At 55.4% G+C, this 230,686-nt stretch carries 207 protein-coding genes, 4 tRNA genes and 1 pseudogene (2 of these 212 running past the window's edge); 93 read left to right on the top strand and 119 right to left on the bottom strand.

Annotation, left to right across the window (positions count from 1 at the left end; all coding sequences use genetic code 11):
* Together F1C16_RS03395 and F1C16_RS03390 are read left to right on the top strand one after the other, a co-directional pair.
* Positions 1-414 carry the 3' portion of an alpha/beta hydrolase gene (locus F1C16_RS03395; RefSeq protein WP_185282964.1) on the top strand. 207 nt of this gene lie to the left of the window's left edge, so only the last 414 of its 621 coding nucleotides appear in the window; the start codon falls outside the window, past its left edge; it ends in the stop codon at positions 412-414.
* Positions 415-523: 109 nt separating this feature from the next.
* The gene (locus tag F1C16_RS03390) at positions 524-1,459 is read left to right on the top strand and encodes a ring-cleaving dioxygenase (RefSeq protein WP_185282963.1); all 936 of its coding nucleotides are present in this window, start codon (positions 524-526) and stop codon (positions 1,457-1,459) included.
* Positions 1,460-1,564: 105 nt separating this feature from the next.
* On the opposite strand, the gene F1C16_RS03385 is transcribed toward F1C16_RS03390, so the two are convergent.
* From F1C16_RS03385 to F1C16_RS03375, 3 genes are all read right to left on the bottom strand, one after another.
* The gene (locus tag F1C16_RS03385) at positions 1,565-1,846 is read right to left on the bottom strand and encodes a hypothetical protein (RefSeq protein WP_185282962.1); all 282 of its coding nucleotides are present in this window, start codon (positions 1,844-1,846) and stop codon (positions 1,565-1,567) included.
* 117 nt (positions 1,847-1,963) lie between these two features.
* Positions 1,964-2,335 carry a hypothetical protein gene (locus tag F1C16_RS03380; RefSeq protein ID WP_185282961.1) on the bottom strand — a complete coding sequence of 124 codons (372 nt, stop codon included), beginning with the start codon at positions 2,333-2,335 and terminating at the stop codon, positions 1,964-1,966.
* Positions 2,336-2,500: 165 nt separating this feature from the next.
* Positions 2,501-2,644: a hypothetical protein gene (locus F1C16_RS03375; RefSeq protein WP_185282960.1), complete on the bottom strand. Its 144-nt coding sequence runs from the start codon at positions 2,642-2,644 to the stop codon at positions 2,501-2,503.
* 341 nt (positions 2,645-2,985) lie between these two features.
* Between F1C16_RS03375 and allE the strand changes: the two genes are divergently transcribed.
* Positions 2,986-3,732 (top strand): (S)-ureidoglycine aminohydrolase, encoded by a 747-nt coding sequence (allE, locus tag F1C16_RS03370; RefSeq protein WP_185282959.1) that lies wholly within the window; start codon positions 2,986-2,988, stop codon positions 3,730-3,732.
* A gap of 66 nt (positions 3,733-3,798) precedes the next feature.
* Here allE and F1C16_RS03365 read toward each other — a convergent pair whose 3' ends face one another.
* Together F1C16_RS03365 and F1C16_RS03360 are read right to left on the bottom strand one after the other, a co-directional pair.
* Positions 3,799-4,743, bottom strand: coding sequence for an NADP-dependent oxidoreductase (locus F1C16_RS03365; protein WP_185282958.1), 945 nt, complete (start codon positions 4,741-4,743; stop codon positions 3,799-3,801).
* Between the two features lie 513 nt (positions 4,744-5,256).
* On the bottom strand, positions 5,257-6,654 hold the full coding sequence (locus tag F1C16_RS03360; RefSeq protein WP_185282957.1) for a HAMP domain-containing sensor histidine kinase: 1,398 nt from the start codon (positions 6,652-6,654) through the stop codon (positions 5,257-5,259).
* Positions 6,655-6,797: 143 nt separating this feature from the next.
* Here F1C16_RS03360 and F1C16_RS03355 point away from each other — a divergent pair, with 143 nt between their 5' ends.
* On the top strand, positions 6,798-7,475 hold the full coding sequence (locus F1C16_RS03355) for an IS1595 family transposase (RefSeq protein ID WP_185281262.1): 678 nt from the start codon (positions 6,798-6,800) through the stop codon (positions 7,473-7,475).
* Positions 7,476-7,634: 159 nt separating this feature from the next.
* Here the strand turns inward: F1C16_RS03355 and F1C16_RS03350 are convergent, their stop codons facing one another.
* Complete coding sequence (locus F1C16_RS03350; RefSeq protein WP_185282956.1) at positions 7,635-8,315, bottom strand: response regulator transcription factor; 681 nt, start codon at positions 8,313-8,315, stop codon at positions 7,635-7,637.
* 73 nt (positions 8,316-8,388) lie between these two features.
* Between F1C16_RS03350 and F1C16_RS03345 the strand changes: the two genes are divergently transcribed.
* Positions 8,389-8,814 carry a BLUF domain-containing protein gene (locus F1C16_RS03345; RefSeq protein ID WP_185282955.1) on the top strand — a complete coding sequence of 142 codons (426 nt, stop codon included), beginning with the start codon at positions 8,389-8,391 and terminating at the stop codon, positions 8,812-8,814.
* Positions 8,815-8,823: 9 nt separating this feature from the next.
* On the opposite strand, the gene F1C16_RS03340 is transcribed toward F1C16_RS03345, so the two are convergent.
* Together F1C16_RS03340 and F1C16_RS03335 are read right to left on the bottom strand one after the other, a co-directional pair.
* Complete coding sequence (locus F1C16_RS03340) at positions 8,824-9,408, bottom strand: RNA polymerase sigma factor (RefSeq protein ID WP_258049013.1); 585 nt, start codon at positions 9,406-9,408, stop codon at positions 8,824-8,826.
* Between the two features lie 85 nt (positions 9,409-9,493).
* Positions 9,494-9,919, bottom strand: a complete 426-nt coding sequence (locus F1C16_RS03335) for an STAS/SEC14 domain-containing protein (protein ID WP_185282954.1) — start codon at positions 9,917-9,919, stop codon at positions 9,494-9,496.
* Between the two features lie 387 nt (positions 9,920-10,306).
* On the opposite strand from F1C16_RS03335, the gene F1C16_RS03330 reads away from it, so the two are divergent.
* Positions 10,307-10,681 (top strand): 4-fold beta flower protein, encoded by a 375-nt coding sequence (locus F1C16_RS03330; RefSeq protein WP_185282953.1) that lies wholly within the window; start codon positions 10,307-10,309, stop codon positions 10,679-10,681.
* A gap of 18 nt (positions 10,682-10,699) precedes the next feature.
* Here the strand turns inward: F1C16_RS03330 and F1C16_RS03325 are convergent, their stop codons facing one another.
* The 3 genes from F1C16_RS03325 to F1C16_RS03315 form a co-directional block, all read right to left on the bottom strand.
* Positions 10,700-13,177, bottom strand: a complete 2,478-nt coding sequence (locus F1C16_RS03325) for a glutaminase family protein (RefSeq protein WP_185282952.1) — start codon at positions 13,175-13,177, stop codon at positions 10,700-10,702.
* 198 nt (positions 13,178-13,375) lie between these two features.
* Positions 13,376-14,965, bottom strand: a complete 1,590-nt coding sequence (locus tag F1C16_RS03320) for a family 43 glycosylhydrolase (RefSeq protein ID WP_258049012.1) — start codon at positions 14,963-14,965, stop codon at positions 13,376-13,378.
* 112 nt (positions 14,966-15,077) lie between these two features.
* Positions 15,078-16,181, bottom strand: a complete 1,104-nt coding sequence (locus F1C16_RS03315) for a LacI family DNA-binding transcriptional regulator (RefSeq protein WP_185282951.1) — start codon at positions 16,179-16,181, stop codon at positions 15,078-15,080.
* 291 nt (positions 16,182-16,472) lie between these two features.
* On the opposite strand from F1C16_RS03315, the gene F1C16_RS03310 reads away from it, so the two are divergent.
* From F1C16_RS03310 to F1C16_RS03300, 3 genes are all read left to right on the top strand, one after another.
* Complete coding sequence (locus tag F1C16_RS03310) at positions 16,473-17,450, top strand: arabinan endo-1,5-alpha-L-arabinosidase (protein WP_185282950.1); 978 nt, start codon at positions 16,473-16,475, stop codon at positions 17,448-17,450.
* A 177-nt stretch (positions 17,451-17,627) separates the two neighbouring features.
* The gene (locus tag F1C16_RS03305; RefSeq protein WP_185282949.1) at positions 17,628-19,178 is read left to right on the top strand and encodes an alpha-N-arabinofuranosidase; all 1,551 of its coding nucleotides are present in this window, start codon (positions 17,628-17,630) and stop codon (positions 19,176-19,178) included.
* 20 nt (positions 19,179-19,198) lie between these two features.
* Positions 19,199-20,164 carry a glycoside hydrolase family 43 protein gene (locus F1C16_RS03300; RefSeq protein WP_185282948.1) on the top strand — a complete coding sequence of 322 codons (966 nt, stop codon included), beginning with the start codon at positions 19,199-19,201 and terminating at the stop codon, positions 20,162-20,164.
* Between the two features lie 164 nt (positions 20,165-20,328).
* Here the strand turns inward: F1C16_RS03300 and F1C16_RS03295 are convergent, their stop codons facing one another.
* From F1C16_RS03295 to F1C16_RS03235, 14 genes are all read right to left on the bottom strand, one after another.
* Positions 20,329-21,915, bottom strand: a complete 1,587-nt coding sequence (locus tag F1C16_RS03295) for a glycoside hydrolase family 32 protein (protein ID WP_185282947.1) — start codon at positions 21,913-21,915, stop codon at positions 20,329-20,331.
* A gap of 34 nt (positions 21,916-21,949) precedes the next feature.
* Positions 21,950-22,843, bottom strand: a complete 894-nt coding sequence (locus F1C16_RS03290; RefSeq protein ID WP_185282946.1) for a carbohydrate kinase — start codon at positions 22,841-22,843, stop codon at positions 21,950-21,952.
* A 227-nt stretch (positions 22,844-23,070) separates the two neighbouring features.
* Positions 23,071-24,873, bottom strand: a complete 1,803-nt coding sequence (locus tag F1C16_RS03285; protein WP_185282945.1) for an NPCBM/NEW2 domain-containing protein — start codon at positions 24,871-24,873, stop codon at positions 23,071-23,073.
* A 116-nt stretch (positions 24,874-24,989) separates the two neighbouring features.
* Positions 24,990-25,508: an alpha-L-arabinofuranosidase C-terminal domain-containing protein gene (locus tag F1C16_RS22775; protein WP_258049011.1), complete on the bottom strand. Its 519-nt coding sequence runs from the start codon at positions 25,506-25,508 to the stop codon at positions 24,990-24,992.
* Positions 25,505-27,070, bottom strand: coding sequence for a carbohydrate binding domain-containing protein (locus F1C16_RS03280; protein WP_219733391.1), 1,566 nt, complete (start codon positions 27,068-27,070; stop codon positions 25,505-25,507). Before F1C16_RS03280 ends, F1C16_RS22775 begins: the two co-directional genes overlap by 4 nt.
* A gap of 143 nt (positions 27,071-27,213) precedes the next feature.
* On the bottom strand, positions 27,214-28,917 hold the full coding sequence (locus F1C16_RS03275) for a sodium/solute symporter (protein ID WP_185282944.1): 1,704 nt from the start codon (positions 28,915-28,917) through the stop codon (positions 27,214-27,216).
* Positions 28,918-28,962: 45 nt separating this feature from the next.
* Entirely contained in the window at positions 28,963-30,453 is a 1,491-nt protein-coding gene (araA, locus tag F1C16_RS03270; protein ID WP_185282943.1) for an L-arabinose isomerase, read from the bottom strand.
* 122 nt (positions 30,454-30,575) lie between these two features.
* Positions 30,576-31,277 carry an L-ribulose-5-phosphate 4-epimerase gene (locus tag F1C16_RS03265; protein ID WP_185282942.1) on the bottom strand — a complete coding sequence of 234 codons (702 nt, stop codon included), beginning with the start codon at positions 31,275-31,277 and terminating at the stop codon, positions 30,576-30,578.
* Positions 31,274-32,980: a ribulokinase gene (locus F1C16_RS03260; RefSeq protein WP_185282941.1), complete on the bottom strand. Its 1,707-nt coding sequence runs from the start codon at positions 32,978-32,980 to the stop codon at positions 31,274-31,276. The genes F1C16_RS03265 and F1C16_RS03260 overlap by 4 nt, the downstream gene beginning before the upstream one ends.
* A gap of 195 nt (positions 32,981-33,175) precedes the next feature.
* Positions 33,176-34,372, bottom strand: coding sequence for an aldose epimerase family protein (locus F1C16_RS03255; protein WP_185282940.1), 1,197 nt, complete (start codon positions 34,370-34,372; stop codon positions 33,176-33,178).
* Between the two features lie 304 nt (positions 34,373-34,676).
* A complete protein-coding gene (locus tag F1C16_RS03250) occupies positions 34,677-36,380 on the bottom strand; it encodes a family 43 glycosylhydrolase (protein ID WP_185282939.1) in 1,704 nt (567 codons plus the stop codon).
* Between the two features lie 34 nt (positions 36,381-36,414).
* Positions 36,415-37,506, bottom strand: a complete 1,092-nt coding sequence (locus F1C16_RS03245; protein ID WP_185282938.1) for a family 43 glycosylhydrolase — start codon at positions 37,504-37,506, stop codon at positions 36,415-36,417.
* Between the two features lie 101 nt (positions 37,507-37,607).
* Positions 37,608-39,152 carry a RagB/SusD family nutrient uptake outer membrane protein gene (locus F1C16_RS03240; RefSeq protein WP_185282937.1) on the bottom strand — a complete coding sequence of 515 codons (1,545 nt, stop codon included), beginning with the start codon at positions 39,150-39,152 and terminating at the stop codon, positions 37,608-37,610.
* Positions 39,153-39,215: 63 nt separating this feature from the next.
* Positions 39,216-42,386, bottom strand: coding sequence for a TonB-dependent receptor (locus F1C16_RS03235; protein WP_185282936.1), 3,171 nt, complete (start codon positions 42,384-42,386; stop codon positions 39,216-39,218).
* 419 nt (positions 42,387-42,805) lie between these two features.
* Here F1C16_RS03235 and F1C16_RS03230 point away from each other — a divergent pair, with 419 nt between their 5' ends.
* Positions 42,806-43,504 (top strand): 3'-5' exonuclease, encoded by a 699-nt coding sequence (locus F1C16_RS03230; RefSeq protein ID WP_185282935.1) that lies wholly within the window; start codon positions 42,806-42,808, stop codon positions 43,502-43,504.
* Positions 43,497-45,398, top strand: coding sequence for a DUF294 nucleotidyltransferase-like domain-containing protein (locus F1C16_RS03225; protein WP_185282934.1), 1,902 nt, complete (start codon positions 43,497-43,499; stop codon positions 45,396-45,398). Before F1C16_RS03230 ends, F1C16_RS03225 begins: the two co-directional genes overlap by 8 nt.
* A gap of 72 nt (positions 45,399-45,470) precedes the next feature.
* Here F1C16_RS03225 and F1C16_RS03220 read toward each other — a convergent pair whose 3' ends face one another.
* Complete coding sequence (locus F1C16_RS03220; protein WP_185282933.1) at positions 45,471-46,817, bottom strand: hypothetical protein; 1,347 nt, start codon at positions 46,815-46,817, stop codon at positions 45,471-45,473.
* Positions 46,818-47,002: 185 nt separating this feature from the next.
* Between F1C16_RS03220 and F1C16_RS03215 the strand changes: the two genes are divergently transcribed.
* The 3 genes from F1C16_RS03215 to F1C16_RS03205 are packed head-to-tail and all read left to right on the top strand — an operon-like array spanning position 47,003 to position 50,706.
* Positions 47,003-48,151 (top strand): hypothetical protein, encoded by a 1,149-nt coding sequence (locus F1C16_RS03215; RefSeq protein WP_185282932.1) that lies wholly within the window; start codon positions 47,003-47,005, stop codon positions 48,149-48,151.
* Between the two features lie 18 nt (positions 48,152-48,169).
* Positions 48,170-49,834, top strand: coding sequence for a BCCT family transporter (locus tag F1C16_RS03210; protein WP_185282931.1), 1,665 nt, complete (start codon positions 48,170-48,172; stop codon positions 49,832-49,834).
* Complete coding sequence (locus F1C16_RS03205; RefSeq protein ID WP_185282930.1) at positions 49,831-50,706, top strand: universal stress protein; 876 nt, start codon at positions 49,831-49,833, stop codon at positions 50,704-50,706. The genes F1C16_RS03210 and F1C16_RS03205 overlap by 4 nt, the downstream gene beginning before the upstream one ends.
* Positions 50,707-50,721: 15 nt before the next feature.
* Here F1C16_RS03205 and F1C16_RS03200 read toward each other — a convergent pair whose 3' ends face one another.
* The 3 genes from F1C16_RS03200 to F1C16_RS03190 all read right to left on the bottom strand — a co-directional run bounded on the left by F1C16_RS03200 (position 50,722) and on the right by F1C16_RS03190 (position 52,752).
* Complete coding sequence (locus F1C16_RS03200; RefSeq protein WP_185282929.1) at positions 50,722-51,330, bottom strand: MarC family protein; 609 nt, start codon at positions 51,328-51,330, stop codon at positions 50,722-50,724.
* Positions 51,331-51,428: 98 nt separating this feature from the next.
* Complete coding sequence (locus F1C16_RS03195; RefSeq protein WP_185282928.1) at positions 51,429-52,109, bottom strand: hypothetical protein; 681 nt, start codon at positions 52,107-52,109, stop codon at positions 51,429-51,431.
* Positions 52,110-52,395: 286 nt separating this feature from the next.
* Positions 52,396-52,752, bottom strand: a complete 357-nt coding sequence (locus F1C16_RS03190) for a hypothetical protein (RefSeq protein ID WP_185282927.1) — start codon at positions 52,750-52,752, stop codon at positions 52,396-52,398.
* A 155-nt stretch (positions 52,753-52,907) separates the two neighbouring features.
* Here F1C16_RS03190 and F1C16_RS03185 point away from each other — a divergent pair, with 155 nt between their 5' ends.
* Positions 52,908-53,060 carry a hypothetical protein gene (locus F1C16_RS03185; protein WP_185282926.1) on the top strand — a complete coding sequence of 51 codons (153 nt, stop codon included), beginning with the start codon at positions 52,908-52,910 and terminating at the stop codon, positions 53,058-53,060.
* Positions 53,061-53,131: 71 nt separating this feature from the next.
* On the opposite strand, the gene F1C16_RS03180 is transcribed toward F1C16_RS03185, so the two are convergent.
* Both F1C16_RS03180 and F1C16_RS03175 read right to left on the bottom strand, forming a co-directional pair.
* Entirely contained in the window at positions 53,132-53,671 is a 540-nt protein-coding gene (locus tag F1C16_RS03180) for a hypothetical protein (protein WP_185282925.1), read from the bottom strand.
* 206 nt (positions 53,672-53,877) lie between these two features.
* Positions 53,878-53,951 (bottom strand) — tRNA-Ile (locus F1C16_RS03175).
* A gap of 150 nt (positions 53,952-54,101) precedes the next feature.
* Here F1C16_RS03175 and F1C16_RS03170 point away from each other — a divergent pair.
* The 3 genes from F1C16_RS03170 (at position 54,102) to F1C16_RS03160 (ending at position 56,796) form a co-directional block, all read left to right on the top strand.
* Positions 54,102-54,755 (top strand): HAD family phosphatase, encoded by a 654-nt coding sequence (locus F1C16_RS03170; RefSeq protein WP_185282924.1) that lies wholly within the window; start codon positions 54,102-54,104, stop codon positions 54,753-54,755.
* The gene (locus tag F1C16_RS03165; RefSeq protein WP_258049010.1) at positions 54,730-55,962 is read left to right on the top strand and encodes a site-2 protease family protein; all 1,233 of its coding nucleotides are present in this window, start codon (positions 54,730-54,732) and stop codon (positions 55,960-55,962) included. The genes F1C16_RS03170 and F1C16_RS03165 overlap by 26 nt, the downstream gene beginning before the upstream one ends.
* A gap of 201 nt (positions 55,963-56,163) precedes the next feature.
* Positions 56,164-56,796, top strand: a complete 633-nt coding sequence (locus F1C16_RS03160) for a hypothetical protein (RefSeq protein WP_185282923.1) — start codon at positions 56,164-56,166, stop codon at positions 56,794-56,796.
* A 190-nt stretch (positions 56,797-56,986) separates the two neighbouring features.
* On the opposite strand, the gene F1C16_RS03155 is transcribed toward F1C16_RS03160, so the two are convergent.
* Positions 56,987-58,177, bottom strand: coding sequence for a phosphoglycerate kinase (locus F1C16_RS03155; protein WP_185282922.1), 1,191 nt, complete (start codon positions 58,175-58,177; stop codon positions 56,987-56,989).
* 269 nt (positions 58,178-58,446) lie between these two features.
* On the opposite strand from F1C16_RS03155, the gene F1C16_RS03150 reads away from it, so the two are divergent.
* The 7 genes from F1C16_RS03150 (at position 58,447) to F1C16_RS03120 (ending at position 66,659) form a co-directional block, all read left to right on the top strand.
* On the top strand, positions 58,447-61,173 hold the full coding sequence (locus F1C16_RS03150) for a D-alanine--D-alanine ligase (protein ID WP_185282921.1): 2,727 nt from the start codon (positions 58,447-58,449) through the stop codon (positions 61,171-61,173).
* Positions 61,174-61,342: 169 nt separating this feature from the next.
* Positions 61,343-62,134, top strand: a complete 792-nt coding sequence (locus F1C16_RS03145) for a PASTA domain-containing protein (protein ID WP_185282920.1) — start codon at positions 61,343-61,345, stop codon at positions 62,132-62,134.
* A gap of 112 nt (positions 62,135-62,246) precedes the next feature.
* Positions 62,247-64,118: a T9SS type A sorting domain-containing protein gene (locus tag F1C16_RS03140; protein WP_185282919.1), complete on the top strand. Its 1,872-nt coding sequence runs from the start codon at positions 62,247-62,249 to the stop codon at positions 64,116-64,118.
* Positions 64,119-64,143: 25 nt separating this feature from the next.
* Positions 64,144-64,443 (top strand): rhodanese-like domain-containing protein, encoded by a 300-nt coding sequence (locus F1C16_RS03135; protein WP_185282918.1) that lies wholly within the window; start codon positions 64,144-64,146, stop codon positions 64,441-64,443.
* A 165-nt stretch (positions 64,444-64,608) separates the two neighbouring features.
* Positions 64,609-65,076, top strand: coding sequence for a MarR family winged helix-turn-helix transcriptional regulator (locus F1C16_RS03130; protein ID WP_185282917.1), 468 nt, complete (start codon positions 64,609-64,611; stop codon positions 65,074-65,076).
* A gap of 51 nt (positions 65,077-65,127) precedes the next feature.
* Positions 65,128-65,559 carry an organic hydroperoxide resistance protein gene (locus tag F1C16_RS03125; RefSeq protein ID WP_185282916.1) on the top strand — a complete coding sequence of 144 codons (432 nt, stop codon included), beginning with the start codon at positions 65,128-65,130 and terminating at the stop codon, positions 65,557-65,559.
* A gap of 86 nt (positions 65,560-65,645) precedes the next feature.
* Positions 65,646-66,659, top strand: a complete 1,014-nt coding sequence (locus F1C16_RS03120; protein WP_185282915.1) for an NADP-dependent oxidoreductase — start codon at positions 65,646-65,648, stop codon at positions 66,657-66,659.
* Positions 66,660-66,823: 164 nt separating this feature from the next.
* Here the strand turns inward: F1C16_RS03120 and F1C16_RS03115 are convergent, their stop codons facing one another.
* Positions 66,824-68,761 (bottom strand): ATP-dependent DNA helicase RecQ, encoded by a 1,938-nt coding sequence (locus tag F1C16_RS03115; RefSeq protein ID WP_185282914.1) that lies wholly within the window; start codon positions 68,759-68,761, stop codon positions 66,824-66,826.
* 161 nt (positions 68,762-68,922) lie between these two features.
* On the opposite strand from F1C16_RS03115, the gene F1C16_RS03110 reads away from it, so the two are divergent.
* Both F1C16_RS03110 and F1C16_RS03105 read left to right on the top strand, forming a co-directional pair.
* Positions 68,923-69,600: an IS1595 family transposase gene (locus F1C16_RS03110; RefSeq protein WP_185281262.1), complete on the top strand. Its 678-nt coding sequence runs from the start codon at positions 68,923-68,925 to the stop codon at positions 69,598-69,600.
* Positions 69,601-69,993: 393 nt separating this feature from the next.
* Positions 69,994-70,485 (top strand): hypothetical protein, encoded by a 492-nt coding sequence (locus F1C16_RS03105; RefSeq protein WP_185282913.1) that lies wholly within the window; start codon positions 69,994-69,996, stop codon positions 70,483-70,485.
* A gap of 206 nt (positions 70,486-70,691) precedes the next feature.
* On the opposite strand, the gene F1C16_RS03100 is transcribed toward F1C16_RS03105, so the two are convergent.
* Together F1C16_RS03100 and F1C16_RS03095 are read right to left on the bottom strand one after the other, a co-directional pair.
* The gene (locus F1C16_RS03100) at positions 70,692-71,504 is read right to left on the bottom strand and encodes a hypothetical protein (RefSeq protein WP_185282912.1); all 813 of its coding nucleotides are present in this window, start codon (positions 71,502-71,504) and stop codon (positions 70,692-70,694) included.
* A gap of 491 nt (positions 71,505-71,995) precedes the next feature.
* Entirely contained in the window at positions 71,996-72,649 is a 654-nt protein-coding gene (locus tag F1C16_RS03095) for an ABC transporter ATP-binding protein (RefSeq protein WP_185282911.1), read from the bottom strand.
* Positions 72,650-72,846: 197 nt separating this feature from the next.
* On the opposite strand from F1C16_RS03095, the gene sucC reads away from it, so the two are divergent.
* Positions 72,847-74,049: an ADP-forming succinate--CoA ligase subunit beta gene (gene sucC / locus F1C16_RS03090; RefSeq protein WP_185282910.1), complete on the top strand. Its 1,203-nt coding sequence runs from the start codon at positions 72,847-72,849 to the stop codon at positions 74,047-74,049.
* Between the two features lie 73 nt (positions 74,050-74,122).
* Here sucC and F1C16_RS03085 read toward each other — a convergent pair whose 3' ends face one another.
* Positions 74,123-74,614 carry an Ohr family peroxiredoxin gene (locus F1C16_RS03085; RefSeq protein WP_185282909.1) on the bottom strand — a complete coding sequence of 164 codons (492 nt, stop codon included), beginning with the start codon at positions 74,612-74,614 and terminating at the stop codon, positions 74,123-74,125.
* A 149-nt stretch (positions 74,615-74,763) separates the two neighbouring features.
* On the opposite strand from F1C16_RS03085, the gene F1C16_RS03080 reads away from it, so the two are divergent.
* Positions 74,764-74,838 (top strand) — tRNA-Arg (locus F1C16_RS03080).
* 109 nt (positions 74,839-74,947) lie between these two features.
* Positions 74,948-75,799, top strand: a complete 852-nt coding sequence (locus F1C16_RS03075; protein ID WP_185282908.1) for a hypothetical protein — start codon at positions 74,948-74,950, stop codon at positions 75,797-75,799.
* A gap of 23 nt (positions 75,800-75,822) precedes the next feature.
* On the opposite strand, the gene F1C16_RS03070 is transcribed toward F1C16_RS03075, so the two are convergent.
* The 3 genes from F1C16_RS03070 to F1C16_RS03060 form a co-directional block, all read right to left on the bottom strand.
* Positions 75,823-76,428: a recombinase family protein gene (locus F1C16_RS03070; RefSeq protein WP_185282907.1), complete on the bottom strand. Its 606-nt coding sequence runs from the start codon at positions 76,426-76,428 to the stop codon at positions 75,823-75,825.
* Complete coding sequence (locus tag F1C16_RS03065; protein ID WP_185282906.1) at positions 76,419-77,147, bottom strand: hypothetical protein; 729 nt, start codon at positions 77,145-77,147, stop codon at positions 76,419-76,421. Before F1C16_RS03065 ends, F1C16_RS03070 begins: the two co-directional genes overlap by 10 nt.
* Positions 77,148-77,285: 138 nt before the next feature.
* On the bottom strand, positions 77,286-78,107 hold the full coding sequence (locus F1C16_RS03060) for a hypothetical protein (RefSeq protein ID WP_185282905.1): 822 nt from the start codon (positions 78,105-78,107) through the stop codon (positions 77,286-77,288).
* Positions 78,108-78,111: 4 nt separating this feature from the next.
* On the opposite strand from F1C16_RS03060, the gene F1C16_RS03055 reads away from it, so the two are divergent.
* Positions 78,112-78,597 (top strand): hypothetical protein, encoded by a 486-nt coding sequence (locus tag F1C16_RS03055; protein ID WP_185282904.1) that lies wholly within the window; start codon positions 78,112-78,114, stop codon positions 78,595-78,597.
* Between the two features lie 682 nt (positions 78,598-79,279).
* Complete coding sequence (locus F1C16_RS03050; protein ID WP_185282903.1) at positions 79,280-79,774, top strand: suppressor of fused domain protein; 495 nt, start codon at positions 79,280-79,282, stop codon at positions 79,772-79,774.
* A 654-nt stretch (positions 79,775-80,428) separates the two neighbouring features.
* On the opposite strand, the gene F1C16_RS03045 is transcribed toward F1C16_RS03050, so the two are convergent.
* The 10 genes from F1C16_RS03045 to F1C16_RS03000 form a co-directional block, all read right to left on the bottom strand.
* On the bottom strand, positions 80,429-80,812 hold the full coding sequence (locus tag F1C16_RS03045) for a hypothetical protein (RefSeq protein WP_185282902.1): 384 nt from the start codon (positions 80,810-80,812) through the stop codon (positions 80,429-80,431).
* Positions 80,809-81,078 (bottom strand): hypothetical protein, encoded by a 270-nt coding sequence (locus F1C16_RS03040; RefSeq protein WP_185282901.1) that lies wholly within the window; start codon positions 81,076-81,078, stop codon positions 80,809-80,811. Before F1C16_RS03040 ends, F1C16_RS03045 begins: the two co-directional genes overlap by 4 nt.
* A gap of 30 nt (positions 81,079-81,108) precedes the next feature.
* Positions 81,109-82,359 carry an HTH domain-containing protein gene (locus F1C16_RS03035; RefSeq protein ID WP_185282900.1) on the bottom strand — a complete coding sequence of 417 codons (1,251 nt, stop codon included), beginning with the start codon at positions 82,357-82,359 and terminating at the stop codon, positions 81,109-81,111.
* 298 nt (positions 82,360-82,657) lie between these two features.
* A complete protein-coding gene (locus tag F1C16_RS03030; RefSeq protein WP_185282899.1) occupies positions 82,658-82,987 on the bottom strand; it encodes a hypothetical protein in 330 nt (109 codons plus the stop codon).
* The gene (locus F1C16_RS03025; protein ID WP_185282898.1) at positions 82,977-83,216 is read right to left on the bottom strand and encodes a hypothetical protein; all 240 of its coding nucleotides are present in this window, start codon (positions 83,214-83,216) and stop codon (positions 82,977-82,979) included. The genes F1C16_RS03030 and F1C16_RS03025 overlap by 11 nt, the downstream gene beginning before the upstream one ends.
* A gap of 38 nt (positions 83,217-83,254) precedes the next feature.
* Positions 83,255-83,593: an AlpA family transcriptional regulator gene (locus tag F1C16_RS03020; RefSeq protein ID WP_185282897.1), complete on the bottom strand. Its 339-nt coding sequence runs from the start codon at positions 83,591-83,593 to the stop codon at positions 83,255-83,257.
* Positions 83,594-83,626: 33 nt separating this feature from the next.
* Positions 83,627-83,941 (bottom strand): hypothetical protein, encoded by a 315-nt coding sequence (locus F1C16_RS03015; RefSeq protein WP_185282896.1) that lies wholly within the window; start codon positions 83,939-83,941, stop codon positions 83,627-83,629.
* An 18-nt stretch (positions 83,942-83,959) separates the two neighbouring features.
* Positions 83,960-84,220, bottom strand: a complete 261-nt coding sequence (locus F1C16_RS03010) for a hypothetical protein (RefSeq protein ID WP_185282895.1) — start codon at positions 84,218-84,220, stop codon at positions 83,960-83,962.
* A 30-nt stretch (positions 84,221-84,250) separates the two neighbouring features.
* On the bottom strand, positions 84,251-84,514 hold the full coding sequence (locus tag F1C16_RS03005) for a hypothetical protein (RefSeq protein WP_185282894.1): 264 nt from the start codon (positions 84,512-84,514) through the stop codon (positions 84,251-84,253).
* A gap of 149 nt (positions 84,515-84,663) precedes the next feature.
* The gene (locus F1C16_RS03000; protein ID WP_185282893.1) at positions 84,664-85,218 is read right to left on the bottom strand and encodes a hypothetical protein; all 555 of its coding nucleotides are present in this window, start codon (positions 85,216-85,218) and stop codon (positions 84,664-84,666) included.
* A 146-nt stretch (positions 85,219-85,364) separates the two neighbouring features.
* Between F1C16_RS03000 and F1C16_RS02995 the strand changes: the two genes are divergently transcribed.
* The 10 genes from F1C16_RS02995 (at position 85,365) to F1C16_RS02950 (ending at position 94,750) form a co-directional block, all read left to right on the top strand.
* Positions 85,365-85,802: a hypothetical protein gene (locus F1C16_RS02995; RefSeq protein WP_185282892.1), complete on the top strand. Its 438-nt coding sequence runs from the start codon at positions 85,365-85,367 to the stop codon at positions 85,800-85,802.
* 259 nt (positions 85,803-86,061) lie between these two features.
* Entirely contained in the window at positions 86,062-86,973 is a 912-nt protein-coding gene (locus F1C16_RS02990) for a Panacea domain-containing protein (protein WP_185282891.1), read from the top strand.
* 6 nt (positions 86,974-86,979) lie between these two features.
* The gene (locus tag F1C16_RS02985) at positions 86,980-87,690 is read left to right on the top strand and encodes a hypothetical protein (protein ID WP_185282890.1); all 711 of its coding nucleotides are present in this window, start codon (positions 86,980-86,982) and stop codon (positions 87,688-87,690) included.
* A 104-nt stretch (positions 87,691-87,794) separates the two neighbouring features.
* A complete protein-coding gene (locus F1C16_RS02980) occupies positions 87,795-89,147 on the top strand; it encodes an AAA family ATPase (RefSeq protein WP_185282889.1) in 1,353 nt (450 codons plus the stop codon).
* A gap of 23 nt (positions 89,148-89,170) precedes the next feature.
* Positions 89,171-90,013 carry a hypothetical protein gene (locus tag F1C16_RS02975; RefSeq protein WP_185282888.1) on the top strand — a complete coding sequence of 281 codons (843 nt, stop codon included), beginning with the start codon at positions 89,171-89,173 and terminating at the stop codon, positions 90,011-90,013.
* Positions 90,014-90,044: 31 nt separating this feature from the next.
* Entirely contained in the window at positions 90,045-91,487 is a 1,443-nt protein-coding gene (locus F1C16_RS02970; RefSeq protein WP_185282887.1) for a CBS domain-containing protein, read from the top strand.
* Positions 91,488-91,836: 349 nt separating this feature from the next.
* Complete coding sequence (locus F1C16_RS02965) at positions 91,837-93,024, top strand: PfkB family carbohydrate kinase (RefSeq protein ID WP_185282886.1); 1,188 nt, start codon at positions 91,837-91,839, stop codon at positions 93,022-93,024.
* 260 nt (positions 93,025-93,284) lie between these two features.
* On the top strand, positions 93,285-93,758 hold the full coding sequence (locus F1C16_RS02960; RefSeq protein ID WP_185282885.1) for a hypothetical protein: 474 nt from the start codon (positions 93,285-93,287) through the stop codon (positions 93,756-93,758).
* A gap of 22 nt (positions 93,759-93,780) precedes the next feature.
* A complete protein-coding gene (locus tag F1C16_RS02955) occupies positions 93,781-94,386 on the top strand; it encodes a 7-cyano-7-deazaguanine synthase (protein WP_185282884.1) in 606 nt (201 codons plus the stop codon).
* Between the two features lie 58 nt (positions 94,387-94,444).
* On the top strand, positions 94,445-94,750 hold the full coding sequence (locus tag F1C16_RS02950; protein WP_185282883.1) for an Arm DNA-binding domain-containing protein: 306 nt from the start codon (positions 94,445-94,447) through the stop codon (positions 94,748-94,750).
* On the opposite strand, the gene F1C16_RS02945 is transcribed toward F1C16_RS02950, so the two are convergent.
* Positions 94,747-95,822, bottom strand: a protein-coding gene (locus tag F1C16_RS02945) for an IS3 family transposase (RefSeq protein WP_258049008.1) whose coding sequence is annotated in 2 segments (ribosomal slippage) — positions 94,747-95,573 and positions 95,573-95,822 — 1,077 coding nt in all. Because the reading frame shifts where the segments join, the coding sequence is not laid out codon by codon here. The genes F1C16_RS02950 and F1C16_RS02945 overlap by 4 nt on opposite strands.
* A gap of 79 nt (positions 95,823-95,901) precedes the next feature.
* Between F1C16_RS02945 and F1C16_RS02940 the strand changes: the two genes are divergently transcribed.
* The 4 genes from F1C16_RS02940 (at position 95,902) to F1C16_RS02925 (ending at position 100,684) form a co-directional block, all read left to right on the top strand.
* Positions 95,902-96,960: a tyrosine-type recombinase/integrase gene (locus F1C16_RS02940; protein ID WP_185282881.1), complete on the top strand. Its 1,059-nt coding sequence runs from the start codon at positions 95,902-95,904 to the stop codon at positions 96,958-96,960.
* A 627-nt stretch (positions 96,961-97,587) separates the two neighbouring features.
* Positions 97,588-98,520 (top strand): DUF6625 family protein, encoded by a 933-nt coding sequence (locus F1C16_RS02935; RefSeq protein ID WP_185282880.1) that lies wholly within the window; start codon positions 97,588-97,590, stop codon positions 98,518-98,520.
* Between the two features lie 246 nt (positions 98,521-98,766).
* Positions 98,767-99,890 (top strand): IS3 family transposase gene (locus tag F1C16_RS02930; RefSeq protein WP_185284206.1). Its coding sequence is split into 2 segments (ribosomal slippage): positions 98,767-99,058 and positions 99,058-99,890, totalling 1,125 coding nucleotides; the frame shifts between segments, so codons are not numbered across the junction.
* Positions 99,891-100,258: 368 nt separating this feature from the next.
* Positions 100,259-100,684, top strand: a complete 426-nt coding sequence (locus F1C16_RS02925; protein ID WP_185282879.1) for an STAS/SEC14 domain-containing protein — start codon at positions 100,259-100,261, stop codon at positions 100,682-100,684.
* A 16-nt stretch (positions 100,685-100,700) separates the two neighbouring features.
* Here the strand turns inward: F1C16_RS02925 and F1C16_RS02920 are convergent, their stop codons facing one another.
* The 3 genes from F1C16_RS02920 to F1C16_RS02910 form a co-directional block, all read right to left on the bottom strand.
* Positions 100,701-101,024, bottom strand: coding sequence for a hypothetical protein (locus F1C16_RS02920; protein ID WP_185282878.1), 324 nt, complete (start codon positions 101,022-101,024; stop codon positions 100,701-100,703).
* 547 nt (positions 101,025-101,571) lie between these two features.
* Positions 101,572-103,884 (bottom strand): cation-translocating P-type ATPase, encoded by a 2,313-nt coding sequence (locus F1C16_RS02915; RefSeq protein ID WP_185282877.1) that lies wholly within the window; start codon positions 103,882-103,884, stop codon positions 101,572-101,574.
* A 154-nt stretch (positions 103,885-104,038) separates the two neighbouring features.
* Positions 104,039-104,320, bottom strand: a complete 282-nt coding sequence (locus F1C16_RS02910) for a GNAT family N-acetyltransferase (protein ID WP_185282876.1) — start codon at positions 104,318-104,320, stop codon at positions 104,039-104,041.
* 164 nt (positions 104,321-104,484) lie between these two features.
* Between F1C16_RS02910 and F1C16_RS02905 the strand changes: the two genes are divergently transcribed.
* The 3 genes from F1C16_RS02905 to F1C16_RS02895 all read left to right on the top strand — a co-directional run bounded on the left by F1C16_RS02905 (position 104,485) and on the right by F1C16_RS02895 (position 106,161).
* A complete protein-coding gene (locus F1C16_RS02905) occupies positions 104,485-104,961 on the top strand; it encodes a hypothetical protein (protein WP_185282875.1) in 477 nt (158 codons plus the stop codon).
* Positions 104,962-104,971: 10 nt separating this feature from the next.
* Positions 104,972-105,220: a hypothetical protein gene (locus F1C16_RS02900; RefSeq protein ID WP_185282874.1), complete on the top strand. Its 249-nt coding sequence runs from the start codon at positions 104,972-104,974 to the stop codon at positions 105,218-105,220.
* Between the two features lie 125 nt (positions 105,221-105,345).
* A complete protein-coding gene (locus F1C16_RS02895; RefSeq protein ID WP_185282873.1) occupies positions 105,346-106,161 on the top strand; it encodes a universal stress protein in 816 nt (271 codons plus the stop codon).
* Positions 106,162-106,185: 24 nt separating this feature from the next.
* On the opposite strand, the gene F1C16_RS02890 is transcribed toward F1C16_RS02895, so the two are convergent.
* Positions 106,186-108,282, bottom strand: a complete 2,097-nt coding sequence (locus tag F1C16_RS02890) for a TonB-dependent receptor domain-containing protein (RefSeq protein WP_185282872.1) — start codon at positions 108,280-108,282, stop codon at positions 106,186-106,188.
* 167 nt (positions 108,283-108,449) lie between these two features.
* Here F1C16_RS02890 and F1C16_RS02885 point away from each other — a divergent pair, with 167 nt between their 5' ends.
* Entirely contained in the window at positions 108,450-109,538 is a 1,089-nt protein-coding gene (locus F1C16_RS02885; protein WP_185282871.1) for an acyltransferase, read from the top strand.
* A gap of 130 nt (positions 109,539-109,668) precedes the next feature.
* On the opposite strand, the gene F1C16_RS02880 is transcribed toward F1C16_RS02885, so the two are convergent.
* Positions 109,669-110,580, bottom strand: a complete 912-nt coding sequence (locus F1C16_RS02880) for an alpha/beta fold hydrolase (RefSeq protein ID WP_258049007.1) — start codon at positions 110,578-110,580, stop codon at positions 109,669-109,671.
* Between the two features lie 65 nt (positions 110,581-110,645).
* Here F1C16_RS02880 and F1C16_RS02875 point away from each other — a divergent pair, with 65 nt between their 5' ends.
* The 9 genes from F1C16_RS02875 (at position 110,646) to F1C16_RS02835 (ending at position 119,278) form a co-directional block, all read left to right on the top strand.
* Entirely contained in the window at positions 110,646-110,927 is a 282-nt protein-coding gene (locus F1C16_RS02875) for a hypothetical protein (RefSeq protein ID WP_185282870.1), read from the top strand.
* Between the two features lie 60 nt (positions 110,928-110,987).
* Positions 110,988-111,530, top strand: coding sequence for a hypothetical protein (locus tag F1C16_RS02870; RefSeq protein WP_185282869.1), 543 nt, complete (start codon positions 110,988-110,990; stop codon positions 111,528-111,530).
* Between the two features lie 69 nt (positions 111,531-111,599).
* Positions 111,600-112,796, top strand: a complete 1,197-nt coding sequence (locus tag F1C16_RS02865; protein WP_185282868.1) for a sorbosone dehydrogenase family protein — start codon at positions 111,600-111,602, stop codon at positions 112,794-112,796.
* A gap of 202 nt (positions 112,797-112,998) precedes the next feature.
* Complete coding sequence (locus F1C16_RS02860) at positions 112,999-114,285, top strand: dicarboxylate/amino acid:cation symporter (protein WP_185282867.1); 1,287 nt, start codon at positions 112,999-113,001, stop codon at positions 114,283-114,285.
* A gap of 70 nt (positions 114,286-114,355) precedes the next feature.
* On the top strand, positions 114,356-114,904 hold the full coding sequence (locus tag F1C16_RS02855; RefSeq protein WP_185282866.1) for a hypothetical protein: 549 nt from the start codon (positions 114,356-114,358) through the stop codon (positions 114,902-114,904).
* A 256-nt stretch (positions 114,905-115,160) separates the two neighbouring features.
* Positions 115,161-115,484: a hypothetical protein gene (locus F1C16_RS02850; protein WP_185282865.1), complete on the top strand. Its 324-nt coding sequence runs from the start codon at positions 115,161-115,163 to the stop codon at positions 115,482-115,484.
* Between the two features lie 12 nt (positions 115,485-115,496).
* Positions 115,497-115,805, top strand: coding sequence for an outer membrane protein assembly factor BamE (gene bamE / locus F1C16_RS02845; protein ID WP_185282864.1), 309 nt, complete (start codon positions 115,497-115,499; stop codon positions 115,803-115,805).
* Between the two features lie 141 nt (positions 115,806-115,946).
* Entirely contained in the window at positions 115,947-118,769 is a 2,823-nt protein-coding gene (locus F1C16_RS02840) for a S8 family peptidase (RefSeq protein ID WP_185282863.1), read from the top strand.
* Between the two features lie 260 nt (positions 118,770-119,029).
* Positions 119,030-119,278 carry a hypothetical protein gene (locus F1C16_RS02835; RefSeq protein ID WP_185282862.1) on the top strand — a complete coding sequence of 83 codons (249 nt, stop codon included), beginning with the start codon at positions 119,030-119,032 and terminating at the stop codon, positions 119,276-119,278.
* A gap of 76 nt (positions 119,279-119,354) precedes the next feature.
* On the opposite strand, the gene F1C16_RS02830 is transcribed toward F1C16_RS02835, so the two are convergent.
* Positions 119,355-120,062, bottom strand: a complete 708-nt coding sequence (locus tag F1C16_RS02830; protein WP_185282861.1) for a carbonic anhydrase — start codon at positions 120,060-120,062, stop codon at positions 119,355-119,357.
* Between the two features lie 133 nt (positions 120,063-120,195).
* Here F1C16_RS02830 and F1C16_RS02825 point away from each other — a divergent pair, with 133 nt between their 5' ends.
* On the top strand, positions 120,196-120,609 hold the full coding sequence (locus tag F1C16_RS02825; RefSeq protein ID WP_219733390.1) for a hypothetical protein: 414 nt from the start codon (positions 120,196-120,198) through the stop codon (positions 120,607-120,609).
* A 20-nt stretch (positions 120,610-120,629) separates the two neighbouring features.
* Here the strand turns inward: F1C16_RS02825 and F1C16_RS02820 are convergent, their stop codons facing one another.
* From F1C16_RS02820 to F1C16_RS02810, 3 genes are all read right to left on the bottom strand, one after another.
* On the bottom strand, positions 120,630-122,240 hold the full coding sequence (locus F1C16_RS02820; protein WP_185282860.1) for a glycosyltransferase family 39 protein: 1,611 nt from the start codon (positions 122,238-122,240) through the stop codon (positions 120,630-120,632).
* A gap of 46 nt (positions 122,241-122,286) precedes the next feature.
* Entirely contained in the window at positions 122,287-122,973 is a 687-nt protein-coding gene (locus tag F1C16_RS02815) for a TIGR02117 family protein (RefSeq protein WP_185282859.1), read from the bottom strand.
* Between the two features lie 139 nt (positions 122,974-123,112).
* Positions 123,113-125,419 (bottom strand): aconitate hydratase, encoded by a 2,307-nt coding sequence (locus F1C16_RS02810; protein ID WP_185282858.1) that lies wholly within the window; start codon positions 125,417-125,419, stop codon positions 123,113-123,115.
* Positions 125,420-125,587: 168 nt separating this feature from the next.
* Here F1C16_RS02810 and F1C16_RS02805 point away from each other — a divergent pair, with 168 nt between their 5' ends.
* On the top strand, positions 125,588-126,874 hold the full coding sequence (locus F1C16_RS02805; protein ID WP_185282857.1) for a TlpA disulfide reductase family protein: 1,287 nt from the start codon (positions 125,588-125,590) through the stop codon (positions 126,872-126,874).
* A gap of 88 nt (positions 126,875-126,962) precedes the next feature.
* On the opposite strand, the gene F1C16_RS02800 is transcribed toward F1C16_RS02805, so the two are convergent.
* Positions 126,963-127,553 (bottom strand): GNAT family N-acetyltransferase, encoded by a 591-nt coding sequence (locus F1C16_RS02800; RefSeq protein ID WP_185282856.1) that lies wholly within the window; start codon positions 127,551-127,553, stop codon positions 126,963-126,965.
* A gap of 152 nt (positions 127,554-127,705) precedes the next feature.
* On the opposite strand from F1C16_RS02800, the gene F1C16_RS02795 reads away from it, so the two are divergent.
* Entirely contained in the window at positions 127,706-128,032 is a 327-nt protein-coding gene (locus tag F1C16_RS02795) for a hypothetical protein (protein WP_185282855.1), read from the top strand.
* Positions 128,033-128,195: 163 nt separating this feature from the next.
* On the opposite strand, the gene F1C16_RS02790 is transcribed toward F1C16_RS02795, so the two are convergent.
* Positions 128,196-129,176, bottom strand: a complete 981-nt coding sequence (locus F1C16_RS02790) for a polyprenyl synthetase family protein (RefSeq protein ID WP_185282854.1) — start codon at positions 129,174-129,176, stop codon at positions 128,196-128,198.
* A 152-nt stretch (positions 129,177-129,328) separates the two neighbouring features.
* Between F1C16_RS02790 and F1C16_RS02785 the strand changes: the two genes are divergently transcribed.
* From F1C16_RS02785 to folK, 3 genes are all read left to right on the top strand, one after another.
* Positions 129,329-129,703 carry a DMT family protein gene (locus tag F1C16_RS02785; protein WP_185284203.1) on the top strand — a complete coding sequence of 125 codons (375 nt, stop codon included), beginning with the start codon at positions 129,329-129,331 and terminating at the stop codon, positions 129,701-129,703.
* A 41-nt stretch (positions 129,704-129,744) separates the two neighbouring features.
* Positions 129,745-130,605 carry a S9 family peptidase gene (locus F1C16_RS02780; RefSeq protein WP_185282853.1) on the top strand — a complete coding sequence of 287 codons (861 nt, stop codon included), beginning with the start codon at positions 129,745-129,747 and terminating at the stop codon, positions 130,603-130,605.
* 90 nt (positions 130,606-130,695) lie between these two features.
* On the top strand, positions 130,696-131,184 hold the full coding sequence (gene folK, locus F1C16_RS02775; protein ID WP_185282852.1) for a 2-amino-4-hydroxy-6-hydroxymethyldihydropteridine diphosphokinase: 489 nt from the start codon (positions 130,696-130,698) through the stop codon (positions 131,182-131,184).
* A gap of 610 nt (positions 131,185-131,794) precedes the next feature.
* Here folK and fabD read toward each other — a convergent pair.
* The 4 genes from fabD to F1C16_RS02755 form a co-directional block, all read right to left on the bottom strand.
* Entirely contained in the window at positions 131,795-132,682 is an 888-nt protein-coding gene (gene fabD / locus F1C16_RS02770) for an ACP S-malonyltransferase (RefSeq protein ID WP_185282851.1), read from the bottom strand.
* Positions 132,683-132,853: 171 nt separating this feature from the next.
* Complete coding sequence (locus tag F1C16_RS02765; protein ID WP_185282850.1) at positions 132,854-133,216, bottom strand: hypothetical protein; 363 nt, start codon at positions 133,214-133,216, stop codon at positions 132,854-132,856.
* Positions 133,217-133,284: 68 nt separating this feature from the next.
* Complete coding sequence (locus F1C16_RS02760) at positions 133,285-136,086, bottom strand: gliding motility-associated C-terminal domain-containing protein (RefSeq protein ID WP_185282849.1); 2,802 nt, start codon at positions 136,084-136,086, stop codon at positions 133,285-133,287.
* Between the two features lie 108 nt (positions 136,087-136,194).
* Complete coding sequence (locus tag F1C16_RS02755) at positions 136,195-139,017, bottom strand: gliding motility-associated C-terminal domain-containing protein (protein WP_185282848.1); 2,823 nt, start codon at positions 139,015-139,017, stop codon at positions 136,195-136,197.
* Between the two features lie 235 nt (positions 139,018-139,252).
* Between F1C16_RS02755 and F1C16_RS02750 the strand changes: the two genes are divergently transcribed.
* The 8 genes from F1C16_RS02750 to F1C16_RS02715 all read left to right on the top strand — a co-directional run bounded on the left by F1C16_RS02750 (position 139,253) and on the right by F1C16_RS02715 (position 146,926).
* Positions 139,253-139,990, top strand: a complete 738-nt coding sequence (locus F1C16_RS02750; protein ID WP_185282847.1) for a succinate dehydrogenase cytochrome b subunit — start codon at positions 139,253-139,255, stop codon at positions 139,988-139,990.
* Positions 139,990-141,924 (top strand): fumarate reductase/succinate dehydrogenase flavoprotein subunit, encoded by a 1,935-nt coding sequence (locus F1C16_RS02745; protein WP_185282846.1) that lies wholly within the window; start codon positions 139,990-139,992, stop codon positions 141,922-141,924. The genes F1C16_RS02750 and F1C16_RS02745 overlap by 1 nt, the downstream gene beginning before the upstream one ends.
* 138 nt (positions 141,925-142,062) lie before the next feature.
* Positions 142,063-142,818 carry a succinate dehydrogenase/fumarate reductase iron-sulfur subunit gene (locus tag F1C16_RS02740; RefSeq protein WP_185284202.1) on the top strand — a complete coding sequence of 252 codons (756 nt, stop codon included), beginning with the start codon at positions 142,063-142,065 and terminating at the stop codon, positions 142,816-142,818.
* Between the two features lie 78 nt (positions 142,819-142,896).
* On the top strand, positions 142,897-143,424 hold the full coding sequence (locus F1C16_RS02735) for an NADPH-dependent FMN reductase (RefSeq protein WP_185282845.1): 528 nt from the start codon (positions 142,897-142,899) through the stop codon (positions 143,422-143,424).
* 116 nt (positions 143,425-143,540) lie between these two features.
* Positions 143,541-143,921, top strand: a complete 381-nt coding sequence (locus F1C16_RS02730) for a hypothetical protein (RefSeq protein ID WP_185282844.1) — start codon at positions 143,541-143,543, stop codon at positions 143,919-143,921.
* Between the two features lie 98 nt (positions 143,922-144,019).
* Entirely contained in the window at positions 144,020-144,802 is a 783-nt protein-coding gene (locus tag F1C16_RS02725) for an MbnP family protein (protein WP_185282843.1), read from the top strand.
* A gap of 2 nt (positions 144,803-144,804) precedes the next feature.
* Positions 144,805-145,878, top strand: coding sequence for a cytochrome-c peroxidase (locus tag F1C16_RS02720; protein WP_185282842.1), 1,074 nt, complete (start codon positions 144,805-144,807; stop codon positions 145,876-145,878).
* A gap of 55 nt (positions 145,879-145,933) precedes the next feature.
* Positions 145,934-146,926 carry a hypothetical protein gene (locus tag F1C16_RS02715; RefSeq protein ID WP_185282841.1) on the top strand — a complete coding sequence of 331 codons (993 nt, stop codon included), beginning with the start codon at positions 145,934-145,936 and terminating at the stop codon, positions 146,924-146,926.
* Between the two features lie 204 nt (positions 146,927-147,130).
* Here the strand turns inward: F1C16_RS02715 and F1C16_RS02710 are convergent, their stop codons facing one another.
* Entirely contained in the window at positions 147,131-148,429 is a 1,299-nt protein-coding gene (locus F1C16_RS02710) for a voltage-gated chloride channel family protein (protein WP_185282840.1), read from the bottom strand.
* A gap of 131 nt (positions 148,430-148,560) precedes the next feature.
* Here F1C16_RS02710 and F1C16_RS02705 point away from each other — a divergent pair, with 131 nt between their 5' ends.
* The 3 genes from F1C16_RS02705 (at position 148,561) to F1C16_RS02695 (ending at position 151,425) form a co-directional block, all read left to right on the top strand.
* Entirely contained in the window at positions 148,561-149,703 is a 1,143-nt protein-coding gene (locus tag F1C16_RS02705) for a cytochrome-c peroxidase (protein WP_185282839.1), read from the top strand.
* 50 nt (positions 149,704-149,753) lie between these two features.
* The gene (locus F1C16_RS02700; RefSeq protein ID WP_185282838.1) at positions 149,754-149,939 is read left to right on the top strand and encodes a hypothetical protein; all 186 of its coding nucleotides are present in this window, start codon (positions 149,754-149,756) and stop codon (positions 149,937-149,939) included.
* Between the two features lie 109 nt (positions 149,940-150,048).
* Entirely contained in the window at positions 150,049-151,425 is a 1,377-nt protein-coding gene (locus F1C16_RS02695) for a GDSL-type esterase/lipase family protein (protein ID WP_185282837.1), read from the top strand.
* Positions 151,426-151,525: 100 nt separating this feature from the next.
* Here F1C16_RS02695 and ftsZ read toward each other — a convergent pair whose 3' ends face one another.
* From ftsZ to F1C16_RS02560, 27 genes are all read right to left on the bottom strand, one after another.
* Positions 151,526-153,049 carry a cell division protein FtsZ gene (gene ftsZ / locus F1C16_RS02690; protein ID WP_185282836.1) on the bottom strand — a complete coding sequence of 508 codons (1,524 nt, stop codon included), beginning with the start codon at positions 153,047-153,049 and terminating at the stop codon, positions 151,526-151,528.
* An 81-nt stretch (positions 153,050-153,130) separates the two neighbouring features.
* Entirely contained in the window at positions 153,131-154,513 is a 1,383-nt protein-coding gene (gene ftsA, locus F1C16_RS02685) for a cell division protein FtsA (RefSeq protein ID WP_185282835.1), read from the bottom strand.
* Between the two features lie 94 nt (positions 154,514-154,607).
* Entirely contained in the window at positions 154,608-155,372 is a 765-nt protein-coding gene (locus F1C16_RS02680) for a cell division protein FtsQ/DivIB (protein ID WP_243900310.1), read from the bottom strand.
* Entirely contained in the window at positions 155,356-156,807 is a 1,452-nt protein-coding gene (gene murC / locus F1C16_RS02675) for a UDP-N-acetylmuramate--L-alanine ligase (RefSeq protein ID WP_185282834.1), read from the bottom strand. Before murC ends, F1C16_RS02680 begins: the two co-directional genes overlap by 17 nt.
* 12 nt (positions 156,808-156,819) lie before the next feature.
* A complete protein-coding gene (gene murG / locus F1C16_RS02670; protein ID WP_185282833.1) occupies positions 156,820-157,920 on the bottom strand; it encodes an undecaprenyldiphospho-muramoylpentapeptide beta-N-acetylglucosaminyltransferase in 1,101 nt (366 codons plus the stop codon).
* Between the two features lie 164 nt (positions 157,921-158,084).
* Positions 158,085-159,263: an FtsW/RodA/SpoVE family cell cycle protein gene (locus F1C16_RS02665; protein ID WP_185282832.1), complete on the bottom strand. Its 1,179-nt coding sequence runs from the start codon at positions 159,261-159,263 to the stop codon at positions 158,085-158,087.
* A gap of 124 nt (positions 159,264-159,387) precedes the next feature.
* Positions 159,388-160,743, bottom strand: a complete 1,356-nt coding sequence (gene murD, locus F1C16_RS02660; protein WP_185282831.1) for a UDP-N-acetylmuramoyl-L-alanine--D-glutamate ligase — start codon at positions 160,741-160,743, stop codon at positions 159,388-159,390.
* Positions 160,744-160,797: 54 nt separating this feature from the next.
* Positions 160,798-162,018 carry a phospho-N-acetylmuramoyl-pentapeptide-transferase gene (mraY, locus tag F1C16_RS02655; RefSeq protein ID WP_185282830.1) on the bottom strand — a complete coding sequence of 407 codons (1,221 nt, stop codon included), beginning with the start codon at positions 162,016-162,018 and terminating at the stop codon, positions 160,798-160,800.
* 74 nt (positions 162,019-162,092) lie between these two features.
* Positions 162,093-162,320 (bottom strand): hypothetical protein, encoded by a 228-nt coding sequence (locus F1C16_RS02650; protein WP_185282829.1) that lies wholly within the window; start codon positions 162,318-162,320, stop codon positions 162,093-162,095.
* On the bottom strand, positions 162,317-163,789 hold the full coding sequence (locus F1C16_RS02645) for a UDP-N-acetylmuramoyl-L-alanyl-D-glutamate--2,6-diaminopimelate ligase (protein ID WP_374940589.1): 1,473 nt from the start codon (positions 163,787-163,789) through the stop codon (positions 162,317-162,319). The genes F1C16_RS02650 and F1C16_RS02645 overlap by 4 nt, the downstream gene beginning before the upstream one ends.
* 27 nt (positions 163,790-163,816) lie before the next feature.
* Positions 163,817-166,087 (bottom strand): penicillin-binding protein, encoded by a 2,271-nt coding sequence (locus F1C16_RS02640; protein ID WP_185282828.1) that lies wholly within the window; start codon positions 166,085-166,087, stop codon positions 163,817-163,819.
* Positions 166,084-166,785 (bottom strand): FtsL-like putative cell division protein, encoded by a 702-nt coding sequence (locus F1C16_RS02635; RefSeq protein ID WP_185282827.1) that lies wholly within the window; start codon positions 166,783-166,785, stop codon positions 166,084-166,086. Before F1C16_RS02635 ends, F1C16_RS02640 begins: the two co-directional genes overlap by 4 nt.
* A 114-nt stretch (positions 166,786-166,899) precedes the next feature.
* The gene (gene rsmH / locus F1C16_RS02630) at positions 166,900-167,835 is read right to left on the bottom strand and encodes a 16S rRNA (cytosine(1402)-N(4))-methyltransferase RsmH (RefSeq protein WP_185282826.1); all 936 of its coding nucleotides are present in this window, start codon (positions 167,833-167,835) and stop codon (positions 166,900-166,902) included.
* Positions 167,832-168,308 carry a division/cell wall cluster transcriptional repressor MraZ gene (gene mraZ / locus F1C16_RS02625; RefSeq protein ID WP_185282825.1) on the bottom strand — a complete coding sequence of 159 codons (477 nt, stop codon included), beginning with the start codon at positions 168,306-168,308 and terminating at the stop codon, positions 167,832-167,834. Before mraZ ends, rsmH begins: the two co-directional genes overlap by 4 nt.
* A gap of 229 nt (positions 168,309-168,537) precedes the next feature.
* Positions 168,538-169,266 carry a fatty acid desaturase gene (locus tag F1C16_RS02620; protein WP_185282824.1) on the bottom strand — a complete coding sequence of 243 codons (729 nt, stop codon included), beginning with the start codon at positions 169,264-169,266 and terminating at the stop codon, positions 168,538-168,540.
* A 90-nt stretch (positions 169,267-169,356) separates the two neighbouring features.
* Positions 169,357-170,235, bottom strand: coding sequence for a 4-hydroxy-3-methylbut-2-enyl diphosphate reductase (locus F1C16_RS02615; RefSeq protein WP_243900309.1), 879 nt, complete (start codon positions 170,233-170,235; stop codon positions 169,357-169,359).
* 81 nt (positions 170,236-170,316) lie between these two features.
* Positions 170,317-171,504 (bottom strand): carboxypeptidase-like regulatory domain-containing protein, encoded by a 1,188-nt coding sequence (locus tag F1C16_RS02610; protein WP_185282823.1) that lies wholly within the window; start codon positions 171,502-171,504, stop codon positions 170,317-170,319.
* A gap of 85 nt (positions 171,505-171,589) precedes the next feature.
* Positions 171,590-172,114 carry a hypothetical protein gene (locus tag F1C16_RS02605; protein ID WP_185282822.1) on the bottom strand — a complete coding sequence of 175 codons (525 nt, stop codon included), beginning with the start codon at positions 172,112-172,114 and terminating at the stop codon, positions 171,590-171,592.
* Positions 172,115-172,132: 18 nt separating this feature from the next.
* Positions 172,133-172,975: a phytoene/squalene synthase family protein gene (locus tag F1C16_RS02600; protein WP_185282821.1), complete on the bottom strand. Its 843-nt coding sequence runs from the start codon at positions 172,973-172,975 to the stop codon at positions 172,133-172,135.
* A gap of 165 nt (positions 172,976-173,140) precedes the next feature.
* Positions 173,141-174,610 (bottom strand): NAD(P)/FAD-dependent oxidoreductase, encoded by a 1,470-nt coding sequence (locus F1C16_RS02595; protein ID WP_185282820.1) that lies wholly within the window; start codon positions 174,608-174,610, stop codon positions 173,141-173,143.
* A 367-nt stretch (positions 174,611-174,977) separates the two neighbouring features.
* The gene (locus F1C16_RS02590) at positions 174,978-175,493 is read right to left on the bottom strand and encodes a sigma-70 family RNA polymerase sigma factor (protein ID WP_185282819.1); all 516 of its coding nucleotides are present in this window, start codon (positions 175,491-175,493) and stop codon (positions 174,978-174,980) included.
* A 276-nt stretch (positions 175,494-175,769) separates the two neighbouring features.
* On the bottom strand, positions 175,770-176,684 hold the full coding sequence (locus tag F1C16_RS02585; protein WP_185282818.1) for a MerR family transcriptional regulator: 915 nt from the start codon (positions 176,682-176,684) through the stop codon (positions 175,770-175,772).
* Positions 176,685-176,794: 110 nt separating this feature from the next.
* Positions 176,795-177,274 (bottom strand): sterol desaturase family protein, encoded by a 480-nt coding sequence (locus F1C16_RS02580; RefSeq protein ID WP_185282817.1) that lies wholly within the window; start codon positions 177,272-177,274, stop codon positions 176,795-176,797.
* A 232-nt stretch (positions 177,275-177,506) separates the two neighbouring features.
* On the bottom strand, positions 177,507-178,319 hold the full coding sequence (locus F1C16_RS02575; protein ID WP_185282816.1) for an enoyl-CoA hydratase/isomerase family protein: 813 nt from the start codon (positions 178,317-178,319) through the stop codon (positions 177,507-177,509).
* A 171-nt stretch (positions 178,320-178,490) separates the two neighbouring features.
* Positions 178,491-180,728 carry a ComEC/Rec2 family competence protein gene (locus F1C16_RS02570; protein WP_185282815.1) on the bottom strand — a complete coding sequence of 746 codons (2,238 nt, stop codon included), beginning with the start codon at positions 180,726-180,728 and terminating at the stop codon, positions 178,491-178,493.
* Positions 180,729-180,903: 175 nt separating this feature from the next.
* Positions 180,904-181,335 (bottom strand): GNAT family N-acetyltransferase, encoded by a 432-nt coding sequence (locus F1C16_RS02565; protein ID WP_185282814.1) that lies wholly within the window; start codon positions 181,333-181,335, stop codon positions 180,904-180,906.
* A gap of 105 nt (positions 181,336-181,440) precedes the next feature.
* The gene (locus tag F1C16_RS02560) at positions 181,441-182,559 is read right to left on the bottom strand and encodes a PhoH family protein (protein ID WP_185282813.1); all 1,119 of its coding nucleotides are present in this window, start codon (positions 182,557-182,559) and stop codon (positions 181,441-181,443) included.
* A gap of 127 nt (positions 182,560-182,686) precedes the next feature.
* Between F1C16_RS02560 and F1C16_RS02555 the strand changes: the two genes are divergently transcribed.
* From F1C16_RS02555 to F1C16_RS02545, 3 genes are all read left to right on the top strand, one after another.
* On the top strand, positions 182,687-183,481 hold the full coding sequence (locus F1C16_RS02555) for an S-adenosyl-l-methionine hydroxide adenosyltransferase family protein (protein WP_185282812.1): 795 nt from the start codon (positions 182,687-182,689) through the stop codon (positions 183,479-183,481).
* A gap of 177 nt (positions 183,482-183,658) precedes the next feature.
* A complete protein-coding gene (locus tag F1C16_RS02550; protein ID WP_185282811.1) occupies positions 183,659-184,195 on the top strand; it encodes an iron-sulfur cluster co-chaperone HscB C-terminal domain-containing protein in 537 nt (178 codons plus the stop codon).
* Between the two features lie 27 nt (positions 184,196-184,222).
* A tRNA-Leu gene (locus F1C16_RS02545) sits at positions 184,223-184,304 on the top strand.
* A 137-nt stretch (positions 184,305-184,441) separates the two neighbouring features.
* Here F1C16_RS02545 and F1C16_RS02540 read toward each other — a convergent pair.
* The 8 genes from F1C16_RS02540 to F1C16_RS02510 form a co-directional block, all read right to left on the bottom strand.
* Positions 184,442-184,864, bottom strand: a complete 423-nt coding sequence (locus F1C16_RS02540; protein WP_185282810.1) for a BLUF domain-containing protein — start codon at positions 184,862-184,864, stop codon at positions 184,442-184,444.
* A 65-nt stretch (positions 184,865-184,929) separates the two neighbouring features.
* Positions 184,930-185,334: a hypothetical protein gene (locus F1C16_RS02535; RefSeq protein WP_185282809.1), complete on the bottom strand. Its 405-nt coding sequence runs from the start codon at positions 185,332-185,334 to the stop codon at positions 184,930-184,932.
* Positions 185,335-185,831: 497 nt separating this feature from the next.
* Complete coding sequence (locus tag F1C16_RS02530; RefSeq protein WP_185282808.1) at positions 185,832-186,722, bottom strand: DUF6929 family protein; 891 nt, start codon at positions 186,720-186,722, stop codon at positions 185,832-185,834.
* 224 nt (positions 186,723-186,946) lie between these two features.
* Positions 186,947-188,977, bottom strand: coding sequence for an RICIN domain-containing protein (locus F1C16_RS02525; RefSeq protein WP_185282807.1), 2,031 nt, complete (start codon positions 188,975-188,977; stop codon positions 186,947-186,949).
* A 192-nt stretch (positions 188,978-189,169) separates the two neighbouring features.
* Entirely contained in the window at positions 189,170-189,304 is a 135-nt protein-coding gene (locus F1C16_RS22905; protein ID WP_258049005.1) for a hypothetical protein, read from the bottom strand.
* A 519-nt stretch (positions 189,305-189,823) separates the two neighbouring features.
* Complete coding sequence (locus tag F1C16_RS02520) at positions 189,824-190,465, bottom strand: response regulator transcription factor (protein WP_185282806.1); 642 nt, start codon at positions 190,463-190,465, stop codon at positions 189,824-189,826.
* 231 nt (positions 190,466-190,696) lie between these two features.
* A complete protein-coding gene (locus tag F1C16_RS02515; RefSeq protein ID WP_185282805.1) occupies positions 190,697-192,049 on the bottom strand; it encodes an amidohydrolase family protein in 1,353 nt (450 codons plus the stop codon).
* A gap of 167 nt (positions 192,050-192,216) precedes the next feature.
* Complete coding sequence (locus F1C16_RS02510; protein WP_258049004.1) at positions 192,217-195,273, bottom strand: amidohydrolase family protein; 3,057 nt, start codon at positions 195,271-195,273, stop codon at positions 192,217-192,219.
* A 207-nt stretch (positions 195,274-195,480) separates the two neighbouring features.
* Here F1C16_RS02510 and F1C16_RS02505 point away from each other — a divergent pair, with 207 nt between their 5' ends.
* Positions 195,481-195,693 carry a DUF2945 domain-containing protein gene (locus F1C16_RS02505; protein ID WP_185282804.1) on the top strand — a complete coding sequence of 71 codons (213 nt, stop codon included), beginning with the start codon at positions 195,481-195,483 and terminating at the stop codon, positions 195,691-195,693.
* Positions 195,694-195,827: 134 nt separating this feature from the next.
* On the opposite strand, the gene F1C16_RS02500 is transcribed toward F1C16_RS02505, so the two are convergent.
* Positions 195,828-197,309: an amino acid permease gene (locus F1C16_RS02500; protein ID WP_185282803.1), complete on the bottom strand. Its 1,482-nt coding sequence runs from the start codon at positions 197,307-197,309 to the stop codon at positions 195,828-195,830.
* Positions 197,310-197,524: 215 nt separating this feature from the next.
* On the opposite strand from F1C16_RS02500, the gene F1C16_RS02495 reads away from it, so the two are divergent.
* The 6 genes from F1C16_RS02495 to F1C16_RS02470 all read left to right on the top strand — a co-directional run bounded on the left by F1C16_RS02495 (position 197,525) and on the right by F1C16_RS02470 (position 207,350).
* Positions 197,525-197,986: a DUF4890 domain-containing protein gene (locus tag F1C16_RS02495; protein WP_219733389.1), complete on the top strand. Its 462-nt coding sequence runs from the start codon at positions 197,525-197,527 to the stop codon at positions 197,984-197,986.
* A 403-nt stretch (positions 197,987-198,389) separates the two neighbouring features.
* Complete coding sequence (locus tag F1C16_RS02490) at positions 198,390-199,748, top strand: MBL fold metallo-hydrolase (RefSeq protein ID WP_185282802.1); 1,359 nt, start codon at positions 198,390-198,392, stop codon at positions 199,746-199,748.
* 123 nt (positions 199,749-199,871) lie between these two features.
* The gene (gene sbcD, locus F1C16_RS02485; RefSeq protein ID WP_185282801.1) at positions 199,872-201,089 is read left to right on the top strand and encodes an exonuclease subunit SbcD; all 1,218 of its coding nucleotides are present in this window, start codon (positions 199,872-199,874) and stop codon (positions 201,087-201,089) included.
* A 167-nt stretch (positions 201,090-201,256) separates the two neighbouring features.
* Entirely contained in the window at positions 201,257-202,186 is a 930-nt protein-coding gene (locus tag F1C16_RS02480) for an NmrA family NAD(P)-binding protein (protein WP_185282800.1), read from the top strand.
* 273 nt (positions 202,187-202,459) lie between these two features.
* Complete coding sequence (locus F1C16_RS02475; RefSeq protein ID WP_185282799.1) at positions 202,460-203,290, top strand: ion transporter; 831 nt, start codon at positions 202,460-202,462, stop codon at positions 203,288-203,290.
* A gap of 619 nt (positions 203,291-203,909) precedes the next feature.
* Positions 203,910-207,350 (top strand): AAA family ATPase, encoded by a 3,441-nt coding sequence (locus F1C16_RS02470; protein ID WP_185282798.1) that lies wholly within the window; start codon positions 203,910-203,912, stop codon positions 207,348-207,350.
* A gap of 20 nt (positions 207,351-207,370) precedes the next feature.
* Here the strand turns inward: F1C16_RS02470 and F1C16_RS02465 are convergent, their stop codons facing one another.
* Positions 207,371-208,435: a DUF6687 family protein gene (locus F1C16_RS02465; protein ID WP_185282797.1), complete on the bottom strand. Its 1,065-nt coding sequence runs from the start codon at positions 208,433-208,435 to the stop codon at positions 207,371-207,373.
* A gap of 105 nt (positions 208,436-208,540) precedes the next feature.
* Positions 208,541-208,858 carry an HNH endonuclease gene (locus F1C16_RS02460; RefSeq protein WP_185282796.1) on the bottom strand — a complete coding sequence of 106 codons (318 nt, stop codon included), beginning with the start codon at positions 208,856-208,858 and terminating at the stop codon, positions 208,541-208,543.
* A 249-nt stretch (positions 208,859-209,107) separates the two neighbouring features.
* Between F1C16_RS02460 and F1C16_RS02455 the strand changes: the two genes are divergently transcribed.
* The 4 genes from F1C16_RS02455 (at position 209,108) to F1C16_RS02440 (ending at position 213,238) form a co-directional block, all read left to right on the top strand.
* Positions 209,108-209,554 (top strand): hypothetical protein, encoded by a 447-nt coding sequence (locus F1C16_RS02455; protein ID WP_185282795.1) that lies wholly within the window; start codon positions 209,108-209,110, stop codon positions 209,552-209,554.
* Between the two features lie 70 nt (positions 209,555-209,624).
* A complete protein-coding gene (gene trxA / locus F1C16_RS02450; protein WP_185282794.1) occupies positions 209,625-209,936 on the top strand; it encodes a thioredoxin in 312 nt (103 codons plus the stop codon).
* A 115-nt stretch (positions 209,937-210,051) separates the two neighbouring features.
* Positions 210,052-212,388: a TonB-dependent receptor gene (locus F1C16_RS02445; protein WP_258049003.1), complete on the top strand. Its 2,337-nt coding sequence runs from the start codon at positions 210,052-210,054 to the stop codon at positions 212,386-212,388.
* Between the two features lie 4 nt (positions 212,389-212,392).
* Entirely contained in the window at positions 212,393-213,238 is an 846-nt protein-coding gene (locus F1C16_RS02440; RefSeq protein ID WP_185282793.1) for a DUF4249 domain-containing protein, read from the top strand.
* A 180-nt stretch (positions 213,239-213,418) separates the two neighbouring features.
* Here F1C16_RS02440 and F1C16_RS02435 read toward each other — a convergent pair whose 3' ends face one another.
* The 4 genes and pseudogenes from F1C16_RS02435 to F1C16_RS02420 form a co-directional block, all read right to left on the bottom strand.
* Positions 213,419-214,237 carry a purine-nucleoside phosphorylase gene (locus F1C16_RS02435; RefSeq protein ID WP_185282792.1) on the bottom strand — a complete coding sequence of 273 codons (819 nt, stop codon included), beginning with the start codon at positions 214,235-214,237 and terminating at the stop codon, positions 213,419-213,421.
* A 143-nt stretch (positions 214,238-214,380) separates the two neighbouring features.
* Positions 214,381-216,138, bottom strand: coding sequence for a signal peptide peptidase SppA (gene sppA / locus F1C16_RS02430; RefSeq protein ID WP_185282791.1), 1,758 nt, complete (start codon positions 216,136-216,138; stop codon positions 214,381-214,383).
* 148 nt (positions 216,139-216,286) lie between these two features.
* Positions 216,287-217,140: pseudogene (gene kdsA / locus F1C16_RS02425) on the bottom strand (3-deoxy-8-phosphooctulonate synthase).
* 81 nt (positions 217,141-217,221) lie between these two features.
* Positions 217,222-217,899 carry a methyltransferase domain-containing protein gene (locus F1C16_RS02420; protein ID WP_308461646.1) on the bottom strand — a complete coding sequence of 226 codons (678 nt, stop codon included), beginning with the start codon at positions 217,897-217,899 and terminating at the stop codon, positions 217,222-217,224.
* A 53-nt stretch (positions 217,900-217,952) separates the two neighbouring features.
* Here F1C16_RS02420 and F1C16_RS02415 point away from each other — a divergent pair, with 53 nt between their 5' ends.
* A complete protein-coding gene (locus F1C16_RS02415) occupies positions 217,953-218,732 on the top strand; it encodes a hypothetical protein (protein ID WP_258049002.1) in 780 nt (259 codons plus the stop codon).
* A 37-nt stretch (positions 218,733-218,769) separates the two neighbouring features.
* Positions 218,770-218,901, top strand: coding sequence for a hypothetical protein (locus F1C16_RS22900; RefSeq protein WP_258049001.1), 132 nt, complete (start codon positions 218,770-218,772; stop codon positions 218,899-218,901).
* Between the two features lie 183 nt (positions 218,902-219,084).
* Here the strand turns inward: F1C16_RS22900 and cphA are convergent, their stop codons facing one another.
* From cphA to F1C16_RS02380, 7 genes are all read right to left on the bottom strand, one after another.
* Positions 219,085-221,697, bottom strand: a complete 2,613-nt coding sequence (gene cphA, locus F1C16_RS02410; RefSeq protein ID WP_185282790.1) for a cyanophycin synthetase — start codon at positions 221,695-221,697, stop codon at positions 219,085-219,087.
* Between the two features lie 195 nt (positions 221,698-221,892).
* A tRNA-Cys gene (locus F1C16_RS02405) sits at positions 221,893-221,963 on the bottom strand.
* A 163-nt stretch (positions 221,964-222,126) separates the two neighbouring features.
* Positions 222,127-224,169: a 30S ribosomal protein S1 gene (rpsA, locus tag F1C16_RS02400; RefSeq protein ID WP_246601939.1), complete on the bottom strand. Its 2,043-nt coding sequence runs from the start codon at positions 224,167-224,169 to the stop codon at positions 222,127-222,129.
* 165 nt (positions 224,170-224,334) lie between these two features.
* Complete coding sequence (locus F1C16_RS02395; protein WP_185282789.1) at positions 224,335-224,775, bottom strand: SMI1/KNR4 family protein; 441 nt, start codon at positions 224,773-224,775, stop codon at positions 224,335-224,337.
* Positions 224,776-224,780: 5 nt separating this feature from the next.
* Positions 224,781-225,182, bottom strand: a complete 402-nt coding sequence (locus F1C16_RS02390) for a putative toxin-antitoxin system toxin component, PIN family (protein ID WP_185282788.1) — start codon at positions 225,180-225,182, stop codon at positions 224,781-224,783.
* 2 nt (positions 225,183-225,184) lie between these two features.
* On the bottom strand, positions 225,185-225,499 hold the full coding sequence (locus F1C16_RS02385) for a hypothetical protein (protein ID WP_185282787.1): 315 nt from the start codon (positions 225,497-225,499) through the stop codon (positions 225,185-225,187).
* Between the two features lie 66 nt (positions 225,500-225,565).
* On the bottom strand, positions 225,566-226,633 hold the full coding sequence (locus F1C16_RS02380; RefSeq protein ID WP_185282786.1) for an acyl-CoA desaturase: 1,068 nt from the start codon (positions 226,631-226,633) through the stop codon (positions 225,566-225,568).
* A 148-nt stretch (positions 226,634-226,781) separates the two neighbouring features.
* Here F1C16_RS02380 and dinB point away from each other — a divergent pair, with 148 nt between their 5' ends.
* Positions 226,782-227,876 (top strand): DNA polymerase IV, encoded by a 1,095-nt coding sequence (dinB, locus tag F1C16_RS02375; protein WP_258049000.1) that lies wholly within the window; start codon positions 226,782-226,784, stop codon positions 227,874-227,876.
* Here the strand turns inward: dinB and F1C16_RS02370 are convergent.
* The 4 genes in view from F1C16_RS02370 to F1C16_RS02355 are tightly spaced (at most 34 nt apart) and all read right to left on the bottom strand, a layout consistent with a single transcriptional unit that may run on beyond the window.
* Positions 227,859-228,866 (bottom strand): pectinesterase family protein, encoded by a 1,008-nt coding sequence (locus F1C16_RS02370; RefSeq protein WP_185282785.1) that lies wholly within the window; start codon positions 228,864-228,866, stop codon positions 227,859-227,861. The genes dinB and F1C16_RS02370 overlap by 18 nt on opposite strands.
* A gap of 19 nt (positions 228,867-228,885) precedes the next feature.
* Positions 228,886-229,842: a pectinesterase family protein gene (locus tag F1C16_RS02365; RefSeq protein WP_185282784.1), complete on the bottom strand. Its 957-nt coding sequence runs from the start codon at positions 229,840-229,842 to the stop codon at positions 228,886-228,888.
* Entirely contained in the window at positions 229,839-230,642 is an 804-nt protein-coding gene (locus tag F1C16_RS02360; protein ID WP_258048999.1) for a rhamnogalacturonan acetylesterase, read from the bottom strand. The genes F1C16_RS02365 and F1C16_RS02360 overlap by 4 nt, the downstream gene beginning before the upstream one ends.
* A gap of 34 nt (positions 230,643-230,676) precedes the next feature.
* A protein-coding gene (locus F1C16_RS02355; RefSeq protein ID WP_185282783.1) for a rhamnogalacturonan acetylesterase crosses the window boundary here: on the bottom strand, positions 230,677-230,686 show its end. It continues 773 nt past the right edge of the window; 10 of the gene's 783 nt are visible here — the last part of the coding sequence; its start codon lies off the right edge, out of view; the stop codon is at positions 230,677-230,679.

Genomic DNA, 230,686 nt, shown 5'->3' with positions numbered 1-230,686 from the left:
GAACCCTGGCTTTCCAACGCGCTAGCTGCCGTAGGACGCGCAGTGGCCGAGGTGGTAGACAACGGCATCAGCAAGGAAAATATCTATTTTATGGGTTTCTCGCAGGGAGCGTGCCTTATGCTGGAGTACGTGGCACGCCACGCCACCCGCTACGGCGGCGTGGCGGCCTTCACTGGTGGCCTTATTGGCGACGAAGTGCATCCTACTACCTACGCGGGCGACTTCGGCGGCACGCCTATATTCATCGGTAGCAGCGACCCTGATTTTCACGTGCCCGTAGAGCGTGTGCGCGCCTCCACGGCGCTGCTCACTAAGCTGGGTGCCCACGTCACGGAGAAGATCTACCCCAACATGGGCCACACCATCACACAGGAAGAAATAGATCTAGCCAATAATTTGATATTCAGCAAATAACCGAATAAACAAAGCAAACCATTCGCGCTAGTTTGCAGGGCTTCAGCCCTGCAAACTAGTGCAAATAAGTTACCTCCTTTCTACCCTTCTGAATTCTAACCCACTTCTCATGGAACCACGCATTCTTGGCCTGCACCACGTGACGGCTATTGCGGGCAATGCCCGGCGCAACTACGATTTTTACGCCAACGTGCTCGGTCTACGCTTCGTGAAAAAGACCGTCAATTTCGACGACCCCGGCACGTATCATTTCTACTTCGGCGATGAAACCGGCTCGGCGGGTACCATTCTCACTTTTTTTCCCTGGGAACACATCACCCAGGGCCGGCGCGGCATTGGGCAGACCACGGAGGTAGGCTACTCTGTGCCCGCGGGCAGCTTCGATTTCTGGATCAAGCGCTTTGAGCAGTACGGCGTTACGTACAACAAGCCCAGTGAGAAGTTTGGTGAGCCCTACCTCACTTTCCTCGACCCCGATGGCTTGAAGCTGGAGCTTATCGTGTCCAAAACCGAGGACCCGCGCACGCCCTGGACCACCGCCGAGGTAGGCGCTGAGGTAGCCACCAAGGGTTTCCATACCGTTACGCTCACGCTGGCCAGCATCAAAGCCACCGCTGAGATCCTAACTGATGTGTTCGGCTATACGCTGCTGGAAAGTCACGTAAACCGCCACCGCTACGTGACCGACACGGTGCAGGGTGCCGCCTACATTGACTTGGTAGAGGCGCCCGGCGAAGCGCGCAGCGTGACGGCCGGCGGCTCGGTGCATCACATTGCCTTCCGCGTGGCAAACGACGAAGCCGAACTCTACTTCCGCAAAAAGCTGATCGAGAAAGGCTTGCAGCCTACCCCGCAAATCGACCGCGACTACTTTCACTCCGTGTATTTCCGCGAGCCGGGCGGCGTGCTCTTCGAAATTGCCACCGATAACCCCGGTTTCACCGTGGATGAGCCCCTGGCCGAGCTGGGCACCCATTTGATGCTGCCCAAGCAACACGAGCACCTACGCGCCCGCCTCGAAGCCAGCCTACCCCCTATAGACTAAGGCTGGCGGACTTGGGGTATTTAGAATAATCTACCTCTACCGTAAGCACACAAAAGGCGCTACCTGCTTCAGGTAGCGCCTTTTGTGTGTTTGTAAACTCAAGTTTTACAGCTTGTCCTGCTCTGGCTTGGGTAGCACTTGCTTGTGGTCGTCGCCATTAAGGTAGTCTTCGTCGCCTTTGGCGGCACTGTGCAGGTGCAGCGGGGCGGTGCCCATTTCGGCGCTTTCGCCCTGGTCTGTTTTCAGCTGGTAGCTACCGTTGTTCACAAGGCCGGTAGTGCCGTCGCCGCGCTCATCGCGCACTGTTTCCTGGCTGCCTTGGTCGTGTGTGATGGTAGGGTTAATGGGGGTACTTTCTTCGGGATTATGCTGGGGGTCTTGGGCCATGTTAGTAATGCTAAAGGAGCCGGTGAGCCGGCTCGTGTAAGTGAAAACCGTTGCAATAAAAACGGCGCGTATACTCACTATACGCGCCGCTCCCTGGTCGGTTTGGTATCGGATACTCTACTGTTCGAATTCCGGCATTTCTTCGGGTTTGGAGAGCGTGCCCGCCAGGATGCCAAACGTGCCTAGCAGCAAAAACGCGTTGCGGGCCGCCTTGTTCTTAGCGAAGCCCAGCAGCCAGGGCGAGCTGGCAGCGAATACGCCTACTGCCACATCCAGCACCAAGTGCGCTTTATATGGCATTTTCTTGAAGAGGCCCCACTCGGCGCGGGTGAACATACTGGACAACAGAATATTACCGGCTAGCACGCGCGTCATGGTCACGGCTTTTTGTTCTGCTTCAAACCCCGCTAGTTTCGGAATCGTCAGGGCCAGTGGGATGTAGCTGTAGTCGGTGAAGCCGTGCTGGCGGCGAGAAATAGGCTGTTCCATTGGTCTGTGTGGTGAATGGTTGAGTGTTGAAAAGCGGTACGCAGCCGCGAGGCAGCTAGCTTTTGTGCCTTAGTAGAGCATGTAGGTGATGGGCACGCTGGCACTTGAGCTTGCTTGATAGTTTGCCTAGGGTCAATTTCGGCTTAAAGGCATGGCATCGGCGTACTAGTTCTGGCAAGCGGCAGTCAGGTCGTTGTTGGCTACCGGGTACATCAGTAGTTGGCGCACGGGTAGGGCTAGGTTGCGTTCTTCGGCTGCTTTGCCTAGCAGAAAGCGAAGAGAACGACGGGAGGGCGTACCATTCTTCATACAAACGGCACTAGGTGAGGGGTTGTGGAAAAGAGAGTAGCGGTGAACTAGCAGGCTAAAACAGCATACGTTTCGCCGGTGATACCTGCCGCCACAGACCTCCAAAATCAGTATTTACCTATGCTTTTACTGCATTCTGCAACCACGTTTCTACGAGTTTTTACGTAGACAGAAGAGGCTCACAGCGGGCTCTGGCGTTAGACGAGTGGTACACGGTACATAGGCTCTGCCTGATCCTGAAGCGAGTTACCGCATTGGTTAACCTCATCCGTTCGTCTTATGCGCCTTATTACGTGCGTGCCTCGCTGGTGCGCCTAGTTGGCCTCACTGATTTTCTACCCATGCAAATTCCTGCTTTCACCCGCTCCGTTGTTGCGCGCAATCACGCCATTCTTACCCCCGATGGCTACATCAACAGCAACGTGCCTGGCTGGACAGGCTGCACAGTCAACGTGCTGGTGAGCGAGCACATGGGCGCTGGCTTTGGACAAACGCTTATCACGGCACGGGAAAACGGTCAGGTAACGGGCCGCACCGCTACGGCACAGATTTTCTTCTACGTGGTGCGGGGCGAGTGTCAAGTATCGGTAGGGGGCACGGTGCGGCTGCTCAAAACCGGCCAGTTCGTGTACGTCCCGATAGAGCAAGAGTACCTGTTCGACCGATTTGATGCGGGTACTCAACTGCTCACGTTTCACAAAGTGTATGAGCCGTTGGCTGGCCACCTGGCGCCCGAGGTCATGTTTGGGGAGAAAGATGACCGCGAGGCCCGCGTGCACTGCAACGATGAGGGTTTGCGCATACAGGCGCTGTTGCCCCATAAGCCCGCCTTCGACATGGCCGTCAACATCTTCACCTACGAACCCGGCGCGTTTCTGCCGCTGGTAGAAACGCACCAGATGGAGCATGGCCTACTCTACCTGCAAGGCCAGGCCATCTACATGCTCAACCAGCAATACTACCCCGTGCAGCAAGGCGATGCCATTTGGATGGCGCCCTACTGCCCGCAATGGGCCGCAGCCATCGGCAAAGAGCCTTCGGTATATATCTACTACAAAAACATAAACCGCTTCCCAACAGTGGTGTAACCTTATATTGGAAAGCGGTTTATGAACTATGCGAGGTAGATGGGCTTAAGCGGTATCGCTACTTTCCTACCCTACCGTCAGCACAATCTTTCCCTTCGACTCGCCCTGCTCGCCATATTCCTGGGCGGCGCTGGTTTCAGACAGCGGGAACGTGCGGTCGATGACGGGGTGAATGGTGCCGGCTTTCAGCCACGCCGAGATGAGCGCCATATCAGAACCGCTGTTTTTGGCCATGAAGGCCGCCTGCTTCTTGCTCGAGAAAGCTGCCGATAACACCGCTGCGGCTATAGCTTTGGGGTCGGGGATGGTGGTTACGTAGCGGCCGTTGTTGCGCAGGCAAGCTTTGCTTTCCAAGAATGAGCTTTTGCCGGCTGCGTCGAACACCACGTCGTAGCGGCTTTGGTCTTTCGTAAAATCGTGCTCCTTGTAGTTATACACTTGCGAAGCGCCCAAGCTGCGTACCATCTCCATGTTATCGGGGCCGCAGGTGCCAATTACCTCCCCGGCACCCAGCGCCCAGGCTATTTGCACGGCCATGGCGCCTACCCCACCCGATGCCCCGTTGATGAGTACCCGGTCGCCGGAAAGTACGGGAGCGTGGTCGCGCAGGGCCTGCAACGCCGTAATGGCCACTAGGGGCACGGCCGCAGCCTGCTCAAAGCCCAAGTTATCAGGAATGAAAGCAGTTTCCACCTCTTCCAGCACGGCATACTCGGCGTTGGCGCCGCCCATGCCCGCTACCATACCATATACCCGGTCGCCGGGGGTAAATCGTACGACGTCGTCGCCCACGGCAGCCACCTCACCGGCTACATCGCGGCCCATCAGCTTCGGAAATGCGGGGCTCATAATCAGCTTCATACCGCCTTCCCTGATTTTCCAGTCGACGGGGTTAACGCTGCTGGCCTGCACGCACACTAGAATCTGGTTGGCTTTGGGCTTGGGAGTTGGCTGCTCGCCGTATTGCAGTACGCTGGCGGGGCCGTACTCATTGAAATATATTGCTTTCATCAGAAGTAAGTGAGAGTAAATACTTCTTGATGGGTACGCGTGGGACCTACCCTAAAGTTGTCAGCGAGAAGCTATTGACGGATATCTTACACCAAAAAGCCATCGTACCACTACTGGTACGATGGCTCTGGTAGCCGTCGGCATTCTCCCCTCCAAGGTAGCCGACAGCAAATCGGATGCAGACTATGTGATGCCGTGTTTAGTGGCTTTGCTGGCCACATATACTGCATGAGTTCTTACTTTAAAGCAGATGCGTTGATTTCGGGCAACTGACTACTGGTGAGCCGTCGTTTGCGGCATCCATCAGTCTACTCGCTGCCGGCAACACACTTGCTTGAACTATTATGTTACAAGAATACAGGGAGGTAATTAAGAGCGCGTTAAAAGAGAATTAAAAAGAAATTAAATCGCTTCTTACGGCCACAAACGACTATAAAACAGCATTTTATTTCTTCACAAAGAGTATTTAGCACTATGAAACACACCTGCGAGAGGATGCTATTTTGGGATTGGTTAAGCGGCTGGTAGAATCAGCTCCACTTCGGTGCCTTCGTGCAAACGGCTGCGCACGTGAATACTACCGCCGTGCAGCTCCATGATTTTGGCCGTGAGCGGCAGCCCAATGCCGTGTCCGGGCACCGTACGCACGTTATCGGCCCGGAAGAAAGGCACAAACACTTGCTGCTGGTCTTCTGGGGTCATGCCTACCCCTTTGTCGCGTACCAGCAGGTGCACAGCGCGCGGCGCGGCCAGCAACGTGGCCACAATGGGCTGTGTGGGGTCGGAAGAAAACTTGCAAGCGTTTTCGAGCACGTTGAGCACCGCCGACAGCAGCAGCGCCTCGTTGCCCCGCACCACAAACGGGTCGGCGGGATGGCCGGAATCCGACTCGCTGAATTCCAGGTCGACGCGGTGGGTAGGGTGGCGCCGCCTGATTTCCTCGTGGGCCTGTAGCAGCAGCTCGTCGAGGCGCGTTGAGGTGAGGGGCACCTGCGAGGGGTCGTCGGAGGCGCGGGCAATCTGGAGCAGGCCGTTGGTGAGGTCTTTCAGGAGGCGAGCCGCATCGAGGGTGCTGCGCAGCACGCGCCGGTACTCGGCAGGCGGGCGCTCATCCTGCATCAGGGCCACTTCCAGCTCTCCAATGAGGGCCGTCAGGGGAGTCCGCAACTCGTGGGAAGCGTCGCGGACGAAGGTGCGCTGCCCGGCAAATGCCGTTTCGAGACGGTCGAGGAGGCTGTTGAACCGCTGCGCCAAGTGCGACACTTCGTCCTGCCCGTCGGTTTCGGAGAGGCGCTGGTGCAGGTCGGAGGCCGTGATGCTGTCTACCTCGTTCACCACGCGCTTCATGGGACGCAGGGCCTGGCCGGCAAAAAACCAGCCGCCCACGCCCACAATCCCAAACGACACTAGCAGGCCCACCAGCAGAATCAGCCGCAAATTGCTCAATTCCTGTTCGCTTTCCGTGTCCATGGAGGAAGCCACTACGATAAAGGTGCCGCGCCGCGCATCGCGGTAGCGCAACGAAACCGTTTGGTGATAGGCGGCATCGTGCCGGATGCCCTGGCCCACACGACGCGCATCTTCCAGCAACTTGCCCGGTGCAGGCTTGGTCCGCAGAGTGCCTTCATGAAAGACAATAGAGTCCTGGTTGTTGTACACCCGCGCTTCTTCCTGGGGCAGCGTGCGGTAAAACTGGCGCAGGTAGCGTCGGTACGAAACCCGGCTGGCATCGGCGCGGTTAGTGCCATCCAGGTACACGTGCCCCACTATCTGGGCACGGCCTAGTAAGCGTTCGGTGAACAACGCCCGCCGGGCCTGGTAGGTAAAGGCATAAATCACCAGCGAAAACACCAGCAGCGTGCAGCCTACAATCAACCCAAACTGCAACGCCAACCGAAGTCGAATAGACATAGTTTTGATGTGCTAATATGCTGATGTGCTAGTTTGGCGATGTGGTAATGTGTTGAGGAATTGTCATCCTGAGCTTGCGAAGGACCTTATTACGCTAGGGGCTTAGGAAGCAAAAAGCGAGGAATGGGGCATAACTTCCTGTTATGCAGCAAACTAACCGCTATTATAAGTGCAGCAAAATTTCCGAGGTCAAATTTCGCTACTTGTTGCGTCTTTTCGCGCTGGATTTGACGGCTTCGGACGCGGCCCGGCTGACGGGTCTGAGCGTACGCGCGGTCAACGACATATACCTGCGCCTGCGCCACCGGCTGCTAGCTTGCAGCCCGGTGCCGGCTGACCTGGACGGGGCCGTCGAACTGGACGAGAGCTACTTCGGCCCGCGGCGCGTACGCGGCAAACGGGGCCGGGGAGCGGGGGGTAAAACCATTGTCTTTGGCCTGTTCAAACGCGGGGCTCAGGTATACACGGAAATCGTCCCGGATTGCTCGAAAAAGACCCTGCAAGCTATTATTCGGGGTAAGATTGATGTCACGGCGATGGTCAACACCGATGGCTGGCGCGGCTATGATGGCTTGGTGGACGTGGGCTACGACCGTCATTTTCGGGTGCATCATGGGCAGAACGAGTTTGTCCAGGGAGCCTCGCATATCAACGGGATTGAATCATTTTGGAGCTTTGCCAAAGCCCATCTGCAACGCTTCAAGGGCGTGCCCAACCATACGTTTTTACTACACTTGAAAGAGGCCGAGTTTCGCTTCAATCATCGCCACGAAGACCTGTACAAACTCTTACTTAAATTGCTTCGTCAACAGCCCCTCTAATTAGTTTTGCTTCCTAAGCCCCTACGCTAAAAAGATTGACGTAGCAACGATTTGTTTAACTGACATAAGGTCCTTCGCTGCGCTCAGGATGACAGTTCCTTACTACATCACCGCACCATACCAGTTCATCACCACCTCAACAATCACCACATCAACCAATTACTCTTCCTTCATGGTATAGCCCATGCCTACCAGCGTATGGATGAGCTTGGGGGTGAAATCCCGGTCGATTTTCTTGCGTAGGAAGTTGATGTACACGTCGATGACGTTGGAGCCGGTGTCGAAGCTGGTTTCCCACACCTGCTCCAGAATATCTACGCGCGATACTACCCTACCCTTGTTGCGCAGCAAAAACTCTAACAGGGCAAACTCGCGGGCAGTGAGCTGAATGGCCTGCCCGGCCCGCTGCACTATTTTGGTTACGGGGTCGAGGGTGAGGTCGGCCAGGCGCAGCACCACACCGGCCGTGCCGGGCGCTTCCTGGTGGCGCCGCGTGAGGGCCCGGATGCGAGCCAGCAGCTCCTGGAAAGCAAAAGGCTTTACCAAATAATCGTCGGCACCGGCATCGAGGCCACGGATTTTGTCGTCGGTTTCGCCCAAGGCCGTCAGCATCAGGATGGGTACCGAGGAGTGGCTTTCGCGGATGCGGCGGCACACTTCTATTCCGCTCAGGCCAGGCAGCAGGTTGTCCAGAATCACCAGATCGTAGCCATTGACCAGGGCCAGGCGCAAGCCCAACAGGCCATCGGAGGCAATATCGACGGCGTGGGTTTGCTCGGTGAGGCCCTTATGCAGGAAGGCCGCCACCTTGGGTTCGTCTTCTACCAGCAGTATTTTCATGAGCAATGATACGCAGCCGGCGCCGGATGGGGAATCTATTTCTCTACCTTTGATTTGATCCTACCTTCCTTCGATGCACCATTTGATTTATATGAGCACGGCCGTGCAGCCACTGAGCGACGCTGAACTGGGCGCCCTACTCAACCAGGCGCGCCTCCGTAACGAACAAGATAACATTACGGGCGCACTGGTGTATGGCGACGGACGTTTCATGCAGATTGTGGAAGGTGATAAGGCCGCGCTAGACGACCTCTACACTCGTTTGCTGTCCGATAAGCGCCACGTGGGCCTAGTGAAACTAGCTGATAAAGAAGTAGCTGAGCGCAGCTTCACCGACTGGTCCATGGCTTTCCGCCCCGTGTCGGATGAAGAGTTTCTAACTATGGCGGGTTATGTTCAACCCATCCAGCTAAACTTGCAGCCGCTCAACCTGAGTGCCGCCGATTCCTTGCTGCTGCACATGATGCGCAGCTTCATTATGCAGCCCCCCACCGAGTAGTCCTACCCCCTACCCCGCATTGCGCAGCCGACGCGCTAGAAGGCTAATGGCAGCGCGGGCGCGGGACTTCACCGTGCCCAGTGGCTCACCCAGCGCCTCGGCAGCCTCTTGCTGGGTGTAGCCCTGGAAATACAGCATATCCAACAACTCCTGCGCGGCCGGCGACAAATCGTGCACCAGTTCGCGTACACCCACGTGCTCGGGGCGAAAGGTTATGGCTAGTGGTTGAAGAGACGTCGGTAGCTTACTTGGTAGCGACGTGGTACGCTCGGCACCGCGTGCGCGCTGGGCCCGCAGCTCGTCAATGGCCTTGTTGCGGCAGATATTGAGTGCCCAGGTAGCTAGCCTCCCCCGCATGGGATTGTAGCTTGGGAAAGAATGCCAGATCTTCAGCATACTTTCTTGCAACACATCCTCGGCTAGGTGGGTGTGCTTCACAATTCGCAAAATCACCCCGTAGAGCATGGCACTGTACTGATTATAGAACAGTAGCATGGCATTTTCGTCGCGCTGGTAGAGGCGTTGTACCAGCACGGCTTCTACGGCCGTTGGTTCAGCAATCATGGAAGCTTCGGCGGTAGAGGTAGACGTCATATGCAGAACAAAACCGTGCAGACCAACTACCGACCGATGCGCGTGGATGGGTTGCTCGTGAAGAAAAGGCGGAAACGATACTTAGTTAATCGGGTTGGTGCATAAGCCAGGTAGCCGCTTCGGTTTCTTCCTCAAATGTTTGGTAGTTCATGGCTTGCTGCTGGGCTTTGTTGGTGAGCTGACTAGTAGTGAGGCGGGCGTCTACCTGGTGCGGCAGTACAATGGCCCCGTGCCGGTAGCCGGCCTCGTGCATGGCGTGTGGTAGCCACTCCTGCAACATCCAATTCAACTCTTCTTCATTCAGCGGCTGCATAACCTGTTGAATGGCCAACACCTTGCTCCACTTATGCCGTACCAAGGCCCGTGCCACATGATTGAGCAGTGCCCGAAACGTTTCGGTATCGCGCTCATTAGCACTCCATTTTAGGTATAAATAACGACCGGATGCATTTTCCAAAATCCGGCCAGCACCGTTTTCGAAATAGATAGGAAGCAAAGGAGCAACACTCATTGGATGGAGTCGGGTAAATAGTAGTTTGCCGTTACGACGAATTGACCGGCAGAGTTGTGAGCATAGTGGAGCTGTATCCGCAAAAACAAATGCTTACAGGCTATTTCGCCTACTTAATCACCAACCCTACCTACCCCTACTACTCGGCTATCGTTTGTAGTATAATTTCAATATAACTAAGTACAACCCACGTCTTACTGCATTGTCTGGTAACACGGCGTGCTTCGACATAGCTTAATCCTACTTACAGTAATATAAAAATCTAATTATCAACTATTTGCAATTAAAATACAGCGTATTTAATGCAAAACACAATCCGATAACCTATCGGATTGCGTTTATTTTTTCAGCCTTTATTCTATCACTATTTTATTTCGTCTCTGCACCATGATTTCACTGTACGATACCACCGGGCAGCCCGTCGTGTACGTTGATCCGGCTTGCCAGGGGTTATATGATGCCAACGGCCGCCTGCTGGCCTGGTTTGAAGAAGACCTGCTTTATGCCGTAAATGGGCGCTACCTGGGGTGGCTGCACCAAGGGTGGGTGTATGACCGCAACGGCAACCCGGCGTTGTTTATGAGCACGGCCACTGGTGGCCCGCGCCGGCCTGCTGTCGACACCTCGCAGCCCACGCCTTGCTACTGGCTGCAACGCGCTACGCCGCGCCGCAACGCTACCCGCCGTAAAGCGCGGCCCGCCCGCCGCCGCCGGGCCACCGATTGGTCTACCCTATCGGGGCCGGCCTACTTCGCGCAGTAAGCCAGCCCCAACACGCCTTTACTTCTTCGTCATCTTATCCGACAGGAGCTTGATAAAGTAACCGCCTACCACCGAACGAGCCTGAAACCCAACCTGACGGGCGTTGGTGGTTTCATGCCAGTCGGTGAGGGGTACACGCACGGGCGTGTCGTTGGCAAACTGCCACACCGGCGCTACCAGTGCCTTAAAATCGGCTTCGCGGTCGGCTAGCGTTGCCGTCCACATGATCCAGTCTGACTTGGTGTAGGTCTTGCGGCTGTCCAAGGGTAGACCGTAGCGCTGCTGGTGCTTGAGGTAAAAGTCCATTTCCTGCTGTGCTACCTCTTTCGGGAATACGTTCAGGTCTAGCACCTTATCCCACACCAGATTGTACTTCTGGCTCCACGAGCCGGCGGGCTTATCGAAGGTAAGGGCGTAATGGTCGCCGTCGCGGGCCATGGTTTGCCAACGCTTGGCCATATCGCGGGCCAGGGCCATGTACTCGTCGGCCGTTTTCTTATCGCCAAGCTGCTGGGCCATCTGACCGTAGCAGGCAATACCCATGATGGCCTTCACCGAGAGGTTGGTGTTGCGAGCCAGGTGACCGGCAAAGTCGTCGGTGCTGAGCTGGTTGGCGGGGTCGAATCCATCGCGCTTCAAGAACCCTACCCACTTGGTGAGGGTAGGCCAATGCTCGCGGGCAAAGTCGGCCTTGCCATCCACTTTCACAGCGGCAGCAGTCAGAATCAGCATGTTGCCGGCTTCCTCCACGGGCATGTCCTCGCCGTAGGTCTGGCCATTAGCCAGCGGGTAGGTGCCGATATCGTGCGCCGGAAAGTCCTTCTTCCATCGGCCCGACTCGCTGTAATCGAAGATAAAGCGCAGCAAGCCCTTCGCCAGTTCATTATTATAGAGCAGAAACATGGGTGCCGAAGGGTAGGTCACGTCCACAGTGCCGATGGAGCCGTTCGAGAAGTTCTCCTTTGATAAGAAGAACACCTCCCCTTTCGGGCCGGCCACGATTTTGTGGGCTGCAATGGCCTGGCGGTAGGCCAGCTGGCAGAGGTCGGCGTACTCCTTACCACCGGCGGCCTGGGCATCGGCATACATCTTTTGGTCGAACTCCGTGCTCTTGCGGCGTAGGCGCGTGTATTCTTTCTCAGCCGTTTGCAGGGCCTTCGCCATCGTCATAGACGGGTCGCGGCGCCACCAGCCGCGCAGGTTCTGCCCGAAGTACTGGACCGAGTACAGGTCGTCGTAGCCCAACAGTACGTGCTGCTCGGTGGGCTTCGTTACGCGGCCCATGTCCAACACCGTAGCTAAGGCTACGCGCTGGGCCACACCGGTTTGCGGCTTGCTATTCGCGGCGAGCTTGCCCGACTGCGTAAAGGCGCTCTGCAAGGCCGAGGTGGTGCCGCTGGTTGTTTGTGCGCCTTTGGGCGCGGCCAGGTAGGCGTAGCCCCAATCAATACGTACGTTGTCGCCGGCCTGGCCCAGCACGGGCTGCGCGGTGGTACCTACTGCCTGCCAGGTCAGGCTGGCGTCGCTGCCGGTCTGAGTTTGCACATTTTGGTAGGGAGAGTTGGCGGCCACGGTGCCGGCTTCGGTCAGGAGCACCTGCACGGTGTGGGGCTTGCCATCGGTGGCAGCAGCGCCCAGCGTGATATAGCTTACGGGGCGGGCCACGGTTTCCAGCTCATCCAGCAGCAGCGGCGAAAGGAAATTAGCCGTGAGGCGCACCGGGCCAGCCTCAAAGGTGTAATTGGTTTGGGTGGCCGTGAGCGTCACACCCGTTTGGCGGGCTGTGGGTACGCGCTGCTGCGGTACCTCAATATATAGACCAGCATCCAGATGCTCGCCGCCCTGCGGGCTGACGCAGTGCATGGCCAGCACGTTTTCGCCGGTGTGCAGGGCCTTGCGCGCCGCTTCGGGCACGGCAAAGTAGGCGTACTTGTCGTTGAATTTTTCTTGCTTGGTTAGCAGCACACCGTTCAGGTACACTTCCACATCATCGTCGTGCCAGAGTAGCAGCGTGAGCTTGCCGGTGGGCAGCGGCGCGGGCACCGATACGGTCCGGCGCACCCAAATGTCGCCCTCTGTCCAGTTAGTGCCTTTCAGGCTACGGTTATCGGTGAAGGGCGCAGGACCGGTTTTCCAGCTGTTGGCGGCCGCAAAGGTCGGTTTCTCCCAGCCATCGGCTGGCTTGGTAAAGGTGTAGCGCGCCTCATACGGCTTTTCCTGCGCCGTCGGAATCACGGCGCGGTATTCGGCCGCGGCTTTGCCCAGAAATTGGTAGGTTTTGCCATCCACCCGCACCATGCCTTCCAGAGCCTGCGGCTCGCCGGTCCAGTGGCGGGTAGGCGCGGCCGTCAGCGTATCGTTGAAGGCCCAAATGCTAAAGTAGGGGTCGTGGGTGACGAGGGGGTAAGCCGGTGGGCGCAGGGTCTGGGCCAGGAGGCCACCAATGCTAAGCCAGCTGCTGCCCAGCACCAGCATAATCCGGGAAATACGCATCATACAGATAGAAAGAAGGTTAGGTGAGTTATTGGTTGGTAGAGTTTAGTCGTTAAGGTTGAGAAGTGGTGTCATCCTGAGCACAGCGAAGGACCGTATCGCGGGAGAACGAGTTGTTGTTACGTCAGCCGTTCAACTGGTATAAGGTCCTTTGCAAGCGCAGGATGACAGCGCTTTTTCGCTCATACCTGACAACTATCCTTACTGATTGACCAGCGTGAAATTCTCGAATGTGCCAGTGGCCGATGCTGGGCCCTGGGCCACCAGCCCTACCCGCACGCCCCGGTCCCAAGGCGGTAGGTAGGTGCCATCCACCGGGGTAGTGGTTGGCGGCGACTGCCAGGTTTTGCCCGCGTCGGTGCTCCAGCTGAAGCGGTACTGGCTCCCTTTTTCGACCTGCATGCGCAACTGGAGGGTTTTGGTAGCCGGCAACGGCATGTCAGCCAATACCTTTTGCTGGCCTTTAATGCGCTGCCACAGTTGCATGTGGCCACCGCCGGCCGTAAGAGCCAAGGCGTTGTCGGGGTCGCCGTGGGCGGTGAGGCCGGCCGTGGTGCCGGTGGGTAGGGCGGCAGGGTTCAGCAGCGTGGTTGTAACGGTATAGGTTGTCGTGTAGGTAGGCTGACCCAGCACCGCACCGCTGCCTTCGGGGCTGGCCGTGAGGCGTAGCTGGCCATCTTTCACCTGAAAGGTAGGTTTGTGCTCTACCGGCCACTGCCAGGTAGGCAGCAGGGTAGCTTTATTGAACTCGTCGGTCAGGTTATGCGCCGTTAGGGCCGGCGCGGCGCCTACGGTGGTGCTGCGCCCCTGGAACTCGGGCCAGCCCTCGGCATTCCACATGAACTCGCTTAACACACCCTGGCGGCCTACATTCTGAAAGCCCTGGCTATCATAGGCATGGTGCAGCAAAAACCAGTGGCCGTCGCGCTGCACCACGGTGCCGTGGCCGGGGCACTTCCAGGTGTCGTTGTTCACCATAATCGGGTTTTTGCTGTATTTCTCCCACGGTCCCAACAAGTTGCGCGAGCGGGCCACGCCGGTAGCGTAGGTGCAGCCATTGCCGCAGCAGCCATTGCCAGCGTAGAAGGCGTAGAAATAGCCCTCGTGGCGCACCATGCTCACGCCTTCTACCAGGCCAGCTTCCCAGGCGGCATCGTTGCGAAACAGCTCCTGCTTTTCGCCCAGTAGCGCGGTGCGGTCGTCGTTGAGGCGCTGGGCCCAGATGGGGGTAGGCTGGCTCACGCTGTTACCGTCTTCCTTCCAGATCAAGTAGAGTTGGTTGTTTTCATCGCGCATCGGAAAAGCGTCGATGGAGCCATCGGGCTGGCCCACCAGTGGGCCGTGGTCGTGGTAGGGACCGGCCGGCGTGTCGGCCGAGGCCACTCCCACTGCCAGGTTACCGCCGCGCTGGTGCGCTGTATAGAACACGTACGTTTTGCCGCCTTCCTGACTGATTTCGGGGGCCCAGAAGTAGTAATCGGCCCAGTCTGGGCGGCCCTCCGGAAATACGTGGCCCACCAGCTCCCATTTAGCTAAATCCTTCGATTTCAACAGCGGAAAAACAGGTCCCCAGTTGGAGGTAGTGGCCGTGGCCCAATACGTGTCGCCTATCTGCGCCACTGAGGGGTCCGGGAAGTCGCCGGGCAAAATGGGATTGGCAATAGTAGTGGCAGGCGCCGGAGTAGTTGCGGTGGTGGGCGCTGTTGACTGCTGACAGGCGCCTACGCTCAGGCCACCCACAAGCAGTAACATGGCATGCTGCCGGGCAGCGGAAAGAAGAGAAAACGTCACGGTGTAGAGAATAAAGAAAGATGCGGCAACGGAACCCAACAGGCTCCGCTGGCAATATATGCAAACGTTTGCATACACCGCAAGTTCTTACTTCATTCTCTGCTAAAACCATTTAGCAAGGTATCTTAGTCGCCTGCTTTGATAGCGTATCTAAAGAAGGCGTGCCTTGCAACGACGACTCACGAATGAATAGCCGGGGCTGCAAAATCACCTGCCGTTGCAGAAAAGCGCTGTCCTGCGACTCCACCAATTCCAGAAACAAGCGCACAGCCGCCTGCCCCATTTCCTCGCAGCGCTGATCAACGGACGTGAGCATGGGCTCGGTAATGGCCGTAAAGGCTTCGTTGCTAAAGCCCGCCAGCGCTACCTGCTGCGGCACCGACACCTGCTTGCTTTTCAGGAACTGTAAGGCACCCAGCACAGCCGTATCGCCGGCCGAAAACACCGCATCGACCCCACCATCCGGCAGGGCCAACAGTTGACGCATGCCCTCGGAGCCGTCTTCCAGCGTCATATCGGAGTATACAATCCGCTGCTCGTCGAGGGGTAGGTTGTAGCTTTCCAATGCGTCGAGGTAGCCCTGGCGGCGGTTGCGGTAGATGTTCAAGTGCTGCGGGCCGGCAAAGTGGCCTATACGCCGGCACCCTTGCTCCAGCAAGTGGCGCGTCACCTGGTAGCCCCCATCGTAATCGTTGAGCACCACGGCATTCACAGTGTCACTTTCCAGCACCCTATCAAAGAAAACCAACGGAATACCGCGCTTGCGCACTTTTTCGAAGTGCCGAAAGTCATTGGTATCCCGTGAGAGCGAAACCAAAATGCCGGCTACCTGCGCACTGAGCAGGGTTTCCACGTTTTTGCGCTCCTGCGCCACATCCTCGCTCGATTGGCAGATAATTACGTTGAAGCCCGCCTTGCTGGCAGCCGTTTCGATGCCGTGCACCACGGTGGCAAAGAAGCGTCCCTCAATGTAGGGCACAATCACGCCAATGAGCTTGCTCTGCCCCTTGCGCAGCGCGGCGGCCAAGTGGTTGGGCTGGTAGTTGAGCTTTTTGGCCAGCTTCAGCACCTTCTGCTTGGTGGCCGGGCCAATGCTGTGATGGTCGCTTAGGGCGCGCGAAATGGTGGTCATGGACACGCCCAGCTCACGGGCCAGATCGGCCATGGATATGGGGCTACTAGTAGCATCCACTATTTTCTTGGAGCGAGGGGCCATACGTTATTGTCTGTTCTAATTTTTGTGACTGCGGCGTTTACAGTCAGTTGAAGCCACTGCGTTTTGTTCCATACAACCTGCTTTACACTTTCGTGCGTGCAAGCAGGTGTAGGGGCCTATTTGGTTGTATCAAACAAAGATAGGTATGACGGGAATGCTGGCGGGTAAAACTTGTCCCTACCCCTGGCGCCGGTTGGCCAGCACATTGGGTAGCGAGCCGGCTGGCATTCCCGATCGAATTTACTTAACTAGCATCTTTACACAATCGTTTATGTAAACCTCAACCAATATATGAAAAAGCATTTACTGTGGCTGTTTTTGCTACTGAGTTACCAGTTGCAGGCCCAAACGCCGCTTATTCCGGCCCACGATCCGGTGATGATTCAGCAAAATGGTACCTACTACATGTTCTGTACCGGGCCGGGCATTGCCGTATGGTCGTCGAAAGACCGGCAGCACTGGCAACCGCAGAAGCCGGTGTTTGCGGCGGCGCCTGCGTGGGCCGTGAAGGCCATTCCGGGCTTCAAGAACCACATTTGGGCACCCGATATTTCATTTGCCAACGGCCAATACAGCTTGTTCTACTCGGTGTCGGCCTTCGGAAAGAACACCTCGGCTATTGGGCTGGCCACCAACAAAACGCTAGACCCTACCTCCCCCGACTTCAAATGGGTGGACCACGGCCTGGTAGTGCAATCGGTGCCGGGCCGCGACATGTGGAACGCCATCGACCCCAACCTGGTGCGCGACGCGGCCGGTACGCCGTGGCTGACGTTTGGCTCGTTTTGGGATGGTATTAAGCTGGTGCAACTGCGCCCCGACCTCACAGGCCCCGCCGAGCCGCAGCAATGGCGCACCATTGCGCACCGTCCCCGCAACCCCAAGCTGAACGACTCCCTACCCGGCGACGGGGCCATTGAAGCGCCCTTCATCTTCAAGAAAGGCAAATATTACTACCTGTTTACCTCATTTGACTACTGCTGCCGCGGTCCGCAGAGCACCTACAAAATGATGGTAGGCCGGGCCGAAGATGTGCGTGGCCCCTACCTCGACCGCACCGGCGCCCGCCTCGACCAGGGCGGTGGCACGCTGGTATTGGAAGGCGATAAAAACTGGTATGGCGTGGGTCACAACGCGGTGGCTACCTTCGATAACACCGACTACCTCATTTTTCACGGGTACGATGCGAACGATAAGGCACACCCCAAACTGCGCATAGAAACCATGCGCTGGGACGCAGCCGGCTGGCCAGTCGTTAGCACCAAATAACGGCCAGCGGTCTGGTTGTTTTTTACACAATCGATTGCGCGATTGTAAAATCGTTTTACCTTTACCAGCGGCGAGTTTCGATATGCGTTGCCCACTATGCACTTTCCGAACTGCTTACAATAAGCAGCGCCTACCTAAACTCGCCAGTGAATCATTACTCCATCACCAACCCACCACATGCGCTATAAACACCTATTATCGGCGGCGGGCCTTAGTCTGACTGCTCTTGCTGCTTCTGCCCAAACAGTGCAAATGACCGTGCAACCCGGCGACCCCAAACTCATTGTTAGTAAGCACATTCAGGGGCAGTTTGCCGAGCACCTGGGCCGCAACGTCTACGGGGGCTTTTGGGTTGACAAGGACCTGAATGTGCCCAAGAAAGGTCGTATTCGGATGGATATTGTGGAGGCGTTGCAGAAAATTCACGTGCCCAACCTGCGCTGGCCCGGCGGCTGCTTTGCCGATACCTACCACTGGCACGACGGCGTGGGCCCTGCCGCCCAGCGCCCCAAAATGCTGAACCTGTGGTGGGGCAACACCCTGGAAGACAACAGCTTTGGCACGCACGAGTTTTTGGAACTGTGCGACATGCTGGGCACCGAGCCCTACCTGGCCGCCAACGTGGGCAGTGGCACGGTGGAGGAAATGAGCAACTGGATGGAATACCTCAATTCCAACGAGGACACGCCCATGGTGCAGGAGCGCAAGAAGAACGGCCACGCCGAACCTTACAAGGTGAGCTGGTGGGGCATTGGCAACGAAAGCTGGGGCTGCGGCGGCAACATGACGCCCGACTACTACGCTGACGTATATAAGCGCTACGCCACGTTTGCCCACGACTACCCCGGCACCAACCTGAAAAAGATTGTGAGCGGCGCCAACGGCGACGATGCCAACTGGACGGAAGTGTGCATGAAGAAGATACCCACCAACATGATGTGGGGCCTCACGCTGCATTACTACACCCTACCCACCGGCAGTTGGAGCGGTAGCAAGGGCGCAGCCACGGGCTTTGATGAGCAGCAGTACTTCAACACCCTGCGCAACGGACTGAAAATGGACGACATCGTGACCCGGCACGCGGCCATCATGGACAAGTACGACAAGGAGAAGCGCGTGGCGCTGCTGGTAGACGAGTGGGGCATCTGGACCGACGTGGAGCCCGGCACCAACCCCGGCTTTCTGTATCAGCAGAACACCCTGCGCGACGCGCTGCTGGCCGGCACTACCCTCAACATCTTCAACAACCACTGCGACCGGGTGAAGGGCGCCAACCTGGCCCAGGCCGTGAACGTGCTTCAGGCCCTGGTGCTCACCGACAAGGAGAAGATGCTGCTCACGCCTACCTACCACGTCTTCGATCTGTACCAGGTACACCAGGATGCGCAGTACATGCCCCTCGACTTCAAGAGCCCCGATTACGTGATGGGCAATGAGAAAATTCCGGCTCTGAACGCTTCGGCCTCCAAGGATAAGAACGGCGCGGTGCACATTTCGCTGGTGAATCTTGACACCAAAAAGACTATCAATCTCGAAACCGCCCTACCCGGCGTGAACTGGAAGAATGTGTCGGGCCGTATCCTGACTTCGAATAGCGTGAGCGACTACAACACGTTTGAGAAGCCGAACAACCTCAAGCTGGCTGAGTTTAAGGGCGCCAAGAAAAAAGGCGGCAACCTGACGGTGGCCCTACCGCCCAAGTCAGTGGTTGTGCTGGAACTGAAGTAGGTATCGTCTAAAAAAATCGCATGAAACTCGCTTTTCTACCCTTGCTGCTGGCCGCTACTAGCGCCTTAGCGCAAGCCCCCGCTACCCTACCCCCGCGCAAACCCGGCAGCAATCCCATCATCCTCGAAAAATATACCGCCGATCCAGCCGCGCTGGTGCAGGGCAACACCGTGTACCTCTACACCGGCCACGACGAAGCCCCGCCCCGGCAGGAGCGCTACGTGATGCACGAATGGCTGTGCTACTCCTCTCAGGACATGGTGAACTGGAAGGAACACCCTTCGCCGCTGAACGTGAAGGAGTTTGCCTGGGCTAAAGACGATGCCTGGGCCTCGCAGGTAATTGAGCGCAACGGCAAGTACTACTGGTATGCGGCTGTAGAGCACGGCACCATTCCAGGCAAGGCCATCGGGGTAGCCGTGGCCGACAGCCCGATTGGCCCGTTCAAAGATGCCCGCGGCTCTGCGCTGATTACCAACAACATGACGGAGAGCAAAATCTCCTGGGACGACATCGACCCCACGGTGTTTATCGACAAAAAAGGTCAGGCCTACCTGTTCTGGGGCAATACGGTGTGCCGCTACGCCAAGCTCAAACCCAACATGACGGAGCTAGACGGTCCCATCCAAACCATTGAGGTGCCGCAGTTTACGGAGGCGCCCTGGGTGCACGAGCACAACGGCTGGTACTACTTGAGCTACGCCACTGGCTTCCCCGAAAAAATTGCCTATGCCATGAGCCGCAGCCTCACCGGGCCGTGGGAATACAAGGGCATCCTGAACGAAATAGCCGGAAACTCCAACACCAACCACCAGGCTATCATCGATTTCAAGGGCAAATCGTACTTCATCTACCACAATGGCGGGGTGAATACCGGCGGCAGCAGCTACCACCGCTCCGTCTGCATCGACTACCTCTACTACAACAAAGACGGTACGCTTAAGCGCGTGCAAATGACTTCGGAAGGCGTGCAGCCAGCGAAGTAGAGTACACGGCAAACCTGTTAAGCAAAGCGTCGCGCAACAGACCGTCATTCCGAGCTTGCCGAGGAATCTCGCGTGCTGACAAAGGTTACTACCTATCATCAGCACGCGAGATTCCTCGGCAAGCTCGGAATGACGGTCTGCTTTTACATGCCTACCCTACTTACCTACCGTGCGCCAACGGTAGGCGCTTTGCCGGCCGCTTCAGTAGTCAGCGGTGTGCTGCTGATTTGTTGAAATGTGATGCCTTCTGCTGATCGTAATTTGATAGCAGTTAAGGGCTTATTGGCGAAAAAGATGCTGGTCATCACCGTCAGGCCCTGATCAGCGAACAGCTCCACGGAGGCCGCATCGAAGTAGAGCGTTAGCTCGGTGCCGGCGGCCGTGCTCAGGCGCGGGGCCACGGCCCTACCCACGAACTTGGGACTGAAGCTGTTCTTGCCTGCCTTGCTGCGGTCGATGAAATACTGATTGGCGGCTTGGTCATAGCCTAGCACCAGTTCCTCGCCGGCCGTGTTGCTTAGCACTAACTCAAAGCTCGCTAGCTGGTTAGTGCTGAGCGTCAGGCGGTGCTTGTCGGTGGTGCTGTTGAGGCGGGCGGTGAGGTCGGTGGGGGCTTTGGCCGTTACGTTTTGCAGGGTGGTGGTTTTGCCTGTTATGTTCCGCAGCTCGGCGGCGGGCTGCGAGGTGAGGTAGATTTCGCTACCCACCTGGCGCAAGCCTAGCTCGCGCGGGGTGGTCATGGCGCTGCGCCAGGGCGAGGTAGGCACCTGGTTGGCGTATTCCCAGTTGCTCATCCAGCCCAGAAACAGGCGGCGGTTGCCGGTGTTGTTCCACGTTACGCCGGCGTACTCGTCGGGGCCGTAGTCGGCCCACTTGGTTTTGCCGTTGAGGGGCGTGAAGGTTTTGCCATCAAACTGACCCACAAAGTATTGCGTGGCCGATCCGCCGTTGGGTCCGCCGGGGTTCAGGTTGACAATGAGCACCCAGTAGGTTTTGCCGTTGAGCGTGAGCGGAAACAGATCGGGGCACTCCCACACACCGCCGTGGGCGCCCAGCTTTTCACCGAACTCACTGAGTTTGGTCCAGTCCTTAAGGTTTGGGGAAGAGTAGAACGTGATGCGGTCCAGGGTAGCCAGAGTCATCACCCACTGCTTGCTGGGCGCGTGCCAGCTCACTTTCGGGTCGCGAAAATCCTTGATACCAGGATTTTTCAGAACCGGGTTCTGCGCATACTTCTGCCAGGTTTTACCCCCATCAAGACTATAGGCTAGGCTTTGATGCTGGTAGGTACTGGTGCCAGCCTTTTCGCCTTTGGGGTCGTGGTGGGTGAAGATGGCTACCATAGCGTTCTTACCAAAACCTGCTGTGTTATTGGCATCTACCACCGCCGAGCCCGAGAAGATATAGCCCAGGCTATCGGGGTAGAGGGCAATGGGCTGCTCCTGCCAGCGCACCATATCGGGGCTGGTGGCGTGGCCCCAGTGCATGGGCCCCCATACCATCCCTTTGGGGTAGTACTGAAAGAACAAGTGATAGGTGCCCTGATAATACACCATCCCATTGGGGTCATTCATCCAGTGCGCGGCCGGCGTGAAGTGGTAGGCGGGGCGGTACTGTGGCGTGGCTGGCGGCACGGCGGCAGAATCTGCTGGCGCAGCGGAAGCTGTGGCAGCGCTGGTCGTGGTTCTGGAATCGGAGCTGCACGCCGCCAAGCCGGCAAAGGCCAGCAATAGAAAGAGCGAGTATTTCATAAGCAGGTTTGGAGAGTGGGTGGGAACGAGCAAGCTACTCCGTGCGGGTTTTCAGCAGCGCCGCTACATCGGCCTCCCCAATGGCGGGAGTAGCGCCTTGGAAGGTAGCCACCAGCGCCCCGGCGGCGCAGGCAAAGCGCAGCATGGTGGCCGGCTCGTCGCCGGCCAGCCAGCCTTTCAGCAGGGCCGCCAGAAAGGCATCGCCGCTCCCGATGGTGTCGCGTACTGTGACGGGTAGGCCGGGAGCACGGTAGAGCTGGCCGCCGGTGTAGAGCAACGCCCCTTCGGCGCCGCAGGTCACGCACACCGCCTGCAACTGGTAGTGCATGGCCAGCCACTGCATGGCGTCGGCGCGGTCCTGCCGGGTTTCCTGGCCCAGCCACTGCATCACTTCAGCCAGTTCGTGGTGGTTCAGCTTTACTAAGTTGGCTTTGCTGAGCAGATGCAGCGTGGTTTCCGGAGTATAGTACGGGGGGCGCAGGTTCACATCGAACACCCGGAAGCGGGCTTTTTCGAGCAGGCGGTACAGCGTCTCGCGGCTATCCTCCTGGCGGGCGGCCAGGCTGCCGTACACCAGCATATCGGCCCCGGCTACCAGGTCGGCCAGCTCCGTCTCGTATTGAATATAGTCCCAGGCCACGGGCTGCACAATCTTGTACACCACCTCGTGGGCGTCGTCTACGTTGGCTTTCACTACCCCCGTCAGGTGCGTGTGGCTTTGCTGCACATGGGCCGTACTCAGGCCTTTCGATTTGATAAATGCCAGCAGTTCCCGGCCCAGTTCGTCGTCGCCCACGCGGCTGATGAGCTGCACGGGTTGCCCCAGCTGGTGCAGGTGCACGGCCACGTTGAAGGGCGCCCCACCCGGCTGCTGACCGGTAGGCAGAATATCCCAAAGAACTTCGCCGAAGCAGATAACAGTGCGCATGGTTGTGCTATAGAGAGTTGGAAATTGATGCGAAAAGAAGCTAGCCGGGTAGTTGTCATTGTATTGAAACGTTTTGCTATATCTCCCCAAGCCGCTACCGTTTTGTTGTTAATGTAAAGAGAATACCAACAAGCACTCACATTACGCATCACAACGCCCTCCTGGCACCAAAAACGCCCGGCCAAATTGGCCGGGCGTTCTACCTTATAGACAGGTCGATGTTTGGGTTATTTCTTTTCGATTCGATACAACTTGGCACCATGCCGCCGCACGTACGGCGCAAACTCGCCCGTCGCCGGTGCCAGTTCCTGCCCCGACCACAAGTCGCGCACAGTGCAAGTGCCTGTGAGGCCCAATTCGCGCAACGACACCCGCACCTGCGCCGAATCGGCGGGGGCGGGCCGGTAGGGGCTTTGGGTGAAGATCAGGAACTGCATGGTTCCGCCCGTGTTCTGCATGGCACCGGCCTGATCCAGTCCCACGCTACCCGTCAGGCGCGTCATGCCGGCCGGCACTTCGTATTCGATAATGGAGTTGGCGTGCGTGCCAATACCGCGCGCGTAGGTCTTCCCTCCTACCCCCAATTCTCCACCCGACACACTTTTATTGACGGTGGTTTTGCCCCAACCCGCCGATGCCGTTTTCCACGGCACGGTAGTGAGGTCCAGCGTTTTGCCATTGCCAGTGAGGGTAGGCGCCAGCCAATTGGCGTGGTCCCAGGCGCTGCCGTCGCCACCATCGCGCACGTTGAGGTAAAGCGTGCGGGCACCTTTCAGGTCCACATCCAGCGCTTTGCTCTGGCCAGGCGTCTGGCGACTGATGGTGCCGCTGTTCCACGCGGCAGCACTGGCTGGCAGCAAGTCTTGGTCCTGGGCGTTGAAAACGGCCAGGTACTTCGCGCCGGTTTTCGGGTCGTCGGCGGTCCAGGCCACTAGGTCGTTGCGGCGGAACAGCTGGCGGTTGTTGGTGCTGGTGTTCAGCACATTCAATACCTCTTTGTTGGTCAGCAACGACAGCGTAAACGGGTCGTTGCTGGGCAGGTCGCCGCCAAACATCAGTGGAGAGCGGAAGATGCTCCACAGCGTCATTAGCGTGTACTGCTCGTCGCGGGTGAAGCGCGTCATACGGTCGTCGCCGCGCTCGGCCCTAATGCCCAGGCGGCCCATCGGCAGCATATCGGCATCGGGCCAGGCACCAGGCTGGCGGTAGGGATTCCAGCGGTTACACACGTCAAAATGCTCTTTCAGCTGCTCCCAACTGTCCCAGAAGTCGCCCACGGTACGCCACATATTGGCATGCTGCTGAGCGTGCTTGGCGTTGGCAACGGGTGTTTCGCCCGGCGACATGCTCAGCACAATCTTCCTACCCGACTTGTCAATAGCCCGCCGAATCATCTCAATCTCCGGCGCGTGGTAGGGCTCCGAGAGGTCGTCTACCTTCACAAAATCCAGCCCCCAGCTGGCATAGAGCTTAAATAGGGAATCGTAATACTCCTGCGCACCGGCCCGGCCCGCCACCACCGTGTACATATCGTGCAGCCACGCGGCTTGCCCTTCCTTGGCGTAAATATCAGCCGCGGTGGCCTTGCTTCCTAGGATGGGTAGGCGGCGCTGCACGGCCACTACCGGCACACCCCGCATGATGTGAATGCCAAATTTCAGTCCCTTGGCGTGCAGATAATCGCCCAGCGGCTTGAAGCCTTTGCCGCCCGCCGCCGATGGAAACCGGTTGACGGCCGGCACAAACCGCCCGTACTCGTCAATGTTGAAATCGGGGTCTTTCTCGTTGTAGCCGTGGGCTTTGTCGTTGCTCACGTACCAACGAATGTCCACTACCACATACTCCCAGCCACTGCTTTTCAGATGTTGGGCCATGTAATCGGCGTTGGCCTTCACCTCGGCTTCGGTCACGGTAGGGCCGTAGCAGTCCCAACTGTTCCAGCCCATGGGCGGGGTAGGTGCCCACTGATGGAAGTCGGAAGTAGGCGCTGTTTTCTGAGCGAAAGTCGCAGTGCTGCCAGTCAACAGCAAAGCAGTTAGGATACGTTTGGTGGAATGAATCACTAGGGCTGGTGGATTGCGGAAAGTAACAGATATACTGCGAAGAAAAAGAAGGGGCCAGCATAAGATGCTGGCCCCTACCCTCTTTACTTTTTGCCAGGGATGCGCAACACCGTGAAGGAGTTGGGCGCCAGCGTGTAGCTTACTGCGCTACCCGAGCTTACCCGGAAGGTTTCCTCTTTAGGAGCCAGCTTCATGGGCTCTTTCAGACTGTTTTGCATCTGCAAATCGTTGCTAGCCATTACGATAGCCTTGCCGGTTTTCCCTACCTTCTTGGCTCCGGCCAGGTTCAGGGTCACGGGGCGGGCGGTGGTGGAGTAGTTGATGAGCTTTACTACCACGTCGCCAGCCGGGTCGTCAGTCACAGCACTCACGAACAGGTTGTCTTGGCCGTTTTTGGCGTTGCCGGGCAGCTGCACAGGCAGAATAGTGGTGCCTTTGTTGAGGCTAAATAGCTTCTGCACGTAGTAGCTGGGCGTGCCATAAGAGTTCAGGTTATCGAACCAAATCATGTCGGGCGTCCACTGCCACGCGTCTACGTGGGCAAACAGCGGCGCGTAGGACGCCATTTCCACTACCTCGCCGTTACGCTCCAGGCCCGTCATAAATGCAGCCTCAGAAATGGCGCAATCCCAGGTATTCTTGTTTTCGGGCTGGCAATGGCTACACTTTGCGCGGCATACTCACCAGCGAAGATCTTGGGACCTGTGCGAGGGTAGTTGTCGTAGCGGCCCACATTTTGGCGGAACCACTCCGGCTTAGCGTAGTAGTGCTCGTCAATCAGGTCGGCCTTCAGCTCCCGAAACTGTGCGGTAGCGAATTTGAATCGCTCGTCTCCTGGATCGGGGCCAGAGCTGGCTACCAGCTGAATGTTTGGATACTTCGCTTTCAGTGCTTTTACGAATGGCTTGTAGCGCTCAATGTATTGCGGGCCCCACTGCTCGTTACCAGCGCCAATCATTTTCAGGTTGAAGGGCGCTGGGTGGCCCATGGCGGCGCGCTTGGCCCCCCAGGGGCTCGTCACGGGGCCATTGGCAAATTCCACCAAGTCCAGCGCATCCTGAATAAAGGTATCCAGGTCGATGTCGTCGGCGTGGTTGTGGGCTTCGGCGCCAGTTACTACAGCACTTGGGCCGCCGGGCGTGGTGGCGCTCAGGGGCGCCTGCTCGGCAGAGTTGAACTGGCAGGCCATTCCGATATTCAGGATGGGTAGGGGCTCGGCACCCAGGTCTTCGGCCAGCTGAAAATACTCGAAGAAGCCCAGCCCAAAGGACTGGTAGTAGTCGGGTGTATAGCGGTGCGTAAATTCGGTGTTCCAGCGGTTAATCAGCGAAGCGCGGGAGTTCACGTCGCCGATAGTTTCCTTCCACTGGTAGCGCTGGGCTAGCGTGCGGCCCTCCACGATGCAACCGCCAGGAAAGCGCAGGAAGCCAGGCTTCATGTCCTTCAGCAGCTGCACCAAGTCGGTGCGCAAGCCGTTGGGGCGCTTCATCCAAGTATCCTTCGGGAACACCGATACCACGTCCAGATCAGCGGTGCCGGCACCTTCCACGGTGATTTTCAGGTGCGCTTTGCCGCTGGTGGCACTGGGGCGCAACACGCCGGTATACTGCTTCCACTCGTTTGTGAGGCCGCCTACCTTGGTTTGAGCCAGGGCCTGCCCTTTCTCATCTTCCAGCGTCACGGTCAAGCCGCTGATGCTGCCGGGGCCGCGCCGCGCATACACCGAGAAGTTGTAGTCTTCGCCCTGCTTCACGCCCATACCCCGGAAGCCCTCGTTGGTGAGGCCGGCATCGGGGCTATTGGTGCGAGCGGTCAGGCGCAGATAATGCGTGTTCGATTTGCTGATGGGCTGCTCGCTAAGCACGATATACTCGGTGAGGGCCGAGCCGCCTTTGATGGCCTTCCAGCCAATGAGTTTGTCGTCGGTTTCGAAGGATTTATTCTTCACCAGCTCCGGGTACAAGCCCCCGTCGGCCGCAAAGTTGATGTCCTCGAAGAACAGGCCGAACATATTCTTCGGCACTGGTGCTACCGGCTTATTGACCTGCACCGTAATCGTAGTCGGTGCTTGCGCAATCGATTGTGTGGCGCCAACAAAAAAAAGCCCGCCGAATAGGGCTGCTTTCGCGAGGCGAGAAAAAGAGTGAGTGGGAGTAGCAGTCATAGGTATGAGTAAGGGTTAAGCAGAAGCTTTAGTTTCCTTGAAAGCGATATTACAACTTTTTTTAGATACAAAAGCCCCGGCAATGCGACATTCTATAAAGAGAAAATGTCGTTTCGCCGGGGCTTTATACAGCTAGGCGGAGTTTACCAAAACTTGACGTACAACGCCGTAATCATCAGCAAGGTAATGACAATCAGCGTCATGATGCTGGGGCTTACCCGGAATAAGCTCCGATCCAGGTGCAAAGCTTTCGGATTAATAACTGGACCGAGCAGGCTCATCCCAATCATCAGAGCAGCCGTGAAGGCAAATGAGAGGCCCATGCAAATCAGGAAAGGAATTTCGTAGCTGCCATGCCCATTAGGAAAGGCTGAATACAGAATGGTTTCAGGGCCGAATACAGATACGGCGTAGTTGTTGAAGAATACCGACAGAACAAAGCCCGCCAACATCCCGGCAATAGCAGCCTGGGCGGTGGTGCGCTTCCAGAACATCCCCAGTACAAACACGGCCACGATACCGGGCGAGATAAAGCCTGTGTACTTCTGAATGTAGGTGAAGCCGCCTTCACCACCAATACCCAGCAAGTCCTTCCAAGTGAGGCCGATAGCCATCACGGTAGCCGCCATCACCGTCAGGCGACCAATCCAGACTAGTTGCTTCTCGTCGGCTTCGGGCTTGAGGTAGCGCTTGTAGATGTCGAGCGTGAAAATAGTAGAAATGGAGTTGGCCTTACCAGCCAGCGAGGCCACAATGGCAGCCGTGAGGGCCGCCAACGACAAGCCCTTCAGGCCGTTGGGTAGGAAAGTCAGGATGGCTGAGTAGGCGTTATCGGCGTTGAAGTTGCCACCGGGAGCCATTTCACCTTGCAGACCGCCGTTTTTGTGCAGCACGTAAGCGGCAATGCCGGGCAGCATCACAATCACGGGCATCAACAGCTTCAGCATACCAGCAAACAGGATACCGGTACGCGCCGTTTTTAGATCGGCACCCAGGGCGCGTTGCGTGATGTACTGGTTACAGCCCCAGTAGTTCAGGTTCACAATCCACTGACCAGCAGCGTACATGGCAATACCCGGCAGCATCAGGTACTTGTTGATCTCCACCTGCGGCGTGTCGGCCGTGGGCTTTTCAAACATCAAGTGGAAGTGGTCACCAGCATCGCTCATCATGGCGTTGAAACCAGCAACGGCATCGTGGCCCAGCCCAAACCGCTCGCTTACCAGCGTGAGGGCCAAGTAGGTAGTAGCCAGACCACCAACAATGAGCACGGCCACCTGGATTACGTCGGTATAGCCTACCACCTTCATGCCGCCAAGGGTGATAATCACTGCAAACACCGCTAGGGCTACCATAATCAGGTGGAAGCTTTCGCCACCGCCTACCAGGTTGCTGATGGCCAGCGCCCCGAGGTAGAGAATGGATGTGAGGTTGACCAGCACGTACAAGAACAGCCAGAAGATACTCATAATCAGGCTCAGAGTAGCGTTGTAGCGCTGCTCCAGAAACTGCGGCATGGTGTAAATCTTCTGCTTGAGGTAAATCGGCATGAAGAATACGGCTACCACAATCAGCGTAATAGCCGCCAACCACTCGTACGCTGCCACGGCCACCCCTACCTGGAACCCGTTGCCCGACATACCAATAAATTGCTCTGCCGAAATGTTGGAGGCAATCATCGACGCCCCGATAGCCCACCACGTGAGCGAACCCTCCGCTAGGAAGTAGTCCTGAGTGGTCATCTGAGCTTTCTGCTTGCTCTTGTAGACATAGAAGCCATAGGCCGCAATGCCCACGATGTAGAGCAGAAAGATGGATAAATCTAACGTGTTAAAGGTGTTCTGCATGCGGATTTAAAAACGGGTAGGAAAGTGAGTGAATAGCCGAGGGGCCTAACGCCCCCCGAAAGCTACTTCATTATAGCGTAATTCATTCTTGAAATTGCGCAATTTTGTATCGGCATCGATTACGAGAAACTCAATGCCAGCCATTTCCGCAAAATCTTCCAAGTACTCTACCGTCAGGTTTTGGCTGAAACCCGTGTGGTGAGCACCACCAGCCAGAATCCAGGCAGCTACGCCAGTAGCCATATCCGGCTTCACTTTCCAGAGCACGCGGGCTACGGGCAGGTTGGGCAGTTCGTGCTCGGGCGCTACGGCTTCTACTTCGTTTACAATCATGCGGAAGCGGTTGCCCATATCCACGATGGTGGCGTTCAGGCCTTCGCCGGCGGGGCAGTTGAATACCAGGCGCACGGGGTCGGCTTTGCCGCCAATGCCTAGCGGATGAATCTCGGCGCGCACTTTGCCCTCCGCAATGGTAGGGCAGATTTCGAGCATGTGTGAGCCCAATACCTGGTTGTTGCCGGGCGCGAAGTGGTAGGTATAATCTTCCATAAAGGAGTTGCCGCCGGGCAGGCCGGCGCCCATCACTTTCATGGCGCGCACCAGGGCAGAGGTTTTCCAGTCGCCCTCGCCGCCGAAGCCGTAGCCCTCAGCCATCAGGCGCTGGGTAGCAATGCCGGGCAACTGGGCCATGCCGTGGAGGTCCTCGAAAGTATCGGTGAAGCCTTTCGCCTTTTTGTCTTGCAAAAACTGGCGCATGCCAGCTTCAATCTTGGCTGCTTCGCGTAGCGACTCGCGCTGGCTGCCGCCTTCTTTTAGCGTATCAGCCAGCTCGTATTCGCGCTCGTAGGTAGCCAGCAGCTCGTCAATCTGGGCGTCGGTCACGGCATTTACTACCGCTACCAAGTCGCCGATGCCGTAGGTGTTCACGGAGTAGCCAAACTTGATTTCGGCTTCTACCTTGTCGCCTTCGGTTACGGCTACGTAGCGCATGTTGTCGCCGAAGCGCACGAACGCGCCGCCCTGCCAGTCGGCCCAGGCGCAGGCCACACGGCTCCACACGCTCAGTTGGCGCTGCGTTTCCTCGGCTTCCCAGTAGCCCACAATCACCTTGCGCTTCACACCCATACGGGCCGTGATGAACCCAAACTCCCGGTCGCCGTGCGCCGACTGGTTGGTGTTCATGAAGTCCATGTCAATCTCACCCCACGGAATGTCGCGGTTGAACTGGGTATGCAGGTGGGCCAATGGCTTCTTCAGAATTTTCAAGCCGTTGATCCACATTTTGGCCGGCGAGAACGTATGCATCCAGGCAATCAGGCCCACGCAGTTTTCGGCTACGTTGGCTTCCTGGATGAGCTGGTAAATTTCCTCTGGCGTCTTCAGAATAGGTTTGAAGACGATTTTGATGGGCAGCTTGGTATCCAGCTCGGCAGCAATTTGCTGGGAGTGTGCGGCTACCTGCTCTAGCGTTTCGGGGCCGTAGAGGTGCTGGGTGCCAGTGATGAACCAGGCTTCGTATTGTTTGAGGTCAAGCATTGTTTTTAGCTGTTAGCTATTAGCTGTTGGCTGATAGCTTTTAAAGGTTGAAAGCGACGTAATAGAATGGGCAAAAACGGGCAAAAAGCTATTAGCTAACGCCAATAGCTAACAGCTCCATTTTAGCTCTGTCCGTAGTAGGAGTTTGCACCGTGCTTGCGCTCATAGTGCTTTTTGATGAGAGAGTCTTTCAGGCGGGGCACGTCGGGGCGGAGTGTGCTGCTGAGGTAGGCCATGCGGGCCACTTCTTCCAGCACAGCGCTGTTGTACACGGCTTTTTCCACGGTTTTGCCCCACGTGAAGGGCGCGTGGTTGCTAAGCAGCACCATTTCTACCTCCGTAGGCGTCAGACCACGCCGTTGAAATTCGTTGATGATCTGCCAGCCCGTTTGGTGCTCATAGTCGCCGGCAATCATGGCATCTTCCATGGGGGGGGCGCAGGGCACGTCGGCGGTGAGGTGGTCGGCGTGGGTGGTGCCTAGCACCGGAATATCCAGCTGAGCCTGGGCCCAGGCCGTGGCATAGGTGGAGTGCGTGTGCACAATGCCACCAATTTGCTCCCAGTGGCTGTAGAGCACAGCGTGGGTTTTGGTGTCCGACGACGGCCGCTTCTCCCCTTCCACAATCTTATTAGCGAAGTCAACAATCACGATGTCCTCGGGCCGGAGCGTGTCGTAGGGCACGCCACTGGGCTTGATGGCAAACACCCGATTTTCGCGGTCGACTACGCTGGCGTTGCCAAAGGTGAAGAGCACCAACCCCAGCTTGGGGAGCTGCATGTTGGCATCGTAGCAGGCTTGCTTTAGGTCTTGGTACTGACTCATGCGGTAGCAGTGGCCGTTTCTGCGGCCTGTTTGTCGCCCAGGGTAGCCGTTTCTACGAACTGCCCAAAGGCCTGGTATTTCTTGTAACGAGTGGCGTAATCGGCCACGCGGTCGGGCTGGGGCGTGTAGGTTTCGGCAAAGCCGCTACCCATTGCGCGCTGTGCTGTGAGCACATCGGGGTGGACGCCAGCCGCTACGGCGGCGTACATGGCTGCGCCTAGAGCCGGGGCCTGCTCAGAGGTAGCAATCTTAATGGGGCGATCAAGCACGTCGGCCAGCGTCTGCATGGCAAAGCGCGACTTTTTAGCCACACCGCCAATGCCAATTACCTGCTTGATGGCGATGCCTTCGCTCTCGAAGCGCTCTACAATCTGCTTGGAGCCATAGCAAATGGCTTCTACCAGCGCCCGGAACACCTGCGGCGCCCCCGAGCCCATGGTCAGACCCATGATGGCACCTTTCAGCGCTTGGTTGGCGTCGGGCGTGCGGCGGCCGTTCACCCAGTCCAGCGCCAATACGGCCGACTCTTCGGGGTCAATTTTTTCGGCGGCGGCGGTCAGCTCCACAATCAGGTTGCCGCGCATTTCCTCACGCAATGCCTCCATCTGTTCCGATGAAATCACCGTGGATTTGGGCAGCATGGTACGTAGGGGCCAGTCGATGATCTGCGTGAACCACGCCAGCAGGTCGCCAAAGGCCGATTGGCCAGCCTCCAGGCCCAGCATGCCGGGGATTACGGAGCCATCTACCTGGCCGCAAATGCCCTGCACCAACTTGTCGCCTACCTCGGCGGTGGGCGCAACCACAATGTCGCAGGTGCTGGTGCCCATTACCTTCACCATAGAGTAGGCTTCAATTTCGCCGGCCACGGCGCCCGCGTGGGCATCAAATGAGCCCACGGCCACTACCGTATCGGTAGTGAGGCCCAGGCGCTCGGCCCACTCCGCGGAGAGCGTACCGGCTACCTGGTCGGCGGTATAGGTTTCCTCAAACAATCGGTTGCGTAAACCGGCAAGTTTCGGCTCCAGTAAGGTCAGAAACTTCTCGGAGGGTAGGCCGCCCCAGCTCTCGTGCCACATGGCCTTATGGCCGGCGGCGCAGCGGCTGCGCTTGAACGTAGCTAGGTCCTGTCCGGTGAGTAGCAACGTCATCCAGTCGCAATGCTCCATCCAGGAGTAGGCGGCCTGGGCAACGGCTTCGTCTTCGCGCACTACGTGGGCAATCTTGGCCCAAAACCACTCCGAGGAATAGATGCCACCCTCAAACTGCGTGTAGTCGGGGCCACCCCAGGTGCGGGCTTTCTCATTGATTTCGGCGGCTTCGGCCAGGGCCGTGTGGTCTTTCCAGAGCACGAACATGGCGTTGGGGTTTTCCTCGAAGCCGGGCGTGAGGGCCAGCGCTACCCCCTGCTCATTCACGGCACCAGGGGTAGAGCCGGTGGTATCAATGGCAATGCCTTTGATTTGCTCGGCCGGCACCTGCTGGGCTACCTGGCGCACGGTGGCTTCCAAGCCCTCAATATAATCGAGGGGATGCTGGCGGAACTGGTTTTTCTGGGGGTTGCAGTAGGCACCCTGCTTCCAGCGGGGATAGTAATGCACGGCCTGAGCTACCTCGTCGCCGGTATGGGCATTCACGAGGAGGGCGCGAACCGAGTCGGTGCCATAGTCAAGACCGATGACGTAGGCAGGATGGTCAGTCATGAGGTAATTGTTGATTGCGTACTAGACTAGAGAAAACCAGCACATCATTTCGACCAGCAGGAGAAATCTCGCGTGCTCCCGGCAATTTCTTGACGTGTAATTAGCGCTGCACGCGAGATTTCTCCCGTCGGTCGAAATGACGTGCTGGATGCGACGTTCTGGCGGCGGGCGGCGGCAAGCCGACCCTACTGGCGTCTACTTGCGCACCCCGAACTTGAAGATGGTAGTTGATTGTAGTGTGTCGCCGGGCTTCAGCGTGGTGCTGGGGAAGGCAGACTGGTTGGGCGAGTCGGGGAAGTGCTGGGTTTCGAGGCAGAAACCGGCGTTTTTGCCGTACGTGACATTGTTTTTGCCGGTGAGCGTGCCATCGAGGAAGTTGCCGGTGTAGAACTGCACACCTGGCTCAGTAGTGGTTACTTCCAAGGTGCGGCCCGTGGTAGGCTCGTATACTGAGGCGGCCTGGTGCATGCCGCTGGGGTTGTTCAACACCCAGTTGTGGTCGTAGCCGCCGGGCACCTGCGCAATCCGCTCGCCAATGGCGTGGGGGGTCGTAAAGTCGAAGGGGGTGCCCTTCACTGGGCGTAGCTCGCCCGTGGGAATCAGTTGGTCGTTCACTACCGTGTAGCGGTCGGCCGGAATCATCACCTGGTGGGCCAGCACATCCTTGCTCTGCCCCAGGGCCAGGTTGAAGTAGCTGTGGTTGGTGAGGTTGACGGGGGTAGCCTTATCAGTGGTAGCCGAATAGTCGATTTTCAGCTCGTCGTTGTCGGTGAGGGTGTAGACCACCGTCACCTGCAAGTTGCCGGGGAAACCTTCTTCACCATCTTTGCTCAGGTAGGTGAGCGTCAGCGTCTGGCCATCGGCCGAGGAACCCGGCTTGGCTTCCCATAGCACCTTATCAAAGCCCTTCTTGCCGCCGTGCAGCGTGTTCTGCCCATTGTTCTGGGGTAGGGAATACGTCTGGCCGTCCAGCGTGAACTTGCCGCCTTTAATGCGGTTGCCGTAGCGTCCTATCAGCGCTCCAAAGTAGGGCCCCGATTTCAAAAACTCTGGGCTCTGGTACCCGCCTACTTTGTCGAAACCCAACACAATATCCCCTAGCTGCCCGCTTTTGTCGGGTACCATCAACGAGGTAATGGTACCGCCGTAGTTGGTGATGGTGGCTTTCAGGCCATGGCCATTGGTAAGGGTGTAAAGCTGGGCTTCGGTGCCCTCGGTGGTGTTGCCGAAGGAAGTGGAAACGGGCATAGCAGCAGAAGTTTGGGTGGAGTCGGCAGCGGCGGCCGTGGTGGCGCCAGTCTCGTTGGTGGAGGGGTTTTGATTACAGGCGGCTAGTAGCAACGTTGCGAATAGGCCGCTGGCAAGGGAGCTAGCGTAGCGAATGTGTGTCATCAACGGAAAAGAACAGGTGAAGGGATAGGTGGCAAGTAATGAAAACGTATGCAGAAAAACGTAGTGTTACAGATAAAAACGCCCAAGCTGATTTCCTTAAAATGCTTCCGTGTCCTATCCTTTCAACAAGAGTGTCGCGGCTCTCTATTACGCCTTTAAGTGCTAAAAACCCGGATTGCGCACGCGTTTCTGCATATGGTACTGGTTTTCGCGGTGTAAAGTAAAGATTCTATCTTAAGCACACAATCGTTTGTGTATTTAATCTTATTTGGTACAATTCTGTATGACATCGATTACTCGCTACTCAGCGTACTGTCACCTTCTGCACCAAGCGTTTAGCCCCACGTTGCACCTGCACCATGTACATTCCACCAGCCAATTTAGCTTCAACGGTCAATTGCGTTTGCTGCGGCCCAAACTGCTGGTGGTACACTTCCCTACCCTGCCAGTCGAAGATTAGCACGGTGGTTACACTTCCTGTTTTTTGCTCGCCTAAATCAACCGTGAAGTTGCCCTGCTCGGCTGGTATAGGGTAGATGCTGATACCAGTTAGTAACTGACTAGGTAGGGTAGCGGTGGTTACGCCCGCCGGACTCAGCGTCCAGCGCTGGCAGGGGCAACCATTGTAATCCCATAGTCCTAGTTGCTGCCCAGCTATGGTGGAAGCGTTCGGAACCTCTATTACACGATTGCCATTTGCGGAGGCAAACACGAGCGTACCATCGTTAGCGCGGTCGATAGAAAACCGCTGGCAAGTCAACCCATTGTACGTAAAAAGTTGCAGCTTGGCCCCCGCATCAGCCGAGCAGCCCATCACATCCACGGCCAGCCCGCCCAATGCATTCGTGATTTTGTACTCCCCGTTGCCTATAGCCGTGAAGTCCCATTGTTGGCAGGTGAGGCCGCTGGGTGTACCCTGCGCCACCATCTGCCCCGAGGCTCCCGTGCAGCCCCAAGCGTCCCATACGAGGCCACTCAACTGGTTTTTGACTTCGTAGCGGCCGGCGGCTACCCACTCGCGGCTGACCACAGGCCAGCCTGCAGCATCCCAGGTGAGGCGAGCCAGCCCGAGCTTGGGCGCCCCGTTGTCATAGCCATCGTAATAGTGGTGCGAGAAGTAGCTCACGCCATTTTCGGTGAAAATGCCCGCGTGGCCCGGCCCGATATAGCGCCCGGCCGAGCCCAGCACGGTAGTACCGCCCAGGCTGTTCAGGTCCTTACCTTCTTTGTCTAAGAAAGGTCCCGCTGGCGTAGCGGCGCGCCCTACCTGAATATAATATGTGCTATTGATGCCTTGGCAGCAGCTGCCGCGGTTGATGAACAGGTAGTAAAAATTATCATGCTGTACCAGATCGGGGGCCTCTACCCCACCATTGGCCAGCGTATAGCCCGCGCTGCTCAAGGGCTTGCCGGTGGTAGCGTTTAGCTGCGTGGTGCGAATACCACCGAAGAACGAACCATACGTGAGCCACACGTTGCCGCTGGCGTCGCGCAGCACGGCGGGGTCAATAGCATTGGGGCCGCTGCCGGCTACAGAAGAAACCACTTCGCCTTGGTCCTCCCATTTGTAGTTGGCATTGGCAGGGTCCAACGTAACGTTGGTGGCCAGACCTATAGCCGATACTTGCGAACCAAACGTGGAGCACGAATAGTAGAGGTAGTACTTGCCATTCATATAGATGCACTCTGGTGCCCAAAAGTTACCTGCAAAGCCTGGCACCTTGGCATTGATCCAACTAGGGTAGGCATTATTAATAAACACTGCCCGCGGCGAGGGTGTCCAGGTTACTAAGTCCGTAGAGTACATATTATAGATACCCTGTCCAGTCGTAAAGATCCAATACTTGTTGCCCTCCTTCACGATGGTAGAAGGGTCATGCGAACCGTAGAATCCTTGCAGCGCGTAGGTGCGCACGTTGCTTATGCCGATCAGTAACAGCAAGAGTAACAAGCACCGCATGGTACCAACCAGATGTGCGCGAAGCGAAATGAGTAAAGGTGTGGGCATAGCAGTAGGGTTTGAGGAATACGCGCACGAGCTCTTACTCGCCGCTAGGTTTCGTAAGTGCGATATGGATGCCAACGGGCGTCCCAAAATTGGGCATGCCATCGGGGTTCCAGGTGAAGACTTGCATGCGCGGGTTGCGGGTATCATAACAGCCCTGACCTGCACTGGAATTGGCATGATAAATCAGCCAATCCTGCGTACCATCCTTGGATTTAAAAAAGCCATTGTGCCCGGTAGCGTAGGCACGGCTAGCGGGGCTCTGAGAGAAAACCGGCTTGGTCGATTTCGTCCAAGATGCTAATAGCATAGGATCAGCGGTGGCATCGGCTGTCAGCATACCCAGGGAGTAGTAGTCGGTGCCACAAAAGCTAGCCGAGTACACTAGAAACGTTTTACCCCCGTGTTGCAAAATTTCTGGTCCCTCGTTAACGTAAGGCAGCCCTACCATTTCCCAGCTATACTCAGGATGCGACAGCTCCACGCGCGGCCCCGTCAGCGTCCAGGGATTACTCATCAGAGAAATGTAGAGCCGTTGCACAGCGTCTACCCCATTGTGTCCCGACCAAATGAAATAACGCTTACCATTTTGCTCCAGCACGGTTCCATCAATGGCCCAGAAATCGGCAGAAGCGCAGAAGATGCGACCTTTATCAGTCCAGGTGCCGGTAGTGGGATCTGCGGCGCTATTTTCTAGTACCCAGGTCCGTTGCTGCCCCAAATCGGTGCCAGCCGGTCCGGCGGAGTAGTAGAGGTACCACTTATTGTCGAAGTGATATAGCTCGGGTGCCCACAGGTTGCCGGAGGCTGGCCCACTCGCAGGCGGAGCCCAGGCCAGCGTACTCGATACCGTGCCCAGATCTGACATTTTGTTGGTTTTCCAAATGCGCAGGTTGGTATAGGTAGTATTCAGGTAGTAGTACGTGTTCCCTTGCTGGTACACCCATGGGTCGGCGCCGGAAGGTAGCAGCGGGTTGGTGAACGTGGTACCAGCAGCCGGTGCAGGAGCTGGTACTGGAGTAGGCGATACGGGCGAATTGTCGCCTGCGTCGCCGCAGCTCGATAGCACTAGTAGGGCAAGTAACTGCCTACCCTTTCGACTCAGCAACCCGGTATAGAATGTTATCATAAAGCACTTTATACAAGCTATTTGAGTTCATAGAAAGCAACACAGCCGTTTCAAGCTACTGCCCGAAACGGCTGTTTTATTCCCGCTATACCAGTAGCGTATTAGTAGCCAGGATTCTGCTTCACATTGGGGTCAATATCGATATCCCGTTGTGGAATGGGTAGTAGCTTGGAAACACCCAGACGGAAGTTGGTGAAGTCCGAATCGCGGCTGGTTAGCTCCGTGATGCCAGCTTGGTTATCCATTAGCCCATAGCGCAGAATGTCGAACCAACGTGTACCCTCGCCGGCCAGCTCCTTGGCGCGCTCCGTGCGAATAAGCTGGCGCATGGCCTCCTGCGAATAACTACCCGTGAGTGAGGCCAGCCCTACCCGATTGCGCACACGGTTTACCAACGGTAGCGCGTCGCTTACGCGGTTTAGCTCAGTCAGCGCTTCGGCCTGCATCAGCAGTACGTCGGCGTAGCGGATCACGCGGAAGTTAATGCCTGAAGTGAAATCCTCGGGCGTTGTGCGCGTGCGGTCGTTCAGGTACTTGCGCCAGTATTGCTGGTTGGGGTTGTAGTTGCGCTCTACAATCAATTCAGCGAAAGTTTTGCCGTAGAAACGGTCGGGGTTACGAGCGCTGATGATGGACACGTCCCGGCGTGGATCAATCATATGCCGGGTGGTGCTCCCAGGTGCAAATGCAGTGGTAGAGTCGGTGTAGGCGTTCAGCAACCACAGACGAGGTTGCACGTCGGCGAAGCTGTAGTAGGGAGGCCCAAAGAAGTTGGGCCGGTCATACCCTTCCGACGCCGACGCATTGTCCTGGCCCTGACCTACGTCCAACGGTGAGTTTACGTATTGAATCTCGAATACCGACTCGCGGTTGTTCTCGTTGGCATCCGTGAAGTTATCGAGGTAGTTGGCCACTAAGTCGTACTGGCCCGAGCCGATAATCTGGGTAAACAGGGCCGATGCCTCGCTGTATTTACGCTGCATCATGTATGTTTTGGCCAGCAGGGCCTGAGCAGCTCCTTTCGTTACGCGGCCCTTCTCAGCATCGCCGTACGACAACGGCAGATTAGGAATGGCAGCCGTGAGGTCGGCAATGATCTGTTCTTCTATCTGGGCCGTAGTAGCCTGCGGCGCACGGGTAGTCACCACGGGCTCTACCAGAATCAGGGGCACGTTGCCGAAGAAGTAAGCCAAGTCGAAGTACGACAGTGCCCGCACAAATTGCGCCTCCCCGAGCAGACGGTTTTTCAGCGTCGCGTCCATGTCGATATCCGGCACGTGGGTCAGCACCTGGTTGGTGCGGAATATGGTGCGGTAGTAGTCGTTCCAGGCGAAGGACGAGATAAAGAAGTTGTTGTCTGGGGTGATGAAGCGCGTAAAGTTGGCCAGCTCTACAAAAGGGCTCTGGCTGTACGATTCGTCGGAACGGGCAGCCATAAACTGCCAGGAGTGGCCGTAGCAGGCATACTGCTGCAAACCCGAGTAGCAGGCATACACGCCTTTAATGGCATCGTCCTGGGTTTTCCAGAACTGCGAGGTATCGGGAGCGTTCGGATTGCTCTGATCCAATAAGTCTTTCTCGCAGCTCGTAGTCAGCAGCAACCCGCTGGAGAGCAGAAAGAGAGCGGCTATCTTATGTATTTTCATTGGTTTAGTACAGATTGGGTGGGTAGAGCCTGCCCACATATAATGGCAGGCCCACCGCAGTTATTAGAAATTCACTTGCAAGCCGCCAATGAAGCTGCGCACGTTGGGGTAGGAGCTGTTGTCTACGCCGCGGCTGTAGAAGCCTGTGCCGGTCGTCTCTGGGTCGAAGCCCGAGTATTTGGTGAAGGTCACGATGTTACGGCCCGTCACGTATACCCGCACGCTGCCCAGGCTAGGCACTTTGCTGGTTATGCTCGTAGGTAGCGTATAGCCCAGCTGCACGTTTTTTAGGCGTACATAATTGCCATTTTCCAACCAGCGCGTGCTATTGAATAGCGCGTTAGAGGCGGCCGCTTGCCCTAAGTTACCTAAGCCACCACCCTGCAACAGACGCGGTGTAGTGCTCGAAGGATTGTCAACCGACCACGGAGTCACGTCGGCGTCGTAGTTATTGGGGCCGTTGTAGCTTTCCAGCGCCAGTTTGGCTTGGTTGTACACCTTGTTGCCGCTGGAAGACTGCAGGAATACCGACAGGTCGAAGCCTTTATAGGCGGCATTCAAGTTCAAGCCCATCACCAGGTTGGGAATGGATTTGCCTGCGAATACGCGGTCGGCATTATCGATCTTGCCGTCGTCGTTCACGTCTTTGTAACGCACATCACCAGCCGAGGCGTATGGCTGAATAATGGTGCCATTGGAGCTTTTATAATTTGCTACCTCATCATTCGATTGGAAAATACCATCGAACGGAATCAGGTAGAACTCGCCCAGCGACGTACCTAATTGCGAGCGGGTTACCCCTTCGCCACCACCAAACGTTTGTCCTACGGTCGGTACGGCCGTGATTTCGTTTTTGAGTGTTGTCAGGTTGAAATCGGCGCCGTAGGTGAAATCACCTTTTGTCTCGTGGTAGCCCAGGCCCAATTCAAAGCCCCGGTTTTCGATAGTGCCCGCGTTCTGGTAGATGTCGTTGCCGAAGTGACCGAGGTAGGTGAGCACCTGCACTGGCGCCAGCGCGTTGCGGGTTTCAGAAATATAATAATCAGCCGACAAGCTCAAGCGACTGTCGAGCACGCCCAAATCCAGACCAATATTGCGGGTGCGACGGTCTTCCCACCGAATATCGGGGCTGGCCAGTGCCAACTGCGAGGAGCCGTTTACAATGGTCTGGCCGGTGCCGATAACGTAATTCACGTTTTGCCCAATGATGGGGTAGGGCAAGTAACTGCCCCCGTAAGGACCATTCAGCGCATCGTTGCCATTAGTGCCGTAGCTGGCCCGCAGCTTCAGGTTGTTGATAGCCGGCACAGCATCTTTGAAAAAGTCTTCCTCGCTGATGCGCCAGCCTAGCGAGGCTGCCCAGAAATTACCCCACCGGTTCTCAGGGGTGAAGCGCGACGACCCGTCGCGGCGGGCACTCAGCGAGGCCAGATAGCGGTTCTTGTAGTCGTAGGTAGCCTGCCCAAAGAAGGAGCGTTTGGTGTACTCAAACGAGGCTCCTTGCACCACCCCTACCCGTGGGCCAGCGCTTAGCTCGAAGTAATACTGTGGCGAGCTAGTGAAGCCTTGTGCGCCTGCCTGCACGTTGTGCTGCTGAAAGCTTTGCTCTGAGTAGCCCAATAAGGCATTCACGCCGTGGTCACCGATACGCTTGTTGAAGTTCAGCGTGTTCTCAGCCAGCAAGAATAGGTCGTAGCCTAAGAATTCGTTTAGCGACGACGTATTAATGGCGGTGTTCTGCCGTATGATACCCAGTTTCTGCGCATCGGCATTGCTGTAGGTATGGCCATCCATGGCCACATTTAGCCGATAAGTTAGAAAATCAAAGAAAGAGTACTCGGCACTAACGTTGCCTGCCAACCGGTTGTCTGCCTGCGTGCGGCGTAGCAGCGACTGTGCTCCTATAGGGTTGGTAGCAAACGAGTTCAGCACCGATGAGCCCGTACCAAAGCCCCCCGGATTTGCCGGGTCGTATACCGGAATACTAGGAATAATTGTCAACACATCAATAAACGGCGCGCCATTCAGCAGTGTCGTGTTGATATGCGTGAGCTGGGCGTTTTCCTGCAGGCGGAAACGCCCTTTCGTGAGACCTGAGTTTAAACGCAAGCTGTATCGCTTGAAGTCAGGACCTTTCACGATGCCCTCCTGGTGAAAATACTCACCCGAAATCAGGTAGTTGGAGGTATATTTTTCTCCCGAAGAACCGCCCGAAAAGGAGAGGTTGTAATCTTCCAGCGTACCAGTCTGAAAGAATTCCTTTTGCCAGTCGGTATCCACATTGGGGTTGAAGGCCCCGCCGGGACCTTTAACGGCCCCAGCCAAACTGTTTTGGCCGTTGTTGAGCGGGTCTAGGCCAGCATTACGATACGCAATAACAGCACGATCAGCCCACTCGCTGGCATTGGTCAGGTTGTAGGTTTTATACACGTTATCGACGCCCCGGTAGCCATTGAAGCTAATGGATGGCGCCCCCGCCTTACCTTTTTTGGTGGTAATCTGTACTACCCCGTTGGCTCCCCGCGAACCATACACGGCCGTAGAAGAAGCATCTTTCAGGATGTTCAGCGTCTCAATATCATTAGGGTTCAGGTCGCGGATGTTATCCGTCCATAAACCATCGATGATGTACAAGGGGCCACTGCTGGCATTACCCAATGTGCCAATACCACGGATATTGATGATAGGTGTGGCGCCGGGGCCACCCGAGCCCGTTACTTGTACGCCTGCTACCCGCCCCTGCAACGCCTGCGTAACGGTAGGCACCGGAGTCTTATTCGCTTCTTTTACATCCAGCGGCGCCACAGCGCTGGTCACGTTCTGTCGGTTCTCGGTCAGGTATCCTACCACCACCACATCGCCCAAGGCCCGTGAGTCGGGTGCTAGTGCCAGGTTGATTGTGGTGCGGCCGCCCACAGCCACCTCCTGTGCGGCATACCCCACAAACGAAAACACCAGGGTAGCACCGTCGGGTACGGTTAGGGTGTAGCGACCATCGGCATCGGTTTGCGTGCCATTGGTAGTGCCCTTCACTACCACGTTCACGCCGGGTAGGCCGGTTCCTTTCTCATCTACTACACGCCCCGTTACGGGCGCATCGGCAACAGGCAGCAGAGTACCCGTTAGAAAGCCTGTTGCGGAGGTAGCTGCCTGCGCTGCCAAGGGTAGCAAGGGCAAACCACACAATAGCGCCGGAATAGCCAGCCGGCGTAGTTTGGGTATTGTCTTTCTCATAAAGAAGAAAATGGGGATTGAAATTTCAATACTCACAAACGATTGTGTAAAAAAATATCGCAATCGTTTGTGTAGGCAGGGTAAAAAAACAGGCCAAGGCCTTCTGAAAACGGGGGCAGTTGCTTTGAAGTGGCCTGAATCGCATACTGAGGCCTCTCTTACTGCAACTTGTCCCGAAATATAAGAATGTTATCTAAACTTTATCGTTTGTGTAATAGCATAAACAAATTTTTCTCTTTCAAGTAATCAGCAGTATTACAACGTTTGCACTATGCGCCCTCACCTCAACCTACTGTTACACCAAAGCAGTACTTTGGCTGTCAGAAATAGGTATGCTTTGCCAGCAGCAGGCTGAGGCGGCGTGCCCTACCTGCTATTTTCTTCTGTGGTGCCCTTGTTACGCCTAATACTACCGCTCTGTGGCTGCCGATTTTTTCTTGTTTGTTGATACGGAAACCACGGGCTTGCCCACTCGCTGGGACCAACCATACGCAGAGGAAGGCCACTGGCCCCACATTGCGCAACTGGCCTGGCAGGTATACACGACGGCCGGCGAGCTGGTGCGCGCCGATGAAGCGTATCTGCGCGTACCCGCCGGTACCATGCCCGCCGAAGCTGTTGCCGTGCACGGCCTTACTGAAGACTTTTTGCACACCCACGGTGCCGCGCCGCGCCCCGTACTGGAGCGCCTGCACCACGACCTACTCCACTACCGTCCGCAGGTAATCGGGCATTTTTTGCAACTCGATTTTCACGTGCTGGGTGCGGCGTTTCAGCGGGTAGGCTTGTCGAATCCGCTGCCGGCCTTGCCGCAGTTCTGCACTATGTTCAGCAGTCGGCCGCTGAGCCTGCGTGGACATTACCTGAAGCTAGCCGACCTGCACGAATATCTTTTCCAGGAACCGCCGCCCCGCCTACACGATGCCGTGGGCGACGCCGCTGCCACGGCTCGCTGCTTTTTTGAAATGCGCCGCCGGGGTCTGTTTGCTGCCACCGCCCCTACCCTACCGCGGCTGGTGCCCCCGGCGCCCCGCTCCTTCTGGGCACAACACCAACTACCGATTACCATCGGGGTGGCCTTGTTTTTTCTCCTTCTCTATTGGTTGATCTATGGATAACGTCCTGGCTTTTTTGCGCACCGTGGAACCCTTCCAACTCCTGCCCGACGACGTGCTGGCAGGGGTAGCCGATTTGGTAGAGGAAGTTCACTACCCCCGCGAAACCCTACTTTACCAACAAGGTACCAGCAAGCTGCGGGCATTGGACATCATTGTGGAAGGCGCTTACGACACCTTTTTCTACGATAGCGAGCAGCACAAGCGCCTACCCCTTATCTACCCCGCAGGCACCTGCTACGGAGGCATTTCTATTCTGCTGCACAAAAAACGCTCTATCCGGACGGTGGTAGTGCGCGCCCGTACGCGGGTGCTCACCCTCCCCCGCCGCGACTTCCGGGCGCTGTGCGTGTCCTACCCTGCCTTCTTCCACTTTTTCACGGCGCGCTACGGCGAGCAGATGCTGAACGAGGAGTTTGCCCACTTCGTGAAGCCCCGCGACACGCCCGAGCAAAATTTCCTGGTGGCCGACCAGCTGTTTTCGCGCCGGGTAGAAACGCTGGAAATGCGCCCCATCACGGCCTGCACGCTGGATACGCCCATCTTTGAAGCGGCACAGCGCATGGCCGCTGCTAAGGTGAGCTGCCTGTTTGTGACCGATGCCGAGGGTACCATTGTGGGCTACTGCACCGACATCACCCTACGCGACTCCGTGATTGCGCAGCGCCTCGACGCCAACCGCCCCGTGGCAGACGTGCTGGCAACGCCGTTGGTCACAGTCAGCAGCGGAGCTTTTGTGTATGAGGCTATTCTGAAGATGTTTCAGACCAAAACGCGCTACCTGCTGGTAGAGCGCGAGGGCGAGTTTCTGGGCTTCCTGAGCCGCAACAAACTGCTCAGCGACTTGGCCCAGTCGCCGTTTATGTTCATTCAGGCTGTGAAGCTGGCCCAGAGCACCCACGAGCTGAAGCGCCGCTGGGACCAGGTACCCGAGATTGTGCAGCAGCTGCTAGGTAGGGGCGTGAAGTCGGAAATCGTGAACCAGGTGATTACGGCCGTGGCCGATGCCATTGCCCTCAAGGTGATTGACAATGTGCTGGCCGAGCACGGCCCGGCCCCAGCCCGCTTCGTGTTTATGGTACTGGGCAGCGAGGGTAGGCAGGAGCAAACCCTGGTGACGGACCAGGACAATGCCATCATCTACGAAGACAAAGCCAATGAGCAGCGCGAGTTGGTGCGGGCGTATTTCCTGCGCTTCGCGGAGGCCGTGTCCGATCAGCTCAACCACATTGGGCTGCATTACTGTACGGGCGGCTTCATGGCCAAAAACCCGAAGTGGACGCACTCGCTCTCGCACTGGAAACGCAACTACCAGGAGTGGCTGCGCGAGTCGAACCCCGAAAACGTGATGCGCTTCGCTACCTTTTTCGACTGCCGCTACCTCTACGGCGACGAATCTATTATGGACGAGTTGCAAGCCTTTCTGCATCAGGAGCTCCAAAAGCCCTCGGAGCGCTTTTTCCGGTTTATGGCTCAGAATGCCCTGCAATACGAGCCGCCGCTTACCTTCCTGCGCAACATCCGCACGTTTGTGCAGGGCACCCAAAAGGTGTTCGACCTCAAGCGCACCATGACGCCCATTGTGGACCTGGTACGGGTATACGCGCTCCAACACCAGATTTTCCGGACCAACACCGGCGAGCGGCTGGCCCTGCTGCGCGAGCGGGGCGTATTCCGCGAAAAAGAGTACCAGGAGCTGCTACAGGCGTATTACTACCTGATGGGCATGCGCCTGCACAAGCAGGCCACCCAGCTCCTGAAAGACCGCACCTCTCCCACCAATTACGTAGACCCGACCACCCTTACGCAGGTGGAACAAGTCACGCTGAAAGAGATTTTCAAGGTGATTCAGGACTTTCAGCTCAAGATCAAGGTAGGCTTCACGAAGTCGTTTTAAGTATCGCCCTACGCAGGCCAAGAACAAAGTAGAGACGCATCCTTCCGTCTCTACTTTGTTCTATAACACAGCTTACTCCAATTGCAGCACCGAATCGGCGTACCTCCCGCGCCAGATACTACGAATGGTGGCTTGCTGACTGCCCAGGCCCGTATTACAACGGTATAGGTAGCTAGGCCGGCCCATGCCCGGCTCTACGCCCCGCATACCGGGCATGGCCAGGTGGCCACTGGGGTCCAGCTGTTTTATGCGGTAGTAGGAATATACCAGCACGGAGTCGCGGTAGGCGGGGGGCTGCTGCGCAAACCAGCTGATTTCGTCCCAGCCCCACAGAAACCAGTCGCGGTTTCGGTCGTAGTTGCACCCTACGGCGGCTTCGGCGCTCGGCCCACTATTGTCCAGCTCTACCAGGTAGGGATTGCGCACGGCCGTCCAGCCCAGCGGACTGAGGCCCCCTAGGCTGCGCTGGTGCAATCCTACGTTCGGATCAACCTGTATTGTAATTGGCTGCCGCTCGGGCGTGCAGCCTGGCGCCTCCTGGTAGTTCACCCAAATGGAGTGAAAATCGAGTACCAGTTGCTTTGTGCTATCGGAGGTAGGACGATACGACTGCCACTCGGCCAACGGCATAGTTTGCACCAGCTGCGGCTCGTAGTATATGCCACCAGAAGGCACGTGGCCGTCGCAGAGCACCACGCCGCGGTTCTGGGTAGCCGCATAGGTCCTGATTTTCTGGAGCAGCGCCCACCACTGCGCGTTGCCCACGTCGCGGCGGTTCATTACTTCTACTTGTCCGAAATGAATGGCCTCGCAACCCGCCGCGAGGTAGCGCGTGGCCATGTAGTAAAACCACAATTGGGCTTCCTGAGTGGTGACATCGGGCGTGAACCGACGCATACTTTCAGCCATCGGACCATCGTAGACGCGGTACTGCGCGGCGGGTGCCGGGTACAGCATCTCCTGACAACGAAAATTGCGCCGCGCCACAGGCAGCCCAAACGCCCTGAATACTCGCGCTGGCACGGCTATGTTGTTCACACTCTCTGATACATACTCGAATACCGCCGCTTGGCAAATCACTTCCCGGTCGTGGGCCTGGATGCGGCGTACATTCCAGCGGACCTGTGCAAATAGAGCATCATGCGCGGCTTGGTCGTAGGCGTTTTCCCACCAGCCCCCAATGCGGCTCACAAACTTGGCGCCCACGTTGTGCAGCATGGCTATGTTGCGCCGGCGTTCGGCTTCGCTCAATTTGTTGACACCCTCTATTTCTGACTGCCCCTGCATGGTAATGGCGCGGTCGAGGTAGTTGTTGAGCACGTTCTGGCTCATCGTACCCTGGAAGCGGTAGGTTTGGGCGTAGCTGTGACTATTGAGGAAGCAGAAAAACAGGAAAAGCCAACGGAAGCGAAGTAGCATCACGAGGAAGGATGGTGAAGTGGAATAACGCTGCCATACGCAGAATCCACATTCCGAACTTCCAAAAGGGATTTGCGAAAGAGCCTCTGGAAGCTTAGCGCCGCGGTAAAGCAAATACACTTTTTGCGAAACGTTTTTCGCTTGACTTCGTCCAACCTAGCCAGGAGTTCACCTAACGCCCCTCTATGCATAAAACAGTTTTACTTTTATTTCTCTGCTTATTCGGCACGCTGTGCCACGCACAAGACCTAGAGGACAAAGACAATGAAAAGCCTGCCCTGAAGCTGGGCGGTGCGCTGCGCTTCAACTACAACCTCTCTACTTGGAAACAGGACCAAGTGGAGCGGGGTGGCGATTTTGGCTTTGATATGTTTCGCATCAATGCGGAGGCCGCCTATAAAGGCATCAAGTTGAACGCCGAGTTCCGGCACTACTCGCAGGCATTTGGGGGAAGTTTCCTCAAGCAGGGCTGGTTTCAGTACGATTTCTCGGATGCTGCCCAGCTACAGGTAGGACTGAACCAAGTGCCCTTCGGCATTCAGCAATACAACTCCAACAATTGGTTTTTCAACATGACCTACTACCTGGGATTTGAGGATGACCACGACATGGGCGTGAAGTACATTCACGACCGGGGCCGCTGGCAGTGGCATGCGGCCTACTACAAAAGCGCGGAGGATTTTGTGTTCAGTTCGGCTGAAGCCAGCCCCAACCGCTACTCCTACGACGTAACCGGACGCAACAAGGAGAACAACCAGCTAAATTTTAAATTGGTCCGGCGCCTCGACGACAGCCTGGCCCACGAGTTGGGCGTTTCCCTACAGGGCGGCCTCCTCTACAACCTGGATACCAGGCGCAACGGCACCCGCTACGCCGGGGCGGTGCACTATGAATTTAAGCCTTCCTATAGCCGCTGGAGCATGAAGCTACAGGCCATGCGCTACCGCTTTCAGCCAAAATATGCCAACGGTGCGGCCTTAAATTTCGTTGAGATGGGGGCGTACGGCGCCAACTACAGGGTAGCTACCAGGGGCGACCTGTATACGGCCAACGTAGCTTACCGCCTCCCCATTGAGACCCGCCTGCTACAAAGCATCACGTTTTACGACAACTACGGCTACTATTCGAAAGACGTCCGTGGCTTCGAGAATTCGCACATGAACGTGCTGGGGGCCTTGTTTGCCGCCGGGCCCATGGCCATCTACACCGACGCCGCCTTTGGCTACAACCACCCCTGGTTGGGACCTGAGTGGGAAAATGCCTTTACCAGTGGCACTCCCGGCAACACCCGTTGGCACATGCGATTCAACATCAACATGGGCTACTACTTCTAGAAATCAACAGCACTGCATATGAGCAAAGTTAGGAATGAGGCGAAAAAATCGTTTGGGTTGGATGTAAACGGGCCCGTGTTCTGGCCCTCCATCGTGATACTTGTCCTCAGTATCGTGCTCGTTTTGGTCTTTCGGGAAAGCGCCGAAACGTTTTTCGCGGAAATACAGACTGCTGTCACGTCCAACATGGGGTGGCTATTTATTCTGAGCGTAAACATTTTCGTGGCGTATTGCCTGTTTCTGGCCTTCGGCCGGTTTGGCAATATCCGGTTGGGTGGTCGGGATGCCCGGCCCGAGTTCAGCACCGGTTCCTGGTTTGCCATGCTGTTCAGTGCTGGCATGGGCATTGGCCTGCTTTTTTGGAGCGTGGCCGAGCCCATCAACCACTTCCAGACGCCCCCGCTTGGGGAGCCGGGCACGCCCGCCGCTGCCCGCCAGGCCATGAATTTCACGTTCCTGCACTGGGGCTTTCATGCCTGGGCCATCTACGCGCTGGTGGCGCTGGCGCTGGCCTTTTTCACCTATAATCGCCAATTGCCTCTTACGGTACGCTCGGCTTTCTACCCGTTTCTGGGTGAGCGTATTCACGGTATTATTGGTGATGTTATTGATATTCTGGCGGTTATTGCTACCCTCTTCGGCCTGGCTACCTCGCTGGGTCTGGGGGTGAAGCAGGTGGCGGCGGGGCTACACCACGTATTTCCAGTCATCATCAACAACGTTACTACCCAGATTAGCCTGATAGCCATCATCACGGGTATTGCTACCATATCGGTGGTAACGGGGGTAGACAAAGGCGTGCGTATTCTCAGCGAGTGGAACGTCCGGATTGCCTTGCTGGTACTGGTGGCGGTGCTGTTTCTGGGGCCTACGGTGTTTATTCTGGGTTCTTATGTGCAGAACACTGGCTACTACATTGGGAGCTTTATGCAGCTTTCTTTTTGGAATGAAGCTTACAGCAATACCAACTGGCAGGGTACCTGGACGGTGTTTTATTGGGCCTGGTGGATTTCGTGGGCGCCGTTTGTGGGCATCTTCATTGCGCGCGTCTCCAAAGGCCGCACCATCAAGGAATTTGTGCTCGGGGTATTGATTGTCCCTTCCCTCCTCTCCTTTCTGTGGATGACGGTATTCGGCAGCACTGCCCTGCGCGAAGTATTGGGCGGCAATACGGCCGTAGCCGAGGCCGTGGCCGCCGACGTATCGACAGCCCTGTTTGTCTTTTTCGAGCAGCTTCCTTTCTCTAATATTCTGTCGGTTATCGGCATTGTGCTCATCACCGGGTTCTTCGTCACATCCTCCGACTCTGGGTCGCTGGTGGTGGTAAGTCTTACCTCTGGCGGCCGGCCAGACCCTTCTGTTGGCACCCGCGTGTTCTGGGCCCTGTCGGGCGGAACCATTGCGGCGGTGCTGCTGCTGGGTGGCGGGTTGCAGGCCTTGCAAACGGCTGTTATTATCACAGGACTTCCCTTTGCTATCATTTTGCTACTCATGTGCTATAGCTTGTATAAAGGGCTAAGCGAAGAACTGGAAGAAGAAACGAAGCTCGGCAGCGCCCAGCAACGCAAAGATTATCAGCAACTGGTAGGCGAGATGCTGGCCAAGCGGGCGCAAAAGCAGGACGCCAAAGCGCCTCAAACAAGCACTCCTACCCCCTTACCCCCAAACGCCGCGAAACTATGATTGCCATTGACGCGATGATGGTCTGCCTGGACCTGAGTGATATAGACGAAAAATTGGTGGCCTTCGCCCGCTCTATCTGCGAGCGGCTGCAAGTAGGCAAAGTGTACTTTGTGCACAACGTGAAGGTAGCCGAACTGAGCGACGACTTTCGGGAATGGTTCGGCAATATGGACCTGGCCACCGAAGTGGAAGGCAACATCAACGACATTGTGGCCGAGCATTTTGGCAATGCTACGACGTATGAGGTACTCGTGGGCGAGGAGCCGAACACCGAGGTGATGCTGGCCGAACTAGTGAAGCGCTACCAGATAAAGCTGGCCTTACTGGGTAAAAAAATGAGCGACAAGAGCACCGGCGCCCTCGGCACCAAACTGCTCCAGGTGCTGCCGTGCAGCGTGCTTGTCTTCCCCGAAACGGCGGTAGCAAGCATTCATAAAGTTCTGCTGCCGCTGGATTTTTCGGCCACCTCGGTTCACGCCCTGCGGCTCAGCCAGAACCTGTCCACCCAGTTGGGGCTGCAACTGGAGATACTGCACGTGTATCGGCTGCCGACCCAGTACTTCCCGCTTATCTCGGAAGAAAAGGCCGTGAAGAAGGCTGAAGAAATCGTGAAAGAGCGGTTTGCCACCTTGCAGCGAAAACATCAAGAAACCGCCGGCGTGCCCTACACCCTGGTGCGGGCCGCCAACAAAAGCGTGGCAGAGCGCATTCGCCTACACTTGGGCAAAGGCAAATACGACCTGCTGGTACTCGGCCTGAAAGGCAGCAACCCCCTACCCTCCCTGCGTCTTGGCAGCGTACCTAAGGAAATCTACAACATGGACCTGCCCATTCCGCTGTGGCTGGTTTATTCCGAGGAGGTGATACGGTAGGCGCTACGGCCAAGCCTACCCAGCGGCCCGCATCAGGTTAGTGATACCGGTAGTAATCATATCAACGCCGATAGCGCCCAGGAAAAAGCCGTTGATGCGCAGCAAAAGCTCCATGATTTTGTCGAAGGCAATCTGAAAACTTTTGCTGCGCATGGTGCGGCGCATTTGCTTCAACCCCATGATGATCAGGTAATTGATTAGCATAATCAGGACCAGTGCTACTACCCCCTGCCACAGTTGCAGCTGCTCCGACATCAAGACGGTGAGCGAGATAGTGCCGGCCCCTACCATGAAGGGCAGCGCAATTTCGGAAGCCAGGTCGTGCAGGTCGCCTTTAATCTGAATGAACGCCTTCTTTCCCTGCACAATAAAAATGTAGGCAAAGGAAAACAGCACAATGCCGCCGAATATCCGGAACGACTCGAAATTGATGCTAAATACCTTCTGGAAAACCAGGTCGCCGAATAGCAGGAAAACCAGGTAGATGCAGAAAGAAATAGTGCTGGCCTTCAGAAACACCGATCGGAAATCCCTTTCCGAAAGGTCTTGCATAATCGGCTTCAGGTACAAAAACAAGGCAAACGGGTTCAGCATCACCAGGAAACTGACTATAGCTGCTATCATCAAATCAGGCTACTTAACGGGTTTGGGATGGGCCACCGAAAGGTGGCCTTTCTATTGTGTAGGGCAGCGATGCGGGTAGGAGCACCGCGAAATGGCGGCTACAGTGGTACTCTGGGGTAATTGGCTACCTCTTTCTCCTGGCCGCCTTCGCTGCTTAGTAAGCGGCTGGGCCGATTGCGCCGTGCTACCTCGTGCGCTTTTTCGAGCGCCTGTGTTTCATCTGCAAACCCCTCAACGAGGTCGTGGTTGTGGTCTAGCACCTGCCATTGCGCGTTCTTCTCGTTCCACTGCACGCGGTAGATCTTTTCCGCGGCCTGCCCTTTGTTGCGGACCCAATCCAGAATAATCTTCCCGTCGCTGTGGTTGCCATCGGGGTAGGGCATGGGCAACAGCGCAAAAAAGATGTAGTACAGGGAGAAATAGGTGAACTGGTAGGTAAGCATGCCCGACTCCAGCCGGCCGCTCTCGATAAGATAGACCACTGCCACCGCAGACACGGCATTGAAAAGCGAGCCTCCCGCAAAAATAAGGACGTTGGCCAAGCGATGGTTATGCCTCAGATTGTCGAAGGTGCACTGGCCGTACCAGAAGTAGTATTGGCGCACCTCCAACATGCCCAAACGGAATATCACGTCGCCGGAACCCACAGTCACCTTAATGTTTTTGCCCCCCATCAGCCAGGCAAAAAACACGTGTCCCGCCTCGTGCAGAAAAGAAATAACTGGCAGCACCAGGAAGAAGGCCAGAAAGAACTTCGGGATGTCACTTACTCCAAACATATGACTACGTGTACGGAGAAAGGGGTTATCCGTGGCTAATTCCTTGAAGCAAAAAATAGAAGCGCTTCCTTAAAAGGAGCACCGTAGGATGCCTTACCTTCCAATATATTCGGGCGGGCAGAACATCGTTCTGAGCACACAGGAAGGATATTCCAAAAAAAGAACCGTTATCGGCCAGGGTAGCAGGCATCTTCTTCGACTATCAGAAAGTACATGCCCTACTCTATTGCAACACAAACGCCCCGACCAACCGGCCGGGGCGTTTTGCGTGTTTCTATATAGAAGCTTACAATTTTCGAAAACCCAGTTTCTCGACTGTGGCTAAATCCTTTCGTCGAACACCGCCCTCTAATATGATTCCTGTTTTGCAGTGGCAGGCATTACAAGGCTCATATTCCCCTGTCTGGGCTGCCTGCAACTGATCAGTTTGCACACCTTGCTTTTGGAGGTAGGCTGTTGCCGCTGTCTCAAAGGCCGTTACGCCAGTTGAGTCAGCAATCCATGGGTCAGAACATGCGGTTTGTGCGTAGCTTACTTGTACGAGTTCGTCGGCGGCCGGATCGGTGTCTTTGTCTTGGCATCCTGATAAAGCAAGGCCGCCCCAGCAACTCAGCGCACAGAAAATAATGTGTGTAAACTTCATAAGGTTGGGTATAGTGGGTATAGAGAGTAGAGGCATCACTATGGTATATGGTTGCATGCAGTAGTCACTATGTTTTGCTATGCCTATTCCATCTCACGCTTCCTACAATCTAAATTCGATTAAGCATCTGGGTGTTCGGAAGACCCTACTTGACCATGCGCTACGAGGAAAAAGATACGGTGAATTTCTGCCACATGGGCAGCTTCGTTGCTGAGGTGTACTATGATCTGGAAGTTAACCACCTGCACCATTGCCGCGCGTTTCTCCGGAAAGAGGAACTGGAAAATTACGCGGTGTATATTGACTAGCCGGAGTTATAAAAGGAACGCCTTGGCCGGATTGGCCAAGGCGTTCCTTTTATAGTTGCTATGTGGAATTCTCAAATAGTAAATTCTTTATATCGAACCCGGAAAGTCCCCTTCTCGAAGCGCTTCAATTCCACTTTTTTCGTAAAGTGTGAATCTCGCTGTAATGTAGCTTGGAAGCGACCTTCTACAACCTTCTCTACTGTATCAATCCGAATGATTTCGATAGTAGGCACGTTGAGTGAATCGCTACGAAAACTATCGGTTACAATATCTTCGTTTTCTGTTTGAAGCCAAAGAGCTTCTGGATTTTGTATTTGGGCTGGTGTAGATTTCACCAAAGCATCAAATCGCTCTTTTGGCATAGAAAATTGCAGATACAAAGAGGTATACTTTTCCGTTGATGAGGGAGTTCCAGCAGATATTGAAAATATCTGCTGAGTTTTATGGTAGGCAGCACTACCCCGCTCTAACCAATTCTTGCCGTTTTGCTGGGCGTGAACATAAAATTCCGATAGGGACTCTTCTGGCAGCGGCTCAATTGAGTTTTTCTCACATGCCGTTAAAATGCCTGCAAGGAAAGTAACCACTAGGTAAGTAGAGAAATACTTCATCGTAGAGAATAATAAGTTGTTTTTATAGAGGGTGCTGGCAACTTAGTGAAAGGTTGCATACTATGAGGTACATAGCTTCCTTAATCTTTACACCACATTTATACTAGTAAACTGAATACGAGGACGAAAGAAACCATATTTGTCGGCAAAACTGTAGGCAATACAACAAAAAAGCCTCTTCCCTGTGAAGGAAGAGGCTTTACTTGTGGGCCCACTTGGAATCGAACCAAGGACCTACTGATTATGAGTCAGTTGCTCTAACCGATTGAGCTATAGGCCCGATGCGTACTAATCTGACAGAGCAGGTTGGTTTCGCTGCTGCAAACTTCGAAGTTTGCGGGCGAATTTCCAATTTTAATCCGCGTCGGAGTGGTTCCGAGCGGACGAAACCTACCTTCGGGCGGCTGCGAGCCGCCCCTACCTAACCCGTATGACGAAGAAACCCAATCTGCTGTTCGACTTTGGCGGCGTTATTATCAACATCGACTACCAGCGCACGCTGGATGAGATGCGCCGTTTTAGCCCGGCGGGCAGCACCATTGCCTTCAACCAACAAGCACAGGCCGAGCTGTTCGACCAGCTAGAAACCGGCCGCCTCACGAGCGAAGCATTTCGGGAGGGGCTGCGCACGGGCTACCAGCTCACGGCCACCGACGACGAGCTGGACGCCGCCTGGAACGCCATGCTGCTGGATGTGCCCGCTGAGCGTCTGGCTCTCATTTCTGAGCTGCGCGAGCAAGGCCACGAAACGGCCCTGCTCAGCAATACCAACCACATGCACATCAACGTTATCAACCGGCAGCTACAGGAGCAGTACGGCTTCGCGCACGGCATTGCCGATGCGCTGGACCGCGTGTTTTATTCCCAGGAGGTAGGGCTGCGCAAGCCCGGCGAGGAGATTTTCCGGCACGTGCTGCGCGAAATGAACTGGAAAGCCGAGGAAACTCTTTTCATTGAAGACAGTATCCAACACATTGAAACAGCCCGCCGCCTGGGAATACAGACCCTGTTCCTGGCGCCGCCGCTGACGCTCACCGACGCTTTGCCCGACGCCATTCGTGCCTTCTCCCCTACCTCTGCCTGACGCCGAAGCCCCCACGGCTGCCGACGATTCTGCTTCCTATACCCTAGCCGATGCCCACAAGGCGTTCGTGCGCTACGAGCGGCCCGAGCCGCCGCGTTGGCGCGTGTATAGTCTGCACCTGCTGCTGTTTCTGGTTACGCTGGTGACTACCACGCTGGCCGGTATTATGCTCACGCGCGGCGGGTTGGATTTCCTACCCCTCGACGTGTTCGGGCTGCGGGGTGAGGCCTTGCGCACAGAGCTGAGCCGGGGACTATGGTTTTCGGTGCCGTTTCTGGGCGTGCTCACGGTGCACGAGTTTGGGCACTACTTCACGGCGCGATATAACCGGGTGCGCACCACCCTACCCTACTTCATTCCGTTTGTGCTGGGCATTGGCACGTTTGGGGCGGTTATTCGCATCAAAGACCGGATTTTCTCGCGCCGGGAGTATTTCGACATTGGCCTGGCCGGGCCGTTAGCGGGCTTCGTGGTGGCGGTGCCATTGCTGATGTACGGCTTCACGCATTTGCCACCGCTGGCAGATTATCTGTTTCAGATTCATCCGGAATACCAGCAGTTTGGGGCCGATTATGCGCGCCACGTGTACCCACCCGGCGCCCAGGGCATCACCTTTGGCAAGCCGCTTATTTACCAATGGCTGGAAAGCTGGCTGGCCGATCCGACGCGTTTGCCGCACCCGTATGAGTTGCTGCATTATCCTGTGCTCCTAGCGGGGGTGCTGTCGTTGTTCTTCACGGCCCTCAATCTCCTACCCATTGGGCAGCTCGATGGAGGGCACATCCTGTACGGCTTGCTGGGTTACCGGCGCTTCAACCGGCTGTCTACGGTGCTGTTCATCGGCTTTATTTTCTATGCCGGATTAGGAATTTTCTCCCTGCACTCTGACCGCGACACGTGGCTCTACGGCGGCGTGCCTTACGCGCTGTACCTATTTGTGGTATTTCGTAAGCTGCTGCCTACTCCCGCCCGCACGGTGTTGCTGGCGGCAGCCGTGTGGTTTGGGCAGCTGGCACTTACGGTGGCCCTGCCTGGTGTGCTGGGCAACCCTGGCTGGCTGGTCTTCGGTCTGCTATTGGGTAGGCTGACTGGTGTGCACCACCCACCCGCCCCCGACGAAAGTCCGCTGTCGCCGGGTCGCAAGGTGCTGGGCTGGCTGATGCTGGCGATATTTGCACTGTGCTTCACCCCGGCACCGTTTCATTGATGAATAGTGAGTGATGAGTTTGTGCAGTTGTGAGTGAAGAAAGCCTGTCATCCTGCGCTTGCGAAGGACCTTCTACCCGTTGAACGAGTCGTTGTTACGCCTGTTGTTCTCATGTGAGAAGGTCTTTCGCAAGCGCAGGATGACAGATGTATTTTCTATTCACAAACTCACCGCCCACCACTCCCAACTTGCACCCACTGAATGGTTTTAGAACAACGCTCGCTTTTCTCTACTACCCAACTTACGTTGCGTGCCCACGGCGTACACGTCAGCAAGCGCTCTGTCACTGGCGACGTGCTGCTGGAATTTGAAATGCCGTACGAAGAGGTATTGCCCGTGCGCGTGGAGAAGCGCCGCCCTACCCTGCCGCACCGCTGGCGCACGTGGCTGTTTGTATTAGGCTGGCTAGTGGTGAATGCGTTAGGCAGCTCCTACGTGCGCGACCGGCTGAGTCATAACGTGTGGCTGGCCGCTACGGGCGGCGTATTGGTGCTGGGTTTGATGCTGTACGGCTGGAACACCTGGCGGCGCTATTTTGTGCTCGTCACGGCCCGCGCCCACGTGGTGCTGTCCGATAGATGGCGGCAGCGTCGGGAGCTGCACCGCTTCGCCGACAAGCTGGAACAAACCACCAAGGCCTACTTTCGCCACCACTACGCCGACATCAACCCCCTGGGCCTAATTGAACCTCAATTACGCCGCCTGCATTGGCTCCGCGAGCTAGAAGTCATCACCGAAGCCGAAGCCCGCATCGGCACCGTGCGCCTCACCGGCCGCCACTCCGACACCATCCAAAGCATGGGCCAGGAGCTGGAAGCGCCGTATGTGAACTAAGGGTGAAGTTGTGAGTTTGTGAAGTTGAGAAGGCGAAGTGAAAAAGCGTCTGTCATCCTGAGCGGAGCGAAGGACCTTATGCCAGTTGAACGACACTCGTACCAACGTGATAATGTCCTTCGCTCCGCTCAGGATGACAGACGCTTTTTCACTTCGCCTTCTCAACTTCACAAACTCACAACTTCACCTTCTACCCCAACGCAGCTACGCCGGGTAGCTCTTTGCCTTCCATGTACTCCAGGAGGGCGCCGCCGCCGGTGCTGATGTAGGAAACCCGGTTGGAATAGCCGAGCTGGTTCACAGCCGCGGCCGAGTCGCCGCCACCAATGAGGGAATAGGCGCCGTTTTCAGTGGCTTCAGCCACGGCGCGGGCTACGTACTCGGTGCCCAACGAGAAGTTCGACATTTCAAACACGCCCATCGGACCGTTCCACAGAATGGTTTTGGAGTCGCGGATGATGTCGGCGAAGATTTCGCGCGACTCGGGGCCAATGTCCAGGCCCATCCAGCCAACCGGAATGCTGTGGTTGCCGGCTACCTCAACATCGGCGTCGTTGGCAAATTTGTTGGCGATAAGGCTGTCGCCGGGCAACACCAGGTTCACACCTTTCTCCTTGGCTTTCTGGATGAGGCTGGCGGCTAGGTCGACCTTGTCGGCTTCCAGCAGCGAGTTGCCGATGCTGCCGCCCTCGGCTACCGAGAACGTGTAGGCCATGGCGCCGCCAATGATCAGGTTATCTACCTTATCTAGCAGGCGCTCAATAATTTCGATTTTATCCGAAATCTTGGCGCCCCCCATGATAGCGGTGAAGGGATGCTCGGGGTGGTCGAGTACTTTTTTGGCGTTGTCCAGCTCGCTTTGCAGCAAGTAGCCGCCTACCCGGTCTTCAGGGGCGAAGTACTGGGCCATCACGGCCGTAGAGGCGTGGCGGCGGTGGGCCGCACCGAAGGCGTCGTTCACGTACACGTCGCCGAGGCGGGCGAGCTGCTGGGCAAATGCAGGGTCGCCTTTCTCTTCTTCGGCATAGAAGCGCACGTTGTCGAGCAGCAGGATTTCGCCGGGTTGCAGGTTATTCGCCATGTCGGTGGCTTCCTGGCCGAGCACGTCGCCGCCGAATTTCACTTGCTGGCCATACTCTTGTTGCAGGCGCAGCCCCAGGTTGTAGAGCGAGTTTTTCTTATCGGGGCCACCTTTGGGCCGACCCATGTGCGAGAGCAGCACCACGGAGCCGCCGTCGGCCAGAATTTTCTTGATGGTAGGCGTAGCAGCCCGGATGCGGGTGTCGTCGGTGATGCGCAGCTCGTCGTCGAGAGGCACGTTGAAATCGACGCGCACCACCGCGCGGTGGCCGGCAAAGTTGTATTGATCGAGCGTTTTCATGGGTGAAACGGTTGGGTTAGGTACCGTCTTATACGCGACGGCGCCGCGTAGTTCGGGAGAATTTTGGAAATGTTGCGTGTTGATGCGTGTTAATTTACCCATCATCCTGAGGGGAGCGAAGGACCTTCTCACGGTAGAACGAGTCGTTGTGACGCCTGCCGTTCTGCCGTGAGAAGGTCCTTCGCTCCGCTCAGGATGACAGACGCACAATAACGCTACCCTCCTACGCGCTGCTTTTCCGCGCTACTCCTCCTACCTTTGCACTACGTATGAAAATAGGCATCTTCTTCGGCGGCACTTCGCGCGAGCGGGAAATTTCGTTTGCGGGCGGCCGCACGGTATATGATAATCTGGACAAGGCCCTGTTTGAGGCCGTGCCCATCTTCGTGGACAGCCGCGGCAACTTTGTGTTGCTGGATTGGCAGTACATCTACAAAGGCACCATCCGGGACTTCTACCCGCCCGTGTCGGCCCTACCCGCCTCCGAGCACAAGCTGCAAGTCTACCTCGAAAGCCTGGGTGACTTGACGCAGCAGGAGCAAGACCAGATCATCAGCGAGGTAGGCCGCCGCGTGGCCCCGCACGAGCTGCACGAGCTGCTGGACTTTGCCTTCTTAGCCTTGCACGGCCCCAGCGGCGAAGATGGCGCCATACAAGGCCTGCTGGAGTGGTACGGCATTCCGTATTCCGGCTCGGGCATTCTCCCCTCAGCATTCGGCATCGATAAGATTGCCCAGAAGAAGTTGCTGAAAGCATTGGGCCGCCCTACCCCGGGTTTTCGGGTGATAACGCAGGAAGATTGGGATGCCGCCGACCCGGAGGCTACTCTTGCCTACCTCACGCGGGAGCTGGGCCTACCCCTCGTATTCAAGGCCCCGCGTCAGGGTAGCAGCATTGGCGTGAGTATCCTGCGCGACAACGACGTAGCCAAGTTCCGCGCCGCCGTGGAACGCAGCCTGTTCCGCAAAACCGTGTACCGCTCGGAATGGGCGCAGTTCACGGAGCGCGACAAGCTCGTGTGGGTGCAACAACTCACCGACATCCGCGAAGGCATTGGCCTGCCAGTATCACTTGAAGCTGATAGCTCTGAACAAGAAGCCAGCAGCCAATTACTGTACCATCCGGAAGAGCTGCTACGCGTTCTAAACGAGGCTTTCTTGACCGCCGACGAAGTGCGCCTAACCAACGCCGACGGCGAAACGCAGGTGCTGGTGGAGCAGTTTGTGCACGGGCGCGAGTTTTCGTGCATCGTAGTGGAGGACCCCACCGGCAACCCATTGGCCCTACCTCCTACCGAGATTGTGAAGGGCGAAGAGATGTTCGACTACCGCTCGAAGTATCTGCCCGGCCTCTCGCGCAAAATCACGCCTATCGACCTGCCAGAGGTCGACATTCAGCGTATTCGGGAGCAGTGCGAGGAGATGTTCCGCACGTTTGGCTTTCAGGTGTATGCGCGATTGGATGGCTTTATGACGAGCGATGGTGAGCTGTTTTTGAATGACCCGAACACCACCTCGGGCATGTTGCCGGCATCGTTCTTCTTCCACCAGGCCGCGGAGATTGGGCTGAATCCCAGCCAGTTCCTTACCTACCTCGTGCGCACCTCCCTGGCCGCACGGCGGCGGGCAGGCATGAAGCCGTTGCAACTGGCTGGCCTCTTGTCGCAGTTAGACGAGGCCGTGGCCCAACGCCAGCAGGAAGACCGTCCGCGCACTAAGGTGGCCGTGATAATGGGCGGCTACTCTTCGGAGCGGCACATCTCAGTGGAGAGCGGGCGCAACATTTATGAGAAGCTGTCGTCGTCGGCCAAGTACCAGCCGGTACCGGTGTTTCTGACGGGTAGCAGCGAGGATTTCCGGCTGTACGTACTGCCTATCAACGTGATGCTGAAGGACAACGCCGACGACATTCGGGAGAAGATTGAGCAGCACGAGGCCGGCCACGATCTGCACCCGATCTTACAGCGCATCCGCCGCGAAGCCGAGAGCATCACCAGCACCTATGCCGGGCAGCCCACGGCCCAGCCCCGCCACATCTCCTTCGAGGAGCTGGCCCAGGAGGTAGACGAGGTATTTATTGCCCTGCACGGCCGCCCCGGCGAGGACGGCGCCCTGCAAACCGAGCTGGAAAAGCACGGCCTACCCTACAACGGCTCGGGCACGGCCAGCAGCAGCATTACCATCAACAAGTTCGAAACCAACAAGCGCCTGCGCGAAGCGGGTCTGCGCGTGGCCGAGCACCGCATGGCAACCCGCCTGCAATGGGAGGCCGACCCCGAAGGTTTCTACCACGAGCTGGAAACGCAGTTCCCCTACCCCTTCATTGCCAAGCCCGCCGACGACGGCTGCTCCTCGGCCGTGAAGAAAATCAAGACGCGGGAGGAGCTGGTGGCGTTCTGCCGCCTCATCTTCCGCAATCAGCAAGACCTGATGCCCGACGCGGCCACTACCCTGCACCTTGGCTTCAAGGAGGAGTTTCCGCAGAAGGACGCCTTCCTGGTGGAAACGCTGATTGACCGCGACGGCGCGGCTCACTTCCTAGAAGTGACTGGTGGCCTGCTCACGCATTGGAGCGAGAACGGGGCGCTGGAGATTGAAGTGTTCGAAGCGTCGGAGGCGCTGGCTACGGGCGAGGTGCTGAGCTTGGAGGAGAAGTTTTTGGCTGGTGAAGGCCAGAACATCACTCCCGCCCGCTACGCCTCCGACCCTACCGAGCGCCAGCGTATTTCCGATGAGGTGAAACAGGAGTTGCGCCGCGTGGCTGAAATTCTGGACATCCAGGGCTACGCCCGCATCGACGCGTTTGTACGCGTGCGCCAGACCGGCGCCGTGGAGGTGATTATCATCGAGGTAAACTCCCTACCCGGCATGACGCCCGCCACCTGTATCTTCCACCAAACGGCCCTCAACGGCTACACGCCCTACCAGTTCATCGACCAGATTCTGGAGTTTGGCAAAGCGCGGCAAGAGAAGGCAGCGTTGGAGGCCCGAGAATAGAAAACCATTTGTCATCCTGAGTGCAGCGAAGGGCTTTATTACGCAAGAACAACAGGCGCAATAACGACTCGTTCTACCCTGAGAAGGACCTTCGCTCCGCTCAGGATGACAAACGGTTTATTCCCACCCTCAATTCTTAATTTCGAATTCTTAATTTTTAATTGAATAAATGGCTTTCCTGAAATCCGATACGCCTTTCGACGTGGTGAAGCACCTGGTGGTGATTGGCGTGCTGGGCGCGGCGCTGCTGTTTGCCTTTTTCTTCGTGTACCTGCCGATTTCGACCAACCACGGCGAGACCATTATGGTGCCGAAGGTGACGGGAATGCAGATGGCCGACCTGGAAGATTACCTCGACGAACGCAACCTGCGCTATTTCGTGGACGACAGCACGTATGAGCCCGGCGTGCGCCCCGGCACGGTGCTGATGCAAGACCCCACGCCCGGCGAGTTTGTGAAGGAAGACCGCAAGATTTACGTATCGGTGGTGAGCAAGAACCCGCCGCAGATCAAGATGCCCAGGCTCACCGACGGCTCGGTGAAAAATGCGCAGATGATTCTGAAAAGCTATGGCTTGTCGGTGGGCAAGATTACGTTGGTGCCCGATCTGCGGCAGAATGAAGTGCTGAAGCAGATGATGAATGGCAAGGAGTTGGCTCCCGGCGCGGCCGTCACCAAAGGCACCAAGATTGATCTGGAGGTAGGCGACGGCCTGGGCAACCAGGAGTTCCCAGTGCCCAACGTGGTGGGCATGCCTGCCGACGAGGCTCTGACACTGCTTGCCGGCCAGGGCTTGCAGCCAGGTGAGAAATTCTACCAGCCTGCTACCACCGACCAGCCTGAGGGTACGGTTATCAAGCAGCGCCCGGCGGCTACTGGCAATGCCACCATCCGTATGGGGCAACTGGTGGATCTATGGATTGCGGGCAGCGAGCCTACCTCGCTCACGCCGGTAAACTAAAGCGGCGCCGGGTGGTATTGAAGTAGGGTAGCGCGGAGCTGGCTGGCTCCGCGCTACTGCTTTCGTACCAAACCGCCAGCCCTAACGTTTAGCGTCCGTAACTTGCCTGCCGATGAACTATCTGCTACGCGTCTTTTGCTTTTTGCTATTGCTGACGGCGTTGGCTGTACCCAGCCGCGCGCAAACGGTGCGCCCCCTCGAAGCCGACCCAGCGCGAACTACCAACGTCCGGCCCCGCGTGGCGCAACGCCCGGCCCTGGTTTCCCTACCCTTCTTCGATGATTTCACGCTTCCGGTGGAAGGTGCCCCCAGCCTGACACGCTGGCTACCGGGTGGCGCGCTAGTTAACAACCGCTTTCCGGTGGCCCCGCCCAGCCGGGGCGTAGCTACTCTCGATGGGCTGAGCGCCAACGGCCACCCCTACGGTCCTTCCACCGCCTACAACGACACGGATACGCTTACGTCCCAACCCATTGACCTTGCCGGTCTCACGGCAGCCGACTATGTATACCTGAGCTTTTATTGGCAGGCCGGCAGCATAGTGGGCGCCCCGCAAGCCAACAGTGGAGCGCGCCCTGTGTACCTACAACTGGAGTTTCTGGACCGCAACCAAGCGTGGCAGGTAGTGTGGCAACAGCTCAGCACAGGAGTGCGAACTACGTTTCAGGAGCAGTTTTTTGCTGTCAATACTCCTGCCTACTTGCACGGCAACTTTCAGTTTCGCTTTCGAGCAGTAGGTAACTTGGCTACTACCCGCGATGCCTGGAGCATCGACTACGTGCGGCTCGACCGCAACCGCTCCGCCACCGATAACTCCATTCAGGATATTACTACTAGTGTTCCTCTCAATAGCCTGTTGAAGCGCTATGCAGCCATGCCAGTGTGGCAGTATAATGCAGCGGCAAACCCAACGGATGAGCTGAACGACCAGGTAACGACCACGGCAAACAACTTCGACGCCATTGTGCCCACGCCCGTGCCCTACATTGGCACCGTCCAGGTATTGCCCAACGGGGCACAGGCAGTTTTTTTGAATGAGACTCGGTCATTGGATGCCAGTGCGCGGCAGTTCCCCATCACGGGTAGTCTGCGCAGCACGCCCCTACCTCTCACCGCTGAGCCTAAACGCGTGCGCCACCAAGTGGTGCTGAACACCAGTGAAGCAACCCCACGCACCCTCCCCAACGATACGATTTACCGGGTGACGGAGCTGAACAACTACTACGCCTATGACGACGGTTCGGCAGAGGCAACCTTCAACGTACCGCGCGGCAGCACTGGCCCAGCCGGCTACTTTGTGTATCGCATCGACCTGAATAAGTCCGACCAACTTCAGGGCCTGCGCCTGTATCCTCTTCCTTCCCCTACCGCTACCAGCCAAGGCATTGTAATAGCTGTATGGAATGATAATCAAGGCAAGCCTGACCGAGAGGCAATAGCCACGCGTGCCTATGCCGTGCCCACTACCCTCCCGGCTGGGCAGCAGTATGTAGATGTCAATTTTGCCGCTCCAGTCCCCGTTAGTGGCACTTTTTACGTGGGCTTTGCACCCACCAGCGACTTCCTGAATTTTGGGGCTGATCTGAATAGCAGCGTTCCAACTGGCTATCTGCTATCGGGCTTCAATGGTACCAGCACCTCCCAGGGCACTTGGAATGTTGCAACGGCTATACCCGCCTACGCACCCATGATGCGCCCGCTGCTTACCAATGGCATTACTACGGCTACTACGCCGGCCGGAGTAGCGGCTGCTCTCACGCTGTATCCCAATCCTAGTGCTGGCCGGGTGCGGGTAGAGGGGCGCTACCAGTCGGCTACAGTGCTCGATGCGTTGGGCCGGGTGGTCTGGCAGCAGCCCGTGGCGCAAGCCGGACAGGCCACGCTGGATTTGCAGGCTCTGCCAGCGGGTCTCTACTTGATACGCCTTACCCTCCCCGACGGCAGTACCATCGTTACCAAGCGCTTGGTTATCAGCAAACCGTAATTTTCATTCCCTCCTTTTTTTATCCATGGCCGACATCACCGCCCCCGAACTCAAGCAACGCCTGCAAGCCGGCGAAACACCCACCATTATTGACGTGCGGGAAACCTGGGAAAACGAAGAATCCCGCATCGACGGCAGCCAGAACATTCCGCTGGGCACCCTACCCGACAAGCTCGATGATCTGGAGGAGTTGAAGGATCAGGAAATTATTGTGCATTGCAAAAGCGGTGGGCGGTCAGCCTCAGCTAAGGCCTTCTTGACCCAGCAGGGTTTCACGAATGTGCGCAACCTGCTGGGCGGGATGCAGAGCTACCAACAGAGTTAATTTATTATTTTTCAGCAGTGTATGCTGATCCGCCTACCCTGGGCCGGGGTTGTATCCTACCCAGGGTAGGCGGCTTGGCGTATCCTTTGCATATAGGTTGTATATAAATTTAATTTTACACAATTAAACATTACGTCCGCGTACCAGTTATTATTGCACTTTCTCATGGCACAAGCTCCCGAACCTACTACGTCCGAAGAAGATTTCTCGCTGCTGAAGCTGGAAAATCAATTGTGTTTTCCACTCTACGCGGCGTCGCGGCAACTCACCAAGGCCTACCAGCCCTATCTGCGTGAGTTGGATCCCGATCTGACGTATCCGCAGTACTTAGTGCTGCTGCTGCTGTGGGAACACCAGGAAATGACGGTGAAGGAGCTGGGCGAAAACCTGCTGCTGGACTCGGGCACGCTTACGCCCCTGCTTAAGCGCATGGAGCAGAAGCAGTGGGTAAGTCGTCGCCGCGACCCGCGCGATGAGCGTTCCGTCATTATTGGACTACTGCCGGCGGGTGAGGTATTGCAAAAGCCGGCCTGCTCTATTCCGAAAGGCTTGTTGGCCCACCTCGAAATCTCCACGAAAGAGCTGGCAACGCTACGCCGCCTGCTCGATCATGTTATCAAGAAGCTTACCTGACGCCGTTATGCGTCGCACTTTTACTTTTTTTCATTTCCCTCCCTTAGTTATATGAGCATTCAACGCTTGTACACGGCGAAAGCCAAAGCTACCGGTGGCCGCGACGGCCGCGCCCTCTCCAGCGACAACGTTATTGACCTTCCCCTCAGCACACCCAAGGAGATGGGTGGCCCTGGCAAAGAAGGCGCTACCAACCCCGAGCAGCTATTTGCCGCCGGTTACGCCGCCTGCTTTGACGGCGCCCTGAACCTGGTAGCCCGCCTGGAGAAAACGCCTATTTCGGGTAGCACCGTAGAAGCCAGCGTGAGCTTCGGCAAAGACGGCGACAACTACGGCCTAGCCGTAGATCTGCACGTGAACATCCCCGGTATGGAGCAGGAGCAGGCCGAAGCCTTGGTAGCCAAAGCGCACCAGGTATGCCCCTACTCGCGTGCCACCCGCAATAACATCGAAGTCAACCTGTCGACTTCCACCAACGCCTAACGGCCCTGTCGTTGCGCAACGCGTTGCTTTCCCGCTTCGTTGGGAAAGCAACGCGTTTTTGTTTTCCACCCTTTTCATACCACACCATGAGCAACCGCACCATTCTGCTGGCTAGCCGCCCCCAGGGCAAGCCTACCTTCGAGACGTTCCAATTTGAAGACCGCGAGCGGCCTACCCCCTCCAAGGGTCAGGTAGTGCTGAAAACTCTCTACGTTTCCGTTGACCCGTACATGCGCGGCCGCATGAGCGATGCCAAATCCTACATACCGCCCTTCGAAGTAGGTCAGCCAATTAGTGGCGGCGTAGTGGCCGAGGTAGTGGAAAGCCAGCACCCAGAGTTGGCAGTAGGCACTGTGGTGACCGGCAACCTGCCGTGGCAGGAGTATAGCCTGTCGGATGGCAAGGGCCTGACGCCGGTGCCTACCGACGGGCCGCCCATTAGCTACTACCTGGGCATATTGGGCATGCCGGGCCTCACGGCCTATTTCGGTCTGCTTGATATCTGCCGACCCAAGGAAGGCGAAACCGTAGTGGTATCCGGCGCGGCCGGCGCTGTGGGCTCGGTGGTGGGCCAGCTGGCCAAGATCAAAGGTGCCCGCGTGGTAGGCACCGCCGGCTCCGACGAGAAAGTGGCCTACCTCAAAGAGTTGGGTTTCGATGAAGCCATCAACTACAAAACCACGCCCGACATTGCCCAGGCCCTAGCCGACGCCTGCCCCGATGGGGTAGACTGCTATTTTGACAACGTAGGCGGCGAAATTACTGATGCCGTGTACAATCTGCTGAATACCCACGCCCGCATCGCGCTCTGCGGCCAGATATCGACTTACAACGCCGAGGAAACACCAGTGGGTCCGCGTCCCGAAGGCAAACTACTCAAAACCAGCTCTCTGCTACAAGGCTTCATCGTGAGCAACTACGCCAAGCGCTTCCCCGAGGGCGTGCGCGAGCTAACGCAGTGGGTAGAGCAGGGCAAACTCACTTTCGAAGAAACCATTACGGAAGGATTCGACCAGATTCCAACGGCTTTCTTGGGCTTATTTACCGGCGAAAACACCGGCAAAGCCCTTGTGAAAGTAGCCGACCGCGACGCCGCGTAGAGCGGATGGTAATCCTACCTTAAAAAGCAGGATACATCTAGCAAGGCTGGCGAGGAAATTGCAGCACCCCCTCCAGGTACCTTTTAGTAGAATTAGCCCTTCTGCCGAATGGATGAGCACAGCCCCGGCGCCTTTATGGTAGCCGGGGCTGTTTGCGTATAGGACTATTCGGCAGTACCTTGGCGCATTAGCCGGCCATCAGAGGCATAGCGAAGTTGCCCCAGCTCCACCAGTTCCCGCAGTAAGACGGTTACTTCGTTGGCTTGGGCGGGGGCAAACTGCGCTACAAGTTCACGGGGTGTTTGAGGAGTAGCCGATAGCAGGCGTAGCATTTGCTCGCGCAGGGCCGGGGTGGGTGCTGGGGCCTGCGCTTTTTTCTTCTGGGCCAGACAGTAGTCGCACACGCGGCACGGCGACGCGTCTAACTCACCGAAGTATTCCAGCAGCAGTTGCTGCCGGCAACGGCCGCCATCGGCATAGCGCAGCACGGCCTCGGTTTTTTCCTGCGCAAGTGCGCGGGCTTGGTTCAGGTATTTCTGGTTGAGGGGCAGCTTGTCGGCATCGAAGCGCGGGGTAGTGAACAGGGCCTGGGGCGCATCGTGGCGGGGTTGGTAGTGGATGATGTTGGAGCGATGCAGGAACAGCAGCATTTTGCGCACATCCACCACGCTCACCCGTAAGTGCTGGGCTAGGCTACTTTCCGAAATCCGCTGAAAGCCCACAAATATTTCGCCGCCATTGAAGCGCAGCAGGGACTTAATCAGCGCGTCGTGCTGGGCGTTGGCTACCTGAAAGCGGTACAGGTCGGAGTGGTCGATGGGGATGTGCACGCGGGCGGGATTATTCACGGCCTCGTTCAGCTGCACAAAGCCCTCGCGCCCCAGCGTGCGTAGGGCGTTGTGCGCGTCCAGGGCCTTAATGCGGTAGGTTTCGGCAAACTGCTGCAAATCGAAATCGAACGCTACTAGCTCACCGCCGCCCACTGCCGTGCGCGAGAAGTTGGCCAGCGCCTGGTACACGCGTCGCACCGTATCCAGCGGCGGGTGGGCCTGTTGGGTGCGGCGGCGCAGCTCGTCGGCATCGTTGGGCCCTTGCAGCAGCACGGCAAAGGCGTATTTCTCGTCGCGGCCGGCCCTACCCGCTTCCTGGTAGTAGGCCTCTAAGTTATCGGGTGCGTCGAGGTGCACTACCAGGCGCACGTCGGGCTTGTCGATGCCCATGCCGAAGGCGTTAGTGGCCACAATGACGCGGGTGCGGTCCTGCATCCAGTCCAGTTGGGTGCGGTGGCGCACCTCGGCGCCCAGGCCGGCGTGGTAGGGTGCAGCCTTCACTTGGTGATGCTGAAGGTAGGCAGCGGCGTCTTCGGTCTGGCGGCGCGTGCGAGCGTACACAATGGCCGTTTTGTCGGCCCCTACCCCGCGTACCACTTCTAGCATCCGGCGCAGCTTGTCCTCCGTGGCCAGCACCGAGTACGACAAATTGGGCCGGGCAAAGCTCTGCTGAAACATCCGGTAGCCCGGCCGGAAATGCAGCTTTTCCACAATATCCTGCTGCACTTGCGCCGTGGCGGTGGCCGTGAGGGCAATAACCGGCGCATCAGGTACTAGCTCGCGCAGGGCCGCAATCTGGAGGTAGGGCGGCCGGAAATCGTAGCCCCACTGCGAGAGGCAGTGCGCCTCGTCTATGGCCAGTAGGCGCACACGCATCTTCCCTACCCTGGCCCGAAATATATCCGTGAGCAGCCGCTCGGGCGACACGTACAGGAACTTCACCGGGCCATACACGCAGTTGTCCAGCGTTTGGTCGATTTCTTGGTGACTCATGCCCGCGTACACGGCCTCGGCCTTGATGCCGCGCTTTCGCAGGTTTTCCACCTGATCTTTCATCAAGGCAATCAGCGGCGACACCACCAAGCACAGCCCGTCTCGCGCCAGCGCCGGAACCTGAAAGCAGATGCTCTTGCCGCCCCCCGTGGGTAGCAGGGCCAGCGTATCCTGTCCCGCCAGCACCGAACGGATGATATCCTCCTGCATGGGTCGAAACTGGTGGTGACCCCAGGTTTGGCGGAGTACATGCAAAATGTCGTCGGTGGCGGGTAGCATAGGGGGCAAAGGTACTATGGCCGGTGCCTTTTCTACTGCCTTTGGCTTGCTGAGCCTGCTATGCACTCACGTCTCCGGTTTATTTCTCAATGTATAGCATTTCGTTATTAGATAAGGGGCTTAGGAAGCAAAAAGCGAGGAATGGGGCATAACTTCCTGTTATGCAGCAAACTAACCGCTATTATAAGTGCAGCAAAATTTCCGAGGTCAAATTTCGCTACTTGTTGCGTCTTTTCGCGCTGGATTTGACGGCTTCGGACGCGGCCCGGCTGACGGGTCTGAGCGTACGCGCGGTCAACGACATATACCTGCGCCTGCGCCACCGGCTGCTAGCTTGCAGCCCGGTGCCGGCTGACCTGGACGGGGCCGTCGAACTGGACGAGAGCTACTTCGGCCCGCGGCGCGTACGCGGCAAACGGGGCCGGGGAGCGGGGGGTAAAACCATTGTCTTTGGCCTGTTCAAACGCGGGGCTCAGGTATACACGGAAATCGTCCCGGATTGCTCGAAAAAGACCCTGCAAGCTATTATTCGGGGTAAGATTGATGTCACGGCGATGGTCAACACCGATGGCTGGCGCGGCTATGATGGCTTGGTGGACGTGGGCTACGACCGTCATTTTCGGGTGCATCATGGGCAGAACGAGTTTGTCCAGGGAGCCTCGCATATCAACGGGATTGAATCATTTTGGAGCTTTGCCAAAGCCCATCTGCAACGCTTCAAGGGCGTGCCCAACCATACGTTTTTACTACACTTGAAAGAGGCCGAGTTTCGCTTCAATCATCGCCACGAAGACCTGTACAAACTCTTACTTAAATTGCTTCGTCAACAGCCCCTCTAATTAGTTTTGCTTCCTAAGCCCCTAGATAAATAACGAAATGCCACATATGAAAATCACGATTACAGAGCAGAAAATCATTTATCCCATTCCTTCTTCCTTCTTTAGACTCGTGTATACTGTCCGATTAAGCTTCATAAGAATGAATACGATGCAAGCATTTCACTCTGGTTCCTATCGTTCAACGAATACGTAGTCTAAATAAGCCTATACAATTTATACTTTGCTAATACACACATTTCTCAATAGCTCTAGCAGACATGCATATATCAACTTCTTATAAGTTGCATTAGTTATATAAAGATATTTTTTATTGTATTATATCAGTATAAATAGTAGTACATTTGCACTTAAATCATTTCCTTTTTTAGCACATTACTGCCCTACATCGCTTCTATGGAACAAGAGTTACTCCTAGCTACCTCCAATGTAAAGGCTTACTATGATCATGCTAATAATTGGCTTTATTTGGATTGGCACGGTGAGATAACACTGAACTCTGTGCGCTCTAACTGCCTACAATTAGCGCGCTGTTTCCTTATCAGACGATACAAGCGTATCCTGAACGACAATACCAACGTTGCGAAAGTTACGCCGGAGGTAGCACCGTGGCTAGCCAATGAATTCTTACCTCATCTACGGTTGCTGGGCATTGAATACGTAGCCTGGATATGTTCGCCTGACATGCACATCCAAAACGACACCGAAATAGCCCTGGAAAAGCTTACGTCTCCGGTGGTAGCGCTTTTCGATGATATGGCTACAGCATACGAATGGCTGAGTATTGCTAAGTTTCAGTCGCCAGTTATGTTGAATTCGCCCCAAAGCTTCACGCAGATTATGACAGCTTTGAAAGAACGGATATCTTCTTTAGGAGGGACTGCCTAGCTACTATTCACTATGGTGGAACAGCGCAGCTCTATACCCTTCCACTCGTGCTACATAGCTGGTGCAGTATACCTGATTATACCATAAAAGGCTTCCGCAGTTCATCGCTTCATTTACAGCATACGCTACCTACCTGTCATCGCATTAAAAAACCCGGCACCATGCGGTACCGGGTTTTTCGTATATGTAGTCGTTGGTTTTGTTGTTTAAGCGGCGGCCGACTCGCCATTCTCGCGGTCGTCGATGGCTTTCTTTAGTTTAGCAATAGCCTGGGTAGCACGCTCTTCATCAAGACGGTTGATGTTCAAGAGCATTTTGGTTTTCTCCTGACGCGTAATCACCGGGTGGTTGAGTAGGCGAATAATTTCCTCCTTCTGCGCAGCCGAAGCATAGGTAACAGCAGGCGCAGTTGGTTGCTCGGCGGGTACGGCCTTCATGGCTGGGGCTGGGGCTTCGGCCGCTACAGCTGGTGCCGGAGCATCAGCGGCAGTCTGAGCTACTACCGGAGCTTTCACCTCGGGCGTATTGTTGCCATAGTCCATCTCTTCGGCAGGGGTAGGCTCGTAGCCAGCAGCACGGATGATCCAAGCCAGGATGTTGCGGTAAGCCTTGCCAATGGCACGAGTCTGCGCCATGCTCATGATGGCAAACTCTTGGTAGAACTTCTTGCCGTTCTCCTTGTTGGAGCACACCGCAAAGCCAGCGCCTACCGTATGGCCCGAACGCAGGTCAAACAGCGTCACTTTAGCCTGATACTTCAGCTCGGTTTCGGTGCTGACATTAATCACGTGGTCAACGATGGGCACAATACCCAGGCGCGAGCCGGCATACTGCCAGCCTTCCACGTTCACAAACTCCTTACCCTGCACGGTAGTGGAGAGTTTGTTGTCCTTGATGAACTTCGCCAAGTCGGTGGCCAAGTGCAACGTTTCATCAGAGCGCGCAATGTCGTAGCTTTCTACTTTGGCTTTGCGGGCTGGTTCTTTCGTGTTGTTGGTGGTCTTGGTTACTTCGCTCATGGCGTCTTCCCTTTAATACGTTATGATGTTCAGATTACTAACGAATGCAGCGTGAAATAGGTGCAACAAATCAAGGATTTTCTAGCAAATTTTTCCTTTGATTATCAGCAACTTAAAAACTACATATCGTTTTGTATATCCTAACAAAATTAGCAACACCAAAATTCATTTGCAAAAACATTTTGCTAAAAAATTGAGGCAGATACCTTGTCCCACTATGTTGGCTAGTCTACATAGCAAGTAGGGTAGCAATTGATTAGCCTACTGCACCGTAACGGCCTTTTCTCTGGGTTCCCCAAATTCTATGTGCTGCCTTCAACATAACGCCCCTACCGCACACAAAAAACCCGTCTCACTGTTCTAGAAACAGCAAGACGGGTTACACAAACGGCCCGGGGCATGTCGGACGCGTTGCCAGGTATATAAGAAAGGGTATACTAGAAAGGAAAGTTCCTACCTATGTGTAGTATACGCTCCTATTACTGACGGGTTTACTCCGAGATATATCCATCCTTCATCGTGATGGTACGGTCGGCCATTTCGGCCAACTGGTCGTTGTGCGTTACAATCACAAACGTCTGGCCCAGCTCTTTGCGTAGCAGAAAGAAAATCTGATGCAGCTCCTGCGCATTCTGCGAATCGAGGTTACCGCTGGGTTCATCGGCAAAGATGATTTCCGGGGAGTTGATCAGGGCACGGGCCACTGCGGTGCGCTGCTGCTCGCCGCCGCTCATCTCCGAAGGTTTGTGGTCGGCGCGGCGCTCCAAGTTCAGCATCCCCAGCAACTCGCGGGCACGCACGCGCACTTCCTTCTCCGAGCGCCCAGCTAGGTAGGCGGGCAGGCACACGTTTTCGAGGGCCGTAAACTCGGGCAATAGATTGTGAAACTGGAAGATGAAGCCGATGTGCCGATTGCGGAACCGCGCCAGGTCGGAGCGCTTCAAGGCACTCACTGATTCGCCATCAAACAGTACTTCGCCCGTATCGGGGTTGTCCAGCGTGCCCAGGATGTGCAGCAGCGTGCTCTTACCCGCCCCCGACGAGCCGACGATGCTGACGATTTCGGATTTCTCAATCGTCAGGTCAATACCTTTCAGAACTTCCAGGGAACCGTATGTCTTGCGGACGTTGATGGCTTGCAGCACAGCAGATGGATATAGTCGGGGTAGGAAAACAAATCTACGGAGGAAAGCCGGAGTTTGTGGTCGCGCAGATGGGCTGTTTCTGCGAAAGCCCTAGCACGTGCCAAAATCCGGCCGAAAGCCCAGGTTCCGTTTCCCCCGATTATTGTCTACTTTCGCGCTTACTAATACGACCCGAATCCCATTTTCAACTGACCTCTATGAACATTCACGAGTATCAGGGTAAAGAAATACTCAAGCGCTACGGCGTGCGCGTGCAGGAAGGCATCACGGCCGATACGGCTGAAGAAGCTGTAGAAGCCGCGAAAAAGCTGAACGCGGAAACCGGCACCAGCTGGTACGTTATCAAAGCCCAGATTCACGCTGGCGGGCGCGGCAAAGGGGGCGGGGTGAAACTCGCCAAGAACCTGGAGCAGGTGAAAGACATTGCTGGCCAGATCATTGGCATGCAGCTCGTAACCAAGCAAACGGGCGCCGAAGGCCGCAAAGTGCACAAGGTACTGGTTGCCCAGGACGTGTACTACCCCGGCGAGTCGGAGACCAAGGAGTATTATATGAGCGTGTTGCTGGACCGCGCCACCGGCAGAAACGTCATCATCTACACCACTGAAGGCGGGATGGACATTGAGGAGGTAGCCGAAGAGCATCCCGACAAAATCAACAAGGAGTACGTAGACCCCGCTGTAGGCCTGCGCCCCTTCCAGGCCAGCAAAATTGCCTTCAACCTGGGCCTCACCGGCCCGGCTCAGAAGGAGATGGTAAAGTTCGTGACGGCTCTGTACAAGGCTTACGACGAAACGGATTCGGCTATGTTCGAAATCAACCCCGTGTTGAAAACTTCGGACAACAAGATTCTGGCCGTTGATGCCAAAGTGACGCTGGACGAAAACGCCCTCTACCGCCACAAGGATTTTGCCGCCCTACGCGACACCAACGAGGAAGACCCGCTGGAAGTAGAAGCCTCCGAATCGAACCTGAACTATGTGAAGCTCGACGGCAACGTGGGCTGCATGGTGAACGGCGCCGGTCTGGCTATGGCTACCATGGACATCATCAAGCTCTCGGGCGGTGAGCCTGCCAACTTCCTCGACGTAGGGGGTGGAGCCAACGCGCAAACCGTAGAAGCCGGTTTCCGCATCATCCTGAAAGACCCGAACGTGAAGGCTATCCTGATCAACATCTTCGGGGGTATCGTACGTTGCGACCGGGTAGCAAATGGTGTGGTAGAAGCCTACAAAAACATTGGCGACATTAAAGTGCCGATTATCGTGCGCTTACAGGGCACCAACGCTGAAGAAGGAGCCCGCATCATCGACGAGTCGGGCCTGAAAGTGTACTCGGCCGTGCTCCTGAAGGATGCTGCTGAAAAAGTAAAAGAGGTATTAGCAATGCAAAACGCTTAAGCCTTATCTACACAAAGAAAAGCCCGCTGGAGTATTCCAGCGGGCTTTTCTTTTGCAGTAAGCTAGAAAACGGCTACTGAATGCCGCCTTTTTCGGCAACGCCAGCGTTTTCGTTGGCTTCTACCGGAATGGCTTCGCCTTGCACACGCAATTCTACTTCCATGTTGCCGCGGGTTCCTACTGAGTAAGGGCAAATTTTGTGTGCCTGCCGCACCATGTCAATAGTTTTGTCTTTGTCGAAAGCCTTGAGGTCTACATCCAGAACAGCAGAGAGGCCATAGGCTTCACCTTCTTGAAATAGCTCTACGGAGCATTTCACTTCCGTTTGTGGGTCGAGCTTGTCGCCGGCGCGCTGGGCAATTACCAGCAGCGCCTGCTGAAAGCAGGATGAATAGCCAGCTGCGAACAGTTCCTCGGGATTGGTAGCGCCTTTCTTGCCGCCCAGGCCTTCTGGCACCGACATATCCAGGTCAATGATACCGGTGGCGGAACGTACGTGGCCGCTGCGGCCACCAATAGCCGTTGCATCGGCCGTATAGAGAGTCTTTTTTTCGGTGCTTGCCATAAAAAGAATGGGTCAAAGTAAACAGTTATGTATGCTAACTGGACTGAGCCGCGGAAGGTTACTATAACCGAGTGTATGATTTTGCAGAAAAAGCCATTCGTGGTTTGGCAACGGCGCATTTTCTGTCTAGTTTTGCGCCTCACAAACTGGGTCGCGTAGTACAACGGATAGTATAGGAGTCTCCGAAGCTCTTGATCCAGGTTCGATTCCTGGCGCGACCACCAAAAAGCCCCTTACCATGTTGTTAAGGGGCTTTTTTATTTATCAGTGGCAGATTCAGTGGCAGATTTCAGCCTTTATAGAGACAGAATCACCTTATAAAATAACATAGTAATGTCTAAAGAAGCACCAAACGGTCTGCTTGCTAACCGACTAAGGGACATCTTACTCAATTTTAACAGCGAAGCGGATGCATTAGATTATTTCATCAGAGCATCTAACTATAGTCCTGATGGTTTTAAAGCAGATGAAATCCAAACCATAGGGGCTACTCTAGAGCAGTATAGGAATGTGGCTCGCTTGATGAGAGAGGCTTATGAAAGCTCTGCAGAGAATCAAGACCATGAAGTAATTACAGTACAAGGACAAGAATATACAAAAGCCACTCTCAAGCAATATATAACGAGATATACAGAGCGAATTCAGAAACAAGATAGAATAATCAATATGAATACGATAGTTTCATACAATTATTTGAATTCTATATTTGATTCGGCTTTAACAGATCTCATAAGAGAAATGTTTAAAAAAAACAGAGTCCTAATAATATCTAAAAATAATACGAATGAAGAAAAATCAGTTTCTTATTCAGCTTTATTAAAAAGCAATAGCATAGACGATTTGATAAACAGTATTATAGAAGAAAAGGTAATTAAGACGAGCTATAAGTCAATAGCTGACCAAATAAAATTTATTGAAACCAATCTTAATGATGTCCTTTTAACAGAAGATCAGAAAAAAGATATCACAGAAAAAAGAGCAACAAGAAATATATATACACATAATAAGGGTGTAGTAAATAGCATCTATCTTGAATTAGTTAAAGACGCTTCTTTTAAAAATGGTGATCTGAGATCTATTGACACAAACTATGTTAGTGAAGCTATTGCCTTATATAAAATACTTACAGAAAACTTCATTAATATTCTATCAAGAAAATATATAAATCCTTGGAGCGAAGAATAAACTTATTTATTGTTTGATTATGACTATTTGTTTGATTTCAAATATTTATGCACGGTACCGACTGGCATTACCACTTCTTTGCTGATCTTCCGGACGCTCAGCCCCTGCGCCTGCAGTTCCTGGATCCGGGCGACGAGTGCCGGCGCCACTGCCCGGCGGCCGTGGGTGTACTCCTCCCCTTTCTCCTCGGCCTTGAGCCGCTTCCTGGCCAAGCCTGCCCGCACGTTTTCGCTCAGGCGCTGCGAGTAATAGCCGGCAGCCCACGCCACCATGGCTTTCATCAGCTCACGCATAGGGCCAACGGTATTGAGCAGGGGCTCTGAGTAGCTCCAGAAGGCCACGCCGCACTGCTCCAAAAAAGACGTGTGCTCGAACACCTTCTCGATACCCTCGCGGCTGAAGCGGCTCAGGTCCCAGACGCGCACCAACTCGAAGTGCCGCTTCTGGGCATCACGCATCATTTCCTGGAACGCCTTCCGGCTGCTCTTGCGCCCGGACTCCTGATCAATGTACTCTTTATAGATCACGTCACCGGCTCGCTGGGCCTCGCGCCGCAACACGAGGAGTTGGTTCTCCGGGTCCTGATCTTTGTCGCCGGTCGACACGCGGGCATATAGAGCTACTCGCATGATTGCTCAATGAAGCTCATAAAGGCAATTCCAAAACTAGTCAGTAATGCATAGGGTAGTAATGATGTACCGCTATCTTCATATGCCATCAACGACGGAGAATTAACCTGCTCAGCAGGTAATAAGTATCCTTCACTCAAAAGAATAAGTCCAGATTGATCTAATGCTTGAAACAGCGCTCTAAACTCATATTTTTCAATATTTAGAAGTATATCACTAGAATACAATACATCTTTGAATACCTGATAAGCATCATCTATGGATTGTGTGTACCCTATTTCTTCTCTATTCTCACTTATAAATTTTAACATGGCAACATGAGTAGGAGTTAACCTTTCTATAAGATCGACATATATAGTTGCAACATCATACCTTATTTTAGTAGAGAAGAAATTAACAATTGCGTTTTTAAGCATTTGTCTCTTCTCAACGAAATGAGTTTTTAAAGCTGCCTGAGTAGCGTTAAGTAGAAGAGTTATAAACTCCTCATTATCTCTGAGAGCATCAATATCTACCAGTTCTCTTTCTCGTAATTCACGAATAGCATCCCTGACTACCTCCATCCACTCTTCACGCCTCTTTTCTAAAGAAGGAGTAACGATGAATTTGAGTAATTCTGCTCCTCCTAAAAAGGGCACAGCAGATATCATAGTTGAAATGGCTATGTGAGCGACATCTCTTCCATCAGCTTGCGGAATATCTAGTCCGTCTTTATTCATTACGTAGTTATGTCAGTTGATATTTTAACGTAAAACGAACCACAAGATAGGTGTTCAGATTACCTATGTAAAAACGCCCCAAAAACCGCGTTTTCGAGGGCGCTAAAGCAGTCACTAAAACCGTTCAGAAAAGAACACTTATGCTAATGGTTTTTCACCATTTATAAGGCCAAAACGGCCTGTTCCGAAGTGTGCCTTATACTCTAAAGGTCTAATAACAGCAAGCACATCATCATTAGGAATACTGTTCAAGTCCATCAAATCAAAAGCCCCTTTACCACGAACAGTTAATCCTATATTACTAGGTGTAATAGAGGTACTTTCCATAAAACCACTCTGGCTAGATAAAATACCTCTATTATATAACTCTAGTATGTCATGCGCAACAACCCATGTGTCGATGCCAAAGGCATCTGGGTACATACTAAAAGGCTCTTTGAGTATTTGAAATTCTAGAAAGTCTTGCCTTCTACCAAAATAAGATAGTAAGCAAAGGTTCTGGTAAGTGAGTCCATCAGCCATACTCAGAACTTGATATGCCATCTGTGCTGAAATAGTAGCATCAAAAGCAATATTCTTAAATATGTTAGCAATAAGCTGCACTTTTTTTTCTTGGTATTGAGCTCTACATTTTAACAAGACCCCCTCTAAAAGCTCTGCACCCTCACTTGAAAAGTTATTTTCTCCTTGAAAGAAGTCGTCTTGCCTAACGATTTTGCCAGCTTGTATATTCTTTATAATACTATCTGCCACATAAACCGTCGCACTATCAAGGCGCTGTTGCTCTCGGTTAGAGGATACACGCATTCTCAAATCCTTCAATGCAGCTGAGAAAATAGGGCTGAGTGCTGCACCCATCAGTGCAGTGTTGTGTCCTGGAATTAATCCGATAGCGGCTCCAAGTACTCCACCTGCCACGTCTATCGCCGTGTCACTGACATCTAACTTTTTCTTACCCATGAGTATGCATGTATTGACTAGTGTGTTCAAATTAGAAACGTTTTCTGGACACTTTCATCACCCAGCCAAACGGCCCCGAAAACACTGTTTTTCAGGGCCGTTTTTCGTACCGTTTTCTGGACACAGCTTTCACGTGATCTTTGAGCTACTTTACAGCAACGGAATTTTTAGACATAAGAATACAATGGTTTATTCATGGCTAGCGCCTTGGGCTGCTTTACCGGAAGGTTCGGCAAAGACTTTTCACCAGCAGCTCCAGCAAGAACTAACGCCTCTGCATCCGTTGTATGGGATTCCGGCCTTACCAATCGGTAAAAACGGTGGTACAGATGATGTGCTTTACCAATTACCTGACCAGCGCTTTGCCGTCGTTCATTTAGGCTGGACTCGCCGAGGCGATAGTACATATCCACAAACTAATTTCTTCGAAAATTGGACTGCTTTTGTCACGCAACGGATGGAGCTCGATAACATGGGGTATGAATCGTAATACTTTGGTATAGTGCCTTCAATCACGTTTTTGAAGTTAGTGCAGCGTCATCTCGAAAAGTCCTACTTAACGTAATCGGACTTATCGGACTAAATAACCTCTGCATTATGTCTAATGGCTGATATACTCATTGGCAGAACATCTGTAAGGGAATCATCACGCTCGGCCGTCTAAACTTGCTCATCTGAGCGAATTTATCCTGAATGGGAACATGGAACACTATCCGTCGTTGAATCTGCTCCGTTAGCTTTTGCAGCACACTAGGGGGAACGGTTTGCGCAGCCTGGTGAAGCTTCACCGCGATGATGCGCTCGATACGTCCGCTGCTGTCTACCTGGCAGGTCAAGCCAATAAACCCGCGACCCCGGCGACACAGATCCGCTTGTTGTGCTTGCGATAACGCGTGCTGCAACACATGACGTAGCGAGCGAGGATCCGCTAAACGCATTTCGTCCGGGTCAGAAAAGACGCCTTTCGGCTGCGTTTGGCCATAGGTTGGCTTGCATACTCCGAATAAGATGATCAAGGAAGAAAGTAGAATACTGTTCCGATACATAGGATAATCTTTACTTATACGACAAAGCACTTCTTACCTCACTATTAACTTTCTTTCCCTTCGTCGATGCCCCCTTATCAGAGTGCCCTTAGGTCCCATTATGGTAGTCATTGGCAAGGACAACCTGTGAGCCTGCATACCCGCAAACAATTCATTCATCAGATTGGCGCAGACTTTAGCGTTTTAGAGTTTCCGCCTTCTGCTGTGCGCACCATGTGGACCTATGCCACTTGTGGGATGTCATCGCTACAAATGGAGCGTCCCATTGAACTGCACTTGTTCTCTGCTATGCAATGTGAGCAACTGGTTGATCTGCTGACGGCCGTAGCGCATTATCATCAAACCGAACAGCCCCTTGATCTTGGCCATACCATCAACTTTGGCATTCCGTGGCAAGCAGGGTCTACGTGCTCCTATGGCTTGATCTCACTTCCTTATCTGGATGGTCCAGCATTGGAAGAAATGCCGCTCGACCAGAAACGCGTGTCGTGCTACTGGCTACTACCCATCACGAAGGCAGAACGAGACTTCAAGAGAAGCTATGGTTTAGAGGCATTAGAGGAGAAGTTTGATGAGGCACCCTTTGATTATCTCTCTGCCAACAGACGTACTGTGGTATGAAGAAGTATTCTCAAGCCCTGGGCTGTTAATAGGATTAAAAGAGCTTTGGCAAAGCACATCCTCGGCCACACACTCCACGGAAAAGTTGCTTAACGTAATGTTAGTTCTCGGACAAGCCTTGGAAAAGTGGTGGTTTTTGGGCTTGCTGTTTAATGCGGCTGGCGTAGTACTTTAGTGAGAAGGAGACCACTTTTACTTCCAGCTATAGACGCGATGGAACACTCTATAACCATGAACGAATTCTTAGCTGTAGTTTTGTTTTTAGGATCCTTTTGCTACGGATTAGGCCTTATATATCAAACCATTATACTTCATCTGAACCGTGGTTTTCGTCAAAAGACATTGGCTGTGTTAGCACTTATAATTGGCTCACGCCTCCTTGCCATCCTCCTTACCATTTTAGGATGGAGGTACTGGTCTCTCTTTACTCACCAAGATATAATGCTGGGGCCTATCTTACTGCCCGCCTTTCTAGCAGAAGTAGCTGTTTCTCCACTTGCGCTCAAGTTAGCAGGCTACAATTTACGTCCTCGTTTGAAGCGTGGCACATCACTTTAACCAACGGTTGGAATAGCAGACAGTAGCTCGTAACATTAATTAAAGGGACCTCAGCAAACGTTATGAGCGCTTTGTGTGACAAAATGCGCACAAAGCTTATTTCGGCAGCCAAATGTGCGTTTCCAGGTTGCACGACTTCTGGTGAAACCGGCCTAGCACCACCGGCAGCTGCGGGGCCTGGGGCAACTGCTCCAGCAGATGCAGGTAGTAGAGGCGCACGGCCACCAGCTCGTCGTACTCCAGGCGCACGCGGCTGGGGCGGGGCCGCTTGCCGGGCCGGGGCGCTTGGGGTAGCTCTGCCTGGTGCCGGCGCCGTAGGCGGGTGAGCAGGCGCGCGAGAGGCTTGAGCACAAAAGCGGTTTGCCAGTGCATCTGCGGGCTGATGGCCACGCTGGCCAGAAACCGCTCCACGGCGTGGGCCAGCAGTAGGGCCTCGCCCCGTTCCAGCTCCACAGTCTGGTCGAGTAGTGGTAGCCTCATGCCCAGTTGCCTTTTGAGAAGCGGTGCAGCTCGTGGCCGGTGCGCTTGTCGTAGATGATGGCCACCTTGATGCTGGCGGCTTCCTTCTTCACGTAGCGCTGGTGGCGCTTCAGCTCGATGGCGTAGGGATTGGCGGCGCGGCGGTTGTCAGGAAGGGCAGAGCGTCCCCACCAGGTGCGCGTGTTGCCGTCGTGGTAGTAGCAGAGCAGTTTGGTGTGAGCGGCGTCGATGAGTCTTTGCGCCGAGGCGCTTCGGGTGTAAGCCATTGTGCGTGAGAAAAGAGAGTGAACTGATACTTAGGCGCGGGGCGCGGCTACCTGGGCGTGGAACTCGCGCAGGGCGGCCGCGCCGAGTTGGCGCAGCTTATTTTCGTGGTAGCGGTAGAGTTGCAGGGGCGTCATCTGCTGCACGCGCTCCGGGGCCTGGCGCAGGCGGTGGGCGCGCATTTCGCGGCGGGCGCGGCGCAGGGCCTTCAGCACGTCGCGCTGGTGGTTGCGGGCCAGCTGCTTGGCGTGCCAGTCGAGGGTGCCTACGAAGCCGCGCTGGTTGTCGTAGTCGAAGTAGCCGGTGCCCAGCACAAACTCGGCGTAGGGCTTGGGGGCAAACTTATCGGGGTGGCGGCGGAAGTAGCCGGCGGCGAGGTCCAGGCGCTCCAGGGCTTGGTCGTGGTAGGTGTGCCACTGGCGGGGCGTGAGCTGCGCCCCGAAGCCGTGGTAGACGCCCTGCCAGATTGCCAGCTTGATTTGGCGGTGCTCCTGCTCAGAATATGAGCACCGGGCGTAGAGTACGCGCAGCGCTTTTTGGTAGAATTCGGCGGCCATTTCGCGGCACGTGGATAACCACTGGGGCTTTTCCACATGGGCTGGGGCCGCCGCGCCCCCCGGCTTTTCGCTTTCTTTTTCGGCGCTGGGGGCCTTTAGGGCCGCGTGGGGGCCGTTTTCGGTCGGCTTTGGGGTGTGCCGCGGCCCTGTGTTGCCAGTCAATGAGGAACCGGCCGCGTCAGATACTAACTTATCCACAGGACCGATTTCAATTTCCTCTTTATACTGTTTTTCTAGTCCTTCAATAAGCGGAAAGTTTGTACCGCTGGGTAGCACAACCTCAGCCTGCTCGGCGAGTGTACTTTCTTCTACTGGCATGGGCTGGAGGGCCGCAGAGTCTGTTTTCCAGAGCAGTTTTGTACTCAGCCACAGCTCAAAGTCGGCGTGGGTGCCGCGAAACTTGCGGCGCACAATCACGCCGCAGGTTTCCAGCTCGCGCAGGTGGTTGCGGATGGTGCGGCCCGACACGTTGCGGTAGCGCGCCAGCTCCTCGCAGTTGGTAGCCACTGGGGGCGGCGTAGGCGCGGCATCGGTAGCTACCTGAAGGCGCAGAAACGGCACCTGCCGGGCTTCGCTGATGGCTTCGAGCTGCCACTTGAGCAGCACCCGGCCGGTGGCCTGGGCGCCGTCGCTGACGGCTTTGGGCGGCACCAGGTACTGCGTTTTCACGCCCTTGCGGGTGCGGGTGCGCAGCACGGGCTGAAGCTTTTTCTGGATAGCGTTCAAATGGGCTCGGAAAAGTCCATACGCTTGATTTTGGGAATACGGAAGCGGCAACATCCGGTGGGGGTGTTAGAAAGGAAGAGCAGAAAAGAAAATGCTGGCGAGCGGCACGGAATGCGCAGCGCGCCCACCAGCGAACCAACACGCAGTGTGCAGGCCCTGTGTGCTCCCGGCCGGCTCGCGCCGGCCCCTACCCTGTTTCCCACCCAGAGCGAGTGGGCTGGCTTCTAGGCGCCAGCGGGAGCGGTTGCTGTCTTTCCAGCCGTCAGTTGCGCAGTAGGTGTACGGGGTGGGAAATGGCTTACAACTCGGCTAGCTGCTGCTCTAGCCGGGCAATGGCTTGCTGGTAGCGCTGTTCGTCCTCGCGCAGCAGCACCAGGTAGCGGGGGTAGTCGTGAGGGCGGGTTTCGGCCTGCGCGAGCAGGTAGCGCACCTGGGCCAGCTCGCCGCGCAGAGCCAGCAACTCGGTTTTCTTCTGCTGGCGCTGGTGGCGGTCGGGCGGGGGTAGCGCGGAGAGGGGGAGCAGCTGCACGGGCTGGTGCAGTTGCATGGCCAGCAGCTCCACGAAGGCGAGCAGCGGCCGCACCGCCCGGTCGGCGGTGTACACGGTGATGGGCGGATTAGGCAGCATGGGCGAGGTACATCGTATCGGCTTCCAAGTCATAGAGGCGGGCGTAGAGGGTTTTGCGCACGGCGGCAATGCTGCGCCAGTCCTCAGACAAGACGGTATCCAGCGCCTGATCCTGGCTGATGACCAGGCGGATGGCGTTGATGCGCAGGCCGCAAGCGAGAATGACACGGCGAAGCTGATCGGCGGTGAGCTGCATAAGCTGGTCGATGGTGAGCGTGTTGGGATCCATAGGGCGAGAGAAGTGAGTGAACTGAATGAGAAATGCGGTTAAGAGGCCAGCCGCAGGGGCGGCGGCTGGGTGAGCTGCTTGGTGTCGAAGCCGATGGCCTGGCCGAAGGCAATGAGGGCCGAGCGCGGAATGTGGGGCTTGCCGGGCGCGAATTCCAGCGTGAACAGGTGGATAAGCTTGCCGCGCTGGTCGTACTTGCCCTCGCTGATCCACTTGGCCACGGTCTTGCGGTTGAAGCGCGTCAGCTCGGCTACCTCGTCAATGGTGAGGTAGTCGTCGGGGAGGGCGGGCGCGGGCAAGGTGGTTTGGAGGAGCTGCTGCATCTTCAGCAATAGCGCTTCTAAATCGCCCTTGGTGGCAATATCATTGGCGTTCATGGCTGCGAGGGGTAGGGAGTGGCAGATGAAAACTTAGGCGGCGTCGGGTAAGAGCAGGCGGAACTCGCGGCGGCAGTCGGTCCAGTCGATTTCCTGGATACCGGCCGGCAACTCGTCCACCAGCAATACTTCCTGATCGGTGGTGCCCTCCTGCTGGGCCGTGCGCAGTGCCGGGGGCATGGGGCCGCTCACATACACGGTGAGGTGGCCGCGCTGGTAGGTGTAGCCCAGAATGGGCTGCGGGGCGGGCACCAGGGCCGCCCCTACCGGCAGTTGCTGCACGCGCAGGCGCTTGCCGGTGCGGGCGTCGGTGAGGGAGATGGGAGGGGAGAACTTGGGCGTAGCCATAAGAAATAGCGATATGGGCTAGGCAACTTGTTCTGGCTGACCTACCAGGCGCAGCGCGCCACTGAGCTGGCCGCGGCGCCGGTGCTCGTAGGCAATCACGAGGGGTGTTTCTTCGCGGTACTGCGGGTGGGTAGCGTCTATTTCGCGGCAGCGGCGCTCTAGCTCCGGCAGCGGCGCGAGCATCACCAGCGCCGGGGGTAGCAGCGTGGCCGTGAGGGTGGCTAAATCGCGCAGGCACGGGCGGCGCTGCGGTTCCTCAATGTCAGTATTGAGATGCATAGGGAGAGAGATGAGAGTGAACTGATGAGGTTAAGCGGTTGGAAATAAGTCAGGTTCAGTAGCAGTGGCAGGTAACAAGTACTCAGGCACATTGAAGCGCGGCATGGAATGCTGCACTAAGGCCAGCAGGTCGGCTAGGTTGGCCACCTTGCCCTGCTTCACGTGCGCAAGTCGCCGCGAAGCAGACTCGTACTGCTTTCCGTAGCCAGCCCGAATCGCCATATCCACGGCGTAGGGCGGTAATTCTTCGCAGACGAGCGCCTGCAAAGCGAAGTATTTCTGCTTCTCAGTCATAGGAAAAGTGTATGTTTGAGGTGTATGTATGCTTTTAGAATACCCTGCTATGGCGCTCTGGCAAGACTATAAGGCGCTGGCTACCCACGAGCAGAAGCTTACCTATGCGGAGGCTGATTCTCGGAAAGGGTGGCGAGTGGTATATATGGCTACTCAGGCGTCTCTTCGACTATTGGAGAGATGGCCGGTAGAGCATTTGCCGCCTCATCTACAGCCAGAGGTGCCACAGCATCTTCGCTCGATGCAGCAGGTGACGCAGGCTCTGCAACCTGCCGGTGAGCCGAGCGAGTAAGGTATGCGATGGGCTTTGGCCTATGATCTCGTCCTGGGTACGCTGCTTTTTCTACAAGACTTGAAACTGCCTCCCGAGCTACAATAAGTACTTCCCACGACTCTAATAGAAAGCGTACTTGCTCTACACTTTGCACTCGGAAAAGCCCAGTGCGCACGGTGTAATCTCCTTGGCGGGATTGCAACTCCATGGTTCTGGTTCCTTCCACTTCATCATGCTTGTAATCTATTATGAAGACCTGCTTGCCTCTTCCAGCTTCTTTCGCTCCTTCCCACACTGTATGCACACTACCATAGCCATCATTCTCAAATACATAGGTGCGAACCTCGTAGCCTAGCTCACAGAAGAGAGTAGCAACCGCATCTGTCTCTTCAATGACATACTGTTGCTGCTCGGAGGTTGGACGTTTCATCGTGTTTGGCAGGTTTCGCCTCAAGCATAGTTACTTGCGAGCGGTACAACACAAACATACTCTATTATAATGTGTACACACAATAAATGTGCACTAAATTTTAGCGTAACCATGCATAACACACACGTATTCAGTGTGAAATAATTTTGGAAACAGAGAAGAAGCCCAAGACAGAAATGGACCAGCGTTTTATAGACGCGGTCCATAAATTAATGGAAGAGTTAAGTATAGACTCAGAAAGGGCTATGAGTATACAATTAGGTAGGCATCCTGACTTTATAAATAGAGTTAAGCATGGTATTCAATCTGCACCGGCTGAAGCCTGGGATTTAATACTCCACCATGGGTCACAGGTACTACTTATAGAAGTCAAAGACAGTACAAATACATCAAAAAAAGGTGTATCACTTGCAAAGGGTAATGCAATAGGCACTAATCATGGTATAGCGACAATGAATTATGGTACAGTAGCTGACTGTGAAAAGGATTTAAGATTGGCTCGGGAGAGAATAGAACAACTAACAAGTCAACTCCAAGACAAAGAGCGTATCATCCAGTTGCTGGAGATGCAGTTGAAGAAGTAGTTGAAAACAACCGTACTGGACCAGTTGCTATAATAGTCTCAAACACTTTGGCAACTTTATATGCAATTTCAAAGCGGCTATATATCTTAAGCTAACAAAGTTAGCAATGCATCAAGGGCAGTGCTATTCATGTAATTTTTGGCAATTTTATTATTATTATTTGCTAATAAGGAGGAATCTTACGTATATACATATGGTTTTGCAGTACCTTTGCACCCCGCGTTAAAATTACAATCATAACTTCTTAACAGACAATATCATGCTACCTCGCAACATCCAAGCGTATGTCGACTTTGTGATCGAATATGCTAAAGAGAATGGCTTTGATTTGACAAATATGAAGCTACAGAAGATCCTCTATTATCTGCAAGCATGGAGTTTAGCGATTTCTGATGACGATCTGTTTGACGATGTACCACAAGCTTGGATGCATGGCCCTGTGTATACAGATGTATATCACAAATACAGCCATTTGAAGGCAGCTCCAATTGTCGCACCTGTTTCACGACCTAGTGTAGCCAGGCTACCTATTTCTCCAATTGCATTCACTTCTGGAGAACTAGTTGAGCAGGAACGAATATTAGAGACGATTTTAGAATCTTATATGCCCCAAACTGCTGAGTGGTTGAAAAACCAGACTCATCGTGAGCAACCTTGGATTGAAGCTCGTGAAGGCCTTCCTCCCATGGCACCCAGTACTAAATACCTCTCTAAACAAACGATGAGAGAGTACTACACAACGAGTGCAGATATGCACCACCCTTTGAATCCATTTATACCTGAAACCGTGGCAGCCTCCGATATAAATATTCAGAAGCCTCTTAGCGACCTGAAAAGTCAATGGACTACTATGGAAGCTTATTTCGAAGGGATACAGGAGGATCAGGTTATGCAAAAAGCAGAGGATTTATTACTTATCCTTAGAGAATTCAAACCTACTAGACTTGTGGTCGAACTTACGTATGACCATGATCTATATATGCGTGCGGAAATGCCTGACGGTCATAATCTCCATGTTAGCATTACTTTCGGTGAAGACTCTGATCCAGAAGACAATACCTTTTTAGCTTTATTCCATAATAAGGAAGAATTATGGAATGTAAGCTGTGCCTTCAATCAATTAAGCGATACGTTAGACACACAACTAAATCAAAAAGAACTAGTAGCGTAAATAGCAATGCCTGACCATAATTATCCAACACATATCCTACCCAAGGAAGATTATATTTTATTGAATGATACTGCCGTATTAAATTTAGCTGATCACTGGTTACTACGCCATGACAAAGAAGCGGTTCACCCTCGCACTGATAATGGCAAGCTTACTAATAATATAATCACTAAACCACAAACAGACCATTTAACTAAGAACTTGTCTCTTAGCTTGTTTGGCCTATTTCAGGGAGAAGACACAGCATGGTGGCCAATAAAAGGAATTACCAATTCTGCGGAAGTACACAAGGAATGGCAGACAGGAGAGGAGGGGAGAGTACCTAGTGAACAAGAATACTATTGTGAAGCTCAGCCAGGCTATTGGCGTATATCGATCAAGTGGCTGCATGGTAGAAAGTTTACAGTAGATGGGAAAGAATATAAGTGTTCAATAAAACATGCTCCTACAGTATGCAACTATTGGCATTTTGAACTTCATGTCTGTGACCCGGAGGGTAATAACATTGCAGGAAAAGATCATGCAGAAAGTCAAAAGCTACAAACACTGAGAAAAAAAGTGGCTAAGCTTTTAATTCCCTCCTTGATAGAAAATGGGCTATCTGAGGTTCCGCCTCCAGAGCCTGTAGAGTTTTCGGAAAGCATATACCGGCAATGTCTAATAGATCCAGTAACAGTAGAAGCTGAGATAGTTGCGAAGTTTACAGAACAACCATAGTAAGCTTATATACGAAAAAAGGCCTCACTAGCATTAGTGAGGCCTTTATGCTTTCAGAACGCTTGTATTATTTTTGATTCTAATACGCTGTTTACATTCACACAATGAGCAACGAACGTCATACCTCACCTCCAGCTTACTTTCTCTCGCTGAGCTTGGAGAACGTGCGCAGCTTTGGAGATAAGCAAACTATTTCTTTTACGCAAGGAGGTATTCCAACTCAATGGACCATTATTTTAGGTAATAATGGAGTTGGGAAGACAACTATATTGAAATCATTAGCTGCTATTTCTCCAATATATGACGGTCAAACTTCGGAAGAAGAATTATCCTTAGAAGAAGCAACACGATTAGGTAGATACCAAGTCAGCTTTCTTCGATTGCTTACTAAATGGTCGCCAATACGTCATGATGGCGAAAAGTTAGCTAAGATAGAAGTATTAGGACGCATAGGAATAAATCTCGTTACTAAAGCACGATTCGCAAGCAAAATCCTCCAAAAGCAACTCACTGCAAAAATTCGTAACCAGCTTACTGCTAGTTTATATACAATAGACGAGGCTGGATTAATTTGCTATGGATATGGCGCTGGTAGAACAACTGGAACAACATCATTAAGCGAGTCTCAGAATACAAATGACACATGCATAAGTCTGTTTGATGACAAAGCAAACCTAATGAACCCAGAGGAGTGGTTCCTTCAATTTTTTATTAACTCTAAATTACAGCCTGATAACACTCTCATTTCAAGTTATTATGATCGGGTAAAACAAGCTCTTCTGGATGTTTTACCCGATGTAACTGATTTAAAAATCACTTCTGTAGGGCGTCCTGAGAGCCCACGTCAAGAACTTCAGCTATATACTCCATATGGTTGGGTACGTCTCTCGGAAATGAGCTTAGGCTATCAGACTCTTACTGTCTGGCTTACAGATCTAGCGAGCCGCTTATTTGAGCGTTACCCAACTAGTCCTAATCCGCTAGCTGAGCCAGCCATTGTGTTAGTAGATGAGATAGACCTGCACTTGCACCCTGAATGGCAACGCGAGCTTATAGGCTTTCTGAGCAGAACCTTTCCTAATACCCAGTTTATTGCCACCGCCCATAGCCCATTAGTAGTGCAAGCTGCCGCAGATGCTGGAGCCAACATTGTGCTATTGGAACGCGAAGGCGACCAAGTAGTGGTGAGAAGTGATGTGCAGCAAGTACAAAACTGGCGCATCGATCAAATCTTAACTAGTGACCTATTTGGTCTCGATACGGCCCGCTCTATCAATACGGAAAACCAGTTAAAGCGCCGGGCTGAGCTGTTAAGTAAGGCACGCCTCACGAAGAAGGAACAGATAGAGCTAGAAGACCTAAACAGCTTCGCGCACAGTCAGCCCAGCGGTGAAACGAAGGTAGAACGCAGCCGCGAAGCTTTATTAGAAGAGTTGGCCCGCAAGCTTGGGAAGTAGAACCTACCCCGCTATTTCGTTATATGATTCAGATTACGAAGAGCACAACTATACCCACCGTGCTCACCACTACTGGTGCCACCCACCGAGCTACGTTAGAAGCCACCTATGATGCGAACCCAGCTAGTTGCCGGGTTCCTCGCAACACGGTATTGGCAATAGATGCCGGCATTTATAAGCACCCCACCGTAAAGCAGCAACTCAAGCAAGACCAGTACAGCAAATGCTGCTACTGCGAGTCATGCTTCACAGCTACGAGCTACGGCGATGTAGAGCACTTTCGCCCGAAAGCCGGTTATCAGCAAACCCGTAGCAGCAGGCTGATAAAGCCCGGCTACTACTGGCTGGCTTACAGTTGGGAAAACCTGTATTTCTCCTGTCAGCGCTGCAATCAGCAAGCCAAGAAGAACTACTTCCCGCTGCTCAACCATTCGCAAGGCCGAGCCATCGACCATCACCACGACATTGCCCAGGAGCAGCCCTACCTCCTCGACCTTGCCACCGAGGATCCAACGCCGCATCTTACGTTCCGGGATTTTGCCGCAGTAGCTCTCACTGAGCGTGGGCAGAAGAGCATCAATGCGTATGACCTAAACCGTGTAGAGTTGTTAGATCGTCGCAATCAGCATTTAAAGAATCTTCGAAACGCCCGTAATCTGGTACTGGTGTTTGAAGATAGAGTTCCTAACCCACGCGACCCGGTAGCAGCCGCACAGCTCGCCGCTCTCCTCTCCTACTCTTCTGTGGATGAATTGTATGCTGCCATGTTAGAGGCTCTTACCTCATGGCAACAGGCAGATACAGATGCCGCAGAATTTGCAGGTATGGTGCGGGCGTGTGAGGATTTGCGATATAAAGCTGCTTAATTGCTTTTCCGCTTCTTATTTATTGCAAACTATGCCTATTCCTGCTGGTCAACTAGTTAAGAACCAACAACTTTTATCTGTTAGTCTTGGAACAACGCTCGATCAGGCCCTGAAGCTCATGATTAAGCACGAGTTTAGCCAGCTTCCAGTCATTGACAAAGACAAGAAGCCGCTAGGTATAGTCACTGGCGACTCGATAGCACGTGCTCTGTTAAGGTTCTCAGGTGCTTCTATTGACGATTTACAAGTCAATGACGCCATTATTAAGCTACCTACTATCACGGTAGATGAAGATTTGCTATATATAATTGATAATCTGTTAAAAGCCTCCGCTGTGTTGCTTATAGATGGCAACGGGACTCTAGTAAATATTCTTACTGCCTATGACACTACACAATACTTTCGGAAACGAGCTGAAGATATTGTGCTACTTGAAGACATAGAGAATACTTTAAAATCTCATATCAAGCTTGCGTATACTCCAGAGGAGCTACAAGATGCTATTAATGGTTTAGGTGGCTCTTGGGACGATGTTCGAAAAAGAGGTGATAATTCTGTTAAGGCTCTATGTAAAGAGAACAACATCGAGCTTACACAAGATGAGATTACTGCCAAGGTCGATAAGTTCTTTCCTCCTCGTACTAAAAAAGACAGAGACCTTGACGATCTTACGCTAGAGGAATTTATCCAACTAGCGGAGAAAGAATGGCCGAAATTTGAGCAGGTATTTGGAGTAGGTAAGAGAAAGAAAGATGCTTGGTCGAAAATGATGCGTGAAGTCCGTAATACACGCAATGATATCTTTCACTTTCGTGGCGAAGTATCGGCTGAGGACCGTCATAGCTTGCGCTTTTGTGCAGATTGGTATGCTATACACCAACCATCACAAAATGAAGCGAATACGCAGCAAGAAGAACCTATCCCTGTGGAGGCTGAGTCAGTTCCAGTTCCAAGCGAAGCTGAAATGTTGGCTTATTCTAATGTAGATTCATTAACTCAAACTTTAATAAACAAAATTTTTTCACCCATAAAAGTCGCTTATTCAAGTGATATAAAAACAAACATATCTATTGAGAATAAATATATTCCATTCGTTAAATTCTTAACAGAAGATATTAAGGAGCAAACGAATATTATTGATACTACGATTGATGCTATTGAGAAATTAATCAAACAGCCTTTACCAAGAGCAGCTCGAGAGCATAGCTCCTGGTGGCTTGATTACTCCTCACAGTCCAGAGAATGGCTTCTGGCTGGTTGGCGCGTTGAATCAGTTAATCTAAGCTTGCAAAGAATCCGATTTTATCGATGGTCTTATCTCATCAATGTTGATGATCCAGAACAGGTTACCAAGTGGTGCTCTAAACTAGGGTGTACAGAACAAGAGCTACGTAAGGTCATAACATACCTAGGACGCAACTTATCTACTGAAGTAGAATACTATCTAAATCTTCAAACAACTCAAATAAACTAGTAGTGTATTATGGGTGGGTTTCCTGAATTTTTTAAGCTATCTGCAACGCCATTATCCGACACTAGCAAAGATTGCCATTGCAGTAGCCTAACGACGCTAGCCTCTCCTGATATGGAGGCATTGAGTGATGTAGAAGTAGGTGATATCTTAAAGATTGTTGGTAGCAAAGCAACTCTAGCTCTAAACGTTTTGAACAAGGAAGAAAAGATCTGTGGAAGTATTATCACTTCTATTAACAGAATCAGAACGTGTATTGATCAAGGAGTAGAGTTTGAGGCCAAGGTTATGGCTTTGAATGGTGCCGAATGTCAAGTGTTAATTCAGAACGTATAAGCTTAAGTTACTAGTAATGCTAACTATCGTTGGGGGTACCTATAGAGAAATTTGTGAAGAACCAGTGTGGAACGAATTGTATGGCTCTGGCTTCAGAGCAGCAGTGGCTCTTGCTGGGCATATACCCGATATCAGTTTCACCACGTGTGTAGGGACACAAGACGTAGCTGATCTTCAAGTTGTTTGTGATATATACAATATCAAGCTCGAAGCCGAGCTTATAGAGGACACCGTAACGTTTGAATATCGACACCCACTTGCTAGACCGAAGTGGTACTCATATGAACTTGAGAAGCCGGCTAGAAGAGCTTTACCTGAAGTAGTTGCTGACAATATTCTATTATTTGATCTAATAGAAGCTTCTGCAATTGTGCATGGCAAGCGCGTAGTATATGACCCTCAGTCGGGCGCTCCAGTATCATTTAGAAGTACTGGTTCTACGGCTAAGCAGCTAGCGTTAGTACTAAATAGTCGTGAGGCACGCTCCCTCTTTGGTCAGATGGATGCGGAAGATTTGGAACACGTTGGACGCAGTTTATTGAAGAGTGAGGGTGCAGAGGTAGTTATTATCAAAAACGGCGCACAGGGCGCTCTGGTAATCGAACCGGATGGCATTCAATCTATACCCGTATTTGAAACCCGTTCTGTCTTCCCGATTGGCTCAGGCGATATATTCTCGGCTGTTTTCGCTTGGCAATGGCTTTATGAACAAAAGTCGGCTACTGAAGCTGCCTTGCTAGCCTCACGCCTTACCGCTCAGTACTGCCAGTTTAAGTACCTGCCTTTGCCAACTACCCCAGATGAAGATTTCCCGGCCCTAATCTCAAGTTCGGAAGCAAAAAAAGTTTACTTGGCTGGCCCATTCTTCACCCAAGCAGAACGTTGGATGATTACTGAATGCCGAAGTAAACTATTAGACTTTGGCAATCAAGTTTTCTCACCTTACCATGACATTGGAATAGGCCCAGCTGAGTATGTTGTACCCAAAGACATTGCTGCTATAGAATGGTGTGATGTTGTGTTTGCTGTACTAGATGGCTTTGACCCAGGTACCGTTTTCGAGGTTGGCTATGCTAAAGCGTTAGGAAAAAAAGTAGTTGGCTTAGTTGCCAATAATCGTACACATGACTTAACTATGTTTATGGGTACGAATTGCGAAATAACACGCGATTTTACTACTGCTGTGTACAAAACTTCTTGGTAAAGGCTCCAGAACAACTAGCACAATAACATGCCTTTACTAATGAATAAGTTCTATAAAGAGAGATTGGTGTCTATCTTATAAAACACTCATTCTTCTCCTTATATAAGGAAGTGAGTGAGCCCACTTAGCACTGTAAATAAAGGGCTAAGAGTACTCATAACATACTTTAGTTAGGTATATATATAAAAGAGTGCAAAAATTTCTTCACATGGTTATGCTAACAACGCAGGAATAACCATATCTTTAGATCGAAGGTCCTATTGATTTTAGTAGACCTTCTGTCTTTTTGTCTTTCTTATATTTATCTAGTTATGGGTGGAGGTAGCAGTTTTAGCAGCACTAGTGTCAGTGAACGTATTAAATTACCCCCTAGACCAGTACACAATCCAGCATCCTTAGAAGATGGAGAGCTAGGCGCTGGCGGTGCTGGTGGCGTTGGGGAGGGCATTGGAGGAAATGGCGGCAGCACTGATGAGTGCTCAATTAGTCCATTTGAAACAACTTTAGCGAGTCCCAAACCTTTAGCTATAAGCAAAACAAAGGAGGGGCAAGAACTATCTGTTGTTGCGCGTGGTAATAGCGTTTATGTGATAAGTAGATTAGATGAGGAATGCGGCGTTATCCTAACGAATGCTGCTAGGCTTTTAAAATGCCTGCAGAAGAAGCGTAGATTCAAAGCCATTGTTATAGCAAAGAGTATAGCTGAACTTCGTGTAGAAGTGCATAATGCTTAATTAGTTATATCAATAACCTAGTATGAAATCAGCTTTACTGCTCTCGGGCGGGATGGATTCTATTGCCCTGGCTTATTGGAAACGTCCTGCTATTGCTATTACCATAGATTATGGTCAGTTACCCGCTAAAGGTGAGATTCGTGCTGCTACTGCTGTTGCTGAAGCCTTGGGAATTAAGCATGAAATTCTACGCGTAGATTGCAAATCACTCGGAGCAGGTGATTTAACAGGTGGTGTTCAGTTAGATGCTGCACCGAGCCCAGAGTGGTGGCCTTATCGAAATCAACTTTTGCTTACTATGGCTGCAATGCGTGTTATTCACTACGATGTGCAAGAGCTCATGATAGGTACTGTTGCCTCAGATGAGACACACCGGGATGGTCAAGCGCCATTCATTGAGCTTATAGATCACCTGATGGCTTTTCAAGAGAGAGGCATGCATGTTACAGCTCCCGCACTCAACCTCAGTTGCGTTGAGTTAGTCAAGAAATCCGGTATTTCCCGTCCGTTACTTTGTCATGCACATTCTTGCCACAAATCAGATATCATGTGTGGCGAATGCCGTGGTTGTATTAAGTATAGGGCGACTATGCAGGAGTTGTATGAGGAGGAAGGTTTACGATACTGAATATGAGAACTGCTAGTGTGAATACACATTAGCAGCCGCTTTGGCTTATACTTGCCCAATGGAAATCACCCGCCAGCTGCGCAAGGATAAGATCAACAAGAAGGGGTTTGCGCCCATTCAGGTCACCGTCTGCTGGGAAGGGAACCGCCTGCGCGTAGCTACCGGCGAGCGGGTACGCCCCGAGCACTGGGACGAGGAAGCCAAACGGGTGCGTGCCGTGCCTGGCTCCTACAACACGCGCATCAACCCCAAACTCGATAAGCTGCACAACGTCGCTGAGCAGACCCAGCAAACGGCCTACGAGCAACAACAGCGCCTCTTGTACGCTTCCCTATTGAGTAAGCCAGTGGTTAGTAGAGGTTAAGCCGCTTGTTTAAATTCGATAGGTGTCATAAAATGCAAGGCTTGGTGGGGCCGTTGGGTGTTGTAGTCGAGCATCCACTCGTCCACTAGTTGGCGAACATGAGCCAATGAGCGGAACAGGTGCGCGTCAAGCAGTTCACGCCGAAAGGAGCCGTTGAAGCGTTCGATATAGGCGTTTTGGGTCGGCTTGCCGGGTTGAATCCAGTGCAGGACAATCCCCTGCGCCTCGCACCATTCGGTCAACCGGGTGCTAATGAACTCGGGACCATTATCGGTGCGCAGCTGCGTAGGGCGGCCATGACACTCGACTAGGCGCGTCAGTACCTGCACTACCCGACTGGCAGGCAAGGAGAAGTCGATTTCCACGCCTAACAACTGGCGGTTGTAGTCATCGAGCACGTTCAGGGTCCGAAACCGACGCCCATCCGTCAGCACGTCACTGGTAAAGTCGAGTGACCAGCACACGTTAGCCGTCGTGGGCACCGCTAAGGGCTGCTTGACGCGGGCGGGCACCCGCTTTTTCAAACGCCGGGGTAGGTGCAGGGCCAGCGCCCGATAAATACGCAGGGTGCGCTTATGATTGATTATCAAGCCGTTTTTGCGCAAGCGGTGGTGTAACTTCCAAAATCCCCAGCCGGGGTGCCGACCCGTCAAAGCCCGCAACGACTGCTCTACGGGCTCATCCTTATGCCTCCGTGCCACCCCTCGATAGCTGCCACGCGAGAGCCCCACCAGGGCGCACGCCCGCCACTGACTCCAGCCTGTACTTACTAAGCCCTGCGCTGCCTGGCGCCGCGCCGCAGGGCTACTTACTTTTTTCGCAGGATCTCCTTGATCGCCTGATTCTCTAGGCTTAGGTCGGCGAACATCTGCTTAAGCTTTCGATTCTCTTCTTCTAAGTGTTTGAGCCGGGTCAGCTCGGCCACACTCGCGCCTGCATATTTGCTCTTCCAAGCATAAAAGGTGGCTTCGCTCAAGCCGTGCTCGCGCACAATCTGGGCGACGGTCTGCCCACTGGCTTGTTGTTGCAGAATGGCCACAATCTGGGCTTCGCTGAATCGTCCCTTTTTCATGTCTCAGTTGTCAGGTAGTGAAAATACGCTTTTCTCTGCTCACAACTGGCTCCCTAAATGGGGAAGCCTACACCTCTCTGTGGAGCAACTGGAAGCCGCTCTGGCTCCGGTGCTCCACCCAGAGCAGGCCATAGCTCCTACCCCACCGGCCGCCCCCGTAGACTTTCTGGAGTTGATGGACCGCTGGATTGACGAGTACCGGCGCAAGCTGCACCCGCGCACCTACCGCCCTACCTCCGAAAAGACCATTGCGGGCCTCAAGGCCACGCGCAGTCGCTTCGCACAGTTCGCGGAGGCCAAGCAGTACCCGCTCACGCTAGAGGGCATGAATCTGGACTTTTACAACGAGTTCCGCACCTACCTGATGGATGAGCTGAGCCAAGGGCTGAATACCTTCGGCAAGCACATCAGCCGCCTTTCCACCTTCCTGGCTTGGTGCGAGGAGCAGGAGTTGCCCGTCCACCGCCAGTACCGCAAGTTTGTGGCTCCTTCGCAGTACGTGGGCGCCGAGGCCCTCACTGAGCACGAATTGCGCCGCATCCGCGACCTAGACTTCCGGAGCGGCGAGGTGCAGGCCCGCCTACTGGCCCTGCGCGGCGAGCGGCGCGAGAAGGGCAATACACCCGGCCAGTGGAGCTACCAGCAGTGGGCCGCCCACGTAGAGTTGGCCCGCGACAAGTTTCTGGAGTGCTGCTACACCGGCCTGCGCATCTCCGATGCCGAGCGCCTGAGCTGGCACCACGTGAAAGGCCAGATGATACATATCAAGTCGGAAAAGACTGGTGGCGAGTGCTACATTCCCTTCTACGACGATGACGTGTTCCGCATGGTCTCCCTGGCCCAGCACTACGAGCACCGCACCCACGGCGACTTGCTGCTACCCATCTGCTACCGGGTAAATGAGTTTCTGAAGGTGGTGCAGCAGCTGGCCGGCCTCACGCGACTGAATCTGACGACCAAGCTCGGTCGCAAGACCTTCGCCACGCTCAAGCTCTACCAAGGTGTACCTACCCGCCTAGTGATGCAGGCCACGGGCCACACCACCGAGAAAGCCTTCAACCACTACGTGGGCGTGGATACCATTAAGCTGCTACAGGAGTTCGTACGCAAGTCGCCGGGCATGCGCAGGAGCGCGTAAACTGGGTGGCAAATTGGGTGGCAGTTTTTTGGGGTACGGGTTCTTTTTATCTCCCACGCCTTGCAGTATAATTGCGTTTTTAGCTAATTTAGGGCATCTTGCTAGGAATAGACAAGAACCTATGACCACCTGTTTATTCCTGGCGCGACCACTAACACACGGAAAACGGCCTCTACATAACGTAGAGGCCGTTTTTGTTACCGACTGGTAAAACATTTAATAGGCTAGGGCCTCCCCCTACCCTATTTTCTATGGCTGCTCTTTCCTTCGTGTCAAATTTTTCAGCACTGGCATTCTATTTACACTCAGCGACAACTCGTATAGGTTCCGTCTCTATACTAGTGCACCTTTTTACTTCCTCTGCGAGGCACAGGCTACTCAGGTGCAAAGGAAGATTTCGACATCATTGCCAACGAGAGGGTAGTCGAGTGAGCGCAGCAGGGCAGATGGTGATGGTGGTAGATGTGATGGGGAAATAGCTTTGACATATTGCTGACGTAAAATCTGGAGCTTATACAAAATAATCATGTCACTTTGTATGTGACGGCAACAAATAAAAAATAATACGATAATATTGATAGTGATATACCGTTCGCTATATCACTATCAATAAATAAATAGGAATAAATGAATAGCATTGCAATAATTATCAGTCATTTTGGTCTCCTACCAAGATATTTAGACTATTTTTTACAATCTTGTTCTTATAATAAGAATATTACTTTCTTCATCTTTACCGATCAAGTATTCGACGTTTATCCAATTTACACAAATGTGCGTTTTATTCCATTTTCCCTGGCACAATTCAACGCGTTGGCAACAAGGAAAATAGCGAAGCCTGTTCAAGTGGCAAAAGCCTATAAGTTATGCGATTTCAAACCTGCATACGGCCTGATCTACGAAGACTATATAGAATCGTATGACTTCTGGGGGTTTTGCGATACTGATATGGTTTTTGGTGACACAATTAAGGTGCTCACGCCACAGTTGCTAGCGGCTCACGATGTTATTTCGGCTCATCCTCAATATGTTTCTGGGCCCTTTACACTCTTCCGAAACATACCAGAAACGAAGAGGCTATTTTTAAAGAGCAACGACATCGACCGCGTACTGACTGAGCAGCGAACTATGAAGTTTTGTGAGGCAAGTAATGCGATACAACACTTGTGGGAAGGGTATGACCTGTTTGATTTTCCAAGTGAAATCGAGAGCATGACCCACCTGCTGAAAACGCCAAAAAAAGGTGATCTACGCGTGTTGTTTAGTGATATGATTACCGAGCGATTGCAACGTGAAATTACATGGGAAAACGGCCTGCTATTCGATGATAGAAAAGAGATATTTATTTTTCACTTTATTATCTACAAAACCAAGACATACTTCAACATATCAACTTGGACTAATCCGCGCAAGTTTTATTTTACCAAGTGTGGTTTCTTTTTAAATACAATAAGAAGTTATACAGTGTGTTGGGCTATTTCTATTTTGTTGAACATCAGCTATAAAAGCAAAAGGAAGATAACCCAATGGCAAAAAATCGGCATTAACTATATCCGCTAGAGGTTGATATAACACAACGCCCCGACCAGCCGGCCGGGGCGTTGTGTTGCTAGGATTTTTTTGCTACCCGGCGTGTACGATTGTCAAGTTGAGATACGCAAAAGATCCTTCATAGGCTCAGCATGACTGGGGTGGTCAAGTAAAAACGGACAGGGTGCTAAGATAAGCTTGACCGCTCCCTGACCTCTCCCCATAAAACTAGTCCACGCTAAACCAGAGAAAATCAGGCATTGCCGTACCTTAAAAATTAGAGACACTTGCCCTGAAAAGCCCAAGTTTACCGAGGCTCAAATCGTATTTGCCCTGCGCCAAGCGGACACGGGCGTGGCTGTCGCGGAAGTATGCCGGAAGATGGGCATCAGCGAGGCCACATACTACAACTGGAAGAAGAAGTATGGTGGCTTAGGCGTGTCCGAGTTGCGCCGGTTGAAGCAGTTGGAAGAAGAGAATCTACACCTCAAGCAGCTGGTAGCTGATCTGAGCCTGGACAAGCAGGTGTTGCAGGACGTGCTCAAAAAAAGTTTTGAAGCCCCAAGCAGCGTCGACACGCGGCTCAATACTTAATTGACGCCTACCGGATGTCTACACGCCGGGCCTGCCAACTCGTGTCGCTCCGGCGGTCGAGTTGGTACTACCAGCCGCACGGGTGGGATGACACAGTCTTGCGCCAGCGCCTGCGGGAGTTAGCCCAGGTTCGGATCCGCTATGGCTGTCAGCGCCTGTTCACGCTCTTGCGTCGGGAGGGCTGGCCGGACAACCACAAGCGCGTGCACCGCCTTTATTGCTTGGAAGGACTGCATTTACGCTGCAACTCCACCCGCTCCAGCCGGGCGGCCGCTCACCGGCTGGAGCGGGTGGAGTTGCAGCGACCACACCAGAGTTGGAGTATGGATTTCGTGGCCGATCAGCTCTTCGAGGGGCGCAAAATCCGCGCCTTAACGATAGTGGATAACTTTAGTCGCCAATGCTTAGCCATTCACGTGGGGCAGTCGTTGAAAGGCGAAGACGTGGTGGCCAGCATGAGCCACTTGCAGCAAGCGTTAGGCGTGGTGCCCGAACGCATTCAAGTCGACAATGGCAGTGAGTTTATCAGTAAGGCGCTGGACAGGTGGGCGTACGAGCAGCACGTGACGCTCGATTTCTCCCGACCCGGCAAACCCACAGACAATCCGTATAGTGAATCGTTCAATGGCAGCTTCCGGGATGAGTGCTTGAACGTACACTGGTTCCTGTCGCTGGCCGATGCGCAGGATAAAATCGAGCAGTGGCGACAGGAGTACAATAGCTTTCGACCGCACAGCTCGTTACAGAATTTAACGCCCGAGGAGGTAGTGGCTGCGGCCACTACGGTCGAGCTTCAAAACGCCTGATGCTCTACTTTTAAACGGTCCAGTAAATAGGAAAAGGCCGCAGCCCTTACCTCGGTGGACTTTCTGGCATTGATAGACCGCTGGATCGACGATTACGTCCACCTACTCACAACTAAGAAGTTTCTTCTACGTTTCTGCTCCTAGCAGTCCGCATTGCCCAATACCTGGATAACCAGTAGGAAGCGCTATTGAACTTGCCGAGCACTTCACTCACCGAGTTTTCAGCGTTTTTCTTTTTCCTTACCGTTCTTTGCGCCCCTGTATTGTTAAGCCAGAAGGTGAGCCAGCATAATGCTACCCTATGACTAATCAGACTATACACTCACTGTGTTCCATCATTATCATAAGGCGCTAGTTGCACTGTCCGTATGCCAACAGAGTTAATCAACGGATTTGGTAAGGTCTACCTTACCATTGAGTTCGACACAGCGAATAACTGGGTATATAACAATTGGATTGGCTATCAAACCTATGTGGGTATCATAGCCGGGGCTGATGCCTGCTTGCATCCCTTGCGAGACCACGCCTGCTCCTACCTACTCAATGATAATCGGCGGGTTATTGGTCCTTGGGACCACGCCGTGGAGTGGCTGGTTACCAACTGGGCGCCCCGAGCCATCAGTCAGGGCCTTACACATTTTGCGCATATTGTCAGCTCGGAGTCATTGGCAGCACTTTCTGCCGAGGCCATGCACATTGGTGTCAATGGAAAGCTACAGATGCGGATGTTCGATGATGGCGACGCGGCCCAGGAGTGGCTACGGCTGGCCCAGCGGGCCAGCCGCAAAGCCTAATGAACATGCCCCCTACTTACACCACGTAAATGCTGCGTAGCCAGCGCACTGCCGGCTCCACTTCCGTGAAAAACTGGGCCGTAAGAGCGGCCGATGCATCACAGGTAGTTACTTTGGCTATTGCTGCCCTGGTCTGGCTGTTGCGGGCCGGTATGATAGCCCGGTGAGAATAGTTGGTTTCACGCACTACCGTAGGAGTCCATTCGTGCATGAGCCAGTTTACATCAGCGGGCGACGGGGGTAGCATTTCGCGATGGTCAGTTAGTACCAGTGAGGCTTGCGTGATGATTAGCAACGCCTGTATGTACCGGAACACTGCCCGAAATTCAGCGCTGTTCATTGGTTGCCCGGTCCAGCGTACGTGAATGTAGCTGTCGGCCAGCCACTCTACTTGGGCTTGGCTATTATGAAAGCATAATGCACTAGGCTCGGATGAGGAAGAGCCAAAAGGGCTAGCCGACATCATACCCATATGAGGTTTAAAAGTCAGCACTGGCGAGGGAGCAAGAGGGCGGAGAAAGGAGTGCATACAATCGTAATGTGATGCTAAGGTTGCTACTTCCTCTTCCAAAATCAAAGAACATTCTGCAGTAATTGTGACAATAACTATTTATATAAATTATATGAATATATAATCTGACAATAACCATAAGTTATTTATAATCAAGATAATGACTACCAGATAACACCTCAAGAATACACTCATGTTACTCATATATCTATATTTATACCATTATGGAGGATAGAATGAATGCAACTAATTATATAGTTTAACCAGTAAAATGGGAAAAAAGGGGGCATCCGCCGCCTATAAACGCTGTTTTGTCCATTTTCTCCTATCCAGCACACTATAATATGATGCGCTGGAGTAGCAATTTCTAAACTCCCTACCCGCGAAAACCACGCAAGCGCAGCGAGTTGGTGAGCACCGAAACGGAACTAAGTGCCATGGCAGCTGCTGCCAGCATGGGCGAGAGCAACACCCCAAAAAAGGGATATAACACGCCCGCCGCAACAGGAATGCCCAGTGCATTGTAAACAAAAGCGAAAAATAGATTTTGGCGTACAATGCGCATTGTTTGCCGCGATAAGGCAATGGCAGTTACCACGCTTCGCAGGTCGGCGCGCATGAGGGTGATGCCGGCGGCTTCCAGGGCCACATCGGTGCCGGTGCCCATGGCTAGGCCCACATCGGCCTGCGCCAGCGCGGGAGCATCGTTGATGCCGTCGCCCACCATGGCCACTACCCTACCCTCTTGTTGTAGGGCTTGCACCTGGGCCGCTTTATCTTGGGGTAGCACCTCGGCAACGTATCGCCGGATGCCTACCTGCGCCGCCACGGCCTGAGCCGTTTGGGGGTTGTCGCCGGTCATCATCACCACTTCCAGGCCCAGCGCCTGTAGCTCAGCAATGGCCGCGGCAGAGGTAGGTCGCACGGTGTCGGCCACGGCTAGCAGGCCGGCAGCCTGCCCATCAAGGGCTACGTAGAGTACGGTTTTGGCCTGTTGCAAGAGCGTGTCGGCGGCCTGGGACAGGGTGGGGGGTAGGGTAATATTGGCGTCGGCCAATAGGCGTTGATTACCAATGAGCACGTGTTGGCCTGCTACTACTGCGCGGGCGCCATGTCCGGCTACGGCTTCAAAATCAACTACTTCCAACGCAAAATCCACTGACTGCTTGGTGGCGTGTTGCACTACCGCGGCCGCTAATGGGTGCTCCGAATGCCGCTCCACGGCGGCTACCAGCGCCAGCAGATGCGCTTCGGGGTAGTCGGGTGCGGTTACGACGTCGGTTACGGCTGGCTGGCCGTTGGTGATAGTCCCGGTTTTGTCGAGCAGGATAGTGGTGACGGCGTGGGCTTTTTCCAAGGCTTCGGCGCTACGAATGAGCACCCCATGCTCAGCCCCTTTACCGGTACTGACCATAATGGCCGTGGGCGTGGCCAGCCCCAGCGCGCACGGACAGGCGATAATCAGCACGGCCACGAAATTGATGAGCGCTAGCGGCAGGCGCATTCCGGCGGGAGCCAGCAGAAACCACGCAATGAACGTGAGCACCGCAATGCTAATAACCGTGGGCACAAAGATGGCGCTGATGCGGTCGGCGAGGCGCTGAATGGGCGCCCGCGAGCCTTGCGCGTCTTCTACGAGTTGCACAATGCGCGCCAGCATGGTTTCTTCTCCTACCTGTGTTACGCGAAAGCGGAAGGCTCCGGTTTTGTTGAGCGTTGCGCCGAATACAGCGTCGCCGGCTGCCTTTTCTACGGGTAGGCTTTCGCCGGTGAGTAGGCTTTCGTCGAGGGCAGAGCGGCCGTCGGTGATGACGCCATCGGTGGCCACTTGCTCGCCGGGGCGCACTGCTACCACATCGTCCACGTCGAGTTGCTCTACGGGGAGGTCAACCTCCTTGCCACCGCGGAGTACGCGGGCCGTTTTGGGCTGTAGCTGCAACAGCGCGCGCATGGCATCGGAAGTGCGATTTTTGGCGCGGGCTTCCAGTACTTTGCCTACCAAAATAAGGGCTATAACGGTAGCCGTAGTGTCGTAGTAGGGCTCGGGCATCAGGCCATGCGCCTGGAAAAAGCTGGGTGCCAGCGTCACGGCTAGGCTGTACAGAAACGCCGCGCCGGTGCCTACCGCAATCAGCGTATCCATGTTGGCTGTGCGGTGGCGCAGGCCCTTCCAGGCCGAGACGTAGAACTCGCGGCCGCTGTACAGCACTACTGGCAGCGTGAGGACCAGCAGCAGGTAGTTGAGCCACTGCATGTTGATGCGAGCCGACAGCGCGGGCCACAACATCAGCATCGACAAGGGCATGATAACAGCCGTAAGAGCAGCAGCTACCCACAAACGGCGCTTGAGGTGATGGTAGGCCTGAGCCTTTTGCTGGTCCAGCGCGGCCTGGCGGTCGGTGGCGCTGGTGTCGGGCCGCCGAGCGGCTACGTCGTAGCCGGCGCGGCGCACCGCCTCGCGGAGCACACCCGGCGAGGCCGCGCCGGGCTCGTACTCCACGGTAGCCTTTTCGGTGGCGTAGTTGACCAGCGCCTGCGTGACGCCCGGCGTGCGGCGCAACGACCGTTCGACGGCGGACGCACACGCCGCGCAGGTCATCCCCTCGATGTCGATGGTAACAGATGCGGTAGGACCAACAGAAGCGGGCGGGGCAGCGGGTTGGGGTGCGGCGGCAGGTTGCGTATCCATAGGAATAGGAAGTTCAGATTGATAGCAAGGTCCCGACTTTCTAGGACTAGGACTTCACTATCTACATAAACCAACAAAGGATACCCCTCGGATGTGCGACATTCGCCGGGCAACTGTACAGAATTCTGGCTTACCCTGGCTACGTTGCTTTCCCCTACCCCAACAAGTCCTGGTATTCGTCGTGGTGCTCTTGCACAAATTTCTGCATGAACTCGCAGCTGGTGCGCACCTGTAGCTTTTGCTCGCGGGCAAATTCCAGAGCACGGCGGGCCATGGCATCGGCTACGCCCTGGCCGCGCAAGGCTTTATCAACGAAGGTGTGGGTGAAGTCGACGACACCTTCGGTGGGGAAACTATACGCCAGTTCGCCTTGGTGGCCGTCGATGGCGACGGTAAATTCCTGATCCTGGGTGTGGTGCTCAATAGGGAAAGACATACGCAGAAGATGTTGAAAGAGAAAAACAAGGAAGATGCGCGAGGACCACATGGGCATTTTTTGCTGCCAGAGGTAGCCACGCCCCGCCCACTTTACGTAGTTCAGGAAGCGGGGGCGGTCATTTACACCGTTTTTTCCGCCATTTCACCCTAAGTCTCTCTCCCATGCAAAAGCATCCCAACGACGGCAGCAACGATAACCCGGACGAGTTCAGCGAGTTCCGCAAGCCGCACGAAAACCAAGACGTCTTCAACCTAAAAGAAGGCGAAGAGGTAGCCGAACAACCCTTGCAGCCCAACCCACAAGCAGCGCAGCCCAACGCCGGCACGCCCGGCTACGGCGACTTTGGCAAGCAGCCCCATACAACTACCAGTGGTACTGAGCACAAGCCTGCCGGCACCAATCCCGGAGGCGCAGCTGCACCTGATACCGTTGACCCGCTTCAGCGCGGCGGCGTGGCCCAAAACCAAGACCCGAGCGGGGTAGCAAAAGCAATGGGCGACGACGCCCAAGAAGATGAGAGCCGCACCTCCTGGGCCGACGACGACCCACGCTACGGCAGCGGCACCCGCAACTGGCATACCAACGAGCCTGGTAACCCCACCACCGTAGGCCCCGACCCAAACGAGGATAACCTGTAATTCTGATTTTATGGCTGATTCAGCAAACAACATCTCCGACAACCAACCCATGTCTGAGGAGCAGCGCAAGCACCACGAAGAACTGTATTCCTATAAAAAGGACGAAGAAGGTACGCTTGACACCTCCGACATGTTGGACGAAGCCTCCAATGGCCTACCTGATACGCCCACAGCCGGCCCCGACTCCGATACCAGCAGCCAAACCGACGAGTTGATGAACCCTGGCTTCAACAACCCCATTGACGACAACAACCGCTAAGCGGCAGTTCGTATGGCGTAAGCCCGCTCTTCCGTTTCGTTGGAGAGCGGGCTTTTGCATTGCTACCCAATGGCTGCTCGCCGCTTGGGTTTGTGTTGTTTTACAGAACTTAACTTCAGTGCCCAATGCATCTGCTTGTTCTAACTGATTTCTCGCCCGCCGCCGACCACGCGCTAGCCTATGCCGACGCGTTGGCTGTGCAACTACGCGCTACCCTGGTATTGCTGCACGTACAGCGCACGTCGCTTTTCGACCCAGAGGCCCTTACGGGTAGCTTGTCGCCGCTGAGTGAGGGTGAAATTGCCACGGCCCTGTTACAGCGACGCGATAAGCTGTCGGTTCCAGTTATTACGGAGGCTACCGTGGCCCGTGTAGCCGAGGCTGCGGACGCCGGCGTGCGGCGCTATCAGCCGGCCTTGCTGCTGCTGGGCAGGCCCGCTGCCACCAAAGGCTCGCCGGAAGTGGTAGCGCAGACTACGGCCCTCAAACTGCTGGGGCATTTGCCTTGCCCCTTGCTGGTAGTACCCGAAAGCGCTCCTATCCCCATGCCGCCGCAGTGCGTTGCCATTGCCGCCGACAATCAGCCGTTTTCCTTGCTCCCGCAGGCAAACGATATGGTAGCCTGGCTACACCAGCTGCCTTCTCGCTTTACGATCCTACACGTAGCCGAGCCGGAGGACAACGACAGCACTGCTGTAGCATGCCAGCACGTGCTGGACAGCGGCTTGTTGCCCACCGATTCGCGGCCGCACCACCACGGCGTGCGCCACCTATCCATAGCCGATGGCGTTGCGCAGGGTGCGAAGGAAATCGAAGCGGACCTACTGGTTGCGCAGGTGCATCGGCACACGTGGCTGGGCGACTTGTTCCACCACAGCGTCACGGCCAGGCTGGTGCAGCGGGCTACCCTGCCAGTACTACTACTCCCCATCAACGACTAGTTTCACTACTTGCCTGTCTCCATCTTACCAGCGCCAGCCTACCGTGGCGCCGCCGTACCAGTTGCGGCCATTGGCGGGTTGGAAGTAACGACCACCAAACGCATTCAGGTCGTTGCCGAGGCTGTAATTGCGGTCGGTGAGGTTGTTGACGCCTGCAAACACGTCCATCTCCAGGCGGTCCAGTAAGGTGCGGCGCCAGCCGGCGCGGCTACCGAAGGTCCAGTAGCCGGTGGCGTATTCCGTGTTGGCATCGTTGAGAGGTAGGCGGGCCTGGTGATTAACAGTGGGGTAGAGGTAGAAACCCAACTCCGAAGTAGCATCCAAGCCAGCGGTGAGCGTGTGCGGCGCGGTACCCGTGAGGCGGTTGCCACTGAAATCGTCGCCACCCGACTCGTACGTACCGAAGCGGTAGCGCTGGTAGGCATAGCTGGCCCACGCCCGCACGCCCGTGGGTAGGGCAATGGGCTGGGTACCTACGGCCGAGCTACGCCACAACCAGCCGCTCACGGTGGCTTCTACCCCACGCTGCCGGGTGGTGCCGGCATTATAGAACACGCTCACGCCCTGGTCAGTGGTGCGCGTCACGATGGTTTGGTCCAGGTGGAAATCGTAGGCGGCTATGTCGAAGGTGAGCCGATCTTGCAGAAAGGAGCCGCGGGTGCCTACCTCGTAGCTGGTGCCACGCTCGGCCTGCAACTCCCGATTCAGGGAGCCATCAGAAGTACGGATGTCGTCGGTGGTGGGCGGGGCGTAGCCGGTGCTCACGCTACCGTACACCGACCACTGCGGCGTCAGTTGCTTCAGCAGGGCCACCCGCGGCGACACTTCCGGCCGGAAGGTGCGCGTCAGCTCGTAGCCGTCGGGGTTGGTGGTGGCGTCCGATACCCGCGCAATGCGGTAGCGCAAGCGGTTGTAGCTGGCGGCTACGGTCAGCAGGAAATCGGCGGGCAGCTCGTAATCAGCCTGCGCGAAGCCGAAGCCCGTAAGCGTGCGCACCTCGTCGTTGTAGCGTAGCGCCCCTACCCTACCCCGCAGGTTCTGGAAGCTGCGCCCATCCAGGAAACCCGTTTGCAGCTCGCCGCCCGCCGTGAGGCGGAGCGTGCGGCCGGCCAGCGCCGTGCGGTAGTTGAACGTAGTGCGTCCACCGCCGCCTAACTGAGCATTGCGCTCATAGTCGGTAATAGCAGCCGTGCGAATGGCGCTACCAGTGGTGTAGAGCGTGGTTTTATTGGAAAAGCGCTCCGTGAAGCGATACTCGTGCGAAACACCCAACAATGCCGTGCGCGAAGCATAAAAGGTATTCTGCGCTACCGAGCCCGCTGCGGTAGCTGTGCTGGGCCGCGCCTGCCGCGGGTCTTGCGCAAACTGCGCCCGCGTGAGGCCGCCAGGCAGTTCATAGTCGATATCCGTGTAGAGCACGTGCACGCCAATGGTTTGCTTGGCCGATGGCCGAAACTCGCCGTCCAGCGCCACTACGTCGCGGCGTAGGGCGCTTTGCTGGCGGTAGCCATCGAGGGTCTGGCGCACATACTGGGCTCGGATGGAGCTGGTAGCCGTACCGCTCTCGGCTACGGCCGCGTAGCGACGCAACCCATAACTACCCGTAGTGAAACCCACCTGCGCCCGCGTGGTGCCTATTTCGGGCTGGCGGCTGCTGAGGAGGGCCACGCCACCGGTACCCGCACCATATACGCTACCGGCCGGACCTTTTAGTACCTCTATGCGCCCAATGGTAGCGGCATCGAGCAGGTTGAGGGCCGTGCTGCCAGTGGCATCCGTAAACGGAATATCGTTGTAGTACACCTTCACGTTGCGCACGCCGTAGGGCGAGCGGAGCGAGCTGCCGCGGATGTTGAGCCGGTAGCTGGCCGTGGCACGCTCCTCCAGCCGCACACCGGGTACCGTGTTCACGGCCTCAGCAAGGCTGGCTTCGTTGAAACGGCCAATAACGCGGGCATTCACAACGCCCACAGCGGCTGCCGTGCGGCGCAATGGTAGGTTCTGACCATAGCCTATCACCGTGGCTTCGGGTAGCACGCGCACGGTATCAGAGGGCGTGGTTTGGGCGTGCAGAGTAGCAGGCAGCAGCAATAGCAGCAGTAACGAGTAGCGATGATACATCAGGAAGCAACAAAGTGTGTTGTGCCCAACGGGAAGTATCAGGTGTTTGTTTGGGCAATTTTATACGCTGCGCACGCAGCCGGCCAATGCAGTAGATTTATAGTAGCTTGGTAGACCACACCCAGCACTAGCTTTACTGCCCAGCTAAGTCCGTTCTTCTACCGATTATGCAATCAGCAACATCTTTCCCTACCCTTCTTGCCAGCAGGCCCCATTTGGAAATACTAGATGGCCTTCGAGGGGTAGCGGCCGTGGCCGTTGTGGTATTTCACTTCATGGAAATCATTATCCCCGATTCCACGAAAAACTTTATTGGACACGGTTATTTAGCCGTTGATTTCTTTTTCTGTTTATCAGGTTTTGTTATTGCGTATGCCTATGACAATAGAATTGAAGAAATGAGCTTTGCGAAATTCTTCATGCTACGCCTTATTCGTCTGCACCCTTTAATACTTATTGGAACCGTTATAGGGTTAATTGAATACTTCTTTGATCCGTTTGTTAGCTTGTATACTATTTACGGAGCTGGTAAAACATTTTTATTATTTATCTCATCTGCCTTCCTTATTCCCTACCCACTTGTAAAAGAGCGATACGCTAATATTTATCATCTGAATCCACCTACCTGGTCTCTCTTATGGGAGTACGTTGCCAGCATTGTCTACGCGACACTGCTTTTTAGGCTGCGTAATAAAGTGTTGTGGGTTTTAACACTTGTTGCGGCCGTTATGCTTTTCTACACGGCGTATCATTTTAAAAATCTGGCCGCTGGCTGGAGCGGCGAAACCTTTTGGGGCGGCGGCGCCAGGGTATTTTTTTCTTTTCTGGCGGGTATGCTCGTCTATCGCTCGCAGTGGATAGTATCGTCGCGCCTTGGGCTGGGCAGCGTCACCTTGTTGTTGTTGCTTGCACTTCTGTCTCCTTTTTCAAATCAATTGAATTGGATAACGGAGCCGCTTATCATTATTTTTTATTTTCCTTTCTTGATTTCCCTAGGAGCCGGCGCACAGTTATCAGACCGGCTTGCGGCGGTGTGCAAATTTTCGGGCGATATTTCTTATCCGCTTTATATCATTCACTACCCTTTTATATGGTTATTTTTCAGCTATATGGCAGCTCAAAAACCCAGCGCAGGCCAATTAAGTATTCTCGTTCCGCTGGCTACTATAGCGCTGATCGTACTAGCTTACCTAACTTTAATTTGGCTGGATATTCCCATCCGACGGTATTTGAAACGCCGATTGGAAAAAGCGTAGTGAGTACCTGAGACCGTCTAAAAAGCCAGCCGGTGTAGCAACACCACATGTTGCGTCTCCAAGTTGAACGACCAACATCAGCGATATAGCGACACCATATGTTGTGTCGCTACATCGCGCTCTACACCGCTCATTCCAGACCCTTCAGCCCGTATTTTGCAAACGCCAGCACGTCTTGATTGAATCTGTCTTTGTCTGTCAGAAACAGGCCGTGCGGGGCGCCATCGTATTCCAAGTAGGCGGCTTGGGGCACATATTGCCACATCCGGCGCCCACCCGCTTTGGCCGCCGATAGCTCATCGTGGCTGCCGTGGATAACTAGGGTAGGAATGGGCACGGCCAGGCTTAGGAACGCTAAATCGGCGCGGAAATCAGTGGTGCCGAAGGCCGCAATGCAGGCCTCGGTGGCCCAGGGCGCGGCGCGTTGGCAGAGCTGCTGCATCCAATGCATCGAGGCGCTGCCGACGGAAGCGTGCAGCAAGCCGCTGCTGTAGAACTGCCGGTTGTAGTCACGCAGAAACGCGAAACGGTCGGCGCGGACGCGGGCAATTTCCTCCGCGCGGTCTTCCTCGCTCAGGCCCGCGGGGTTGGCCTCGTCCTGAAACAGGTAGGGCGTCACAGACGACACAAACACCACCTTCCCTACCCTGGCGCCCTGGTGGCGGTGCATGTAGCGCGCCACTTCGCCCCCGCCCATCGAAAAGCCTACCAGCGTCACGTTGTGCAGGTCCAGCGCATCGAGTACAGCCTTCAGATCGTCGGCGAACGTGTCGTAGTCGTAGCCGTCCCAGGGCTTGTCGGAGTAGCCGAAGCCGCGCCGGGAGTAGGCTACCACCCGCGCGCCGTGGCGGGGCAGTTCCAGTAACTGCTGCTCCCACATTTCGAGGCTGGCGGGGTAGCCGTGCAGCAGCACAATGGGCTCTCCCTCGCCCAAATCGACGTAATGCAGGCGGATAGGATGGTGTTGAGGGTCGTGGCCGACGGTCAGGAAGTTCATGCGGGCAGAGCGGAAGGTGATGTTGAGCTTGTGCGTACGGCCCAACGCGGGTAGCCGTTTCGTAGGCTTCGGTGGTTTTTGCGTAGCTTAGGCTCTATCCTACCTTCGATATGAAACAATACCTCACGCCCAAAGTGCTGGCCGCACTGCAAAGCCTGCCCACCTCCGAAGCGCCTACCCCTACCACGCTGGCCACCACGCCCGAGGAACTGCACCAGCGCGCCACCCAGCTCGACCCTACCCTGACTGAGCTGACATTAGACGCTATTGAAGCTCAGCTCGCCGGTATTTATGATGATGACACCTGGACGCAGCAACAGCTGCCGCAAGTGCCCGAAGGGGTAGCACATCGGTATACGTATGTATATGTGAATCAGGAATTATTGGGATAAAACTCTCCGCATATATCTTATTTGTTATTTGTTATGTGTCGGTTGGCAGGGAGTATTTGCGTGTTGTGGCTGCTCTTGGTTGGTACGGCAACGGGGCAGACTATCACGCCCAAAATCAGCATTAACCCGCTGTTGCATGTAGGAGAGCTTATTCCGCTGTCTGCTACGCTAGGCCTGGAAGTGGGGTGGAACAGTCGGTCATCTGTTCAACTGCTGGGAAGCTACCGGCACTTTCCGGCGCAGGATGCCGAGCCAAGCAGCGGCCCGAAAGTTTACCTCGACTACCGCCGGTACCTACACCCTCCGCAGCCGAATGTAGGTCTGTTTCTGAGTCCGTTTGTGGGAGTGGGACACTTACGGCTAGGCCTGGGCGACCTGCCGCCGCCCGGCGCTACCCAGCGGCGGCGCACAGAAGTGGAAACAGGTGCGCTATTGGGCCATCAGGCGTTGTTTTCGCGGTTGACTGCGGAAGTGTACGCTGGCCCAGCCTATCGCTGGCAGATCACTTCAGGCAGCTTCAATCAGTCCTCTTACTCAGATAAAAAGAGTTTTCTCTGGATACGGGCCGGCTTTACAGTTGGGGTCCGTCTTACGAAAGGGTAGCCTGCTTATAAGGTTTCGTAACCCTACCTCATTATCCGCAGTTGAATAGGACACAACCTTTCTTATTCAATGATGCACTTACTTCGTCATACCTTAACTGCCGCGGCGCTGGCTACCACGCTTACAGCTACCGCCCAGAACGATTACCAAAAGTCGGTGAAGGCGTCTTACGACGGCCACATCTTCAAGCCCGAGCAAGTAGACCCCACCGATGCCCGCGTAGCGCAGCTGAAAGCGCCGCCCGGTTTCAAAATCACTAAGTTTGCGGATAAGCTGGAAAAGCCCCGGATGCTGGCCGTCGCCCCCAACGGCGACGTGTACGTATCGAACCGCGACAAAGGCACCGTTACGTTGCTGCGCGACACCAACAAGGACGGCAAGGCCGACCAAACCAAGCAGGTAGCCCAGGCCGATAACCTGCACGGCCTAGCCATTAAAGACGGTAAGCTCTACGTGGCGGCCATCCGGGACTTGTATGTGGCCGATATTCAGAAAGACGGCTCGCTGAGCCCGTTGAAGCGCCTGTACAACGACCTACCCGACGCCGGCCAGCACCCCAACCGCACCCTCAACTTCGCCCCTGACGGTACGCTCTACCTCTCGGTGGGTAGTACCTGCAACGCCTGCGACGAGAACAACAAGGAAAACGCGACCCTGCTGCAAGTGAAAACCGACGGCTCGGGCCGCACGGTGTATGCCGAAGGCTTGCGCAACACCATCGGCTTTGGCTGGCACCCGCGCACGGGGCAGCTCTTCGGCTTCGACCACGGCATCGACTGGCTCGGCGACGAGCAGCAGCATGAGGAACTGAACGAAATCAAGAAAGGCGGTAACTACGGCTGGCCGTTTGTGTTCGAAGATGGCAAAGCCAACCCCGCCGATGAGCCACCCGGCGGCCAGACTTACGAGCAGTACGCGGCCAAAACCGTGAAACCCAAGCTACTGTATAAGGCTCACTCAGCTCCGCTGGGTATGGTGTTCTACAACGGCAAGCAGTTTCCGCAGGAATACCAAAACGACGCCATCGTGACCATGCACGGCTCCTGGAATCGCGCCGAGCCCTCGGGCTATAAGCTGGTGCGTGTGCACTTCAACCAGCAGGGCCAGCCCGAGAAATTTGAGGATTTTGTGACCGGCTGGCTCGTAGATGGAGATAAGGCACAATTTGGCCGCGTGTGTGGCATTGCCCAGCACGCCGATGGCTCTATTTTAGTGTCAGATGATGCGAATGGGGTGATTTACCGCGTGGCTTACGCGAAGAAGTAGGTATCACCTGCCTACCCTTCCAACTCTCACCTGTCATCCTGAGCGGAGCGAAGGACCTTCTCACGCTAGCACGACTTGCATTAGATAGTTGCTATCTGACGCAGGTCGTGCTAGCGTGAGAAGGTCCTTCGCTCCGCTCAGGATGACAGGTGGTTTTGGTTTATACCCTACCCTACCGTCCGCTTTCGTAGCTTCGCGGGGCATGAAAAAAATATCCCGCAACCTCACGTTTCAGGTTCTTACGGCCATTGTGCTGGGCATTCTGGTTGGCACGTTCTTTCCCGAGGTAGGCGCGGCAATGAAGCCCATCGGCGACACGTTCATTAACCTGATCAAGATGCTGATTGCCCCCATCATCTTCCTGACGGTGGTACTGGGCATTGGCAACATCGGCGACCTGAAGAAGGTAGGGCGCGTGGGCGGCAAGGCCATTCTGTACTTCGAAATCATCACCACGTTTGCGCTGGTAATTGGGGTAGCCGCGGCCAACCTAGCCCAGCCCGGCCGCGGTATCGATACCAGCACCGTAGCTGCCCAGGCCAGCGAAACGGCCGAGTACGCCGAAAAAGGCGCCAACATGGACTGGGTGAAATTCTTCACCCACATCGTGCCCGACAGCTTTGTGGGGGCTTTTGCCGAGAGCGACGTGCTGCAAGTGCTGCTGATAGCGGTGCTATTTGGGCTGGCCCTGAGCAAGGTGAAAGTGGACATCAGCGCGCCTGTTATCAGCATGTTCGAGAAGCTGAGTCAGATCTTTTTTGCGGTGCTGGGCTTGGTGATGAAACTGGCGCCGCTAGGGGCCTTCGGCGGCATGGCCTTTACGATTGGTAAGTACGGCATTAGCACCCTCCTACCCCTGGCCAAGTTGATGCTGACCGTGTACGGCACCATGGCCCTGTTCATCTTCGGGGTGTTGGGGTTAGTGGCGTGGCGCTACAAATTCAGTATTCTGACGCTGCTCGCTTTCATCAAAGAAGAGCTGCTGATTGTGCTGGGTACGTCGTCGTCGGAGTCGGCCCTACCCCTACTCATCGACAAGCTCGAAACCTTCGGCTGCTCGCGCTCAGTAGCAGGTTTGGTGATTCCCACGGGCTACTCATTCAACCTCGATGGCACCACCATCTATCTTTCCATCTCGGCCATTTTCCTGGCTCAAGCTTTCGGCATCGACCTTTCCCTGACGCAGCAGCTTACCATCATCGGCATTCTGATGCTGACCAGTAAGGGCGCGGCGGGCGTTACGGGCTCGGGGTTTATTGTGCTGGCCTCTACTTTGGCCGCTACCAAGGTGATACCCGTGGAAGGCATGGCACTGCTGCTGGGCGTGGATCGGTTTATGTCGGAATCCAGGGCCATTACTAACATCATCGGTAACGCCGTGGCCACGGTGGTTATAGCCAAGAGCGAGAACGAGTTTGATGAGGAAAAGAACCGCCTGGCTTTGGCTGGTCGTATCAAGCCTGAGGCACAGGAAGTGGCAGAGGAGTAGGGGCGCGTTGCACGCGCCCGTCGTTGCTGATGTTGTTAAATGACATTCGATGAAATAATCGACTACCCCAATGCCTGCCCTACCCCCCGACCTACGCAAAGCTCTTTTCAACCTACCCCAGAAAGAAAAAGACCAGTTGCTGGCCCGCCTTGTAGCCCAGGATAGCGTGCTCATGGAGCAGCTCAGCTACCGTTTGCTCGAAGGCCCCGATGCCCTGGAGGAACGCCGCCACCGCCTGCGCCAGCAAGTAGACGACCCCGTGCGCGGCTACCACCAAACCCCCAACGACCTGCTCGTGATTCTGCGGCAGCTCCAGGCGCGGCTGGCCTATCACACTAAAATCACGGGTGATACATACGGCGAGGTAGAGCTGAGTATCCGCCTGCTGCTGAACGTGTTTGCCCACCAACCCGAAAGCGTGGCGCGCCTGCACGGCCCTACCCAGCCCCTTCTCCAACACTTAGCCCGCCGCACCCAAGAAGCCCTCAAACAAGCCCAGAAACTTCACGAAGACTACCACGTGGAGCTGGCCGATAGCCTTAATGAGCTACTGACACGGCTGTATCAATCGGCCGCCGCACCGCTGGCGCGAGAATTGGGTGTGCCGTTGCAGTGGTGAAATGGTGAGCTTATGAATTTTTGAGATAGTAGAGTAGCGCCTGTCATCCTGCGCTTGCGAAGGACCTTCTGCCAGTTGAACGACTATTGTACTAACGACTTGTTCTACCGTGAGAAGGTCCTTCGCGCTGCTCAGGATGACAGACGCTCTCGCATTCACCATTTCACAAACGCACCACTTCCTAACTCTTCCGACCTAAAACCAGTAGAAGCAAGAACGGCCGCCGATAATCGGTCGGCTCTATCACCTCTACACTATGTCGTCTGTTCCCACTCCCGAAAATGTGCGCGTACCCCAACACCTTTCCGATGCCGACTTACGGCAGGCGTTGGAGGAATTGGACGCCAAAATAAAGACACTGCACAACCGCGCCCACGCTACCACCGCCGGCTCGCACGCCACCTACCATGAGCACGCGGCGGCACTGGAAGCCAAGCGGGCAAAGCTGGTTGCGCAACTCGGCCCTACTCCTACCGAACACGCGGCTGGCGCTACCCCATCGGAACAAAATAAAAGCCTGTGGGAAGAAATAGCGCGTGGTATTGAAAACCTGCGCAAGGACCTGCGCGACATCGTTTAGAAGCATCTAACCATGAAAATATACGCCACGCTAGCCGCTGCTGCGGCCTTGCTACTGAGTGCCTGTACGGCCCAGGAAAGCTATAAAAACGCGGTTAGCTGCGCTGAAGTAACGGTAGGGATGACACAGGAGCAAGTGCGCCACCTAATGGGCGAACCCACCGGCGACGACGCTACCGGCAATGGCCACACTTGGTCCTACCTCTTCGGCAGCGCCACCGATACACAGCCGATCAAGATTATGTTTGGTGCCGATGGCCAGGTAACAGGCAAAGAATGCGCACCCGAAGCTTCGGGTGCAGAGCGGCCCACGGGCAACTAAACGGCTAACAAAACACGCGCAAAAAGGCGGGGTTCTTGCAGTAATCGGAGGTAAACAAAACGTAGAAATCCGCACGCATTGGCAAGTTCGTATGAACTTGCCAATGCGTGCGGATTTCTACCATTTCCTTACCTACCCCCGATGCAGCTACCGTTACGTGTTGTTCGTTATTTCTTGCTGATTTGCTGGCTACTACCTGTTCTGCGGGTAGCAGCTCAACCGTCTGATTCGGCTACACCTTCAGCCCCAACCGTACAGCCGGGACGGCTGGTTTTCCGTCTGAAGCCGGAGTTGCGTCATTTGGCTACGGCCACGGTCATTGCCGAGCCTACCCTGTTAGCTGCCCTGCAACGTATCGGGGCCACGCAGTTGCACCAGAAATTCAGCAACACGCTCCTCCCCGATCCTGAAAAGCCCGGGTCGGTCGATATCAGCCTGATTTATGAAATCCAGTTGCCTACCCCCACAGACCTCGACCGGGCACGGCACCTGCTGCAGAATACCGGCACTGTGCTGTACGCCGAGCCGCTTTACTACTACGCGCCGCTCTCCCAACCCAATGACCCCCTAGCTGATTCCACCCGCACTGATGGACAATCGTATCTGCGCAACATTCGGGCGTACAGCGCCTGGGATGTAACAAAGGGCGATACCACTATTGTAATTGGTATTTCTGATACGGGTATCAATTTCGACCACCAAGATTTAGGTCAGGTAAAATATAATTATGCAGATCCGATTGACGGCATTGATAATGACCACGATGGCTATATTGACAACTTCAGAGGTTGGGACCTAGCCGATAAGGATAACAATCCCTATGTCGACGCACTACTTGGTCCCAAGAAACATGGTGTGTTAGTTACCGGCATAGCAGCAGGCACACCTGATAATGCAAAGGGCATTGCGGGAGTAGGATACAAATGCCGCTATTTGCCTCTCAAAATATATCCGAGTACGGCGCAGGGTGCTTTCTCGGGTTATGAGTCGATGGTGTACGCCGCCGAGCACGGTTGCCAAGTGCTTAATGTATCGTGGGGCGGACCGGGCAGCCGCTCTCAATACGAACAAGATGTTATCAGCTACGTTGCCGTAAATCGGGATGTGGTGATTGTAGCAGCGGCTGGTAATAACAATGCAGAACAGGATTTTTATCCTGCCAGCTACGACCATGTGTTGTCGGTGGCTGGTATACGAGCCGATAATACGAGGGGTGCCCTCACCTATAGCCGACGTGTTGATATATGCACGCTGGGCACAGACGTTCTAACCACTCTGGGTGATTATGTGGATGGATATGTATCCGTAACTGGGTCGTCGTTTGCCGCGCCTATTGCGGCGGGTGTGGCGGCACTGGTGCGTAGCCAGTTTCCTAGCTATTCAGCAGCACAAGTAATTGCGCAAGTGCGCGCCACTACTAATCCCGATATTTACACCCTACCCGGCAATGCGGCCTACCTGGGCAAGCTGGGCACAGGTCGACTGGATGCATACCGAGCTGTGCTGACTACCGATGCGCGCGCTGCGCGAGTCGTACGCAGTCAGGTACTGCGCACCAGCACGGCAGGGCAGCAAGAGTTGGAAATAGAAGTGCAGAACCTTTTGCAGCCGGTAACTAACCTGCGGGTGTCTCTCACGTCGCTTTCTCCCTACCTCACCACTCCTTCCGATGTTTTTGCCGTGGCAGCCCTGCCCACGCTCGGGAGAGCTACCAACATCGATAAACCCTTCCGGCTGACAGTTGCTGCCAATACGCCGCTCAATGCCAAAGCGCTGATTGAGTGCCGGCTAATGGCTGATAACGGTTTCCAAACCACACAGTATCTGACGGTGGTTTTAAATCCCGGTTACGTGGTGCTCGATGCAAACGACTTGCGGCTTACCCTGGCCAGCCAGGGTACGCTGGGTTACGACAATCCTGCTTCTGGTATCGGGGAAGGGATTACCTATCGCCAAGGTAGCTCACTGTTGTATGAAGGAGGGCTGGTGGTAGCTACATCGCCCACGCGTGTCTCCAGTCAGGTGCGCGGCGCCAAAGGGAATGACCAGGATTTTCACATGCAAAGTCAGACGCTCTTTAGCCGCCCTGTGCGGGCCACGCAGGAGGCACAGGGTGTGTTTCAGGACTCACTGCCTAGTGCCACACGTAACCGCACGGTAGGGGTGCGGGTGCACCAGCACGCCTACGCTTGGGCCGCTGCTCCTGCCCGCAACTATGTAGTGCTACAGTATCGGCTCACCAACATGACCCCCGATACGCTAAAGCCGCTCTACGCTGGTCTATTTATGGATTGGGACCTACCCCGCGATGCTGCTCGCAATGTGGCCATGTGGGATGCCAGCCGTGCGCTAGGGTACGTGTATAGCCTGGCCACCTCCGATCTGTACGTGGGTGTGCAGGTGCTGGATGGAGGAGCGCCTGCATACTACGCCATCAACAATGCCGCTACTACCGGTCTAGTAGCACCAGCTACTGGGGGCTTTAGCCGAACCGAAAAATACGACGGTCTCAGCAATGGAACTACGTATGCTAGTGCTGGCCTACCCTACGGCGCCGATGTTTCACAGCTGGTAGGCGCCGCTCTACGTGCCCTACCCCCCGGCGACTCCACCACCCTAACGCTGGCCGTGTTGGGAGCATCATCGTTGCCAGAATTGCAAGCCGCCGCCGACGATGCCCGCCAGCGCTTTGCGCAGGTGCTACCCACACGCCCGGCAGCCCCCGTTGTCACTTGGCAAGCCTACCCAAATCCTACTACTGGAAAACTACACATAGAGATACCTCCCTCCTTCAGCCCCACCGACATTCGTTTGTTTAACCAAGCAGGCACCATGGTGCTGCAACAGGCAGCCACTACTCGTACCACACTAGATTTGCATGCGTATCCGGCTGGTCTTTATCTATTACAAGTACGCTCGGCTGGCGGTAGCACTCTTTCACAACGAGTAGTCGTACAGCCATAACAAAGGTGGCTTCTGCTACAGTACATCTCGCTCCACTCAGTAGCGACCACAAGATTATATACGTTTTATACTAAACAATATTCAACTAAATGGGTTAGCATGAACAATAAAACATCTTAAAAATTAAATATAAATTATTGCTTTGAAAAGTACTAAATAAATCTATTAATTATAACTATTTAAATATTAAAACCGTATTAAATTTAGAATATCTTAGTACTAATTTGCTTAGTTTCGAATCAATATTCGTATCTTTGGATATGTCGAAAGTCAAACTTCCCGTCCCAACGCCCGTGCAGCATTTTGCTCGCTGTGTAGACGACTCACGCCGCCCGGCTGACTATATAGGCGAATGGCCCGAAGAGGGCCAGATATACCCTGTGCGTGTATTGACACATGCTCGCACTGGTCAGCCACAGGTGCACATTCTGGGTTTCTACGCTGAGGCACCCTACGGTGCGTTTGCAACCGAGCGCTTTGCGCCTGTTGCCAGCATCTGGCTGAATTAGCCAGCCGTTTTTCCACGCCTTACCGGCTGCCTCCGTTATACTACACGGAAGCAGCCGTTTTTATTTAGCGCCCGTTCTACCGGTTGTCTTCTACACTCGCTTCTTTACCAATCTCAGCTGCAGGGCTGCTTTTGCTGTTGTAAAGCGTTTCTTCACTCAGGTTATAGATGTCCTGAATGTCGTGTAGGATGTGCTCGAAGTCCAGGTTCAGATCTTTTAGTAAGCCCGTTCTCAAGTCGAATACCCAGCCGTGTACAATGGGGTAGCCTTGTTTGAGGTAAGCCTGCTGCACCACAGCAGTTTTAATGACATTCACACATTGTTCCTGCACATTTAGCTCTACCAAACGGTCGTAGCGTGCATCGGTGTCCTCGATGGCATCTAGCTCGGTGTGGTGCAAGCGATATACATCGCGGATGTTACGCAGCCAAGGATTCATGATACCCAAATCTTTGGGTTGCATAGCCGCTTTCACACCGCCGCAACCATAGTGTCCGCATACCACAATATGCTTTACCCCCAGGTGTAACACAGCATATTCAATCACCGACATGGCGTTCAAATCGATGTTAATCACCATGTTGGCAATATTGCGATGCACGAACGCTTCGCCAGGAGCCACACCCATCAGTTCTTCGGCTGTCACGCGCGAATCGCTGCACCCAATGTAGAGGTAATCGGGGCGCTGGTCAGAGGCTAGGCGCTTCAAAAATTCTGGGCCAGATGCCTCGTTGTTGGCTACCCACTGGCGGTTGTTCTCGAAAATCTGTTCGTATGTAATCATGGTAGGTTTGGAAAAAGTGCAGACAGTTCTCGGCTATACTACGATTTTGTTGGAGAATAAGCTGTCTACGGATGTGTTACTTTTTCCGGCTACTGCGTCGTTCCTACCTTTGTTCGGCCTAACGTTCTGCCATATGCCCCCGCCCTCCGAACATTTTGTATACACCATTCCGGCGTCTTATCGGCGTATGGAAAACCTGCATATTCTTTTCTGGCTACTCAAGGATATTGGCTGGTGCATGATCTGGAAGCCGCTCGGTATCAGCATGATATTTCCTACCCTAAGCATTGCGCTGCTCATCACCTGGCGCACCCGTGGTATCAAAGCCGAGCTAGCGCACAACTTGGCCATCGTGTTCTGGATTACGGCTAACTCTTACTGGATGATCAGCGAATTTGTTGGTTTTGACGCGGTACAGCTAGGTTACGGCTTCACGGGCAAGCATTTGGCGCTGGTGCCGTTTCTGCTGGGCCTCTGCATCTTGCTCTATTACTACCTCATCGAAAAGCCCCGCGAAACGCAGCCCGAGCAGGTGGCAACGTTGTAAAAAACATCTTGCTTATTAACCTACTCTATTATTCCTACTTCCCAATACTCGTTAGAGAAAACTACTTTTTTATGAATATTTTCTTTGTCCTGCATATGTTTTTTATAGAATAAATATCCATAAGGTTTACTTTTATCTATAAATGAATAATCAAAAATATACTTCCCAAATTTATTTACTTTGTAAATTCCGTTTTCAATTTCAAAATCAACTTCTTCCCTAAATTTTTTAGGCGAATATTGTAAATAAAATAAAGTATATATGTATGACTGAGATAACTCATTAGTTATACACACTTGCGTTACTGGCAATGAATCAGTAGCTATATACGCCTCTCTTAACCCATCATTAAAACTATCCTTTATTTCATAAGAGGAATATGAGTTGAAATAATAATTTATAGCAAGTCCATTTTCAATTATTACTACAGACAACACAACTACGTATAGTATTGATCTCCAAATTCTATTCTTTACATACGCCAGTACGCAAAATATACCCCATGCAGACATAACTAAGCAAGGAATATAAAAGTTATTAAATCTATTCACGTTTAGGAAAAATATTAGAGATAGAAACAATGAACTTACTAACCAAGCAAAGAATATAGACAACAGCACGAAATACTGCTCATACATCACTACGTATTTTATTTTTTCTTTATAAAAATATTGATATAAAAAAAATACAGACCCTATAAAAGACAGCACCAAAGCAAATGAAAATAAAATATTAAATCCATCCATTTTACTAAATGGACTATGGTCATCAAATCCGGATAAAATAAAGTGACTATTTTCGTATAAAATTGCTTTCCAGCTTCCTCTACTAACTTGATTTAATCTATTAGATGGAAATAGAGGTGTGCCAAAAAATAATTGATCTAGTAATAAAATATCACGGTGAAAGATGTAGTTTTCTAATATAAATGTTATAAAAGGAAAAGATAAAATAACAAATATAAATAAAGCTCCTATCCATTTTTTATAATTCACTTTGATTATTCGATAATTAAAGTGAATTATAATTATAAAAAACATCGGCAACACAATCAACACGGTGCCATACGCATATAAAGATAAAGCAAATGGAATTAGGCAAAAAAGTATCCAATAAGATTTTTTGGCAAGCAAAGCGCGGGATAATGTTGTGCAACCTAAAAGCATAAAAAAAGGCGAAATATTACTTTCTAATCCCCATCTCGACAACATAAAATGCCAAGGAACGCTTACTATAAACAGTAATCCTATTAAAGCTATTGAAGAGCCTAATGGTCTAATGCAGTAATAAATTAATGGAAGAGTGAGTAACCCAATCAAAAGCATAACAATTCGAGCGGAGAATATTGTAAGCCCTAATTGATTAATAAAAGGAATTGACAGATAGGCTAATAATACATTTTGACCACTTCCCCATGATGGAAAGTAAGCTGGAGTTTTATTTCCCCATCTATCTTCACCAGTTTTCGCGAGCGAATAAGATTCATAAGCACTTGCTGCTTCGTCTTGATTTAACCCAGGTGGTATCGCAGGAAATTCGTATACTCTAATAAACGCCCCTATTATTATAAGTATAATAACTATTATTCTGTTTTTATATTTATTCCGCATATAAGCAAATGAATTCAACATATTTTTTTAAAAAAGTATTATCAACAAATATATTAAAAATATGAAATCACTGGTACTGATAAAAAATCCCCGAATCAAAGGGCGTCCACAGGGCGGCTTTTTGATTCGCGACTTTCAAGCCGTCGTTGGCCCAGGTGTTGCAGGTGTAGAATAGATTATACACACGCTTGGCCTCATAAAACGCATCGTAGCGGCCGTAGCTATGACCAGCAATGTGCTGCACCCTACCCTGCGTATCGTAACGGAAGCTGGTTTTAATGAACTCGATCAAACGAGCGTAGTCAGCGGGTTTGAGGTAGATGCGGACGCAATCGGGGCCTTCGCTGGGCTCGTGGTAGAACGTGGTGTGCATAGCCGAGGAGCTAAGCCAGAACATAGCTTCAAAAGCCGTACTGGCCTTTAGATCGGCCCAGGTAGGCGTATCGAGATAGAAGCCCTTATCACCCCATCCAAAGCCTACGTAGCGCATGGTAGTATCTGAAGCAGGCGTATCGGTATAGGGGATAAACTCGCTCCAATCGATTTGCGAAGTACGCACAGGCAGCACAATATCGGTATGCACGCCATTGGATAAGATATAGGCCTCAATAGTGCCCTCAGTTGGTGGTGTGCGCGTACCCACTGGAATGCGCGACAGGATAAACGACGTGCCCAAGTAGAGCGCTACCGCTCCCAAAATACCTGCGCCGGTATAGGCAATTCCTTTTCCTATTTTCTGAAGCGTTGCTGCCATAAAGAGTGTTGAGCTTTTCCCTTCATACGATTCCAGCCAAAAAGTAACCAGTGCTTCCTACCCTCCATAACATAAAAAAGCCGCTTCCCTACATGAGAGAAGCGGCTTTTGCAATGTAGAACAAACTACACCAATCTGGTTACACCAAGTTGCCAGCCGTGTCGGTTGGCACCTGGCCCGACTCCTGCAAGCGGATCAGGTTGAGGGCTGAACCGGCTTTGAACCACGCAATCTGTCCCTCATTGTAGGTATGATTGAGGGTGATAAGGTCGGTGTCGCCATCAGCGTGGTGCAGACGAGCCTGCAACGGTTTGCCGGGCTGGAAGTCCGTCAGACCGAGGATGTCGATGGTGTCGGCTTCTTCAACCAAACCATAATCGTTCTTATCAGCAAACGTGAGAGCCAGCATCCCCTGCTTCTTCAGGTTGGTCTCGTGGATACGGGCAAACGACTTCACAATCACGGCGCGCACGCCCAAGTGGCGGGGCTCCATAGCGGCGTGCTCACGCGAGCTGCCTTCGCCGTAGTTCTCGTCGCCTACTACCACCGTGCCGATGCCCATGCTCTTGTAGCTACGAGCGGCCTGCGGTACGGTGTTGTAACCGTCGCCTTGTACCACGAAGTCGCGTACCGAGTTGGTTTCGTCGTTGAAGGCGTTGGTAGCGCCGATAAGCATGTTGTTGGAGATGTTGTCTAGGTGACCACGGTACTTCAACCACGGGCCAGCCATCGAAATGTGGTCGGTGGTGCACTTGCCTTTGGCTTTGATGAGCAGGCGCAACCCTTTCAGGTCGGTGCCTTCCCAAGCCTTGAAGGGCTCCAGCAACTCCAGACGCTCCGAGGTAGGATCAACAACAACCTGCACACCCGAGCCGTCAGCAGCAGGAGCCTGGAAACCAGCGTCCTCTACAGCAAAGCCTTGAGCCGGCAGCTCAATACCCATCGGCTCGTCCAGCTTCACCTGCTGGCCGTCTTTGGTAGGTAGGGTGTCGGTGAGGGGGTTGAACGTCAAATCACCGGCAATGGCGAAGGCCGTCACGATTTCGGGCGAGGCCACAAACGCGTGCGTGTTCGGGTTGCCGTCGTTGCGCTTGGCGAAGTTGCGGTTGAACGAGGTGATGATGGAGTTCTTGCGCTTGGGGTCGTCGGTGTGGCGGGCCCACTGCCCGATGCACGGACCGCAAGCGTTAGCCAGCACCACACCGCCCATCTGGGCAAACGTGTCGAGGAGGCCGTCGCGGGCTACCGTGTAGCGCACCTGCTCCGAGCCGGGCGTTACGGTGAATTCGGCGTTTACCGACAGACCTTTTTCAACAGCCTGCTGGGCTATGGAAGCCGCACGGGTGATGTCTTCGTACGAGGAGTTGGTGCAGGAGCCAATCAGGCCTACTTCCAACTTCTCGGGCCAGCCAAACTCTTTCACGGCCGCAGCGAACTGCGAAATTGGCCAGGCAGCGTCCGGCGTGAACGGGCCATTCACGTAAGGCTCTAGCTCCGACAGGTTGATTTCAATCAGTTGATCGAAATACTTCTCCGAGTCCTGGTACACCTCATCGTCGGCGCGCAGGTGTTGGCGGATGCCGTTGGCCAACTCGGCCACGTCGGCGCGGTCGGTAGAGCGCAGGTAGTCGGCCATCTTATCATCGTAGCCGAATACCGAGGTAGTAGCCCCGATTTCAGCACCCATGTTGCAGATGGTGCCTTTGCCGGTGCAGCTCAGGTTGTCGGCACCCTCGCCGAAGTATTCTACGATAGCGCCAGTGCCGCCCTTCACGGTCAGGATACCGGCCACTTTCAAAATCACGTCTTTGGCAGAAGCCCAGCCCGACAGCTTGCCGGTCAGTTTCACGCCGATTACTTTCGGGAATTTCAACTCCCAGGCCATGCCGGCCATCACGTCTACAGCGTCGGCACCGCCTACCCCAATGGCAATCATGCCGAGGCCACCCGCGTTGGGCGTGTGCGAGTCCGTACCGATCATCATACCGCCGGGGAAGGCGTAATTTTCCAGTACTACTTGGTGGATGATACCAGCACCAGGCTTCCAGAAGCCGATGCCGTATTTATTGGAAACCGAAGCCAGAAAATCGTATACTTCCTTGTTTTCGTTGTTAGCCGTAGCAAGGTCTTCCGAAGCGCCTTCTTTGGCTTGTATTAGGTGGTCGCAGTGTACAGTGCTGGGCACAGCAGCCTTGGCTTTGCCGGCTTGCATGAACTGGAGCAGCGCCATTTGGGCGGTTGCGTCCTGCATGGCCACACGGTCGGGAGCGAAATCGACGTAGGAAACGCCCCGCTCGTAAGCCTGCTTTACATCGCCGCCGTAGAGGTGAGCGTACAGGATTTTTTCGGTCAAAGTGAGCGGGCGGCCAACGGCGGCACGGGCGGCTTCGATGCGCTGGCCCATACCGGCGTACACGGCCTGAATCATTTCTAAGTCAAACGCCATAATGCAAAAAAGAGAAAAGGTGAACTAGGGTAAACTTCCTAATAGGTACGCAAATATAGTTGCCGGGCGTTGCGCTACCCAAACTTTATCTTCGCCGGAACTTAGTCTATAAACCAACTAACTAGCGTAGTGGTTTAGCTTTGACTCATTCCTTACCTTGTTTAGAATATGTCTGTTTTTCAGAAGCTCCTTTTGGGCGCCGGTACTGCCCTCACCATAGCCGCTTGCACATCCAATTCTGGCGACCGTACAACCGCTGATTCTGCCGCCGAAGAACCCTCTACCCCCCTGCGGGTAGGACCGTGGCGGGGGGAGCTTACGGCCCAAGGGCAACAGATTCCGTTTTTGTTTGTGGTAGAGCGCGACACGGCCAATCAGCCCGTGGTGTATTTGCGCAACGGTGAAGAGCGCCTGAAACTGGATGAAATCACAACCGCTGGCGACTCTACTACCATCCGACTGGGTGCTTTTGATGCGGCGTTGGTCGTGCGCTCTGCCGGCGACGGACAGCTAACGGGCGCTTGGGTGAAGTATGATGCCAAGGAGCCCTACCGCATACCTTTCACAGCGCAGCTAGGTGGCCAGCAGCTATTTTTCAGCAAACAACAGGCAAATCCGGCTGATTTTAATGGTACCTGGCGCGTGACGTTCCGGGGCGACAAGCCCGAGGACTCCTACCCTGCGGTGGGCGTATTCAAGCAAAAAGGCCATGATGTAACGGGCACGTTTCTGACTACTACCGGCGACTACCGCTACCTGGCGGGCCAGGCCAATGGCGACACGCTGCGCCTCTCTACTTTCGATGGCAGCCACGGCTTCCTGTTCACGGCGGCCAAGCAAGCAGATGGCACCCTACAGGGCGACTTCTACTCCGGCAAAACCGGCCATGAAACCTGGGTGGCCAACCTCGACCCCAACGCCAAACTACCCAACGCCGACTCGCTGGCGGGCATGAAGCCAGGGCAGAAAAAACTGACGTTTAAGTTTCCGAGCGTGCTAGAAGGCGGCAGCATTTCACCTTCCGACCCCAAGTACCAGGGCAAGGTAGTGGTGGTGCAACTGTTGGGCTCGTGGTGCCCCAACTGCATGGATGAAACCAACTTCTTGGCCCCCTGGTACGAGAAAAACAAGCAGCGCGGCGTCGAAATCATTGGCTTGGGCTACGAGCGCACGCCCGACCAGCAGAAAGCCGCCGCGAAGCTGCTGAAAATGAAGCAGCGCTTCAACGTGGGCTACGATGTGGCTGTGGCCGGTGTGGCCGACAAAGATGCTGCTGCCAAATCCCTACCCCAAATCGAAAAAGTATTGGCCTTCCCTACCACCATTTTCCTGGATAAGAAGGGTGAAGTACGGAAGATTCATACCGGATTCTCTGGCCCCGGCACCGGCAAATACTACGATCAGGAAATTGCCGAATTCAACAAGACCATTGATCAGCTTCTAGCCGAAAAGTAGGTTATAGCACCGTCTAAGCTGAAAATAGCGCGCCCTGTCGCTCTGCGGGATTCTCCTGTGGGGCGACAGGGCGCTTTGCTTTTGCCTGTTACCCGATAGGAAGGCGTTTATCTTCTCGCAGCCGTTCTAATACGACAATCGTATCGTTGTGATAGGTAGTGCGGGCAAACTCCCGGAAGCCAAACTTCCGCGCCAAATTCAAGGAGGCTGCATTATCGGGGTCGATGATACAGGTGATACGCTCTATTGGTAACTGCGCATCGGCCCAGGCCAGTGCGGCATGTAGCGCCTGCGAGCCGTAGCCACGGCCGTGCACGTGCGGAGCCAGTACCCAACCAGCCTCTGGCGTACCTTTAAGCGAGGGCGTGAGGTCGCGCTGGAAATCAAAGAAACCAACTGTGCCTATGTAGCGGCCACTAGTTTTTTCCTCGATAGCCCAGGAGCCGTAGCCCAGCATAGCCCAGTGCCCTAGTTGCGCCAGCATACGGCGCCACACCTCTTCTTCCGAGTTGGGCTTGTTGGCCAGAAAACGATAAAAATCCGGGTCGGCGTGCATGGCGGCGGCTTCCGGCAAATTGGTAGGTTGGGGCGCACGCAGGTACAGATCGGCCGTTTCGAGGAGGGGCACCAAGGGTAGGGGCGTCGTCCGTAGGCTGAGGGGTAGGGAGGCTGAAGTCATCACCAGACAAGATAACATGCTTCTGGTCTGTTCCCAATGCTGCGTTGGCTACTTTGGCGGTCATCATACGGTTTCGGGCAACTTAACAGGGCCTTCTGCGCGTACACTAGAGCTATACCGCCCTTTTACTCCAAAACCAAACCAACCTCCCTATGTGGATTCAACAAAAAGCCGACGAGCGTGCCTCCCTTTCCGACCTGCAAGGTCGCGCCGTAGGCCTCAAATTTGAGTGCAACAAGTGCCACGCCGAAGTATTCACGGACCTCATTGGCGTGCCCGCTCCCGATGCCCCTACCCCCGGCCAACCCGAAACAGCCGCCGAGGGCTACGAAATCGAAGAAATCCAGTGCCACAACTGCGGCATGCGCCACGAGCTAATGGTAGACAGCACGTTTGACGGCGTATTGTTCAACGTAAGCGAGGTAGCCCCAGACGCTGTAAGCTACCAGGTGGCCGAGCCTGAGCAAGATCTGCGTTAATCTGTCTAAACCACGGATTCGCTCGGATTGGTCGGATTCCACGGATTTTGTAAAAAATCTAGACCTTATGTAAAACAGAAAGCGCTTGCCACTTGGCAAGCGCTTTCTGTTTGTAATCGTTTACAAAATCCGCGGAATCCGAGTGAATCCGTGGTTTAGACAGTTATTTTTCCCGCTCGATGGTGTAGTTAATCAGCTGTTCCAACGATGTGCGGGCCGGCGAGGCCGGAAACGTGTAGAGCAGTTGTAGCGCCTCGTCGCGGTAGCGCTGCATGGTTTGGATGGCGTAGTCGAGGCCACCGGATTTCTTCACGAAGTCGATAACGGCCTGGATGCGGTCTTTACGGCCGTCGTTGTTTTTGACGTTGTAGATAACCCGGCGTTTGGTGAGCCAGTCGGCTTGTTGCAGGGCGTAGATGAGTGGCAGCGTCATCTTTTTCTCTTTGATATCGATGCCCACCGGCTTGCCGATTTCGGCCGTGCCGTAGTCGAACAAGTCGTCTTTGATTTGAAAGGCGATGCCTACCTTCTCGCCGAACAAGCGGGCTTGCTCAATAGTAGCGGCATCGGCGCCGGCCGAAGATGCGCCTACGGCGCAGCAAGAAGCAATCAGAGAGGCCGTTTTTTGGCGAATGATGTCGAAGTACACGTCCTCGGTGATGTCGAGGCGGCGCGCCTTCTCGATTTGCAGCAGTTCGCCCTCGCTCAGTTCGCGCACGGCATTGCTCACAATTTTAAGCAGAGCGTAGTCGTCGTTTTCGAGGCTGAGCAGCAGGCCCTTGCTGAGAAGGTAGTCGCCTACTAATACGGCTATCTTATTCTTCCAGAGTGCGTTGATGGAGAAGAACCCGCGCCGGTAGTTCGATTCATCCACTACATCATCATGCACTAAGGTAGCGGTGTGCAACAACTCGATGAGGGCCGCTCCGCGGAAGGTAGCCTCGGGCAGTGGGTCGCCGCCACAGATTTTGGCCGAGAAGAACACAAACATCGGCCGAATCTGCTTGCCCTTGCGCTTCACGATGTAGCCCATGATCTTGTCCAGTAGCAGGACATTGGACTTCATGGACTGGCGGAACTTGTGTTCAAACTCTACCATCTCGCCCGCAATAGGGGCTTGTATTTCGTCCAGGGTTACTTTCATGCGGGCAAATTGGGCGCTGCAATGATACGGTGAAAAACGATGAGATATTGTGCCTTTCTCTACCATTACATTCGTATGAGTACCGCCGAGGCAGCGCAGTGCAGCCACAAGCCCCCCTTTGTTGGTTCACTCTCCTCCTTCTCCTTGGTTTTATGCGCGGTATTGCCTCTCTTGTGCTGCTCACAATCTCCAACCTGTTTATGACATTTGCTTGGTACGGCCACCTGCATTTGTTCAAGAAAATGCCCTGGTTCGCCAAATTGGGACTGGCAGGCGTAATTTTGGTGAGCTGGGGATTAGCCTTGTTTGAGTATATTTTTCAGGTGCCAGCCAACCGCCTGGGCTTTGTAGAGAATGGCGGGCCGTTCAGTCTGTTTCAGCTCAAAGTGATACAAGAAGTCATAACGCTCACTGTCTTTACGTTGTGCGCGGTCTTCGTCTTTAAAACTGATAAGCTAGGCTGGAACCATGTGGTAGGCTTTGCGCTGCTGATAGCGGCCGTCTATGTCATTTTCAAAAAATGGTGAGCTACTGCCTCGTTGATTGGTTGTAGTGTACCTTCGCTTTTATGGCTTCTTCTACTCCCATTTCCACCGATTTTCTACTCCGTAACCCCAACCACACGCGCCCGTTTGCGGCCGATGCCCGCTACCTGCCCGATGGGCAAGCCAAGCCGGTGGTAGTATTTGTACACGGATTCAAGGGCTTCAAAGACTGGGGCCACTTCAACGTATTGGCTGATTACTTTGCCCGACAAGGCTTTGTATTCATCAAGCTGAACCTTTCGCACAATGGCGTGGTGGTAGGCGGCAGCGGCGATTTGGAGGATATGGAGGCCTTCGGACACAACAACTTCAGCCTGGAACTAGACGACTTGGGCGCCCTACTCGACGCGCTGCACACGCCCGGCGCCACGCCCCTACCCCCCGCCGAACTGGACCTAACGCGCCTAGCCCTCATCGGCCACAGCCGCGGTGGCGGGCTAGTGTTGCTGAAAGCCGCCGAAGACGCCCGCGTGACGTTTGTTGTCGGCTGGGCTGCCATCAACGACATCGACCAACGCTGGAGCCCCGACCTTATGCAGCGCTGGCAGGCCGACGGCGTGCAATACATTGACAATGCCCGCACCGGCCAGCGCATGCCGCTTTACTACCAGCTAGCTGAGGATTACCAGCGCAACAAGGCTCGCCTCGATATCCCTACCCTGGTGTGCACCCTACGCCAGCCCCTACTCCTGCTCCACGGCGACCAAGACGAAACCCTAACCGTGCAAATGGCCCACGACATACAAGCGTGGCAGCCCCGCGCCAAGCTGGTGGTAGTACCCGGCGCCAACCACGTATTCGGCGGCCGGCACCCGTGGGAGGAGAGCGGCCTACCCGCCGACGCCCAGCGCGTAGCCGACGAAACCATTGCTTTTCTGCGGTAGGGGTGCCTTGCAAGCGCCTGTCGTTGAACGGTATTGCATGCAAGAAATAACCTTCCTAACGCCACAGGCGCGTGCAACGCGCCCCTACCTATGCCTACCCTCGCCTACCTTCTACTCGGCAGCAACCTCGGCAATCGACAGGAAATTCTGCGCACAGCCGTAGCGGAGCTGCACCAGTTGGCCGGCCCCATCGTAGCGCAATCTGGCCTTTACGAAACGACCGCCTGGGGCCTCGCCGACCAACCCGCTTTCTTGAACCAAGCCATAGCAGTGGCCACCTCGCTTCCACCCGATGCCCTGCTCACCGCCTGCCAGCAGGTGGAACAGCAGGCCGGGCGCACCCGCGAAATCCGCTGGGGCGCCCGCACGCTGGACGTGGACATTCTACTCTACGGGCAGGAAATCATCGACACCCCTACCCTACAAGTGCCCCACCCACGCTTGCCGGAGCGTCGCTTCGCGCTGGTCCCGCTAGCGAAAATTGCGCCGGAGGTAGTTCATCCTGGGTTGAGTAGGACGGTAGCGGAATTGCTGGTGGAGTGTGAGGATATGTTAGAGGTAGAGCAGATCAGTAAATAACTTCTGTAAATATATATTAATTACAATTCGTTTTCAACGTCTTATATTCCTTCTTATTATGATAAAAAAACTCACAGAAAATGAGTTATCCTTAATTAAAAAAAATCTTCCAAAAATTAAGAATCAACTGTATAAAGATAGAGCATTATATCATAGAGTATGTATCAGCATATTTGAAAAATGGTTGAACGCGGATGAATGCGAAAGGATTTATGAAACTAATCCGAGCATATTAGCTGATTGGCGAGGTAGGTTAGAAAATGCAATAAATGAGTTTTATAACTTGACACCTATCTATTTATGGAGACACAAGAATAATTACCGCATCGTTTTCCATAAACCGAACAATTTAAAGCACCTACACAAAAAATGCAATATCAGAAATCAGACTTGGAGTAGCGGCCATCGGTATGATTTACTCATGCCCGAATATTCTGCTGTCTACAGTGAAGAATTCGATTGGACCACTATTATTTGGTATAATGATTTCGAAAAAATACAACCTTTACTAGAACTAGTCAGAAAATCAGGATTGCATATCCTTCCCTAACCAGGTATAGAAAAGCCCGTCAGTTGTTGCTGACGGGCTTTTCTATACTGCTATCATTCCCTACGCTACCGCCGAAGCCACCGCCACAGTCGCCGCAATTTTCTTCACCAGGCCTTGCAGCACCTTACCAGGGCCGCATTCTACGAACTCAGCAGCACCGTCCTGAGCCATGCGCTGTACGCTCTGGGTCCAACGGACGGGGGCAGTGAGCTGGCGTACTAGGTTCTGGCGAATTTCGTCGGGGTTGGTGTGGGGGGCGGCGTCCACATTTTGATAGATGGGGCAGATGCCAGGCGAGAAGGTCGTTTTCTCGATGGCCTCGGCCAGTGCTGCTTCGGCCGACTGCATCAGCGGGGAGTGAAAGGCTCCGCCTACCGGCAGGGGTAGGGCACGCTTGGCACCGGCGGCTTTCAGTTGCTCGCACGCCAACTCAATACCGCGTTGCGAGCCGGAAATCACCAGTTGGCCGGGGCAGTTGAAGTTGGCGGCTACGACCACGTTGCCGGCATCCGTAATTTCCTGGCAGATGCGCACGGTGGTGTCATCGTCGAGGCCGAGGATGGCGGCCATAGTGCCGGGCTGCTCCTGGCAGGCGGCCTGCATGGCCTGGGCACGCTGGGCTACCAGCCGCAGAGCATCGGCAAATGTCAGCACTTTGGCAGCCACCAAGGCCGAAAACTCGCCCAATGAATGGCCCGCTACCATGTCGGGCTGGAGGCCGGGTAGCACGGCCGCTTGCACCACGGAGTGCAGAAAAATGGCAGGCTGGGTAACATCGGTGCGGCGTAGGTCCTCATCGGAGCCGGAGAACATGATGTCGGTGAGCGAAAAGCCCAGGATGTCGTTGGCCTGGGTCATAAGAGCCTTGGCCTCGTCGTGCTGCTCGTACAAGTCGCGGCCCATGCCGCTGAATTGGCTGCCTTGGCCAGGGAAAATTACTGCCTTCATTCGGTAGAAAGGTGGGATTAGGTTGTTGATTTGATTCTGGTTGTCAGTCTGAACCACGGATTCGCTCGGATTTTTCGGATTCCGCGGATTTTGTAGACAGCTCGTGCTGAAGGATTATCAGATTACTCGTCTCTGCTTGATGCGCAGAATGCTCGAAATGATAAGATGCGCCTACTTCACGGGCTGCACCGTCACGACGCCGGTTTGCTTATCCACGTTGAACGCAGCTTTGTTGGGCATGCGGCCAGCCCAATCGGTGCGGGGCACCAGCACCTGAAACTGCGCGTCGGACTCCATCACGCTCGACGAATCAACTTGATACACGGTGCGGTTGGGCAGTTCCTGCACGTAGTCGTGGACGGCAGTACGGGCGGCCGCTTCGGTACCAACGGATGTATTCGGCATGGTTGCAGTAGCGGGCGCCGCTGCCGAATCAGCAGCTATAGCATCGGTGGTGGGGGTATCCTGGGTGCGCTGGCAGCTGCCAAGCGTGCACCCAAAGCCTATCAGAAGGGCAGGAATCGTCTTCATCATACCGCAAAGAAAAACAAAAGGAGCAGACCAGCCGGCCCGCTCCTCTTGCTACGTGCAGGGTAGGCCTGCTAGCGGTTGATTTGCACCCAGCCTTTATAGGTGCGCTTGGTACGGTTCAGATCGTTGAATTCCACCTCGGCTAGGTAAAAGTACATGCCATCCGAAAGCTGAGGGCCGCTGCTGCGCTCCTCGCTACTGCCGCCTCCGTCCCAGTTGATGAAGGGGTCTTGGTCGCCCTCATACACCTTCACGCCCCAACGGTTGAACGCCGTGAAGTGCGTGCGGCGTAGGCTGCTAGTCACTTTCGGTCGGAACGTGTCGTTTACACCGTCGTTGTTAGGAGTAAAAATATTAGGCAGCAAAAACAGCTGACACTCATCGTTGCAGGCCTCGTTGCTGAAGGCGCTCAGCTCGCCATTGCTACCTACCGCCCGCACCTGGTAGCAGCCCGATACGGTAGTAAGCCCCATGTGCACATAGTTGGGCTCTACGGTAGTAGCCAACAGCTGATACTCCGTGGCATCGGGGCTGCGGTAATACACTTGGTACCCAGTTACGGCCAGGTTGCAGTTGGGCGGCGAGTTGGCGTCTAACTGCCAGCGCAAGTAGTTGGTGTAGCGCTGATTGGGTCCGATAACCGTAGTAGGTAACGCGTACAGATTGGCGGCCAGGCTGTCGCAATTTGTTGTCTGCAAGGTCAGGATGGGCCGGCACGGCACCGGCGCAACGCATATTTCCTGACTGGAATTCAGCAGATTAGGCAGATTAGGCGAGGTGTATGCGCCGTTGGTTTGTACGTAGTAGCAGTAGGTTTCGCCCGCGACAAGGGGGTTGGCCGCCGAGCCGCGGTCGGTGTAGGTGCCACTGGTGGCAGTGCCCGCCACCGTAGCCAGCAGCGTGAAGGTAGGGCTGCCTGGCGCCCGACGGTAGATGGTGGTGGGCTGCCGGGTGTTGTCCCAGGGCACGTTGTAGGTCCAGGTCAGCACATTGCCGGACGCGGCTTCGTCGGCCCTACCCGAAAGGCGCACGCTGGAGGCCGGAGCCGTCGTCTCCCTGGTTTCGGCGGCGTTGGGGCTGGTATTGTCGCGGCTGAAAAACTCCAGCTTGTAGGTGAAGGCACTATCTATTGTGTTGCGGCCTGCATCTACGAAAGTTGTTTCCATGAGAGAATTCGTAGTGAATACCCGCTTGAAGGCAGTAGAGGTAGCCGCCACATTCTGACCCGGCGCCCGGTAGAGGCGGTAACCTGCCGGCTCGGTAAAGCCCGCTTGGTTGAGAGGCGGTGTCCATTTCACGGTTACTTGGCCATTGGCGGCGGTGCGGTCTACCGTTACGTTGGTGAGCAGGGCGCTGGTGCCATCGAGGGTCACGCAGGCTTCGGCCGAGGCAATGCTTTCGCCACCTTTGGGCAACGGAAATACAGCGTATATGCGGTAGCAGTACGTTTTGCCGCGCTCCAGGCCCTGACCGTTGTTGTCATCCAGAAAAGAACTCAGCCCAGCATCAATGGCCCCGATTTGCGTGTAGCCTGCCGTGGCCGGAATCCCGGTCTGGCAGTCGCTGGGTATGAAATCCGACGGATTTTCCTTCCGGAAAATCAGCATTTGGCTGGCCTGCGTGCACTGGTACCGGTCCCAGGTGAGTACCACACGCGTGCTGTTGCCCTGGCGCTGTGCTTGCAAGGTTTGGGGCGGCGGCCCAATTACGCGCACTCGCCATATCTTTTCGTCAATTAGGGGCGGGTTGCCGCCAGTGGGTACGTCCTGGGCTTTGAAGGTGAACAGGTAGGGGTCGCGGCGCACATCCTCGCAGCTGGTCACCCACCGAAACGTACCACGCGCCGTGGGCGGCCCCGTGGCCGTTTGTTGAAACGTGATGGGCGGAAACGTGCCGTAGGCAAATAATTGCACCGGGTTGCGGTCGGGGTCGGTGGCCGTGATAGCGCCGTTCACCGTTGTGCCCGCTACCACGCAAATATCTTCTGGAATGGTCACCTCGGGCCGCAAGTTGGTACTGGGTCCTACCACAATCTGCATATCCCGGATAACAGTGCCGATAAGCCGGGGCCGGGCACCCGCCACGCGTCGCCATTCCTCTACCACAAAAGCAAAATTGTACTCACCGATACTCTGGCTACTCGGCGCATTCCAGACAATTAAGCCCGTATTGACGTCCTGTTGGAAGTCTGCTTGCCCACCGGCTGGCGTACCCAAATACGCTACTCGTTGGCCGTTGGTGTCGTACTTATTAGGATACTGAAAGCCAGGTACGGTACTCGTATCTACTACTCCACCCCGCGTAATAATAGTAGCTGGAGTTGATGCCCGCTTACTTGGCCGAAGTTTAAAAGCTAACGAATCTCCGTCCGCATCATACGCTCCAGGACTGTGCAAAAACACTTGATTTGCCGTAGCCTGATCAATAGCCGGGGCTGTCAGGACTGGCGAGCGGTTGATACCCAATGCCGGATCAATGGTAATGCTAGTTCCTAAGTAAAACGCTTGGCTAGCTGGATTACTCAGATTGCGCACCTCTTTATTACGATACTCCCCGACAAAGCTGACCAGGTATTGCCCTGGTGCATTGTAAATGTGTTCGAAGTAATACACATTGACTTTGGTATTAGGCGCAGAAGGGATAACAGTTCCGTTGCCTACACGCTGCACTTTGTCTATTCCGGTGCTCGTACCATCGCCGAAGAAGATAGTAGCGTTTGGCTGGTCTGCCACATCACGACTCGGTAGTTTGGTATACAGCACCATCTTAAAAAAGACACGGCGCGGGTTGCGGGCAGCCGTAGTATCGGACTTAGCCTGAATGTCGCCGGCCCGGATGTGCGAGGCATGGGTAGCCAGCGGTAGTAGCCACAAAATAAAAAGGGTTACCACTGCGAGTGGTAACCCTTTGTGCCAAGTAGGTAGGCTTACGTTCATAATAGGATGGCTGATAAATGCAACTAATAACCTGATGGTTACAAGTTAACGATTTATCTGCACCCAACCCTTATACGTTCGCTTGGTATTGTTGAAATCCAGAAACTCTACCTCAGCCTGGTAGAAATACATACCATCGGCCAGGCGTGGCGTGCTGCTACCTTCGCCCACATTACCACCGCCGCTCCAGTTGATGCGGGGGTCTTGGTTGCCTTCGTACACCTTCACGCCCCAGCGGTTGAACGCCCGGAACGTAATGCGCCGCACGGGGCTGGAAATCTTCGGCACGAAGGTGTCATTCACACCGTCGCCGTTGGGCGTGAAGATGTTGGGCAACAGGAAGAATAAGCAGTCCTCGGCACAGGCCTGGTTGCTGAGGTTGCTGCGCTGCCCAATGTTATCCACGGCCTGCACCTGGTAGCACCCGGCGGAGGAGGGTAGGTTGCGGTGCACGTAGCTCATGGTCGTCACCGAGTCGATCAGCGCGAAAGGAGCATCGGCCGTGGCTTGGTAGAAGATACGGTAGTACACAATGCCATTAGGGTTGCAACCCGCTGGGTTGTTGCTATCCAGCGTCCAAGTGAGGCGGTTGGTGTAGGTGAAGTCCGCCGGCGGGAAAGCGACGTTCGAGGCTGAGCCTACCGAACTCAGGCTGTCACAGTTCAAGGAGCGGAGCGTGAGCACCGGCGTACAAGGTGCCGCCCGAATGCACAGTTCTTGGCTCAAGTTGACGAGGTCTTTGGGTAGATTCTCGCCGCTGTATGAGCCAATGGTCCGCACATAGTAGCAGTACGTATCTCCCGATGTCACGCTCCGGTCGGTGTAAGTGCCGCCCGTGGCAGTGCCAGTCACGGTAGCCAGTTGCGTGAAGGTAGTGCTGTTCTGCTCGCGCCGGAAAATGACGGTTGGTTGCAGTGCGTTGTTCCAGGGTACATTATATGTCCAGTTCAACACGTTGCCGGCTGCACCCTGGTCGGGTCTACCGGTGAGCAGCACACTGCTGGCCGGCCCTACCGACTCGGGGGTAGTAGATGCCGCCGTGAAGAACTCCAAGCGGTAGTTGTAGCCCGTTCCAACGGTGTTCAGGCCAGTATCTACAAACACCGTATCATTCAGATTAGTGGTCGTATATACCTGCTGGGTAGGGTTGGCACTCTGCCCTGTGGCCCGGAATAACCGGTAACCGGCCGGCTCCGTGAAGCCCGCGCTGCTGGTCGGCTTCGACCACCGTACCGTTATCTGCCCATTGGCGTCAGTGCGGTCTACCGTTACGTTGCGCATCAGCGCCGAGCGGCCGGAGATGGTTACGCAGGCTTCGGCCGAGGCAATGCTCTCGCCGCCTTTGGGCAGCGGGAACACAGCGTAAATGCGGTAACAATAGGTTTTGCCTCGTTGCAAACCCTGGCCGTTATTGTCATCCACAAACGAGCTAAGGTTAGCCCCTACCGCACCTACCTGTACAAAGCCCAGACCCGCTGGTATACCTGTGGTACAAGAATCGGGGTTGAAATTCGACGGTCCTTCTTTGCGGAAAATCAGAATTTGGCTGGCCTGCTGGCAGATATATCGGTCCCAGGTAAGAGTAGCACGCGCTCCGCTACCGCTGATGAGCTGCGCCCGCAAATTCTGCGGCGGCGGCCCCACTACCCGAATGCTCCACACCTTCTCGTCAATCAGGGGCGAATTGCCGCCAACAGGTCGGTCCTGTGCCTTAAACGTTACCAGGTAGGGGTCACGACGCACATCGTTGCATTCCGTATTCCACTGGAAGGTGCCCCTGGCTGTGGGTGGCCCAAGGGACGTTTGCCCGAAGGTAGCCGGCGGGAAAATTCCACCGTAAGCAAACAGGTCTACCGGATTGCGGTCGGGGTCGGTGGCCGTCACAGCGCCGTTCACTGTCGTACCCGCTACCACGCAGATGTCGCGTGGAATCGTTATTTCGGGGCGCAGGTTGGTACTGGGTTCTACGATAATTTGCATATCCCGAATTACCTGCCCAATCAAACGCGGCCTTGCCCCTGCTACACGACGCCATTCCTTTACTATGACCTGCGTATTATATTCTCCTACGCTACTAGAGCTAGGGGCATTCCATACCAGCAAGCCAGTGTTTCTATTTATTTGAAATATGGATTTAGCTCCAACAGTAGCATTCACGTAAGGCACCTGAACTCCGGGTGCGTCTCGCGTATTAGGATACTGAAAACCAGGTATATCAGTAGGCCTAACGATGTTATTGTAAAGTTTAATAATATCATCTGCCAAAGACCCGGTACGCTGACTAGGCGCTAACTCATACGTAAGAGAGTCTCCATCTGCATCATAGGCCGCTGGATTGTGCAGATATACTTGGTTGGTAGCTGCTTTGTCAATGGCTGGCGCCGTTAGAACTGGGGCGCGGTTGATACCCAGGGCGGGGTCAATGGTAATGCGAGTGGCGATGTAAAACTCGTATCTATCCGTGGGGGGCGACATATTCAAGATATTAGCCTTGCGCAGTTCGCCCACAAAGCTTACATTATACTGACCGAGCGCATTATACGTGTGTTCAAAGTAGAAAACGTTGATGTCCGTATCAGCAGAAACTTGCGCAAACCCCGTACGGGGCACGTTTTGAATATTGGTGCCATCGCCAAAGAAAAAAGTCGCGCTTTCCTGCTTCACCGGTGAACTACGAGCAGTATACAGAATCATCTTGAAGAAGATGCGGCGCGGGTTGCGGGCAGCTGTGGTATCGGACTTCGCCTGAATGTCGCCGGCCCGGATGTGAGAGCCTTGCGCGCGCGGCACCAGACCCAGCAACAGCAGGAAAGCCAATGTAAGCCCCAGAAATAGCCTGCGGCCCCAGCAGAGTAGCGGAAGGTTCATATAGTGAACTTAGAGAGCGGGAAGAAGAGTAGGAGAATATCAGGAAAAATCCGGTGGAAAACCAACAAATCTAGGACCGTTAGTGTTGCCAAATGGTTTTAGGGTTCTAACGGCGGTAGCACCGGATAGATTCATGAACGACGAAACCCCTATCTAGATTGTTTCCTAGTAGGTCGGGGTGTACCTTTGGCCGTTGCAATTGAATCACCTTCGCAAACCATTTCGCAGCTTCTAAATGAGTTGGATTAGTAAAACATTTTCCAGCAGCATCGGTCGCAAAATCATTGTGGCCATCACGGGCTTGTTCCTGTGCTCTTTCCTTGTTGTCCACTTGATTGGCAACCTGCAACTATTTAAGCATGATGACGGCGTTGCCTTCAACATCTATTCCCACTTTATGGGAACAAACCCCGTTATCCGCACCGTAGAGTGGGTGCTGCTACTGGGCTTCGGCTTCCATATTTATGAGGCTTGGGCACTGTTCAGCCGCAACAGAAGTGCTCGTAGTGTTGCATACGTGTCAAACCACTCCGAGCAGAACAGTAGATGGCAGTCGCGCAACATGAGTTTGTTGGGCACTATCATTCTCGTATTCCTGTTAGTGCACTTGTACAACTTCTTCTACCGGGCCCGCTTCGGTGAGCTGGATCCAGACATCAACAACAATGATGACTTGTACACACTAGTAGTAAGCTCGTTTCACCAGTGGTGGTACGTGGCCCTGTACGTGCTGGCACAGGTAGCCTTGTGCTACCACCTGCTACACGGCTTTAAGAGCGCCTTCCAAACGCTGGGGCTCAACCACCGCAAGTATACACCTGCCATTGAGGTTATTGGCTACGCCTTTTCAATCATTGTTTGCTTAGGTTTCGCTATTATGCCGCTGTACTTTTTCTTCTTCACCAACGAACAGGGCGAACCGCTTTCGGCGGTAGCACCCTTGGTTGATTCCATTAACCTAGCGCTGAAGTAATGTTCCCGGACTCAAAGATTCCCGAAGGCCCTATAGGCGAAAAGTGGGACAAGCATAAGTTTGATGTTAAGCTGGTCAACCCTGCCAACAAGCGTAAATACGATATCATCATCGTAGGTACTGGCTTGGCGGGTGCATCGGCTGCGGCTTCCCTAGCCGAGCTAGGCTATAACGTAAAAGCCTTTTCCTTCCACGACTCGCCCCGACGTGCGCACAGCATTGCCGCGCAGGGGGGTATCAACGCTGCCAAAAACTACCAGAACGACGGTGACTCTGTATTCCGTCTGTTCTACGACACCGTAAAGGGTGGCGACTACCGCTCCCGTGAAGCTAACGTATACCGCCTAGCGCAGGTATCGGTGAACATCATCGACCAGTGCGTGGCGCAAGGTGTGCCGTTCGCCCGCGAGTATGGCGGGCTGCTGGCTAACCGCTCGTTTGGTGGTGCGCAGGTGTCGCGCACGTTCTACGCCCGTGGACAGACTGGACAGCAGTTGCTATTGGGTGCCTACTCGGCCCTGAGCCGCCAGATTGCCTACGGTAAGGTGAAGATGTACACCCGCTCCGAAATGCTGGATTTGGTGGTAGTAGACGGCAAGGCCCGCGGCATCGTGACGCGCAATCTAATTACCGGCGACATCGAAACGCACGCTGCTCACGCTGTTATTTTGGCAACGGGTGGTTATGGGAACGTGTTCTACCTGAGCACCAACGCTAAGTATTGCAACGTAACGGCAGCATGGCGCGCTCACAAAAAAGGCGCTTTCTTTGCAAACCCCTGCTTCACGCAGATTCACCCTACCTGTATCCCTGTATCGGGCGATTACCAGTCGAAGCTGACACTGATGTCGGAGTCGCTGCGTAACGACGGGCGTGTGTGGGTGCCTAAAGAGAAGTCTGTCGCCGAGCGTTTGCGCAAGGGCGAGATTCGCGTGGCCGATATCAAAGAAGCCGACCGTGACTACTTCTTAGAGCGTAAGTATCCTGCTTTCGGTAACCTGGTGCCCCGTGACGTAGCCTCGCGCAACGCCAAACTGATGTGCGACGAAGGCCGTGGCGTAGGTTCTACGGGCTTGGCTGTGTACCTCGACTTTGCCGACAGCATCAAGCGCAACGGTGCCGACTGGGTAGCCGCTAAATACGGTAACCTGTTCGAGATGTATGAGAAGATTACGGGTGAGAATCCGTATGAGCTTCCCATGCGCATCTACCCTGCTGTGCACTACACTATGGGTGGCCTGTGGGTAGACTATAACCTGCAAACCACGGTACCCGGCTTGTACGCGGCCGGTGAATGTAACTTCTCCGACCACGGCGCCAACCGCCTCGGTGCTTCGGCACTAATGCAAGGCCTGGCTGATGGCTACTTCGTTATTCCTTACACCATTGGTGACTACCTAGCTAAAACGCCGCCAACCCCTGTTACCACGCAGGACCCCGCCTTTGCGGAGGCCGAAGCCGGTGTACGGGCGCGCATCGATCAGCTGATGAGCATCAACGGCACGCGCACGCCTACCGAATTCCACAAAGCTCTAGGCCATATTATGTGGGAGTACTGCGGTATGGCTCGCTCTGCCGAAGGTTTACGTCATGCAAAGGCCGAAATTCAGAAGCTGAAGCGCGAGTTCTGGTCTGATCTGAAAGTAGTTGGCGTAAATGCTGACCTTAACCAAACCCTGGAGAGTGCCGGCCGTGTAGCCGACTTCATCGAGCTGGGCGAGTTGATGGTGGACGACGCCCTGGACCGCAACGAAAGCTGCGGTGGTCACTTCCGCGAGGAGTACCAAACGCCGGAAGGCGAGGCGCTTCGCAACGATGACGACTACGCGTACGTGGCGGCTTGGGAATACCAAGGCGAAAATCAGCCGGAGAAACTAAACAAAGAGGAGTTGCAGTTTGAGAACGTGAAGCTCACGCAACGCAGCTATAAGTAATTTTCGAGCTGTTAGCCACTAGCTGTTAGCTATTAGCGATATGCTGGTAGTTTCACAGTCCACAAAAGCTAACAGCCATCAGCTAACAGCTAATAGCCAAAAAACAAAATGGCCGGAAGTAACCCCAACGCCAAGCCGATGAACCTCACCCTAAAAGTGTGGCGGCAAAAAAATCGTAACTCGGAGGGTAAGATAGTGGACTATCAGGTGAAGGATATTTCGCCGGATATGTCGTTTCTGGAGATGCTGGACGTGCTCAATGAAGACCTTCTGCACAGAGGGGAAGAGCCGGTGGCTTTCGATCACGACTGCCGTGAGGGCATTTGCGGATCGTGCAACCTGTTCATCAATGGGCGGGCGCACGGACCAGAGAAGGGCACCACTACCTGCCAGCTTCACATGCGCAAGTTCAGCGACGGTGATACCATCACCATTGAGCCCTGGCGTGCTAACTCTTTCCCTGTAAACAAAGACTTGAGCGTAGACCGCTCGGCTTTTGACCGCATTATTCAGGCCGGTGGCTACATCAGCATCAACACGGGTGGCACCCCCGACGCCAACGAAATTCCCATTCCGAAAGAAATTTCGGATCGGGCGTTCGAGGCGGCTACTTGTATTGGTTGCGGCGCGTGCGTAGCAGCTTGCAAAAATGCTTCGGCCATGCTGTTCGTATCGGCTAAGGTGTCGCAGCTGGCGCTGTTGCCCCAGGGCCACGTGGAGCGTAAGTCACGCGTGGAAAACATGGTAGCGCAGATGGATAAGGAAGGTTTTGGTGCCTGCACCAACATCGGCTCGTGCGCCGCAGAGTGCCCAGTGGGCATTTCGCTGGAGAACATTGCTATCCTGAACCGCGAATTTTTGGCCGCTAAGGCTACCTCGAATAACCTATCGTAGGCAGCGCGGTTGTACTATATGGAAAGGCGAAGTGGAGTTCCACTTCGCCTTTTTGTTTTCCCTAGTTTCTTTACGCGCATGATTACCATTATCGCAGGCACCAATCGGCCTAACTCCCGCGCCCGGCTGGTAGCCGACTTATATGGCCAGTTGCTGGCCGATTTGGGGGCAGACTACCAACTGTTGGATTTGGTAGAACTGCCAGCCGATTTCATCGAAACGGCCCTATACGCGAATACCGGCCAGCACGCTGGTTTCAACCAGTTGGCCGCAAAAGCGGCTGCGGCCGAGAAGCTGGTGTTTATCGTACCTGAATACAATGCGTCGCTGCCTGGGGCGCTGAAGGGTTTTATCGATGGTCTACCCTACCCCGGCGGCATTCGCGGCAAGAAGGCTGCGGTGGTGGGGCTGGGTACTGGTGCGCAAGGCGGGGCGCTGGCACTCTGCCACCTTACGGATATTTTGATGTATCTGGGTACAGTGGTGCTTCCTACCCGCGTGCGCCTACCCTTTATCGACCAATACCTTACGCAGGATGGTACGCTTAGCCATGAGCTATATATGCAGTTGCTACGCGAGCAAGCGGCTCAATTCCTAGCTCTCTGAGAAGCAATCTGGTCGCCGGTATCACTTCGTACAACAAGGTAGATACACTCATTCTCCTTTGGTTTTGCCGTGATGTGTCTACCTTTACGAACGTTTTTGCTGCCGCACTTGCCTGTATGACTCGCTGGTTTGCTGTTTTTCTCACTGCCTTGGTGCTTCTTCAGACGTTCAGTCAGGAGTTGCGGGTGGTGGATTATCAGCTACACAAAGAGCGGATTACGGAGTTATTCTGCGTGAACAAGGCCCGGCCGCAGTTGCATTGCAACGGCAAGTGCCATTTGGCCAAACAACTCCGCAAGGCTGCCGACGAGGAAAGCAAAGCGCCTAATGGGGCTAAGGTCAAGCTTAAGTTTGAGGCCCTACCCTTGCTACGTGTGTACGCTGCCCAACAGGCTTTCTATCCTGTCGTAGTGCAGCAGTTCGCACCGCTACGCGTTGTGCACTACACATTTTCGCCGGAACACGGCATTTTCCATCCTCCAAGCTTCTGGGCTTAGTTTTCGAATAAGACGTGTTGCCATACGGCAAGCGTCCTATAGCGCGTTTCTTACAAGAAGCGCGCTCGATTATCTATTTGCTTTTCAGAAGTTTACCGATGAAATTTTCCCTACCTACCTTTTGGGTAGCCGCTGTGGCTATCCTATTTTCTCTGGCTGGCTGCGACGATAAAGAAAAAGACGCTCAACCTGCCGTGGGCACGCTGGATATCGAAATGGAGCACGTAGTAGGCAGCCAGGCGTTGGCGCTTAGTACCACTACCTACACCAATCCTATCAGCAACGAGCAATTCACTATCTCCCGATTCAACTACTACGTTTCCAACGTTAAGCTGCAAAAAGCCGACGGTACGGAATACGCACAGCCCGAAAGCTACTATTTGGTGCAGCAGTCAGATGCTGAATCGAAACACCTGCACCTCAAGGACATACCTACCGGCGACTATACAGGCATTTCCTTCGTGGTAGGCGTGGATAGTGCCCGCAACACGGCCGGGGCTCAAACCGGCGCTTTGGACGTGAACAATAACATGTTCTGGAGTTGGAACACGGGCTACATTTTCTTTAAGATGGAAGGCAACTTATTGGCTTCTAGCTCCTACCCTGCCAAAACCTTTCTGATGCACGTAGGTGGTTTCACCAAACCGTACAACGCCGTGCGCACCGTGAAGCTGACGTTTCCGAGCAGTAACCTGCTGGTGCGCGCCGACCACAGTCCCGAGCTACACCTAAAAGTAGATGCTCTGAAAGTGCTGAATGGCCCGCAACCCATTCAATTGAGCACTTTTATGGGCGCGCACATGCCGGGCAGCAACGCCGTGCAGGTAGCCAACAACTACGCGGCAGGCATGTTCTCGGTGGAGCACATTCACGCTAACTAGCAGTGAGCGTATCCATTTCGCGGACTCTAACAGCCTCGCTAACCCTATTCATGGGGCTGGCGGGGCTGCTGGTGGCCGGTTGCCAACCCGACGCGGACATCCTAAAGCAACAGGCCGTACCGGGCGATACGCTCCCCAGCAATTTTCCTATCCCCGCCTACGCGCTCGAAACCAACCCACCCGACCGGGCGACGTTTGAGTTGGGCCGCACGCTGTTTTACGACCCGCGCCTGTCGCGCACCGGAGACGTGTCGTGCGGCTCGTGCCATCAGCAGTTTGTCGCTTTTGCCCACGCCGACCATCGTGTGAGTCATGGCGTGGATGGCTTGCTGGGGCCGCGCAATGCGCCGGCGCTCCAAAACCTGCGGTGGCGCCGGGAGCTGTTGTGGGATGGCGGGGCCAAAAATCTCGAAACCATGCCACTGGCCCCGCTCACCAACCCCGTGGAGATGGACGAGACGCTCGACAATGTGCTCAAAAAGCTCAATGCCGATGCCGATTATCAGCGCCGGTTTGCGAAAATCTATGGCAAGTCGCCCATCGATTCGTACCAGTTTCTGCGGGCGCTGGCGCAGTTCACGGCCGCGCTGACCTCGGCTAACTCACGCTACGACCACCACGTGCGCGGCGAAGCTGGCGGGCAGCTAAGCGAGCCGGAGCTGCACGGCCGTGCGCTGCTCGCGCAGAAATGCACGCCCTGCCACAGCACCGATTTATTTACCGACGAGACCTACCGCAACAACGGTCTGGACCGGGAGTTTTCGGCCGACTCGGGTAGGGCACACATTACCAACGTAGCGCAGGATCGGGGCCTGTTTAAAGTGCCGTCCCTGCGCAACGTGACCAAGACCGCGCCCTACATGCACGATGGCCGCTTTGCTACCCTGGCGGAGGTATTAGCCCACTACGACCACGGCGTGCAGGTCTCTCCTACCCTCGACCCGCTCTTGCGCCGCCCCAATGGACAGTTGGGTATTCCGCTCACAGCCCAAGAACAAGCCGATTTGCTGGCGTTTCTGGAGACGCTGACTGACACGGAGTTTTTGCAGGACCGCCGCCTGGCCGAGCGACAGTAAGCGCCTGCGGCAGCCGCACGGCTAGCCGCTTCTCATCTCTTTTTTGCTTTTTCTTATGAAGAAAATAGTACTGCCTACCCTGGCTTTTCTATTGCTAGCTGCGCCTGCCTGGGCCTGCGATATTTGCGGTTGCTTTATGGGCATCACGCCCTACGACAACCAAAGCGGCTTCTCCATCATGCACCGCTACCGCGTGTTCAATGGCTACCAGCTCCTCGGGCAGCGGCACCGACTTTTCCCGGCAGGTGTGCAGCCCTTTTTTCCATCGAACCCAAACTCCGACACAGGCTACAAGCACAGCCACCAAGGTGACCCAACCGATTACGAAGCCTACCGCGTGGTAGAGCTACGCGGCAAATATTTTCTAGCCAAGCGGCTGCAGCTGAACGCCTTTGTGCCCTACGTGATGAATACCACCCAGAGCAACGGCCAGCAGCTAAACGTAGCCGGCGTGGGCGACATAACGGTTTTTGCGGGCTACCATCTCATCCGCAACATTGAAACGCTGGGTATTCAGAGTCGTTTAATTGTGGGCGGCGGTGTGAAGCTTCCTACCGGCGACTACCGCCGCACCAACGCCGACGGCCAGCGCTACACCATGCTGAACCAAGTAGGCACCGGCACTACGGATGGGTTTGTGTACGCCAACTACATCGGCAGTTTGCACAGCTTTGGGCTGAGTGTGAATGCCAGCTACCGACGCACTACGCGCAACAGCTTCCAAAACAGCATCGCGCCCAGCGCTACCAACTTTGCTACCCTATTCTACCGCCTACCCCTGGGGCCTAACTGGCAGGTCTATCCTTCGGCGCAGTTCTACTACGAGCGCACCAAGGGCGAAATGCTGGACGGCCAGCTCACGCACGAGCACGAGATGAACGACGCCCTACTCGGCCCTGGTCTTGATGTGTACTACAAGAACTTCTCTTTGAATACCAGCGTGCAGCTCCCCGTCTACACCGCCCTCACCGACCACCCCGCCAGCGCTGGCCGCATCGTGCTGGCTGTTGGGTATAGTCTCAAGCAGACGAAGTATTTGGTGAAATGATGGAATGGTGAGTTTGTAAAGTGGTGAGATGGTCAGTGAAAAAGCACCTGTCATCCTGAGCTTGCGAAGGACCTTATGTTAGTTGAACGAGTCGTTGGTACGAGCATCGTGCTGACGTGAGAAGATCCTTCGCAAGCTCAGGATGACAGGTGCTTTTTCACTGACCATCTCACCACTTTACAAACTCACCATTCCATCATTTCCCTATAATTCCCGCAGGTGCTTGCCGGTTTGCCTCCTCCAAAGTCCGTGCTTGCTTTCGCCTACTATCTGGGCACTGTAGATGCCTTGGTGACCTGAGAACAAGTAGCTCACCACGCAAGCCAGGCCAATATACAGCCCACCTTCGGCCCCGAATAACTCCAGTCCCATGAGCGTGCAAGCCAATGGCGTGTTGGCCGCCCCCGCGAAAACCGCCACGAAACCCATGCCCGCCAGCAGCGGCAACGGCAACGGCAGCAGCAGCGCCAAAGCGTTGCCCAGGGTAGCGCCCACGAAAAACAACGGCGTCACTTCGCCCCCCTTGAAGCTAGCACCTAGTGTAAGCGCCGTAAGCAAAATCTTGAGCGCAAACGCATACGCCGGTAGCTGCACGCTGAACGACTCCACTATTACGGGCACGCCTAGCCCAATGTAGCGCGTGGTACCCAGGGCCCACACTAGCAATGCCACCACGGCTCCGCCTACTACCGGGCGCAGGGGTGGGTAGGCAATCAGCTTTCTGTAGAAGCCACTCACCAGATGAGTAGCCGAGGCAAACGCCCTACCCGCCAGCCCAAAGGCAATACCTGCCACAGCCGCACTCAGCAAGCCTAGCACACTGGCCGTAGGCGCCACCATGTGGGGATAGTGCGTGTGGCCTAGGCCATGTATATCAGGAAGATACAGACCCCACCAGCGCGTTACGTAATCGGCGCTGATGGCGGCCAGGAAGCTGGGCAGGATGGCATCGTAACGCAGGCGACCAATCAGAAACACTTCCAGCCCGAAAACCGCCCCGGCCAGCGGCGTGCCGAAGATAGACGCAAAGCCCGCACTAACGCCCGCAATGAGCAGCAGCTTCCGCTCGCGCCGATGCAGATGTAGGGGGCGCATAAGCTGGTCGGCGAGGGTGCCACCCATTTGCACGGCCGTACCCTCGCGGCCCGCTGAGCCGCCAAACAGGTGCGTGAGTACCGTGCCCAGGAGTACCAGTGGCACCATGCGCAGGGGCAACGTATCCTGGGGCTGGTGGATTTCGTCCAGAATCAGGTTGTTGCCTTTTTCAGCCCTACCCGCCAGGTAATGATACATCAGGCCGATGAGCAGGCCGCCAGCTGGCAGCCACCAGATAATCCAGGGGTGTAGCTCGCGCCAGTCGGTGGCCCAGGCCAGCGCCGCCAGAAACCCCGCTGAGGCAGTGCCGGCCAGCAGTCCGATAAGCGTACTCAATAGCAGCCAGCGTAGCAGAAAAAATACCTGCGAACGGTATTCACTCAGAAAAACCAACGGAAAGTAGCGCATAGTGCGCTCAAAATACGCAATTGCCAGGGGTAGGCGTTATGCCAATGGCACACTGTTGCTCGGCGATAAGGAGCGAGAACCATTTGCCCAACGCGCAACGTTGCGACCTTAGCTTGTATCTTGCTTACTGCATGACCTTTCCTACCCTGCCGATGGCTCTTCTGCTCCGTTTTGTGCGTGCGCGCTTCTGGCTCGCTATGCTGGTATTAGCGGTGGCGTGCAGTCCGAAGGGCACGATGGATGAGGAAGAGGACCCCATAGTAGCGCCTACCCCGTACACGCTTACGCTGCCAGCTACTTTTCCGCAGAGCCCTACCATCCCAACCGATAACCCACTCACCAACGAAGGCGTAGCGCTGGGTCGGATGTTGTTCTACGAAACGCGCCTTTCGCGCAACAATACTCTATCGTGCGGCTCGTGCCACCAGCAGAGCAAGGCCTTCACCGACGGCCGGGCGCGGGCGCTGGGCGTAGACGGGCGTCAACACCCGCGCGGCGCCATGTCGCTAACCAACCTGTTGTGGGAGACTACCCTCAACTGGGACGGCGCCGCCACGACCCTCGAAACGCAAGCTCGCATCCCCATTGAAAACGAGGTAGAGCTGCACCAGTCGCTGGCCGCGGGCGTAGCCAAGCTTCAGCAAACCGACCTCTACCCTCCCCTGTTCCTGAAGGCGTTTGGCTCAAAAACCATTACGGAGGAAAACACATTGAAGGCGCTGGCGCAATTTGAGCGTACACTGATTTCGGCCAATTCGCGCTACGACCGCTACTACGCGGGCAACCGGTCGGTGCTGACGCCGGATGAGGTGCAGGGCCTGATGCTGTTCAACAACCACCCCGAGCCCAGCCACGGCATTGCGGGGGCCAACTGCTTTCACTGCCACGGCGGTACGCTGTTCACGGCCCGAGACTTTTTCAACAACGGCCTCGACCTCAGCTTTGCAGACAACGGCCGCGGCCAAGCCACCGGGCAAGCCTTCGACAACGGCAAGTTTCGGGCGCCTACCCTGCGCAACATTGCCCTCACGGCCCCCTACATGCACGATGGCCGGTTTGCTACCCTAGAGGAAGTAGTGGACCATTACAGTGACCATGTGCAGCAGCAGAGCACCAACATTGACCCCAATATGTTGGATGCCACCAATGTGCCATTTGGCAACCAGCTCAGCCTCTCGGCTACCCAAAAACGACAGTTGGTAGCTTTTTTAAAAACCCTGACGGACACGACGTTTGTGCAGGACAAGCGCTTCGCTAATCCGTTTACTCCCTGATTGGCAAGCAATAACCGGCTGCTTGTGGGCAAATTGTGTACTTTGCACGCATGAAACGCTGGTTTGCCTACGTGCTGCTCCTGCCGGGGCTATTCCTGTTGATGGGCTGCTTCACCACAGCGCGGGAGCCGCATTCGCCGGCTAGCCGCCCGGCCCGCGCCCCCCGCACACTCACCCCCGACCGGGAAATAGCCGAACCTGCGCAACCTGAAAAGGAAACCCCGCCTAAGTCGTAGCGTGGTGTGGCCGCAGGTAGTGTTGCTACAACGGCGGAATATTCACTGGCTTCTGTGTGGCAATGCGTTACGTTAGCACGCTCCGCTACTTTCTGCTCCTACCCTTTCTATGTCCCGATTACTATTCCTGTCCTTACTGGCTTGCTTATCGCATAGCCCCGCCATTGCTCAGTCGCAGCCTTCTACCCCTACTACTTTAGATTCGCTGAAGCTGGTCTATATGGGTTCTTCCGTACCAGCAGGTGTAGGAGCTACCAATCAACACGGCTACACGGCGCTTTATTCTGATTTGCTGGCGCAACGAGCCGCAGCTGGGGTAGGGCTACCTTGGAAAACGGCCAATATCAGCATCTCCGGCAATAACACTATTGCCGTGATGAAGCGCTTTGATGCTGATTTGCTGCCGCAACACGCCAAGTATGTGGTATTTGCGCTGGCGCTTGGCAACGAGGGTATAAAGGAAAAGGGCCAGCCAATTTTTGAGCAGTTCAAGACCAATCTGGTCACGCTTATCAACCAGGCGCGGGCACTTGGCATGGTGCCCATCATCACCAACGGCTACACGCGCAACGACTACGGCCCCGAACAGTACGAGTTCACGCGCCGCATGAACTTGCTGATTCAGGGATGGAATGTGCCCAGTATTAATCTGCTCGGTGCTGTCGACGATGGGCAGGGCCGCTGGACCACGGGCTACTGGTTCGACGGCCTGCACCCCAACGACCGGGGCCATGCGGAAATGGCGCATACCATTGTGCCTTCGCTGTTTGATGCTCTGCATGCGGGCAAGCCGCAGCCCACGCGCCGCACCAGTATGGGCATCAAGCTCACCAACACCGCCAGTCGGCCAGCGCCTACCATCCGGTTGGTGCCCGAGGATGTGGTGCACCCTTTCACCACCATTATCCGCTTCAAAACCGGCACCGCAGGCCAACTACTGGCCATCCGCGACAGTGCCGGCCTTGCAGTAGGCACGCTACAGGTAGCACCGGGCGGTGTGGTTTCCTACAACTCTGCTAAGGGACAGCGCATCACCGGCAAAGTACCCGTGGCAGACAATCATTGGCACCAGTTAGCCCTTACGCACTACTACGCGCGCGGGGCTACCCAACTCTATGTTGATAGCACCCAGGAAGGTAGCGTGGCGGAGCGCCTGCGCCCTACCCAACTCGACTTGGGCGGCGCCACTGCCCCACGCCGGGTGCAGCTACGCGACTGGTTTTTCTACCGCTCCGGCATGAACCAAGATGAAATCCTGGCCGTTGCAGCCGACTCTTTGCTCAAATCCAGTTTGGAACTCTATGCCCCACTCAACGGCCGCCAAAATGCTTCCGATTCACTCAGTAATCTGGCACAGAGCCTAAATACGTTGCATGTGGTTTCTGCCGCGCAGAAGATGCAGAAAACGAAGCGACCCGCCTCCCCTACCCGCTCGGTAACACCGCAGCCTGCTACTCCCCCTACCTCTACCAAGCGTCGTAAGTAAGGCGGAAGCTATAATTAGCTTATGCTGATTAGCCTTAGAAAGACATCGGCCCGCTGAAGTTACTTCAGCGGGCCGATGTCTTTCTAAGGCTTTCTTGTTTTTAATCCACGTTGTCGTGCAAGAAGCGGTTATCGCCTAACAGCTCGTTATCATCCGAGAGGTTAAAACGGCTGATGTTCTGCTCGCTGGAAGGCGTCACGTTTTCCAGCTTCACTTGGCGGCGTAGGTAGGCCGGCGTTTCCAACTGGTCCTTAATGGCTTCGTTGGTGAGGCCATTGCTCAGGCCCTGCAAGCGGCGGCGGCGCTCCTCGGCGCGGGCATCATGAACAGGTCGGGCCGAAGGCTGGTAGGGCGTAGCGTGCACTGGCTGCTGCTGATACTGCTGCGGCTGGGGTTGCAGCACCGGCTCCGGGTTAGGCGTCGGCGACGGATTAACGGGTGGCTCGTAGGTGTACGGCGACGTTTCTAGGTCAAAAGTAACTTTAGGCGGCTCGGGAGTAACCGGGGCCGCTGGAATCGGAGCGGGCGCTGGGGCCGGCGCGCCAAACGAAGGCACAATCGAATTATCGGAACGCGGCTCAGCAGGAACAGCTGGCGCGGCCGTTTCCGGTGTGCTAGGCGTCTCCTTGCTCACCATGCTGTCGGTGATGGTGTGCGCCTCGCGGGCGAAGCCAGTAGCAATGACCGTTACCCGAATGCTCTGGCCCAGGGTAGAATCAATACCGTGGCCGAAAATCACCTCGGCGTTCTGGCCCGCTTTGTCTTGGATGCACTCCGTAATTTCGGTCAGCTCGTCCATTTCCAGCTCTGCCTGGTCGCCCGACATGATGCTGAGCAGGATGCGTTGGGCGCCGTGAATATCGGTGTTGTTGAGCAGCGGCGAAGCCAGGGCCTCTTCCGCAGCGCGGCGGGCGCGGTTTTCGCCATCCGTGATGGAACTACCCATTACGGCGGCGCCCGAGTCCTTCATCACCGTTTTCACGTCTTCAAAGTCCACGTTCACGTCGGCCGTCACCGTAATGATTTCGGCTATGGACTTGGCAGCCGTGCTCAGCACGTTATCAGCCTTAGCAAAGGCCGAGCGGATGGGTAGGTTGCCGTAAATCTCGCGGAGTTTGTCGTTGAGAATCACCAGCACCGTGTCGCAGTTCTCGCTCAGCTCCTTAATGCCCTGCTCAGCTTGCTGACGCTTCTTTTTGCCTTCAAACATGAAGGGAGCTGTCACGATGCCTACCGTAAGAATGTCCAACTCTTTGGCCACGCGGGCAATAACCGGAGCAGCACCGGTACCGGTACCACCACCCATACCGGCCGTAATGAACACCATTTTGGTGCCGTGGCTCAGCAGCTCCCGGATTTGCTCTTTGCTCTCGATGGCGGCCTGCTTTCCCCGCTCGGGGTTCGCGCCCGCACCCAGGCCCTCGGTCAGGTCCAGACCGATTTGCAGGCGGTTAGGCACCGTCGAGGAGGCTAGGGCCTGCTTGTCGGTGTTGCAGATTACAAACTCAACGTCCTTAATGCCCTGATTGAACATGTGGTTCACGGCGTTGGAGCCGCCCCCACCCACGCCAATCACCTTAATGATGGACGTGTTTTGCGCTGGTATATCGAAGGTGAAATTCATTGCTGAATAGTCAAATGGTTGAATGGTTAAATTGTTGGTCGTTTCGACGACAACCATTTAGCAATTCAACCATTGAGCAATTTAATACTGCTTATCGTCAAAATCGTCGATGAGCAGGCCCTTGGTGCGGCTGATAATGTCCTGGAAGAACTTACTAGCGCCCGAAGGCTTCTTGGGCTTTTCCGGCTCCGGTGCAGGAGCAGGTTGTTGTGCTACGGGCGTTGGCGGCGTGTAGCGTGGCTCGGGAGCTTGCGGCTGGTAGTAGGCCTGCGGCTGCTCCTCTTCGTAGATGCTCTGGTTGACACGCTCGTCGAGGGGACGGTAGCCGGCCAGCACTAGCCCTACTGTAGTAGCATACATCGGCGACTTCACCGCCTCGATCTTGCTCTTACCCAGGTGCTCATTGGGGTAGCCAATGCGCGTATCCATGCCGGTTACGTACTCCGTGAGCTGTACCAGGTTTTGCAACTGCGAGCCACCGCCCGTCAGTACAATGCCAGCGGCCAGTTTATCGGCGTGGCCGGTACGCTGAATTTCGGCATACACCAGCTCCACGATTTCCTCCATCCGAGCCTCAATAATGTAGGCCAGGTTTTTCAGGGAAATCTCCTTGGGAGCCCGGTCGCGCAGGCCGGGAATGCTCACGATTTCGTACTCGGAAGCTTCCTCAGCAATGGCTTTACCGAACTTCACCTTCAGTTGCTCCGCCTGATTTTGCATCACGGCGCAGCCCTGCTTGATGTCGCTGGTCAGGATGTTGCCGCCGAAGGGTAGCACTGCCGCGTGGCGGATGATGCCGTCCTTGAAAATAGCCAAGTCCGTGGTACCGCCGCCAATGTCGATTAGGGCCACGCCGGCCTCTTTCTCCTCATCCGACAGCACCGACATCGACGAAGACAAGGGCTCCAGGATCAGGCTATCAATCTCCAGCCCAGCCTTGGTTACGCACTTGTTGATGTTGTTGATGGCCGTGCTTTGAGCAGTGATAATGTGAAAGTTACCCTCCAAACGCACACCCGACATCCCCACCGGATCCATAATACCTTCCTCGTAATCCACCTTATAGTCCTGGGGCATTACGTGGATGATTTCGGAGCCGGGCGGGGTCACCAGCCGGTACATATCGTTGGTCAGCCGGTTCACGTCTTCCACCGTGATTTCGCTGTCGGTAGAGGCGCGCGTGATGCTGCCGTTGTGTTGTAAGCTCTTGATGTGCTGGCCTGCAATACCCACGTTCACTACGCCGATATTGATACCGGATTGCTCCTCCGCCTGCCGGATGGCGCGCTTAATGGCGTCCACCGTCTTGTCGATGTTCGACACGATACCCCGCACAACACCTTCCGACACAGCTTTCCCTATGCCCAAAATTTCGAGCTTACCGAATTCATTCTTGCGCCCTACCAGCGCACAGATTTTGGTGGTTCCAATGTCGAGACCGACGACAATTTTATCGTTTTGCATGAGGCGGAGGCGTGTAGGTAGGGTGTTGCAGCTAGGTAAGCTAAGGAATATGACGCAAAAAACGCGTATTTCAGGCGTTTTTAAAAGAGTATGGCTATTCGCAGATGATTTGATCTTTGAACTCCACGTTAACGCGGTGGTAGGTATTCCAGCCCAGGGCGGGCGGAATTTGGCGGTAAAATACCATTAGTTTCGCAAATTTTTCCGATATATTCTTCGGAAAACCAAATTCTATGCGCTGGTCACCTACCTGTTGGGTAAGGGCAACCTTACCATTTGGGTCAATAAAAACTTCCGCTACTTGAGCCCGCCAAAAAGGATGCTCATCTATGTAGCGCAGTAGCTCCAAATAGTGACGGCCAACCGAATCCTGAAAGAAACCAGCCTGCAACGGTGCCCCGCCCTGCCGGGCCACGGGCACCACGCGGGCCGTGAAGAGCGGTGAGAGCGGCAGTTGCCGGCCATCAGAATCGAGGTAGGAGTCCTGGCGGGTATCTGAGTGCGTGAGGCGGGCAATGGGACGGCTCTGGCGCACATCAGCATGCAGGTTGCCCGACAGGTCGCGGTAAACCTGCGCATCCTTCACGAAGCTGTGCGCCTTTAGGCGCCCTTCCAGCGCCCGCAGGTTCAGGGCCTCGGGGGCGCTACCCTCCAGCCGGTCCCGGCCGTTTCTGGTCAGCAGTTGCGTCACTTCCCGTTCGCTAATGAAGTAGTTATTGAACTCATTACTAATTTTAACAATGACTTGTCCCACAGGACGATGCGCCTGCCGGATGCCAGCAAACACCAGTAGCCCAACCAGCAGCACGAGGCAGCCGGTGGCAAACAGTAGATTATTGGCTTTACGCTTCAGCTCCATTCCACTTGTTATCTAAAAGAGTCCGCAAGCGCGGCACCAGTTGGTCGATGTCGCCGGCGCCAACTGTTGCCAGCACGTCGAATGAATTATCGGTTTGGGCGGCAGCCAGCACCTGCTCTTTCGTCTGCAACGACTTTACGGGGGCCGTTATCAGATCCAGGAGCAGCGCCGATGTGATACCGGGCAAGGGTAGCTCCCGCGCCGGATAGATATCGAGTAGCACCACCTCGTCGGCCAGACTTAAGCTGTCGGCGAAGCCCGCAAGAAAGTCGCGGGTACGGGTGAACAAATGGGGTTGAAACACCACCCGCAGCCGTTTGCCGGGGTAGAGCGCTCGTAAGGAACGCAGAAAGGCGTCGATTTCGCGTGGGTGGTGGGCATAATCGTCCACATACACTTTTGGCCCAGTGCCCGAAGTGGCCGTTACGATGAACTCGAACCGCCGCTTTACGCCCCGGTACGCCGCCACACCCGTTTTCAACGAGTCAGAATTGACGCCTTGCAACTGCGCTACGCAAGCAGCGGCCAACATGTTTTCCACATTGTGGTATCCGGGCACTGATAATTGCAAACCCATTACGCTACCCGCTACGCTATGTAGGTCGAAATGAAACTGATGCCCCTCCGCCGTAATGGCCGAGGAATATAATTCTGGCCCTTCGCTTTTTGTGAGCCCATAGCGGATGACGCGCACCTCCGGCCCCACCGCATCAGCCACGCTGGCATCGGCGGTATGGTTGAGCAGCAGCGTGCCACCGGGCTTTATCTGCCCCGCAAACTGCCGAAACGACTCCACCAGCGCATCCTTGTCGCCGTAAATGTCGAGGTGGTCGGCATCGGTACTAGTGATGATAGCAACGTCGGGGTGTAAGGTCAGGAAGGACCGGTCGTACTCGTCGGCCTCTACTACTATTTTAGCTGTTGGCTCTTCCCCAGAAATTTCTACACCACTATTTTTAATTCCTTCAGGCAACAGCAGGTTGGAACCGAGGTTGACGCTGATGCCGCCCAGAAACGCTCCTACCGGTAGGCCGGCGTGGTGCAGCAAGTGCGCCAGCATACTGCTGGTAGTGGTTTTGCCGTGGGTGCCAGCTACAGCTAGAGTAGGGCGGCCTTCGGTAAGCACGCCCAGCACCTGGCTGCGCTTGCGGATATCATAGCCATTCTCCCGCAGCCATGCCCATTCCTGGTGGTCTTTCGGGATGGCCGGTGTGAGAACCACTAGCGCTTGCTCGCGGTTGTCGCGCACTACCGCCGGAATGTTCTCCACCGCATCGGCATAATGAATGGCAATGCCTTCGGCGGTGAGTGCCTCGGTGAGGGGAGTAGCGGTTTTGTCGTAGCCGCTCACCTGATGACCGTTGGCCTGAAACCACCGCGCCAGCGCCGACATTCCAATGCCGCCAATGCCCAGAAAATAGACGTAAGGTTGCAAGTAGTTGAATCGTTAAGAATTAAAATTCGGCTGCATCAGCTTCTCTAGCTCGTCTACAATCGTGTTGGTGGCAGCAGGGCGCGCCAGCGCCAAGGCATTAGTAGCGAGTTGCTGACGGCGCTCAGGTTGGTGCAGCAGAGCCAGCGCTTCATCGTAGAGACGGGCGGCAGCTTGCGTGTCCGTTACCAGTAGGGCGGCGTTGCGCTGCACCAGGGCCATGGCGTTTTTGGTTTGATGGTCTTCGGCCACGTTGGGCGAGGGCACCAAAATGCTCGGTTTGCCTGTGAGGCATAGTTCCGATACCGATAGCGCTCCGGCCCGGCTCACGACTACATCGGCGGCAGCGTAGGCCAAATCCATACGCTGGATGAACTCCAGCGCGTGCAGCCCGTCCGCCTCGTAGGGCGCAGCGGCCGGGGCAGCCTGGGGATAGTAGGTTTTGCCGGTTTGCCACAGCAGTTGCACACCTCCTTGCTGAAGACGCGGTAGCGCGGCGACCGTGGCCTCGTTGAGGGTACGAGCACCCAAGCTACCCCCGACTACCAGTAAAACTGGTCGACTAGCATCCAGCCCAAAGAAAGCCAACGCTTCGGCGCGGTTGCCGCTGGCAATTTCGGCGCGTACGGGGTTGCCCGTGAGCACCAGCTTATCGGCCGGAAAGAATTTCTCCATACCCTCGTAGGCCACGCAAATGCGGTCGACGCGGCGGGCCAGCAGCTTATTCACGAGGCCCGCGTAGGAATTCTGCTCCTGAATGAGGGACGGAATTCCGCGCGAGGTGGCGGCCAGCAGCACCGGTGCCGAGGCGTAGCCCCCTACCCCCACCACCGCATCGGGCTGAAACTCTTCGAGCAGCTTGCCCGCCTTGCGCACCGACCGAATCACGCGCACCGGAAACATGAGATTCTGAGGCGTCAGGCGACGTTGTAAGCCCGTCACGTCGAGGCCCACAATGCGGTAGCCGGCCTCGGGCACGCGCGTCATCTCCATGCGGCCGTTAGCGCCCACAAAGAGAATTTCCGCGCTGGGGTGGCGGCGGCGCAGTTCGTTGGCAATGGCCACGGCCGGGAAGATATGCCCGCCTGTACCGCCGCCGCTGATGATTACTTTCATGTTGTGCTTAAGCTATTAGCTTCGTCGAATGTCATTCCGAGTTGGTCGAGGAATCTCGCGTGCTGATGGCAGGTAATAATTACTATCAAGCGAGATTCCTCGACCAGCTCGGAATGACGTTCTGTTTCGTTGACTTTCTGGAGATGGGCGGCTGCAAGCCGCCCCTACCCCATTGCTACCCGCGGAATCCGGGCGGTATCGGCAGGCTCGCCCACCATGGGGCGTACCTCCCGCTCGCCCCTACTCACGGCCAGGATAATACCGATGCTGATACCGGTGAAAATGAGCGAGGTACCGCCCATACTCAGCAACGGCAGGGGTAGGCCCGTAATCGGACCCAGGCCTACGGCCACGCCCATATTTACCATCGCCTGCAAGACCAGACTAAAGCTCAGTCCCGCCGAGAGCAACCCCCCGAAGGCGCCGGCGCTGTTCATCACGGTTTTCAGCCCTCGATAGAGAAAAGCGAGGTAGAGAAACAGCACGAAGGCACCTCCTACCATGCCATATTCCTCAATAATTACAGCGTAAATGAAGTCGGAATACGGGTGCGGTAGGATGTTGCGCTCAGTGCTCTTGCCGGGGCCTTTGCCCGTGACGCCACCCGTCGCAATAGCTATGTAGCTGTGCTCCAGCTGAAACGGCACCGGCTTCGATTTATCCGTGAAACTCGATACGCGGCTCATTACCGTTTTATAGCGCTGCCCTGAGGCCAGCCCTACCCCACCTACTACCAAGCCAATGGCTACCATCACGGCCATCTGCTTCAGTGGCACCCGACCAATGAACATCAGCAGCAAACAGGTGATAAATAGCAGCAATGCCGTAGAAGCGTTACTCATAATGATGATGCCGCAAATCAATCCTACCCACAGCATAACGGGGAGCAGGGTGGTTTTGAAGTCTTGCACGTGCTGCTGACGGCGGCTGAGCATACTGGCCAAGTGGGCAATGAGGGCCAGCTTGGCTAAGTCGGAGGGCTGAAAGGTTTGGTTGATAACCGGGATGGTCAGCCAGCGCGAGGCATCGTTGAGGGTAGTGCCACCGAAAAAGAACGTGAAGAGCAGCAACGGCACCGAAATCAATAGTGCATACAGCGACAACCGCGAGTAATAGCGGTAGTCGATGCGGTGGGCCAGCCACATGAAGAACAGCCCCACCAGAATCAGCCCGGTGTGCTTGAACAGGAAGTACTCGGTGTTGCCGCCCATCTTCTTGTAGGCCAGCGTACCCGTAGCCGAGTACACCACCGCAATACTGATCAGCGAAAACAAAATCACAATACCCCACAGGACCGGGTCGCCCTTGAGGTTGCGTTGCAGCCAGTTTTTAATGGGTTCCATGGAGTGAAATTGTGAGATAGTGGGTTTGTCGTTCTGCTGGCGTGGCTTGTTTGAGAGGGTATTTATGTAATGGATAGAGAGCTACATGTTTCACAAACTGGACATCATGCTCACCCGCTCACAATTACACCATTTCCTGCACTGCCGCCGCAAATTGCCTACCCCGGTCCTCATAGTTTTTAAAGAGGTCGAAGGAGGCGCAGGCGGGTGAAAGCAACACTACGTCGCCGGGGCGGGCCAGGGTGGCGGCACGCTCCACGGCATCGGTCATGCTTTGGGTCTCGACGAGGTAGGGCACCACGCCGGTGAAGGCAGTGCGTAGCTTTTCGTTGTCTGCCCCCAGGCAAATGAGCGCCTTCACGCGTTCCTGCGCCAGGGGCAGCAACGAGGTGTAATCGTTGCCCTTATCGGTGCCCCCGGCAATCCAGATGATGGGTTTGGTAATGCCATCCAGGGCATACCAGGCGGCTTCCACATTGGTGGCTTTGGAGTCGTTGATGAAGGTAGCGCCGTTGATTTCGCCCACGGGTTGCAGGCGATGGTCGGCGTTGCGGAAAGTAGCCAGAGCACTTTCGATCTGCTCTTTCCCTACCCCCGCCACGCGGGCGCAGAGCACAGCTGCTAGGATGTTCTGGCGGTTGTGCTTCCCAATCAGCGGCGAGTTGGCAGTGCTGATTTCCTCAGTTTCGCTATAAAAACCGGGCAATAAATCTAGGCGTACCAGGCTTTCTTCTTCGTAGTAGCCCGCCAAGTGAAAATCGGGGCGGTGATGCAGGCTGAACGGTAGCTGTCGCACCGGCCGAAAGGCCCCCTTAAAGTTGCGCTGGATGTTCTCGTCGTCGGCGTTGTAGATGAAATAACCGTTACTGTCCTGCCGGCGCATGATGCGCAGCTTGGACTCGGCGTATTTTTCCATCGAGTAGTCGTAGCGGTCGAGGTGGTCGGGCGTGATGTTGAGCAGCACCGACACCCAGGGCTGAAAATCGTGTGTGTCGTCGAGCTGGAAGCTACTCAGCTCCACCACGTAGTAGTCGTGCTGGTCGTCGATTACCTGCTCGGCCAGGGAGTAACCTACGTTTCCGGCCAGGCCTACCTTCAGGCCAGCCTCTCTCAGCAAGTGGTAAGTGAGTAGTGTGGTGGTAGTTTTGCCGTTGGTACCCGTGATGCAGATGCACTTCGCTTTGGTATAGCGCCCAGCTAGTTCAATCTCGGAGATAATAGGCGTATTCTGTGCCCGCAATGCCTGCACGATGGGGGCCTTTTCCGGAATACCAGGGCTTTTTACTACCTCATCGGCAGCCAGAATTCGGGCTTCAGTGTGCTGATTTTCCTCAAATTCGATACCAGCCACCGTCAGCTTTTCCTTGTAACGTGGTTGAATCGGGCTTTTGTCGGACACAAATACGGTGTGGCCTTTAGCGTGCGCTAACAGCGCCGCCCCTACTCCACTTTCCGCAGCTCCTAAAATGACGATGTTCATGCGTTATTCTGTTGAGGTTTCTCGCGAAGATTGCGCCCTGCGAGAAACCTGTCATTAGCGTAGTTTCAGCGTTACCAGCGTCAAGACGGCCAGCATAATACCCACAATCCAGAACCGCGACACGATTTTGGATTCGTGGTAGCCTAGTTTCTGGTAGTGATGGTGCAGCGGCGACATGCGCAGCAGGCGCCTCCCCTCGCCGTACTTTTTGCGGGTGTATTTGAAGTAGCTCACCTGCACAATCACCGACAGGTTCTCAATCAAAAACACCCCACACAGTACCGGAATCAGCAATTCTTTCCGAATGATGAGGGCCAGCACCGCAATGATGCCACCAATGGCCAGCGAGCCAGTGTCGCCCATGAACACCTGCGCGGGGTAGGAATTGTACCACAGAAAGCCCACGCACGCCCCCACAAATGCAGTACAGAAAATAACCAGCTCTCCGGAATTCGGGATATACATAATATCCAGATAGTCAGCCAGTACTGAGTTACCACTCACAAAAGCGAAGATGGCAATGGTAGTCCCGATGATGGCCGAAGTACCCGCCGCCAGCCCATCGAGGCCGTCGGTGATGTTGGCGCCGTTGCTCACGGCCGTGATGATGACGATGACGATGGGAATGTAGAGGAAGGCGTAGAGGCCATTGAAATACGGCCCAGCGTAGCTGAACAGATTGCCATAGTTCAGCTCGTTGTTTTTAGCGAAGGGGATGGTAGTAATCATCAGCTTCACATCCTGGTATACCTGGCTGGCGTCTACGGCCGAGAGCTGGCCATCGGGCAGCAGGTACTGGCGCACGGTCACGTCGTTGGAGAAGAACAGCACCCAGCCCACCGTGATGCCCAGCCCTACCTGACCCAGCACCTTGAAGCGGCCTGCCAGGCCTTCCTTATCCTTCTTTACTACCTTAATATAGTCGTCGAGGAAGCCAATCAGCCCTAGCCACACCGTGCTCAACAGCATCAGAATGATGTAGATATTGTCGAGGCGGGCAAATAGCAGCACCGGCACCAAGATGGCCAGCAGAATAATCAGACCGCCCATAGTAGGCGTTCCTTTCTTCTCCATTTGCCCCTGCAACCCTAGGTCGCGGATGCCTTCGCCAATCTGGCGGCGCTGCAAGATGCGAATGAGCCGCCCCCCAAATACCTGGGCAATCAGCAGGGAAGTGATGACGGCCATGGCCGCCCGAAACGTGGTATATTGAAACACCCCCGCGCCCGGTAGGTGGTAGGTTTTGTACAAATACGTGAAGAGGTGGTAGAGCATGGGCGCGGTAAATCAGCAAAAAAGGACAGTCAGAAGGATTTCAAACTGCAAATGTTCAGCTTTTTGACGAGGCGTCAGGTATTGCGTTTGTTCAGATTTTGATTAGTACTGGTCGCGGTCCAGGGGCCGGGCAGGGCGTCGTGGTAGGTGGTGTGCACGGCGCGCAACTGCTGCACCTGAGCATCAGCCACAATTAGCGTAGTCGACAGCGCCGGCCCAACGAAGCGACGCGATGTATCGTTTTTCTCGGTTTGCTTCAGCCACAGGGTGGGGGTAGCAGGACGGCTCGGGTTCTTCTTCATTTCGCCAACAGCTCAAACATCTCGCGCAGCACTTGCTTGTCATCGAAGGGCGTGCGCACGCCCTTTATTTCCTGGTAGGTTTCGTGGCCTTTGCCGGCTACCAGCACAATATCGCCAGGCTGGGCCAGCGCCACGGCCGTTTTAATGGCCTCGCGCCGGTCGGCAATGGTGAGCACCTTGCCCATATCGGCTGGCGCTACGCCGGCCTGCATCTGGTGCAGAATATCGTTGGGGTCTTCGAAACGCGGATTATCGGCGGTCAGAATTACGCGCTCGGAGCCCTGGCAGGCCAATTTAGCCATAATCGGGCGCTTGGCCGCGTCGCGGTTGCCGCCGCAGCCTACCACCGTAATCACCTGCTGCCGTGGCTGGCGGATGTCGGCAATGGTATCGAGCACGTTTTCGAGGGCGTCGGGCGTATGAGCGTAATCCACAATGCCCGTCACCCGCGTTTGCACCGATACCACCGGCTCAAACCGCCCCGGCGCCGATAGCAAGCCCGATAGGATGGTCAGCACCGCGTCGGCGTCTTCCCCCAGCAGCACGGCCGCGCCGTACACAGCCAGCAAGTTGTAAGCATTGAATACGCCGATGAGGCGGAACTGCACCTCGCGGCCGTCCACCTCCAGGTGCAGACCGTGTACGGCGTTTTCGAGCAGCTTACCCCGGAACGTGCCTACCCCCCGCAGCCCGTACGACTCGCGCCGGGCCACCGTGTTTTGCAGCATCACCGGGCCGCGCTTGTCGTCGGCGTTGGTGAGGGCGAAGGCGGTTTTCGGGAGCTTATCAAAGAAGCCTTTCTTGGCCTTGAGGTAGGCGTCGAAGGTGCCGTGGTAGTCGAGGTGGTCGTGGGTGAGGTTGGTGAAGATGCCGCCCGCGAAGTGCAGCCCCGTAATGCGGTGCTGCACCACGGCGTGGGAGCTGACCTCCATAAATACGTAGGCGCAGCCGGCCCGCGCCATGCGCGCCAGAAGCTCATTCAGCCGGATGGCGTCGGGCGTGGTGTGGGTGGCCGGAATCACTTCCTCGTCAATCTGATTCTGCACCGTGCTCAGCAGGCCCACGTGGTAACCCAGTTCCCGGAACAGCTTGTGCAGCAGGGTAGCACAGGTGGTTTTGCCGTTGGTGCCGGTCACGCCCACCAGCTGTAGTTTCTGGGATGGATGATCGTAAAAAGTAGCAGCCATCAGGGCCATGGCGGCGGCGCTGTCGGGCACCAGCACGTAACTCACGGCATCGACCCGCTCGTCGGGTAGGGCTTCGCACACTACCACGGCGGCGCCCTGCTCCACGGCCTTCGGGATAAACTGGTGGCCATCGGCGGCCACCCCGCGCAGGGCGAAGAATACAGTGCCCGGCCCGGCTTGGCGCGAGTCGAGGGTAAGGCCTTGCACCGTTACCTCGGTGGGGCCGTGTTGGTCGAGCACCGGAATGCCGGTGAGCAGCGCAGAAAGAGAATGTGTTGTCAAGAGAAAAAACGACGCGGCAAGCGCCGGTTAAGCTTTGGGTTTAAATTCGGTCCGGCGCGGCGTTTGCTGCGTGATGGACGACGGCGCCGACCGTCTTTTAGCCGGTTCGGCGGTTGCCGGTTTGGTATCGGCGGCCGCCGTGGGTAGCAGCACGGGTACCATTTGCCGGCCAATGGGCGCCAGCTCCAGCACCACGGTAGCACCCCTTTGCAGGGCACTACCCGCAGTCAGCGACTGACGCTGCACGCGGCCCGTACCCACAGTTTTCACGCGCAGGCCCCGGTTTTCCAGCAAAAATAGGGCATCGCGCAGTGTCATGCCCTGCACGTTGGGCACATGGTCGCGCGACACGGGCTGGGCTACCACGGCCAGCTTGGCCGAGTCGCGGGCGGGCGTCACGCGCACCCAGTCTTCGGCTACCGCCTGCGGCGCGTCCATGCCTATCGAAAGTTTTTCGCACACTAGTTGCAACTCATCTTGCATACCGGCGCGCACGTACGGCACCCGCGAGCGGGGGCCGCTACCCCGCGCCAGTAGGGGCCGCTGACTGGCCGCGTCGCGGGCCATGGCCTTATCGGCTACTTCCCGGAACACCGGCGCGGCCACCGTGCCACCGTAGATGCGGCCGCGACGAGGCGAGTCAATCACCACAATGCAGCTGTACTTGGGCTTATCAGCAGGGAAATAGCCGCAGAAGCTGGTGGAGTACATGCGGGTATAGTGGCCGTTTTTGAATTTCCAGGCAGTGCCGGTTTTGCCAGCAATGCTGTAATCATCGGTCTTAATGCCGCGGGCCGAGCCGTTCAGCACCACCCCTTTTAGCATAGATTGCAGCTTGGCTACTGTTTTTCCCGAACAGATGCGCGGGTTTAGCACCCGTGCCTCGAAGCTCTCCAGCACCTTATCGGCCTGCTTGATTTCCTTTACAATGATGGGCTCAATCTTCACGCCGTCGTTGGCAATGGCGTTGTAAAACGCCAGCGTTTGCAGCGGGGCCAGCTTCAGCTCATAGCCAATGCTCATAGTAGAGAGCGAAGTACGGCTCCAGCTCCGGTCGTTAGGGTCCTTCACATAAGGTCGTGCCTCGCCCGCCATCTGGAAGCCCAGCGGCTTGTCTAGCCCAAAGCTCTTGAGATGGTCGGTGTACTTCTCGGGGTTGGCTGAGAAATGGTCGTTGATGAGCTTGGCTACCCCAATGTTCGACGACTGCTCAATGGCCTTCTGAATGGTCACGCGGCCGTTGGGGTGGGTGTCGGTTTTGATGGCGCCGGCAATCTTCATAGAGCCCGAGGTGCCGGTGTTCACGGTGTCGGTCAGCTCAATGTCGGGGTCGTCCTCAAACAAGGCCATCATGGAAGCCAACTTGAAAGTAGAGCCCGGCTCGGTGCGGCCCTGGTCGGCAATGGCGTAGTTATAGTTCTCGGTGTACACGCCGTCACCAATCTTGCCCAAGTTGGCAATGGCCTTGATTTCGCCGGTTTTCACTTCCATCAGCACCACGCAGCCATATTGCGCGTCGTTGTCTACCAACGACTTATACAGTGCATTTTCGGCTACGTCCTGCAAGTTGATATCGAGGGTAGTCCTGATATCGTAGCCGGCTTGGGCCTTCACCTCCGAGCCATCGTAGATAGGTTTGTTGCCGCCGGGTAGGCGCTCAAACAGGGCCTCGCCGTCTTTGCCGGCCAAGCTGCGGTTGTAGGTAAACTCTAGCCCCGCGCCGTTTTTGTCTTCGTTCAGGAAGCCAATAGTGCGCTGGGCCAGTCCGCCAAACGGCCGAAAACGCTTGTCGACCTTCTCGAAAATAACCCCGCCCTTGTTCTTACCTAGCCGGAAAATCGGCCACGTAGCCAGCTGTTTTTTCTCCTGAAAATTGATCTGCCGCGAGTTCAACCGAATATAGCGCACCACAGGCGAGGCGTTGCGGGCGTTCTTGAGCTTGCGAGCATATTCCTGCGCCGACTTATCCCCAAAAAAGCGCGAGAGCAACAGCCCCAACGAATCGGCCTTGGCGCGCAGCACATCTTTGTCGACCACACTTGGGTCCCAGGCCACCCGGTAGAAGGGTAGCGAGGTAGCCATAATGCTTTTGCCGTCGCCGGCCAGAATGGTGCCCCGTGTGGCAAATACCGGCTGGTATACCACCCGGCGCTCCTGCTCCAGCGCCCGCCACTTGGCCCCCTCCTCTTCCGACTGAATCCGCGACACCTTCCAGACAATGGCTGCCGAAAACAGGCACACCCCCAGAAAGGCCAAGCGAACCCGCGTAACTATGGCTTTTTTTACGTTTCCCTTCATTTCTTCTTCGCAGGTTTAGTGCGCGCTTTCGGGGCTTCAATCATGCGCGGCGCACGGACAGGCGCAGCCACCGAGTCAGGTGGCAGTGCCCCGGCCTCTTCCTCGGCGGCTAAGCGGGCCAGCGAGTCAGCCACGGCCCGAGCCGCCATAGAGTCGGCTGTGATAACAGGTAGGCGGTCCAGTTGGGCTTCGTCCAAGCGGCCGGCGGGCACCTTGATGCGGAACGGCGGCGAGGAGCTTTCCACCAACCCGTAGGCCGCTACTTTGCGGGCTACCTCGCTTTGCTTGCTAGCCTCCATATAGTCAGAGGATAGGGTAGTAAAGTCGGCGCGCAAGTCCTCAGTTTCCAGTTTCAGCTTCTGAATATTGCGGTTCATCCGCGTGGCATAGTGCGTATTGCCGATGTAGAGCAACGTTAGGAACATCACGAACAGCAAATGCGGCAGGTAGCGCACCGGCAGCCCCTCGCGGAACAGCCCATCCATGCGCATGATGCGGTCAACCACCGTAAATACACTCCAGGTGCTAGCGGGCCGCCGCGGGGCGCGGTAGGGCTCCGGCTCTTCCTCAGGCTCCGGCTCGGGCACGTGGGTAGGCTCGGGTACTACCTCCGGCACAGGCATGGGCGCTGCCACCTCGCGCGGCACATTGGCGCGGGGTGGAGTTTTTTGCGGTGGTCTGACGGTATTAACGGCCATGTTTTTAATTAAGAATTAGAAATTAATAATGGATACATAAGCATTTATTAGCTGGCGCTGATAATTCAATTAGCAAATATTTCATAGTTGACATTAACAGATAATTCTTCATTGCTAACTATTTATTTTTAATTCCGCTATGCGGAGTTTCGCGCTTCGGGCGCGGCTGTTTTCGGCAATTTCGGCGGCGGTGGCTTCTACGGGTTTGCGCGTGAGCACGGTGAAAGGCTGGTGCGTATTGCCGAACAAGTCCTTTTCTACTTCCCCAAAGAACTTGCCTTTAGCGAGGTAGTTTTTCACTAGCCGGTCTTCCAGGGAGTGGTAGCTCATCACCACTAGGCGGCCGCCGGGGCGTAGCACTTGCGCCGTTTGCAGCAGCATTTCCTGCAGGGCTTCCATTTCCTCGTTCACCTCAATGCGCAACGCCTGAAAAACCTGCGCCAGGTATTTATTCTCCTTGCCGCGCGGCGTGCAGGGCGCAATGGCTTTCTTCAGCTCCGCGATAGTCGTAATGGCCTTACCCCGACGGGCGGCCACTACGGTGGCGGCCAGGGTGCGGGCATTCGTCACCTCGCCATACATCCCAAAAATGCGGTGCAGCTCGGCCTCGGAGTAGTCCTGCACAATGTCGGCGGCGGTTTGGGAAGCCTCGGGGTTCATGCGCATGTCCAGCGGGCCATCGAAGCGGGTAGAGAAGCCGCGCTCCGGCGTGTCAAATTGGTGCGACGACACCCCCAGATCGGCCAGGATGCCATCCACGGGTAGGGCGCCGTGGCGGGCTAGCTCGGCGTGCAGGTCGCGGAAGTTGGCGCGAATGAAGGTGAACTGCGGCCGGGCCAGGCGGGCGGCTTCGGCCTCGGCATCGGCATCCTGATCGAAGCTGTAGAGGTGGCCGGTGGTGAGATGCTCCAAGATGCGCGCCGAGTGCCCGCCTCCGCCAAAAGTTACGTCTACGTAGCGACCATCGGGACGCAGGTCGAGGGCGTCGAGGCACTCGCGTAGCATCACGGGGCGGTGGTAGGCGGTATCGTTGGGGTAGGAAGTGCTCATGCAGCAAGTGGACTGGTAGGGGCCGTGTCAGGGGTAGTCAGGAATTTTTGGGCCAGTTTGGAGAAGCTCTGCTGGTCTTTGATGAGGAAATTGTCGTAGCGCTCGGGGTCCCAGATTTCGCACCGGTTGCCGATGCCCACAATAATGGCCTCCTTCTCGATGCCGGCGTAGCGCAGCATGGTACGCGGCAGCATAAACCGGCCGATGCTGTCCAACTCTACCTCTGTCATGCCCCGCAAAAAATTGCGCTGAAACTGGCGGTATTCCTCGTTGAACTCGTCCAGCGCCATCACCTTCTCGTGAATCACGCGCCACGCCGAGCGCGGGTAAAGCACCAAGCACGGCTCAAAACCGCGCACTAGGATCAGCTGGTTGCCGGTTTCCTCCGGCAGACTACCCTTCACCTTGGCCGGCAGCACCAGACGCCCTTTCGGGTCCAGCTTGCATTCGTATTCGCCGGAGAGAAGGTTCATGGCATTGCCTGGCATCGTTTCAGGGATACTAGCAAAAGTACGGATTGCATGGGAAAAGCCCACCACGATTTACCATTTTCTACCACTCCACTGAAAGCGCGTTTTCAGGGTATTTAAGCGGTTTTGCACTTCTATTACCATAAAAAGCAAAGCGGCGCTACCAAGTGGTAGCGCCGCTTTGTCAAAATGGCAGACGTTTATCGTTCCGAGCGAATCCGTGGCCCAGACATTACTTCGTGCGCCACAGGCGCCACCAGGGTAGGTAGGGCTGGTCGTGGTGCTCGTAGTGGTAGCCGAAAAAGTAACAGCTCACGAAAGCCCACGCATGGTGCCGCAACTGCGTACGCGACTTGTGCGGATTGTCGGGGGCGTGCTCGCCCCGGTGCGGCAGGTAGGTCCCAAAAAAGAACAATTGCAGGGTAGCCAGCACGGCCGGTATCATCCAGAAGACAATGACGTTCGCCTGCGGAAACCACAACTTCAGCACGTTATAGGTAGCGGCCATTAACACTACTTGCCACCAAGTCACGTAGTTCCAGGCGAAGCGCACGAACCAGAACAGGAAGTTGGGATGCTCGCCATCGTGGTAGTCGGGGTCGTCTGGGGTGGCTACGTGGCGGTGGTGGTGCTGGTGCTTAGGCAGCATCCCGGGGAACCAGTTGTAGGCAAACAGCAGCGCGGCGACGGTGCCAATGGCGTTGTTCAGGCGCGGGTTGGGGCTCACCACGCCGTGCATGGCATCGTGGGCGGTGATGAACAGGCCAGTGTAGAGGTGCATCTGCACCAGAGCCAGCAGGTAGGGCCAGGGCGTGCGCCAATCGGGCCGGTAGTAGGCCAGCAGGTAGGTGAGTAGACCGGCCCACAACGTCATAATCAACAACGCAATGCCTACCCCCTTATACCCTACCGACGTAGGTTTCAGGCGTTTTTGCGTGGATAGAGTAGCAGTTGTTGACATAGGGATTTCGCAGGGATACGCGAAAGTAACACAGGATGAGACCGCGTACGTTCAGAAAGTTACTCAGTCACTCTACCGCTCAGTCACTGCCTAGAGTCGCAGCAGCGTGTCGCGCACCTTTTCCATCAGCCACATGGGCGTGCTGGTGGCGCCACAGATACCGATGGACTGCCCCGGCCGGAACCACTCGGTTTGCAACTCCTCCACCTTCGACACGAAGTGCGTGTTGGGGTTGGTTTCGAGGCACACATGGTAGAGCACCTTGCCGTTGGAGCTTTTGGTGCCCGATACGAAAATCACCTGGTCGAACTGGGCAGCAAACCGACGCAGGTCTTTGTCGCGGTTGCTAACTTGGCGGCAAATCGTGTCGTTGGCGTTTACGGTGTGGCCCCGCTGCTCCAGCTCGCCCTTGATGCGGTAGAAGCTGTCGGTGCTCTTGGTGGTCTGGCTGTAGAGCGTGATGTTGTCAGGCAGCTCGTGACGCAGCAGCTCGTCGAGGTTCTCGAACACCACCGCTTCGCCGCCAGTCTGGCCCAGCAAGCCGCGCACCTCGGCGTGGCCATGCTTGCCGTAGATGAAGATCTTATCCTTTTTGTCGAAGCTGGCCTTGATGCGGTTTTGCAGCTTTAGCACCACCGGGCACGAGGCATCAATCAGCGTCAGGTTGTTTTCCAGCGCCATCTGGTAGGTAGCGGGTGGCTCGCCGTGGGCCCGAATGAGCACGGCCTCGCTACGTAGGGTAGCAAAGGTATCGTAGTCGATGATGCGCAGGCCACGCTGGCGCAGACGTTCTACTTCTTCGTCGTTATGTACGATGTCGCCTAGGCAATACAGGTAGCCTTGCTCATCCAGCAAGTCCTCGGCCATCTGAATAGCATAGATGACGCCGAAGCAAAAGCCGGAATTGGGGTCGATACGGACGCTCAGGTGGTGCGGCATAGCTTTCGGAATAACCGCAAAAACCGGCATAAGGTTACAGTGCGGGGGAGTATCCGGGAAAAGATACGCAAACTCATCCTTTCGGGCTGCAAAACCCGCGCATTTTCAGCACTATAAGCGGCCGAATACCCGGCGTCCCTCAAAGGACTTAATTACACTTTCCTCCACCGGACTGGCCCGAATAATCTCGTTCTCCTTCCAGAATTTGGCGTTATAGGGCCGCCCCTGTAGCATTTGCAAGTCATCGGCGCTGTGCTTTACCCGGCCGTAGGCCTGGCTGGGTAGGCGGCCAGTGTATTGATATAATAGCAGATAGGCCGATATCAACGACTGCACGGGCGGACGGTTACCGGTTTGCACTGTTACGGCCAGCTCACCCCGCGTGCTGGCCAGACGCGTGAGCGAATCAGCCACCGGCGCAAAATCCGATACCAGCCGCAATGAATCTGATAACGGCTGAAAACCCTTCGTAAATGCCAGCATAGAACCTACTCGCAGGCGTAGTTCCTGGCGGCGCAGGGCTGCTGTCTGACGGTCGAGGTAGAGCGTGCCAGCGGGAGCGGGCTTGTCTATCCCCGGTCGCGGCTGGAAATCGATGACAGCGGTTTCGCGGCCGTTTTCAGTCTGTATCTCGCGTAGCGTGAAGGTGAACCGCTTGGCTGCATCCAAAGCCAGTGGCAGGTACAGACTACCCCGTTTGGGGTGCTGGGTGAAGGTAGGCAGCCGCATCAGGGTAGAGAAGTTTTTCATGTGAAATGGCCCTGCCACGGCCGCGTAACGCGACTCGCCCAGCTCCCACCCTACTATCTTCTGCGGTGTCAGCTCTACATCATAAAACGCGTCCGACAGTTCGTCGTAGGTGCCATTGGTGCGGGTTTTCTGGCGGTAGAAAGCCTTGCCGTAATACGTATCTTTTTCGTGACGAACCAGTTGGGCGTAGGCGCGCAGCACCAGGTCTTCGGCCACGCGCTGGGGATTGCGCACTACCACCTCCGGCAGCTGTACCGTGCTGGCGGGCAGAACGATAGTGAGCGTCGCAGCCGAAGTAGCCACTACTTCTGTGCGGGCGTACCCAATGCTGAGTGCCACCAGCCGTTGCGGCAGGGCGGGCACGGTCAGGCTGAATTCCCCTACCTCGTTGGTAGCAGTACCCGCCGCGCCATCGGGCAGGGCCACGCTGGCATAAGGAATAGGGTGATGCTCGGTGTCTTCTACTCGCCCCGTCAGGTGAATACTTTGGCCAAAAGCCGTTAGGCTACTCAGTAAGAGACACCCTACCAGTACTACGTTGTGCATCATGCTAACAAGGGTAGAAATACAAAGCAGCCTAAACAAAAGAAGCTCCAAACAGGAGCTTCAGGATAAAATATGGTATGGTGCAACGCTATAAGGAGGTTAGGCGCTGGGCGTCGGGACCAGATACGTGGCCGCGTTCTACCATAAAATCGCGCACCAGAGCAAAGGATTCGTTGTCCATACCGGACTCGGGGTGCTGCAAGAGCGTGCGTACCAGAAACTGCCGGTCATCATCTACGTGCTGGCTGAGGCCCAGGAAGGCGGGCAGGTTGCTTTCCACGCTCAGGCGCAGGAACCGAATTTCGGCGTTGTCATCGTCGCGGCGCACGGCTTCGTCAAATAGCTTGGCGGCCTGCTGTACGTAGGTGAGCTTGTTGAACATGGAAGCGTCGCGGGCCCGAATAGCTTCAGCGGCGGCTTTATAGGCTAGCACCACGGCATCGTGCTGGGTGTAGGCGGCCATTAGTTGGTGAAACTTCTCACCACCTTCTTTGCTTGCAGCAGCTTGCTGATACTGGCGGCGCAGGTTGGCAACGGAGTAGGGATTGGCGTCGGACACGAGACTGGAGAGAATGAAGAACAGGGTAAGACAGAACGGCAGCAGAACCTTCACGCAGTACGAGTTTGTTGGCTAAATGGCCCGGAGGCGATAACGAAAGTACGAACCTAGCAGCAAAAGCATTTTAGTGTTGTTGGGCACACGCACTCGTTCACTCAAAATATGCGCCGCCGGCAACTGCCGGATTTTATAAAAAAGCTTTAAGTAATATACGTAGGCTAGGTATACGCCTAATCGCGCCGCTCGCGGCAGCTGCACGATGCCGGCGTAGCCAGCCTCGAAATCGGCCAGAATATCGTCCTCTATTTGGCGCTTCACCTGGTCGTCGAACCGCTCGTACTGCACGCCTGGGAAATACACACGGCCACGGTCTTCGTAGTCGGAGCGAATGTCGCGCAGGAAGTTCACCTTCTGAAACGCCGAGCCTAGCCGCCGCGCCGGTTCGCGCAGACGCTCAAACAGCGCCTTATCTCCCTCGCAGAAGATGCGCAGGCACATTAGCCCTACCACTTCCGCCGAACCGTAGATGTACTCCTGGTACAAGGACTGGTTGTAGCTCTGGTCTTCCAAGTCCATCTCCATGCTGCGCAGAAACGCATCAATAAACTCCTGGTCGATGCCGTAGCGGTGCACCATCAGCTGGAACGCGTGTAGCACCGGATTCAGGCTCAGCCGCTCACGCAGGGCTTCGTCAGTTTGGCGCTTAAAATCCTGAAACAGTGCGGCTTTATCGTGGCTATGGAAGGTGTCCACGATTTCGTCGGCCCAGCGCACAAACCCATACACCGCGTACACGGGCAGGTGAAAGCGCTTGTCGAGCGTCCGGATGCCCAGCGTAAACGAGGTACTGTAGCGCGTGGTAATCAGCTTGCTACACGCCAGCGTAGTTTCATCAAAAAGGGCAACGTGGTCCACTTTTTATAATTAGGAATTATGAATTATGAGTTGGTGGTAGCCCGTCATGCTGAGCGCAGCCGAAGCATCTCTACCGTGAGTGATTTTTCAACGGTTGCAACGAAGCAGTAGAGGTGCTTCGGCTGCGCTCAGCATGACGGTCAACGTTCTACGTAGCATCCTACCCTACCCGCCGAAGTCCTTTTCAATTTCCTGCGCTACTACCTGGCCCGAAATGAGCGAAGGCGGCACGCCAGGGCCGGGCACGGTGAGTTGGCCCGTAAAATACAAATTGCTGACTTTCTTGCTTTTCAGGGCGGGCTTCAGGATGGCAGTCTGACTCAAGGTGTTTGCCAAACCATAGGCGTTGCCCTTGTAGCTATTGTAATCCTGGATGAAGTCGCGGTGGGCGTAGCTGCGCCGGAATACTACCGCGTCGCGGATGCTTTGGCCGCAGTGTTTTTCCAGGCGCTCCATGATGAGGTGGTAGTATCGCTCGCGGGTTTCCTCGGTGTCGTCGAGGTTGGGCGCTACTGGAATCAGCAGAAACAGGTTTTCGCTACCCTTGGGGGCCACGCTGGGGTCAGTTTGGGAAGGGGCCGAGGCGTAAAACAATGGGCGGGTAGGCCACTGCGGCTGCTCGTAAATCTCGTGCGCGTGCCGCCCAAAGTCCTCATCAAAGAACAGATTATGGTGGCGCAGGTTGTCGAGGCGCTTGTTGACGCCGATGTAAAACAGCAGCGACGAGGGCGCCAGCGTGCGCTTGTTCCAGTACCGCTCAGTGTAGTTGCGGTGGTCGAAAGCCAGTAGGTGCTGCTCGGCGTGGTGGTAGTCGGCACCAGCTACTACCACATCGGCCGGCCGGAAGCCGGTGGCGGTGCGCACGCCGGTAGTACGGCCGTTTTCCACCACAATTTCCTCCACGGCCTGGCTGTATTCAAACTGTACGCCCAGTTCCTGGGCCAATTGCACCATGCCTTCCACAATCTTGTGCATGCCGCCCATAGGGTACCACGTGCCCAGCGCGAGGTCGGCGTAGTTCATGAGGGAGTAGAGCGCGGGCGTGTTTTGCGGGGTAGCCCCCAGAAACAGCACCGGAAACTCAACCAGCTCCAACAGGCGCGGGTCTTTGAAGAACTTGCGCACGTGCTTGTGCATGCTTTGCAGCAAATCGAGACGCAGGGCGTCTACCAGCAGGTGGGGCTTGGCAAACTCCAGCACCGAGCGGCCGGGCATGTGCACAAATTTGTGCATCCCTACCTCATACTTGTAGGCGGCCTGCCGCAGAAACTCGTCTAGCCGCGCACCGCTGCCCGGCTCAAACCGCTCAAACAACGCCCGCAGCTCCTGCATAGCCGCCGGAATATCTACGGCCTCGCCCCCCCGAAATACCACCTGGTAGGACGGGTCCAGCCGCACCAACTCGTAGTAGTCCGCTACTTTTTTGCCGAAGCGGCCAAAATATTGCTCAAACACATCGGGCATCCAGTACCAGCTGGGGCCCATATCAAAGGTGAAGCCGGCTGACCGAAACTGGCGGGCGCGGCCGCCGGGGCCTTCGTTTTTTTCCAGCACCGTGACGCTATGGCCCTGTTGCGCCAGGGAAGTAGCGGCTGCCAGCCCGGCAAAACCGGCCCCAATTACAAGTACATTCATTATCGCAGATTGTGCAGATTGAGCGGATTTCGCAGATGCAGATACGCGTTGTTCCGCTCCGTCTCGCTATTCCGATACGGAAGCCCGGCCAACTCGTTCCGCCCTACCTTGTTCAGCTTGCAACAAACATACGGCCTACCCCCGCAATTTCGGCAACGCCCTACGGCCCGCCGCCCTACCCCACAATCTTCCCAAGGCTAAAGCACTAGGCTACCAACGAAATAGGTATGCACTCCGTCCGCATCAGCGCAATCTCATCAAGCTGCACTATCCGCAACAAAAAAACGGGCCGCGAACAACGTGACTTGCGTCAACACTGTTTGCGACCCGCTATACGCCCGGGGCAGTTGTACTCTCTCCCTATTCCCTACACGCCGGGAGCGTATACCTTTAATGCGTCCTTCAGTTCCTTCCGGGCAATGTGAATCCGGTTTTTAACCGTGCCAATGGGAATCTGAAGCTTCTCGGCTATTTCCAAATATTTATAGCCGATGTAGTACATCATAAACGGGGTGCGGTAATCGGCCGGGAGGTTGCCGATAGCCTCATTGATATCCGTTACTACGAAATCCGAGCTGGCACCGTTGTGCGTAATGTAGTTTTCGTCGGTGTTGAAATACTGAAAATACTCTGTGCTGTCAATATTGCTATTGCGCTTGGTAATCTTGTTGTAGTTGTTAATGAAGGTGTTGCGCATGATGGTGTACAACCATGCCTTCAGGTTGGTGCCCGCCTTGAACTTGTCCTTGTTCAGCAGCGCTTTTAGCAAAGTTTCTTGTACAAGATCTTTCGCATCGTCAGCGTCGCGGGTCAGGTTCATCGCCACGGGCTTTAGAGAGTAAGAAATCTTCTGTACTTGGTTGGTGAATTCCAAAGAGGTCATACTGTTTAGCTTTTCGTGGCAAAAAGTTAAACAAAGATACGGGAGAAATTAAAAGTTGTGCACAATTGATCAAAAATAATTTTGATTATTTCCAAACAACGCGCCTAACGGCATAGTAGGCGTACGAAGCTGTTGATTTTCAGATCGTCATCTGAACCCTTAAAAAGCGAAGGCCCTTCTTCTGCTGCCAGAAAAAGGGCCTATATGCAATCTGAGGGACGAAAAACGCCTTGTTAAAAAATTATGACTTCTGCGTAGCGCACTCAGTCAGCGGGCTTAGCTCAAGACTTCCGTAGGCTCTGGGTGTAAAGTCAGGGAGTTAGCCAAAGCCAGGAAATCGGTCATCAGGCGGAGTTGTACTGCGTTGCCGGGTAGTTGCAGGCACTCGCGCTGCACCAGCGGGCCATACAAAAACAAGGGCGTGTGCGGACTGATACGAGCCAACTCCTCTATGAAACCCTGTACCTGGTCGCGCTCCGGCACTGATGTGAGCACCGTGCACAAGGCGTAGGGCTGATAGGCCTCACACACTGCTGCCAGCTCTTTAACAGGCAGGTTTTGGCCCAGATACAACACGTGGTGCTGCCGGGCCCGCAGTGCGTAGCTCATAAAAAGCAAGCCCAACTCGTGTAGCTCGCCCTGCGGCAAAAACAGCACCCAGCGCCGGGCCTCTGTCGGCGGCACGTAGGGTAGGGCATCAATAGCGGCCACCATTTTTTGCCGTATCAGGTTGGCTACCAGATGCTCCTGCGCCGGGTTGATAGTGCCTACCTGCCACATAATCCCTACCCGTCGCAGAAACGGATACAGGATATGAAGCATGGCTTCTTCGAAACCCAATTGGTCGAGAGCGGCGGTTATTTGCAGTTGCAGTTGGGGCTCGTCCATGGCCACGGCAGCGGCCAGCAGGGCATTTACCTGCGGCACATGATCCTGGCCCTCTTCGCCGCACTGCATCACGGCCTGACATAACTCCTGCTCCGACAGCTGGGCCACGCGCGAAATGCGGTGCCCGCGGTTGCACAGGGTAGCCACGTTCAGCAGGCGGCGTAAGTCGCTCTCGCAGTACGTACGGATGTTGGTAGAGGTGCGCACCGGCCGCAGGATACCGTAGCGCTGCTCCCACATCCGAATGGTGTGTGCTTTTATTCCGGAGAGATTCTCCAGGTCGCTGATTGAAAACTTTCCCACGGCTGTTTTTAATTAATAATTACGAATTAATAATTATTAATTTTTCTCTATTCTTTTATTGGCTTTACAACGCATTAACCTTGCACATCAGCAAAGGTTTTAATTAATAATTATTCATTATTAATTGTCTTTTTCCGCCGGCGCGCCATCTCCAAATATTTAGGCGATACCCACAGTAAACCAAATTCCACGGAGCCGTCGCGGCCAGTGGTTTTGTGGTGCATTTTGTGAGCCATATTCAAGGCCCGCAGGTAGGTGTTTTGTGATTTGCGCCAGAACCGCAAGCGGCCATGAATCAGTACATCGTGAACGAAAAAATAGACAGTACCGTAGGCGGCAATGCCTACCCCTACCCAAAACCACCAACGCTGGCCATTGTCGCCGGTGATGATGAGCGCAGCCGACAGGCCACCGTACAGCAGAAAGAATAGATCGTTGTGTTCGAAGGGGCGCGGACTAGGCCGCACGTGGTGCGAGCGGTGCAAAAACCACAGAGGACCGTGTTGCACGAATTTGTGCATGAACCACGCCCAAAATTCCATTCCCAGAAAAGTAGCCGTCGTTACGGCCACGGCTGCCAGCGTTGTCATGAGGTGGTAACTTGCTTTTGGGTTAATTGTTTCGACCCTGATTTTTAAGAAAAAGCGAAACTCCTTTTTCACTCCCTACCTCTGTGCGAAACCTATATAAGTCCAAAGACAGTCTCGCACGGAGTTAGAAGAGTGAAAAAAGTTAAAATAACAGGGTAGCGGAGGAATGAATACTGGGCTCAGTATGGCAGTGTAAAACTAGAAATTAAAAATTCACACACCGAAAGCCTCCTTAATTCTCCCAGTTTATTTTCTCCCGATTTAAAAAAGCAGCAATGCCCCGGCGGCAATCCAGAGAGCTGCGGGCTTCGGCATTGAGCTGCGCCACGTAGCGCAGGCTGTCTTCCAGGGGCATTTCGGGGAGTCGGGCCAGCATTTCTTTGGTTACTTCCATGCTTTGCGCCGAGTTTTCGACGCACAGGCGACGGGCAAACTGCTGCACCTGCTCGTCTAGTTCCACTGCTGAGGTCAGGAAGTTGACCAACCCAAACTCCTGCGCCCGCGGGGCGGAAATCACGTCGCCTGTCAGCAGCAGTTGCTTGGCGCGGCTCTCGCCTACCTTGCGCAGTAGAAAGACGCTCACAATGGCTGGCAGAAAACCTATTTTCACCTCGGTGTAACCAAGCTTGGCTTCGGGCACAGCAAAGGCAAAGTCGCAGACGGTCACCAAGCCACAGCCACCGGCCAGCGCGTGGCCCTGCACCTGCGCAATGACTACTTTGTTGAGGGTATAGATCTGGTGGAACAGCTGCATGAGGTGGGTGCTGTCGGCCAGATTATCCGTGTAGCCGAAGCCTTGCAACTCCTGAATATAGGCTAGGTCGGCGCCGGCGCAGAACACGTTGCCTGCGGCCCGCAGCACAATCACTTTGCAGTTTTCGTCTTCCTCGGCGGTATCAAAAGCCAGCTTTAGCTCGGTTACCATTTCGGCGCTGAGGGCGTTGCGCTTTTCGGGACGGTTTAGGGTGATATAGCCAATGGCATCGTGGCACTCATACTGAATATAGCGCAGGGCTTCCAGCTCCTCGGTAAGCATATTGTCCATGGTCGGCGGGGCTAAACAGTGAGCGAGCGGCCGACGACCTGGTACATAACAGGTTCGACTGCTCCGTGATACGCAGGGCAGTAAAACCAAACGTAACAAAAAGGAGGCAACAGTGAAACTATATAGCGCAAGTCAGATAGCCTGGGTTGCGCTGCTGCTTGCCCCTACCCTTCAGCGAAGCCGAACCGTGTAGGCCCCCTGGGCGGTGACATCGTGTACCTGAAAACTGGCGGCCCGCAGCACCGAGTCTTGCCGCGCCACGTACCACGACCGGCACGACGAATCGAACACCACCTGCGCCTGTCGGCCAAACACGGCAGCCAGCACCTCGGGCGATACGCGGGCGTTGCGCCGCAGCACAACCACGTTTACCGGCTGCGGCTGGGTAGCGCTGCTCAACTTGCCCGACACAAAGGCCAAGCGCACGCCCCGCCACACACTGAGCACCAGATTTTTATCGGCCTTTACAGCCGGCACCGGTGCCCCACGCCAGCCGGGGTGATAGGCCACCCGCCGGGCTTCGCGCTGAATAATGCCAGGCACGATGCGGTAGGTACGCTCGGTTTCGGTGAGGGGTAGGGAATCGGGAGTGACGATGGTGGCCGCGGCGCCCTGCCAGAAGCCCACCGCCGAGCGGCGTGGGATGCTGTAGATAATCAGGCGCTCATCGGGGGCGAGTTGGTGGGCTGCCCACACGCAGTTGCCAGCGAATACGCCCAGTAAGGCGCAGGCAAGGCCCATCCACGCCAGCCGCCGCGCCGCGAAAAAGATGAGTAGGGCTAGAATCACCGCGAAAATCAGCCACGCCTGTGGGGCCGTGATATGGATGCCCCCAATGAGGGCGCCGGGCAAAGTGCGGCCAATCCAGAAGATATACTCATTGAAGAACCAGATCATCCACTCAAACAATGCTGCCACAGCGCGTGGTGCCCAGTCCAGCACCGGCGCGGCGGTGGGTAGGCCTAACGCCAGCAAGCTAGTCAGCCCCTTCACTACCAGCAGCACAATGCCCACATACACCGCGCCCGAAGAGACGGGCACCGCAATCAGATTGGACAGCAGAAAGCTGAGCGGGAATTGATGGAAATAAAACAACCCCAGCGGAAACGTAGCCACTTGCGCCGCCAATGATAGAGCCGTAGCCTGCCAAGTGGCGTTAAGCAGCCAGCCAGCACCCCGCCACGCGTGTTGCTGCCACTGCGGCTGCCAGGGCCGCAGGTGGCTTAGGGACCAGTCGCGCAAATCGAACCAACCGGCAATGCGCGGCTGCAAGTACACGATGCTGAGCACGGCCAGAAACGACAGCTGAAACCCCACGTCTACCAGCAGGTAGGGATTGTAGCAGAGCAGCACAAACGCTGCCAGCGCCAGCGTGTTGTACATGCTGCTCTGCCGGTCCAAGGCCCGCGCCAGAATGATGAAAGAGAACATGACAGCCGCCCGCAGCACCGACGCCGACAGGCCCGTGAGGAAGGCGTAGCTCCAGATAACGGCCAGGCCCAACAGCGCCGTCACCAGCCGAAAAAGCGGCCCGCGCCTGCCCGGCACCAGCGTCAGAAGCCACGACACGGCTCCAAACAACAGCCCTACCTGCAAGCCTGACACGGCCATGATGTGCGTGGTGCCCGTGTTGGCGTAGGCTTGCTGCGTTTGCTGATCTACGTCGTCTTTGATGCCCAGCACTAGCGCCGCCGCCAGGGCGTATTCGCGCTTGCGATGCACGTATTGCTTGAATACACCCTCGATGACGCGAGCGGCGCGCAGGCTCACGGCCACCAGTACATTGGGTGGTGCCATGCCCGTTTTCAGGTATTGATCGGGGTGCACAAACTGCTGATGATACACCTGATGGTAGGCAAGGTAGCGGCGGTAGTCGAACTCGCCGGGGTTGAGCGGGGCCTTGCTGGGTGCGGGTGCCCCGCGCACCAGCCACACGTCGCCGTAGCGCGGCAGGTCCACGTCCCTACCCTGCTCCGTGCGCGGAACCGACACCCGGATACCACCCGTAGCGGGCCGCCACTGCCCCGCCACCCGCACCGCCTGCACGCGCACGGTAGTAGCATAGGTAGCGGGCCGCACCACAGCAGGCTCATCCACCACAGCCCGATAAAACTCAATGTGGTTGCCGAAGCGGTATAGGTGGTCGGTGCGGCGCGACTCGGTGGCGTGCTGCGTGAGTGTGAGTCCGGCCACGTACAGCACAACCAACACCAACAAACCTGCTGCATCGGTAGGGCCAGGGGTAGGCTGGCGAGCTGCCCAAAGTTGAAACAAGATATAGCTGAAAATCAGCGCCAATAACATCCATTGCAACTCTGGCAGTACAGCGCCTACATACAAGTACGTGAGAATACCAGCCGCCAACGCCAGCGTTAGGCGTACAAAGGCAACAGGAGCCCAATGCAACATATAACACTCAGGATAAGAGGAATAGAAAATCGATTACATAAGCCGACAGGACTCTAGCTGATTGTATAAAAAATATGCCATTCAAAAGCAGCGAGGAACCAAAGACAGCAGCAACGGCTGCGGCCTCAGATTCCTCGCTGCTTTTTGCACAAAATGCTCGGAAGGATACGCGGGGTTATTTCCGCAATTCCATCTTGTAGTGCTCGATATCGCACTCCGAGAACTGCTCACCTACCTTCTCAAACCCGTGCCGCTCGTAGAAGCGCACGGCCGGCAGCTGGGAGTGTAGGTAGACGGTGGCGTCGGGATGGGCTGCCTGCACATCGTGCAACACAGTGCGGAGCAAGGCCGCACCAGCTTCCTGGTTGCGGTAGCTGGCCAGCACGGCAAACCGCTCCAGCTTCACGCCTTTGTCAGTGGGGCGCCAGCGGGCGGCGCCGCAGGGCGTACCGTCGGCCGATGTGACCAGGTAGTGGGTAGCGTCGGAACGGTCGTGTTCGTCGTATTCGGCGTCGGGCGGCACACCCTGGCCTTGTACAAACACGATTTCGCGGATATGGAGAGCAGCGGCTATTTCTTCGGCAGTGTTGATTTGCTGAGCGGTCATAGAGGGGATGAGAAGGTGAAACGACAAGCAACAAATAAACGGGTTCTTATAAAGAAAAAGCGGCCAGAACTATATCCGGCCGCTTTTTCTCTACAAAAACATTCTTTACAACTGCTGCTCGTGGTTCACGGGTAGGTCTTGCATACCGTCGTCCTCGGGGCGGGCGTCGGGGTGACGGGCCGGGTCGGCGGTTTCCCGCGTGAAACGCGGGGCGCCGTTGCGAGGCGTGTACTCGCGGGGTGGGCGGTTGGCCTGCTCGCGCTGCTGCTGCACGTCGAATTTGTCGTAGGCCTGCACGATTTCCTTCACCAGCTTGTGGCGCACCACATCGTCGGCACTCATCTCTACGAAACCGATGCCTTGCACCCCCTTCAGAATATCCAAAGCCTGCATCAGCCCCGATTTCTGCTTGGTGGGTAGGTCAATCTGGCTTCGGTCGCCGTTCACCATCACCTTCGCCGATGGTCCCATGCGGGTCAGGAACATCTTCAACTGCGAGGGCGTAGTGTTCTGAGCCTCATCCAGCAGTACGAAAGCGTTGTTGAGCGTGCGGCCACGCATGTAGGCCAGCGGTGCAATTTCGATGATCTTGTTTTCTTGGTAGAACTTCAGCTTTTCAGGCGCAATCATGTCCTCTAGGGCATCGTAGATCGGGCGCAGGTAGGGGTCAACCTTTTCCTTCATATCGCCGGGTAGGAAGCCCAGGCTTTCGCCAGCTTCCACCACGGGGCGCGAAATGATGATCTTCTTGACCTCCTTATTCTTGAGCGCCCGCACCGCCAGCGCCACCGATACATAAGTTTTGCCCGTACCAGCCGGCCCCAGCGCAAAGGTCAGGTCGTGCTTCATCACCGTGTCCACCAGCTTCTGCTGATTGGGCGTTTTGGCTTTGATCACGCCGCCTTTGGCCCCAAACACAATCACGTCGGCAATGGGCGCCGTGGCCATAATGCGCTCCTGCTGCTCGTCGTCTACGGCCCCAATATATTCACTCACCGTTCGGTCTGTAATCTGGCCGTATTGGTGGTAGTGCTCAATGAGTCCCGATAGGATTTCATTAATGCGGGTAATGACGGGCGTTTGGCCCTGAATCTTAATTTCATTGCCGCGGGAAATAATTTTACTACCTGGAAAGGCAGCCGCGAGTTGACGAATATTCTGGTTGTCGGCCCCCAGGAAATCAATCAGGGACACGTTTTCGAGCGTGATGACTTTCTCGACCAAATCAGGAATTTTTAGAGGGATGGGAATACATGAAAAGAAGTATCGGCTATCGGTTTCCACCGAAAAGGCCTACTTTTGCCGCCCCCGCAGGGGGTAAGCAATAGTACGAATAACTCAGGATTTCGGCATGGGGTTGATTACGTTTCTGTCTGACTTCGGCTACCGCGACCATTACGTGGCGGCCGTGAAGGCGCGGATGCTGCAACTTGCCCCCGCGCAGGCGGTGCTCGACATTAGCCACGCCATTGAACCCTTTAACATCGCGCACGCCGTTCACGTTCTCCAAGCGGTATTTCGTGACTTCCCACTGGGCACGGTTCACCTTATTGGCGTCAACGATTTGGGTAGTGCACAGCCCGCCTGGCACGCTGCCAGCTATGAGGGGCACTATTTTGTAGTGGCCGACAACGGTATTTTGTCACTGCTCACGGAGGGCCGCCCCGAGGAAGTAGTGCGTCTGCAAGCCGCTCAGCCTACCCCCTCCCCCACTCGCGACATCCTGACGCCGGCGGCCGTGCATCTGGCCCAGGGCGGCCAACTCACCGACCTTGGTCTGGAAACCGCTACGTTCCGCTCTTTGGTAAACCGGCAGCTGCGTTTGCAGGACCACCGCATTACGGGGCATGTGGTCCACATCGACCACTATGGCAACCTCATCACCGACATCACGCGCACGGCCGTGGATGCTGTGGGGCACGGCCGGGCCGGCACCATCCACTTTGCCCGCGAGACGGTGCGAGAGCTACACCTGCACTACCAAGCCGCCCCGCCCGGCGACGTAGCATGCATTTTTAACAGCCAGGATCAGCTGTGCATCGGCATCAACCAAGGCAATGCCGCCGAATTGCTAGGCCTCCATTTTGACTCACAAATAGAGGTTCATTTTCCCACAGAAGTTTCTGTTCCAGAGCTAAAAGCCTAACTACTGGCTTTAAATCAACTTATTATCCTTGTTTTTATATTATGTTAAACAGAAATGTAGTGTCATATCGTACTGTTTTTGTTTAATGAGACCTATTGTTTCCTACCTCTCCGAAACCCGTAACGAGTAGGCTTGTTGCTTACTCTCACCCGGCACCGGCTGCTCGTATTTTTCCTTATGACCACAGACTACTTCGAGTTTTATCATCTTCCCGAAAGCTTCCGTCCCAACGAGGCTGATATTAAGCGTCAGTACTACGCGCTCAGCCGCGAGTATCACCCCGATTTTCACGCCACAGCCCCGCCCGAACGTCAACAGGAGATCCTGCGCCTGGCTACTCTCAATACCAACGCCTACCGTACCCTCTCCGACCCTGATGCACGCATGGCGTACATTTTAGGCCGCTATGGCCTGCTAGAAGAGGGAAAACAAGAGCTTCCACCAGATTTTTTGATGGAAGTGATGGAGCTAAATGAACAGCTGATGGAGCTGGAATTTGACCCGGACCAAGCAGTAGTAGCGCGCGTAGAAAATGAGGTTAACGAATTGAGCGACACCTTAGAAGCTGGTATCGAACCTGTACTAGTTGGGTACGAACAGCTACCCACCGATACCCGCCCGCAAGCCCTACAGCAAATCCGCACATATTATTTGAAACGGCGCTACCTGTTGCGTATTCGAGAAAGTCTTGCTAAGTTTGCCACCCGTTCGTGAGTTACCGACCCGAACGGTTGTTCAGAAGCCCAGATGGCGGAATCGGTAGACGCGTTGGTCTCAAACACCAATACCGCAAGGTGTGCCGGTTCGACCCCGGCTCTGGGTACTAGGAGAAAAAGCCGGGGCGCAGCAGTTTCACTGCTGCGCCCCGGCTTTTTCTATTATTAAGAACTCCCTACTTCCACTTCTATCAGCCGAGAGTAACTGCAACTGAATTAGCGTACAGTGCAGAAAAACTCCGTGCTATTTTCGTGGGTTCAAGATGAAGGATTTCATCATTTCCAGTAGGAGCGAATCGGCGGCGTTTAGTCCGGGCGCTTTCAAGTTTAGTGCGTCTGGCTCTACGTAGCCTTGCAACTGGGCAAATTCCTCTGGCGACACAGTATTGAAAGCCATCGTCCATTGGCTGAAATTACGCTGCATAATCTCCTTGTCAGCGAGCTTTACCACGTTTTGGTGCCGTGGGTCATTGATCAGCTTTGCATATAGCAGCACCAAGTCATTCTCGGCACCTTCAATGATTTGCATAAACTGATTGTCGCCGTAGATCAGGGCGCCGGTGATATCTTTTGCTTCGTTAGCGGCGCGGGCCTGTAGCAGCAATTCCCGCAGCTGTTCCTCACTCATGGGCTCTACGCCCCGGCTCATATAAATTATCTGGTGCATGCAGATGCTGTGTTGGTGTACGTCGAAAGATAAAGCCCTTTCCCGATACCAAGTAGCTTGCTGCTTTATGAGCGTCTCGCTAAATACGTTTGCGCCTCTTGTAGACTACTGAATGTGGGTGGTGTTTGTGTAACGGGCGCCATCTCCTCCAGAAGTAACTGCACTGCTGCGTCTTCTCCCGATAGGTAGACCGTAGAGAGCTGATTAGGGCGCATTACGTTGCTCGGGTACCATTGCTCCTGCATCCAGCGTTGTTCGTCTAGCGTTAGCGCCTTCATATTGCGCGCGTCGCACAGGATACGCTGCCAGCCCCGATCTACCAGAAAGCCTCCCAGATACTCCAGCAAATTCCGCAAATCGTTTGAACGACGTGGTCGCGCATGATAACGCACCAAAGCATATCCATCGGAATGCGCGGCAATAATACCAGCTGTGTTTTCAAAAACGATGGGCAGAGCAACAATAGACATAGATAAGTACAAAAATCTGGTGTAGCTCGTCAATGCAAATACATCGCCATTTCTTTGTATTATACCAATATCATTCCATTAACAGGGTATGTATTAATAGAATATAGGCAGGATATATTATTTAACTTATTTGTGTAGAGGATATTATCGATACTGAACTATTTTCCCAACAAAAGACAAGTTATCTACCATTTCCCTAAAGAAAATGAACTACTATGTTTTGTTAAAAGCCTTCTGAGAGAAGCTAATGTAGCTGTACCAAGTTCGCTTCGGTGGTGCATAATGTATAGTTACAACAAACAAAAAAGTCCTGCTGCCAATGGCGGCAGGACTTTAGACATCCTGGGAGCTTAGTCAGATTTTGTATAGTAGATTCGCAATTGCAGCGGATGGCTGTTATTGCGGAATGTACTGCCCTTGTTGCAGCCCCGTGCGTGCCGATTGCGCAGTGATATAGGAAGAAGGTACGGACGGTACTGGTGAAGAGGACGCTGGTTTCAGGCGCGTAGCGTGGCTATCAGGGCAGTAGAACCGCCGGCATCATCGTCGGTTACCAGGAGTAGCTCGTAGTGTCCGTGCGCAATACGCCGTCGCACCGCTACGCCTTCTACTTTGCGTAGGTAGGGCTGCCCGTTGGGCTGCACCAGCGGCACCCACGTAGGGCTTTTGCCGGGTTCGGCCATGCCTACCAGGCTTCCCAGCACGGCGCCATCGGCTACGGGGTCGAGCGTGTCTTCCACCGAAGCCGTCACGAATAAGCGGCCGTCGTACCAGGTAGCGCCGGACAGCCCCGCCGTGTGCTCACCTACCATAGGTAGCGCCAATACCTGCTGGCGGATGGTAGGCGGCTGCGCAGTGCGGAGGCGGATGAAATCCAGCGTCGGCTCCAACGGCAGCCGGAATACCAAATTCTGCGCCCCTACCCCAATGCCTCGCTGAAACAACCACAACTCCGTGGCAGTGGCCGCCGCAGCTTCCACGTTTAGGCTGATGCCCGCCGGCAGTTGTGCCCGCAGCAGCTTATACAATGGCCCCAGCGCCAACGGGTACACCGTAGCCGAACCATGCAACAACGGCACCCAGAAGCCTATTTCGCGGGTAGGCGCACTGCCCGATCCAAACGTGAGCAAGCCGGTTTCACCGCTGGGCAGGGTTAAGGCAGTCAGGCATTCCAGGTCGGGCTTTTTGGCTTTGGGAATGCGGCCAGTACTGAAATGCGCCGTTTCGAATAGGGTGGTAGGACGGCCAGCTTCCAACGACGCAGCATCCAGCATATACAGGAAAGGACTATCGTCGCCTACTATATATATACTGTCCCCTATCAACTCTACCCCTGACGCTGAGGGCAGATCCGGCAATACAAGTTCGCGGAGGATGATGGCTTGCATAAAGTCGCTAGGGGAAAATCGGTATGAGGCGGGACACGAAATATGGTGTCCTTCATTGCCGATGTCGTTCAACGGTCACTAATTCAATCGTTCAACGAGGAGAGACAAGTTATTGTGTCTCTACATCGTATTCCATATACCGCTCAAAGAATCATCTCGGCATATTCTAATAAGCGGAGTCGAAACCTGCTTTCCATCGCCACTCCCCTACCCCATCGCCAACACTAATCCTTGGTAATGGTGAACTCTACACGACGGTTGAGGCGACGGGTTTCTTCGCGGGCGTTGCTGGCGCGAGGCTTGGCGCCGCCGTAGCCCACAGTGGCAATGCGGTTGGCAGCCACGCCTCGGCTCACGAGGTAGCGCCTCACCTCCTGCACCCGCTCCAGGGAGAGCTGCACGTTCAGCTGGGGATTACCCACGTTGTCGGTGTGGCCTTCTAGCTGAATGCTGACGGCGGGGTTATCGACCAAAGTGCGGGCCAGGCGGTTCAGTTCTTCGTAGGAAGCGGGCAGCAGGTCGTATTTGCCTTGGGAGAAAATCAGGGTAGGCAGCTCCAGCTTGGAGCCCACAGCGGCGGGCACCAGCAGCAGGTCGCGGCGCATGGAGCCGGCCACGGTTATGGTATCAGAAGCTGTGAGGAAACCAGTGCTGGTAGCCGTGAGGCGGTATTGGCCGGGCGGCAGCGAAAACTGGTAAAAGCCCGTGCCCGCGTCGGTGCGGCCGGTGGCGTTGAAGATAATGTCGGAGCCCAGGCGCACGGCCTTCACTTCAGCTGGCACGGCCTGACTGGTTTTGGTATTCAATACCTTACCAGTGAGCATGATGCGGGCCGCCACAGGTTTGGCCGTGGTATCGGGTGCGGGTGGCTCCTGGGTTACCCCGGTGATGGTACGGAATAAGTCGGCGGGAGCATCGGGCTTAGGTGCCGAGGCAAAGAAGGCGTGCTTACCGTCGCCAGATACCGATAGATAGGCATCGAACCCTACCCCGTTGATTGAGCCGCCCAGGTTGCGCGGCACGCTCCACGAGTTCCAGCTTAGCGTATCCAGGCGCGTGCTGGCGAAAATATCGGCTCCGCCAAAGCCGGCGTGGCCATAGGAGGAGAAATACAGTGTTTTGCCGTCGGGCGACATCCAGGGCGCGAAGTCGAAGCCCGGCGAGTTGATGACGCTACCCAGGGTTTGTGGCTCGCTCCAGGTGCCATCGGACAGGGAGTAGCTCACGTACAGGTCGTTGCTACCCTGCGTGTCGCTGCGCTCAATGGAGAGCAGCAGCACTTTTTCGTCGGGTGTCATAAAGAACGTATTTGACGGACTCACGGAGTAGTAGTTGCGAATGGGCAGCGGTTCAGGCAGCGCATTCCTACCCTTGGCGCCCGGCACGACCCTTGACACGCCTTCGTCGCGGAAGGAGTCGCGGTTATAGGTGCCGCGCAGCAGCAGGGCTTTGCCATCCTCCAGCACCGACATCACGCCGTTGTTCTGGGCCGTGTTCAGCCCTTCAACGCGCGACGCGGGGCCCCAGGTTTCGCCGTTGTCGGCGGAAGTACTCACCCAAATATCGCCCGACTCGGTGTTTCCTTCCGTGTTGCCAGCATATTTGGTGCGGGCCAGGTAAAGGCGCTTGCCATCAGGGGTAGGGACGGGTTGCAGCTCGTTGGCGGGTGTATTGAGAGCCGGCAGGGGCCGCACGGGGCCGAAACCGGGCGCCGTTACGTCAATATTGAGTCGCAGCTTGAACAAGCGCCACTGCTGAGTAGCGCGGTTTTGGGGCGCCTGCCCTACCACCGGCGTCGCGTTGAAACGGTCGGCGCCGGCTAAAGCAGCGCATTTGTCGTTGCCGCGGTTGATGAGCTGCAAGGTGCCTACCGGCCCGGTAGGCACCAGGGCCCACTGCTGGTAGAAGCTTCCCGTCCAAGGACGCTGCACAATGGGCGCATTTTCGTCGGGGCGCTCCAGGGTTAGGCACATCGTGCTGTTGCGCGACTCGATGCGGTAGTATTGGCTGCCGGCCATCACGGGCACAAAGCGCCACTGCTGGCTCCGGGCCTGGTTGAACTCCCACTGCACGGCGGCAGCCCCGGCTTCGGCGGAGGAGTTGGCAATATCGAGGCTGCGGCCGCTACTACGGGCTATAATACCATACCAGGCGCCTTCTTCGGGCATGATGCCCGCCGTTTGCGCCCATCCAGATTGACCAACCCCTATCACCAACAACAGCAGCCACAGGCCGCGAACTAGCATTGAATTCATGTGTGCACAACAGATGAAATGGCCTGCAAGTTAGCCCAAATCTGCAGCCGGGCGCTGTCAACAATTCATTCTGTGGATAAGGAAGATAATAACTACTCTTGCTTAAATGCCGAAACGCCGCCCGTTGCCTACTGGCAACGGGCGGCGTTTCGGCTTTGCTAGTAACTCGCGCGCAGGCAGCGAGCAGCAGCGTTACTTGGCGTTGTTGATGTACTTGAACCGCACAAACCGGTCGTTTTCGTAAATGGCTGCGAAGTGGCCGCCAGCGGTATTCTGAACCTCTTTTTTGGGTTCAATTGCCCGGCTGGGTGTAGCAGGAGTGGGCACTGCAGGGTAAGAACCAGGAGCCAGTGTTGGAACATGGCAAATAAAGGAGAGGATTTTTGATGCCATAGAGGTGTTTGTTAAATGAGGCTGTATAAAAGAAAGGGTCTGATGTCGTCCGCAGTAATGATTCAAATATAATTATCTTCTTATTTAGTAGAATGATAAAAAGAGCTATTTTTTCTTGGCTAAATTAAAAATACCTAGTATCCCGTAGGCCTTCCTCCGTACTGGCACGGAGGAAAATCAGTACATAGTAACTTTGGCACGAACTATAACAAGCCGTGTACCTATTTCCCTTTGTTCTAATTGGATAGATCTTACAAGCTTTTTAGAGCTTATAGCTCAAGCGTAAGAAAATTTCTGGCAGCCCACTACGAGTTTATATTTCCTTCGTTGCAGTCTCCCAGAAAAAGACTAGCCCCACCTGCTAGTGTTGTACCTTCTACTATTTAATAAGTACAAATACTGACCCCTACCAGCCCTATTGCGCTGTAGTGCCCTATCATGCCCATAGATTAATCAAGGAATCAGCTTGTGCCGCAGGGCATACTGAATCAAACCTACCACCGATTTGGAGTTCGTCTTGACCAAGATGTTCTTCCGGTGCGTTTCCACCGTTCGCTCGCTGATGAAGAGTGTTTCGGCAATCAGGTTGTTGGAGTATTCGCGGGCAATCAGGCGCAGAATCTCGTGCTCCCGCGCCGTTAGGTTTACGGGAGTAGTGCCTACCGTGGCGGAGTGTTGCAGGATCGTGTTGCCTATCTCCTGGCTGAAAAAGGTACGGCCCGCCGCAATAGTGCGAATGGCCGTGCTCAGTTCTTCGCGGGTCGTGTTCTTCAGTAAATATCCCATGCCGCCGGCATCCAGCACTTCGCGTATCTGGGCGTAGTCGTCGTCCATGCTCAACACCAGCACGCGTATCTGGGGGTAGTGTGTGCGGAGCGCCTGTGTCAGTTCCACGCCCGACATCTGGGGCATGTTCATGTCTATCACAGCTACCTGTACCTCCGGATGCGTGGGAAGTTGAGCTAACGCCTCTGGCCCGCTGTTCGCCTGCCCCACAACGCAGATATCAGCCTCTGGGTGCAACAGCGTTTTGACGCCTTCCAGCACCAGCGGATGATCATCTACCAGATATACGGAAATACGCTGTTCACTCATTCCAGTCTAACACAATGCCGTGCTACGGCCTGATTTTACTATACTCTGGTTTCTACGAGAGCAGTGCTATCAAAGGTAATGCGAAATTATATATAGAAATATGATGCTTCTATCGCGTCACCGCAAGCACCAGTTATACAACGCAGCAGGTACCGCCAAACCGCTTTCTATAACTGAAAAAAGCCGCTTCCTCAGGTGAAGAAGCGGCTTTTTTCAGTTAGTAGCGAGTGGCTATTTCACTCCGTACTTGGTCACGAACTTGTTGCTCAGGTACGTCTGCTTGTTGTCGCGGTTGAACTCGCGGCCGTCGATGTAGGCGTGGGTCAGGTCGTTGGTTCGCATATCGAGCAGGTCGCCGCGGCTTACTACTAGGGTAGCACTTTTGCCGGCTTCCAGGGAGCCGTAGTCCTTGTCGAGGCCCAGGATTTGGGCGGGGCTCAGGGTCACGGCCGTGAGGGCCTGCTCTTTGGTGAGACCGAAACCAGCGGCCGTACCGGCTACGAAGGCCAGGTTGCGCGAGCCGGCGGTTTCCATGCTGCCCTCGTAGTCGAGGCAGTAGCGGATGCCGGCTTTTTGCAGGGTAGCGGGCAGTTTGTAGGCTTGGTCGTAGTCGTCGCCGTCGCGCAGGGGTAGGGCGTGGATGCGGGAGAGTACCACGGCCACGTCGTTCTGCTTCAGGAAGTCGAGCATCATCCAGGCGTCGCGGGCGCCTACCACCGTTACCTTCTGCACGCCCAGGCGCTTGGCAAAGCGCACGGCTTCCAGAATTTCCTTGCCGTTATCGGCGTGGATGTAGAGCGTTTTAGAGCCGTCGAACAGCCCACCCAGCGAGGCCAGCCGCAGGTTGGTGGCGTGGACAGTAGACAAATACCGGTAAGCCGATGCCTCAGCAAACAGCTGCTCCAACTCGTTGAGGCGCTGCTGACGGGCCTGCTCCCGGCGCTCAGCGGCGCGCGGGTCAGCCGTTGCCCCTCCAAAAAAGCGGGGTGGCGCCGAGGTAGGCCATACCAGGTGCTGCCCCTCGTCAGGGCGCACGGCGGCGTCTTCCCAGTTCCAGGCATCCAGTTGCACCACGCTGCTTTGGCCGGAGAGCAGGCCGCCGCGGGGCGTAATCTGGGCCAGCAGCACGCCGTTGGTGCGCACGGTGGGTAGGACGTCGGAGTCGGTGTTGTAAGCAATCAGGGACCGGACGTTGGGGTTCAGTTCGCCTACCTCCCGCTCGTCCACGGTAGCCCGCACCGATTCGGTTTCCGTCAGGCCTAGCGTGGTATTGGGTAGAATGAGGCCGGGGTAGATTTCCTGGCCTTTCACATCCACCATTTCGGCGCCAGCCGCGGGCGTATAGCCGCTACGGGCACCGGCGTAGAGGATGCGGCCCTTATCGAAGGCTACCACCGCGTCGGGCACTACCGTGCCGTTGCCTACGTGCAGCGTGCCGCCCGTGAGTACAATGGGCTTGCTCTGGGCAGGAGCCGGCATGGGCACCTGGGCCTGGGCGGCAACCGTTACAAACAAGCTGAGGGCGGTTAGCTGGTGACTTTTCGTTTTTTTCAGCCGGGAGAGAAATGTGGTATATCGTTTCATGATGGTTGTCGTGCTTGTGTGGACCCCACCCCCCGTCCCCCTCCCCTCCGGGAGAGGGGGAGCCTTTACCGAAGCTATTAGCTGATGGTTGTTAGCTTCATTCAATAGCAAACCCGTTAGGCTCCCCCTCTCCCGGAGGGGAGGGGGCCGGGGGGTGGGGTGTTCGTTTACTGATCCTCTTCCTTCTCCTCGCCCAGCGTGTCGCAGGTGTAGTGGCTGTTGGTGCGGGCAGCTACTTCCTGCGCCGGGGCACCAGACTTGCGGGCGCTCACCATTTTCTGGATAATGCGCAGACGCTCCTTTTGCATCTGGTCGCGCAGTTGCTGGTCTTCTTCCAGGCTGAACATCTGGCGGCCGTCTACGAAAGTGCGCTCGGCTTTGGCGTATACACTCAGCGGGTGTTCATTCCAGAGCACTACGTCGGCGTCTTTGCCTTCCTTGATGCTACCCATGTGCGAATCGAGGTGCAGCATCTTGGCCGGGTTGATGGTGATAAGGCGCATAGCTTGGTCCTCGCTCAGCCCGCCGTATTTCACGGTTTTGGCGGCTTCCTGGTTGAGGCGGCGGCTCATTTCGGCGTCGTCGGAGTTGATGGCCACGTTCACGCCTACCTTGGTCATGATGGCGGCGTTATAAGGAATAGCGTCGCGCACCTCGTTTTTGTAGGCCCACCAGTCGGAGAAAGTGCCGGCGTTGATGCCGCGGGCCTTCATCTTATCGGCTACCTTGTAGCCTTCCAGAATGTGAGTGAAGGTGTTGATTTTGAAACCCATGCGGTCGGCCACGTTCATCATCATGTTGATTTCCGACTGCACGTAGCTGTGGCAGGTGATGTGGCGGTCGTCGCGCAGGATTTCTACCAATGCCTCCAGCTCCAGGTCGCGGCGCGGCGGCTCGGTCTTCGCTTGTTTGCCCTTCGACAGCTTATTATAGGTGGCCCATTCCTTTTCGTATTCCTTGGCGCGGGTGAAGGCATCCACAAACACCTGCTCCACGCCCATGCGCGACTGCGGGAAGCGTAGCACATTCCGCTCGCCGGCGTTGCTCTGCTTCACGTTCTCGCCCAACGCAAACTTGATGAAGCCCGGCGCATCGCTGATTTTCAAGTCGTTGGCATCCATACCCCAACGCATCTTGATGATGGCTGACTGCCCGCCAATGGGGTTGGCCGAGCCGTGCAGGAGTTGCGAAGCCACCACGCCACCGGCCAGGTCGCGGTAGAGGCCCACGTCCTCGGGGTCGATGACGTCGCCTACCCGCACTTCGCTGGTCACGGCCTGGGTGCCCTCGTTCACGCCCTGCGAAATGGCAATGTGCGAGTGTTCGTCGATGATGCCGGGGGTAAGGTGCTTGCCGGTTCCATCTACGGTGCGGGCGCCGCTGGGCGCGCTCAGGTTCTTGCCTACCTTGGCAATCTTGCCGTTTTGCAACAGCACATCGGTGTTTTCGAGCTTGCCGGCGGCTTCACTGGTCCACACGGTAGCATTCTTAATCAGCACGGTTTCCTGCTTCGGAACCTCTGTGCGACCGTAGGAGGCAAACGGGAACGTCAGCTGGCCGATTTCCATGGGTCGGGGCGTGCGGGCAGAGTCGCGGCGGGCAGCTTGGGTGGCGCCTTCCTGGCGGTGGGCGGTCCATTTTACCATGCTGGCGTCAGGCAACTCCGCATCCCCGCGAAATGTGTTACCCTCGGCGGTATAGTAGCCGCTCAAGCGCATGGAGCCGGCGTTTTTGCCTTTGGCGGCAGCGTAGACAATAGTTGCCAAGTCGCCGGTTACCGTCATGGTGCCCTTTACCGTATCGGCCGCGGCACGCACCACTTTCAGTTGGGGCGCTTCGGGCTTGCCGCTTACCAACATCTTCACCTCAGGCTGCTGCCCTACCTGCAACGTATACACGCCGCGGTAGTCGTTGGGCACCTCCATGAGTTGGTACCGCTCGCCCTGCACCCAGTTGTCGAGCATCACGTTGTCGTCGGCGAAGAGGCGGTTGGAGCATACTAAGAAGTTGGCTACCATACCCGGTTTCAGGCTGCCTACCTGGTCTTGGGCTTTTAGCAAGGCGGCGGGGGTAGCCGTGAGGGCCTGGAGCGCCTGTTCCTCGGTGAGGCCGTACTGCATGGCCTTTTTGAGGTTGGGCATGAACTTCTTCTTATCCTTTAGGTCGCTGGCTGACAGGGCGAAGGTCACGCCGGCTTTGGCGAGCATGGCCGCGTTGGCGGGCGCCATTTCCCAGTGCTTGAGGTCTTCCAGGGGCACGCGGGTGGCGTCGTACACGTCGTCTACCTTGTAGGCGTCGGGGTAGTTGAGGGTGAGGATGAGTGAAGCCTTGGTGGCCTTTACTTCGGGTAGGCGCTGGTACTCGTCGCCGGCTCCTTTAATAATGTATTGTACCCCGAACTCGTCGCCTACCCGGTCGGCGCGCAGGGTGTTCAGCTTGTTGCTGGCCTCAAAAATGGCGGGCAGGTTGCGCTGGCCGTTGAAGGCTTGCAGCGACAGGTTTTCCTCGCGGCGCGGATTGCGCTGGTTCCAGTTGGCATCGAGGTAGGTTTGACGCAGCAGCGCAATGCTACCCATTAGGGACCCAGGGTAGTCCTGGGTGGAACTGCCTTTGTCGAAGGAGAAACCGGTGGCGGCGCGGTCCACGAGAATCACTTCGTTTTCGCGGCGGTCGGTGTTCAGCGTCACCAAAGAGCCGGTACCGCGAGCGATGCCGTCGGGCTGCAAAGTCATCACCGCCCCAAAACCTAGCTTACGGTAGGCGTCGGCCTGGTCGGCGTTGACTTTGAACATCTCGGCGGCGTTGGTTTCAGGCCGGATGGCCTGGTTCCAATCATAGGCGCCCTCCTTCTGGCTCTCAAACTGCGGCCCCGCTTCGCGCCTACCCCGGCGCTCGGGCATTTTCACATCGGGCACGCCGTAGCTGGTGAACATGTCTACGAAGCCGGGATAGATGTACTTGCCCTTCAGGTCTTTCACTACCGCGCCCTGCGGAATGGCTACTTTATTACCCACGGCCACTACTCTACCATCGCGGATGACGAGCGTGGCATCGTCGAGTTTGGTTTTATAATCGGTGTAGATGGTGGCGTGGGTGAAGGCGTAGAGGCCGGAACGTTGGTCGTAAACGCCGTTGCGCGGGTACGTGAGGGGTTGCTGCGCCCAAGCGGGCAGGCCACTGGCGAGCAGGCCCAGCAAACCCAGCATGCGTAATTTTTGGTGCATAGAGTGAATGAAAGAGTGTGGTTTGGAGGAAAAAGAGACTGGTGGGGGTAGGCGCAGAACAGAGCAGTTGTAAGCTACCCAAAGAAACCGGCTCGTCCTATGGGGTTGCGTCAAAAGTAGGAATTCCGGGACTTCGGCTGTCGAATAGGAACCCTACCTCAGCTTTTGCGGTACATTATTCATCGTTCCACCCTATCCCCTACCCCCATGTTTCGCAAAGGCAGTAAAGTCAGCTGGAAATACGGCACCGGCACAGCCACTGGTAAAATCGAAGAAGTGCACAAGGAATCCATCACGCGCAAGCTAAAGGGCAGCGACATCACCCGCAACGGCACCGCCGACAACCCCGCCTACCTCATCACCCAGGAAAACGGCGACCAGGTCCTCAAGCTGAAAAGCGAGATAGAAGCGGCGAAGTGAATTGTGAATAGCTAAATAAGAAGGTCATTTTGAACGCAGTGAGAAATGACAGGCTACTAGAAATGACGTTCTATTAGCAATAAAAAAGGCCCCGCGAACCAATGTTCACGGGGCCTTTTTATACAGCTCCTGCTTTACTTCCCAGCAGCCTCAGCTTCCCGCTCGCGGTTGAGCTTGCTGTTGTGGCGACCGTAGAAGAAGTAGATAACCACACCAATGGCCATCCAAATGATCAGGCGCAACCAGGTGTCCCAGGGCAGGTTGAACATCATATAGCCGCAGATCAGGATACCCATGCCGGGTACCAACGGCACCCACGGCGTGCGGAACGGCCGGTGCAGGTTGGGGTCGCGGCGGCGCAGAGCAATGATGCCACCGCATACAATTACGAAGGCCAGCAGCGTACCAATGCTTACCAGCTCGCCCAGCAAACCTACGGGTAGGATACCGGCCACAATGGCGCACACAACACCTGTGAAGATGGTCGTGACGTAGGGCGTCTGAAACTTAGGGTGCACTTTGCCAAAGATGGGCGGCAGCAGGCCGTCGCGCGACATGGCGAAGAAGATGCGGGGCTGCCCCATGAGCATCACGAGTACCACCGAAGCCAAGCCGGCAATAGCACCCAAGCCAGTGAAGTAGTACAGCCAGCCCAGCGAAGGACCCGCAGCTTGCAGCGCTACCAGCACCGGATCAGGCACGTTCAGGTTTTTGTACGAGGTAAGACCCGTGAGTACCAGCGACATTAATACGTAGAGCAGCGTGCAAATACCCAGCGAGAGCAGCATGCCAATGGGCATGTCGCGCTGCGGGTTTTTAGCCTCCTGAGCGGCCGTACTCACCGCGTCAAATCCAATGTAAGAGAAGAATACGACAGCTGCGCCGCGCACAATACCTTCCCAACCGTAGCGCGAGCCACCACCGGGCAGATTCTCTACGGGCGGAATAAATGGGCTCCAGTTGGCCGCATTCACATATTTGAAGCCGAAGGCAATTACCAACAACACAATGGCCACCTTCACAAACACGATGATGTTGTTGAAGCGAGCCGACTCCTGGATACCAACGACCAGCAGCATTGTCATGGCGCCTATAAGGAGTACCGCTGGCAGGTTGATAACAGCACCCGTAGTGCTGAAATGCGCGCCATCGTAGGCGATAGGAGCCTGCGAAATGGCAGCGGGCACGTGCACACCGGCTTTTTCCAGAATACTCACTAGGTTACCGCTCCAGCCCACGGCCACGGTGGCCGCACCAAAGAGATATTCCAGAATCAGGTCCCAGCCAATGATCCAGGCAACGAACTCACCCAGCGTGGCATAGCCGTAGGTGTAGGCCGAGCCGGCAATCGGAATCATGGAGGCGAACTCGGCGTAGCACAAGCCCGCAAACAAGCAGCCCAGACCCGCAATAATAAAGGAGATGACAATGGCCGGACCAGCTGCGTTGGCAGCAGCCGTTCCCGTCAGCACGAAAATGCCGGCGCCGATGATGGCTCCGATGCCCAGCATGGTGAGGTTGGTAGCCGTTAGGGTCCGCTTGAGGCCGCCGCCCTCGCCCTCGTCGGCTTCGTGCATCAGCTTATCGAGGGACTTTTTGGCGAAAATATCTGCCATAGAAGAGAAGGGAGAAAAGAGAATGAAAAGTGTAAAAGGTGCGCTTACAAAGCTGCGAAATCAGTTCAGATGGCCCGAATATAGCTTTTATCTGGTTAATGCGAGTGTAACGGCAACGCGCTAAAACTTTTCTTAGCCCCCGTTAAACCTCGCTTTTGGAGCGCTGTCCAACGGCCAGTAATCACCCAAAAACAACGTAATAGTTGCTTTCGACCATGAAAAAATCACTCATTCTGTTTGCTGCTTTTGTCTTTACCATGGGCGCCGCTTCGGCTCAGACCACTACCCAAAATGAAACGGGACAAATGCAGCGCCCCATGCGCGGCCAGGGTATGCGCAACATGACGCCCGAGCAGCGTGCCGACCAGCAGGCCCAGCGCCTCACCAAGCAGCTCAGCCTCTCGGCCGACCAGACTACGAAAGTGAAATCCCTGGCCTTGGCCCAACAGCAGGAGCGGCAAACCATGCGCACCCAGGCCAGCGCCGACCGTCAGGCCATGATGCAGAACATGAAAGCCTCCCGCGACAAGTACGAGGAGCAGCTGAAAGGCATCCTGACCAGCGACCAGTACACCAAATACACCCAAATGCGCGATGAGCGCATGGACAAGATGCAAGGCAAATTGCAGGACCGCAAAGGCAAAAAAGGCAAGATGAAGGCCAGCACGAACGGCTAGTCGTAGCCTCTTAGTTTCTATTTTAACGGCCCGCTTGTGCAAACAAGCGGGCCGTTTTGCGTGGTTTCCGCAGCGGTTTCACCAAGTATTCTACTACCGGCCAGCCGTGGCAAATGCCGCTTTTCTGGCGGATGCACGGCTCGACAGCTGAGCATGGCGTTGTCTGTGGCAAATGCCCTGCCCTCTATTACAGAGCTACACGGCATTGCATAACCGCCTTATTTTTTATCCGATTGATGACCAATACATTACGCCTCATTTTTTTAACCCTCCCTTTCCCTAACCTCCCGGCGCACGTTGCGTTTGCTTATATTTGAGAATATGCGTCGGCGGGCTTGGCCCGGCCGATGCCGCGTCCGGCCCAGCTTGCCGCGCGGCGCCGCATTCACTATATGCTTCCCCCATGAGTCCCCTGCCTAGTAGTCAGTCTGTTCAGATTCAGCAGTTTTATGATAAAGGACTGGCCCATGCCAGCTACGCTATCCGGTGCGGCCGCTACGTGGCGCTCATCGACCCTAGCCGCGACCCACAACCTTACTATGATTTCGCCGACGAGCACGATGCTACCATCGAGGCAGTTATCGAAACCCATCCCCACGCCGATTTTGTTAGCTCCCACCTGGAAATAGCCGAGGAAACCGGCGCTACCATCTACTGTAGCAAGCTCACGAAAGCCGCCTATCCTCACCAGAATTTCGACGATGGCGACCGGCTGACGCTGGGCACCGTGGAGTTGCACGCCCTCAGCACCCCCGGCCACTCCCCCGACAGTATTTCGGTGCTACTCATCGATGATTTGGGCCAGACCCGTGCCGTATTCACCGGCGACACCTTGTTTGTGGGCGACGTGGGCCGCCCCGATCTACGCGAAAGTGAGGCCGTGGGCGGCCATCAGCGCGAACACCTGGCCGTGCAGCTCTACCACAGCCTCCACGACAAACTCCTGACCCTACCTCCCGCTACCAAGGTATACCCCGCCCACGGGCCTGGCTCGTTGTGCGGCAAAACCACCAGCACCGAACTGGACAGCACTATTGGCAAGGAGGCGCGCTCCAACTACGCCCTTCAGCCCATGACGGAACCGGAGTTTGTGCGGGTGTTGCTAGAAGATCAACCCTTTGTGCCCAAGTATTTTGGGTACGATGTGCTCCTGAACAAGCAGGGCGCTTCTTCTTTCGAAAACAGCGTGCGGTGTGTGCCGCGTCTGCAAGCCGATGAGCCTCTGGAGCCCGGCGTGCTCATTATTGATACGCGACCAGCAGAGCAGTTCAAGGCGGGCCACTTATCCTCAGCTATCAACTTACAGGATGGGGGCAAGTTTGAAACCTGGCTGGGCTCGGTGGTAGGCCCCGATGAGCCGTTCTACCTCATTGCCGACACACGCATTGCCTTGGACACCGTTATCCGTAAAACGGCCAAAATTGGCTACGAAACAAACGTCAAGGGTGCACTGCTTACCCCGCCCATTCTGCCGGCCGTGAGCCTGCAAGTGGATGTGGAGGATGTGCGACAACATCCTGAGGAGTTTACGATAGTAGACATTCGCAACCGCTCCGAAGCTCAACAGGCCCTGTTTCCGGAGGCACTGCTGATTCCCCTACCCGAGTTGCGCGAGCGAGCCGGCGAAATCCCGCGCGACAAGCCAGTGCTGGTGCATTGCGCCGGTGGCTACCGCTCGGCGGCGGGCGCCAGCATTTTGGTGCCGCTACTTCCCGGTACGGCTGTGTATGATTTGGGCGAAGCTGTACAGGAGTTTCAGTAAGAGCGTCTGACACACGCTACTGCTGCTAGATGTTGAGCCCTATACTTCATCTAGCATTCCTTACCCGCTAGATTTCCTGCGCCCGTCTCGTAATAACGACGGGCGCCTGCAACACGCCCCTATATGAAGGTTCTGCATACCGCCGACTGGCATTTGGGTCAGCGTTTCGTGGGTGGCCACGAGCGCACGGAGGAGCACCGCCACTTTCTGGAGTGGCTGGTGCAGACCGTGCGCGAGCAGCAGATAGAAGTGCTGGTGATGGCCGGCGACGTATTTGATACGGGTTCCCCTTCCAACCAGGCGCTGGAGCTGTATTACTCCTTCCTGCTGCAAATGCGCGACACCGGCTGCCGCGATGTGGTGCTGGTGGGCGGCAATCACGACTCGCCGGCTACCCTGAATGCCCCCGCCCGCTTGTTGCGCCATCTGCGCGTGCACGTAATCGGCTGCGTGCCTGATTGTTTCGACGACCAGGTGCTGGTGATTGACAATGCGCAGGGCCGCCCTGGCCTGGTGATATGCGCCGTTCCTTTCCTGCGCGACCGGGATGTGCGCCTATCGGTGCCGGGCGAAAGCGCCGAGGAGCGCGAGGCCCGCATCAAGCAAGGCATTGCCGACCACTACGCCCGCTTGGCCGAGTTGGAAACTGTGTGGCAGTTGAAAGCTGCTGGCCTACCTGTGCTAGCTACGGGACACCTCTACGCCGCTGGCGGCTCCCCTTCCGATTCGGAACGCACCATTCATGTGGGCAATCTAGGGCAGGTAACGGCCGAGCATTTCCCTACCGTCTTCGATTATGTGGCTCTGGGGCACCTGCACCGTCCGCAGCGCGTGGGCGGGCGGGAGCACATCCGGTATTCGGGGGCGCCCATTGCGCTGTCGTTTTCCGAAATCGACTATCCTAAGGAGGTTGTTTTGTTGGAGTTCACCCCAAATGGCCTCACCATCAACTCCCTACCCGTACCGGGTGTACGCCGGCTGGTGCGCTTCCACGGGAACCTCGACGAAGTCCTCACCCAACTCACCACCTACGACAACACCGACTACCCCCTACCCGCCTGGGCCGACGTGGAGATTCGCTCCGAGCTGAGCCAGTTGGAGGTAGCCGAGCAGTTGCTGAAGGTGATAGAAGCCTTGGACCGAGGGCAGCTACAAGTGCTGAACCGACGCCATTTTCGCGTGGCGGCCCCGCGCCTCTTGGGTCAGGAAGAGGAACCCCTCACCCGCAGCCTACACGATTTCACGGAGCGCGAAGTGTTTGTGCAGCGCCTGGAAGCGGAGCCAGAAGAAGACCGGCCAGAGTTGCTGCGCACGTTTGATGAGTTGCTGGAAGGAATGTAGTACGCGGCCTATTCTACTGCTGGCCGTATTGTCTACCCTGCTCAGGCTTGAATGAAATCGTGTCTTTCTTGCTTCTCTACAACCTTCGGGAAAGGTAGGCGGTACTACCTTCTGTAGTTAGTACGTCCATACAGTGCAATCTGACTACTCACCTACTACTTCCACTTATGGCTACCGACTCTAAAGCTGGCTCTACTACCCTACCCACTACCATAGTATTAGCCGGCTCTACCGGTTCGCTTGGTTTGTTGATTGCCCACCACCTTCGCCAGCGAGGCGCCACAGTACGGGCCTTGGTGCGCCCCAGCAGCAGAGCGTCGGCCGAGGCAGAGTCGTTGCGCTTGCAGGGTGCTGAGGTGGTAGAGACTGATTACAGCAGCGTGGCCGACCTCACGCAAGCCTGCCAAGGGGCCGATTGTGTGGTATCGGCGTTGTCGGGGTTGCGGCCGGTGATTGTGGATGCCCAAACGCGCCTGCTCAATGCCGCTGTGGCGGCCGGCGTACCGCGCTTCATCCCCTCCGACTATTCCGCCGATTTCACCCGCTTGCCCGAAGGATCGAACCGCAACTTCGACCTGCGCCGGGAGTTTCAGCAGCGGCTTGATCAGGCACCTATTCAGGCCACGTCTATCTTCAACGGCATGTTCATGGACCTGTTCACCGGGCAGGCGCCGCTCATTCAGCCAGCCATACGCCGCATTGTGTACTGGGGTAGCGCCGACCAGCCACTGGAGTCTACCACCATGGTCGACACGGCTGCCTACACCGCTGCCGCCGCTCTCGACCCCACCACGCCCCGCTACTTGCGCATCGCCGGCGACGTCACCACCGTGCACGACCTGCAAGCCATTGCCAGCGAGGTAATGGGTCAGCCCTTTAAGCTGCTACGGGTAGGCGGCCTGGGCGTCTTAGAAACGATGATCAAGGTGACGAAAACGCTTATGCCAGCCGAGAACGAGGTATTCCCACCGTGGCAGGGCATGCAGTACATGCACAACATGCTCTCGGGTCAAGTCAGCCTACCCATACTGGACAACGACCGATACCCCGACCTGCATTGGACAAAGGTGCAGGATGTACTGCCAAAAAGGAGGTAGGCGTTACTGTTGACTGTCTGGATATTAAACCAAAGAGCGTTGTTTCTTCCATTGGTCGAAATAACGCTCTTTTTGCTTGGTGCTATCTGCTTGCAAGCTCAGCTATAAGCGGGTGTGAATAAGGGATATCCGATCAGTATAATTTTATATTAATCACTTCACTAGTAGCAGGTAGCAAATTCACAACGCCCTGGCACAGGCGCTTGCTGGTATACCTGCAAAGGCCCGTTTGCGTAGGTAGAGGGCAACTACCTACCATCCTGCTCCTCGCTAATGGATATACCACCTCACGAAAACACCCCCCACTGGAAGCAGCGCGCCTACCGCATCATCTTCGAATCGGACACGCCGGCCGGCCAGGCGTTTGATGCAGTGCTGCTTGTGGCCATTGTGCTGAGCGTGCTCACAGTGATGCTGGAAAGCGTGAATCAGATTGCGGCGCAATACGGGTCTTTGTTGCGGGCAGTGGAGTGGGCTTTCACGGGGTTGTTTCTGCTAGAGTACATCATCCGGCTGGTGGTGGTACGCCGGCCACTAGCTTATGCACTAAGCTTGCTGGGCATTATCGATTTGCTGGCTGTTCTGCCTACACTGGCTTCTCTGGTGATGCTAGGCAGCCACTATCTGGTAGTAATTCGAACACTGCGGCTGCTGCGCGTCTTTCGCGTTTTTAAGCTGGGCCGCTTTGTGGGAGAAGGCGAATTTATTTTGAACGCGCTTAAAGCCAGCCGTTTCAAAATTCTTGTTTTCCTGACGGCGGTTCTCACGCTAGTTATTGTGATTGGCACCTTCATGTATGTAGTGGAAGGCGGCCAGAACGGCTTTACCAGCATTCCCAAAAGCATCTACTGGGCCATCGTAACGCTGACCACCGTTGGCTACGGTGACATTTCGCCGGGTACCATACTGGGCCAAACCATGGCCTCTATCTTGATGATTCTGGGCTACGCCATTATTGCTGTTCCCACCGGTATTGTATCGGCTCAAATGGCTCGCCCTACCTCCGATGCGCCTACCTTCAAACAGGCGACTTGCCATATATGCCAAGCTGGCGACCACCGCGACGACGCCGAGTTTTGCTGGAATTGCGGGGAGAAGCTGTAGAGGCTGCTATATTCTGCACTGTATCTAGTACAACACTGGGCTTAGCCTGCTGCCAACCAGGGCTGTATCATCTTTTTAAATTCTTCGCCACTGAATTTGAACTTGATACTAGTACTGCCTGCTAGAATACGCGTTGTGTAGGTAGTAGACCAAAGAAACGTTTGCTCCTCAAGCGACCCAATACACGACCAGGGAATGAGCAATGGAGGGTGGCCTATACGAAAAAGAAATACGACCGACAGGGATAAGCCAGACGCCGATGCGGCTACTTTGATTACGCCGTTGTACCTGGCTAAGCCTAGTTTAGCATGGTGCAGTCGAAACTGCGGCTCTATCATATCTTCCGGCGCAACCTCGAATTGTGTAGACAGTTGGTGCCAGCCAAAAAAGGAGATGAGCTTACAAACCAAGCACCAAAAGCCAATAAACACGGCTATGAACGCTGGGATAAGTAGGGGCGACAACGAAGTATGCATGTACTAAATAACTACAATTCGCTGCGCATATCACTTACGCACGCCTACTTCTTCAAGTATCAAAAGGTGACTCTGCGCCTTGTCTCACCATGCAGTTTCTTTTAGCGCAGTAACTTCGTGGTCCGCCCTGGTATTTACTCCGCATGAAAATTCTCCGCGTCCGCTTTTTCAATCTCAACTCCCTGCGCGGGGAGCATTTTGTTGATTTCAGCCACGCCCCTCTGGCCGATGCGGGGCTGTTTGCCATTACCGGCCCTACCGGCGCCGGCAAAACCACCATCCTCGACGCCATCACGCTGGCCCTCTACGGCCAGGTGCCGCGCCACGAGGGTAGCGGTCCCGAGCAGGTGATGAGCCACGGCACGGGCGAGAGCTGGGCCGAGGTGGAATTTCAGGTGAACGGCAAAACCTACCGCTCGAAGTGGGGGCAGTACCGCGCCCGCCGCAAGCCCGGTGGCAACCTCCAGGACCCCAAAATGGAGCTGAGCGAGCAACCCGAAACGCCTACCCCCGAGGCGCCCGATAAATGGCCGATTCTGGAAAGCTACAAGTCGCGGGTGCCGGTGCGCGTGGCCGAGCTGAGCGGGCTGGAATACCGGCAGTTTCTGCGCTCGGTGCTGCTGGCCCAAGGCGACTTCACCCGGTTTCTGAAATCGAGCCCCGGCGAGCGGGCCCAACTGTTGGAGAAGATTACTGACACGCGCAAGTACTCCGATATTTCGGTGGCGGCGTTCCAACGGGCCAAGGAGGAAGCCCAACGGGTAGAGCAATTGCGGGCGGGTCTGGCGGGCGTAACGCTGTTGTCGGCAGAAGAGGTAGGGGCGCTGGAAGCCGAAGCGCAGGAACTAACCACTCAGCTCGAAACCGCTACTACCACCCAGGAGCAGCTGCGCGAGGCGCGGCAGTGGCACCAAAGGCTGTACGACCTGCGCCAACGTCAGCACACCACCCAGCAACGCCAGCAGCAGTTGGCTGCCCAGGCCGAAACGCTGGCCCCATTGCGGCAGCGTTTGGCGCTGCATCAGCAGGCCGCACCTTTCGCCACCGATTATGCCTTGCTCCGCCAAGCCGAGCAGCAGCTAGGCCGGCTACGCACCGAGGTAGGCCAGCTGCAAGAGCAACTACCGCAACTGCAAGAGCGCCGCGCCACCGCCGAAGCCACGCTGCACACCGCCCGCGAGGTCCATACGCAGGCCACTGCCACTCAGGCAGAGCAGGAGCCCAAGCTGCGTGCCGCCGAGCTGCTTGACCATCAGCTAGCCGACCAGCAACATCAACTAGAGAAGGGCAAGCAGGAATACCAAGGCTTCAACCTTCAATGGAAAGAGCAGAAAAATACGGCTACCCTGGCCGCCGCGCAGGTGCATCAGCAGGAGCAGCAGGCCCGCACATTGCGCGAGTGGCTTACGCGTCACACCGTCCTCAGCAGCGCATCGGAAGCCCTGGCGCCTTTGAGTGGCTACCTCCAGGATTGGCAGCACAACCGTACTGAGCTTACAGGGCTGACGGAGTTGATTCGGGAGCGCCAGCGCCAACTGACGGCCGCCACCAGCACCGAGACCAACAGCACCCAGCTACTCGCCGAAACCAACACCCAGCTCACTACCCTGGCCCAGCGGCACGCCACCGCCGCTACCGCCCGCACCGATTGGCGCTACCAGCTAACGCACCACGTAGCCCGCTTGCACCGCGAAGCCGCCGCGCTGGATGATAGTTTGCAGGATTTGCGCCGCCTCATGCATGCGCATCAGCTCATTCTGACCCACGAAGAAGCCCGCCAGCATTTGTTAGCCGGCGAAGCCTGCCCACTCTGTGGGGCCGTGGAGCACCCCTATGCCACCGGCGTGCTAGGCGTGAGCAAAGACTCCGTGCAGCGCGACCGGGAACGGGAGCAAGCCCTGGAGAAGCAAATAGTAGCCTTGAAAGGGCGAATCAACCGGCTAGTGGGCATCAGCGGACTGCTGGAAAACGGCGCTCCTTTAAGTGAGCCCGAAACGGCAGTGGTGCGGTGGTTGTCGGAAGAGGAAGAAACGACTATACCGGCCACCGTGCGCGCCTTAGCTAAGGAGCTGAGTGATACGGAACAGTTGCAGCAGCAGGCCCAACTCATTCAGGCCAAAGCCCAGGCAGACCAACACAACGCCCAACAGCAGCAGCAACAGCTTCGGGCCGAGCTAGAGCGTCTGACCACGCGCTTGCAGGATGCGCGCGAACAGGAGCCTTTGATGAAGGAGAACATCACCAGCCTGATCCGGTCGTTTGGGCTGGAGTTTTCGGGTGAGAACGGCGCAGCGTTGGTGCGAAATCTGGAAGCTGCCGGTGCCGATTTCCGTCGCAAGCAGTTGGAAGCCGAGCAGCTGGAACGCAAGCTCGACTTGGAAAACGAACGCGCCGCCACTGCTGAGAAAGAGCGCAAACGGCTGCAATTGGAACTGGATCAGCGCCGCGAGGCCCTGGCGCAGCAGCACCAGGCAATTGTGCAGCGCCAGCAGCAGCGCCACGAGCTGCTACCCAATACCACCAGCGTAGCCGACGCCCGCCGCCAGTTGGAAACGGCCGTGCGCACCGCCGACCAGCGCCGCCAACAAGCTGAGCAGCAGCTACAGCAACAGACCACCACGCTCACCATCGCCACCGACAAGCTGCGCCAGCGGGAGCAAGATGTTGCGCAGCAGCAGCAAGTGCAAGCTGAACGCCACGCTACCCTGTCGGCGGCGCTGGGCGCGGCTAGCCTCGCGCCTGACCCGACCATCCTCCCTACCCTGCTCCTACCCGATGCGGAGGTAGGCAACCTGCAAAGCCAGCTCCGCCGCCACGAGCAAGACGCCAGCCTGGCCGAGCAGACGCTACGCGAAACCGCCGAGCAGCTTCAACAAGAGGAAGTCCGCGCCCTCACACCGGAGCTGCCGGAGGTCATCACGCAGCAACTAACTGACAACACCCAGCAACTTGCTACTCTCAACCAGCAGCTTGGCCAGCGCCAACAGCGCCTCGCCGACCACCGCGCCGGGGTAGCCAAGCACGCTTCGTTGGTGGTAGAGATTGAGCAGCAGCAGAAACAGGCTCGCCGCTGGCGGCAGCTCACGGACCTCATCGGCTCGGCTGATGGCAAGAAGTTCAGCGAATTTGCCCAAGGCCTGACCCTAGCCCGCTTGGTAGACTTGGCCAACCGCCACCTGCACCGCTTCTCGGACCGCTACCGCATCAGCCGCAACCCGCAGGAGCACCTCGACCTACTCATCACCGACCACTACCAAGCCGACAACGTGCGCTCCATGAACTCGCTATCAGGCGGGGAAAGCTTTCTGGTGAGCCTTGCGCTGGCCCTGGGCCTCTCGGAGCTGGCCGGCCGCAAAACGCAAATCGACACGCTCTTCATCGACGAAGGCTTTGGCACCCTCGACCCCGACACGCTCGATGTGGCCCTATCGGCTCTCGAAACCTTGCAGGGCACCGGCAAAACCATCGGTATCATTTCCCACGTGGAGGCACTGAAGGAACGCGTGAGCACACAAATCAATGTGCGCAAGGGAGCCGGCGGCGTGAGTACGTTGCGAGTTATTGGGTTTGGGGAAGAGCAGTAGCGCCGATTTCCAGCGCGGCGCTACTGCCCGGCCGCCCGTATCTCTGCCCACGTCCAGTAGCGGCGCGGCTCTATGGTGGCGTAACCCTGCTGAAAAAACGACACGACTTCACGCTCTATTTCTTCCAATGCGATAGACGATTGGTACAGAGGCCGCTGGTCGGGGTCGGCGTAGCGCTGGGCCTTGGTGAGGCCTTTGCCAGAGAGGCGCAGCAGCGGACCGGTATCGGTGATGCCGTCGTGAGTCCAGCGGCGGGTGGTTTGTTCCAGCGCATTCAGACGATTAGCCAGCGTATCGAGCGGCATCCGGGGTAGCGTGGGGCGCGATTCCAGGTCAATCCACGTCGTGTATTTGTACTCAAATTCGTACCGCTGATTATCATAGAGGCTCAGCACCATATCGAAACCTGCCGTGGGGCCGAACAGCGCGTAGTAAGGTAGCGGCTCCGGCGTGCGCACCACCATCAGCCCAATTTCGGGGTAGGGCGTGAGGCGGGTAGCGGGGCTTTGCATGATGGCTGCAGCTTGCTGCACCCGTTCGTATTCCGGCAGCCACACGGCGCGTTCGGACGTTGGGTTTTCCAGCACCGCGGCAAAGCCCGGCAGGAACCACGCAAACTTTTCGGCCGAAGCCTCGTCCTCGCGCCGCCGCCGAGCGGGCGCCCCAAACGGCTCGTAGAACCGTGCTTTTTCCTCGGCATTCAGCCAGCAAACCAGTTGTAGGGCGTGGTTGGCCTGCGGGTCGTGCCAATCAATTTCGCGGAAGTCGCCGAGGGTAGCCACCAGGCGCAATAGGTGCTCGTGGCGCAGCGCTAGTTCGGGGTGCAGCAGGCTCCACACGCCCACAAATCCGTCTACGTCGAAGTGGTTGGCCGATACGGCTTGCGCTTCCAGTCCAGGCATGGCGGGCTGGTGCAGGGCACGCAGCACCGAGCCGGCGCTGGTATCGTCGCGCAACGGTGTAGGGGTAGCGGCTCCGCGCCAGTGCGCCAGCGTGAGGGCGGCGCCCAAGCCGGTGCTATCTACCAGGATGGTAGGCTGCTGGCGTAGCTGGGCAAATGGAACGAAGTAGCGGGCAGAAGTCATGATGGTAAAGGTAGCAGCCTGCCTGCTTCCTGCCCGGCGGCAAGAATATCGAGCAAACCCTCAACCATACATAGTCCTATTTAAAACCTTACAACTAAAATTGCTTTATTTATACTTGCCACGTCGGTTGGAAATCCGTTCTACGCGGTTGTTCCGAATCCAACCCAGATACTTCTGCAACTCCTCTGCTTCCCGTAGAGCCTCGATGGTCCCGTACTGCCGAGCCAGGGTTTTGTTGGGTAGCAAAAGGTGCACCGTGCTGTGACACGGCTGGCATAAGTCAGCCACAGGCCCATACTTACCACCTTCTTCTCGCGGCACCAAGTGGTGGCGCGTTACCTGCCTTACCCGCCGCAAGCACAGCGCACACTGCGGCTCTTCCGGCACAGATTTAGCAAATACCTCTTTCCGACGGCGTGCCATATTCTACTTAGCTGCTTGGGTAGTATTTTTTATGGTCACTGTATAATAATTCATATATATTATAAAATTCATAAATATCAACAGCCTATTTTTCCATAATATTTTATATTTAGCTGATTCTTTTGAAATATGTTAATCCAAAATTTTCAACTCATTGCAATTGCTTCCACAAGACACTAGGCAAGCAGTTCGGCCAGTAGAATAACCCCAAAACCTAGCTTTTTACTCCTCACATTTCATCTTTTGCGTATGCCCACTTCTACTTCCTCTTTATCTGGTTTGACCACACTGCTACGAGCAGCCGGTTTCGCGCTGACCCTGCTCCTACTAAGCTCCACTGCCTCTCACGCGCAAACCTGGCTGGTATCGACGGACTCGTACGTGAAGTTGGGTGTGGTGGATAAGTTTGGTCAGTTGGGGGCGTACACCGCTAAGTTTGTGGTGACCAACCAATCGACCGGCAAAAGCTATATGCTGGAAAAGCAGATACCAGCAGGGCAAAAAGGCGTAGACGTTATCTTCCCCTCCGAGCCTTCCGAGGCCGACTATTTCAAGTCGGACCGCAACGAGGCAGGCACGGCGGCGCCCGGCCGCTACGTGTGGGAGTGTCAGGTGAGCGGCAAAAAGGTAGTAGGGGGTTTCTTCGAGTTTGAAAAAGCCGGCAACGACGTAACAGTTGTTGAGAAGCGGAAGTAGAAGCCTTTTTGTCGGCGCCTGCGTATGCGGAGTAGTTCATTTCCTCTCCAACTCCGCAACCATTTTTCTCATGCCGAAGAAGTCTTTTTCCGAGTTAATTAACAGCCCTGGCATGCCGGTGCTGGTCGATTTTTACGCCGATTGGTGCGGCCCGTGCAAAACCATGGCGCCCATTCTGCAACAGGTAGCCCAGCAACACCAGGGCAAGCTGCGCGTCATCAAGATTGACGTGGACCGCAACCAGGCGGTGGCCCAACAGTTTCGAGTGCAGAGCATTCCTACCCTTATTCTGTTTCAGAATGGGCAGCCCGTGTGGCGGCAGGCGGGCGTGGTGCCCGCGCCGCAGCTCAATCAGGCGTTGCAGGGCTTTGTCAATCGTTGAAGTAGCTTTGTTGGTGCGCAATTCCTAACCGACAAACTATCCGACGAGGTTGGGCGTTGGAGTAGGCGGCATTTGCCCGCACTTTTCTACCATTCGCCCCGAAACCCTTCGTCTGTTGTTTGCACGCTGTACCCTTCTAGTAGTCAGTCTACTACTACCGTTGTTTGCGCTGGCGCAAACGCAGTATACCCTTAGTGGCGTGGTGCGCGCCGCCGACACGCACGAAATTTTACCCGGCGCGTCGGTGGCGGTGCCTGCTTCGGCCACCGGCACCGCCACCGATGCCCAGGGGGCCTACTCCTTGCCCCTACCCCCGGGCACGCACGAGGTAGTCGTTTCCTTTCTTGGCTATCAGCCCGTTACGCGCACCATCACGCTGCGCCGCGACCAGCGCCTGTTAGTGGAGTTGCCTACCGCAGCCAATGAGCTGGGCGAGGTGATTGTGCGTGGCTCGGGCACGCTGGAGCAGAAACTTCAGACCACGCAGATGAGCGTGGAGCGCCTGACCACCCGCGAGGCTAAGCTCCTACCCGCGCTGTTTGGGGAAGTGGATTTGCTGAAAACCCTGCAACTCAAACCCGGCGTGCAGAACGGCGGCGAGGGCACCTCGGGCCTGTTTGTACGTGGCGGCTCATCGGACCAAAACCTGGTGTTGGTAGATGATGCGGTGGTCTACAACCCAGCGCACTTGTTCGGGCTGTTTTCGGTGTTCAACCCTGATGCAGTGCAGAGCGTGGATTTGTATAAGGGCGGTTTTCCGGCGCAATATGGCGGGCGGCTTTCCTCTATTATTGATGTGCGTCTGCGCGAGGGCAGCCATGAAAAGGTAGGCGTGAGCGGCGGCATCGGCCTGATTTCATCGCGCTTGGCCGTGGAAGGGCCGCTGAACAAGGGCAAGGGCTCCTTTCTGGTTTCCGGGCGCCGCACGTATTTTGATGTGTTCACGCGGGCCATCAACCGGGTGAACGAAGGCACAGTAGATTACAGCCCCATTCCCGACTACTACTTTCAGGACCTCAACTTGAAAGCCAACTACCAGTTGGGCCGCAAAGACCAGGTGTTCCTGACTGGCTATTACGGCAAGGATGTGTTTGGCTTTAAGAGCGACGGTGGCTTTAACATCAACTTCGAGTGGGGCAATACGCTGGGCGCGCTGCGCTGGCAGCACACCTTTGCACCGCGCCTGTACCTGAATACCACGGCTTCCTTCACGCGCTACCGCTACAACATCGGCAATGCGCTGGACGAGTTCAGCTTCGGCCTGGCCTCTACTATCCGCGACCTGAGCCTGCGCTCCGATCTGGAATACCACACCACTGATAATCGGCATATTCTGAAAGCCGGGGCCACTATCACTTCGCACGACTTTGGGGTAGGCCGTTTGCAGGCCGAAAGCGTGAGCAACCTGGTCAACTTCGGCTCCGATGTAAGCTACACTGGCCAGGAAGGCGGCCTGTACGCGTCCGACAACTTTACTGTCAACGACAAGTGGCAGCTTGATTATGGCCTGCGCCTGTCGGGCTTTCACAGCGGCTCCGATACCTATGGTGGCATCGAGCCCCGCGTGGCGGCGCGCTATTCCCTTTCCCCTACCCTCAGCCTGAAGGCCAACTACGCGCTGATGTACCAGTACGTTCACTTGGTAACAAACTCGGGCGCGTCCCTACCCACCGACATCTGGTACCCTTCGCGCCTATCAGTGAAGCCGCAACGCTCGCAACAGGTAGCCACGGGCGTGAGCTGGCTGCTGGGCGGCGGCAAGTATTTGCTGACAAACGAGGTATACTATAAGTGGGCCGAAAACCAGATTGATTTTCGGGACGGCGCCCAGCTGTTTGCCAATGCCGATCTGGACCAGGAGTTTCTGTTTGGCAAGGGCTGGGCTTACGGCGACGAAATTTACCTGGAGAAAAAAGAAGGCAAAACCACCGGCTGGATTGGTTACACCCTGGCCTGGACTAAGCGGCGCTTTCCGCCCCAGCGCGGCACCACAGGCATCAACAACGGTGCTATTTACTACCCTACCTACGACCGGCGCCATAACCTGACGGTGGTGGTGCTGCACCAGCTTTCGCCGCGCATCAACCTCACGGGCTCATTTGTATTCACCTCGGGAGCCGCTACTACACTGCCGCAGGGGCGTTTCATCTACCAAGATGCGCTGGGCAGCGGCGGCAACCCGGTGGCGGTACCACTTTACCCCGAGCGTAACACCTACCGTTTGGCGCCCTATAACCGCCTCGATCTGGGCCTGGTGTATAAGCTGCGCCCCCGCCACGGCGAGTCGGACCTGACGTTGAGCATTTACAATGCCTACAACCGGCGCAATCCGTACTTCATCTACTTCGACCGGATAGAAGATCCGCAGACCAACCTCACCACGGGATACAGAGCCCGGCAGGTGTCGCTGTTTCCGACTATTCCGTCGGTTACGTACAACTTCAAATTCTAACCTGATGCGCTGTTTCCGCCGCCGACCTGCTGCCTGGCTGTTGCTGAGCCTCTTCTCTCCTACCCTACTGGCCGGCTGCGGCAGCCTGCAACAAGACATTGACGTGGAATTGCCCTTTGGGCCGTCGCAGTTGGTTGTGGAGGCGTACCTGGAGCCGAACGTAGTGCCGCGCCTGACTATTACCGAAACGCAGCCCTACCTAGCTGAGGCAGTGATACCCTTGGTAGACGATGCCACGGCCATCATCATCCGTCCCAATGGCACCCGCGACACGCTTATGTACGCGCCGACCATCGACCGCACGACGCGCAAAGGTTACACACACATTGGTCGGCGGCGACTGAATGCCCGCCCTGGCGACATCTTTGGGCTGGAGGTATACGACAAGCAAGGTAGGCGCCTCACCGGCACGGCCACCGTGCCCGCCACCGTACCGATTCAGAAGGTGGAGTGGCGTTTCAACAACGAAACCGGCGACCAGCGCAAGGCCTACGTCCTCAACACCTTCCAGGACCCCGCCGGCCTAGGCGACGCCTACCGTTTCATGGTGCATCGCCGCTCCCTCCTCCGCGAACCGGAAGTGGAATATACCGTGCAGGACCGCCTCACCGATGGCCAGAGTATCACGCTAGGCACGTCCTACGAGTTTCGGCCCAACGACACGCTCATCGTCAGCCTCTTCCACCTCGATACGCCCTATTACGATTTTCTGCAATCGGTGCAGGATGCGCGCAGTGCCAACAACAACCCCTTCGCGCAGCCCTCCGGCGTAAAATCAACCGTGACGGGCGGCATTGGGGTATTCACGGTACTGAGCGTGCAGCGGCAGAATATTATTCTGCGAGAATAAGGTGAAGTTATGGGTTTGTGAAGTTGTGCATCGTCTGTCATCCTGAGCTTGCGAAGGACCTTATCACATCAGAACGACAAGCGTAATAACGGCTCGTTCAGCTGGCGTAAGGTCTTTCGCTGCGCTCAGGATGACAGGCTTTTTTCATTCATAAATTCATAACCCCACAACTTCACCACTTCAACACTGCTCTATCACCGCTTTCAATAACGCCGTAAGCCGAGGCTCTGCATCAGCGGCTACGCGCAGAATATCAACTAATTGCACGCGCTTGAGCTTGCCGGGCGCGCATAGGTCGGTGATGACGGATATGGCCAGCACGGGCAGTTGCATGTGCACGGCGGCAATGACTTCGGGCACAGTGCTCATCCCTACCCCATCGGCCCCGATGGTGCGCAGGTAGCGGTACTCGGCGGGAGTTTCCAGCATGGGGCCGGGTAGGGAGGCGTACACGCCGCGCCGCACTTTGTCGGCGAATCCTAAATCCTGAGCAGCTTTTTCGGCTAGGGACAGCAGGCTGTGGTCGTAGGGCTCCAGCATATCGGGGAAGCGCGGGCCCAACTCGTCCAGGTTTTTGCCGATGAGCGGGTTGGTGGGTTGCAGGTTGATGTGGTCCTCAATGAGCATGAGGTCGGCGTAGTTGTAATCAGGGTTGAGGCCGCCACCGGCGTTGCTCACAAACAGCTTCTGAATGCCCAGTAGCTTCAGCACGCGCACCGGAAACACTACTTGCTCCATGGAGTAGCCCTCATAGAAGTGAAAGCGCCCCTGCATCACCAGCACCCGCCTACCCGCCAGCGTGCCCGCCAGCAGCTTGCCCGAGTGGCTCTCTACCGTAGACACTGGAAAATGCGGAATATCAGCGTAGGAAAACGTGTGGGCCACTTCGATTTCCTGCACCAATCCACCTAAACCGGTACCGAGGATAATACCGAATTCGGGTTGAAAGTCTTGCAGGTGGGTTTGGAGGTAGGCAGTAGCTTCGCGGAGTTGTTGCATGGGGTGGGGTTGAAGTGTAAGACCGTTTGTCATCCTGAGCAGAGCGAAGGACCTTCTCACGGCAGAATAACAGGCGTAACAACGACTCGTTCTGGTGTGAGAAGGTCCTTCGCTCTGCTCAGGACGACAAACGTTGTAAAACGTTACTCAATCGTCATCTCAAACGGCATGCGGGCCTGCACACCGCGCATCTGTGTGAGCTTCTGGTATTGCTCGTACATAGGATAGAGCGCGCCCATTTCCTGCTTCACCATGCGCAAGCGCACTTCCTCGTTCAGGCCACTGAACATGCTTTCGACGAAGGTTTTTTGGCGGGGTAGGCGCTGCAAGGAGTAGTCGCCCTCTTTCAGCTTGGCGCGGCGGGCGGCGATACGTAACGCATCATCCATAGAACCCAGCACGTCGACCAGGCCGCGGGCCTTGGCCTCACTGCCCGACCACACCCTACCCGACGCCAAGCGGCGCAGGCGCTCTACAGGCATGTGGCGGCCTTGGGCGGCTTTGGTGGTGAAATCGGCGTAGATGCGGTCTACCTCCTGTTGTAGCTGCTGTTTCTCGTAGGCCGTGAGCGGCCGCGTGATGGTGGGAATATCCGAGAACTCGCCCGTTTTCACCCGGTCCGTCGTCACCCCAATTTTCTCACTCAAGAACGGCCCAATATTCGGCAATACGCCGAATACGCCGATGCTACCCGTGATGGTATTAGGGTGAGCCACGATGGTATCGCAGGCCATGGCAATGAAGTAGCCACCCGACGCTGCCACATCCGACATGGAGCAGACAATGGGCTTCACCTTCTTGGTGAGCACCACCTCGCGGTAGATAATATCCGACGCCAGCGAGGAGCCACCGGGCGAGTTCACGCGCAGTACTACGGCTTTCACTTTGTCATCCATGCGGGCTTTGCGGATGGCCTCGGCGAAGCGCGTGCTGCCAATGCTGCTGCCGCTACCCTTACCCGTCACGATGTCGCCCTCTGCGTAGATAACGGCAATCCGGTTGTTGCCCAGCGTTTCATCCTCACTGTTTTTGGCGTAGTCGCTCAGGTCAATGGTGCTCAGCTTTTTATCCTTCGCCACGCCCAGCTTGCCTTTGATGTAGTCGGTAGCCTGATCGTAGTAGCCCAGGTTGGTCACCAGGCCGAGGCGCTTGGCGTCGTCGGCGTTGTGCACCAGCATGGAGTCGCTGATAACCTTGAGGCGCGGCCCCGGAATGCGGCGGGCCGTAGCCACGTGACCCAGCATGTAGTCGTTGAGCGAGTTCAGGAACGAAGACGTTTGCAGCCGCGCCGAATCCGACATGCTGGTGCGGAAATACGGCTCTACGGCGCTCTTAAACGAGCCTACCCGGAAAATGTACGGCTCCACGCCCAGCTTATCGAACAGGTTTTTGTAGTAGTAGGTCTCCGAGCTGAGACCGTTGAACTCCAGCGCGCCCTGCGGATTGAGGTAGATTTTGTTGGCAACGGAAGCCAAGTAGTAGCTCTTTTCCGATTGCGCATCGGCATACGACACGATAAACTTGCCTGATTTCTTGAAATCCAGCAGCGCATCGCGAATTTCCTCCAGCGAGGCCATGCCACCCTGCACCAGCTCCACATTCAGCAGAATGCCTCTGATGTCGCCATCGTCTTTGGCGCGCCCAATGGCTTCCTTCACCTGCTCCAGCCCAATATCATCGGCCTGCGAGCTGATGAGCGACGCCAACGAGCTGCGGCTTTCGCGCTCAGCCAACGGCTTATCCAGCTTGATTTCCAGCACCGAGTTGCTAGCCACCGTCACCTCCTTATCGGCGGAGCTGGCCAGAACAAACAGCGCCCCCAGCAACAGCACAAAACTCAGTATACCAAACAGCACCAACCCCGTGAGGGTAGCCAGCACGTACTTAAAAAATTGTTTCATGAAGGGGATTCAGATAGGTAGATGCGGAAAAGATATAGAAACGTAAAACAGTCTGTCATCCTGAGCTTGCGAAGAACCTTTTCACGTTGAACGACGCCTCGTTCTGCCGTGAGAAGGTCCTTCGCAAGCTCAGAATGACAGACGTTGTTTATGCCGGCAGGGCCTCGATGCTACCCGTATCCTGCAAGGCCTGGCGCAACGTGGTGAGGCGGATGAGCAGACCCTCCAGCTGATCCAACGGCAGCATGTTGGCCCCGTCCGATTTGGCGGTGGCGGGGGTAGGGTGCGTTTCGATGAACAGGCCGTCGGCGCCCACGGCAATGGCGGCTTTGGCAATGGTTTCGATGAGGGCCGGCTGGCCGCCCGTCACGCCGCTGCTCTGGTTGGGCTTTTGTAGGGAGTGGGTCACGTCCATCACCACGGGCACGCCAAACTGCTGCATGGCCGGCAGGTTGCGGAAGTCCACCACCAAGTCGGAGTAGCCGAACGAGTTGCCACGCTCCGTCAGAATCACATGCTCGTTGCCGGACTGCCGCACTTTATCCACGGCAAACTGCATGGCGTCGCCGCTCAAGAACTGACCTTTTTTCACGTTCACCACTTTGCCGGTTTTGGCGGCGGCAATCAGCAAATCGGTCTGGCGGCATAGGAAAGCCGGAATTTGCAGCACGTCTACGTACTCAGCGGCAAAGGCAGCCTCGGTGGTTTCGTGGATGTCGGTGACGGTAGGCACCCCAATTTCGCGCCCCACCTTTTGCAGGATGCGCAGGGCCGTTTCGTCGCGATGCCGGTGAAGGAATCCAGGCGCGAGCGGTTGGCCTTGCGGTAAGAGCCTTTGAAGATGTAAGGAATCTGGAGCTTATCGGTGATATGCTTAATGCGCTCAGCAATGCGCAGGGCCATGTCTTCGCCCTCAATAACGCAGGGGCCAGCCATTAGAAAGAACTGACCAGAATTGGTATTGCGGAAATGCGGCAGGACGTTGGCAAGTTGGGCAAACATAGGAGGCAAGGTAGGAGCCAGCGCCACAGGGCTACCAGCTGGTAAAACAAAAAAATGAGGGTAGACAGTGGGAAACGCAAGCTACAGCTTAACCTCCGTTTTCCGGCGCAAACACATAAACAACTCCCTACCCTGCCGGGGTTTCAAGGAATTATAGGCCGGTGCGAAATGCACGAAATCAAAATACGGCTCGAAATAGGTGCGGTACTCCGCCGCGCTGCCGCCGAAGGGTGGGCCGGGCTGCGAAAACTCCGTGTCGAAGAGCAAGCCTACAAGCGTGCCACTGGGGCGCAAAAGCGCGGCGCACTGCCGGGCATAGTCGGGGCGCTGGGCGGGGTCGAGGGCACAAAAGAACGTCTGCTCTACCAGCAAATCGAATGGCTCGGTGGGCGCTAAGGCGAAAAAATCTTGTAGCAGCAAGTGGTCCGCCGGGAAGTTGGGCACGCGGGTTTGCAGGGCCGCTAGGGCGTCGGGCGCCACGTCGGCCACCCACACCTGGGAGTAGCCCTGGCCGTGCAAATATTCGGCTTCGTAGCCGCGTCCAGCGCCCGGAATGAGGATGCGGCGAGCATCAGGCCCGGATAACTGCATGAAATATTCCCGTAGAGGTGGCGTTATCTGGCCCGTATCCCAGCCGGTTTGTCCGGCCTCGTAACGGCCTTGCCAGTAGATGGCATCAAGCTTTTGCGTAGGTTGCATCACCTTATCCGATTTAAGCCGGGACTTGCGCACGTGCACAATCCCTTTATTTTTGTGCACAAAGGTACTGGTCCCACCCGCATCTACCGGGTATCACTTAACCCTCCCATTACATGGAACCAACTCAAAATTCTGAACCTAAAAACAACAACCGGGTCTGGCTGTTCGTGGCCCTCTTTCTGGTGCTACTGGGCATCAACGGCTTCCTGTTCTACCTGAATCAGCAGAAAGGCAAGCAAAACGAGCAGCTGACAGCCACTGTCAAAGAGAAAGACTCCAAGCTGGAACAGCAAATCAAAGAGTACGAAACCCTAAAGGCTGATTTTGAGCGCCAGAGCCAGGAAGTACAAGGGATGGGCCTAGCCAACGACTCGCTGGAGGCTCGCATTGCCTCTATCAACGCCGATTTGCTGAAACTGCGCTCCTTCCGCAAGGGCAGCTTCTCTATTGCTGAGCAGCGTCGCTTCAAGGAGCGCGCCGCTAACTTCGAGAACCAGCTGCGCAAAAAAGACGAGGAAATTGCTCAGTTGAAGGCTGATAACGAGGCTCTCTACACCGAAACAACTACCCTGAAAGAGCGCCAAAACAAACTCACCGACACCATCTCGACGGTAGTACGCTCCAACCAGGAGCTGTCGGACAAGGTAGCCGTGGCCTCGCGCTTACAAGCCGACAACATCCGGGTAGGCATCATCAACGGCCGCAACAAAGAAAAGGACGACGACGACAACGAGTTCAAAGCCAAGCGGGTAGAGAAAGTAAAAGTTACTTTCAACCTGGCTCGCAACGACGTGGCCCCCAAGGAAACCAAGCAAATCATGATGCGCTTGATCGAGCCCGACGGCTCGGCGCTATACAACCTGAGCACCGGCGGCGGCACGTTTATGGTTTGATGGGTCGGAGGCGTTTTACACCGCCAAGCAGGACATCGTGTTTGATAACACCCGCCAACCTGTGCAGTTTTTGTACGCCAAGGGTGCACCTTACAAAACCGGTCTGCACACGGTAGAGCTATATTCGGGTGGCGTGATGATCGGCAAAACCACGTTCACGCTGAAGTAGAATATCTGAACCACGAATTCGCTCGGATTTTTCGGATTACGCGAATTTTGTGGGCGATTCACATTGTACCAAAAAACAAAAGGAGCTTGCCAAATTGGCAAGCTCCTTTTGTTTGAAATCGTCCATAAACTTCGCGTAATCCGAAAAATCCGAGCGAATTCGTGGTTCAGACGAACTTCATCCTTATTGATGGTTCTCCAGCTTTTTGATGGTGGCGCTGATGTTTTCGGTGAAGATGCACACTACAGAGCCAGGGCGGGCAGTGTGGAGGGCGTGGTCGATGGCATCCAGCTCGTTTTCGATGTAGGTGATGGGAATCTCGGGCTTGTCTAGTTGCAGGCCGCGGGTCATTAGCTCACGTAGCTCCTCAGCAGTTTTACCGCGTAAGTCACGGTCTTGGCGCAGGATTACTTCGTCGAAAATCTGCCCGGCTATACGTGCGAAGCCCAACGTATCCTCTTCCCGCCGGTCGCCCAGCCCCGACACGATGCCTACCTTATGCGTGGCCTCGGTAGCATTCAGAAAATCAGCAAACTTGGTGATACCTGCTGTGTTGTGGGCGTAGTCCACAATCACCTCAAACTGCGGGTACTTAAACACGTTCATGCGGCCCGGCGTTTTGCTGGCCGAAGGCACAAACGTGCGCAACGCCGTTTTGATATCGTCCTTATCAAACCCGGCCAGGTAACCGGCTAGCGCCGCCGCCAGGCTATTCTCAATGTTGAAGCCAGCTCTACCCCCAAACGTCACCGGAAACTCCACGGCCCGGTCGATGCGCAGCTTGTAACTGTTTTTGTAGATGGTGATGTAGCCTTCCTCGTACACCGCCGCCACGCCGCCGTCCTCCACGTGCTCCAGAATGCGTGGGTTGTTCTCATCCATACTGAAGTAGGCCACACGGCAGTCGAGCTTGTGGCCCATTTGGTACACCAAATCGTCGTCGGCATTCAGCACAGCCCAACCATTTTTACGCACCGTACGGGGTAGCACGCCCTTCACAGCAGCCATTTCCTCCACGGTGTAAATATCACGCAGGCCCAAGTGATCGGCAGCTACGTTGGTGACAACGGCAATATCGCAGGAGTGGAAGCCCAACCCAGAACGCAGCATGCCGCCGCGGGCGGTTTCCAGCACTGCATAGTTCACGGTAGGGTCCCGCAGCACGAACTCGGCGCTTTGGCCACCGGTGCAGTCGCCTTTTTGCAGCTGCACGCCTTGGATGTAAATCCCGTCCGTGGTCGTGAAGCCTACCTTATAACCCTTTGAGGCCACCATGTGCGCAATCAGACGTGTGGTGGTGGTCTTGCCGTTGGTGCCCGTCACGGCAATGATGGGGATGCGGGTAGGCACACCGGGCGGAAACAGCATATCCACTACAGGCGCTGCCACGTTGCGCGGCAATCCTTCGGTGGGTGAAATGTGCATCCGAAAGCCGGGCGCGGCATTTACCTCAATCACGGCGCCGCGAGTTTCGTTGAGCGGCACCGCAATATCGTCGGTGAGCAGGTCGATACCGCAAATATCAAGGCCGATGGTGCCGGCCACACGCTCGGCCAGCAGCACGTTGTAGGGGTCTACCAAATCGGTCACATCGGTAGCCGTGCCACCGGTGCTGATGTTGGCTGTGCTTTTGAGGTAAATTGTCTGGCCAGCCAGCAGTACCGAATCCAGTGTCAGCTGCTGTGCCGCCAGGATATCCAGCGTGTGCTTATCGGCTTTAATAGCCGTCAGAACTTTCTCGTGGCCAATGCCGCGGCGTGGGTCGGTGTTGACTTGATCAATCAACTGCTGAATAGTGTGCGTGCCGTCGCCCGTTACGGCGGCGGGCGTGCGCTTGGCCGCAGCCACCAGCTTACCATTTACTACCAGCAACCGAAAATCGGCGCCTTCAATAAACTGCTCCACAATCACGGCGCGGGAGTATTCCTGCGCTGCTTTCAGGCCCATCACGGCATCCTCCCAATTCTGAATCTTGATGGTGGCGCCTTTGCCGTGGTTGCCATCCAGCGGCTTAGTCACAATGGGAAAGCCCAACTCGTTGATAGCATCCCGCAGACCCTCTTCCGAGTACACAGTGGTGCCGCGGGGCACAGGCACGCCCGCGTTCTTGAGCATGGCTTTCGTGCGGTTTTTGTTGCCCGCAATTTCTACACCCGCATTGCAGGTATAGGTAGTGGTAGTAGCCCAGATGCGCTTCTGGTTCACGCCGTAACCCAGCTGAATAATGTTGCTGTTCTCCAGCTGGATGTAGGGAATGTTGCGCGAAGCCGCCTCCGATACAATACTCTGCGTACTGGGACCGAAGTATTCTTCTTCCCGAATGTCGTGCAGCTCCGCCAGCATGGGCTTCAGATCCACCGATTGGCCTTTGCAGAGGGCGTCTAGTATTTCCACTGCGTATTCAGCGGCTTGGCGGCCAGCGCGCTCTTCGCGGTAAGCAAACACCACCATCTCCATCCCTGCTTCGTGCGCGGGGTAGGACTTGCCCCAATACACCGGCATGCCGGCCTGGCGCTGCAAGGCCAGTGCCATGTGTTGCAGTACGTAAGCCAACGGCTCACCATCAGCTAGCTGGTCGCGGGTGAGGGGCGGATGCTTGATAGCCTCGGCAGAATGGTGCGGATTGGGCATACCCAGGTTCGGGAATAGATCCGCTAGTTGTTCTGGTAACTCAGACACGCTATTCGACCAGGTGCCGGCCAACTCCCCAAAGTCAACTTTCATGACAATCAGGCGAGTGTGTTTAACAGACCAATAGCTAGGGCCGCGCATGGTGCGCAGGTCGACAATCTTCATACGATAAGCGTGGGTGAAAAACGGAGTATGCCCGCACTATACGCAAGACAAGGCCAGAAGGTAGGGATAATGTCGGGCTTACAGCTGGTTTTGCCGGAATAATTGCCCGGCTTTATCTTCTATCTACTTAGGTAGTAAAACGCAAAAAGCCCCGGTCGGGGCTAATCGACCGGGGCAAGCAAGCAAAACAGGAAGAGGTGACGGGCGGATTCGAACCGCCGTAGGAGGTTTTGCAGACCTCTACCTAGCCACTCGGTCACGTCACCGGATTGGGAGCGCAAACATACGCCAATAATTGACTTTTGCCAAATAGAAGCACTTCTTTTCTTGTCTTTATTCACTAAACTTCTGTATCATAGCAGGTTTTATTACGCACAAAAAAGCCCCGGATTGCTCCGGGGCTTCTTGTTTTCAACTTAGAAGGTCAGCTTACGCTTTGTCTTCTTTGTTGGCTTCATCATCCGAGTCAAGCAGGTGCTTGGCGCGGTCTACTACGTCTTCGGCAGCGTGCGTTACGGTGTCGATGGCGTCGGAAGCGGCTTTGGTTACGCGGGCAATCAGGCCCTCTTCTTCAGCGGGAGCTTCAGCTTCGGCAGGAGCCTCGGCAGCAGGGGTAGCCTTTTTGCCGGCTTGCGACTGCAACTTCTGCTCACCAGCCTCACGCTCCGAGCCCATCATCCGGTCACGCAGGGCGCTTAGTGCGTCCAGGTCACCCAGCGTTGATTTCTCAGCGGGCTGTGCAGTTGCCTTCTTCACGTCGGCAGCATTCGAAGTCGAAGCACCACCAGCCGTAGTTGGCGTCTTCTTCTTGAACTTGGAAGCACGGCTCTCCTCTTCTACCGACTGGTTGTACACAGCGGTGTGCGAGAGAACAATGCGACGGTCGTCCTTCGAGAACTCCACCACGCGGAAGTCCAGCGATTCGCCGTTCTCAGCCTGCGAGCCATCTTCTTTCTGCAACGACTTGGGGTAGGCGAAACCTTCGATGCCGTAAGGCAACTCCAGCACGGCACCACGGTCGTTCTTCTCGGTGATGGTAGCGCGGTGTACCGAACCAGGGGTGAATACCGTCTGGAATGTATCCCAGGGGTTTTCCTCCAGCTGCTTGTGGCCCAGGGCCAAGCGACGGTTAGACACGTCCAACTCCAGAACCAATACGTCCAGACGGTCGCCCACCTTCACCATTTCGGAGGGGTGCTTGATCTTCTTGGTCCATGACAGGTCCGACACGTGCACAAGGCCGTCTACACCTTCTTCCAATTCTACAAACAGGCCGAAGTTGGTCAGGTTGCGCACCAGGCCGTTGTGCTTGGTGCCCACGGCGTACTTCGTACCGAAGTCGCCACGAGTCCATGGGTCTTCGCTCAGCTGCTTGATACCCAGACTCATCTTGCGGTCTTCGCGGTCCAGCGTCAGAATCTGCGCTTCTACCACGTCGCCCTGCTTGATGAAGTCCTGCGGGTTGCGCAGGTGCTGGCTCCAGCTCATCTCCGAAACGTGGATGAGGCCTTCTACGCCAGGGATGATTTCCATAAACGCGCCGTAGTCAGCTACGTTCACGATGCGGCCCTTCACTTTCGAGCCTACGCCCATGTCCTCGGGCAGCGAATCCCATGGGTGGGGAGTCAGCTGCTTCAAGCCCAGTGAAATACGCTTCTTGGCTTCGTCGAAATCCAGTACTACCACGTTCAACTTCTGGTCGAGTTGCAGCACTTCCGAAGGATGTGCAATGCGGCCCCACGAGATGTCGGTAATGTGCAGCAGACCGTCTACGCCACCGAGGTCGATGAACACACCGAAGTTGGTCATGTTCTTGATAACGCCCTCCAGGATCTGGCCTTTCTCCAGGTTGTTGAGGATGGCTTCGCGCTGCTTCTCGAGGTCTTTCTCGATCAGGACTTTGTGCGAAACTACCACGTTGTCGAAAGCAGCGTTGATTTTCACTACTTTCACTTCCATGCGACGACCTACATAGATGTCGAAGTCACGGATAGGCTTCACGTCAATTTGCGAGCCGGGTAGGAAGGCTTCTACGCCGTCCAGGTCCATGATCAGACCACCTTTGGTACGACGCTTCACTACGCCTTCCAGAATGGTGTCATTCTCCAGGGCATCGTAAATGGCTTTCCAAGCCTGCTTGATCTTCGCCTTCTTGCGCGACAGGATCAGCTGGCCGTTAGCGTTTTCCTGCTCCTCAATGAACACTTCCACCTCGTCGCCGGGCTTCAGGTCGGGCAGGTCACGGAATTCTGACACGGGCACTAGTCCGTCGGACTTGAAGCCAATGTTCAGGATAACGTCGCGGTCGGTGATGCCTACCACTACGCCACGTACTACTTCTTCTTCCTGGACGGTCGTCAGCGTGTCGCTGTACATTTCCTCCATCCGGGTGCGCTCCTCTGCGGAATAGTTACCGCCGAAGCCGCTGGCTCCAACATTATCCCAGTCGAAGTTGTCTACTACTTCTGCCATATTAGCTAGTGGCCCTCCTATACACGTTCGGCGCAGGGCCCGCCTCCGAATCGCGTTTTTGCTTGATACACAGCGCCAAAGCGCCGGCCCACCACCCTGGCAGGGGCGCAAAGATACGGAAAGTTACGCGCAAGTAAAACAGGACATTATCTCGCATTTGCGCACCTAGTCCCCGTCTTCATCACACCGCTTGAATGATAACTTATGCAGGAAGTTAAGAAACTCCTGAAAGCTTTTTCCCAAATACACCGCATACTCGTCATCAAAGACATCCAACTCAACAAAATGTCCTGTCTCCTTTTCGATGGCATAAGTGAAAAGACTACCATTAGAGCCGATTAGCCAATAATAGTTGATAAAATGCTCTTCGTAATCTGCATCCTTCATCCACAACGCGTTTATATCGAGTGCATCTGCAACGGAGTAGAGCGAAAACCATCCTCTGCCCAACCAACCGCCACCACCATTATGCCTCGCTAGGAATTCTAGATAACTGGGTGGGTAATCAAAGTCCATCTTTGCTTTGAGGCGGGCTTGTTCCTCTTGCGTTGCTCCTACCTTGAACTCCGGCTCTGTTATCAGTTCCTCAAAGGTATTTTCTACCATTGCAGTCAGTTAGGTAATAGCGATAAAAACTCCTGCGCTGATAGTACCCGCACAGCAGCAAACTTAATCTTGATAAGTGCTTTAAAATGCGAATCCTCGGTAACTAAATAATCTGCTTGTCCAGTTACCGCGCAATCAGCAAACTTTTCGTCGTCCTGATCAGTCGGGATTAATTGGAACCGATAATGAGGAATGACTTCGCGGACGTTGCTAAAATTTTGCAGGGCATTGAGAAAGTTGGAGGCCACTTCTGGACTACTACGCAACCCTATTATCTCTTCATATTCAAGCAAAATACTGCTCGTTACTAATAATTCGTAGTGTTGCTGCTGTAGCGCTTCTATTATGGGTCGATAAATGGACCGACGGCTTATAGATACCAACAACACATTGGTATCGAGTACCACCTTCATGAAGCTTTACGACTGGAAGAACGCATCTTTTCACGCAGCCATTGTTGCATCGTTTCGGCTGTCCAGCCGTTTTCTTCCCATAGTGCATCCATAGCAGCGGTGGCTTTTTCCGCATAATACAACCCAATCAAATGGCGGATATCCGCTGCATCTTTGGCGGGTACCTGTACTGCTTCCGAAGCAGCATCGTTACTGTCAGCCTTAGCGGGTGAGTCACGTTCAGAAAGTTTTTCCAATAGCAACGCTTGTAATTGCTGCTCAGTAAGTTCAACTGAGTCAGGAAGTTGCACATGCAAAACGACAGTCTTCATAGCTAGAAATAAAAGAGAGTTGCGGCAAATACCGCAACTCTCCAAATATACAAAATCAGTGGATGGCTATGCCCGCCTACCCAACTCGCGCAAATGTGCCACGTGCGAGGCTACGGCGTAGCGCATTTTTGGATACTCATTATACGTGATGCCAAACTCCTCGCACACCTGCCGGATAATCTTGTTGAGGGCTGGGTAGTGCACATGGGAAATGGTAGGGAACAAGTGGTGCTCTACCTGAAAGTTGAGGCCACCAACCAGCCAGCTAAGTAGCTTGTTATCGGTAGCAAAGTTGGCCGTGGTCTTGATCTGGTGAATGGCCCACTCGTCTTCCAATTTGTTGGTGGTAGCGTGCGGCACTGGAAATTCGGCGTGCTCCACAGTATGAGCTAACTGAAACACGATGCTGAGGGTGAAGCCGGCTACGGCCATAAAGAGCAGGAACCCTACCAGCCAGCTTACAAACCCTACCATATAAATAGGGAGGGCCACAAACAGCGCCAGATGTAACGCTTTAAAGCCCCAGAAAACACCCTGGTCCGACGCGTTCATCTTCTTGATGGGCATCTCCCCAATTTTGCCCCGGAAATACTTCTGGTAATCCATGTAGAAAATCCAGGCGATGAACAGCAGGGCGTAGAAAAACCAGAAGTACAGGTGCTGGAAGCGGTGTAGGCTACGGCGTGGTTGGCCGGGGCTAAGGCGTAACCAGGGCTGCGCATCCAGGTCATCGTCCACGCCGTCGATGTTGGTGTACATGTGGTGGATGAGGTTGTGCTTCATATTCCACATAAAGCTGTTACCGCCCATTACATTCAGCGTAAACGCGGCAAACTGATTCACCCAGCGCTTTTTGCTGAATGAGCCGTGGGCGCCATCATGCATCACGTTGAAGCCGATGGCGGCGCCAATTGCACCCAGCAGCAAGCACTCTGCAACGGCCAGCCAGGTAGGCGGCGTCAGGAAAACCAGATGCACGTAGACTGCCACAAAAGCGGTAGTCAAAATCAGGGCTTTGATAAACAAGGAGTTGCCGCCTGTGGTAGCTTTGCCTGCCTCGGCAAAGTAGGCGTTGGTGCGACGCTTCAGCTCCTGATGAAAAGAGCGCGAAGCCGCGAATTTGGGTGCGTGCATGAAGAAAATGGGATAAACAGGAAAGCAAAGATACCTCTTCCTGCTGAGGGGACAGCAGGTGACTGTCGTGCAAAATTGCGTACCCTACCCGCCCAACCTGCATCGTACGCCGATAGTTCCTCTCCCCTACCCGCCGTATCTTTGCCGGGTGCTGACGACGAACTCACTGGAGCCCGAAACCCGCAAGATTATTCACCTCGACATGGACGCTTTCTACGCGTCGGTGGAGCAGCGTGATAACCCTGAATTGCGCGGCCGACCACTAGCAGTAGGTGGCGCCCGCGAGCGGGGCGTAGTGGCCGCGGCCAGCTACGAAGCCCGGAAGTTTGGCGTACGCTCGGCCATGCCCGCCACCACGGCCCGGCGCCTGTGTCCGGAGCTGCTGTTTGTGCCGCCGCGCTTTGAGGTATATAAAGGCGTATCGCGGCAGATTCACGCCATCTTCTCCGATTACACTGAGCTGATTGAGCCGCTCTCACTGGATGAGGCCTACCTCGATGTGACTCAGAACCGCTATAACCTACCCTCGGCCACACGCATTGCGGAGGAAATACGAGCGAAAATCTTGGCGCAAACGCAGTTGACGGCCTCAGCGGGCATTTCCTACAACAAGTTCTTAGCGAAGCTGGCGTCCGATTACCGCAAGCCCAACGGGCAGTTCGTCATTCGGCCGCACGAGGGGCTGGCGTTTGTGGAGCAGCTGGCAGTAGGGCAGTTTCACGGCATCGGGCGCGTGACGGCGGCGCGCATGGAGCAGCTGGGTATTCGTACGGGTTGGGATTTGCGCCAGCAGTCGGAGGCGTTTCTGCGGCAGCACTTCGGCAAGGCAGGCTCGCACTACTTTGCTATTGCGCGGGCCCAGGACCATCGCCCCGTGGTGGCCGACCGGGTGCGCAAATCCATCGGCGCCGAAACCACGTTCGCCCGCGACCTTACTACCCTACCCGACCTCACCGAACACCTGCAACCCTGCCTGGAAAAAGTCTGGACGCACTGCGAGCGAACCGGTCTGCGCGGCCGCACCGTCACGCTGAAAGTGAAATACGCCGACTTCCAACAGATTACCCGCTCCCGTAGCTTCCCTACCCCCCTGGCCGACGTAGCCACGGTGATGCGCATCAGCCACGAGCTGCTAACGGCCCTCCTACCCATGCCCAAAGGCGTGCGCCTGCTGGGCGTCTCGTTATCGGGGTTGGAAACGGAGGCCGATATGGTAGGGCGGCAGCTAGGATTGGGGTTGTAGTGAAAACGTAGGCGCGACCTTGCCCGGCTGCCATTTATCCAGGCCTGTTAAAACTTGCTTTACGGTGTAGCGCTTCGCTTCTTTAGCGGAGAGCTGGTGCGCCCACGCCACACGCTGCTGCGGCTGAGCACCGGCCCCAGTGCTGCGGTACTCGAGGTAGGAGGCCGTTTTTTCGTTGTCCGGATTTTTCCAGTTGTCCCAGCCTGCCGGGCGAATGTGCCGGCCCATTTCTGTGTAGAGGTAGGCCACACGGGCATGGGGCCGCCACGGCCGCCCCAGCGACACATTGGTTGCCAGCGTAGAATCGGCCAGTAACCGACAGTGCAGAAAAACGAAGCCGTAGGGCTGTCCTTCCGGCGTGGAAGCGGCCGTGATGTGGGAGTTTTTCTTGCTGACGATGGTGCACTGCTCAAACACCGCCGTGCTGGCACCAAAGATGAAATCGGTAGTGCCCTCAATGGTGCAGCGGTAGAAGTACTGCCGGGTATGACCAGCCGCTAGAAACAAAGTATCCTGGTCGCCGAGGATGCGGCAGTTACGGAATACGCATCGGTCGGCCTCTACGTGCAGCGCCACAGCCTGACCCGCCGTACGGCCCGCCGTGTTCTGAAACGTAATGTTTGCGGCCTCAAAATCATTGCCCTGAATCAGCACCGAATGCGAGGAGTAGGTATCGATGCCGTTACTACCCGAATGGTCGTCGAACGTGATAATGGTAGTAGCGGGGTCGTCGCCGAGTAAGGAAATATGGGTTTTGAGGGTAGGCACCACCAGTTTTTCGCGGTAGATGCCGGGCTTCACATGAATCACTACCTGCTGCTGCGACTGGTTGGGCACAGCATTCACGGCTTCCTGAATGGTGCGGTACGTGCCGCTGCCGTCCGATGCCACCGTTATCAGGCTAGGGGCTACGGCATGGTGTTGCGCCCACGCGCCTACCCGCAGCAACAGCAACAAGCTAAGTACGACGCAGAGTATCTTATGATGCATAGCCAGTGATAACGTAACCTTAGTCCTGGGTAGGGTCCCAGCCCCGCAGCACGGTAGCCAGGGTGTACTGCCGGGCCTCCTGCTCGGTGAGCACATGCGCCCACGGCACACGCTGTTTGGGCGCGGCGCCAGGGCCAGTGCTTTGGTACTCGGCGTAGTAGGCGGTGCGCTTGTTTTCCTCCTTGCCCCACGGGTCCCAGCCTTCCAGCTTAATGAAGTTGCCCAGCTCGCAGTGCAGGTACACGGTTTTGGCGTAGGAGCGCCACGGGCGACCCAGGGCGTAGCTGTTGGCGGGGGCGTTGCCAGTCAGGCGGCAGTGGTTGAGCACGTAGCCGTAGCGGGTGGTATCGGGGGTAGAAGCAGCCGTGACGAAGGAGCCGCCTTTCTTGCAGAAAATCTCGCAACGCTCGAACCACGCCGTGCTGGAGCCAAAGATAAAATCGGTGGTACCCTCGATGTAACAGTCCTGGTAATACTGCCGGCTACCGTAACCGTAGGTGTAGAGCGTATCCTGAAACCCCAGAAAGCGACAGTTCTTAAACCGGGCTTTGTCGCCGGCTACCCACACGGCCACGGCCTGCCCCACCGGCCCCGACGAGTTCTGAAACGTCAGGTTCTCAGCCGAAAAATCGGTACCAAAGACATAGATGCTGGCCGAGCCCGAGGTACCCTTGTCCTCGCCGAAGCGGTTCTTTTTCTGATTGTAGTCGTCGTAAGTGAGGATGGTAGCGCGAGCATCCTCCCCAATGAAATGGACGAGATTTTTAGTACCCGCCAGCACCAATTTCTCTTTGTAAGTGCCCTTTTTGATGAAGATAGTGGTGACTTTCTTCCGAAAATCCGGCACGGCATCAATAGCGGCCTGCACCGTGCGGAACTGCCCGCTACCATCTTGCGCCACCACGAAATCGTAGCCAAAGGCCCGTTGGGTTAGCAATGCGTTGAATAGGCAGAACAGTAAAATCAGGTGCTTCATGGGGTAGTGGGTTGCGTATCGGGGCCTTTGGTGGGGGGCACCGCGTTTTTGGGTAGGGGCCGGGCCAGGTGGTCGGCCAGTGGAATGCGCTGCGCTTTCAACTCACTCACCACGAGTTGCGCCATTTTGCGGGCGCCCAGCTCCGAGAAGTGTGTGTTGTCCTGGCGACCGTAGGGGTAATTGGGGTGGTCGCCGGGCGCGAGTTGCAGAAAGAGCAGCTTGCTATTTTCTTCCCCAAACTGCTGCAACAGGTCCCGGCTCATCCTGTCGAGGTCGATGAGCGGCACTTTTTGCGCCTTAGCCACCTCCGCCGTCACAGCCGAGTAAGCTACGTGGGTTTCCTGCTGCTTTCCCTGCGTGAATTTGCGGCGCGTGACGGGCGTAATCAGCACCGGATACGCCTGTTTGCGGCGCGTCTCAGCCACAAATTTCAGCAGGTTTTTGCGGTAGTCGGCGGGTGAGGTGTAGCGGTCGGGGTAATTTTCGGCCTCGTCGTTGTGCCCGAATTGAATGAATACGTAGTCGCCGGGTTGCAAGGCTTCTACAATGGGCTGCCAGCGGTTTTCTGCCAGAAACGTACGCGTGCTGCGGCCATTCTTGGCATGGTTGGCCACTACAATTGTCGAGTCGAAGAAAGTAGGCAGCGGCATACCCCACCCGGTTTCCGGGAAAGTCTGCGGTATTTTCTGGGCGATGGTAGAATCACCAATCAGGTAGACGGTGGTTCTGTGGGTAGGCGGCAGCCGAAAGGCAAGTAGCCCCAGCAGGACCAAAAGCCCAATGCTTTTCATGTATGACATACGGTGGTCTTTCTATACGTTTATGTTCTCTACCCTACCGCGCC

Origin of the sequence: Hymenobacter sp. NBH84, from assembly GCF_014217645.1 — a bacterium.
GTDB lineage: Bacteria > Bacteroidota > Bacteroidia > Cytophagales > Hymenobacteraceae > Hymenobacter > Hymenobacter profundi.
This window is presented reverse-complemented; position numbering and strand designations above follow the sequence as displayed.

Excerpts from the sequence above, each read along its gene's own strand:
- F1C16_RS03390 (WP_185282963.1), top strand. The coding sequence starts at position 524 with ATGGAACCACGCATTCTTGGCCTGCACCACGTGACGGCTATTGCGGGC.
- F1C16_RS03385 (WP_185282962.1), bottom strand. The coding sequence starts at position 1,846 with ATGGCCCAAGACCCCCAGCATAATCCCGAAGAAAGTACCCCCATTAAC.
- F1C16_RS03380 (WP_185282961.1), bottom strand. The coding sequence starts at position 2,335 with ATGGAACAGCCTATTTCTCGCCGCCAGCACGGCTTCACCGACTACAGC.
- F1C16_RS03375 (WP_185282960.1), bottom strand. The coding sequence starts at position 2,644 with ATGAAGAATGGTACGCCCTCCCGTCGTTCTCTTCGCTTTCTGCTAGGC.
- allE (WP_185282959.1), top strand. The coding sequence starts at position 2,986 with ATGCAAATTCCTGCTTTCACCCGCTCCGTTGTTGCGCGCAATCACGCC.
- F1C16_RS03365 (WP_185282958.1), bottom strand. The coding sequence starts at position 4,743 with ATGAAAGCAATATATTTCAATGAGTACGGCCCCGCCAGCGTACTGCAA.
- F1C16_RS03360 (WP_185282957.1), bottom strand. The coding sequence starts at position 6,654 with ATGTCTATTCGACTTCGGTTGGCGTTGCAGTTTGGGTTGATTGTAGGC.
- F1C16_RS03355 (WP_185281262.1), top strand. The coding sequence starts at position 6,798 with ATGCAGCAAACTAACCGCTATTATAAGTGCAGCAAAATTTCCGAGGTC.
- F1C16_RS03350 (WP_185282956.1), bottom strand. The coding sequence starts at position 8,315 with ATGAAAATACTGCTGGTAGAAGACGAACCCAAGGTGGCGGCCTTCCTG.
- F1C16_RS03345 (WP_185282955.1), top strand. The coding sequence starts at position 8,389 with ATGCACCATTTGATTTATATGAGCACGGCCGTGCAGCCACTGAGCGAC.
- F1C16_RS03340 (WP_258049013.1), bottom strand. The coding sequence starts at position 9,408 with ATGACGTCTACCTCTACCGCCGAAGCTTCCATGATTGCTGAACCAACG.
- F1C16_RS03335 (WP_185282954.1), bottom strand. The coding sequence starts at position 9,919 with ATGAGTGTTGCTCCTTTGCTTCCTATCTATTTCGAAAACGGTGCTGGC.
- F1C16_RS03330 (WP_185282953.1), top strand. The coding sequence starts at position 10,307 with ATGATTTCACTGTACGATACCACCGGGCAGCCCGTCGTGTACGTTGAT.
- F1C16_RS03325 (WP_185282952.1), bottom strand. The coding sequence starts at position 13,177 with ATGATGCGTATTTCCCGGATTATGCTGGTGCTGGGCAGCAGCTGGCTT.
- F1C16_RS03315 (WP_185282951.1), bottom strand. The coding sequence starts at position 16,181 with ATGGCCCCTCGCTCCAAGAAAATAGTGGATGCTACTAGTAGCCCCATA.
- F1C16_RS03310 (WP_185282950.1), top strand. The coding sequence starts at position 16,473 with ATGAAAAAGCATTTACTGTGGCTGTTTTTGCTACTGAGTTACCAGTTG.
- F1C16_RS03305 (WP_185282949.1), top strand. The coding sequence starts at position 17,628 with ATGCGCTATAAACACCTATTATCGGCGGCGGGCCTTAGTCTGACTGCT.
- F1C16_RS03300 (WP_185282948.1), top strand. The coding sequence starts at position 19,199 with ATGAAACTCGCTTTTCTACCCTTGCTGCTGGCCGCTACTAGCGCCTTA.
- F1C16_RS03295 (WP_185282947.1), bottom strand. The coding sequence starts at position 21,915 with ATGAAATACTCGCTCTTTCTATTGCTGGCCTTTGCCGGCTTGGCGGCG.
- F1C16_RS03290 (WP_185282946.1), bottom strand. The coding sequence starts at position 22,843 with ATGCGCACTGTTATCTGCTTCGGCGAAGTTCTTTGGGATATTCTGCCT.
- F1C16_RS22775 (WP_258049011.1), bottom strand. The coding sequence starts at position 25,508 with ATGACGGGCCTGGAGCGTAACGGCGAGGTAGTGGAAATGGCGTCCTAC.
- F1C16_RS03280 (WP_219733391.1), bottom strand. The coding sequence starts at position 27,070 with ATGACTGCTACTCCCACTCACTCTTTTTCTCGCCTCGCGAAAGCAGCC.
- F1C16_RS03275 (WP_185282944.1), bottom strand. The coding sequence starts at position 28,917 with ATGCAGAACACCTTTAACACGTTAGATTTATCCATCTTTCTGCTCTAC.
- araA (WP_185282943.1), bottom strand. The coding sequence starts at position 30,453 with ATGCTTGACCTCAAACAATACGAAGCCTGGTTCATCACTGGCACCCAG.
- F1C16_RS03265 (WP_185282942.1), bottom strand. The coding sequence starts at position 31,277 with ATGAGTCAGTACCAAGACCTAAAGCAAGCCTGCTACGATGCCAACATG.
- F1C16_RS03260 (WP_185282941.1), bottom strand. The coding sequence starts at position 32,980 with ATGACTGACCATCCTGCCTACGTCATCGGTCTTGACTATGGCACCGAC.
- F1C16_RS03255 (WP_185282940.1), bottom strand. The coding sequence starts at position 34,372 with ATGACACACATTCGCTACGCTAGCTCCCTTGCCAGCGGCCTATTCGCA.
- F1C16_RS03250 (WP_185282939.1), bottom strand. The coding sequence starts at position 36,380 with ATGCCCACACCTTTACTCATTTCGCTTCGCGCACATCTGGTTGGTACC.
- F1C16_RS03245 (WP_185282938.1), bottom strand. The coding sequence starts at position 37,506 with ATGATAACATTCTATACCGGGTTGCTGAGTCGAAAGGGTAGGCAGTTA.
- F1C16_RS03240 (WP_185282937.1), bottom strand. The coding sequence starts at position 39,152 with ATGAAAATACATAAGATAGCCGCTCTCTTTCTGCTCTCCAGCGGGTTG.
- F1C16_RS03235 (WP_185282936.1), bottom strand. The coding sequence starts at position 42,386 with ATGAGAAAGACAATACCCAAACTACGCCGGCTGGCTATTCCGGCGCTA.
- F1C16_RS03225 (WP_185282934.1), top strand. The coding sequence starts at position 43,497 with ATGGATAACGTCCTGGCTTTTTTGCGCACCGTGGAACCCTTCCAACTC.
- F1C16_RS03220 (WP_185282933.1), bottom strand. The coding sequence starts at position 46,817 with ATGCTACTTCGCTTCCGTTGGCTTTTCCTGTTTTTCTGCTTCCTCAAT.
- F1C16_RS03215 (WP_185282932.1), top strand. The coding sequence starts at position 47,003 with ATGCATAAAACAGTTTTACTTTTATTTCTCTGCTTATTCGGCACGCTG.
- F1C16_RS03210 (WP_185282931.1), top strand. The coding sequence starts at position 48,170 with ATGAGCAAAGTTAGGAATGAGGCGAAAAAATCGTTTGGGTTGGATGTA.
- F1C16_RS03205 (WP_185282930.1), top strand. The coding sequence starts at position 49,831 with ATGATTGCCATTGACGCGATGATGGTCTGCCTGGACCTGAGTGATATA.
- F1C16_RS03200 (WP_185282929.1), bottom strand. The coding sequence starts at position 51,330 with ATGATAGCAGCTATAGTCAGTTTCCTGGTGATGCTGAACCCGTTTGCC.
- F1C16_RS03195 (WP_185282928.1), bottom strand. The coding sequence starts at position 52,109 with ATGTTTGGAGTAAGTGACATCCCGAAGTTCTTTCTGGCCTTCTTCCTG.
- F1C16_RS03190 (WP_185282927.1), bottom strand. The coding sequence starts at position 52,752 with ATGAAGTTTACACACATTATTTTCTGTGCGCTGAGTTGCTGGGGCGGC.
- F1C16_RS03185 (WP_185282926.1), top strand. The coding sequence starts at position 52,908 with ATGCGCTACGAGGAAAAAGATACGGTGAATTTCTGCCACATGGGCAGC.
- F1C16_RS03180 (WP_185282925.1), bottom strand. The coding sequence starts at position 53,671 with ATGAAGTATTTCTCTACTTACCTAGTGGTTACTTTCCTTGCAGGCATT.
- F1C16_RS03170 (WP_185282924.1), top strand. The coding sequence starts at position 54,102 with ATGACGAAGAAACCCAATCTGCTGTTCGACTTTGGCGGCGTTATTATC.
- F1C16_RS03160 (WP_185282923.1), top strand. The coding sequence starts at position 56,164 with ATGGTTTTAGAACAACGCTCGCTTTTCTCTACTACCCAACTTACGTTG.
- F1C16_RS03155 (WP_185282922.1), bottom strand. The coding sequence starts at position 58,177 with ATGAAAACGCTCGATCAATACAACTTTGCCGGCCACCGCGCGGTGGTG.
- F1C16_RS03150 (WP_185282921.1), top strand. The coding sequence starts at position 58,447 with ATGAAAATAGGCATCTTCTTCGGCGGCACTTCGCGCGAGCGGGAAATT.
- F1C16_RS03145 (WP_185282920.1), top strand. The coding sequence starts at position 61,343 with ATGGCTTTCCTGAAATCCGATACGCCTTTCGACGTGGTGAAGCACCTG.
- F1C16_RS03140 (WP_185282919.1), top strand. The coding sequence starts at position 62,247 with ATGAACTATCTGCTACGCGTCTTTTGCTTTTTGCTATTGCTGACGGCG.
- F1C16_RS03135 (WP_185282918.1), top strand. The coding sequence starts at position 64,144 with ATGGCCGACATCACCGCCCCCGAACTCAAGCAACGCCTGCAAGCCGGC.
- F1C16_RS03130 (WP_185282917.1), top strand. The coding sequence starts at position 64,609 with ATGGCACAAGCTCCCGAACCTACTACGTCCGAAGAAGATTTCTCGCTG.
- F1C16_RS03125 (WP_185282916.1), top strand. The coding sequence starts at position 65,128 with ATGAGCATTCAACGCTTGTACACGGCGAAAGCCAAAGCTACCGGTGGC.
- F1C16_RS03120 (WP_185282915.1), top strand. The coding sequence starts at position 65,646 with ATGAGCAACCGCACCATTCTGCTGGCTAGCCGCCCCCAGGGCAAGCCT.
- F1C16_RS03115 (WP_185282914.1), bottom strand. The coding sequence starts at position 68,761 with ATGCTACCCGCCACCGACGACATTTTGCATGTACTCCGCCAAACCTGG.
- F1C16_RS03110 (WP_185281262.1), top strand. The coding sequence starts at position 68,923 with ATGCAGCAAACTAACCGCTATTATAAGTGCAGCAAAATTTCCGAGGTC.
- F1C16_RS03105 (WP_185282913.1), top strand. The coding sequence starts at position 69,994 with ATGGAACAAGAGTTACTCCTAGCTACCTCCAATGTAAAGGCTTACTAT.
- F1C16_RS03100 (WP_185282912.1), bottom strand. The coding sequence starts at position 71,504 with ATGAGCGAAGTAACCAAGACCACCAACAACACGAAAGAACCAGCCCGC.
- sucC (WP_185282910.1), top strand. The coding sequence starts at position 72,847 with ATGAACATTCACGAGTATCAGGGTAAAGAAATACTCAAGCGCTACGGC.
- F1C16_RS03085 (WP_185282909.1), bottom strand. The coding sequence starts at position 74,614 with ATGGCAAGCACCGAAAAAAAGACTCTCTATACGGCCGATGCAACGGCT.
- F1C16_RS03075 (WP_185282908.1), top strand. The coding sequence starts at position 74,948 with ATGTCTAAAGAAGCACCAAACGGTCTGCTTGCTAACCGACTAAGGGAC.
- F1C16_RS03070 (WP_185282907.1), bottom strand. The coding sequence starts at position 76,428 with ATGCGAGTAGCTCTATATGCCCGCGTGTCGACCGGCGACAAAGATCAG.
- F1C16_RS03065 (WP_185282906.1), bottom strand. The coding sequence starts at position 77,147 with ATGAATAAAGACGGACTAGATATTCCGCAAGCTGATGGAAGAGATGTC.
- F1C16_RS03060 (WP_185282905.1), bottom strand. The coding sequence starts at position 78,107 with ATGGGTAAGAAAAAGTTAGATGTCAGTGACACGGCGATAGACGTGGCA.
- F1C16_RS03055 (WP_185282904.1), top strand. The coding sequence starts at position 78,112 with ATGCATGTATTGACTAGTGTGTTCAAATTAGAAACGTTTTCTGGACAC.
- F1C16_RS03045 (WP_185282902.1), bottom strand. The coding sequence starts at position 80,812 with ATGAGGCTACCACTACTCGACCAGACTGTGGAGCTGGAACGGGGCGAG.
- F1C16_RS03040 (WP_185282901.1), bottom strand. The coding sequence starts at position 81,078 with ATGGCTTACACCCGAAGCGCCTCGGCGCAAAGACTCATCGACGCCGCT.
- F1C16_RS03030 (WP_185282899.1), bottom strand. The coding sequence starts at position 82,987 with ATGCTGCCTAATCCGCCCATCACCGTGTACACCGCCGACCGGGCGGTG.
- F1C16_RS03025 (WP_185282898.1), bottom strand. The coding sequence starts at position 83,216 with ATGGATCCCAACACGCTCACCATCGACCAGCTTATGCAGCTCACCGCC.
- F1C16_RS03020 (WP_185282897.1), bottom strand. The coding sequence starts at position 83,593 with ATGAACGCCAATGATATTGCCACCAAGGGCGATTTAGAAGCGCTATTG.
- F1C16_RS03015 (WP_185282896.1), bottom strand. The coding sequence starts at position 83,941 with ATGGCTACGCCCAAGTTCTCCCCTCCCATCTCCCTCACCGACGCCCGC.
- F1C16_RS03010 (WP_185282895.1), bottom strand. The coding sequence starts at position 84,220 with ATGCATCTCAATACTGACATTGAGGAACCGCAGCGCCGCCCGTGCCTG.
- F1C16_RS03005 (WP_185282894.1), bottom strand. The coding sequence starts at position 84,514 with ATGACTGAGAAGCAGAAATACTTCGCTTTGCAGGCGCTCGTCTGCGAA.
- F1C16_RS03000 (WP_185282893.1), bottom strand. The coding sequence starts at position 85,218 with ATGAAACGTCCAACCTCCGAGCAGCAACAGTATGTCATTGAAGAGACA.
- F1C16_RS02990 (WP_185282891.1), top strand. The coding sequence starts at position 86,062 with ATGCTACCTCGCAACATCCAAGCGTATGTCGACTTTGTGATCGAATAT.
- F1C16_RS02985 (WP_185282890.1), top strand. The coding sequence starts at position 86,980 with ATGCCTGACCATAATTATCCAACACATATCCTACCCAAGGAAGATTAT.
- F1C16_RS02980 (WP_185282889.1), top strand. The coding sequence starts at position 87,795 with ATGAGCAACGAACGTCATACCTCACCTCCAGCTTACTTTCTCTCGCTG.
- F1C16_RS02975 (WP_185282888.1), top strand. The coding sequence starts at position 89,171 with ATGATTCAGATTACGAAGAGCACAACTATACCCACCGTGCTCACCACT.
- F1C16_RS02970 (WP_185282887.1), top strand. The coding sequence starts at position 90,045 with ATGCCTATTCCTGCTGGTCAACTAGTTAAGAACCAACAACTTTTATCT.
- F1C16_RS02965 (WP_185282886.1), top strand. The coding sequence starts at position 91,837 with ATGCTAACTATCGTTGGGGGTACCTATAGAGAAATTTGTGAAGAACCA.
- F1C16_RS02955 (WP_185282884.1), top strand. The coding sequence starts at position 93,781 with ATGAAATCAGCTTTACTGCTCTCGGGCGGGATGGATTCTATTGCCCTG.
- F1C16_RS02950 (WP_185282883.1), top strand. The coding sequence starts at position 94,445 with ATGGAAATCACCCGCCAGCTGCGCAAGGATAAGATCAACAAGAAGGGG.
- F1C16_RS02935 (WP_185282880.1), top strand. The coding sequence starts at position 97,588 with ATGAATAGCATTGCAATAATTATCAGTCATTTTGGTCTCCTACCAAGA.
- F1C16_RS02925 (WP_185282879.1), top strand. The coding sequence starts at position 100,259 with ATGCCAACAGAGTTAATCAACGGATTTGGTAAGGTCTACCTTACCATT.
- F1C16_RS02920 (WP_185282878.1), bottom strand. The coding sequence starts at position 101,024 with ATGAACAGCGCTGAATTTCGGGCAGTGTTCCGGTACATACAGGCGTTG.
- F1C16_RS02915 (WP_185282877.1), bottom strand. The coding sequence starts at position 103,884 with ATGGATACGCAACCTGCCGCCGCACCCCAACCCGCTGCCCCGCCCGCT.
- F1C16_RS02910 (WP_185282876.1), bottom strand. The coding sequence starts at position 104,320 with ATGTCTTTCCCTATTGAGCACCACACCCAGGATCAGGAATTTACCGTC.
- F1C16_RS02905 (WP_185282875.1), top strand. The coding sequence starts at position 104,485 with ATGCAAAAGCATCCCAACGACGGCAGCAACGATAACCCGGACGAGTTC.
- F1C16_RS02900 (WP_185282874.1), top strand. The coding sequence starts at position 104,972 with ATGGCTGATTCAGCAAACAACATCTCCGACAACCAACCCATGTCTGAG.
- F1C16_RS02895 (WP_185282873.1), top strand. The coding sequence starts at position 105,346 with ATGCATCTGCTTGTTCTAACTGATTTCTCGCCCGCCGCCGACCACGCG.
- F1C16_RS02890 (WP_185282872.1), bottom strand. The coding sequence starts at position 108,282 with ATGTATCATCGCTACTCGTTACTGCTGCTATTGCTGCTGCCTGCTACT.
- F1C16_RS02885 (WP_185282871.1), top strand. The coding sequence starts at position 108,450 with ATGCAATCAGCAACATCTTTCCCTACCCTTCTTGCCAGCAGGCCCCAT.
- F1C16_RS02875 (WP_185282870.1), top strand. The coding sequence starts at position 110,646 with ATGAAACAATACCTCACGCCCAAAGTGCTGGCCGCACTGCAAAGCCTG.
- F1C16_RS02865 (WP_185282868.1), top strand. The coding sequence starts at position 111,600 with ATGATGCACTTACTTCGTCATACCTTAACTGCCGCGGCGCTGGCTACC.
- F1C16_RS02860 (WP_185282867.1), top strand. The coding sequence starts at position 112,999 with ATGAAAAAAATATCCCGCAACCTCACGTTTCAGGTTCTTACGGCCATT.
- F1C16_RS02855 (WP_185282866.1), top strand. The coding sequence starts at position 114,356 with ATGCCTGCCCTACCCCCCGACCTACGCAAAGCTCTTTTCAACCTACCC.
- F1C16_RS02850 (WP_185282865.1), top strand. The coding sequence starts at position 115,161 with ATGTCGTCTGTTCCCACTCCCGAAAATGTGCGCGTACCCCAACACCTT.
- bamE (WP_185282864.1), top strand. The coding sequence starts at position 115,497 with ATGAAAATATACGCCACGCTAGCCGCTGCTGCGGCCTTGCTACTGAGT.
- F1C16_RS02840 (WP_185282863.1), top strand. The coding sequence starts at position 115,947 with ATGCAGCTACCGTTACGTGTTGTTCGTTATTTCTTGCTGATTTGCTGG.
- F1C16_RS02835 (WP_185282862.1), top strand. The coding sequence starts at position 119,030 with ATGTCGAAAGTCAAACTTCCCGTCCCAACGCCCGTGCAGCATTTTGCT.
- F1C16_RS02830 (WP_185282861.1), bottom strand. The coding sequence starts at position 120,062 with ATGATTACATACGAACAGATTTTCGAGAACAACCGCCAGTGGGTAGCC.
- F1C16_RS02825 (WP_219733390.1), top strand. The coding sequence starts at position 120,196 with ATGCCCCCGCCCTCCGAACATTTTGTATACACCATTCCGGCGTCTTAT.
- F1C16_RS02820 (WP_185282860.1), bottom strand. The coding sequence starts at position 122,240 with ATGTTGAATTCATTTGCTTATATGCGGAATAAATATAAAAACAGAATA.
- F1C16_RS02815 (WP_185282859.1), bottom strand. The coding sequence starts at position 122,973 with ATGGCAGCAACGCTTCAGAAAATAGGAAAAGGAATTGCCTATACCGGC.
- F1C16_RS02810 (WP_185282858.1), bottom strand. The coding sequence starts at position 125,419 with ATGGCGTTTGACTTAGAAATGATTCAGGCCGTGTACGCCGGTATGGGC.
- F1C16_RS02805 (WP_185282857.1), top strand. The coding sequence starts at position 125,588 with ATGTCTGTTTTTCAGAAGCTCCTTTTGGGCGCCGGTACTGCCCTCACC.
- F1C16_RS02800 (WP_185282856.1), bottom strand. The coding sequence starts at position 127,553 with ATGACTTCAGCCTCCCTACCCCTCAGCCTACGGACGACGCCCCTACCC.
- F1C16_RS02795 (WP_185282855.1), top strand. The coding sequence starts at position 127,706 with ATGTGGATTCAACAAAAAGCCGACGAGCGTGCCTCCCTTTCCGACCTG.
- F1C16_RS02790 (WP_185282854.1), bottom strand. The coding sequence starts at position 129,176 with ATGAAAGTAACCCTGGACGAAATACAAGCCCCTATTGCGGGCGAGATG.
- F1C16_RS02785 (WP_185284203.1), top strand. The coding sequence starts at position 129,329 with ATGCGCGGTATTGCCTCTCTTGTGCTGCTCACAATCTCCAACCTGTTT.
- F1C16_RS02780 (WP_185282853.1), top strand. The coding sequence starts at position 129,745 with ATGGCTTCTTCTACTCCCATTTCCACCGATTTTCTACTCCGTAACCCC.
- folK (WP_185282852.1), top strand. The coding sequence starts at position 130,696 with ATGCCTACCCTCGCCTACCTTCTACTCGGCAGCAACCTCGGCAATCGA.
- fabD (WP_185282851.1), bottom strand. The coding sequence starts at position 132,682 with ATGAAGGCAGTAATTTTCCCTGGCCAAGGCAGCCAATTCAGCGGCATG.
- F1C16_RS02765 (WP_185282850.1), bottom strand. The coding sequence starts at position 133,216 with ATGATGAAGACGATTCCTGCCCTTCTGATAGGCTTTGGGTGCACGCTT.
- F1C16_RS02755 (WP_185282848.1), bottom strand. The coding sequence starts at position 139,017 with ATGAACCTTCCGCTACTCTGCTGGGGCCGCAGGCTATTTCTGGGGCTT.
- F1C16_RS02750 (WP_185282847.1), top strand. The coding sequence starts at position 139,253 with ATGAGTTGGATTAGTAAAACATTTTCCAGCAGCATCGGTCGCAAAATC.
- F1C16_RS02745 (WP_185282846.1), top strand. The coding sequence starts at position 139,990 with ATGTTCCCGGACTCAAAGATTCCCGAAGGCCCTATAGGCGAAAAGTGG.
- F1C16_RS02740 (WP_185284202.1), top strand. The coding sequence starts at position 142,063 with ATGAACCTCACCCTAAAAGTGTGGCGGCAAAAAAATCGTAACTCGGAG.
- F1C16_RS02735 (WP_185282845.1), top strand. The coding sequence starts at position 142,897 with ATGATTACCATTATCGCAGGCACCAATCGGCCTAACTCCCGCGCCCGG.
- F1C16_RS02730 (WP_185282844.1), top strand. The coding sequence starts at position 143,541 with ATGACTCGCTGGTTTGCTGTTTTTCTCACTGCCTTGGTGCTTCTTCAG.
- F1C16_RS02725 (WP_185282843.1), top strand. The coding sequence starts at position 144,020 with ATGAAATTTTCCCTACCTACCTTTTGGGTAGCCGCTGTGGCTATCCTA.
- F1C16_RS02715 (WP_185282841.1), top strand. The coding sequence starts at position 145,934 with ATGAAGAAAATAGTACTGCCTACCCTGGCTTTTCTATTGCTAGCTGCG.
- F1C16_RS02710 (WP_185282840.1), bottom strand. The coding sequence starts at position 148,429 with ATGCGCTACTTTCCGTTGGTTTTTCTGAGTGAATACCGTTCGCAGGTA.
- F1C16_RS02705 (WP_185282839.1), top strand. The coding sequence starts at position 148,561 with ATGACCTTTCCTACCCTGCCGATGGCTCTTCTGCTCCGTTTTGTGCGT.
- F1C16_RS02700 (WP_185282838.1), top strand. The coding sequence starts at position 149,754 with ATGAAACGCTGGTTTGCCTACGTGCTGCTCCTGCCGGGGCTATTCCTG.
- F1C16_RS02695 (WP_185282837.1), top strand. The coding sequence starts at position 150,049 with ATGTCCCGATTACTATTCCTGTCCTTACTGGCTTGCTTATCGCATAGC.
- ftsZ (WP_185282836.1), bottom strand. The coding sequence starts at position 153,049 with ATGAATTTCACCTTCGATATACCAGCGCAAAACACGTCCATCATTAAG.
- ftsA (WP_185282835.1), bottom strand. The coding sequence starts at position 154,513 with ATGCAAAACGATAAAATTGTCGTCGGTCTCGACATTGGAACCACCAAA.
- F1C16_RS02680 (WP_243900310.1), bottom strand. The coding sequence starts at position 155,372 with ATGGAGCTGAAGCGTAAAGCCAATAATCTACTGTTTGCCACCGGCTGC.
- murG (WP_185282833.1), bottom strand. The coding sequence starts at position 157,920 with ATGAAAGTAATCATCAGCGGCGGCGGTACAGGCGGGCATATCTTCCCG.
- F1C16_RS02665 (WP_185282832.1), bottom strand. The coding sequence starts at position 159,263 with ATGGAACCCATTAAAAACTGGCTGCAACGCAACCTCAAGGGCGACCCG.
- murD (WP_185282831.1), bottom strand. The coding sequence starts at position 160,743 with ATGAACATCGTCATTTTAGGAGCTGCGGAAAGTGGAGTAGGGGCGGCG.
- mraY (WP_185282830.1), bottom strand. The coding sequence starts at position 162,018 with ATGCTCTACCACCTCTTCACGTATTTGTACAAAACCTACCACCTACCG.
- F1C16_RS02650 (WP_185282829.1), bottom strand. The coding sequence starts at position 162,320 with ATGAAGAAGAACCCGAGCCGTCCTGCTACCCCCACCCTGTGGCTGAAG.
- F1C16_RS02640 (WP_185282828.1), bottom strand. The coding sequence starts at position 166,087 with ATGAAGGGAAACGTAAAAAAAGCCATAGTTACGCGGGTTCGCTTGGCC.
- F1C16_RS02635 (WP_185282827.1), bottom strand. The coding sequence starts at position 166,785 with ATGGCCGTTAATACCGTCAGACCACCGCAAAAAACTCCACCCCGCGCC.
- rsmH (WP_185282826.1), bottom strand. The coding sequence starts at position 167,835 with ATGAGCACTTCCTACCCCAACGATACCGCCTACCACCGCCCCGTGATG.
- mraZ (WP_185282825.1), bottom strand. The coding sequence starts at position 168,308 with ATGAACCTTCTCTCCGGCGAATACGAATGCAAGCTGGACCCGAAAGGG.
- F1C16_RS02620 (WP_185282824.1), bottom strand. The coding sequence starts at position 169,266 with ATGTCAACAACTGCTACTCTATCCACGCAAAAACGCCTGAAACCTACG.
- F1C16_RS02615 (WP_243900309.1), bottom strand. The coding sequence starts at position 170,235 with ATGCCGGTTTTTGCGGTTATTCCGAAAGCTATGCCGCACCACCTGAGC.
- F1C16_RS02610 (WP_185282823.1), bottom strand. The coding sequence starts at position 171,504 with ATGATGCACAACGTAGTACTGGTAGGGTGTCTCTTACTGAGTAGCCTA.
- F1C16_RS02595 (WP_185282820.1), bottom strand. The coding sequence starts at position 174,610 with ATGAATGTACTTGTAATTGGGGCCGGTTTTGCCGGGCTGGCAGCCGCT.
- F1C16_RS02590 (WP_185282819.1), bottom strand. The coding sequence starts at position 175,493 with ATGACCTCTTTGGAATTCACCAACCAAGTACAGAAGATTTCTTACTCT.
- F1C16_RS02580 (WP_185282817.1), bottom strand. The coding sequence starts at position 177,274 with ATGACAACGCTGGCAGCCGTGGCCGTAACGACGGCTACTTTTCTGGGA.
- F1C16_RS02575 (WP_185282816.1), bottom strand. The coding sequence starts at position 178,319 with ATGGACAATATGCTTACCGAGGAGCTGGAAGCCCTGCGCTATATTCAG.
- F1C16_RS02570 (WP_185282815.1), bottom strand. The coding sequence starts at position 180,728 with ATGTTGCATTGGGCTCCTGTTGCCTTTGTACGCCTAACGCTGGCGTTG.
- F1C16_RS02565 (WP_185282814.1), bottom strand. The coding sequence starts at position 181,335 with ATGACCGCTCAGCAAATCAACACTGCCGAAGAAATAGCCGCTGCTCTC.
- F1C16_RS02555 (WP_185282812.1), top strand. The coding sequence starts at position 182,687 with ATGGGGTTGATTACGTTTCTGTCTGACTTCGGCTACCGCGACCATTAC.
- F1C16_RS02550 (WP_185282811.1), top strand. The coding sequence starts at position 183,659 with ATGACCACAGACTACTTCGAGTTTTATCATCTTCCCGAAAGCTTCCGT.
- F1C16_RS02540 (WP_185282810.1), bottom strand. The coding sequence starts at position 184,864 with ATGCACCAGATAATTTATATGAGCCGGGGCGTAGAGCCCATGAGTGAG.
- F1C16_RS02535 (WP_185282809.1), bottom strand. The coding sequence starts at position 185,334 with ATGTCTATTGTTGCTCTGCCCATCGTTTTTGAAAACACAGCTGGTATT.
- F1C16_RS02530 (WP_185282808.1), bottom strand. The coding sequence starts at position 186,722 with ATGCAAGCCATCATCCTCCGCGAACTTGTATTGCCGGATCTGCCCTCA.
- F1C16_RS02525 (WP_185282807.1), bottom strand. The coding sequence starts at position 188,977 with ATGAATTCAATGCTAGTTCGCGGCCTGTGGCTGCTGTTGTTGGTGATA.
- F1C16_RS02520 (WP_185282806.1), bottom strand. The coding sequence starts at position 190,465 with ATGAGTGAACAGCGTATTTCCGTATATCTGGTAGATGATCATCCGCTG.
- F1C16_RS02515 (WP_185282805.1), bottom strand. The coding sequence starts at position 192,049 with ATGAAACGATATACCACATTTCTCTCCCGGCTGAAAAAAACGAAAAGT.
- F1C16_RS02510 (WP_258049004.1), bottom strand. The coding sequence starts at position 195,273 with ATGCACCAAAAATTACGCATGCTGGGTTTGCTGGGCCTGCTCGCCAGT.
- F1C16_RS02505 (WP_185282804.1), top strand. The coding sequence starts at position 195,481 with ATGTTTCGCAAAGGCAGTAAAGTCAGCTGGAAATACGGCACCGGCACA.
- F1C16_RS02500 (WP_185282803.1), bottom strand. The coding sequence starts at position 197,309 with ATGGCAGATATTTTCGCCAAAAAGTCCCTCGATAAGCTGATGCACGAA.
- F1C16_RS02495 (WP_219733389.1), top strand. The coding sequence starts at position 197,525 with ATGAAAAAATCACTCATTCTGTTTGCTGCTTTTGTCTTTACCATGGGC.
- F1C16_RS02490 (WP_185282802.1), top strand. The coding sequence starts at position 198,390 with ATGAGTCCCCTGCCTAGTAGTCAGTCTGTTCAGATTCAGCAGTTTTAT.
- sbcD (WP_185282801.1), top strand. The coding sequence starts at position 199,872 with ATGAAGGTTCTGCATACCGCCGACTGGCATTTGGGTCAGCGTTTCGTG.
- F1C16_RS02480 (WP_185282800.1), top strand. The coding sequence starts at position 201,257 with ATGGCTACCGACTCTAAAGCTGGCTCTACTACCCTACCCACTACCATA.
- F1C16_RS02475 (WP_185282799.1), top strand. The coding sequence starts at position 202,460 with ATGGATATACCACCTCACGAAAACACCCCCCACTGGAAGCAGCGCGCC.
- F1C16_RS02470 (WP_185282798.1), top strand. The coding sequence starts at position 203,910 with ATGAAAATTCTCCGCGTCCGCTTTTTCAATCTCAACTCCCTGCGCGGG.
- F1C16_RS02465 (WP_185282797.1), bottom strand. The coding sequence starts at position 208,435 with ATGACTTCTGCCCGCTACTTCGTTCCATTTGCCCAGCTACGCCAGCAG.
- F1C16_RS02460 (WP_185282796.1), bottom strand. The coding sequence starts at position 208,858 with ATGGCACGCCGTCGGAAAGAGGTATTTGCTAAATCTGTGCCGGAAGAG.
- F1C16_RS02455 (WP_185282795.1), top strand. The coding sequence starts at position 209,108 with ATGCCCACTTCTACTTCCTCTTTATCTGGTTTGACCACACTGCTACGA.
- trxA (WP_185282794.1), top strand. The coding sequence starts at position 209,625 with ATGCCGAAGAAGTCTTTTTCCGAGTTAATTAACAGCCCTGGCATGCCG.
- F1C16_RS02440 (WP_185282793.1), top strand. The coding sequence starts at position 212,393 with ATGCGCTGTTTCCGCCGCCGACCTGCTGCCTGGCTGTTGCTGAGCCTC.
- F1C16_RS02435 (WP_185282792.1), bottom strand. The coding sequence starts at position 214,237 with ATGCAACAACTCCGCGAAGCTACTGCCTACCTCCAAACCCACCTGCAA.
- sppA (WP_185282791.1), bottom strand. The coding sequence starts at position 216,138 with ATGAAACAATTTTTTAAGTACGTGCTGGCTACCCTCACGGGGTTGGTG.
- F1C16_RS02415 (WP_258049002.1), top strand. The coding sequence starts at position 217,953 with ATGGAACCAACTCAAAATTCTGAACCTAAAAACAACAACCGGGTCTGG.
- cphA (WP_185282790.1), bottom strand. The coding sequence starts at position 221,697 with ATGAAGATTGTCGACCTGCGCACCATGCGCGGCCCTAGCTATTGGTCT.
- rpsA (WP_246601939.1), bottom strand. The coding sequence starts at position 224,169 with ATGGCAGAAGTAGTAGACAACTTCGACTGGGATAATGTTGGAGCCAGC.
- F1C16_RS02395 (WP_185282789.1), bottom strand. The coding sequence starts at position 224,775 with ATGGTAGAAAATACCTTTGAGGAACTGATAACAGAGCCGGAGTTCAAG.
- F1C16_RS02385 (WP_185282787.1), bottom strand. The coding sequence starts at position 225,499 with ATGAAGACTGTCGTTTTGCATGTGCAACTTCCTGACTCAGTTGAACTT.
- F1C16_RS02380 (WP_185282786.1), bottom strand. The coding sequence starts at position 226,633 with ATGCACGCACCCAAATTCGCGGCTTCGCGCTCTTTTCATCAGGAGCTG.
- F1C16_RS02370 (WP_185282785.1), bottom strand. The coding sequence starts at position 228,866 with ATGCATCATAAGATACTCTGCGTCGTACTTAGCTTGTTGCTGTTGCTG.
- F1C16_RS02365 (WP_185282784.1), bottom strand. The coding sequence starts at position 229,842 with ATGAAGCACCTGATTTTACTGTTCTGCCTATTCAACGCATTGCTAACC.
- F1C16_RS02360 (WP_258048999.1), bottom strand. The coding sequence starts at position 230,642 with ATGTCATACATGAAAAGCATTGGGCTTTTGGTCCTGCTGGGGCTACTT.